This window comes from Bordetella genomosp. 7 (assembly GCF_002261265.1).
GTDB lineage: Bacteria > Pseudomonadota > Gammaproteobacteria > Burkholderiales > Burkholderiaceae_B > Bordetella_A.
The window spans coordinates 456,459-681,292 of sequence record NZ_NEVK01000008.1; the positions used below are offsets into that span (position 1 = coordinate 456,459).

General features: G+C 64.9%; 212 protein-coding genes, 4 tRNA genes and 1 riboswitch (2 of these 217 cut by a window edge). Of the genes, 75 read left to right on the plus strand and 141 right to left on the minus strand.

Translation table 11 applies throughout. The annotated features are described in order from the left end of the window. The 5 genes from CAL19_RS18000 to CAL19_RS18020 all read right to left on the minus strand — a co-directional run. Positions 1 to 4 carry the beginning of a StlD/DarB family beta-ketosynthase gene (locus CAL19_RS18000; RefSeq protein ID WP_094797588.1) on the minus strand. Its footprint begins 1,958 nt before the window's first position, so only the first 4 of its 1,962 coding nucleotides appear in the window; the start codon lies at positions 2 to 4; the stop codon falls past the left edge of the window. 15 nt (positions 5 to 19) lie between these two features. Further along, complete coding sequence (locus CAL19_RS18005; protein WP_094797589.1) at positions 20 to 859, minus strand: fatty acid desaturase; 840 nt, start codon at positions 857 to 859, stop codon at positions 20 to 22. A 61-nt stretch (positions 860 to 920) separates the two neighbouring features. Next, a complete protein-coding gene (locus CAL19_RS18010; protein WP_094797590.1) occupies positions 921 to 1,697 on the minus strand; it encodes a sterol desaturase family protein in 777 nt (258 codons plus the stop codon). An 88-nt stretch (positions 1,698 to 1,785) separates the two neighbouring features. Next, positions 1,786 to 2,778, minus strand: a complete 993-nt coding sequence (gene dapA / locus CAL19_RS18015; RefSeq protein ID WP_094797591.1) for a 4-hydroxy-tetrahydrodipicolinate synthase — start codon at positions 2,776 to 2,778, stop codon at positions 1,786 to 1,788. A 315-nt stretch (positions 2,779 to 3,093) separates the two neighbouring features. After that, entirely contained in the window at positions 3,094 to 3,579 is a 486-nt protein-coding gene (locus CAL19_RS18020) for a GAF domain-containing protein (RefSeq protein ID WP_026639566.1), read from the minus strand. A gap of 128 nt (positions 3,580 to 3,707) precedes the next feature. Here CAL19_RS18020 and CAL19_RS18025 point away from each other — a divergent pair, with 128 nt between their 5' ends. From CAL19_RS18025 to CAL19_RS18045, 5 genes are all read left to right on the plus strand, one after another. Further along, positions 3,708 to 4,907 carry a PLP-dependent aminotransferase family protein gene (locus CAL19_RS18025; protein ID WP_094797592.1) on the plus strand — a complete coding sequence of 400 codons (1,200 nt, stop codon included), beginning with the start codon at positions 3,708 to 3,710 and terminating at the stop codon, positions 4,905 to 4,907. A 76-nt stretch (positions 4,908 to 4,983) separates the two neighbouring features. After that, positions 4,984 to 5,910, plus strand: a complete 927-nt coding sequence (gene ubiA, locus CAL19_RS18030) for a 4-hydroxybenzoate octaprenyltransferase (protein ID WP_432759169.1) — start codon at positions 4,984 to 4,986, stop codon at positions 5,908 to 5,910. A gap of 41 nt (positions 5,911 to 5,951) precedes the next feature. Further along, complete coding sequence (locus CAL19_RS18035; protein WP_026639563.1) at positions 5,952 to 6,356, plus strand: DUF1090 domain-containing protein; 405 nt, start codon at positions 5,952 to 5,954, stop codon at positions 6,354 to 6,356. A gap of 172 nt (positions 6,357 to 6,528) precedes the next feature. Next, positions 6,529 to 6,915: a DUF4148 domain-containing protein gene (locus CAL19_RS18040; protein WP_094797593.1), complete on the plus strand. Its 387-nt coding sequence runs from the start codon at positions 6,529 to 6,531 to the stop codon at positions 6,913 to 6,915. A 196-nt stretch (positions 6,916 to 7,111) separates the two neighbouring features. Beyond that, positions 7,112 to 8,215 carry a saccharopine dehydrogenase family protein gene (locus tag CAL19_RS18045; protein WP_094797594.1) on the plus strand — a complete coding sequence of 368 codons (1,104 nt, stop codon included), beginning with the start codon at positions 7,112 to 7,114 and terminating at the stop codon, positions 8,213 to 8,215. Between the two features lie 22 nt (positions 8,216 to 8,237). On the opposite strand, the gene glcC is transcribed toward CAL19_RS18045, so the two are convergent. Next, entirely contained in the window at positions 8,238 to 9,002 is a 765-nt protein-coding gene (gene glcC / locus CAL19_RS18050; protein WP_026639560.1) for a transcriptional regulator GlcC, read from the minus strand. 219 nt (positions 9,003 to 9,221) lie between these two features. Between glcC and CAL19_RS18055 the strand changes: the two genes are divergently transcribed. Beyond that, a complete protein-coding gene (locus CAL19_RS18055; protein WP_026639559.1) occupies positions 9,222 to 11,405 on the plus strand; it encodes a malate synthase G in 2,184 nt (727 codons plus the stop codon). A gap of 49 nt (positions 11,406 to 11,454) precedes the next feature. Here CAL19_RS18055 and CAL19_RS18060 read toward each other — a convergent pair whose 3' ends face one another. After that, on the minus strand, positions 11,455 to 12,393 hold the full coding sequence (locus CAL19_RS18060; protein WP_094797595.1) for a 2-hydroxyacid dehydrogenase: 939 nt from the start codon (positions 12,391 to 12,393) through the stop codon (positions 11,455 to 11,457). 46 nt (positions 12,394 to 12,439) lie between these two features. Then, the gene (locus CAL19_RS18065; protein ID WP_026639557.1) at positions 12,440 to 13,186 is read right to left on the minus strand and encodes an ABC transporter substrate-binding protein; all 747 of its coding nucleotides are present in this window, start codon (positions 13,184 to 13,186) and stop codon (positions 12,440 to 12,442) included. A 740-nt stretch (positions 13,187 to 13,926) separates the two neighbouring features. Between CAL19_RS18065 and nadA the strand changes: the two genes are divergently transcribed. From nadA to CAL19_RS18100, 7 genes are all read left to right on the plus strand, one after another. Next, a complete protein-coding gene (gene nadA, locus CAL19_RS18070; protein ID WP_026639556.1) occupies positions 13,927 to 15,075 on the plus strand; it encodes a quinolinate synthase NadA in 1,149 nt (382 codons plus the stop codon). A gap of 12 nt (positions 15,076 to 15,087) precedes the next feature. Continuing rightward, entirely contained in the window at positions 15,088 to 16,725 is a 1,638-nt protein-coding gene (nadB, locus tag CAL19_RS18075; RefSeq protein ID WP_094797597.1) for an L-aspartate oxidase, read from the plus strand. Between the two features lie 182 nt (positions 16,726 to 16,907). Beyond that, the gene (locus tag CAL19_RS18080; protein WP_231494567.1) at positions 16,908 to 17,336 is read left to right on the plus strand and encodes a PaaI family thioesterase; all 429 of its coding nucleotides are present in this window, start codon (positions 16,908 to 16,910) and stop codon (positions 17,334 to 17,336) included. Continuing rightward, a complete protein-coding gene (locus CAL19_RS18085; RefSeq protein WP_026639555.1) occupies positions 17,333 to 18,016 on the plus strand; it encodes a nitroreductase family protein in 684 nt (227 codons plus the stop codon). The genes CAL19_RS18080 and CAL19_RS18085 overlap by 4 nt, the downstream gene beginning before the upstream one ends. A 144-nt stretch (positions 18,017 to 18,160) precedes the next feature. Continuing rightward, on the plus strand, positions 18,161 to 19,177 hold the full coding sequence (locus tag CAL19_RS18090) for a histone deacetylase family protein (RefSeq protein ID WP_026639554.1): 1,017 nt from the start codon (positions 18,161 to 18,163) through the stop codon (positions 19,175 to 19,177). Between the two features lie 57 nt (positions 19,178 to 19,234). After that, positions 19,235 to 19,534 carry an AzlD family protein gene (locus tag CAL19_RS18095; RefSeq protein ID WP_026639553.1) on the plus strand — a complete coding sequence of 100 codons (300 nt, stop codon included), beginning with the start codon at positions 19,235 to 19,237 and terminating at the stop codon, positions 19,532 to 19,534. Continuing rightward, complete coding sequence (locus tag CAL19_RS18100) at positions 19,531 to 20,334, plus strand: AzlC family ABC transporter permease (protein WP_094797598.1); 804 nt, start codon at positions 19,531 to 19,533, stop codon at positions 20,332 to 20,334. Before CAL19_RS18095 ends, CAL19_RS18100 begins: the two co-directional genes overlap by 4 nt. Positions 20,335 to 20,355: 21 nt before the next feature. On the opposite strand, the gene CAL19_RS18105 is transcribed toward CAL19_RS18100, so the two are convergent. Genes CAL19_RS18105 through CAL19_RS18130 form a run of 6 tightly spaced genes read right to left on the minus strand, consistent with a single transcriptional unit; the run spans position 20,356 to position 26,511 of the window. Continuing rightward, positions 20,356 to 21,276, minus strand: a complete 921-nt coding sequence (locus CAL19_RS18105; RefSeq protein WP_094797599.1) for an SMP-30/gluconolactonase/LRE family protein — start codon at positions 21,274 to 21,276, stop codon at positions 20,356 to 20,358. Between the two features lie 4 nt (positions 21,277 to 21,280). Then, on the minus strand, positions 21,281 to 22,117 hold the full coding sequence (locus CAL19_RS18110; RefSeq protein WP_094797600.1) for a citryl-CoA lyase: 837 nt from the start codon (positions 22,115 to 22,117) through the stop codon (positions 21,281 to 21,283). A 17-nt stretch (positions 22,118 to 22,134) separates the two neighbouring features. Beyond that, a complete protein-coding gene (locus tag CAL19_RS18115; protein WP_026639549.1) occupies positions 22,135 to 23,574 on the minus strand; it encodes a CoA transferase in 1,440 nt (479 codons plus the stop codon). Continuing rightward, positions 23,571 to 24,773, minus strand: a complete 1,203-nt coding sequence (locus CAL19_RS18120; protein WP_026639548.1) for a CaiB/BaiF CoA transferase family protein — start codon at positions 24,771 to 24,773, stop codon at positions 23,571 to 23,573. The genes CAL19_RS18115 and CAL19_RS18120 overlap by 4 nt, the downstream gene beginning before the upstream one ends. Before the next feature lie 8 nt (positions 24,774 to 24,781). Beyond that, complete coding sequence (locus CAL19_RS18125) at positions 24,782 to 25,759, minus strand: tripartite tricarboxylate transporter substrate binding protein (protein WP_026639547.1); 978 nt, start codon at positions 25,757 to 25,759, stop codon at positions 24,782 to 24,784. A 2-nt stretch (positions 25,760 to 25,761) separates the two neighbouring features. After that, positions 25,762 to 26,511 (minus strand): enoyl-CoA hydratase/isomerase family protein, encoded by a 750-nt coding sequence (locus CAL19_RS18130; RefSeq protein WP_051423748.1) that lies wholly within the window; start codon positions 26,509 to 26,511, stop codon positions 25,762 to 25,764. 95 nt (positions 26,512 to 26,606) lie between these two features. Between CAL19_RS18130 and CAL19_RS18135 the strand changes: the two genes are divergently transcribed. Next, positions 26,607 to 27,347, plus strand: a complete 741-nt coding sequence (locus CAL19_RS18135; protein WP_026639546.1) for an IclR family transcriptional regulator — start codon at positions 26,607 to 26,609, stop codon at positions 27,345 to 27,347. 11 nt (positions 27,348 to 27,358) lie between these two features. Continuing rightward, positions 27,359 to 28,267: a DMT family transporter gene (locus CAL19_RS18140; RefSeq protein WP_094797601.1), complete on the plus strand. Its 909-nt coding sequence runs from the start codon at positions 27,359 to 27,361 to the stop codon at positions 28,265 to 28,267. 70 nt (positions 28,268 to 28,337) lie between these two features. Here CAL19_RS18140 and ssb read toward each other — a convergent pair whose 3' ends face one another. From ssb to CAL19_RS18155, 3 genes are all read right to left on the minus strand, one after another. After that, positions 28,338 to 28,841, minus strand: coding sequence for a single-stranded DNA-binding protein (gene ssb, locus CAL19_RS18145; RefSeq protein WP_026639544.1), 504 nt, complete (start codon positions 28,839 to 28,841; stop codon positions 28,338 to 28,340). Positions 28,842 to 29,153: 312 nt separating this feature from the next. Further along, positions 29,154 to 29,531 (minus strand): hypothetical protein, encoded by a 378-nt coding sequence (locus tag CAL19_RS18150; protein WP_141214399.1) that lies wholly within the window; start codon positions 29,529 to 29,531, stop codon positions 29,154 to 29,156. A 7-nt stretch (positions 29,532 to 29,538) separates the two neighbouring features. Further along, positions 29,539 to 30,720 (minus strand): MFS transporter, encoded by a 1,182-nt coding sequence (locus CAL19_RS18155; protein ID WP_026639542.1) that lies wholly within the window; start codon positions 30,718 to 30,720, stop codon positions 29,539 to 29,541. Between the two features lie 87 nt (positions 30,721 to 30,807). Here CAL19_RS18155 and uvrA point away from each other — a divergent pair, with 87 nt between their 5' ends. Then, a complete protein-coding gene (gene uvrA / locus CAL19_RS18160) occupies positions 30,808 to 33,666 on the plus strand; it encodes an excinuclease ABC subunit UvrA (protein ID WP_026639541.1) in 2,859 nt (952 codons plus the stop codon). Between the two features lie 155 nt (positions 33,667 to 33,821). Further along, positions 33,822 to 34,481: a glutathione S-transferase family protein gene (locus tag CAL19_RS18165; RefSeq protein ID WP_094797602.1), complete on the plus strand. Its 660-nt coding sequence runs from the start codon at positions 33,822 to 33,824 to the stop codon at positions 34,479 to 34,481. Positions 34,482 to 34,727: 246 nt separating this feature from the next. On the opposite strand, the gene CAL19_RS18170 is transcribed toward CAL19_RS18165, so the two are convergent. Genes CAL19_RS18170 through CAL19_RS18180 form a run of 3 tightly spaced genes read right to left on the minus strand, consistent with a single transcriptional unit; the run spans position 34,728 to position 37,572 of the window. Further along, entirely contained in the window at positions 34,728 to 35,870 is a 1,143-nt protein-coding gene (locus CAL19_RS18170; protein WP_432759148.1) for a deoxyguanosinetriphosphate triphosphohydrolase, read from the minus strand. Between the two features lie 5 nt (positions 35,871 to 35,875). Next, the gene (gene aroB / locus CAL19_RS18175; protein WP_026639657.1) at positions 35,876 to 36,952 is read right to left on the minus strand and encodes a 3-dehydroquinate synthase; all 1,077 of its coding nucleotides are present in this window, start codon (positions 36,950 to 36,952) and stop codon (positions 35,876 to 35,878) included. Next, positions 36,949 to 37,572, minus strand: a complete 624-nt coding sequence (locus CAL19_RS18180) for a shikimate kinase (protein ID WP_026639658.1) — start codon at positions 37,570 to 37,572, stop codon at positions 36,949 to 36,951. The genes aroB and CAL19_RS18180 overlap by 4 nt, the downstream gene beginning before the upstream one ends. Before the next feature lie 114 nt (positions 37,573 to 37,686). Here CAL19_RS18180 and CAL19_RS18185 point away from each other — a divergent pair, with 114 nt between their 5' ends. Continuing rightward, a complete protein-coding gene (locus CAL19_RS18185) occupies positions 37,687 to 40,143 on the plus strand; it encodes a penicillin-binding protein 1A (RefSeq protein WP_094797603.1) in 2,457 nt (818 codons plus the stop codon). 24 nt (positions 40,144 to 40,167) lie between these two features. On the opposite strand, the gene cyaY is transcribed toward CAL19_RS18185, so the two are convergent. Continuing rightward, the gene (cyaY, locus tag CAL19_RS18190; RefSeq protein WP_026639660.1) at positions 40,168 to 40,497 is read right to left on the minus strand and encodes an iron donor protein CyaY; all 330 of its coding nucleotides are present in this window, start codon (positions 40,495 to 40,497) and stop codon (positions 40,168 to 40,170) included. A 55-nt stretch (positions 40,498 to 40,552) separates the two neighbouring features. Here cyaY and lptM point away from each other — a divergent pair, with 55 nt between their 5' ends. Beyond that, positions 40,553 to 40,705 carry an LPS translocon maturation chaperone LptM gene (gene lptM / locus CAL19_RS18195; RefSeq protein ID WP_231494570.1) on the plus strand — a complete coding sequence of 51 codons (153 nt, stop codon included), beginning with the start codon at positions 40,553 to 40,555 and terminating at the stop codon, positions 40,703 to 40,705. Further along, positions 40,702 to 41,994 (plus strand): diaminopimelate decarboxylase, encoded by a 1,293-nt coding sequence (lysA, locus tag CAL19_RS18200; protein WP_026639661.1) that lies wholly within the window; start codon positions 40,702 to 40,704, stop codon positions 41,992 to 41,994. The genes lptM and lysA overlap by 4 nt, the downstream gene beginning before the upstream one ends. A gap of 296 nt (positions 41,995 to 42,290) precedes the next feature. On the opposite strand, the gene ccsB is transcribed toward lysA, so the two are convergent. The 3 genes from ccsB to CAL19_RS18215 all read right to left on the minus strand — a co-directional run bounded on the left by ccsB (position 42,291) and on the right by CAL19_RS18215 (position 46,540). After that, a complete protein-coding gene (gene ccsB, locus CAL19_RS18205; protein ID WP_038852331.1) occupies positions 42,291 to 43,631 on the minus strand; it encodes a c-type cytochrome biogenesis protein CcsB in 1,341 nt (446 codons plus the stop codon). An 8-nt stretch (positions 43,632 to 43,639) separates the two neighbouring features. After that, positions 43,640 to 45,724, minus strand: coding sequence for a cytochrome c biogenesis protein ResB (locus CAL19_RS18210; RefSeq protein ID WP_026639663.1), 2,085 nt, complete (start codon positions 45,722 to 45,724; stop codon positions 43,640 to 43,642). Positions 45,725 to 45,838: 114 nt separating this feature from the next. Then, a complete protein-coding gene (locus CAL19_RS18215; RefSeq protein ID WP_026639664.1) occupies positions 45,839 to 46,540 on the minus strand; it encodes a c-type cytochrome in 702 nt (233 codons plus the stop codon). Between the two features lie 215 nt (positions 46,541 to 46,755). On the opposite strand from CAL19_RS18215, the gene yihA reads away from it, so the two are divergent. Continuing rightward, positions 46,756 to 47,379, plus strand: coding sequence for a ribosome biogenesis GTP-binding protein YihA/YsxC (yihA, locus tag CAL19_RS18220; RefSeq protein WP_026639665.1), 624 nt, complete (start codon positions 46,756 to 46,758; stop codon positions 47,377 to 47,379). Further along, positions 47,376 to 48,389 carry a porphobilinogen synthase gene (hemB, locus tag CAL19_RS18225; RefSeq protein ID WP_026639666.1) on the plus strand — a complete coding sequence of 338 codons (1,014 nt, stop codon included), beginning with the start codon at positions 47,376 to 47,378 and terminating at the stop codon, positions 48,387 to 48,389. The genes yihA and hemB overlap by 4 nt, the downstream gene beginning before the upstream one ends. A 120-nt stretch (positions 48,390 to 48,509) precedes the next feature. Here hemB and dsbD read toward each other — a convergent pair whose 3' ends face one another. Both dsbD and cutA read right to left on the minus strand, forming a co-directional pair. Further along, on the minus strand, positions 48,510 to 50,399 hold the full coding sequence (dsbD, locus tag CAL19_RS18230; RefSeq protein WP_094797604.1) for a protein-disulfide reductase DsbD: 1,890 nt from the start codon (positions 50,397 to 50,399) through the stop codon (positions 48,510 to 48,512). A 68-nt stretch (positions 50,400 to 50,467) separates the two neighbouring features. After that, a complete protein-coding gene (gene cutA / locus CAL19_RS18235) occupies positions 50,468 to 50,809 on the minus strand; it encodes a divalent-cation tolerance protein CutA (RefSeq protein WP_094797605.1) in 342 nt (113 codons plus the stop codon). Between the two features lie 87 nt (positions 50,810 to 50,896). Between cutA and CAL19_RS18240 the strand changes: the two genes are divergently transcribed. Next, positions 50,897 to 51,334, plus strand: a complete 438-nt coding sequence (locus CAL19_RS18240; RefSeq protein ID WP_026639669.1) for an HIT family protein — start codon at positions 50,897 to 50,899, stop codon at positions 51,332 to 51,334. 111 nt (positions 51,335 to 51,445) lie between these two features. On the opposite strand, the gene rplQ is transcribed toward CAL19_RS18240, so the two are convergent. The 18 genes from rplQ to rplN all read right to left on the minus strand — a co-directional run bounded on the left by rplQ (position 51,446) and on the right by rplN (position 60,478). Beyond that, positions 51,446 to 51,841: a 50S ribosomal protein L17 gene (rplQ, locus tag CAL19_RS18245; RefSeq protein ID WP_026639670.1), complete on the minus strand. Its 396-nt coding sequence runs from the start codon at positions 51,839 to 51,841 to the stop codon at positions 51,446 to 51,448. Between the two features lie 192 nt (positions 51,842 to 52,033). Continuing rightward, complete coding sequence (locus CAL19_RS18250) at positions 52,034 to 53,020, minus strand: DNA-directed RNA polymerase subunit alpha (protein ID WP_026639671.1); 987 nt, start codon at positions 53,018 to 53,020, stop codon at positions 52,034 to 52,036. Between the two features lie 195 nt (positions 53,021 to 53,215). Beyond that, positions 53,216 to 53,839 carry a 30S ribosomal protein S4 gene (rpsD, locus tag CAL19_RS18255; RefSeq protein WP_026639672.1) on the minus strand — a complete coding sequence of 208 codons (624 nt, stop codon included), beginning with the start codon at positions 53,837 to 53,839 and terminating at the stop codon, positions 53,216 to 53,218. Positions 53,840 to 53,850: 11 nt separating this feature from the next. Beyond that, entirely contained in the window at positions 53,851 to 54,252 is a 402-nt protein-coding gene (gene rpsK / locus CAL19_RS18260) for a 30S ribosomal protein S11 (protein WP_006216516.1), read from the minus strand. 15 nt (positions 54,253 to 54,267) lie between these two features. After that, a complete protein-coding gene (rpsM, locus tag CAL19_RS18265) occupies positions 54,268 to 54,633 on the minus strand; it encodes a 30S ribosomal protein S13 (protein WP_012251748.1) in 366 nt (121 codons plus the stop codon). Between the two features lie 42 nt (positions 54,634 to 54,675). Further along, positions 54,676 to 54,789 carry a 50S ribosomal protein L36 gene (gene rpmJ / locus CAL19_RS18270; protein WP_003806928.1) on the minus strand — a complete coding sequence of 38 codons (114 nt, stop codon included), beginning with the start codon at positions 54,787 to 54,789 and terminating at the stop codon, positions 54,676 to 54,678. A gap of 33 nt (positions 54,790 to 54,822) precedes the next feature. Then, on the minus strand, positions 54,823 to 55,041 hold the full coding sequence (gene infA, locus CAL19_RS18275) for a translation initiation factor IF-1 (RefSeq protein WP_003806927.1): 219 nt from the start codon (positions 55,039 to 55,041) through the stop codon (positions 54,823 to 54,825). 9 nt (positions 55,042 to 55,050) lie between these two features. Continuing rightward, positions 55,051 to 56,379 carry a preprotein translocase subunit SecY gene (secY, locus tag CAL19_RS18280; RefSeq protein ID WP_026639673.1) on the minus strand — a complete coding sequence of 443 codons (1,329 nt, stop codon included), beginning with the start codon at positions 56,377 to 56,379 and terminating at the stop codon, positions 55,051 to 55,053. Positions 56,380 to 56,393: 14 nt separating this feature from the next. Further along, positions 56,394 to 56,834, minus strand: coding sequence for a 50S ribosomal protein L15 (gene rplO, locus CAL19_RS18285; protein ID WP_026639674.1), 441 nt, complete (start codon positions 56,832 to 56,834; stop codon positions 56,394 to 56,396). Between the two features lie 9 nt (positions 56,835 to 56,843). Continuing rightward, entirely contained in the window at positions 56,844 to 57,029 is a 186-nt protein-coding gene (rpmD, locus tag CAL19_RS18290) for a 50S ribosomal protein L30 (RefSeq protein WP_026639675.1), read from the minus strand. Between the two features lie 3 nt (positions 57,030 to 57,032). Further along, positions 57,033 to 57,554, minus strand: a complete 522-nt coding sequence (gene rpsE / locus CAL19_RS18295; protein ID WP_026639676.1) for a 30S ribosomal protein S5 — start codon at positions 57,552 to 57,554, stop codon at positions 57,033 to 57,035. A 15-nt stretch (positions 57,555 to 57,569) separates the two neighbouring features. Then, entirely contained in the window at positions 57,570 to 57,935 is a 366-nt protein-coding gene (rplR, locus tag CAL19_RS18300) for a 50S ribosomal protein L18 (RefSeq protein WP_026639677.1), read from the minus strand. A gap of 21 nt (positions 57,936 to 57,956) precedes the next feature. Next, positions 57,957 to 58,490 carry a 50S ribosomal protein L6 gene (gene rplF, locus CAL19_RS18305; RefSeq protein WP_026639678.1) on the minus strand — a complete coding sequence of 178 codons (534 nt, stop codon included), beginning with the start codon at positions 58,488 to 58,490 and terminating at the stop codon, positions 57,957 to 57,959. Positions 58,491 to 58,501: 11 nt separating this feature from the next. Further along, positions 58,502 to 58,897, minus strand: a complete 396-nt coding sequence (gene rpsH, locus CAL19_RS18310) for a 30S ribosomal protein S8 (protein WP_026639679.1) — start codon at positions 58,895 to 58,897, stop codon at positions 58,502 to 58,504. Between the two features lie 11 nt (positions 58,898 to 58,908). Further along, complete coding sequence (rpsN, locus tag CAL19_RS18315; protein WP_094797606.1) at positions 58,909 to 59,214, minus strand: 30S ribosomal protein S14; 306 nt, start codon at positions 59,212 to 59,214, stop codon at positions 58,909 to 58,911. Positions 59,215 to 59,226: 12 nt separating this feature from the next. Then, complete coding sequence (rplE, locus tag CAL19_RS18320) at positions 59,227 to 59,766, minus strand: 50S ribosomal protein L5 (protein WP_026639681.1); 540 nt, start codon at positions 59,764 to 59,766, stop codon at positions 59,227 to 59,229. A 12-nt stretch (positions 59,767 to 59,778) separates the two neighbouring features. Continuing rightward, the gene (rplX, locus tag CAL19_RS18325; RefSeq protein ID WP_026639682.1) at positions 59,779 to 60,099 is read right to left on the minus strand and encodes a 50S ribosomal protein L24; all 321 of its coding nucleotides are present in this window, start codon (positions 60,097 to 60,099) and stop codon (positions 59,779 to 59,781) included. Positions 60,100 to 60,109: 10 nt separating this feature from the next. Next, positions 60,110 to 60,478, minus strand: coding sequence for a 50S ribosomal protein L14 (rplN, locus tag CAL19_RS18330; protein WP_005017313.1), 369 nt, complete (start codon positions 60,476 to 60,478; stop codon positions 60,110 to 60,112). Positions 60,479 to 61,001: 523 nt separating this feature from the next. On the opposite strand from rplN, the gene CAL19_RS18335 reads away from it, so the two are divergent. After that, positions 61,002 to 62,429 carry an NAD-dependent succinate-semialdehyde dehydrogenase gene (locus tag CAL19_RS18335; protein ID WP_026639683.1) on the plus strand — a complete coding sequence of 476 codons (1,428 nt, stop codon included), beginning with the start codon at positions 61,002 to 61,004 and terminating at the stop codon, positions 62,427 to 62,429. A gap of 139 nt (positions 62,430 to 62,568) precedes the next feature. Here CAL19_RS18335 and rpsQ read toward each other — a convergent pair whose 3' ends face one another. From rpsQ to CAL19_RS18415, 16 genes are all read right to left on the minus strand, one after another. Beyond that, a complete protein-coding gene (gene rpsQ, locus CAL19_RS18340) occupies positions 62,569 to 62,847 on the minus strand; it encodes a 30S ribosomal protein S17 (RefSeq protein WP_026639684.1) in 279 nt (92 codons plus the stop codon). A 2-nt stretch (positions 62,848 to 62,849) separates the two neighbouring features. Beyond that, on the minus strand, positions 62,850 to 63,041 hold the full coding sequence (gene rpmC, locus CAL19_RS18345) for a 50S ribosomal protein L29 (RefSeq protein WP_003806912.1): 192 nt from the start codon (positions 63,039 to 63,041) through the stop codon (positions 62,850 to 62,852). Between the two features lie 10 nt (positions 63,042 to 63,051). Next, positions 63,052 to 63,468, minus strand: coding sequence for a 50S ribosomal protein L16 (gene rplP / locus CAL19_RS18350; protein ID WP_026639685.1), 417 nt, complete (start codon positions 63,466 to 63,468; stop codon positions 63,052 to 63,054). A 2-nt stretch (positions 63,469 to 63,470) separates the two neighbouring features. Continuing rightward, complete coding sequence (gene rpsC, locus CAL19_RS18355) at positions 63,471 to 64,262, minus strand: 30S ribosomal protein S3 (protein ID WP_026639686.1); 792 nt, start codon at positions 64,260 to 64,262, stop codon at positions 63,471 to 63,473. A 9-nt stretch (positions 64,263 to 64,271) separates the two neighbouring features. Continuing rightward, positions 64,272 to 64,601: a 50S ribosomal protein L22 gene (rplV, locus tag CAL19_RS18360; RefSeq protein ID WP_026639687.1), complete on the minus strand. Its 330-nt coding sequence runs from the start codon at positions 64,599 to 64,601 to the stop codon at positions 64,272 to 64,274. 3 nt (positions 64,602 to 64,604) lie between these two features. Next, positions 64,605 to 64,880 carry a 30S ribosomal protein S19 gene (rpsS, locus tag CAL19_RS18365; RefSeq protein WP_026639688.1) on the minus strand — a complete coding sequence of 92 codons (276 nt, stop codon included), beginning with the start codon at positions 64,878 to 64,880 and terminating at the stop codon, positions 64,605 to 64,607. Positions 64,881 to 64,892: 12 nt separating this feature from the next. After that, the gene (gene rplB, locus CAL19_RS18370; protein ID WP_026639689.1) at positions 64,893 to 65,720 is read right to left on the minus strand and encodes a 50S ribosomal protein L2; all 828 of its coding nucleotides are present in this window, start codon (positions 65,718 to 65,720) and stop codon (positions 64,893 to 64,895) included. Beyond that, positions 65,721 to 66,017: a 50S ribosomal protein L23 gene (rplW, locus tag CAL19_RS18375; RefSeq protein WP_026639690.1), complete on the minus strand. Its 297-nt coding sequence runs from the start codon at positions 66,015 to 66,017 to the stop codon at positions 65,721 to 65,723. Beyond that, entirely contained in the window at positions 66,014 to 66,631 is a 618-nt protein-coding gene (gene rplD, locus CAL19_RS18380; protein WP_026639691.1) for a 50S ribosomal protein L4, read from the minus strand. The genes rplW and rplD overlap by 4 nt, the downstream gene beginning before the upstream one ends. Positions 66,632 to 66,636: 5 nt before the next feature. Continuing rightward, positions 66,637 to 67,326: a 50S ribosomal protein L3 gene (gene rplC, locus CAL19_RS18385; protein ID WP_026639692.1), complete on the minus strand. Its 690-nt coding sequence runs from the start codon at positions 67,324 to 67,326 to the stop codon at positions 66,637 to 66,639. A gap of 354 nt (positions 67,327 to 67,680) precedes the next feature. Further along, a complete protein-coding gene (rpsJ, locus tag CAL19_RS18390; RefSeq protein WP_012251770.1) occupies positions 67,681 to 67,992 on the minus strand; it encodes a 30S ribosomal protein S10 in 312 nt (103 codons plus the stop codon). A 71-nt stretch (positions 67,993 to 68,063) separates the two neighbouring features. Then, positions 68,064 to 69,254 (minus strand): elongation factor Tu, encoded by a 1,191-nt coding sequence (tuf, locus tag CAL19_RS18395; protein WP_094797607.1) that lies wholly within the window; start codon positions 69,252 to 69,254, stop codon positions 68,064 to 68,066. Between the two features lie 77 nt (positions 69,255 to 69,331). Then, positions 69,332 to 71,434: an elongation factor G gene (fusA, locus tag CAL19_RS18400; RefSeq protein WP_026639790.1), complete on the minus strand. Its 2,103-nt coding sequence runs from the start codon at positions 71,432 to 71,434 to the stop codon at positions 69,332 to 69,334. Positions 71,435 to 71,458: 24 nt separating this feature from the next. Next, positions 71,459 to 71,929 (minus strand): 30S ribosomal protein S7, encoded by a 471-nt coding sequence (gene rpsG, locus CAL19_RS18405; RefSeq protein ID WP_026639791.1) that lies wholly within the window; start codon positions 71,927 to 71,929, stop codon positions 71,459 to 71,461. A 171-nt stretch (positions 71,930 to 72,100) separates the two neighbouring features. Next, complete coding sequence (gene rpsL / locus CAL19_RS18410) at positions 72,101 to 72,478, minus strand: 30S ribosomal protein S12 (protein WP_005017264.1); 378 nt, start codon at positions 72,476 to 72,478, stop codon at positions 72,101 to 72,103. 284 nt (positions 72,479 to 72,762) lie between these two features. Further along, complete coding sequence (locus CAL19_RS18415) at positions 72,763 to 73,476, minus strand: response regulator transcription factor (protein ID WP_094797608.1); 714 nt, start codon at positions 73,474 to 73,476, stop codon at positions 72,763 to 72,765. A 252-nt stretch (positions 73,477 to 73,728) separates the two neighbouring features. Between CAL19_RS18415 and CAL19_RS18420 the strand changes: the two genes are divergently transcribed. From CAL19_RS18420 to CAL19_RS18430, 3 genes are all read left to right on the plus strand, one after another. Beyond that, positions 73,729 to 74,454: a response regulator transcription factor gene (locus CAL19_RS18420; RefSeq protein ID WP_170941563.1), complete on the plus strand. Its 726-nt coding sequence runs from the start codon at positions 73,729 to 73,731 to the stop codon at positions 74,452 to 74,454. Between the two features lie 71 nt (positions 74,455 to 74,525). Further along, a complete protein-coding gene (locus CAL19_RS18425) occupies positions 74,526 to 75,587 on the plus strand; it encodes a FecR family protein (protein ID WP_231494576.1) in 1,062 nt (353 codons plus the stop codon). A 16-nt stretch (positions 75,588 to 75,603) separates the two neighbouring features. Then, entirely contained in the window at positions 75,604 to 77,934 is a 2,331-nt protein-coding gene (locus CAL19_RS18430; protein WP_094797610.1) for a CHASE2 domain-containing protein, read from the plus strand. A gap of 22 nt (positions 77,935 to 77,956) precedes the next feature. Here the strand turns inward: CAL19_RS18430 and CAL19_RS18435 are convergent, their stop codons facing one another. Then, a complete protein-coding gene (locus CAL19_RS18435; protein ID WP_094797611.1) occupies positions 77,957 to 79,198 on the minus strand; it encodes a hypothetical protein in 1,242 nt (413 codons plus the stop codon). Positions 79,199 to 79,454: 256 nt separating this feature from the next. Here CAL19_RS18435 and CAL19_RS18440 point away from each other — a divergent pair, with 256 nt between their 5' ends. Continuing rightward, on the plus strand, positions 79,455 to 79,847 hold the full coding sequence (locus CAL19_RS18440; RefSeq protein WP_026639795.1) for a TssQ family T6SS-associated lipoprotein: 393 nt from the start codon (positions 79,455 to 79,457) through the stop codon (positions 79,845 to 79,847). A 115-nt stretch (positions 79,848 to 79,962) separates the two neighbouring features. Here CAL19_RS18440 and rpoC read toward each other — a convergent pair whose 3' ends face one another. From rpoC to CAL19_RS18535, 19 genes are all read right to left on the minus strand, one after another. Next, positions 79,963 to 84,201 (minus strand): DNA-directed RNA polymerase subunit beta', encoded by a 4,239-nt coding sequence (rpoC, locus tag CAL19_RS18445; RefSeq protein WP_026639796.1) that lies wholly within the window; start codon positions 84,199 to 84,201, stop codon positions 79,963 to 79,965. Next, on the minus strand, positions 84,201 to 88,313 hold the full coding sequence (gene rpoB / locus CAL19_RS18450; RefSeq protein WP_026639797.1) for a DNA-directed RNA polymerase subunit beta: 4,113 nt from the start codon (positions 88,311 to 88,313) through the stop codon (positions 84,201 to 84,203). Before rpoB ends, rpoC begins: the two co-directional genes overlap by 1 nt. A gap of 162 nt (positions 88,314 to 88,475) precedes the next feature. Continuing rightward, complete coding sequence (rplL, locus tag CAL19_RS18455; RefSeq protein WP_026639798.1) at positions 88,476 to 88,856, minus strand: 50S ribosomal protein L7/L12; 381 nt, start codon at positions 88,854 to 88,856, stop codon at positions 88,476 to 88,478. A gap of 76 nt (positions 88,857 to 88,932) precedes the next feature. Beyond that, positions 88,933 to 89,457: a 50S ribosomal protein L10 gene (rplJ, locus tag CAL19_RS18460; protein ID WP_026639799.1), complete on the minus strand. Its 525-nt coding sequence runs from the start codon at positions 89,455 to 89,457 to the stop codon at positions 88,933 to 88,935. Between the two features lie 252 nt (positions 89,458 to 89,709). After that, positions 89,710 to 90,408, minus strand: coding sequence for a 50S ribosomal protein L1 (gene rplA, locus CAL19_RS18465; protein ID WP_026639800.1), 699 nt, complete (start codon positions 90,406 to 90,408; stop codon positions 89,710 to 89,712). A gap of 2 nt (positions 90,409 to 90,410) precedes the next feature. Continuing rightward, positions 90,411 to 90,842, minus strand: a complete 432-nt coding sequence (gene rplK, locus CAL19_RS18470) for a 50S ribosomal protein L11 (RefSeq protein ID WP_026639801.1) — start codon at positions 90,840 to 90,842, stop codon at positions 90,411 to 90,413. A 62-nt stretch (positions 90,843 to 90,904) separates the two neighbouring features. Further along, the gene (gene nusG, locus CAL19_RS18475) at positions 90,905 to 91,438 is read right to left on the minus strand and encodes a transcription termination/antitermination protein NusG (protein ID WP_026639802.1); all 534 of its coding nucleotides are present in this window, start codon (positions 91,436 to 91,438) and stop codon (positions 90,905 to 90,907) included. A 9-nt stretch (positions 91,439 to 91,447) separates the two neighbouring features. Next, on the minus strand, positions 91,448 to 91,828 hold the full coding sequence (secE, locus tag CAL19_RS18480; protein WP_026639803.1) for a preprotein translocase subunit SecE: 381 nt from the start codon (positions 91,826 to 91,828) through the stop codon (positions 91,448 to 91,450). A 114-nt stretch (positions 91,829 to 91,942) separates the two neighbouring features. Next, positions 91,943 to 92,018 (minus strand) — tRNA-Trp (locus tag CAL19_RS18485). Positions 92,019 to 92,134: 116 nt separating this feature from the next. After that, on the minus strand, positions 92,135 to 93,325 hold the full coding sequence (gene tuf / locus CAL19_RS18490; RefSeq protein WP_094797612.1) for an elongation factor Tu: 1,191 nt from the start codon (positions 93,323 to 93,325) through the stop codon (positions 92,135 to 92,137). 54 nt (positions 93,326 to 93,379) lie between these two features. Further along, a tRNA-Thr gene (locus CAL19_RS18495) sits at positions 93,380 to 93,454 on the minus strand. Positions 93,455 to 93,460: 6 nt separating this feature from the next. Beyond that, positions 93,461 to 93,534 (minus strand) — tRNA-Gly (locus CAL19_RS18500). Positions 93,535 to 93,657: 123 nt separating this feature from the next. Then, a tRNA-Tyr gene (locus tag CAL19_RS18505) sits at positions 93,658 to 93,744 on the minus strand. A 74-nt stretch (positions 93,745 to 93,818) separates the two neighbouring features. Further along, entirely contained in the window at positions 93,819 to 94,823 is a 1,005-nt protein-coding gene (locus CAL19_RS18510; protein WP_026640530.1) for an asparaginase, read from the minus strand. Then, positions 94,816 to 95,727 (minus strand): ParB/RepB/Spo0J family partition protein, encoded by a 912-nt coding sequence (locus tag CAL19_RS18515; protein WP_026640531.1) that lies wholly within the window; start codon positions 95,725 to 95,727, stop codon positions 94,816 to 94,818. Before CAL19_RS18515 ends, CAL19_RS18510 begins: the two co-directional genes overlap by 8 nt. 175 nt (positions 95,728 to 95,902) lie before the next feature. After that, positions 95,903 to 96,703 carry a ParA family protein gene (locus tag CAL19_RS18520; RefSeq protein WP_026640532.1) on the minus strand — a complete coding sequence of 267 codons (801 nt, stop codon included), beginning with the start codon at positions 96,701 to 96,703 and terminating at the stop codon, positions 95,903 to 95,905. Then, a complete protein-coding gene (gene rsmG, locus CAL19_RS18525; protein ID WP_094797613.1) occupies positions 96,700 to 97,377 on the minus strand; it encodes a 16S rRNA (guanine(527)-N(7))-methyltransferase RsmG in 678 nt (225 codons plus the stop codon). The genes CAL19_RS18520 and rsmG overlap by 4 nt, the downstream gene beginning before the upstream one ends. Further along, positions 97,374 to 99,293, minus strand: a complete 1,920-nt coding sequence (gene mnmG, locus CAL19_RS18530) for a tRNA uridine-5-carboxymethylaminomethyl(34) synthesis enzyme MnmG (RefSeq protein ID WP_094797614.1) — start codon at positions 99,291 to 99,293, stop codon at positions 97,374 to 97,376. The genes rsmG and mnmG overlap by 4 nt, the downstream gene beginning before the upstream one ends. Positions 99,294 to 100,742: 1,449 nt before the next feature. Further along, complete coding sequence (locus CAL19_RS18535) at positions 100,743 to 100,949, minus strand: cold-shock protein (RefSeq protein ID WP_026640535.1); 207 nt, start codon at positions 100,947 to 100,949, stop codon at positions 100,743 to 100,745. A 258-nt stretch (positions 100,950 to 101,207) separates the two neighbouring features. Here CAL19_RS18535 and CAL19_RS18540 point away from each other — a divergent pair, with 258 nt between their 5' ends. Continuing rightward, positions 101,208 to 102,374 carry a pyridoxal phosphate-dependent aminotransferase gene (locus tag CAL19_RS18540; RefSeq protein WP_094797615.1) on the plus strand — a complete coding sequence of 389 codons (1,167 nt, stop codon included), beginning with the start codon at positions 101,208 to 101,210 and terminating at the stop codon, positions 102,372 to 102,374. Positions 102,375 to 102,416: 42 nt separating this feature from the next. Here CAL19_RS18540 and CAL19_RS18545 read toward each other — a convergent pair whose 3' ends face one another. The 5 genes from CAL19_RS18545 to CAL19_RS18565 all read right to left on the minus strand — a co-directional run bounded on the left by CAL19_RS18545 (position 102,417) and on the right by CAL19_RS18565 (position 107,716). After that, entirely contained in the window at positions 102,417 to 103,943 is a 1,527-nt protein-coding gene (locus tag CAL19_RS18545; RefSeq protein ID WP_026640537.1) for a tripartite tricarboxylate transporter permease, read from the minus strand. Further along, the gene (locus CAL19_RS18550) at positions 103,940 to 104,377 is read right to left on the minus strand and encodes a tripartite tricarboxylate transporter TctB family protein (RefSeq protein WP_026640538.1); all 438 of its coding nucleotides are present in this window, start codon (positions 104,375 to 104,377) and stop codon (positions 103,940 to 103,942) included. The genes CAL19_RS18545 and CAL19_RS18550 overlap by 4 nt, the downstream gene beginning before the upstream one ends. 95 nt (positions 104,378 to 104,472) lie before the next feature. Beyond that, entirely contained in the window at positions 104,473 to 105,468 is a 996-nt protein-coding gene (locus CAL19_RS18555; protein WP_094797616.1) for a Bug family tripartite tricarboxylate transporter substrate binding protein, read from the minus strand. A 108-nt stretch (positions 105,469 to 105,576) separates the two neighbouring features. Next, positions 105,577 to 106,953 carry a sensor histidine kinase gene (locus tag CAL19_RS18560; RefSeq protein WP_170941572.1) on the minus strand — a complete coding sequence of 459 codons (1,377 nt, stop codon included), beginning with the start codon at positions 106,951 to 106,953 and terminating at the stop codon, positions 105,577 to 105,579. A gap of 85 nt (positions 106,954 to 107,038) precedes the next feature. Beyond that, positions 107,039 to 107,716 (minus strand): response regulator, encoded by a 678-nt coding sequence (locus CAL19_RS18565; RefSeq protein WP_026640541.1) that lies wholly within the window; start codon positions 107,714 to 107,716, stop codon positions 107,039 to 107,041. Positions 107,717 to 108,143: 427 nt separating this feature from the next. Here CAL19_RS18565 and ada point away from each other — a divergent pair, with 427 nt between their 5' ends. Next, positions 108,144 to 109,238: a bifunctional DNA-binding transcriptional regulator/O6-methylguanine-DNA methyltransferase Ada gene (gene ada, locus CAL19_RS18570; RefSeq protein ID WP_094797617.1), complete on the plus strand. Its 1,095-nt coding sequence runs from the start codon at positions 108,144 to 108,146 to the stop codon at positions 109,236 to 109,238. A gap of 12 nt (positions 109,239 to 109,250) precedes the next feature. Here ada and CAL19_RS18575 read toward each other — a convergent pair whose 3' ends face one another. Beyond that, on the minus strand, positions 109,251 to 109,799 hold the full coding sequence (locus CAL19_RS18575; RefSeq protein ID WP_094797618.1) for a DUF924 family protein: 549 nt from the start codon (positions 109,797 to 109,799) through the stop codon (positions 109,251 to 109,253). A 167-nt stretch (positions 109,800 to 109,966) separates the two neighbouring features. Between CAL19_RS18575 and CAL19_RS18580 the strand changes: the two genes are divergently transcribed. The 10 genes from CAL19_RS18580 to CAL19_RS18625 all read left to right on the plus strand — a co-directional run bounded on the left by CAL19_RS18580 (position 109,967) and on the right by CAL19_RS18625 (position 123,912). Further along, positions 109,967 to 111,217, plus strand: a complete 1,251-nt coding sequence (locus tag CAL19_RS18580; RefSeq protein ID WP_094797619.1) for an MFS transporter — start codon at positions 109,967 to 109,969, stop codon at positions 111,215 to 111,217. 59 nt (positions 111,218 to 111,276) lie between these two features. Then, on the plus strand, positions 111,277 to 112,662 hold the full coding sequence (locus tag CAL19_RS18585) for a NarK family nitrate/nitrite MFS transporter (RefSeq protein ID WP_094797620.1): 1,386 nt from the start codon (positions 111,277 to 111,279) through the stop codon (positions 112,660 to 112,662). A gap of 151 nt (positions 112,663 to 112,813) precedes the next feature. Then, positions 112,814 to 116,557, plus strand: a complete 3,744-nt coding sequence (locus CAL19_RS18590) for a nitrate reductase subunit alpha (protein ID WP_094797621.1) — start codon at positions 112,814 to 112,816, stop codon at positions 116,555 to 116,557. Beyond that, positions 116,554 to 118,119, plus strand: coding sequence for a nitrate reductase subunit beta (narH, locus tag CAL19_RS18595; RefSeq protein ID WP_094797622.1), 1,566 nt, complete (start codon positions 116,554 to 116,556; stop codon positions 118,117 to 118,119). Before CAL19_RS18590 ends, narH begins: the two co-directional genes overlap by 4 nt. 10 nt (positions 118,120 to 118,129) lie before the next feature. Beyond that, positions 118,130 to 118,777 carry a nitrate reductase molybdenum cofactor assembly chaperone gene (gene narJ / locus CAL19_RS18600; protein ID WP_094797623.1) on the plus strand — a complete coding sequence of 216 codons (648 nt, stop codon included), beginning with the start codon at positions 118,130 to 118,132 and terminating at the stop codon, positions 118,775 to 118,777. Positions 118,778 to 118,792: 15 nt separating this feature from the next. After that, positions 118,793 to 119,476, plus strand: a complete 684-nt coding sequence (narI, locus tag CAL19_RS18605) for a respiratory nitrate reductase subunit gamma (RefSeq protein ID WP_026640549.1) — start codon at positions 118,793 to 118,795, stop codon at positions 119,474 to 119,476. A 21-nt stretch (positions 119,477 to 119,497) separates the two neighbouring features. After that, complete coding sequence (locus CAL19_RS18610; RefSeq protein WP_094797624.1) at positions 119,498 to 120,265, plus strand: peptidylprolyl isomerase; 768 nt, start codon at positions 119,498 to 119,500, stop codon at positions 120,263 to 120,265. Positions 120,266 to 120,274: 9 nt separating this feature from the next. Beyond that, positions 120,275 to 121,261: a GTP 3',8-cyclase MoaA gene (gene moaA, locus CAL19_RS18615; protein WP_026640551.1), complete on the plus strand. Its 987-nt coding sequence runs from the start codon at positions 120,275 to 120,277 to the stop codon at positions 121,259 to 121,261. Between the two features lie 45 nt (positions 121,262 to 121,306). Then, a complete protein-coding gene (locus tag CAL19_RS18620) occupies positions 121,307 to 123,238 on the plus strand; it encodes a type IV pili methyl-accepting chemotaxis transducer N-terminal domain-containing protein (RefSeq protein WP_026640552.1) in 1,932 nt (643 codons plus the stop codon). A gap of 14 nt (positions 123,239 to 123,252) precedes the next feature. After that, entirely contained in the window at positions 123,253 to 123,912 is a 660-nt protein-coding gene (locus CAL19_RS18625; RefSeq protein ID WP_026640553.1) for a response regulator, read from the plus strand. A 66-nt stretch (positions 123,913 to 123,978) separates the two neighbouring features. Here CAL19_RS18625 and CAL19_RS18630 read toward each other — a convergent pair whose 3' ends face one another. Further along, the gene (locus CAL19_RS18630) at positions 123,979 to 124,758 is read right to left on the minus strand and encodes a DeoR/GlpR family DNA-binding transcription regulator (RefSeq protein WP_094797625.1); all 780 of its coding nucleotides are present in this window, start codon (positions 124,756 to 124,758) and stop codon (positions 123,979 to 123,981) included. Between the two features lie 252 nt (positions 124,759 to 125,010). Here CAL19_RS18630 and dctP point away from each other — a divergent pair, with 252 nt between their 5' ends. Genes dctP through CAL19_RS18650 form a run of 4 tightly spaced genes read left to right on the plus strand, consistent with a single transcriptional unit; the run spans position 125,011 to position 128,816 of the window. Beyond that, positions 125,011 to 126,012: a TRAP transporter substrate-binding protein DctP gene (dctP, locus tag CAL19_RS18635; RefSeq protein WP_170941564.1), complete on the plus strand. Its 1,002-nt coding sequence runs from the start codon at positions 125,011 to 125,013 to the stop codon at positions 126,010 to 126,012. Positions 126,013 to 126,025: 13 nt separating this feature from the next. Next, positions 126,026 to 126,592: a TRAP transporter small permease gene (locus CAL19_RS18640; RefSeq protein ID WP_170941565.1), complete on the plus strand. Its 567-nt coding sequence runs from the start codon at positions 126,026 to 126,028 to the stop codon at positions 126,590 to 126,592. After that, on the plus strand, positions 126,589 to 127,896 hold the full coding sequence (locus CAL19_RS18645) for a TRAP transporter large permease (RefSeq protein ID WP_094797628.1): 1,308 nt from the start codon (positions 126,589 to 126,591) through the stop codon (positions 127,894 to 127,896). Before CAL19_RS18640 ends, CAL19_RS18645 begins: the two co-directional genes overlap by 4 nt. Positions 127,897 to 127,901: 5 nt before the next feature. After that, complete coding sequence (locus CAL19_RS18650) at positions 127,902 to 128,816, plus strand: SMP-30/gluconolactonase/LRE family protein (protein ID WP_026640558.1); 915 nt, start codon at positions 127,902 to 127,904, stop codon at positions 128,814 to 128,816. A 26-nt stretch (positions 128,817 to 128,842) separates the two neighbouring features. Here the strand turns inward: CAL19_RS18650 and mnmE are convergent, their stop codons facing one another. Beyond that, positions 128,843 to 130,195 (minus strand): tRNA uridine-5-carboxymethylaminomethyl(34) synthesis GTPase MnmE, encoded by a 1,353-nt coding sequence (mnmE, locus tag CAL19_RS18655; RefSeq protein WP_094797732.1) that lies wholly within the window; start codon positions 130,193 to 130,195, stop codon positions 128,843 to 128,845. Positions 130,196 to 130,321: 126 nt separating this feature from the next. Here mnmE and CAL19_RS18660 point away from each other — a divergent pair, with 126 nt between their 5' ends. The 10 genes from CAL19_RS18660 to CAL19_RS18705 all read left to right on the plus strand — a co-directional run bounded on the left by CAL19_RS18660 (position 130,322) and on the right by CAL19_RS18705 (position 141,112). Then, entirely contained in the window at positions 130,322 to 131,905 is a 1,584-nt protein-coding gene (locus CAL19_RS18660; RefSeq protein WP_026640560.1) for an ABC transporter substrate-binding protein, read from the plus strand. Positions 131,906 to 131,923: 18 nt separating this feature from the next. Next, positions 131,924 to 132,898 (plus strand): ABC transporter permease, encoded by a 975-nt coding sequence (locus tag CAL19_RS18665; protein ID WP_094797629.1) that lies wholly within the window; start codon positions 131,924 to 131,926, stop codon positions 132,896 to 132,898. Beyond that, positions 132,895 to 133,824 (plus strand): ABC transporter permease, encoded by a 930-nt coding sequence (locus CAL19_RS18670; protein ID WP_026640562.1) that lies wholly within the window; start codon positions 132,895 to 132,897, stop codon positions 133,822 to 133,824. Before CAL19_RS18665 ends, CAL19_RS18670 begins: the two co-directional genes overlap by 4 nt. After that, positions 133,821 to 134,822 (plus strand): ABC transporter ATP-binding protein, encoded by a 1,002-nt coding sequence (locus tag CAL19_RS18675; protein WP_094797630.1) that lies wholly within the window; start codon positions 133,821 to 133,823, stop codon positions 134,820 to 134,822. Before CAL19_RS18670 ends, CAL19_RS18675 begins: the two co-directional genes overlap by 4 nt. Positions 134,823 to 134,848: 26 nt before the next feature. After that, positions 134,849 to 135,916, plus strand: coding sequence for an ABC transporter ATP-binding protein (locus CAL19_RS18680; protein WP_051423850.1), 1,068 nt, complete (start codon positions 134,849 to 134,851; stop codon positions 135,914 to 135,916). Between the two features lie 207 nt (positions 135,917 to 136,123). Then, a complete protein-coding gene (locus CAL19_RS18685) occupies positions 136,124 to 137,320 on the plus strand; it encodes a M20 aminoacylase family protein (RefSeq protein WP_026640564.1) in 1,197 nt (398 codons plus the stop codon). Between the two features lie 147 nt (positions 137,321 to 137,467). After that, positions 137,468 to 138,370, plus strand: coding sequence for a TauD/TfdA dioxygenase family protein (locus CAL19_RS18690; RefSeq protein WP_038852499.1), 903 nt, complete (start codon positions 137,468 to 137,470; stop codon positions 138,368 to 138,370). Between the two features lie 13 nt (positions 138,371 to 138,383). Next, positions 138,384 to 139,427 carry an ABC transporter substrate-binding protein gene (locus CAL19_RS18695; protein WP_094797631.1) on the plus strand — a complete coding sequence of 348 codons (1,044 nt, stop codon included), beginning with the start codon at positions 138,384 to 138,386 and terminating at the stop codon, positions 139,425 to 139,427. Position 139,428: 1 nt separating this feature from the next. Further along, the gene (locus CAL19_RS18700; protein ID WP_038852500.1) at positions 139,429 to 140,217 is read left to right on the plus strand and encodes an ABC transporter ATP-binding protein; all 789 of its coding nucleotides are present in this window, start codon (positions 139,429 to 139,431) and stop codon (positions 140,215 to 140,217) included. 19 nt (positions 140,218 to 140,236) lie between these two features. Continuing rightward, on the plus strand, positions 140,237 to 141,112 hold the full coding sequence (locus tag CAL19_RS18705) for an ABC transporter permease (protein WP_094797632.1): 876 nt from the start codon (positions 140,237 to 140,239) through the stop codon (positions 141,110 to 141,112). Positions 141,113 to 141,133: 21 nt separating this feature from the next. On the opposite strand, the gene CAL19_RS18710 is transcribed toward CAL19_RS18705, so the two are convergent. The 8 genes from CAL19_RS18710 to rpmH form a co-directional block, all read right to left on the minus strand. Then, complete coding sequence (locus tag CAL19_RS18710; protein ID WP_026640569.1) at positions 141,134 to 142,762, minus strand: GMC family oxidoreductase; 1,629 nt, start codon at positions 142,760 to 142,762, stop codon at positions 141,134 to 141,136. Continuing rightward, positions 142,759 to 144,291 (minus strand): sulfatase, encoded by a 1,533-nt coding sequence (locus CAL19_RS18715; protein ID WP_094797633.1) that lies wholly within the window; start codon positions 144,289 to 144,291, stop codon positions 142,759 to 142,761. Before CAL19_RS18715 ends, CAL19_RS18710 begins: the two co-directional genes overlap by 4 nt. Positions 144,292 to 144,294: 3 nt before the next feature. Beyond that, on the minus strand, positions 144,295 to 145,299 hold the full coding sequence (locus CAL19_RS18720; protein WP_094797634.1) for a Bug family tripartite tricarboxylate transporter substrate binding protein: 1,005 nt from the start codon (positions 145,297 to 145,299) through the stop codon (positions 144,295 to 144,297). 243 nt (positions 145,300 to 145,542) lie between these two features. Beyond that, on the minus strand, positions 145,543 to 146,982 hold the full coding sequence (locus CAL19_RS18725) for a catalase (RefSeq protein ID WP_094797635.1): 1,440 nt from the start codon (positions 146,980 to 146,982) through the stop codon (positions 145,543 to 145,545). A gap of 230 nt (positions 146,983 to 147,212) precedes the next feature. Beyond that, complete coding sequence (gene yidC / locus CAL19_RS18730; RefSeq protein ID WP_094797733.1) at positions 147,213 to 148,904, minus strand: membrane protein insertase YidC; 1,692 nt, start codon at positions 148,902 to 148,904, stop codon at positions 147,213 to 147,215. Between the two features lie 61 nt (positions 148,905 to 148,965). After that, the gene (gene yidD / locus CAL19_RS18735) at positions 148,966 to 149,238 is read right to left on the minus strand and encodes a membrane protein insertion efficiency factor YidD (RefSeq protein WP_026640574.1); all 273 of its coding nucleotides are present in this window, start codon (positions 149,236 to 149,238) and stop codon (positions 148,966 to 148,968) included. After that, positions 149,235 to 149,606 (minus strand): ribonuclease P protein component, encoded by a 372-nt coding sequence (locus CAL19_RS18740; RefSeq protein WP_094797636.1) that lies wholly within the window; start codon positions 149,604 to 149,606, stop codon positions 149,235 to 149,237. Before CAL19_RS18740 ends, yidD begins: the two co-directional genes overlap by 4 nt. A 50-nt stretch (positions 149,607 to 149,656) precedes the next feature. Beyond that, positions 149,657 to 149,791, minus strand: a complete 135-nt coding sequence (rpmH, locus tag CAL19_RS18745) for a 50S ribosomal protein L34 (protein ID WP_003800771.1) — start codon at positions 149,789 to 149,791, stop codon at positions 149,657 to 149,659. Between the two features lie 268 nt (positions 149,792 to 150,059). On the opposite strand from rpmH, the gene dnaA reads away from it, so the two are divergent. The 3 genes from dnaA (at position 150,060) to gyrB (ending at position 155,156) form a co-directional block, all read left to right on the plus strand. Continuing rightward, positions 150,060 to 151,499 (plus strand): chromosomal replication initiator protein DnaA, encoded by a 1,440-nt coding sequence (dnaA, locus tag CAL19_RS18750; protein WP_094797637.1) that lies wholly within the window; start codon positions 150,060 to 150,062, stop codon positions 151,497 to 151,499. 2 nt (positions 151,500 to 151,501) lie between these two features. After that, entirely contained in the window at positions 151,502 to 152,611 is a 1,110-nt protein-coding gene (dnaN, locus tag CAL19_RS18755) for a DNA polymerase III subunit beta (protein ID WP_026640577.1), read from the plus strand. Positions 152,612 to 152,702: 91 nt separating this feature from the next. Beyond that, complete coding sequence (gene gyrB, locus CAL19_RS18760; protein WP_094797639.1) at positions 152,703 to 155,156, plus strand: DNA topoisomerase (ATP-hydrolyzing) subunit B; 2,454 nt, start codon at positions 152,703 to 152,705, stop codon at positions 155,154 to 155,156. 110 nt (positions 155,157 to 155,266) lie between these two features. On the opposite strand, the gene CAL19_RS18765 is transcribed toward gyrB, so the two are convergent. Both CAL19_RS18765 and CAL19_RS18770 read right to left on the minus strand, forming a co-directional pair. Then, a complete protein-coding gene (locus CAL19_RS18765; protein ID WP_094797640.1) occupies positions 155,267 to 155,743 on the minus strand; it encodes a thioesterase family protein in 477 nt (158 codons plus the stop codon). A 31-nt stretch (positions 155,744 to 155,774) separates the two neighbouring features. Then, on the minus strand, positions 155,775 to 156,059 hold the full coding sequence (locus tag CAL19_RS18770) for an acylphosphatase (protein WP_026640580.1): 285 nt from the start codon (positions 156,057 to 156,059) through the stop codon (positions 155,775 to 155,777). Positions 156,060 to 156,138: 79 nt separating this feature from the next. Between CAL19_RS18770 and CAL19_RS18775 the strand changes: the two genes are divergently transcribed. Both CAL19_RS18775 and CAL19_RS18780 read left to right on the plus strand, forming a co-directional pair. Further along, positions 156,139 to 157,302 (plus strand): alpha-hydroxy acid oxidase, encoded by a 1,164-nt coding sequence (locus tag CAL19_RS18775; RefSeq protein WP_026640581.1) that lies wholly within the window; start codon positions 156,139 to 156,141, stop codon positions 157,300 to 157,302. Positions 157,303 to 157,572: 270 nt separating this feature from the next. Then, entirely contained in the window at positions 157,573 to 158,403 is an 831-nt protein-coding gene (locus CAL19_RS18780; protein ID WP_094797641.1) for an AraC family transcriptional regulator, read from the plus strand. A gap of 54 nt (positions 158,404 to 158,457) precedes the next feature. On the opposite strand, the gene CAL19_RS18785 is transcribed toward CAL19_RS18780, so the two are convergent. Continuing rightward, positions 158,458 to 159,486: a BMP family protein gene (locus tag CAL19_RS18785; RefSeq protein WP_094797642.1), complete on the minus strand. Its 1,029-nt coding sequence runs from the start codon at positions 159,484 to 159,486 to the stop codon at positions 158,458 to 158,460. Positions 159,487 to 159,658: 172 nt separating this feature from the next. Here CAL19_RS18785 and panE point away from each other — a divergent pair, with 172 nt between their 5' ends. The 3 genes from panE to CAL19_RS18800 all read left to right on the plus strand — a co-directional run bounded on the left by panE (position 159,659) and on the right by CAL19_RS18800 (position 161,802). Then, positions 159,659 to 160,588: a 2-dehydropantoate 2-reductase gene (panE, locus tag CAL19_RS18790; protein ID WP_094797643.1), complete on the plus strand. Its 930-nt coding sequence runs from the start codon at positions 159,659 to 159,661 to the stop codon at positions 160,586 to 160,588. 86 nt (positions 160,589 to 160,674) lie between these two features. Continuing rightward, positions 160,675 to 161,286 carry an NAD(P)-dependent oxidoreductase gene (locus CAL19_RS18795; RefSeq protein ID WP_026640585.1) on the plus strand — a complete coding sequence of 204 codons (612 nt, stop codon included), beginning with the start codon at positions 160,675 to 160,677 and terminating at the stop codon, positions 161,284 to 161,286. A 12-nt stretch (positions 161,287 to 161,298) separates the two neighbouring features. Further along, complete coding sequence (locus CAL19_RS18800) at positions 161,299 to 161,802, plus strand: nucleoside 2-deoxyribosyltransferase (RefSeq protein WP_094797644.1); 504 nt, start codon at positions 161,299 to 161,301, stop codon at positions 161,800 to 161,802. Positions 161,803 to 161,842: 40 nt separating this feature from the next. Here the strand turns inward: CAL19_RS18800 and ribB are convergent, their stop codons facing one another. The 3 genes from ribB to CAL19_RS18815 all read right to left on the minus strand — a co-directional run bounded on the left by ribB (position 161,843) and on the right by CAL19_RS18815 (position 163,919). After that, the gene (gene ribB / locus CAL19_RS18805; protein WP_094797645.1) at positions 161,843 to 162,544 is read right to left on the minus strand and encodes a 3,4-dihydroxy-2-butanone-4-phosphate synthase; all 702 of its coding nucleotides are present in this window, start codon (positions 162,542 to 162,544) and stop codon (positions 161,843 to 161,845) included. Positions 162,545 to 162,678: 134 nt separating this feature from the next. Further along, positions 162,679 to 162,828: riboswitch (FMN riboswitch) on the minus strand. 54 nt (positions 162,829 to 162,882) lie between these two features. Further along, positions 162,883 to 163,374 (minus strand): SET domain-containing protein, encoded by a 492-nt coding sequence (locus tag CAL19_RS18810; RefSeq protein WP_026640588.1) that lies wholly within the window; start codon positions 163,372 to 163,374, stop codon positions 162,883 to 162,885. Between the two features lie 71 nt (positions 163,375 to 163,445). Further along, on the minus strand, positions 163,446 to 163,919 hold the full coding sequence (locus CAL19_RS18815; RefSeq protein WP_026640589.1) for an Lrp/AsnC family transcriptional regulator: 474 nt from the start codon (positions 163,917 to 163,919) through the stop codon (positions 163,446 to 163,448). A gap of 93 nt (positions 163,920 to 164,012) precedes the next feature. Between CAL19_RS18815 and ilvB the strand changes: the two genes are divergently transcribed. Continuing rightward, entirely contained in the window at positions 164,013 to 165,833 is a 1,821-nt protein-coding gene (gene ilvB / locus CAL19_RS18820; protein ID WP_094797646.1) for a biosynthetic-type acetolactate synthase large subunit, read from the plus strand. 513 nt (positions 165,834 to 166,346) lie between these two features. Here ilvB and CAL19_RS18825 read toward each other — a convergent pair. From CAL19_RS18825 to CAL19_RS18850, 6 genes are all read right to left on the minus strand, one after another. Next, positions 166,347 to 167,783 (minus strand): aldehyde dehydrogenase family protein, encoded by a 1,437-nt coding sequence (locus CAL19_RS18825; RefSeq protein ID WP_026640591.1) that lies wholly within the window; start codon positions 167,781 to 167,783, stop codon positions 166,347 to 166,349. Positions 167,784 to 167,837: 54 nt separating this feature from the next. Continuing rightward, positions 167,838 to 168,614: an SDR family oxidoreductase gene (locus CAL19_RS18830; protein WP_026640592.1), complete on the minus strand. Its 777-nt coding sequence runs from the start codon at positions 168,612 to 168,614 to the stop codon at positions 167,838 to 167,840. 12 nt (positions 168,615 to 168,626) lie between these two features. Continuing rightward, the gene (locus CAL19_RS18835; RefSeq protein WP_026640593.1) at positions 168,627 to 169,478 is read right to left on the minus strand and encodes an ABC transporter permease; all 852 of its coding nucleotides are present in this window, start codon (positions 169,476 to 169,478) and stop codon (positions 168,627 to 168,629) included. Between the two features lie 11 nt (positions 169,479 to 169,489). After that, positions 169,490 to 170,260, minus strand: coding sequence for an ABC transporter ATP-binding protein (locus CAL19_RS18840; RefSeq protein WP_094797647.1), 771 nt, complete (start codon positions 170,258 to 170,260; stop codon positions 169,490 to 169,492). 6 nt (positions 170,261 to 170,266) lie between these two features. Then, the gene (locus CAL19_RS18845) at positions 170,267 to 171,331 is read right to left on the minus strand and encodes an ABC transporter substrate-binding protein (RefSeq protein ID WP_094797734.1); all 1,065 of its coding nucleotides are present in this window, start codon (positions 171,329 to 171,331) and stop codon (positions 170,267 to 170,269) included. A gap of 126 nt (positions 171,332 to 171,457) precedes the next feature. Then, the gene (locus CAL19_RS18850) at positions 171,458 to 174,097 is read right to left on the minus strand and encodes a DNA topoisomerase III (protein WP_094797648.1); all 2,640 of its coding nucleotides are present in this window, start codon (positions 174,095 to 174,097) and stop codon (positions 171,458 to 171,460) included. Between the two features lie 62 nt (positions 174,098 to 174,159). On the opposite strand from CAL19_RS18850, the gene CAL19_RS18855 reads away from it, so the two are divergent. Beyond that, positions 174,160 to 176,766 carry a GDYXXLXY domain-containing protein gene (locus CAL19_RS18855; protein WP_094797649.1) on the plus strand — a complete coding sequence of 869 codons (2,607 nt, stop codon included), beginning with the start codon at positions 174,160 to 174,162 and terminating at the stop codon, positions 176,764 to 176,766. Between the two features lie 10 nt (positions 176,767 to 176,776). Here CAL19_RS18855 and gluQRS read toward each other — a convergent pair whose 3' ends face one another. Together gluQRS and CAL19_RS18865 are read right to left on the minus strand one after the other, a co-directional pair. Then, positions 176,777 to 177,664, minus strand: a complete 888-nt coding sequence (gene gluQRS, locus CAL19_RS18860) for a tRNA glutamyl-Q(34) synthetase GluQRS (protein WP_026640598.1) — start codon at positions 177,662 to 177,664, stop codon at positions 176,777 to 176,779. A 3-nt stretch (positions 177,665 to 177,667) separates the two neighbouring features. Then, a complete protein-coding gene (locus tag CAL19_RS18865; protein WP_026640599.1) occupies positions 177,668 to 178,126 on the minus strand; it encodes a DUF494 family protein in 459 nt (152 codons plus the stop codon). A 255-nt stretch (positions 178,127 to 178,381) separates the two neighbouring features. Here CAL19_RS18865 and CAL19_RS18870 point away from each other — a divergent pair, with 255 nt between their 5' ends. Both CAL19_RS18870 and CAL19_RS18875 read left to right on the plus strand, forming a co-directional pair. Continuing rightward, positions 178,382 to 179,521 carry a DSD1 family PLP-dependent enzyme gene (locus CAL19_RS18870; protein WP_094797650.1) on the plus strand — a complete coding sequence of 380 codons (1,140 nt, stop codon included), beginning with the start codon at positions 178,382 to 178,384 and terminating at the stop codon, positions 179,519 to 179,521. Between the two features lie 101 nt (positions 179,522 to 179,622). After that, positions 179,623 to 180,813 (plus strand): acetylornithine transaminase, encoded by a 1,191-nt coding sequence (locus CAL19_RS18875; RefSeq protein ID WP_026640601.1) that lies wholly within the window; start codon positions 179,623 to 179,625, stop codon positions 180,811 to 180,813. Positions 180,814 to 180,852: 39 nt separating this feature from the next. Here CAL19_RS18875 and CAL19_RS18880 read toward each other — a convergent pair whose 3' ends face one another. The 12 genes from CAL19_RS18880 to CAL19_RS18935 all read right to left on the minus strand — a co-directional run bounded on the left by CAL19_RS18880 (position 180,853) and on the right by CAL19_RS18935 (position 195,340). Continuing rightward, positions 180,853 to 182,496, minus strand: coding sequence for an acyl-CoA synthetase (locus CAL19_RS18880; RefSeq protein WP_094797651.1), 1,644 nt, complete (start codon positions 182,494 to 182,496; stop codon positions 180,853 to 180,855). 9 nt (positions 182,497 to 182,505) lie between these two features. After that, positions 182,506 to 183,561 (minus strand): phosphotransferase family protein, encoded by a 1,056-nt coding sequence (locus CAL19_RS18885; RefSeq protein ID WP_026640603.1) that lies wholly within the window; start codon positions 183,559 to 183,561, stop codon positions 182,506 to 182,508. Beyond that, positions 183,558 to 184,784: an acyl-CoA dehydrogenase family protein gene (locus CAL19_RS18890; protein WP_094797652.1), complete on the minus strand. Its 1,227-nt coding sequence runs from the start codon at positions 184,782 to 184,784 to the stop codon at positions 183,558 to 183,560. Before CAL19_RS18890 ends, CAL19_RS18885 begins: the two co-directional genes overlap by 4 nt. Positions 184,785 to 184,826: 42 nt before the next feature. After that, the gene (locus CAL19_RS18895) at positions 184,827 to 185,588 is read right to left on the minus strand and encodes an SDR family NAD(P)-dependent oxidoreductase (protein WP_094797653.1); all 762 of its coding nucleotides are present in this window, start codon (positions 185,586 to 185,588) and stop codon (positions 184,827 to 184,829) included. 109 nt (positions 185,589 to 185,697) lie between these two features. After that, entirely contained in the window at positions 185,698 to 187,719 is a 2,022-nt protein-coding gene (locus CAL19_RS18900) for an acetyl/propionyl/methylcrotonyl-CoA carboxylase subunit alpha (protein WP_094797654.1), read from the minus strand. A gap of 62 nt (positions 187,720 to 187,781) precedes the next feature. Then, positions 187,782 to 189,389, minus strand: a complete 1,608-nt coding sequence (locus CAL19_RS18905; RefSeq protein ID WP_026640607.1) for a carboxyl transferase domain-containing protein — start codon at positions 189,387 to 189,389, stop codon at positions 187,782 to 187,784. Between the two features lie 116 nt (positions 189,390 to 189,505). Next, positions 189,506 to 190,687 (minus strand): acetyl-CoA C-acetyltransferase, encoded by a 1,182-nt coding sequence (locus CAL19_RS18910; protein ID WP_026640608.1) that lies wholly within the window; start codon positions 190,685 to 190,687, stop codon positions 189,506 to 189,508. Between the two features lie 33 nt (positions 190,688 to 190,720). After that, positions 190,721 to 192,559, minus strand: coding sequence for a bifunctional isocitrate dehydrogenase kinase/phosphatase (aceK, locus tag CAL19_RS18915; RefSeq protein WP_094797655.1), 1,839 nt, complete (start codon positions 192,557 to 192,559; stop codon positions 190,721 to 190,723). 11 nt (positions 192,560 to 192,570) lie between these two features. Continuing rightward, a complete protein-coding gene (locus tag CAL19_RS18920) occupies positions 192,571 to 193,749 on the minus strand; it encodes an isovaleryl-CoA dehydrogenase (protein ID WP_026640610.1) in 1,179 nt (392 codons plus the stop codon). Between the two features lie 192 nt (positions 193,750 to 193,941). Beyond that, the gene (locus CAL19_RS18925; protein WP_094797656.1) at positions 193,942 to 194,274 is read right to left on the minus strand and encodes a YnfA family protein; all 333 of its coding nucleotides are present in this window, start codon (positions 194,272 to 194,274) and stop codon (positions 193,942 to 193,944) included. Continuing rightward, the gene (locus CAL19_RS18930; RefSeq protein ID WP_094797657.1) at positions 194,271 to 194,915 is read right to left on the minus strand and encodes an FMN-binding negative transcriptional regulator; all 645 of its coding nucleotides are present in this window, start codon (positions 194,913 to 194,915) and stop codon (positions 194,271 to 194,273) included. The genes CAL19_RS18925 and CAL19_RS18930 overlap by 4 nt, the downstream gene beginning before the upstream one ends. 41 nt (positions 194,916 to 194,956) lie before the next feature. Continuing rightward, positions 194,957 to 195,340, minus strand: a complete 384-nt coding sequence (locus CAL19_RS18935) for a MerR family transcriptional regulator (RefSeq protein WP_026640613.1) — start codon at positions 195,338 to 195,340, stop codon at positions 194,957 to 194,959. A 74-nt stretch (positions 195,341 to 195,414) separates the two neighbouring features. On the opposite strand from CAL19_RS18935, the gene CAL19_RS18940 reads away from it, so the two are divergent. Next, positions 195,415 to 196,473 (plus strand): MBL fold metallo-hydrolase, encoded by a 1,059-nt coding sequence (locus CAL19_RS18940; RefSeq protein ID WP_094797658.1) that lies wholly within the window; start codon positions 195,415 to 195,417, stop codon positions 196,471 to 196,473. 60 nt (positions 196,474 to 196,533) lie between these two features. On the opposite strand, the gene CAL19_RS18945 is transcribed toward CAL19_RS18940, so the two are convergent. Further along, positions 196,534 to 197,160, minus strand: a complete 627-nt coding sequence (locus tag CAL19_RS18945; protein WP_094797659.1) for a LysE family translocator — start codon at positions 197,158 to 197,160, stop codon at positions 196,534 to 196,536. A gap of 158 nt (positions 197,161 to 197,318) precedes the next feature. On the opposite strand from CAL19_RS18945, the gene metC reads away from it, so the two are divergent. Next, on the plus strand, positions 197,319 to 198,509 hold the full coding sequence (gene metC / locus CAL19_RS18950; RefSeq protein ID WP_094797660.1) for a cystathionine beta-lyase: 1,191 nt from the start codon (positions 197,319 to 197,321) through the stop codon (positions 198,507 to 198,509). A 106-nt stretch (positions 198,510 to 198,615) separates the two neighbouring features. Here metC and CAL19_RS18955 read toward each other — a convergent pair whose 3' ends face one another. The 3 genes from CAL19_RS18955 to argS form a co-directional block, all read right to left on the minus strand. Then, positions 198,616 to 199,248 (minus strand): thiol:disulfide interchange protein DsbA/DsbL, encoded by a 633-nt coding sequence (locus CAL19_RS18955; protein WP_026640617.1) that lies wholly within the window; start codon positions 199,246 to 199,248, stop codon positions 198,616 to 198,618. Between the two features lie 77 nt (positions 199,249 to 199,325). After that, entirely contained in the window at positions 199,326 to 199,970 is a 645-nt protein-coding gene (locus tag CAL19_RS18960) for an SPOR domain-containing protein (protein ID WP_094797661.1), read from the minus strand. A gap of 9 nt (positions 199,971 to 199,979) precedes the next feature. Next, positions 199,980 to 201,665: an arginine--tRNA ligase gene (gene argS, locus CAL19_RS18965; protein ID WP_094797662.1), complete on the minus strand. Its 1,686-nt coding sequence runs from the start codon at positions 201,663 to 201,665 to the stop codon at positions 199,980 to 199,982. A 297-nt stretch (positions 201,666 to 201,962) separates the two neighbouring features. On the opposite strand from argS, the gene CAL19_RS18970 reads away from it, so the two are divergent. Both CAL19_RS18970 and CAL19_RS18975 read left to right on the plus strand, forming a co-directional pair. After that, a complete protein-coding gene (locus CAL19_RS18970; RefSeq protein ID WP_026640620.1) occupies positions 201,963 to 202,316 on the plus strand; it encodes a DUF1840 domain-containing protein in 354 nt (117 codons plus the stop codon). Positions 202,317 to 202,396: 80 nt separating this feature from the next. Further along, positions 202,397 to 202,714, plus strand: coding sequence for a hypothetical protein (locus tag CAL19_RS18975; RefSeq protein WP_026640621.1), 318 nt, complete (start codon positions 202,397 to 202,399; stop codon positions 202,712 to 202,714). Positions 202,715 to 202,729: 15 nt separating this feature from the next. Here CAL19_RS18975 and CAL19_RS18980 read toward each other — a convergent pair whose 3' ends face one another. From CAL19_RS18980 to CAL19_RS19020, 9 genes are all read right to left on the minus strand, one after another. Beyond that, complete coding sequence (locus CAL19_RS18980) at positions 202,730 to 203,530, minus strand: carbohydrate ABC transporter permease (protein ID WP_094797663.1); 801 nt, start codon at positions 203,528 to 203,530, stop codon at positions 202,730 to 202,732. Beyond that, on the minus strand, positions 203,527 to 204,402 hold the full coding sequence (locus tag CAL19_RS18985) for a carbohydrate ABC transporter permease (protein WP_026640623.1): 876 nt from the start codon (positions 204,400 to 204,402) through the stop codon (positions 203,527 to 203,529). The genes CAL19_RS18980 and CAL19_RS18985 overlap by 4 nt, the downstream gene beginning before the upstream one ends. A gap of 22 nt (positions 204,403 to 204,424) precedes the next feature. Further along, entirely contained in the window at positions 204,425 to 205,720 is a 1,296-nt protein-coding gene (locus CAL19_RS18990; RefSeq protein ID WP_026640624.1) for an ABC transporter substrate-binding protein, read from the minus strand. Between the two features lie 10 nt (positions 205,721 to 205,730). Further along, positions 205,731 to 206,807 (minus strand): ABC transporter ATP-binding protein, encoded by a 1,077-nt coding sequence (locus CAL19_RS18995; protein ID WP_094797735.1) that lies wholly within the window; start codon positions 206,805 to 206,807, stop codon positions 205,731 to 205,733. A gap of 143 nt (positions 206,808 to 206,950) precedes the next feature. Then, a complete protein-coding gene (locus CAL19_RS19000) occupies positions 206,951 to 207,751 on the minus strand; it encodes a phosphodiesterase (protein WP_094797664.1) in 801 nt (266 codons plus the stop codon). A 10-nt stretch (positions 207,752 to 207,761) separates the two neighbouring features. Next, positions 207,762 to 208,802, minus strand: a complete 1,041-nt coding sequence (locus CAL19_RS19005; protein WP_094797665.1) for a LacI family DNA-binding transcriptional regulator — start codon at positions 208,800 to 208,802, stop codon at positions 207,762 to 207,764. Positions 208,803 to 208,929: 127 nt separating this feature from the next. Beyond that, positions 208,930 to 211,197, minus strand: a complete 2,268-nt coding sequence (locus tag CAL19_RS19010; RefSeq protein WP_094797666.1) for a hybrid sensor histidine kinase/response regulator — start codon at positions 211,195 to 211,197, stop codon at positions 208,930 to 208,932. A gap of 134 nt (positions 211,198 to 211,331) precedes the next feature. Further along, positions 211,332 to 213,044, minus strand: a complete 1,713-nt coding sequence (leuA, locus tag CAL19_RS19015; RefSeq protein ID WP_094797667.1) for a 2-isopropylmalate synthase — start codon at positions 213,042 to 213,044, stop codon at positions 211,332 to 211,334. A 374-nt stretch (positions 213,045 to 213,418) separates the two neighbouring features. Beyond that, a complete protein-coding gene (locus CAL19_RS19020; RefSeq protein ID WP_212589912.1) occupies positions 213,419 to 214,093 on the minus strand; it encodes a hypothetical protein in 675 nt (224 codons plus the stop codon). On the opposite strand from CAL19_RS19020, the gene rpoN reads away from it, so the two are divergent. From rpoN to bfr, 3 genes are all read left to right on the plus strand, one after another. After that, positions 214,092 to 215,525: an RNA polymerase factor sigma-54 gene (gene rpoN / locus CAL19_RS19025; RefSeq protein ID WP_094797668.1), complete on the plus strand. Its 1,434-nt coding sequence runs from the start codon at positions 214,092 to 214,094 to the stop codon at positions 215,523 to 215,525. The genes CAL19_RS19020 and rpoN overlap by 2 nt on opposite strands. A gap of 99 nt (positions 215,526 to 215,624) precedes the next feature. After that, complete coding sequence (locus CAL19_RS19030) at positions 215,625 to 215,912, plus strand: (2Fe-2S)-binding protein (RefSeq protein WP_094797669.1); 288 nt, start codon at positions 215,625 to 215,627, stop codon at positions 215,910 to 215,912. Positions 215,913 to 216,303: 391 nt separating this feature from the next. Next, positions 216,304 to 216,780: a bacterioferritin gene (gene bfr, locus CAL19_RS19035; RefSeq protein ID WP_026640632.1), complete on the plus strand. Its 477-nt coding sequence runs from the start codon at positions 216,304 to 216,306 to the stop codon at positions 216,778 to 216,780. A 339-nt stretch (positions 216,781 to 217,119) separates the two neighbouring features. On the opposite strand, the gene CAL19_RS19040 is transcribed toward bfr, so the two are convergent. Genes CAL19_RS19040 through CAL19_RS19055 form a run of 4 tightly spaced genes read right to left on the minus strand, consistent with a single transcriptional unit; the run spans position 217,120 to position 221,613 of the window. Next, complete coding sequence (locus CAL19_RS19040; protein ID WP_026639277.1) at positions 217,120 to 217,779, minus strand: hypothetical protein; 660 nt, start codon at positions 217,777 to 217,779, stop codon at positions 217,120 to 217,122. Between the two features lie 33 nt (positions 217,780 to 217,812). Then, positions 217,813 to 219,423, minus strand: a complete 1,611-nt coding sequence (locus tag CAL19_RS19045; RefSeq protein WP_094797670.1) for a peptide chain release factor 3 — start codon at positions 219,421 to 219,423, stop codon at positions 217,813 to 217,815. Positions 219,424 to 219,477: 54 nt separating this feature from the next. Further along, complete coding sequence (locus CAL19_RS19050) at positions 219,478 to 220,107, minus strand: LysE family transporter (RefSeq protein WP_026639275.1); 630 nt, start codon at positions 220,105 to 220,107, stop codon at positions 219,478 to 219,480. A 48-nt stretch (positions 220,108 to 220,155) separates the two neighbouring features. Continuing rightward, positions 220,156 to 221,613, minus strand: coding sequence for a DEAD/DEAH box helicase (locus CAL19_RS19055; protein WP_094797671.1), 1,458 nt, complete (start codon positions 221,611 to 221,613; stop codon positions 220,156 to 220,158). Between the two features lie 325 nt (positions 221,614 to 221,938). On the opposite strand from CAL19_RS19055, the gene CAL19_RS19060 reads away from it, so the two are divergent. Both CAL19_RS19060 and CAL19_RS19065 read left to right on the plus strand, forming a co-directional pair. Beyond that, a complete protein-coding gene (locus CAL19_RS19060) occupies positions 221,939 to 222,565 on the plus strand; it encodes a LemA family protein (RefSeq protein ID WP_094797672.1) in 627 nt (208 codons plus the stop codon). Then, a complete protein-coding gene (locus tag CAL19_RS19065; RefSeq protein ID WP_212589918.1) occupies positions 222,537 to 223,448 on the plus strand; it encodes a TPM domain-containing protein in 912 nt (303 codons plus the stop codon). Before CAL19_RS19060 ends, CAL19_RS19065 begins: the two co-directional genes overlap by 29 nt. A gap of 50 nt (positions 223,449 to 223,498) precedes the next feature. Here CAL19_RS19065 and CAL19_RS19070 read toward each other — a convergent pair whose 3' ends face one another. Then, a complete protein-coding gene (locus tag CAL19_RS19070) occupies positions 223,499 to 224,719 on the minus strand; it encodes a metal-dependent hydrolase family protein (RefSeq protein WP_094797673.1) in 1,221 nt (406 codons plus the stop codon). After that, positions 224,716 to 224,834, minus strand: the 3' portion of a protein-coding gene (locus CAL19_RS19075; protein WP_026639271.1) for an ABC transporter ATP-binding protein. It continues 1,609 nt past the right edge of the window; 119 of the gene's 1,728 nt are visible here — the last part of the coding sequence; the start codon falls outside the window, past its right edge; the stop codon is at positions 224,716 to 224,718. Before CAL19_RS19075 ends, CAL19_RS19070 begins: the two co-directional genes overlap by 4 nt.

Genomic DNA, 224,834 nt, shown 5'->3' on the forward strand with positions numbered 1-224,834 from the left:
GCATGGATACAGGAAACTCCTAGTCGTGAATGGCAGGGGCGGCGCGCATCAGCGACCGGCTGCGGCAGCGCGGCCACACCAGCCCGATGACGAAGACGCGCGCCATATATGGCACCAGCCCCCGTTCGATCAGGCGCGGATCGACACGATGACGGTAGCGCTGCGCATGCAGGCGCGGCAGTTCCGACCAATGTGCGCGCGAGTGCTCGTGATGCGCCGTATGCAGGCCGATGTTGAACAGCAATGGGTTGACGAGGCCTTCGAAATTGCGGGCGTAGGTGAGGCGCGCATGACGGCCGGGGCCGCCGTCGGCGTGGGCGTGCTGCAGATAGTTGGTGGCAAGCAGCCAATGCAGGCCATGCAGTTGCGGCACGATCACGAACACCAGGGCCTTGGCCGGGTTCAGCGCCAGCAGCCCGCCCCACAGCCCCAGCCAGGCCGCGTACTGCCACATGCAATAGCGCCAGGCGCCGCGCCTGCTGCGGCGCAGCCTGCCCAGCCACGTGCAGAACTGCGGGTACAGCGTCCATGCCGCCTGGAAGGGGTGCAGCAGGTAGCCGGCCAGATGGTTGGTGTCGCCTCCGAAGCGGTAGGTGCGCGCCCAATCGCGCGCGCCATGCTTGTAGCGATGGTGGTTGCCCGCATGCGCCGGGAAGAACACAAAAGTGGGATGACCCTGCAGCACGGTCAGCGCAAAGTCGGTGACGCGGTTGGCGGCGCGGCGGCGCCACATGCGCAGGTGAGTATGGTTGTGGTGCACCACGCCGATGCCCAGCGTCAGGAACAGCATCAGCCCATACAACGGCCAGTGCAGCCCATGCACCCATTGCCACGCAGCCAGCGCGGGCAACATCGCCATGTACGCCAGACTTTGTATGTCGCGCCAGTTGCGCAGCGCTGCCGGTCGACGGCGCGCGCGGCTAGCTGCGGCCGCCAAGCGCGCCTCGCTGTCTGGCTGCCGCCAACTGGGCCTGGGCCGCGTCGGCCCGCAGGCGCGTGCCGAACAGCCGGTCCATGAATGTGAACTGGAAGCCGTAATTGCCGTGATAGCACGCATGATGCAGGTGATGGCGCCGACTGGCCGCGAACCAGTGCGCGTACGACACCCGGGGAAAGAAGTCGTAGTTGGCGTGCCCCACGCAATTGAAGAACAGGCTGAACAGCGGCACCGACAGAAGCGACCAGAAGCTGAAGTCATGCAGCAGCATCGGCAGCAGGATGACGTTGCCCAGCATCAGCGCTTCGACGGGATGAAAGCTGTAAGTGGAGAACGGCGTGGTCACGACCGAACGGTGGTGCGGCAGGTGAAAGCGGCGTAGCAGGCGGGTGTGCAGCAACCGGTGATTGATCCAGAAGTGCACGTCATTCCATATTGCCAGCGCCAGGATCTCAAGCACGATCTGCCACGCGCCGGCGTGCGGGTCCAGGCGGGCCCAGCCCAGCTGCAGCAAGCCCCATGGGAAGATCATGCCCAGCCCGAAGATCAGCACCGATATGCCCGACTGCGCCAGTTCGCGCCGCAGCTGGCCCGGCGCCAGCGGGCGCGTATCCAGCGGGGCGCCTATGCCCAATGCCGGCAATATGCGACGCGTCAGCAGCCACGTCGCGGCGCCGAACAACAGGTAAATGCCGCCGAAGAACAGCAGCCCCGCCAGCATTACCTGCATTGCCGACAGCGATAGAAATTCTTGCGCCATAGGATCCGCCGCCCAAGCCGGCCACCAGAATGGCGGCAATCATAGCAATACCGCCCCTGTTTATCTCATGCGCGCGGCGCCCCCGCAGTCAGTGCGCCGCCACGGCGGGCTGCACCCGGGCCGCCGCAGCGCCTGGCATGGGCATGGGCGATGGCAGGCCGCCCGCCGCAGCGTGCGCCGCAGCCCGCGGAAAGTCCCTGTCCAGCGCGGCCACGGCCGCGCCCAGCTGCGCCGCCAAGGCCGCGCTCGCGCCAGGCATGGGCGCACGCAGGCAATCGTGCAGCAAGTCTTGTTGCGCCAGCCAGGCTTTCAGCGGGCCCGGGTTCGGCTCGGCAAAGACCAGGCGGATAACCGGCGCCAGGGCATGGAACAGTCGACGCGCCGTGTCCAGTTGCTGCGCCTGCACGGCCCGATGCAGGGCCACGAACAGATCGGGGCGGATATGCGCAGCCGCGGCGATCATGCCGCTGCCGCCCAGGCACAAGGTGGTCAGCGCCTGCAGGTCTTCGCCCGCCATCACCTGCAGGCCGCCGTGCGCAATCAGCGCCACGGTCTTGTCCAGCGAGCCGCCACAGTCCTTTACCGCCGCGATGTTGCCATGCGAAGCCAGTTCCAGCAGGGTGTCGGCATGAAGCGACGTGCCCGTGCGATACGGAATGTCGTAGATCACCAGCGGCGCGCGCGAAGCGTCGGCAAGCGTACGGAAGTAGTCCCGCGCGCCGTGCTGCCCCGGCCGCACATAGTAGGGCGCCGGCGCCAGTATGCCGGCCAGCGGCCGGGTGGCGAATGCGGCCAGCCGGTGCAGCGCATGGCCCTGGTGGTTGCCCGCCAGGCCCATGACCACCGGCAGCGCGCCGGCCTCGTCCAGTACGGTGTCCAGCACCGCCAGCTGTTCGGCATCGTCCAGCGCGGCGGCCTCGCCCGTGCTGCCGCACACGACCAGGCCGTGCACGCCCGCGGCGGCATAGTGCCGCACCAGCCGGCGCAACGCCTGCCCGTCGATCGCCGCATCGCGGGCAAAGGGGGTCACCAGCGGAACCCAGACGCCCTGGAACCCGCCGGAAGTTGAACGAATAGACATGACACACTCCTGTCAGACCGCCAGGAAACCGTACAGAAGTGCAGGGAAAGGAGGTGAAACACCGCGCGCGCCGCCGTTTGCCGCCGTTCCGTCGCCCATCTGACGGAACAGCATGCTCCGGTCAGATGAGCCGCTGTTTTTTGGATTTGAGGCCGAAGCAACGCTGCGCCGCGCAAAAGCGGACGTAGACAGCGGTGCAATGGGCCAAAGACATGAAGCAGACGCGTACGCGCAAAAAATGCAGGTGATGCGGCAATCTAGCGCAGCGCGCCGGCGCGTGTCAACGCGCGACCCGCGCCGCGCCGCCCGCGCGGGCTAGGCCAGGCTGTCCAGGTAAACCGCGCAAAGGGCCTGCATGCCCTGTCGGTCGTCTTCGTCGAAACGCCCGGGTTCAGGGCTGTCGACGTCCCACACGCCTATCAGTTCACCGTTGCGCACCAGGGGCACCACGACTTCAGAGCGCGACGCCGCATCGCAGGCGATATGACCGGGAAAGGCAAAAACGTCGGGCACCAGCTGGGTCTGGCGCTGGCTGGCGGCGGCGCCGCAGACGCCGCGGTCCAGCGCGATGCGCACGCAGGCCGGTTTGCCCTGGAAAGGGCCCAGCACCAGCTCGCGCCCATCGAAGAAATAAAAGCCCGCCCAGTTGACATCGGGCAGGGCGTGGTAGGCCAGCGCGGCCAGGTTTGCGGCGTTGGCGATGCGGTCGGTTTCGCCGGCGAGCAAGGCCCGCGCCTGTGACGCCAGCTCGGCGTAGAAGCGTGGCTTGTCGTCGACGGGCAGCTCGGTGGCGGTAAACATGAAATGTAACTGTACAGGCAAGTTTCGAACCAACTGATTTTAGCGGCCGGCCGTCGCCTGGCGGCGCCGGCATGGCGTTGTGGGACAATGTTCGAACTTTTTTCCGTTCTTTCGCCAGAAGCCCTTCCATGGACAAGCCCTTCGAACCCGTGTGCGCTTTCTCCCAACGCGCCAAGCAACTCACCAGCTCTGCCATCCGCGAGATCCTCAAGGTCACTGAACGACCCGAGGTCATCTCTTTTGCGGGCGGCCTGCCTGCCCCTGGCGGTTTCCCGGTAGAGGTAGTACGCGCGGCGTTCGACAAGGTTCTGGCCGACAACGGCCGCGCCGCCCTGCAGTACGGCCCCACCGAAGGCTATGCGCCGCTGCGCCGCTGGGTGGCCGATGACCTGAACCGGGCCGGCGCCCAGGTCACCCCCGACCAGATCCTCATCGTGTCGGGCTCGCAGCAGGCGCTCGACCTGCTGGGCAAGGTGCTGATCGACGAAGGCAGCAAGGTGCTGGTCGAAGACCCCAGCTACCTGGGCGCATTGCAATCGTTCAGCCTGTACCAGCCGCAGTATGTGCCGGTGCCTACCGACGACGGCGGGCTCATCCCCGAGGCGATCACCGCCGAACTCGCCGGCGGCGCGCGCTTCCTGTACGCCTTGCCCAACTTCCAGAACCCCACCGGCCGCACGCTGAACCTGGCGCGCCGCCAGGCGCTGGTGCAACGGGCCGCGCAGCTGGGCCTGCCCATCATCGAAGACGACCCCTACGGCGAACTGCGCTATGCCGGCGAACCGCAACCCGGCCTGCTGGCCCTGGGCGCCGCCTGCGGCGCCAACGTCATCCGGCTGGGCACGTTCTCCAAGGTGCTGGCGCCCGGCCTGCGCCTGGGCTATATCGCCGCGCACCGCAGCATCATCGACAAACTGGTGCAGGCCAAGCAGGCCACCGACCTGCACACCCCCACGCTGACGCAGATGGCGGTATACGAAGTCGTCAAAGACGGCTTCCTCGAACAGCACCTGCCCACGGTGCGCGAAATCTACCGGGCGCAAGGCCGCTGCATGCTCGATGCCATCGAGCGCGAGTTCCCGTCCACGGTAAGCTGGACGCGCCCCGAAGGCGGCATGTTCCTGTGGGTGACGCTGCCCGACCACATCGACAGCGCGCAGTTGCTGACACAGGCCATCGAACAGAACGTGGCGTTCGTGCCCGGCGGTCCGTTCTACGCCGGCAAGCCGCGGGCCAACACGTTGCGGCTGAGCTTCGCCACGGTGCCCGAAGACCGCATCCGCGCCGGCATCGCCGTGCTCGGCAAGCTGATCAAGCAATACGCCTGACCCGCCGGGCGGCGCCCCACCCGGCCGCCGCCCGGTTTTCATTCATGCCCACGCGTACCTATCCGTTGCAAGCACCATGGTGAGCGCGCCGCAATCCCATACTCCCGATCTGAGCGATATTGTCTTTACCGACTGGGTCGAGCGCTGGCTGCCCCGCGCCTGGCGTCCCTATGCACGGCTGTGCCGGCTGGATCGCCCCATCGGCACCTGGCTGACGCTGCTGCCCTGCATTGCCGCGCTGATCCAGGCCGCAGGCGGCCTGCCCGACCTGCGCCGGCTGATCATCTTTTCGCTGGGCGCATTGCTCATGCGGGGCATCGGCTGCACGGTCAACGACATGTGCGACCGCGACATCGACAAGCACGTCGAACGCACGCGCTTCCGGCCCCTTACCAGCGGCCAGCTCAGCATGCGCAACGCGGTGTGGTTCCTGCTGGGGCAATTGCTGGTATGCGCGTCGCTGCTGTTTTTCATCAACGAGATGAGCCGCTGGCTGGCGGTGGCGGTGCTGCCCTTCGTGTTCATCTACCCTCTTTGCAAGCGCGTCACGTACTGGCCCCAGATCGTGCTGGGCATCTGCTTCAATTGGGGCATGCTGATGGCCTGGTCCGACACGCAGAACACGGTGCCGCTGGCGGCCATCGCAATGTGGCTGGGCGCCGTGCTCTGGCAAGTGGGCTATGACAGCATCTATGCCTATGTCGACGTGCGCGACGACCTGCAACTGGGGCTGCGTTCTACCGCCATGCGTTTCGGCGGCCGCGGCAAACAGTGGATCGGCGGCTTCTACGTGGCCACCATTGCGTTGTGGGCCTGGGGCGGCTACGCGATGGGCCTGGGCTGGGCCTACCATGTCGGCATCGCCGTGGTGGCGACGCACCTGGCCTGGCAGCTGGTCACATTCGACCTGAAACGCCCCGACCGCAATTTCATGCTGTTTCGCGCCAATCTCTGGACGGGCGCGCTGCTGGTGGCGGCGGCCCTGGCCGGCACCCTGTTCTGACCCCGGCCGACCCGGTCGGCCCCGCCTCGCAAGGAGCCCGCATGCCCGTGCAACTACGCATTGTCTTCGCCCTGTCCGCCGCGCTGCTCGCCACGGCCGCCGCCGCCCAGGAGCAGGCGCAGGATTGCTCTGCGCTGCGCGGTTGCGCGGCCAAGTTCTGCCAACTGGAAACCAACATCGCGGCGGCGCAGGCGCACGGCAATTCCGCACAGGAAGCCGGCCTGCGCCGCGCGCTGTCTGAAGCGCGCGGGTCCTGCACCGACGCGTCGCTGCGGGCGCAACGCCAGGAAGCCCTGGCCGAGCGCCGCGCCGAACTCAAGGAACGCGAAGACGAACTTGCCGAAGCCCGCCGCGACGGCCGGCCGGACAAAATCGACAAAGCCCTGCGCAAGCTGAAAGAAGCGCAGGACGAGCTCAAGCAGGCTCAAGCCGATCTGCTGCGCTAGGCGCATGCCGGCAAACCGCAACAGTCGGGTGGATTAGTCGCGATTTTGGAATGATATTTTCGAAAAACTAGGGTTTATCCTAGTGCGCGACGCATCCAGAATGTCATCACCGGGAAACAACTGCGCCGAATTCCTCCGGCGCGTATCCCGATCAGACATCTGGAGATCCACTATGAAGACGCTTACCACCGCCATTCTGCTGTCCCTGGGGCTGTCCGCCGGCGCCTACGCCGCCGACACCCAGCCCCCGCTGACCCGCGCCCAAGTACAGGCCGAGCTGGCCCAGGCCAAGGCCAGCGGCGAGTACAGCTTCGGCGAACTGGACTACCCCGCCGTCCAGGCGCAGGCTTCGCACCTGACGCGCGCGCAAGTGCAGGAAGAGCTCGACCAGGCCCGCGCCGCTGGCCTGGTTACCTACGGCGAAGAGCAATACCCGCCCCAGGCCGCCGCTAGCCCCGGCAGCCACCGGACGCGCGGCGAAGTGCGCGCCGAGCTGGCCCATGCCAAGGCCTCGGGCGAATATTCGTTCGGCGATCTGGACTATCCGCCGCAAGGCTGATCGACCCGCCACGCGGCGCCGCGCACGGGCCTTCTTCGGAAGGCCTGTTTTATTTGGCGCCGCGTATCGCTTAGTCGAATCAACGGCTATAGGCGCCATTTTGACGGTGTTGCATGTACTTTACGACGCTTTGCATACTACATATCGACACGGGCCGAAGGTAGCATCAGACCATAGCAACCTCGAGGAGCCCGCCATGTCGTTATCGCCGCTACCCGTCACCATCCTGGGCGCAGGCAAGATCGGATTCGCCATCGCCCTGCTTTTGCAGCGTACGGGCGACTACGTCGTAAGCGTGGCCGACCAGGATAGCGAGCGGCTCGCCCCCGTGGCGGCGCTGGGTTGCCAGACGCTGCATGTGCGCGATGACGCGGCCCTGCAAGACGCCGTGGCCGGGCGCTATGCCGTGCTGAACGCGCTGCCGTTCCACCGCGCCGTGGCCGTGGCCCGCCTGTGCGCGCGGCTGGGCGTACATTATTTCGACCTGACGGAAGACGTGGCCAGCACCGATGCGATCCGCGAACTTGGAGCGGACGCCCGCAGCGTGCTGATGCCGCAATGCGGGCTGGCGCCCGGCTTCATAGGCGTGGTCGGCAACGACCTGGCAAGGCGCTTCGATACGCTGCTCGACCTGCGCATGCGCGTGGGCGCGCTGCCGCGCTATCCCACCAACGCGCTGCGCTACAACCTGACCTGGAGCACCGAAGGGTTGATCAATGAGTACTGCAACCCTTGCGTGGCGTTGGTCGATGGCCAACTCGCCCACGTCGCACCGCTGGAAGGCTACGAGACATTCACGCTCGACGGCATCGAGTACGAGGCGTTCAACACGTCGGGCGGCCTGGGCACGCTACCGCAGACCTGGGCGGGCAAGGCGCGCAACATCGACTACAAATCGGTGCGCTACCCGGGTCACTGCGCCATCATGAAGCTGCTGCTCAACGACCTGCGCCTGCGCGACCGGCGCGACTTGCTGCGGGAGATCCTGGAAAACGCCGTACCCGCCACCGAACAGGATGTCATTGTGATTCTGGCCTCGGCATCCGGCATGCGGCACGGGCAACTGCTGCAGCAGTCGTACACCACGCACATTTATGCCGGCGACGTCGACGGCCATTCGCTAAGCGCCATACAGCGCGCCACTGCGGCGGGCATCTGCGCCGCGCTGGATCTCGTGGCAGAACAGGCGCTGCCGCAGCGGGGTTTCGTCGGCCAGGAAAACATTGCCCTGGCGGCCTTGCTGGCCAACCGGCACGGCAGCATCTATGCGGCCCGGCAGGCCGACGCGGTGCCTGCCTGAGGGCCGGCCGCGGCGGGCGCGGCTAGGCCCAGCCTTCCAGGCGCAGCGTGGCCCGCACCAGCCGCTGTTCTTCCTGCTCGATGTCGAGCAGGCTCTGCCGGACGCTATTGACGTGCTCGGTCGCGGCGCGATGCGCCTGCTCCGGCAGGCGCGCCACCACGGCTTCGAACACAGCGGCATGCTGACGTTCGATCTGACCACGGTGCGGATCGCGGTGATACAGGTTGTTGACGCAGGCGAATACCGATCCCAGCATCAAGTCCGTCAGCGACTGCAGCGTGTGCGTCAGCACCGGGTTGTGCGACGCTTCGCAGACCGCCAAGTGGAAAGCGTGATCCAGGTGCGCATGCGTAGCGCTGTCGGTGTCGTGCTCATGCGCGGCCACCATGGCCTCGTAGCGGCGGCGGATCATGATGAAATCGGCCTCGGTGCCGCGTATGGCCGCCAGGCGCGCCGATTCGCCTTCCAGCAAGGCGCGCACCTCGAGCAGGTCGTAAAGCGTGCGCGGCTGCGAATGAAACAGGTGCACCAGCGGGCCCGCGTCCACTTGCGAGATGGGCGCCACGAACGAACCCTTGCCCTGCTCGGTGCGAATAAGGCCGCGCGCGCGCAGCAGCTTCAGGCCCTCGCGCAGCGCGGTGCGCGATGCGCCGAGCTTTTCGGTAAGGCGCCGCTCGGACGGCAGCGGCTGGCCGGCCTTGAGCACGCCGTCCATGATCAGGCGTTCGATCTGTTCGGCGACCACGTCGGCCACCTGTCGCCCGCGGGGGGTGGTGTCGGTAGACATGAAACTGGTATGACCAGACGCTGGCAACCCAGCGCATTCCGGCTAATGTTCGTCAATTAACGGAAATAGAACCATAAAATCCGCCATCGACGCAAATCGGGCCTGAATAAACTGGTATGACCAGTGGCCTGGGATCTGGACATTGGCGCGCCCTGCACCGATCATGTGGGTTCGCTGTTCCGGCAGTGCCGGCCCCGTTTTTTGTATCCGAGATTCCCAATGACCGAACGTATTCAGCAAGACGGCCTGCAAGTGGCGGCCGCGCTTCATCGCTTTATCGAAGAAGAAGCCCTGCCGGCCAGCGGCATCGACAGCCGGCAGTTCTGGTCGGGCTTTGCCGCGCTGGTGCGTGACCTGGCCCCGCGCAACCGTGCGCTGCTGGCCGAACGCGACCGGCTGCAGCAAGAGCTCGACGATTGGCATCGCGCCAACCCCGGGCCGGTGCGCGACCTGCGCGCCTACCGCGCCTTTCTCGAAAAGGTGGGCTACCTGCAGCCCCAGCCCGAAACGGTAAAGGTACAAACAGACAACGTCGACGCCGAAATCGCCGAGCAGGCGGGCCCGCAGCTGGTCGTGCCGGTATCGAATGCGCGCTATGCGCTCAACGCCGCGAACGCGCGCTGGGGCAGCCTGTACGATGCTCTGTACGGCACCGACGCCATCGCGCCCACCCCGGGCGATACCGGGCGCGGCTATCACCCCGCGCGCGGCCAGGCCGTCATTGCGCGGGCGCGCGCCTTCCTGGACCAGGCCGCGCCGCTGGCGCAGGGTTCGCACGCCCAGGCCACAGGCTATCGCGTCGCCAACGGGCAATTGGCCGTCGACCTGGAGCAGGGCACGACCGGCCTGGCAGATGCCACGCAGTTCGCCGGCTACCAGGGCGACGCACAAGCGCCTGCGGCCATCCTGCTCAAACACCACGGCCTGCACATCGAGATCCAGATCGACCGCGTTCACGCCATAGGCGCCACCGACGCGGCGGGCGTCAAAGACGTCGTGGTCGAGGCCGCGCTGACCACCATCATGGACTGCGAAGACTCGGTGGCCGCCGTCGATGCCGAAGACAAAGTGCAGGTGTACCGCAACTGGCTGGGCCTGATGAAGGGCGACCTTGCCGAACAAGTCACCAAGGGCGGGCAGACTTTCACGCGCCGCCTGAACCCCGACCGGGAATACCGGCAGCCCGACGGCGGCACGCTGACGCTGCACGGCCGCTCGCTGATGTTCGTGCGCAATGTGGGCCACCTGATGACCAACCCCGCCGTGCTCGACGCCGACGGGCACGAAATTCCGGAAGGCATCCTGGATGCGGTGGTGACCACGCTGGCCGCCCTGCCCGACCGCGCCAGCCGCCGCAATTCGCGCACGGGATCGATCTATATCGTCAAGCCCAAGATGCACGGCCCCGCCGAAGCGGCCTTTGCCAACGAACTCTTCGACCGCGTCGAAGACCTGCTGGGCCTGCCTCGCCATACCGTGAAAATGGGCATCATGGACGAAGAGCGGCGCACCAGCGTCAACCTGAAAGCCTGCATCCATGCGGCCGCCGGGCGCGTGGCTTTCATCAACACCGGGTTCCTCGACCGCACGGGCGATGAAATGCACACCACCATGCAGGCCGGCCCCATGATGCGCAAAGGCGACATGAAATCCAGCGCCTGGATCGCCGCCTACGAGCGCAGCAACGTGCTGGTGGGGCTCGACTGCGGGCTGCGCGGCCGCGCACAGATCGGCAAGGGCATGTGGGCGATGCCCGACCTCATGGCGGCGATGCTCGAACAGAAAATCGCGCACCCCAAGGCGGGTGCCAACACGGCGTGGGTGCCTTCGCCCACCGCGGCCACGCTGCATGCGCTGCACTACCACCAGGTCGATGTGCAGGCCGTCCAGCAAGAGCTCGAACGCACCTCGCTCGCCAGCGTGCGCGACGAACTGCTCGACGGCCTGCTGACCGTGCCGGTGGGCAACCCGGCCGACTGGAGCCCCGACGACATCCGCAATGAACTCGACAACAACGCGCAGGGCATCCTGGGCTACGTCGTGCGCTGGATCGATCAGGGCGTGGGTTGCTCCAAGGTGCCAGACATCAATAACGTGGGCTTGATGGAAGATCGCGCGACGCTGCGCATTTCCAGCCAGCACATTGCCAACTGGCTGCACCATGGCATCGTCACGCGCGAACAGGTGCAGGACACCTTCGAGCGCATGGCCAAGGTGGTGGATGCACAGAACGCCGCCGACCCGCTGTACCAACCAATGGCTGGGCACTTCGACACGTCGATCGCTTACCAAGCCGCCTGCGCCCTGGTGTTCGAAGGGCTGGCCCAGCCCAACGGCTACACCGAGCCGCTGCTGCACAAGTACCGTCAGGCCTGCAAGGCGCGCCTGCAAGCCGCCGGCTGACGCCGCCCCGCGGGGCGCCCTGTGGTGCAGGGACGCCCCCGCCGGGGCTTCAGTAGCCTTTGGCAGGGTCGTATAAATTGGGCAGCGGCTCGCCCGCTTCGCAGCGGCGGATCAGCTCTGCAACATAGCGGGCGCGCTCGCGGCGCGTGGGCGTGGCCGCGCAATGCGGGGTAATCAGCACACCCGGATGCCGCCACAGCGGCGAGCCTGCCGGCAGGGGCTCGGTGTCGAAGACGTCCAGCACCGCCTGCGACAGTTGCCCGCTGTCCAGCGCGTCGATCACATCGCCTTCCACCATATGCGATCCGCGTCCCACGTTGATCAGGGCCGCGCCGCGCGGCAACTGCGCGAATGTCTCGGCGCACAGAATGCCGCGCGTGACTTCGGTGCCAGGAAGCAGGCACACCAGGATATCGGTGCGCGCCAGGAACTCCGGCAACTGCTGCGCGCCGGCATAGCTCTCGACCCCGGGCAAGCCGGCCACCGAGCGCGACCAACCCGCGGTGGGAAAGCCCGTACGCGCCAGCAGGGTGGCGGTGGCCGCCCCCAAGGCGCCCAGGCCCATGACGCCCACGCGCATGTCGCGCATCATGCGCGGCACTTCGGGCGTATCCCAACGGCAGATGGCCTGGTCGTTCGTGTAGCGCTTGAATTCCTTGGTGATCGCCAGGGCGGCAGCCAGCACGAATTCGCTCATTTCGTCGGCGGTTTCCTGCATGACCAGGCGGGCAATGGGCACGTGCTCGGGGCGTCGCGGGTCGGCCAGGATATGGTCCACGCCCGCGCCGGAACTGATGATGAGCTTCAAGCCGGAAAGCGACGCCAGCCAGCCCGGGTCGGGTTCCCACACCAGCGCATAGCCCACCTCGGAAGGATCGTCCAGGGGCTCATGCTGGCCACAGACCTGCAACCCGGGAGCAAATTCGGCGAAATGCTCGCGCCATTCGGGCAGGGCCTGCGGCCCCCCCGATTTGATGACCAGCCGCATGCGAATGGGTTTCCTTGTTCAATTCATGCCGCGCGCGTGGCGAGGCTTACACCAGCTTCCATTTCTTGAGCAGCGCATCGAGCTCGCCACTGCGCTTGAGCTCGTCCAGCGCGGCCTGCAGTTTCTGCTTGAGCGCGTCTTCGCCCTGCCGCAGGCCCAGCCCGATCGAACCCGGCAACGAGGCCTTGTAGCTCTGTACCAGCCGGGAACGCGGAAACTGCCCCTGGCCCAGATAGTAGGAAAGCGTGGGGTAATCGGCAATGCCCGCCTCGATGCGCCCGGCATTGACGTCGCGCATGATGTCCGGAATGGTGTCGTAGACCTTGATCTCCTTGAAAATGCCGGCGCTCTTTAACGCGTCCACGTACACCGTGCCCACCTGCGCACCCACCACGCGGTCTTTGAAGGCCTGGTACGACGTGTAGTCGGTCTTGTCTGTGGAAGGCACGATCATGCCTTCGCCATAGGTGTACACGGGTTTGGTGAAGTCGATTACCTGCCTGCGCTTGTCGGTGATGTACATGGCCGACGCGATGATGTCGATTTTCCTGGAAGTCAGCGACGAGATCAGCGCAGAAAACTCCATCGGCTCGACTGCCGGGGTAAAGCCGGCATGCTTGCCCACGGCTTGGATCAGATCGACCATGAAGCCTTGCATCTGCTGGGTAGCGGGATCCAGGAATGAAAACGGCACGCCATTGGTTTCGGTGCCCACCTTCATCACCGTCTGCGCCGTGGCGGGCGTAACCGCGGCGGCCAGAGAAACCGCCGCGGCGGCCAAGGCAAGTTTCATGCTTCGAATCATCATCGTGCTCCAGTAAGTGGCTCGTCGCCGTGGGTGAACGAAGAAAGACACGCGCATGGGGCAAGCACCCCATGCAAGCTATTTGACCATCGCGCACCGCCGCGAAACACCCGTAGGAACCCGCCCGGGGCTGCACATCGAACAGCGGGCCGGATTGTTCAGGCGCCGAAAGCGCCAGGTGTATGCCAGGTAAGCGCCAGGCGTCGCCCGCCCGCCACCCGAAGCGATCTCCCAGGTGTCTGACACCCAAAGGGTGTCAGACACCAACGGCGTTGCCCACGCCCTTCACCCGAAGAAGTTCCCACAGGTGTCTGACTCCCAACGGGTGTCAGACACCAACGGCGCCACCCACACCCCCACCCGAAGAAATTCCCCAGGTGTCTGACTCCCAAAGGGTGTCAGACACCAACGGCGCCACCCACACCCCCACCCGAAGAAATTCCCCAGGTGTCTGACTCCCAAAGGGTGTCAGACACCAACGGCTCCACCCACACCCCCCACCCGAAGAAATTCCCCCAGGTGTCTGACTCCCAAAGGGTGTCAGACACCACAAGGCGCCACCCCACCCTCCACCCGAAGAGACGCCTTTGGGCCGCAGACACTGCCGCGTTCGGCGGGTCTTGACATCAAATTATGCTCAGACGTAGCATAAATACCCACGCCTCTTTTTTTGCCAACAAAATGCTCTTACTGAGCATAATCGCGCTCACGCAGCAGGAGACTTAGCAATGGATACGCCCGCCCTTCGGCCGGTTGAGTTCGACCTTCCCGCGCCGACGACCGCCGCGCAGTGTCCGGCCACGACGGGCCGGGCATGGGCGCGGGTGCCCGAACCTCTGCCGCCCGCCCACAAGGCCGAGACCATGGGCCGCATACGCGAACTGCTGCAGAGCCGGGGCGCAGTGCTGGTGGCGCATTACTACGTGGACGCCGACGTGCAGGAACTCGCCGAAGCCACCGGCGGCTGTGTGGGCGATTCACTCGAAATGGCCCGCTTTGGCCGCGACCATCCCGCCGACACACTGGTCGTGGCCGGCGTGCGCTTCATGGGCGAAACGGCGAAAATCCTCAGCCCGCACAAGCGCGTGCTGATGCCCGACCTGCAGGCCACTTGTTCGCTGGACCTGGGATGCCCGGCCGAAGATTTCAGCGCATGGTGCGATGCGCATCCCGACCGTACCGTCGTGGTGTATGCCAACACCAGCGCGGCGGTAAAGGCCCGCGCCGACTGGGTGGTGACCTCGTCGATCGCGCTGGACGTCATCGCCGACCTGCACGCACGCGGCGAACGCATCCTGTGGGCGCCCGACCGGCACCTGGGCAGCTATGTGCAGCGGCAGACCGGCGCCGACATGTTGTTGTGGCAAGGCGCCTGCATTGTGCACGACGAATTCAAGGGCACCGAGCTGGAATTGCTGCGCGCCGAACATCCGCACGCGCGCGTGCTGGCGCACCCGGAATCGCCGCAGGCCGTACTCGCCCAGGCCGACGTAGTGGGCTCCACCACGCAACTGATCGACGCGGCGCGCAAACTGGACGCCAGCCATTTCATCGTGGCCACCGACCAGGGCATTCTGCACAAGATGCGCGCCGCGGCGCCGGGCAAGTCATTCATCGCGGCGCCCACCGCGGGCAACAGCGCCACCTGCAAAAGCTGCGCGCATTGCCCCTGGATGGCCATGAACGAACTGGCCGGGCTGGTCCGCGTGCTGGAGCATGGCGACAACGAGATCACGCTGGACCCCGCGCTGGGCCAGCGCGCCCGGCGCCCCATCGACCGCATGCTGGCGTTTGCCGACGCGCGCAGGCAGCGCGTGCGCGCCAGCGGCGACTTGGCCCGCGACATGGCGCTGTACCAGCACGTCGGGCCCGCCTGAACGAGACGCCCGATGAAATACGACGTGCTTATCGCCGGCTGCGGGCTGGCCGGCCTGACCGCCGCGCTGGAGCTCGCGGCACATCGCCGCGTGGCCATACTGGCCAAGGGCGGCGCCGAACACAGCGCCAGTCATCGCGCCCAGGGCGGCATCGCCGCGGCGCTAGGCCCCGATGACAGTGTGGACGAACACGTGCGCGATACGCTGGAAGCGGGCGGCGGGCTGTGCGACCCCCAGGCCACCCGCCGCATCGCCGCCGACGCGCGGCGCGCCATTGAATGGCTGCAAGCGCAGGGTGTGGCGTTTACGCAGGCAGACGGCAAGCCGCCGGCGCTGCACTTGACGCGCGAGGGCGGACATGGCCGCCGCCGCATTGTGCACGCTGCCGACGCCACGGGCCGGGCCATGGTGGCCGCGCTGGCCAGCCAGGCACGGCAACATCCGAACATTACCTTCCTGCCCCGGCATTACGCCATCGACCTGGCAATCAGCGGCCCCGCCGGCACCCCGGGGGCGCGCTGCAACGGCCTGCACGTGTTCGATGAGGACCGCGGCCGCATCGAGACGCTGGCCGCCTCGCACGTGGTGCTGGCCACCGGCGGGGCGGGCCGGGTGTACGCCCACGCCACCGCGCCGGCAGCGGCCACCGGCGACGGCATCGCCATGGCCTGGCGCGCCGGTTGCCGGGTCGCCAACCTGGAATTCATCCAGTTCCACCCCACGGCCCTGTACCACCCTGAAGGCGATACTTTTCTGATTTCCGAGGCGGTGCGCGGCGAGGGAGGGCGGTTGCTGCTGCCCGATGGCACACGCTTCATGCCGGCCCATGATGCGCGCGCAGAGCTCGCGCCGCGCGATGTCGTGGCGCGAGCCATCGACACCGAAATGAAGCGGCATGGTCTTGATTGCGTGTACCTGGATATCAGCCACCAGCCCCGCGCATTTCTGTTGGAACACTTTCCCACGATCCATGCACACTGCGCGAAGCTGGGGCTGGACATGGCTGCCGGCCCCATTCCCGTGGCGCCGGCCGCGCACTACACCTGCGGGGGCGTGCTGACCGACACCGCCGGCCGCACCGACCTGCCGGGCCTGTACGCAATCGGCGAAACGGCCTGCACGGGCCTGCATGGAGCCAATCGCCTGGCCAGCAATTCGCTGCTGGAATGCGTGGTGATGGGGCGCGCCGCGGCGCGTGCCATGCTGCAGGCGCCCCCCGCACACGCATGGGCGCCGGTCGCGCCCGTGTCCGGGGCGCGCGCGGTTGCGTGCGCGCATCCTTTACTGGCGGCACGCCGGCAGGCGTTGCGCGAGCTCATGCGTGACGATGCCGGCATCGTGCGCGCCAACGCCGGCCTGGCCCGGGCCGCGCGGCGCATCGCGCAATGGCAGGCCGAAGCGCAACAGTGGTGGACGCACGACGGCGTCAGCGGCGAACTGCTGGAACTGCGCAATCTGCTGCAAGTGGCCGCGCTGATCGTGCAGGCGGCCGCCGCCCGGCCGGAAAGCCGCGGCGCCCACTACAACCAGGATTGGCCGCAAGCCCTGCCCGACGCCCGCCCCAGCATCCTGCGCCATCCGCACCCCCTGCACGACCACGCCGGCCAGGCGCACGGCTTGCCCGAAACTTCGCAGCCCGAAGCGGCATAGTCCCGGTTGGCGGGTTGGTGTCTGACACCTGGCGGAGTCAGACACCCGTCATTACGCGGCATGGTCGGGCGTGCGGACAGAGTGTCTGACACCTGGCGGAGTCAGACACCAGCCTTTGCGCGGCATGGTCGGCCGCGCGCACAGGTATGATCTGGCAATTACTTGCTACCTCAATGAATATCATGACCGGTTTCGAACACAACCCGTTTCTGCATTCGCTGGGCGCCGTTATCGAAAGCTGGGGAGACGGCCAGATCGTGTTGAGCATGGACCTGCGCCCCCAGCACCTGAACCGCCAGGGCGCGCTGCAGGGCGGCGTGGTGTGTTCGCTGCTGGACGCCGCCTGCGGCTACTCGGGCATCGTGCCGCAGGCCGACGACAGCCAGGGCAACGCCGTGACGATATCGCTGGCGATCAACTTCGTCGGCTCGGTCACGTCGGGCCGCGTGATCGCCACCGGCAACGTCATCGGCCGCGGCCGCAAGATCTATTTCGCACGCGCCGAAGTGTGCACCCCCGACGGGCGCGTGCTGGCCTCGGCGCAAGGATCATTCAAATACGGCAGCCCCAAATTGCTGGCCGCCGCCCCCGAAACGGAGACTGCTGCATGAGCGACACGTCGCATATCGTCGAACAGGCCATCGTATCGCGCCAGAGCGTGCGCGGCTTTCTGCCCAAGCCGGTTCCCCAGGCGCTGATCCGCCGCATTTTGCAGGCGGCCGCGCGCGCACCCAGCGGCAGCAATATCCAGCCCTGGAAAGTGCATGTGGTCACCGGCGCCACGCGCGACGCGCTGTCCCGCGCCCTGCTGCAGACTCACGAACGCGGCGAACGCGAACGGCGCGAATACCAGTATTACCCCGTGAACTGGCGCAGCCCCTACCTGGACCGCCGCCGCGAAACCGGCTGGGGCCTGTACAGCCTGCTGGGCATCCAGAAGGGCGACCGCGAAGCCTCGGCCCGCCAGCACGGGCGCAACTACGAATTCTTTGGCGCGCCGTGCGTGTTGCTGTTTACCATCGACAACGACCTGGACAAGGGCAGCTGGCTCGACTACGGCATGTTCCTGCAGAACATCATGATCATGGCGCGCGGCTGCGGTCTGGATACGTGCCCGCAGGCGGCGCTGGCGAACTATCCCGACATCGTCAAGCAGCACCTGCGGATTCCCGACAACCAGATCGTGGCGTGCGGCATTGCCATCGGTTACCAGGACCCGGACGAGCCCGCCAACCAGTACCGCACCACCCGCGTGCCCGTGGACGAATTCGCCGTCTTCCACGGCGACTAGCAGGCCGGGCGCGCACTGCGTACCCGCGGCAAGCGGTACGCAGTGCGCGCGTCAAAGTGGTACTTTGGCCCTTGCGCGTTGTGTTCCACAATGCAGCTCGGCCCTTTGTTGTTCCAGGCGCCGCCCCCGCATATACGGACGACCATGAAAGCCTACTACCACCCCGACCAGGCCCTGCACCATCCCCAAACCTACTTCTCGCGCGGCATGATGCGCACGCCCCAGGAAGTGCCCGACCGCGCAAGCGCCCTGGTGGGCGCGGTAAAACAACTGGGCTTCGACCTGCGCCAGCCGCCCGACGCGGGCATGGCGCCCCTGACCGCGGTGCACGCGCTCGATTATCTGCAGTTTCTCAAGACCGCCCATGGCGAATGGAAGCAACTGCCCGAAGACTGGGGCAACGAGGTCGTGTCCAACGTATTCGTGCGCGAACCCAACGCCTTGCGCGGCGTGCTGGCCAAGGCCGCGCGCTACCTGGCCGACGGCAGCTGCCCGGTGGGGCCGTCCACATGGCATTCGGCATATTGGTCGGCGCAATCCGCGGTGGCGGGGGCCGACGCCCTGCTGGCGGGCGATCGGCACGCCTATGCGCTGTGCCGCCCGCCCGGCCACCACGCACGGCGCGACGCGGCCGGCGGGTTCTGCTACCTGAACAACAGCGCCATCGCCGCCCAGCGGCTGCGCGGCAAATACGGCCGCGTCGTGGTGCTGGACACCGACATGCATCACGGGCAGGGCATCCAGGAAATCTTCTACGAACGCGACGACATTTACTACGTGTCCATCCACGGCGACCCCGAGAATTTCTATCCCGTCGTCACCGGGTACGACAACGAAAAGGGCGCCGGGCCGGGCTTTGGCTACAACCTCAACCTGCCCATGCCGCACGGTTCCCCCGAATCCGTGTTTTTCGACAAGCTGGCCATCGCCATCGACGCCATCCAGGTGTTCGCGCCCGACGTCGTGGTGCTGGCGCTGGGCTTCGACATTTTCGAGCGCGACCCGCAGGCCAAGGTCGCCGTCAGCAGCCCGGGCTTCGAACGCCTGGGCAAGGCCGTGGCCAGCCTGGGTGTGCCGGTGCTGGTGGTACAGGAAGGCGGTTATTACATCGAAGGCCTGCAAGAAAACGCCGAAGCCTTTTTCGCGGGGTTGCGCGGGTAGCCCGGCACGCATGGTGAAGCGCCGTCACCCTGGCACGGCGTACTGACTGCCCCACAAATGGTCGATCCCGCCAATCTGCTGGCCATTCTGATGATGGCCGCCGTGACATACCTGACCCGCATCGGCGGGTACATCCTGCTGCGCAACCGCAGTCTGGGCCCGCGGGCCATGGCCGTGCTGGAAGCCGCACCGGGCTGCGTACTGATCTCGGTCATCGCGCCGGCCTTCGTGTCCGACCGGCCCACCGACCTGATCGCGCTGGCGTGCACCGTGCTGGCCGCCACTCGCCTGTCGCTGCTGCCCACCGTGCTCATCGGCGTGGGCAGCGCGGCGCTGTTGCGGCACGTGCTGGCATGAAGCCCGGCCCCCATCCACAGGGGAACACCCAGGCAAACGCCCCCCAGGCGTCTCACGCCCAGGACACCCTGCGCGCCTTGCAGGGCAGCGCCTGGGAACGTTGCTGTGCCGGCGCAACGGCCAGCCTGCCGGTGCTGTTCGGCGTGATTCCATTCGGGCTGGTGCTGGGCGCGCAGGCGGCGCGCACCGGCCTGACGCCCGTCGAAGTGCCGCTCATGACAGGCTTGAACTTCGCCGGCGGTTCCGAGTTCGCCGCGCTGGGCCTGTGGTCGTCGCCTCCGCACGTGCTGTTGATCATGGCGGTGACGTTCCTGGTCAACAGCCGCATGCTGGTCATGAGCGCCGCGATGTCGCCCTTCTTGCGGCACCTGCCCAAGCGCAAGGTGCTGCCGGCGCTGTTCTTCATGACCGACGCCGGCTGGGCGATTTCCATGGCCGATATCCGCCAGCGCGCCAGCCTGGGCATCGCACCCGCGTTCAGCCTGGCCTTTTATATGGGCTCGGCGCTGGTCTTCTATGTTGCCTGGATCGCCTGCACCACCCTGGGCGCCATTGTGGGGCCGCTGCTGGGCCCGCCCGAGACATACGGGCTGGATATGGCGTTTCCCGCGGTGTTTCTGGTGATGCTGCGCGGCATGTGGCGCGGCGCGCGGCGCGCTCTGCCTTGGCTGGCCAGCCTGGTTGCGGCTGCGCTGGCCTGCAAGCTGCTGCCTGGCGCCTGGTATGTGCCGGTAGGCGCCGTCACCGGCATTCTGGCCGCGCTGGTTCTGGCGCCGAAAACCCCTGCGCCGCAACCCTGACGCGGCGCAGGCGCGCTGCCGCTAGGCGTGTGACCAGAGCGGCGCGCCCGCGGCCGGCAGGGTGGCAGTAAGCACCGTACCGGTTTGCGACTCGGTCATCACCAGTGTGGACGTGCCCGGCCTGAACGCGACGTTGGTCACCGTGCCGCCGGCGGGGCTGCGCACAAAATGCGTGACCTCGCCGCGCGGATTCAGCACGAAAGCGCCGCCCAGGCTGGCGTGCGCCACCACCAGGCGGCCGTCCTGATCTACCGCCAGCCCGTCCGGCCCGCTCGTTCCGAAGAAGGTGCGAAACGCCCCCACTTTCGACAGGGACCCGTCGGCCAATACCGGCGCGCGCCACACCGCGTTGGCACGGGTCATGGCCACATACAGCACGTGGCCGGACGGGTCCAGCGCAATGCCGTTCGGACTGGGCCCGTTGGACAGCAGCAGGTCCAGCTGGCCCGACGCGCGCAGCCGGTACACGCGGCCGCTCGCATCATGCAGGCCGGTCTGGCCCTGGTCGGTGAAGTACAGGTTTCCCTGCCCGTCGAAGTGCAGGTCGTTCAGGCCCTTGAAACTCTCGGAATTGCGGTGTCCCAGCACCACTTCGACATCGCCGCTGTGGGGCGACACGCGCAGCAGCCCGCGCCGGTAGTCAGCCACCCACAGGTCGCCGGTGCGGTCGATGGCGATGCCATTGGGCCACCCGCCGGTTTCGGCCACGGTATGCCACTGGCCGTGCGGCGCCAACCGGAAAATGCGCCCGTGCACGATGTCGGTCAGGTACAGATTGCCCGCGCGGTCGAACGCGGGGCCCTCCAGGAAGCTGTCAACCGTCTGGCCCGGCTTGTTGGCGGCCGCCCATTCACTGGCGCGGCGCAGGCGCAGGGCATCGGGCAGGGCGGCCAGCACGGTGGCATCCACGCGCTGCGGCGGTTCAAAAGAAAGATTCCACATACGTTTACTCCGCGGACGGCACGGGCCGTGCAGGGTGCCCCTCGTAGGTCGGCAGGAACTGCCGCGGCATCGGGCCCTTGATGCGCCCGCCTTGTTCGGTCTGTTCCCATGCGTGCGCCAGCACGCCCACCGAACGCGACAGGCAGAACAGCCCGCGCGCCAGCGGCGCGGGAAAGCCCAGCTCGCCATAGATCACGGCGGTGGCCCCGTCGATGTTCATGGGAATGGCCTTGCCCTTGCGCGCACGCAGCAGGTCTTCAATGCCGCGCGCAACGGCCGCGTAACGGCCGCTGACTTCATTGGCGCGCGCCGCCTCGTCCACCAGGGCCAGCAGCGGCTTGGCGCGTGGGTCCACCGGGTGAAACCGGTGGCCGAAGCCCGGGATCGTCTTGCCATGCTCATCGATATAGGCGTCCACCGCAGTCTCGATGGCCTGTGCCTGCGGTATGCCCGATTCCGCACGCGCCAGGGCATCCTGGTACAGCGCCAGCGCCTGTTCGCCCGCGCCCCCGTGTATATCGCCCAGCACATTGACCGCCGACGCCATGGCGCTGTTGATGCCCACGCCACAGGTCGCCGCCATGCGCGCGATAGCGATGCTGGGAGCCTGCGGCCCGTGATCCACGGCCGACATCAGCGCCGCTTCGAGCAGCCTGCCCTGATGCCGGCTGGGAAGATCCCCGCGCGTCATCAGCCAGATCATTTCGGCAAGCCCGACCTTGCCGATCAGGTCTTCGATGGCGTAGCCGCGATAGCGGATGACGCCGGGCTGCATGTCGATGATGGACGTGCGCCACCAGTCTTGCGCCAGTTGTTGCGGATCAGTTGCGGATGAAGTCATGAGTCGTCTCGTTGCAATCAACGGGGCAGCCAGGCGGGCGCATCGCCGCCCAGCCTGGGCGTGGGCAGCGCCCAGCGCGGCGCCGTGTCGGACATGCGCAGCACAGGCCCCAGCGTCCTGAGCACGCCGTAGCAGGTATCGGACTCTACCGAGTATGCCTCGAGCGCTTGCGCGTCGAGCCGCTGCGGCGCGTGGTCAAAGCGGTCGACCAGCCCCTGGCGCTGCGCGAACATGGCCGACTGGCACAGCGAAACATGCACCCGGTAGCTGCCGCCCTCGCGAGCCCGGCGCGCCAATGCGAGCATCACGCCCAGGGCGCCCAGATAGCCGGTTGTGTAGTCGCACAGCGGCGCAAACACCAGCTTGGGCTTGCCGTCGTTGGTCAGCAAGCCGTTGCGATGGCACACGCCCGTCACCGCCTGGGCGACCTGTTCCCAACCGGCGCGGCCGGCCCAGGGGCCTCCCGATCCGAAGCAGCTTACCGACAGGTGTATCAGGCCGGGGCGCGCATGCAGCAGTTCATCGGCGTCGAACCCCAAGCTGCCCAGGCGGCCCGGGCGATAGCCGTCGATGAACACATCGGCATCGCGCACCAGGGCGCGCATGGCCTGCGCGTCGGCAGAATTGCGCAGATCAAGAAAGCAGCTGCGCTTGCCGTGGCTGGTGTCGCGCACGTGTTCGGGCGTCTGCGGCAGATGCGGCGCCGTCGCCATCAGAACGTCGGCGCCATGTTCGGCCAGCGTGCGGCCAGCCACCGGGCCGGCAAGAATGCGCGTCAGGTCGAGCACGCGCACCCCATGCAGCGGGCGGGGCCCTGCCACAAAGGGTTCCGGCGCCGAGTCGGCCACCCGTTCAATTTCGACCACGGGGCGGCCAGCCAGGTATTGGCCCTGCGGATGGGCCAGCCATTCTTCTTCGGTGCGGATCTTGCCGCCGCAGGCGCGGGCCTCGGCAATGGCGTCTTCCAGCGCGTCCGCGTCCCAGCGGCCCACCGCGGCGCTCACGGCTTCGGGCGTGCTTTCACATTGCAGCACACCCAGCACCCGTTCAGACAGGTGCGGCAGGTTCAGGTGGGGCAGGAACCAGCGCCCGTCGCGCGCCGGCCACGGCTGCGTTACCCGCAGCATGTGGGCCATCGCATCGGGGATGGGCACCGTGGCAAAGCTGCCGTCCGGCTGGCGGGCGCGTGTGTAATCCACGGTTCGCAAGGTGGCCGCCGCAGCGCGCACGTCGATGTCCAGTTTCTGGCGCCGTCCGGTGCGCAATTGCCAGATGTCGTTGGCGGCAACACCCACGGCAGCGATACTCGCGGCCACGGCTTCGCCTACGCGGTACGGAGTGCTGTAGAACGGATCCTCGCCGGATATCGTTACCTCGGCGGGGTCGATCTCTTCCAGGTTGCGAACCTGCATCAATTCGGCAAAGGCCGCCCGCTTGCCGGGTGCATGGCTGGTCATACGGCTTGCTCCGCTTTCAGTGTCTGGATCTCTTGTGCAGTAAACCCGATTTCCGCCAGGATGGCTTCAGTATGCTGGCCCAGCACCGGCGGAGGCGCATCCACCGCCGGCGGCTCGCCGTCGAGTTTGATGCCCGTGCGCAGCACACTGATGTCTCGATCGACGCCGGGCGCGTCCTTGAAAGTGGCAACCATGCCGCGCCCGGCAATCTGCGGATGCTGCAACGCCTGCGGCACGGTATACACCGGCCCGGCCGGCACGCTGGCCGCGGTCAGCAGCGGCCACCATTGCTCCGCGCTTTTCGCCTGCAATGCCCGCTCGATTTCGGCCTTGAGCTCGAAGCGATGCCGCAGCCGCGCTTCGCGCTCTGCAAAGCGCGGGTCTTCGACAAGGTCGGGCCGGCCGACCACGCGGCACAGCGCCTCGAACTGAGACTGCCGGTTGGCCGCAATGTTGAGCAGTCCATCGCCCGTCTGGAACGTGCCCGACGGGCTGGCGGTCATGTTCTCGTTGCCCATGGGTTGCGCCTGCCGGCCGGCTACCAGGTAATTCGACACGGCCCAGCCCATGGTCGCCAGGATCGACTCCAGCATGGATATATCGATCATGCAGCCCCGGGTGCGCCCGCGATCGGCCAGCGCGGCGGCAATCGCGTAGGCGGCCGTCATGCCGCCTATGGTGTCGGCAACCGGATAACCCACGCGCAGCGGCGCGGATTCGGCGCTGCCGGTAATGCTCATCGCGCCGGACATCCCTTGCACGATCTGGTCGTAGGCAGGCAGGTCGCGCAGCGGCCCGTCCTGCCCGAACCCCGAGATCGCGCAGTAGATCAGCCCGGGGTTGTCGGCCAGCAGCGCGTCGAACCCCAGGCCCAGGCGCTGCATGACGCCGGGCCGGAAGTTCTCGACAACCACCTGCGCGCCCTGCACCAGACGGCGGAACACCGCCTTGCCTTGCGGGTGCTTCAGGTCGATGGTGATAGAACGCTTGCCTGCGTTCTGCGCCAGGAACGATGCGCCCATGCCCCGCCGGTTGAGCTCGGGATCGGCGCCCAGCTGGCGGGCCAGGTCGCCCGTGCCGCGCGCCTCGACCTTGATGACTTCCGCGCCCAGGTGGGCGAGCTGGTGGCAGGCGAACGGGCCGGCCAGCACATTGGTCAGGTCCAGGACGCGCACACCCTGCAAGGGTCGATATGCCATAGTCTCTGTCAGTCCACTTTGATGCCGCGTTGCTTCACGACGTCGGCCCAGCGGGCCATCTCGGCGTCAACCAGCGCGGTCGCCTCGGCGGGCGTGTTGCCAATGGACTCCAGCCCCATCTGGCCAACGCGTTCCTGCGTGGCCGGCAGGCGCAGCGTGGCGGTGATGGCCTCGTTCAGTTTTTGGATGGCGTCCTGGGGCGTGCCGGCGGGCGCGGCAAAGCCGATCCAGAACTTGATGTCCATACGCGGCAGGCCGACCTCGGGCGCGCTGGGAACGTCGGGCAGCGCAGCGCTGCGCTTGTCGCCCGCGATCATCAGCGCGCGCAGCTTGCCCGACTGGATGTGAGGCAAGGCCGTGGGCAGCGACGTAATCAGCATTTGCACCTGCCCGCCCATCAGGTCGGCCAGCACCGCGCCCGCGCCCTTGTAAGGTACGTGCACGATATCCAGGTTGCCGGCCGCGTCCTTGAACAGCTCTGCGGCCAGGTGGGTGTTGGTGCCATTGCCGCCCGAACCGTAGAAGAGCCCGCCCGGCTTCTGCTTGGCCAGGTCGATAAGTTCCTGCACCGTCTTGGCCGGCACGTCGGGGTTCACCACCAGCACGTGGGGCACTTGCACGGCCGTCGTGATGTGCGAGAAGTCTTTCTTGGCGTCAAAGGGCAGCTTGGGTACCAGGCCCGGCGCGATCGCAAATGACATCTCGGTGGTCAGCACCGTGTAGCCATCGGGCTGCGCGCGGGCCACATTGCTCCAGCCCACGATGCCGCCACCGCCTGTGCGGTTCGTGACGATTGCCGGCTGCCCCAGCGCGTTGCCGAGCTGGTCGCCGATCAGGCGGGCCACCAGGTCGGTGCTGCCGCCTACGGAAAAGGGCACCACGATGGTCACCGGCTTGTTCGGGTACGAAGTCTGGGCCGCGGCGGGCGCCACCACTGCCGCGGTCATCAGCGCGATCAGCGCCCGGCGGGTTGTAGAAATTGTCATGATCAGGTCTCCTGTGTGGGGATGCAATATTGCTTCTGTGGGCGCCGTAACTCGGCATTGATGCGCTGGCCATATTCGATGGCCTCGCGCCAGTGGCTGGTGACAGCCGGAATGTGATCAAGCGCGCGCTTGACCGCGGTAAGCGCGGCCGGCTCGTAGGCCGCGATGCGGGCGGCCAGCTCCGTTGCGCGCGGCAGCAGGCGGCCCGGCGCGACAACCTCGTTAAGCAGGCCCCAGCGTTCGAAGGTATGCGCCGAAAGCCGTTCTGTCGTCAGCAGCAGCCAGGCCGAGCGTTTGCGCGACACGCCCGACAGCTGGGTCGTAGGGCCCGACGCGCTGGCGTAAGCTCCCGCCGCCAGTTCCGGACAGCCGAACACCGCGTCTTCGCTGGCGATCGCCAGATCGCAGGCGTTCACCAGCGTGACGCCCGCCCCCAGCGCCGCCCCATTCACAGCGGCGATGAACACGGCCGGGTGCCGGCGCACAGACTCGATCAGTTCGAGCCATTCGGCGGCGTGGGCATCGTCGTCGGGCGCAGCGGCGCGCTCCTTCAGGTCCAGCCCCGCGCAAAACGCGCTGCCCGTGCCCGTCAGCACGATCGCCCGCGCCTGGCCCGCCAGGGCGCGCAGCGCCATGGCCAGGTGATGGCGGGTTTCGCGATCCAGCGCATTGCGCCTGGCCGGCCGGTTCAGCTCGACCATCGCCCAGCCTTCGTGTCGGGTGATGCGCAGGTTGTTGATTGACGACTGCATTGCTAAGATAGAACGATATTCTATCTTTATATTATGGCGCACCGCCCCGTGGTGTCAATCTACACTTCACCCTTCCTATACGAGTCGTTGTACGCATGCCCCGCCGACCTTCCATTCCGTCCGTTGCCGACCTGAACGCCGCCGCCGGCGGCGTCGCGACGCTCGACCGCGCCCTGTCTGTGCTGGCAGTGTTTTCCACCGACCTGCCGCGGCCCACACTGGCCGATTTCGCCACGCGCACGCGCATTCCCAAAAGCACCGTGCTGCGCATGCTGTCATCGCTGGAACACGCGCACGTGGTGCTCCGCCAGCCCGACGGGCGCTACGCCCTGGGGCCGGAAATCGCCCGCCTGCACGCCATATACGCGGCCACGTTTTCGCTGGAGCCGCTCGTCATGCCGGTACTGCGCGAGCTGGTCGACCAAACCCAGGAAAGCGCGGCGTTCTATATCCGCCAGGGCCGCAAGCGCCTGTGTCTGCATCGCGTGGACTCGCCCCGGCCGGTGCGCGATCACATCCGCGTGGGCGACCTGCTGCCGCTGGAACAGGGCGCCGGCGGCCGGGTAATGCTGGCCTACGAAGGCGAACCGGGTGACATCTATGCGCGCATACGCCAGCAGCAGGTCGCCATACTCGCGGGCGACCGCGTTGCCGAAGTGGCAGGGGTGGCGGCGCCCGTGTTCAATGCCGGCGGAAACCTGGCCGGCACCATCACGCTGACCATGCCGGCCGAACGGCTGAACCCCGCCTTTGCGCAACCCGTGCTGCACGCCGCGCGCGAACTCACCACCCGCCTGGGCGGCGTGTTTCCGCCGGCGCCGTCCGGCATGGTCTAGCGCAGGCAGGCATGGCACAGGCTTTCTCCTCGCGCACCACCCCGCTGGCCGGCATTGCCTGCGTGCTGGCAGGCGTGCTGTTCCTTACGATCAGCGACGCGCTCGCGAAATGGATAGGGCAGTACTACAGCCCCTTGCAGATCCTGTTCCTGCGCGCGGCCATTGCCTTTCCGTTCGTGCTGGCGCTGGTCGTGGCGCTGGGCGGCCGGCCGGCGCTGCGCACGCGCCACCTCACGCTGCACCTGCTGCGCGGCGCCCTCAATATCATCTCGGCGTGCTTCTTCTACATGGGGCTGCGCGCACTGCCGCTGGCCGAGAACACGGCCATCGCGTTCGCCGCGCCCCTGTTCGTGACCGCGCTTTCGGTGCTCGTGCTCAAAGAAAAAGTCGACGGACGCCGCTGGCTGGCCGTAGGCATAGGCTTCGCGGGCGTGCTGGTCATCGTGCGCCCGGGCGCCAGCAGCTTCCAGCCCGCGGCGCTTTATCCGCTGGCCACCGCCGTGCTGTATGCCTGCATGATGCTTACCGCCCGGGCCATCGGCCAGGCCGAGAGAATGCTCACCACCACGTTCTACATTGTGGCCGGGCAGCTTGTTTGCAGCGCGGTGGCGGTGCCCTGGTTCTGGACGCCCCCGCAGGCGGACCACCTGCCCTACTTTGCGGGCATCGCATTGTTCAGCACGCTGGGCCTTACCTTCCTGACCCAGGGCTTTCGCATCGGGCCCGCGTCGGTGGTCGCGCCGTTCGACTACACCGCGTTGCTGTGGGCCTCGCTATTGGGCTGGCTGGTTTGGCGCGATACGCCCGACTGGTCCGATTGCCTGGGTGCGCTGCTTATCGCCGGCAGCGGGGTGTATATCGCGTGGCGGGCGTCACGAAGGCCGCGGCAAAGCCCTGGCGGGCGCCCGAAGCGCGCGTAAAACAAAGCCCGCTTCCACAGGAAAGCGGGCTTCGATGGGCCTGGCGGCCACGGGGCCGGCTGGCGGGGAATCAGAACGGAATGTCGTCGTCCATGTCCGCCAGATTGGCGGCGCCGCCCGCAGCCGGCGCGGCCGCGGGAGCTGGGCGTTGCGCGGGCGGGCGCTGGGCCGGGGCGCGCTGCTGGCGCGGCGCGTCTTCGTAGCCGCCACCGCCGCCATAGCTGCTGTCGCCGCTGTCGCGGCCGCCCAGCATCTGCATCTGGTCGGCCACGATTTCGGTGCTGTAGCGGTCGGCGCCCGTTTCCTTGTCTTGCCACTTGCGGGTTTTCAGGCGGCCCTCGATATACACCGAACGGCCTTTCTTCAGGTATTCGCCGGCGATCTCGGCCAGGCGGTTATACATGACCACGCGGTGCCATTCCGTTTCTTCGCGGCGTTCGCCGCTGGCCTTGTCCTTCCATTGCGACGTCGTGGCGATGGATACATTGCAGATCGCCGCACCATCGGGGCTGTAGCGCACTTCGGGGTCGCGCCCCAGGTTGCCGACGAGTATGACTTTATTGACCGATGCCATGGCGAGTGTCCTCTTGCCCGGCAGCCGTAGCTTGCAACCGGGTAAACGTAATTGATCAAGCCTGCCGGACAGGAGCCTGCGCCCCGCCGCCCGGTGGCCTATGGTTAATAACTGCACACCGCCGGGTCGACCCTGCGGCAGGTGCTGGCTGGCGGTGCCTGCTGGATACCGCCCAATAACTTCAATTCTACCGGGTTGGCAGCGCCTGCCGCATCCTTGTGCATAGAATGCTCAAGGCCGCCCTGGCAGGCAAGAGGGGCGGGTGTCCGGAACATCCCGCGCCTGCATCAGGGAAAATACCGTCTCCGCGGGTCAGGGCTTGATCAGCGACGGCAGCGTCTTGCACATCTGGGCAATCTGCTCGGGCGTGCCGGACGCAATGCGCTGGCGTGCCTGTTCCAGCCCGTCGTTGAAAGCCGCGTCGAAGTCCGACGCCGACATGCCCGCAATCGCGGCCCGCTGCTGCGCCTTCAAGCTGTCGAGCTGCGCCTGGGTGTAACCGCCGCATTTCTGGGCCACGGCATGCATCTGGCCGCCGAACTGCGCCACCTTCGCCTGTGTCGCGATGTCTTGTGCAAAAGACGCGCCCGCAAACGTAACGGCAACAGCGCAGGCCACGGCGGCCCCAAGATGAACTTTACGCAAGGATGACTCCCGTTCTGGTTGAATTTTTGGTTGAGTTTCGAACATACGCCGGTCAGGGCAGCGGTTTCAATGCCCACGTCACCGCCAGCCACACCGCCGCCAGCACGGCCGCCCCCAGGAACACCGCGTCGGCGCCCGCACGTGCGGCCAGCCAACCTCCCAGTGCGCCCCCGCAGAACAGGCCCGCCGCCTGGGCGGTGTTATAGAAGCCCAGCGCCAGCCCTTTGTACTGGGCGGGCGCAACGCGCGAAACCAGTGACGGTTGCAAGGCTTCCAGGATGTTGAACACCACGAAGAACGCGGTGATCGCGATGGCCAGCGTATAGAACCCGTGGCTGGCGGCGGGCAGCAGCGCGCATACCGCGGCCAGGCCGGCCACCGACGCACGCAACGCCGCACGATGCGCGCGATGCCGTTCGGCCACAAAAATGACCGGGACCATCAAGACGAACGAGACCAGGATGATGGGCAGGTACACCTTCCACAATTCCTGCGTGCCCCACCCCCCCGTTTGCGCCAACAGCGCCGGCACCACCACAAACAGCGCCACCTGGGTACAGTGCAAAGCGAACACGCCGAAATTCAGGCGCAGCAAGTCGCGGTGGGCCAGCACTTCGCCGGGCCGGACCTGCATGCTGCGGGCCTCGCTGCGCGGCACCACGGGCACCACCCAGCGCGCCACGGCCAGGCTGGCCACGCCCAGGCAGGCAATGGTCCAGAACAGCCCGGGCAGGCCCCACCAGCCCACCAGCACCGGCGCCAGCACCAGCGACAGGGCAAACGACAAGCCGATCGACGCCCCCACCATGGCCATGGCGCGCGTGCGCACAGCATCGCGCGTGGCGTCGGCCAGCCAGGCCGTGACCGCGGCCGAAATGGCGCCCGCGCCCTGTATCGCGCGGCCGATGGTTATCCAGAATACGTCGTGCGCCAGCGCGCAGACGACGCTGCCCGCTATGAACAACAGCAGCCCGGCCACCACCACGGGGCGGCGCCCCCAGCGATCGGAAGCCAGGCCGAACGGAATCTGCATAAAGGCCTGGGTCAGGCCATACATGCCCAGGGCCAGGCCGACCTTCATCGGGTCGTCGCCTCCGGGCAGGCTGCCCGCGGCCACCGCAAACACCGGCAACAGCAGGAACAGCCCCAGCATGCGGCAGGCAAACAAGCCCGCCAGCGCGACGCTGGCACGCCGCTCGGACGAAGTCAATTTCAGTTTTGTATCAGCGGGCATGCAGAAGACGTAAGGACAATGCCTCGCACGGGAAAGTACTCGGCGCGCTATAGTACCAAGTTGGCCTTTGAATCCGCATAATGCCCGATGGACGCGATACGCATTCGGGGTGCCCGCACCCATAACCTTAAAAACGTCTCGCTCGACCTGCCGCGTCACAAGCTCGTGGTCATCACGGGCCTGTCCGGCTCGGGCAAATCGTCGCTGGCCTTCGACACGCTGTACGCCGAAGGGCAGCGCCGCTACGTCGAAAGCCTGTCGGCCTACGCGCGGCAGTTCCTGCAGCTGATGGACAAGCCCGACGTCGATCTCATCGAGGGCCTGTCTCCTGCGATCTCCATCGAGCAGAAGGCGGCGGGTCACAATCCACGGTCCACCGTGGGCACCATCACCGAAATCCACGATTACCTGCGGCTGTTGTACGCGCGGGTGGGCACGCCGTATTGCCCGGAACACGGCCTGCCGCTGCAGGCGCAGAGCGTCAGCCAGATGGTCGATGCCGTGCTGGCGTGGCACGCCGAAACCCGGCTGGCCGTGCTGGCGCCCCTGGCGCGCGGCAAGAAAGGCAGTTTCGAAGACGAATGCGCCTCGCTGCAGGCCCAGGGTTACGTGCGGCTGCGCGTCGATGGCCAGATGCACGAAATCAGCGAACTGCCGCCGCTGAAGAAAAATGAAAAGCACGACATCGACGTCGTGATCGACCGCCTGCGCGTGCGGCCCGACAGCAAGCAGCGCCTGGCCGAAAGCTTCGAAACTGCCATGCAGCTGGCCGATGGCCGCACCGTGGCGCTCGATATGGACAGCGGGCGCGAACAGGTGTTTTCCAGCCGCTATGCGTGCCCGGTGTGCAGCCACAGCCTGCCCGAGCTCGAGCCCCGGCTGTTCAGCTTCAACAACCCCATGGGCGCCTGTCCTACGTGCGACGGCATCGGGCAGGTCGGCTTCTTCGACCCCAAGCGCGTGGTGGCGTTTCCCGAGCTCAGCCTGGCGGCCGGCGCCATACGCGGCTGGGACCGCCGCAACTCCTTTACACATTCTTTGCTCACCAGCCTGGCGGCGCATTACGAATTCGACATCGACACGCCCTTCGAAGAACTGCCCGAAGCGCTGCGCCAGAAGGTGCTCTACGGCTCGGGCGACGAAGCAATCGCCTTTGTCTACCTGAACGAAAAAGGCCGGGGCACGGTCAAGCGCCACCCCTTCGAAGGCGTCATCCCCAATCTTGAACGCCGCTGGCGCGAAACCGATTCGTCCACCGTGCGCGAAGAGCTCGGCAAGTACCGCAACATCAAGACCTGCCCCGATTGCAACGGCTCGCGGCTGCGCGCCGAGGCCCGGCATGTGCTCATCGGCGACGAACCCCGTGGCGACGAGCGCCGCGGCCAGGCCATTTACGAAGTCGAGGCCATGCCGCTGTCAGACTGCCTGGCCTGGTTCAAGGCGCTGTCGCTTACCGGCGCCAAGCAGGAAATCGCCCAGCGCATCGTGCGCGAGATCGAGGCGCGGCTGAGCTTCCTGAACAATGTGGGGTTGAACTACCTGTCGCTGGACCGCAGCGCCGACACGATCTCCGGCGGCGAGGCGCAGCGCATCCGCCTGGCCAGCCAGATCGGCTCCGGCCTGACCGGCGTGATGTACGTGCTGGACGAACCGTCCATCGGCCTGCACCAGCGCGACAACGACCGCCTGATCGGCACCCTGCAGCACCTGCGCGACCTCGGCAATAGCGTCATTGTGGTCGAGCACGACGAAGACATGATCCGCCTGGCCGACTGGGTCGTCGACATGGGCCCGGGCGCCGGCGAACACGGCGGCCAGGTGGTTGCGCAGGGCACGCCAGACGCCGTCCAGCAAAACTCCGCGTCCCTGACCGGCCAGTATCTCAGCGGACGGCGCGCCATACCGGTGCCCGGGCGGCGCCCCATCACCGACGACCTGCCCTGGCTGGTCATCGAGGGCGCCAGCGGCAATAACCTCAAGTCCGTCGACCTGCGCATACCCGCCGGCCGGCTGGTGTGCGTCACCGGCGTGTCCGGCTCGGGCAAGTCCACGCTGGTCAACGATACGCTGGCCGTCGCCGTCTCGCGCCAATTGCACAATGCGCAGGGCGAGCCGGCGCCATACGCGTCGATCAGCGGCCTGGAACATTTCGACAAGATCATCAGTGTCGACCAGAGCCCCATCGGCCGCACCCCCCGCAGCAACCCGGCCACCTACACGGGCCTGTTCACGCCCATACGCGAATTGTTCGCCGGCGTACCCGAGGCGCGCTCGCGCGGCTACGACCCCGGCCGCTTCAGCTTCAACGTCAAGGGCGGCCGGTGCGAAGCCTGCCAGGGCGACGGCGTGGTCAAGGTCGAGATGCATTTCCTGCCCGACATGTACGTGCCCTGCGACGTATGCCACGGCAAACGCTACAACCGCGAAACCCTCGAAATCCGTTATCGCGGCCGCAATATCAGCGAAGTACTCGAGCTCACGGTCGAACAGGCGCTGGAATACTTCGAATCGGTGCCCGCCATCGCGCGCAAGCTGCACACATTGATCGACGTGGGCCTGTCGTATATACGCCTGGGCCAGAGCGCCACCACCCTGTCGGGCGGCGAGGCGCAGCGCGTAAAGCTGTCGCTGGAACTCTCGCGCCGCAGTACGGGGCGCACGCTGTACATCCTGGACGAGCCCACCACGGGCCTGCATTTCCGCGACATCGAAATGCTGCTTCAGGTCGTGAACCAGCTTGTCGACAGCGGCAATACGGTGCTGGTCATCGAACACAACCTGGACGTCATCAAGACGGCCGACTGGGTGGTGGACATGGGCCCCGAAGGCGGCGATGGCGGCGGGCGGGTCGTGGCGGTCGGCACGCCCGAAGATGTGGCGGCCAGCCCACAAAGCCATACCGGCCATTACCTTGGGCGGGTGTTGCAACGCAAGGGTCCGCAGTAGACTGCATCTGGGCCGACCCGGCCCGGATGCTCGTGCGCCAACGGCCCCGGAACCCGCCGGGGGCGCGTGCGCCGGTGCTGCATACACGGGCGTCTATCCCAAGCGCGTCAGGCACCGATGCGCACCCGACCCACGCACCCATCCCTCTTATCGCCATGTATACCCTCATCATCGGCAACAAGAACTACTCGTCCTGGTCGTTGCGCCCGTGGCTCGCCCTGCGCGCGGCAGGCATTGCGTTCCAGGAACAGAAACTGGGCCTTTTCACGCCCGAATTCGCGCAACGCCTCAGCTCGCTGACGCCCGCCGGCCTGGTGCCGGTGCTGCTGGATGGCGAATTCGCCGTCTGGGATTCGCTGGCCATCTGCGAGTATGCGGCCGAACAACATCCCGACGCCGCCCTTTGGCCCGCCGAACCGCGCGCCCGGGCGCGCGCCCGCTCGCTGGCCGCACAGATGCACAGCGGTTTCGGCCAGCTGAGGCAGCTCATGCCGATGAACATCGAAGCGCACCTGCCGGGCCTGGATCTTTCCGCCGCGCAGGACGACATCGCGCGCGTGCAGGCCCTGTGGCGCGACACGCGCGCCGAGTTCGGCCAGGGCGGCCCATTTTTGTTTGGCCGGTTTTCTATCGCCGATGCGTTCTACGCGCCCGTCGTCTCGCGCTTTACCACCTACGCAGTGCCGGCCGAAGGGCCGGCCCGCGACTATATGGATGCCGTACTGGCCTTGCCCGCCCTGCAGGAATGGACGCGCGACGCCTGTGCGGAAGGCATTTTCGTACCCGCGGACGAACCCTACCGCACGCACCGCTGACAAGCCATAGGCGCCAGACACGCTGACTTTCAGGCGCCCGGCTTCCGTTCCAGGTGTCTGACTACCGTTCCAGGTGTCTGACTCCCGAAGGGTGTCAGACACCACACCCACGACATCAAGGCGCTGCCGGGCTCCAGAGCGCCGCCCCGCGGTGTCAGGCACCCTGCGGGAGCCAGACACCAACTTTGCATGACGGTGCTTCCTCTGACGGTGTCTGACTCCCGAAGGGTGTCAGACACCACGCCGTCACCCCATTTCGAACAGCCGTTTGTGCTCGCGGATGGCATAGCGGTCTGTCATGCCGGCGATATAGTCGGCAATCGCGCGCGCCTGCTCCAATTCGTCACGCTGATAGTCGGGCGGCAGCAGGCGCGGGTCGGCCAGAAAAGCCGCGAACAGTTCGCGCACAATGCGCCGCGCCTTGTTCGTCATGCGCATCACGCGGTAATGCCGGTACAGGTTATCGAACAGAAAGCGCTTGAGTTCATCGGCCTCGCGTTGCACGCTGTCCGAAAAGCCGGCCAGCGGCGGCGCGCGCCGTACCGCGTCCGCGTCTGCGGGGGCCGCGTCCGCAATGCGTGCCAGCGACGTGGCGGTCAGGTCCACGATCAGCGTATTGATCATGCGCCGCACCGTTTCGGCCACCGCCCGACGCGGTGCCAGGCGCGGATAGCGCTCGGCCACCTGCGCGTAATGCCGTCCGAAGATGGTCACTTCCTGCATCTGCTCCAGCGTGATCAGGCCCGAACGCAAACCATCATCGATATCGTGGTTGTTATAGGCGATCTCGTCGGCCAGGTTGGCCACCTGCGCTTCCAGCGATGGCCGAGTGCGGTTCAGAAACCGCTCGCCCACCTCGCCCAGCTGGCGCGCGTGCGCCACCGAACAATGCTTCAGGATGCCCTCGCGCGTCTCGAAGCACAGGTTCAGGCCGCTGAATTCCGCATAGCGTTCTTCCAGTTCGTCGACCACGCGCAGGCTCTGCAGGTTGTGCTCAAAGCCGCCGGCATGCGGCGCCAGCTCGCGCATGCAGGCATTGAGCTCGTCCTGCCCGGCGTGGCCAAAGGGCGTATGGCCAAGGTCGTGCGCCAGGGAAATGGCTTCGGTCAGGTCTTCCGACAGACGCAGGCTGCGCGCCAGCGTTCGCGCGATCTGCGCCACTTCCAGGCTGTGCGTCAGGCGCGTGCGGAACAGGTCGCCTTCATGGTTGACGAACACCTGCGTCTTGTATTCCAGGCGGCGAAAGGCCGTGCAATGAATGATGCGGTCGCGGTCACGCTGGAATTCAGTGCGGTTCTGCGGAGGCGGTTCGGGGTGCCGCCGTCCGCGGGTGGCCATGGGGTTCGATGCGTAGCAAGCCAGGTCTTCCATCTGCGGCATCACCCCCATGGCGGTCACTGCACGGTGCGCGCCAGCACCGCGCGCACGGCATCCAGCGGCGCGGGGCGGGTCAGCGCCTGGCCTATGCGCGGCATCAGCACGAAACGTATCTCGCCGCCTTCTGTTTTCTTGTCCACCTGCATCAACTCGAGCCAGCGGTCGCCGCCCAGGTCGGGCGCCACGATCGGGCAGCCTATGGCCTGCACCAGGTCGCGCACCCGGGCCACGTCGGCGCGCGGAAAGCCGGCCACATCGGCCGAAAGCTCGGCTGCCTGCACCATGCCGCAGCCCACCGCCTCGCCGTGCAGCCATTCACCGTAGCCCAGGCCCGACTCGATGGCATGGCCGAACGTGTGCCCCAGGTTGAGAATGGCGCGCAAGCCCGATTCCCGCTCGTCTTGCCCCACCACTTGCGCCTTCAGCTCGCAAGAGCGGCGGATGGCGTACGTCAGGGCGGCCGGATCCAGCGCGCGCAGCGCGGCGGCATTGGTTTCGCACCAGCCCCAGAACTCCGCGTCCAGGATCAGGCCGTACTTGATCACTTCGGCCAGGCCCGCCGACACTTCGCGAGCCGGCAGCGTGCGCAGCACGTCGGTGTCGATCTCGACCGCCACCGGCTGATAAAACGCGCCCACCATATTCTTGCCCAGCGGGTGGTTCACCGCCGTCTTGCCCCCCACCGACGAATCCACCTGCGCCAGCAGCGTGGTCGGCACCTGCACGAAACGGACGCCGCGCATGTACACCGCTGCGGCAAAGCCCGTCATGTCGCCGATTACCCCGCCTCCCAGCGCCACCAGCACGGCGCGGCGATCGAGCCGGTGCGTCAGCAGGGCGTCGAAAATCAGGTTCAGCGTCTGCCAGTCTTTATGGGCCTCGCCATCGGGCAGTTCGATACGCAGTACGCGGCGCCCGGTGCGCGCCAGCGCGGCCTCGACACGCTCGCCATACAGCGCGCCCACGGTGGGATTGGTAACTACCGCAATGGCCGTGGCGTCGGCCGGAATGGACTGGTCCAGGGCATCCAGGCGGCCCGACCCGATATGGATGGGGTAGCGGCCTCCCGGGGTATCGACATCGACAACCGTCATGGAATTTTCTTCTCGTAGGCTTGCAGCAGGGGCAGCAACGACTTCACCAGGTGCGAAACCGGCATGGTGCCGGTGTCCACCACCAGGTCGGCCACCTCGTCGTATAAGGGTTCGCGCTGGGTCATCAGGTCGCGCAGCGTGCCGCGCGGGTCCGCATTGGCCAGCAGGGGGCGGTTGCGGTCGCGGCTGGTGCGCCGGTAAAGCTCGTCGACCGTGGCGCGCAGGTACACCACCACCCCGCGCTCGCGCAGCAGCCGACGGTTCTCCGGCGCAAGCACGGCCCCGCCGCCCGTGGCCAGCACGATGCCGCGCCGCTGCGTGCACTGGTCCAGCGCGGCCGCCTCGCGCTTGCGGAACCCGCCTTCGCCCTCGATCTCGAAAATGACGGGCACGCGCACGCCGCAGCGCGCTTCGAGCTCGTGATCCAGGTCGATGAACTCCCGGCCCAGCACGCGCGCCAGCCCGCGGCCAATGGTCGTCTTGCCCGCCCCCATCATGCCCACCAGAAAAACCGGCAGGTCATGGGGCAGCGCAACACGCGCGTCGGCCTCGGCCGGTGCGCAGGGGCTGCCGGCGGATGTATCGCCCGGGTCGGCCCCGGTATGCTCCAATACGTTCATGCCTGCATTATCACATCGCCGGCGAGTTGCCCGCTTACCACACTGAACTAATTTGTTACAGAAACGCGGTACCCTGGCCCGGGTGCCCCTGCAGATGCCCGTAAAATCGCCGCGATGAGCAAGTCGCAGAATTCTTCTAAAAAAGCCCCACCCCCCAAAAGCGGGTCGCCTGTTTTGCGGTTCTTCGTGAAGGCGGGCATTTTGCTGGGCGGTCTGGCGTTGTGTGGCGTCTTGCTGGGCGGCATGGCGTTGGCGTTGGCGTGGCCCAACCTGCCCGACCTGCACGCCATGACCGATTATCGGCCCCGGGTGCCGCTGCGCGTCTATACCAGCGACCACGTGCTCATCGGCGAGTTCGGCGAAGAACGCCGCAACGTGCTGCGCTTTAACGAATTTCCCGACGTGATGAAGTCGGCCGTGCTGGCTGCCGAAGACGATCGCTTCTACCAGCACGGCGGCATCGACTGGGCCGGCGTGGTGCGCGCCGGCCTGGCCAACCTGCTCAGCATGTCCAAGTCGCAGGGCGCCAGCACCATCACCATGCAGGTGGCGCGCAACTTCTACCTGTCGTCCGAAAAAACGTATTCACGCAAGTTCTACGAACTGCTGCTTACGTTCAAGATCGAGGCCGAGCTCACCAAAGACCAGATTCTCGAGCTCTATATGAACCAGATCTATCTGGGTCATCGCGCGTACGGCTTTGCCGCCGCGTCGCGCACGTACTTTGGCAAGCCGCTGTCGCAAGTCACCGCCGCCGAGGCCGCGATGCTGGCCGGCATTCCCAAGGCGCCGTCGCGTTTCAACCCCATCGCCAACCGGCCCCGCGCCGAATTGCGCCAGCATTACGTATTGGGCCGCATGCACTCCCTGGGGTACCTGACCGACGCCGAGTACCAGCAGGCCAAGGCGCAGCCCATCATCATCAAGGCCGCCGAAGGCACGCCGGCAGGCGGCTATGCCGTGCATGGCGAATATGTCGCCGAACTGGCGCGCCAGTTGCTCTACGGCATCTACCAGGACGACCTGTACTCGCGCGGCATCAACATCTACACCACGGTGCGCGCCAAAGACCAGGACTCGGCCTACCGCGCGGTGCGCGAAGGCGTACTGCAGTACACGCGCCGCGCCGTCTATCCGGGTCCGGAAGAACAGCTCGACATGCCGGAGGGCATCGAGAATAACCCGCAGGCCCTGGACGACTTCCTGGACGGCGTGTTCGAAAAGCATCCGGACAGCGATGACTTGCTCACCGCCGTCGTGCTGTCGGCCAGCCCCACCGAAATCAAGGTGGCGCGCAGCGCCAACGAGGTCATCTCCATCACCGACAAGAAAGCGCTGGGCGTTGTCGCCCGCTCGCTGGGCAACAAGGCTTCGGCCGAAAAGCGGCTGCGGCGCGGGTCGGTGGTGTACATCCACAAATATGGCGACGGCTGGGAAGTCATCAACATGCCGGCCGTGCAAGCCGCCTTCGTGTCGCTGTCGCCGCAAGACGGCGCCATCCGCGCCATGGTGGGCGGCTTCGACTTCTACCGGGGCAACTTCAACCGCGTCACGCAGGCCTGGCGCCAGCCCGGCTCCAACATCAAGCCGTTCGTCTACGCGGCGTCGCTCGAACGGGGCCTGACGCCGGCCACCCAGATCTCCGATCAGCCGTTCCAGCTCACGGCCGAACAAACGGGCTCCAAGGCCTGGAACCCCAAGAACTACGGCAACACCTACGAGCCCATGCTGACCATGCGGCAGGGGCTGTACAAGTCCAAGAACATGGTGTCGATCCGCATCCTGCAAGCCATCGGGCCGCAGTATGCGCAAGACTACCTGGCGCGCTTCGGCTTCGACAAGACGCGCCAGCCGGCCGTACTGCCGCTCGCATTGGGCGCGGGGTCCGTCACGCCCTTGCAGCTGGCCGGCGCCTATGCCGTGTTCGCCAATGGCGGCTATCGCATCGCGCCGTACCTGATCGAGCGCGTCACCGACAGCAGCGGCAAGGTGCTGATGCAATCCAAGCCCATCGTGGCCGGCGACGCGGCGGCCCGCGCCATCGACCCGCGCACGGCTTATGTCATGGACGACATGCTGCGCGGCGTGGCAACCAGCGGAACCGCCGCCCGGGCGCGCGCCACGCTCAAGCGCACGGACGTGGCCGGCAAGACGGGCACCACCAACGAATCTGTCGACGCGTGGTTCTCGGGTTACACGCCCACGCTGGTGGCCACGGCCTGGATGGGCTTTGACCAGCCCAGGTCGCTGGGTTCGCGTGAAACCGGCGGCGGCGTGGCCATGCCGATCTGGCTGGACTACATGGCCGAAATGCTCAAGGGCGTGCCCGAACAAAAGCAGCGGCCCCGTCCCGACGGCTTGCTGGTCGAGCGCGGCGAGTTTTATTTCTCGGAATTTCCCCCGGGCCAGGCGGTGGCGCGGCTGGGGCTGTCGGAGCCCACGCCGGCCGAAACCGACCAGCTGGGCGAGTTCCTGAACGAACTGGTGGGCGGGGGCGACAGCAGCATACGCGTGTCGCCCAGCATGAACACTGAAAAGCAGACGCCCTGGTCGCAGAAGATCCCTTTCTAGGCCTCGCCGCGCCAGGCCCGGGCGTTACAGTTTCACGTTGACGGGCACGCCGGCCGCTGCGGAACAGATCTGCGACAACGCATCGGCCAGCTGCGGGCCGCCGCGGGTGTCGTTCCAGTGTTGTCCGTCGTAGCGATAATGAAACCCGCCGGTGCGGGCCGCGACCCAGATCTCTTGCATGGCAGTCTGGGCGTTCACCACAACGTGGGTGCCGTCTTCGAACACCAGCGTCAGCACATTGCCGCTGCGGCTGGCTTCGATATCGACGTCCTGCCCCGCCGCCCAATCGTCGGCCTGGCTTTCGATGCTGTCCAGAACTTGGTCGACCAACGCAAGGAATTCGGTTTCAGTCATAATCGAACCTGCAAGAATTACGGAGTTTCGAGTGTCCCACTTGGCACACGGCCGCATGGTCTTACGCATTGTAGCCACGCTTGCCGCGACCAGCCTGGTCGCGGCGTGCGGCTTCAAGGGCCCGCTGTACCTGCCGCCCGAATCCGGCCAGACCGGGCCCACCACGCCCCCGCCGCCCCAAATCCCCGCTCCCGCAACGCTTCCATGACACCCCACAGTTCCTCGCGGCCTATCCTGGCCGGCGATCCGCATTTTCATTACCAGAACGGCGTACTGCATGCCGAAGGCGTGGCGCTGGACACGCTGGCCGCGCAACTGGGCACGCCTCTTTATGTGTATTCGCGCGCCGCGCTGCGCCAGGCCTGGCAATCCTACAGCGACGCCATCGGCAGCCGTCCGGTGCTGGTCTGTTATGGCATGAAGGCCAATTCCAACCTGGCTGTGCTGAAAGAGTTCGCCCGGCTGGGGGCGGGCTTCGATATCGTCTCGGGCGGCGAACTCAAGCGCGTGCTGGCCGCCGGCGGCGATCCGTCCAAGGTCGTGTTCTCCGGGGTGGGCAAGCAGCCCTGGGAAATTCGCGATGCGCTGCTGGCCGGCGTGAAGTGCTTCAACGCCGAATCGCAGGCTGAACTGCACTGCCTGTCCGACGTAGCGCTGTCCATGGGCCGGCGCGCGCGGGTGTCCCTGCGCGTCAACCCCGACGTCGACGCCCACACCCATCCCTACATTTCCACCGGCCTGAAGGAAAACAAGTTCGGCATCGCGATCGAATCGGCGCTGGACGCCTATCGCCTGGCGGCTTCGTTGCCAGGGCTGGAAGTCGTAGGGGTCGACTGCCACATCGGCTCGCAGCTCACGGATATCAGCCCTTATTTCGACGCACTGGAAAAACTGCTCGACCTGATCGAACAGCTCGATGCCGCGGGCATCTCCATCCAGCACCTGGACCTGGGCGGCGGCCTGGGCATCCGCTATACCGACGAAATCCCGCCGTCGCCCAAGGCCCTGCTCGACCGCGTGTTCGATCGGCTGCAGGCGCGCGGCATGGCGCACCTGCACCTGATCCTCGAGCCGGGGCGTTCGCTAGTGGGCAACGCCGGCGTGCTGCTGACCACGGTGCAGTACCTGAAGCACGCCGAAGCGCGCAATTTCGCGATCGTGGATGCCGCCATGAACGACTTGCTGCGCCCGGCCCTGTACGACGCCTACCATGGCCTGCAACCGGTATCGCCGCGCGACGGCACGCCCACCGAATACGACGTGGTCGGCCCCATTTGCGAAAGCGCGGACTGGCTGGCCCGCCAGCGAAAACTCACCCTGCAGGCGGGCGATGTACTGGCCCTGGAATCAGCCGGCGCCTACGCCATGACCATGGCCAGCAACTACAACACGCGCACTCGAGCGGCCGAAGTCATGGTCGACGGCCAGCGGCATTACGTCGTGCGCGAGCGCGAAACGCTGGATGATCTGCTGCGGGGCGAATCGACACTGCCGTAATGGCCGGGCCATCCTGGCCAAAGCATTTTGGGGCGTGGGCAGGGCAGCTTGCGTGCGGTTTCCCGGCGTTGTCGAAGGCCGCCTTGGCTGGCTTGCTTCACGGTGCCGTCCGGGCGCCCCGCCGCGCGCCCGGGCCCGAACGCATCCGCGCCAAGCGCCTGACACCGAAAGCCGCCAAACAGGCGCCTGACTCCGGCCGCACAGGTGCCTGACTCCGGGCCGCACAGGTGCCTGACACCGGCCGCACAGGTGTCTGACTCCGAAGGTGTCAGACACCCTTCATGTACACCAAGCCCTCAAAGCTCGCCATAAGAATGCAAGCCTGACAGGAACATGTTGACGCCCAAAAACGCGAATCCCGTCACCAGCAGCCCCACCAGCGCCCAGTAAGCCGCCAGTTGGCCCCGCAGGCCCTTCATCAGCCGCATGTGCAGCCAGGCCGCGTAGTTCAGCCACACGATCAGGGCCCAGGTTTCCTTCGGATCCCATTGCCAGTACGCGCCCCAGGCGTCGGCCGCCCACAGCGCCCCCAGGATGGTTGCCACCGTGAAGAACGCGAAGCCGATGGCGATGGCCCGGTACATGATGTCGTCGAGCACTTCCAGGGAAGGCAGCGCCCGTGCGATACGCGCGCGGCCCATCAAGATGCCGCCCACGATCAGTACGCCCACGCCAAAGTAGATGATCCAGGTGGCCGACACGCCCTCGGTACGGAACACGATGGGTTCCACGCACAGCAGGACGCCCAGCACGAACAACGGCGCCAGCTTGACCCACGAAGTCGTCGAGCCATGCTGCTTGACCAGGTACGCAAAGCCCACCATGGCGGCCAGCGAGAACGTGCCGTAGCCGATGAAGTTGGCGGGCACGTGCAGCTTCATCCACCAGCTTTTGAGCGCCGGTACCAGCGGCTGGATCTGCGCCGCATCGCGCGTAAAGGCGTACCAGAGCAGGAAGATCGTCGCCGATGAAATCACCAGCAGCACAAAGCCGCCCAGCGCGCGCGTGGCGTACTTGCGCTCGTAGTACAGGTAGAACAATGCGGTGATCAGCGAAAACAGCACGAAAACTTCGTACAGGTTGCTGACCGGGATATGCCCCAGGTCCGGCCCCATCAGGTGCCCCTCGCGCCACCGCACCAGCATGCCGGTCACGCCCGAGAACACCGCGCCCCAGGTCAGGGCGGTGCCCAGCCACGCCGCCGTGGGGCTGAAGATGCCGATCCAGTAGCACAGCGTAGCCAGGATGAACAATGCGCTCATCCACAAAATGGCCGACTGCGACGAAAACAGGTACTTCAGGAAGAACACCTGCTCGGCGCGTCCCAGGTCGTTGCCGTACAGCAGCACGGCCAGGCCTGCGGCCAGTGCACACGCGATCATCAGCCGGCGCAGCGGGCGCCACAGCCAGCCCATCCAGGTCGCCAGCAACACCGTGCCGCACAGGATGATCTTCTCGTAGTAATCCATCGCGGTGCTGTAGCGCGTCAGCGCAAAACCCGCGCCCACCGCCAGCAATACGAAGAAAACCATATCGGTCCAGTCGGGGCGGCCGCGCACGGCGCGCGCGTCACCGGTGGCCGACAGCGGCGGCTGCCAGGCGGCATCGGACGATGATGAGGAAGTAATCACGGACATGGCAAACCTCAGGGCCTGTTGCGGCTCAGCAGCGCTTGCTTGAAGCGCTCGAATTCATGATTGAAGTCCAGTGTACGCTTCTGGGACGTCATGGCGGCCTGGACATCGCTGCCTGCGCCATCGGCGGCGGGCTTGACCCAGACCCACACGCGCCGGTCGCGAATGTAGAACATGGAAAACACCCCCAGCACCAGCAGCAGGCAACCGATATACACGGCGTTCTTGCCCGGCGTGCGGCTGACCTGGAATACGCTGGCCTGCTGGTGATTGAAGTCGCTCAGGGTCAGGAACACCGGCGCGGGATATACGTGCAGGTCAGAAAGCGCGGCGACCGCCAGGCGCGACCACTGTGCCGCGCGCTCGGCCTGCTCACCCTCGGTGGCCACCGGTGGCTGCCCGGCACGTTCCCGGGCCACGTCGCGCAATTCGGCCATCGACACGCCAATAAGCCGGATGACGACATCGGCGGCACGCGCCAGGTCGTCGGGCGGCGTATTGGCCTGCAGGAAGTTCGCAATGGCCTGCAGCCCACCCTGGGAAAATGTCTGCAGCGCCCGTTCGGCGGCCGTCTGCAGCGCCGGGCGTTCCGCAGGCGACGGGCTGTTGCGCTCGGCAAAGCGCCGCGCGGCTTCGCGACGCGCGGCCGGATCGGCCAGCGCGGCCCGCAGGTTCATGAACTCGGCCAGCGAACTGTCGGCATCGGCCGGAATGCGCAGATACCGGTAGTTCTCGGAGGCATTGTTGCGCACCCCCGCCAGGAACACCGCGGCGCCATCGAGCTCCACGGGCAGCATATAGTTCATGAACTCATGCGCCTGCCCGGCCTGGTCCAGGAGCTTGTACTCGATGCTTGGCCCCACATTGCGCAGGTTCTCGTTCTTCTTGCCCGCCGCGCTGCCCGCCACCGATGCCACGTGTTCGCCCAGCGTCAGCGGGTTGCCGCTGGGCGTGCCGCCGGTCAGGTCCTCGACGTTGATGGGCCGCAGCGCCGTGATGTCGATGGCCATGCTGCGCGGGCTGCCATCGGCGCCATGCGCGGTAATCTCGGCAGGCTTGCCCACCGTGCCCGTCACATCGAAGGTGGCTCCGCTGGTGCCCACCAGCGGGTAGCCCTTGAGGGTGACGCTGCTTCCGCCATCGTCGAAGCTGGACTGATATACGGTGACGCCCTTGTAGCGCAGGGGCTCGTTCACCTCGATGGTGGATTCGAACGACTTGCCGGTTTCGGGGTCGACCACTTCCACCTCGCTGGCAAAGCGGCTGGGCATGCCGGTGGAGTAATAGTCGATCAGGAATTTCTTCAGCTTCAGGGTGAACGGCAGGGGTTGCACCAGCGCGCCGTCGCCCACCATGACCACCGCCGTGCTGGCCTGGCCGCCCTCGGGCACCAGCACGCTGGCCCGGAAACTGGGGTTCGCGGGCGACAGCCTGCCGCTGGGCGGCACCTCGGAAATCAGCATGTTCTCGACGATAGGCTGCTTGCCGGCCAGCAAGACCTGCAGGCGCACGGCCAGTTCGCTGTCGAGCAATCCGCCCAGGCAGATGATCACCAGCGCCGCGTGGGCGCAGATATAGCCCAGCCGGTTGGCGCTGCCCTTCTTGGCTGCCAGCATGATGCCGTCGCCGTCGCGGCGTTCGCGCACCGCATAACCCTGGCCGACGAGCACGCCCTTGATATCGCCGGCCGCCTGCTCGGCCGGCGCCGCATCGCGCATCTCGACCCGATGGGGAAACGCCCGCAGGCTGCTGGCGCGCACATGCTCGCGGAACGAGCGCGCATCGCGCAGCATCTTGGGCGTGTTGCGGATCAGGCACAGGGTGGTCGACACGACCAGAAAGCCCATGATCGCCAGGAACCACCAGCTGTTGTAAACGTGCCAGATCGAGAACTTGTCGAACACCTCGAACCAGAAGGGCCCGAACTGGTCGATATAGGTGCTGGACGACCGGTTCTGCACCAGCACGGTGCCCACGACGCTGGCCACGCAGATGAACATCAGCAGGCTTACCGCGAAACGCATCGAGCCCAGCAACTCGAACAGGTCAGTCGGCAGGCTGCGCAAGGGGCGGGAAGGAGGCAATGTCTTGCTCATAAAAAAAGGGGGGCCGCGCACCGGCTTCCCCCCTTATGACAGCGCGCCCGGAATCCGGTTCCGGGTGGCGCGAGTAATGCAGCGCGGGCCGGCCGCGCGTGACCAGACAGGCGCTTAGCGCAGGCCTGCGGCGTAGTCGGAAACGGCCTTGATATCGGCGTCCGACATGCGATCGGCGATTTCCTGCATCACGGCGTTATTGCCGCGATCGCCGCTGCGGAACAGCTTGAGCTGTTCTTCGATGTACGAGGGGAACTGGCCCGCCAGGCGCGGATACTGGGCGGGAATGCCGGCGCCATTGGCCCCGTGGCAGGCTGCGCAGGCCGGCACGTTGCGCTCGGGCAGGCCGCCGCGCCAGATCTTGCGGCCGAGTTCGACCAGATCTTCGTGGCCGGCCGTGGCGGGCTGCTGCAGCGACTGCTGAGTCAGGTAGAAAGCCACATTCTGCATGTCTTCGGGCGTCAGGTTCTGCGCCATGGGTGTCATGGGCGACGGATTGCCGTCGGGGCCATTGCGCAGGGGCTTGTCGGCGCCTTCCTTGGTCTGGAAGTCGGCCAACTGCTTGACCAGATATTCGTGCGGCTGGGCAGCCAGGTTGGGGTTGGCGGGAATGCTGCTATTGCCCGCCGGGCCATGACAGGAAGCACAGGCGACAATGCCGCGCGAGGCATCGCCTTGGTCGTACAGTTGGGCACCCTTGGCCGCATCCGGCTTGGCCGGGCCCGCGGCGCCGTCGGCGGCGAAACTGGGTGAAATTACGGACGCACCGAGCATCAGCCCGCTTGCTACCAACATCCGGGACAGCACACGCTTCATTGAAAACCTCGACGATCGGATCTCGATCAAGGCGCCAAGGCGCCCCATGCCTGCCCCATGCCATGCCGATGCGAACACATGTTCGCTCCGGGCCCTTGATACCGCCGGTTCGTTGCTTTCAACGGGCGGAATAAGCCTATGCAATGCAGGGGGACCACTGTTGCAAACGCACGATTATACAATAGGGTTCGCAACCAACCGTATCGGCCCAATCCGTGTCCCTCCTGCACCGCGCCACTTTCGTCATCTCGGCAGCCCGCCTGGACCAGCTGCCCGCCCCCGGCGCGCCCGAAGTCTGCTTCGTCGGCCGCTCCAACGCCGGCAAATCGTCGGCCATCAATGTGCTGTGCAACCAGCGCCGGCTGGCGTTTTCCAGCAAGACGCCCGGCCGCACCCGCCTGATCAACATGTTCGGGCTGCCTGACCCCCTGGCTCCCGACCAGCACCTGGGGTTTCTTGTCGACCTGCCTGGCTATGGCTATGCATCGGTCGCCCACAAAGAAAAGGAAAAGTGGGCCGACATCCTCGGCGGCTATCTGCGCGACCGCCAGTCGCTGGCCGGCGTCGTGCTCATCATCGACATTCGCCGCGGCGTCACCGAGCTCGACCGCCGGCTGGCCGATTTCATCGCCCCCACGGGCCGGCCGGTGCTGGCCCTGCTGTCCAAGGCCGACAAGCTGCCGTACGGGCAACGCCAACGCACCGTGTTCGCCGTGCGCAAAGACCTGGCCGACATCGGCGCGCTGCATACCGTGCCGTTTTCCGCCACCGAGCGCATCGGTCTGCCCGAAGCCACCCAATACATCGAAAACTGGATTTCTCCGAAGGTCGTGCCATGAAGCCGCACATCATTACACCCGCTTTCCCGATTTCGCGGCCGCGCCGCCTGCGCCGCGATGATTTCACCCGTCGCCTGGTGCGCGAACACGCCCTGACGGTCAACGATCTCATCTACCCGGTATTCGTGGCAGACGGCACGGGCCTGCGCCAGCCGGTGCCTTCCTTGCCCGGCATCGTGCGCTACTCGCCCGACACCTTGCTGGAAGCCGCCGAAGAATGCGTCGCCCTGGGCATCCCCGTCATGGCGCTGTTTCCCGTCATCGACCCCGCGCTCAAGACCCCCGACGGCATCGAGGCCACCAACCCCGACGGCCTGGTCCCGCGCGTCGTGGCGGCGCTCAAGCAGCGCTTCCCGCAATTGGGAGTGCTGACCGACGTGGCGCTCGACCCTTACACCAGCCACGGGCAGGACGGCGTCATCGACGAAGAAGGCTACGTGCAGAACGAGCCCACGGTGCAGATCCTGATCCGGCAGGCGCTGGTGCAGGCGGCCGCCGGCGTCGACATCGTGGCGCCCAGCGACATGATGGACGGGCGCATCGGCGCCATCCGCCAGGCGCTCGAAGCCGAACAACACATCCACACCCGCATCATGGCTTACTCGGCCAAGTACGCCAGCGCTTTCTACGGCCCGTTCCGCGACGCCGTGGGTTCGGCCTCCAACCTGGGCAAGTCCAACAAAATGGCCTACCAGATGGACCCGGGCAACATCGACGAAGCGCTGCGCGAAGTCGCGGCCGACCTGCAGGAAGGCGCCGACATGGTCATGGTCAAGCCCGGCATGCCGTATCTGGATGTGGTGCGGCGAGTCAAGGACACCTTCCGCGCGCCGACCTTCGCGTACCAGGTCAGCGGCGAATACGCCATGATCAAGGCGGCCGCCGCCAACGGCTGGCTCGATCATGACAAAGTCATGATGGAAGCCCTGCTGGGCTTCAAGCGCGCTGGCGCCGACGGCATCCTGACCTACTTCGCCGTCGAGGCCGCCAGGCTGCTCAAGCAGCAGTAAGGCGTTCGCAGGTGTTGCCCTGTGTCGGGCTCCCGCAGGGTGCCTGACACCGCCGTGCACGAGACACATGATCAAGGCGGCCGGGGGGCCGCCTTCCGGGTATCGGGCTGCGGCCCGCTGCTAGCGCGCCAGCACGCGATCCAGCACCGCCGCAAAACGCGGGGCATCCTGAAAGCCGATCACGCGCGCATCGGCAATCGGGGCGCCGCCGGGCGCAAAGAACAATATCCCCGGCGGGCCGAACAGACGGAACCGCTTCAACAGCGCACGGTCGTCGGCATTGTTCTCGGTAACATCGGCCTGCACCAGCAGCAGTTGCGACATACGGCTTGCCACGCCCGGATCCGAAAACGTAAAGCGCTCCATTTCGCGGCACGACACGCACCAGTCGGCGTAGAAATCAAGCATCACGGGCCGGCTGCTTTGCGCCAGCAGGGCGTCGAGTTCCGCATTGCTGCGAACCCGCACAAATTCCACCGGGCCCGTGGCGGCTGCGGCCACCTGCGAGCCTGCGGTGCGCTGGGCCAGATGAGACAGCGGCTGCAGCACATCGCGGCCGCCGCTGGCCGCGCCCGCCAGCCACACCACCGCCGCCAGCGCCAGCAACACCCCCAGGCCCTTGGCGAACATGCGCGGCGCTCCCGCGCCGGGGGGCAGGGCGTCGAACGCGCGCAGCATCACCGCGGCCACAACGGCCAGGAACGCCCATCCCACCATTTGCAACCACGTTGGCACCACGGGGATCAGCATCCACCACGCAGTGGCCAGCAGCAGCATCCCGAACGCGCGCTTGACGCCGTCCATCCAGGGGCCGGCCTTCGGCAACAACGCGCCGGACGACGCTCCTACAGCCAGCAGGGGCACGCCCATCCCCCAGGCCATCGCAAACAGGGCCGCGCCGCCCAGGACCACGTCGCCGGTCTGCGAGATATAAAGCAGCGCACCGGCCAGCGGCGCGGCAACGCAAGGCCCCAGGATCAGCGCAGAAATCGCGCCCATGGCAAGCGCGCCGGCCGCCCGGCCGCCCGGAATCCGTGCCGCGCGCGCCGACAGCCAACCTTGCATCGCGCCCGGCACCTGGAAGTCGAACGCGCCGAACGTAGCCAATGCCAGCAAAACCAGTACAAGGGCGAACGCGGTCAGTATCCAGGGCGTCTGCAGCCATGCGGCCAGGCCGGCGCCGCTCAGGCCTGCGGCCACGCCCAGCAGCGTATAGACCACCGACATACCCAGCACATACGCTGCGGCCAGACCGAGCCCACGCGCGCGGCCCGGGCGTTCCTGCCCCTGGCCGCCCACCAGAATGGACGACAGAATGGGAATCATGGGCAACACACAGGGCGTAAATGCCAGCAGCAGCCCCAACACAAAGAATACGCCGGCCGTTTTCAGCCAGCCCAAGCCGCCGATCGCATCGGCCAGGCCCAGGTCGCCCGCCGTAAGCAACGCGCCCAGGCCTGTTGGCGACCCGGTCTGGCCTGACGGGGCGGCCGCCACGCCCGCCGCCGCGCCCGCCGTCTGCAATGAATAACCGCCGGCCACGGGGGCCAGCGTCACCTGGTGGTCGGCAGGCGGGTAGCACAACCCTGCATCGGCGCACCCCTGGCTGGTGATCGTCACCGTAAACGGTTGCTCTGCGGAAACAGGCACGGCGACGCGGACTTGGTCGTAGTACACCTCCATGTCTTTCTCGAAGGTGGGGTCATACTTGACCTTGCCGGATGGATACGTGGGTTCGCCCAGCGTTGCCGCGCCCGGGGGGCTTACTGAAAGCGCAAAACGCTCGCGATACATGTAGTAGCCCGGCGCAATGCGATAACGCAACTCCAGCTGGTCGGGCGCGGCCATGGCGGCGCTGAAGACGAAGGCCTGTTCGGGAGGCAGGAAATCCGACTCGGTCAGCGCCGCAGCAGGGCGGCTTGCCAACCCGGCACACACCGCCAGCAGGGCCAGGCAGCCCAGCAACCAACCTCGCCACGCCGGGCGCGCACGAACCAGAAACTGATGCATCGGAATCTCTTTATTGCTTGCATGAGGCCGGCCATGCCGGCTCCACATTCCGGGCCACGGCCCGGGCGCTATTGCGGCTGCTGGCCGCCGGCCTGTTCGCGCACCCAGCCCAGGTAGGCTGGGCTGCCGCCGATAACAGGCACGACAATGATCTCGGGCACGTCATAGGGATGCAGCCGGGACAGCGCGTCGATCAGCGCCTGCTGCCGGCCCGCGGTGGTCTTGATCCACATGGGTATCTCGTCCGCCCCTTCGATTTCGCCTTTCCAGCTATAGATGGACAGCACAGGCGCGCCAAGGTTCACGCAGGCGGCCAGCCCGTCTTCGACCAGCACGTGGGCAATGCGCTTGGCCAGCAGAAGGTCCGGCGCATTGCTGATCACCATCACGATATCGTCGTCGCGCGACATGATAGCTCCTGGAAGTGGCCGGCCAAGCCGCCAATACGGTATTTTATCGGCACCGCGCATCGCGCCATCGCCGCCGAGGCCAGCCCCATGTCGGAAAACTGCCTGTTCTGCCGTATCGCCCGGCAGCAAATTCCCGCCCACGTTGTTCACCAGGATGACGACATCCTGGCGTTCCTGGATATCCAGCCGGTGCGGCGCGGCCACGTGCTGATCATACCCAGGCAGCATTATGCCTATTTCGAAGACATGCCCGACGCGCTGGCCGGCCGCATCATGGCCCTGGGTCAACAACTGGCGCGCGCCATGAAGCGGCTATACCAGGTCGAGCGCGTGGGTTTTGTCTATACCGGCATCCACGTCGCCCACGCCCATGCCCACGTGATTCCCATGCACCACCCGCAAGACATCACATCCACGCAGTACATCGCGCAGCAAGACCTGCAGTTCATCATGCCGCCCCAATGCCCGGCCGACCAACTGACTGATACGGCGGCGCAGCTGCGCCGGGAACTCGCGAGCGGCTGATCCGGCCGGCCAGGCGGCGGCCCCAGCGGTCAACGCCCGGCCGCCTTCGGGTCGCACAAAAAACAAGGGCGGGCCCGAAAGCCCGCCCTTGCGCTTATTCACCGGCCGGATTTACTCGGCAGCGTTGTCAGCCTCGGTTTCCGAAACTTCAGGGCGATCAACCAGTTCCATGTAGGCCATGGGAGCGTTGTCGCCTTGACGGAAGCCCATCTTCAGCACGCGGGTGTAGCCACCGTTACGGTTCGCGTAGCGCGGACCGATTTCGGCAAACAGCTTGACCACGGCAGCGCGATCACGCAGACGGGCAAATGCCAGACGCTTGTTCGCCAGGGTGGGTTCCTTGCCCAGGGTAATCAGAGGTTCAACGACGCGGCGCAGCTCTTTCGCCTTGGGCAGCGTGGTCTTGATCGCTTCGTGGGTGATCAACGAAACGGCCATGTTGCGAAACATGGCAAGACGGTGACTGCTGGTGCGGTTGAGCTTACGCAAGCCATTACCGTGACGCATGATAAGTTCCTTTTGAATCTAAAGACGGTGCATGCACCGTCGGGTTGCCCGGCTCTTCTATCGGCCTGTTGCCAGCCCGCGGTCCGGTGAAAAAAGTTTCTGTGACGATCTGAATTCCGCGTGTTTTGGTTTCGGCAGGCCCTGTCGGGCCTTAACTTCGCTACGCGAAGCCTGCCTTCACCGAAACTGGCCTCAGGGCCTTTCCAGGCCCAGCGGAGGCCAGTTTTCCAGCTTCATGCCCAGGGTCAGGCCGCGTGCGGCCAGGACTTCCTTGATCTCGTTGAGCGACTTGCGGCCCAGGTTCGGGGTCTTGAGCAGCTCGTTCTCGGTACGTTGGATCAGATCGCCAATGTAGTAGATGTTTTCGGCCTTCAGGCAGTTGGCCGAACGCACCGTCAGCTCCAGGTCGTCGACCGGGCGCAGCAGCACGGGGTCGATCTGCGGGGTGCCGCGCACCGGCGCTTCGTACGAATCGCCCGCGCCTTCCAGGGCGGCAAACACCGAAATCTGATCCATCAGGATGCGGGCCGACTGGCGCACTGCTTCTTCAGGCGAGATCACGCCGTTGGTCTCGATGTCCAGCACCAGCTTGTCCAGGTCGGTACGCTGTTCGACACGAGCGCTTTCAACGGCATAGCTCACGCGGCGCACGGGGCTGTACGAAGCGTCCAGGACGATACGGCCAATGGTATGGGTGCGGTCTTCGGACAACGCACGCACGTTGCCCGGCACATAGCCGCGGCCCTTCTCGACCTTGATCTGCATTTCAACCTTGCCGGCTTCGGTCAGGTTGCAGATGACGTGGTCGGGGTTGATGATCTCGACGTCGTGGGGCAATTCGATATCGCTGGCCACCACGGTGCCGGCGCCATTCTTGCGCAGCACCAGGGTCACTTCGTCGCGGTTGTGCAGCTTGAAGACGACACCCTTCAGGTTCAGCAGGATGTCCACGACATCTTCGCGCACGCCCGGGATGGTCGAGTATTCGTGCACCACGCCGGTCATTTGCACTTCGGTCGGGGCATACCCCGTCATCGAAGACAGCAGGATGCGGCGCAGGGCGTTGCCCAGCGTGTGGCCGTAGCCGCGTTCGAAGGGCTCCATCACGATCTTGGCATGATGGGTGCCGATCGGTTCGACTTCGATGGAACGCGGCTTCAGAAAACCTTGAGTGGACATTTACAGTATTCCTTTTCAATACCCTCGGCTCGTTACACCGATAAGGCTGATGGAAACAAGAAAAAGCGCGGCAGATTGCCGCCTGCTACTTACCGCAAAGCCCGCCCCGCAAAAATTGGCGGAAGCGGGCTCGCGAGACCTGCAATCGGATACGCGGCACACGTCGCACGGCCACCGGGGCCGCGCGTGTGTCGATTAACGCGAGTACAGTTCGACGACCATCGATTCGTTGATGTCGCGAGCGACGTCAGCGCGATCGGGCACCGACTTGAAGGTGCCGGCCATCTTGTTGGTGTCGACTTCCACCCATTGGGGGATGCCGATGCTGGAAGCCAGGTCAAGCGCTTCGCGGATGCGGCCTTGCTTCTTGGCCTTCTCGCGCACCGTGATCACATCGCCGGCCTTGATCAGCATCGACGCGATGTCGGCGGTCTGGCCATTGACTTCGATGGCGCGGTGGCTGACCAGCTGGCGAGCTTCGGCGCGCGTCGAGCCGAAGCCCATGCGGTACACCACGTTGTCCAGACGCGATTCCAGCAGCTGGATCAGGGTTTCGCCGGTGTTGCCACGACGGCGCTCGGCTTCGGCAAAGTACTTGCGGAACTGCTTTTCCAGCACGCCGTACATGCGCTTGAGCTTCTGCTTTTCACGCAGCTGCAGGCCGTAGTCGGAAGTGCGGGCGCCCGAAGTGCGGCCATGCTGGCCAGGCTTGGAATCCAGCTTGCACTTGGAATCCAGCGAGCGGCGGGCGCTCTTCAGGAACAGATCAGTACCCTCGCGGCGCGAGAGTTTGCATTTGGGTCCAGTATAACGAGCCATTTGGATTCCCTTTAGATACGACGACGCTTCGGCGGACGGCAGCCGTTGTGCGGCACAGGCGTGATATCGGCAATGCTCGAGATCTTGATGCCCAGGGCATTCAGAGCACGCACCGACGACTCACGGCCGGGGCCGGGGCCTTTGATACGGACTTCGAGCGTCTTGATGCCGTATTCCAGCGCAACCCGGCCGGCGGTCTCGGCGGCCACCTGCGCGGCGAACGGCGTCGATTTGCGCGAGCCCTTGAAGCCAGCGCCACCCGATGTCGCCCACGACAGGGCGTTGCCCTGCCGGTCGGTGATGGTGATGATGGTGTTGTTGAAGGACGCGTGAACGTGCGCGATGCCGTCCGAGACGTTCTTCTTGACCTTTTTGCGCACGCGCGAAGCGCCGCTGGTGGAAGCTTTCGCCATTATCCTGTTCCTCGATTATTTCTTCAGGGACGCAGCAGCACGACGCGGTCCCTTGCGGGTGCGGGCGTTGGTGCGAGTGCGCTGGCCGCGCACGGGCAAACCGCGCTTGTGACGCATGCCACGATAGGTGCCCAGATCGATCAAGCGCTTTATCGACAGTTGCACTTCGCGGCGCAGGTCACCTTCGACCGTGAACACGCCCACGTGTTCGCGGATGCGTTCCAGTTCAGCGTCGGTCAGGTCCTTGACCTTTTTGGAAAGGGGTACATTTGCTGCTTCGCAGATTTTGCGAGCGCGCGTACGACCGATGCCAAAAATGGCGGTCAGGCCGATCTCGGCGTGCTGTTGCGGCGGAATGTTAATGCCAGCAATACGGGCCATGACTGTTCCTTGAATATATCCGTTGCGTGTCGCTAACCAGGGTTAGCCTTGACGCTGCTTGTGACGCGGGTCGGTGCAGATGACGCGCACCACGCCGTGACGTTTGATAACTTTGCAGTTGCGGCAGATCCGCTTAACCGATGCCATTACTTTCATGGTTGACTCCTAATTTTCCGTAATCCGGTCCGTTTACTTCGAGCGGAACACAATTCTTGCCCGCGTCAGGTCATAGGGCGTGAGCTCCACAGTGACCTTGTCGCCCGGCAAGATCCGGATGTAATGCATACGCATCTTGCCGGAAATATGGCCTAGCACCACGTGGCCGTTTTCGAGCTTGACGCGAAAAGTCGCGTTGGGGAGGTTCTCGAGAACCTCACCTTGCATCTGGATGACGTCGTCCTTAGACATTCTCTTCTGCTATCGCATCGGCAAACCCGAGGAGCCCTTGAAGTTCGCCTTCTTCAGCAAGGAATCGTACTGGTGCGACATCATGTAGGCCTGAACCTGCGCCATGAAGTCCATCGTCACCACCACGATAATCAACAAGGACGTGCCACCAAAATAAAACGGTACATTCCAGCGCATTACCAGGAACTCAGGCAGCAGGCACACCAACGTGATGTACAGCGCACCGACCAGCGTCAGGCGCATCAGGATCTTGTCGATGTAGCGCGCCGTCTGCTCACCCGGACGGATGCCAGGAACGAAAGCACCGCTCTTTTTCAGGTTGTCTGCAGTTTCGCGGCTGTTGAACACCAGGGCCGTGTAGAAAAAGCAGAAGAAAATGATCGCGGCGGAATACAGCGTGATGTACAGCGGCTGGCGCGGCTCGAGTGCCGCGGCCAGGTCGCGCAGCCACAGCATGCTGTCGCCCGTCGAGAACCAGCTCGTGATCGTAGCGGGAAACAGGATGATCGACGACGCGAAGATCGGCGGAATCACCCCGGCCATGTTCAGCTTCAACGGCAGGTGCGAACTCTGGCCGCCGTAGATCTTGTTGCCCACCTGCCGCTTGGCATAGTTGACAGTGATCTTGCGCTGCCCGCGTTCGACGAACACCACGAACGCAGTCACCAGAACCACCAGCGCCACGATGAACAGCGCCGAAGGCACGGCCATCGCGTTGGTGCGCACCAGGTCCAGCAGCCCGGCCAGAGCCGAAGGCAAACCGGCTACGATACCCGCGAAAATCAGGATCGAGATGCCGTTGCCCAGGCCGCGCTCGGTGATCTGCTCGCCCAGCCACATGATGAACATGGTGCCGGTCAGCAGCGTCACGACCGTCGTGAAGCGGAACAACATGCCCGGATCGATCACCAGGCCCGGCTGGGATTCCAGCGCCACCGAAATACCCACCGCCTGCACCAGCGCCAGCACGACCGTGCCATAGCGGGTGTACTGGGTGATCTTGCGGCGGCCGGCCTCGCCCTCTTTCTTGAGGGCTTCCAGCGAAGGAACCACGACGGCCATCAGCTGCATGATGATCGATGCAGAGATGTACGGCATGATCCCCAGGGCGAAGATCGAAAAGCGCGACAGCGCGCCGCCCGAGAACATGTTGAACAGGCCCAGGATTCCACCCTGGTTCTGGCGGAACAGATCCGCCAGCGCTTCCGGATTGATACCCGGAACAGGGATGTGCGTACCCAGACGGTAAACCATCAGGGCGAGCACCAGGAACGCGAGCCGGCGCTTCAAATCGCCGTACCGCGATCCGGTCTTGCCTAGTGCCTGTGCATTAGCCACGTGTTACCTCGCAATCAAGCAAGCGAGCCGCCCGCGCCTTCGATGGCGGCGCGCGCGCCGGCCGTCGCGGTGATGCCCTTGAGCGTCACCTTGCGCGAGAGTTCACCAGACTTGATGACCTTGGCGTAGCGCACAGCCTGGCCCACGACACCGGCGGCCTTCAGCACTTGCACGTCGACCTCGTCGGCGGACAAGGCCTGCAGGTCCGACAGGCGGACTTCGGCGTAAAGGTGCTGGCCCAGGGGCTTGAAGCCACGCTTGGGCAGGCGGCGCTGCAGCGGCATCTGGCCGCCTTCGAAGCCGACCTTGTGGAAACCGCCCGAGCGCGACTTCTGGCCCTTGTGGCCACGGCCGGCGGTCTTGCCCAGACCCGAGCCGATGCCACGGCCGACGCGGCGCTTGGCGTGCTTGGCGCCCTCGGCGGGCTTCAGCGTATTGAGTTGGATTTCCGACATCGTAATTCCTTAGGCTTCCGAGACGGTCACGAGATAATCCACCTTGCGGATCATCCCGCGCACCTCGGGCGTGTCGACCAGGACGCGGCTGCTGTTGATGCGGCGCAGACCCAGGCCGCGCACGGTGTCGCGGTGGGATTGCTTGGTGCCGATCACCGAGCGCACGAGGGTAACTTTGATCTGCTTCTGAGCCATGATTTACCCCAGGATCTCTTCAACAGTCTTGCCGCGCTTGGCAGCGACTTCCGACGGAGTCAGGGAAGCGCGCAGGCCGTTGAGCGTGGCACGGACCATGTTGTAGGGGTTGCTGGAGCCGAGGCTCTTGGCAACCACGTTACGCACGCCCATCACTTCGAAGATGGCGCGCATCGGGCCGCCGGCAATCACGCCGGTACCTTCGGCAGCGGGCGAAATCAGCACGGTGGAAGCGCCATGCTTGCCAACCACCGAGTGATACAGCGTGCCGTTCTTCAGGGCAACCTTGAACATGCCGCGACGGGCCTGTTCCATTGCCTTCTGAACCGACACCGGCACTTCGCGAGCCTTGCCCTTGCCCATGCCGATACGGCCATCGCCGTCGCCCACCACGGTCAGCGCGGCGAAGCTCATGGTGCGACCACCCTTCACCACCTTGCTGACACGGTTGACTGCGATCATTTTCTCGCGCAGGCCGTCGTCGTTCTCTTTTTCCGCGGCGCCTTTGCCTTGTACTTTAGCCATTTGACAGATCCTCGCTTAGAACTTCAGGCCGGCTTCACGCGCGGCATCGGCCAGCGCCTTCACGCGGCCATGGTAACGAAAGCCCGAGCGATCGAAAGCCACCAGCTCGATGCCGGCCGCCTTGGCCTTTTCGGCAACGCGCTTGCCCACCAGCGTCGCAGCGGCAGTGTTGCCGCCCTGGCCGGTTTGACCGGCCAGCTGCGCACGCACTTCGGGTTCCAGCGTGGAAGCGCTGACCAGCACGCGATCGCCTTCCGGCGAAATAATGTTGGCGTAGATGTGCAGGTTCGAGCGGAAGATCGAGAGGCGATGAACGCGCAGCTCGGAAATCTTCCGACGGGTCGCAACCGCACGACGCAAACGGGAAACTTTTTTGTCCATGATTCGTCCTTGCGTGCGCCGTTATTTCTTCTTGGTTTCTTTGATGATGACGCGCTCGTCCGCATAACGCACGCCCTTGCCCTTGTAGGGTTCGGGTTCGCGATAGGCGCGGATTTCAGCGGCCACCTGACCGACGACTTGCTTGTTGGGGCCTTTGATGATGATTTCCGTCTGGCTCGGGCATTCAGCCTTCACGCCAGCGGGCAGCTTGTGCACGATGTCGTGCGAGAAACCGAGCTGCAGCTTGACGGCATCACCCTGGGCCTGGGCGCGGAAACCCACGCCAACCAGGTTCAGCTTGCGTTCGAAGCCCTTGCTCACGCCGGTGACCATGTTGGCCACCAGGGCGCGCACGGTACCCGACATGGCGCCAGCATGGCGCGAGTCGTTGGCGGCAACAAACGTCAGCTTGCCGTCGTCCAGGGTGATGTTGACGTCACCGGTCAACGCCTGGGTCAACGTGCCCAGCGGGCCCTTGACGGTAATCTGATCCTGCTGGATGTTGGCTTCAACACCCTTGGGCAGCTCGACCGGATACTTAGCGATACGTGACATTCAAGATCTCCTTAGGCCACGTAGCACAGCACTTCGCCGCCGACGCCGTTTGCACGGGCCTTGCGGTCGGTCATGACGCCGCGCGAGGTCGAAACGATGGCCACGCCCAGGCCGTTCATGACCTGAGGAATGTTGCTGCGGCCCTTGTAGATACGCAGGCCGGGGCGCGAGACGCGTTCGATGCGCTCGATGACCGGACGGCCGGCGTAGTATTTCAGGGTGATTTCCAGCTCCGGCTTGGCCGGGGTGCCCTTGACTTCAAAGCCGTCGATGTAGCCTTCGTCCCGCAGCACGGCGGCGATAGCCGCCTTCAGCTTCGAGGAGGGCATGCTCACCGTAACTTTGTCAACTTGCTGCGCATTGCGAATGCGAGTCAGCATATCGGCGATGGGATCGCTCATGCTCATGTTTTATTCTCCTACCAGCTGGCCTTGGTGATGCCGGGAATTTCACCCTTCATCGCCATTTCACGCAGTTTGTGGCGGGTCAGGCCAAACTTGCGGAAGACGCCGCGCGGACGGCCGGTAACGGCGCAGCGGTTACGCTGGCGCGTCGGGTTGGCATTGCGCGGCAGTTGTTGCAGCTTCAGCCGAGCTTGGTAACGCTCTTCGTCGGTCTTCGACTGGTCGTCGATGATCGCCTTCAGTTCGGCGCGCTTGGCGGCGTACTTGTCGGCCAGCTTGGCGCGCTTGATGTCGCGATTGATGAGGGAAAGTTTAGCCACGTCATCAGCCTCTTAGTTACGGAACGGGAAGCTGAAGGCGGTCAACAGCGCCTTGGCTTCTTCGTCGGTCTTGGCGGTAGTGGTGATGCTGATGTTCAGCCCACGCAACGCGTCGATCTTGTCGTACTCGATCTCGGGGAAAATGATCTGCTCTTTCACACCGATGTTGTAGTTGCCACGACCATCGAAGGCACGGCCCGAGATGCCGCGGAAGTCGCGCACGCGAGGCAGCGCCACCGCCACCAGGCGATCCAGGAATTCGTACATGCGCTGGCCGCGCAGCGTGACCATGCAGCCGATCGGGTAGTTTTCGCGGATCTTGAAGCCGGCAATAGCCTTGCGGGTCTTCGTCACCACGGGCTTCTGGCCGGCGATCTTGGCCAGGTCGGCCACGGCATGCTCGATAACCTTCTTGTCGGCAACCGCTTCCGAGACACCCATGTTCAGGGTGACCTTTGTGATGCGCGGCACTTCCATCAGGCTCTTGTAGCCAAACTTGCCCTGCAGCTCAGGAGCAACCTTGCTTTTGTAAAGATCTTGCAAACGAGACATGTGTGTCGCCCCTTACGCCTTGGCGCCAACAACGGCGCCATTGGAACGGAACACGCGGACCTTGCGACCGTCGATCACTTGGACACCGACGCGATCGCCCTTGCCCGTGGCCGGGTTGAACAGCGCCACATTGGAAATATGGATCGGCAGGGTCTTTTCGACGATACCGCCCGGATTGTTGGCCATGGGATTGGCCTTGACGTGCTTCTTGACGACGTTGACGCCCTCGACCAGAACGTGGTCGGCATCGACGCGAGCCAGCACGGTACCGCGCCGCTTCTTGTCGCGGCCGGTCAGGACGATGACTTCGTCGCCTTTACGGATTTTGTTCATCGAGGGCTCCTTACAGCACTTCGGGGGCCAGCGACACGATCTTCATGAACTTCTCGGTACGCAGTTCGCGCGTAACGGGTCCGAAGATGCGGGTGCCGATAGGCTCCAGCTTGGCGTTGAGCAATACGGCGGCATTGCCACCGAAGCGGATCAGCGAACCGTCTTTGCGGCGCACGCCCTTGGCGGTGCGAACCACCACGGCGTTGTAGATTTCGCCTTTCTTGACGCGGCCGCGGGGGGCTGCATCTTTGACGCTCACCTTGATGATGTCGCCGATACCGGCATAACGGCGCTTGGAGCCACCGAGCACCTTGATGCACATAACAGCGCGCGCACCGGTGTTGTCGGCCACGTCCAGCGTGGTCTGCATTTGGATCATGATTTTTCCTGTTCCAACTTAACCGGAAACATGGTTTTCCACCCTGGAAACCCCGCATTTCCCGCCAGTTTTGGTCCCGTCAGGTCCGCCGCCCGCTTTAAAGACAATCTTCAAAGGCAATGCCGCGACCCTGGGTTGAAATCCTGCGGATGCTTCTCCCGCCACCGCTAATTGCCCTGACGGCCCGCAGGACCAGCCTGCAAATACCGTGCAAATCAATAACGATAAGTCGGGAAAGCTGTCAATTCTACCCCGGTCGCGAGCAACATGCAAGTCCTGGCACCCAGTCATTTGGTGTGCCGCCGTGCAGGTGTTGTGTCCGCGCGGCAAGGCAGGGCGGCCCGGGTGCGTCCCTGAAATTTGCGGGCGCGCGCAGGCGGCGCCCGGCGGGCCGGCCGGGGCCGGCGCCACCTGCCGCAATTGGCTCCCGGCTGGGGTGGCACAGTGGACCAAGCACAGCCGGCCAAGCTGGTTTAGACTGAGAGGCACTTTACTGCCCCTTTCTTTCGCAAGGAACTCTGGAATGTACGAACAATTGGCGCTGTATATCGACGGCGAATTCCTGGCCGGCGAAGGCCGCCGCACGCAAGATGTCATCAATCCGGCCACGCTTGAGGTGCTGGGCCAATTGCCGCATGCCACCGAAGCCGACCTGGATCGTGCGCTCGCCTCTGCCCAACGCGCCTTCGAATCTTGGAAGCACAGTTCGCCCATGGAGCGCTCGGCTATTTTGCGCAAGGTGGCGTCGCTGTCGCGCGAGCGCGCCCAGGAAATCGGCCGCAACATGACGCTGGACCAGGGCAAGCCGCTGGCCGAGTCGGTGGGCGAGATCACCTCCTGCGCCGAACATGCCGACTGGCACGCGGAAGAATGCCGGCGCATCTACGGGCGGGTCGTTCCGCCGCGCAACCCGAACGTGCGCCAGTTTGTCGTACGCGAACCCATCGGCGTATGCGCCGCGTTTACCCCCTGGAACTTCCCTTACAACCAGGCTATTCGCAAGATCGCCGCCGCCCTGGGCGCCGGTTGCACGGTTATCCTGAAAGGCCCCGAAGACTCGCCCAGCGCGGTCATGGCAATCGCCCGCATGTTCCACGAAGCCGGCCTGCCCAAGGGGTGCCTGAACGTTGTCTGGGGCGAGCCCGCCAAGATATCCGACTACCTGATCCGTTCGCCCATCGTGCGCAAGGTCTCGTTCACCGGCTCGGTGCCGGTGGGCAAGCAGCTGGCCGCGCTGGCAGGCGCGCACATGAAGCGCGTAACGATGGAACTGGGCGGCCATTCCCCGGTGCTGGTGTTCGATGACGCCGACGTCGGCCGGGCTGCCGAGATGCTGGCGAAGTTCAAGATCCGCAATGCCGGCCAGGTTTGCGTGTCGCCGACCCGCTTCTATGTACAGGAAAAGGCCTACGAAGAGTTCCTTGCCCGTTTTACCGAAGTGCTCAAAGGCGTAAAGGTGGGCGACGGGCTGCAGGAAGGCACCCAGATGGGGCCCCTGGCGCACGAACGCCGCGTGCCCGCCATGAGCAAATTCGTGGAAGACGCCCGCCAGCGTGGCGGCAAGATTGCGCTGGGCGGCGAGCCGATGGACCGCAAGGGCTACTTCTTCTCGCCCACGGTGGTTACCGAGGTGCCTGATGATTCGATGTTGATGACCGAAGAACCGTTCGGCCCCTTGGCGCCGGTGGTTCGCTTCAAAGACACCGACGAAGTCCTGCGGCGCGCCAATAGCCTGCCTTTCGGCCTGTCGTCGTACGTGTTCACGAACTCGTTGCAGACCGCGACCAAGGTCAGCAATGGGCTCGAGGCGGGTATGGTCAATATCAACCACTTCGGCAGTGCGCTGGCCGAGACGCCTTTCGGCGGCATCAAAGACAGCGGCATCGGCAGCGAAGGCGGCCTGGAAACCTTTGACGGATACCTGGTCACCAAGTTCATCACGCACGTGTAGGCCCAGCTTGGTGCAAGGGGGCCTGCGCCAGGCGTCAGGCTCCCGCACGGTGCCTGACCGCCTGGAAGGGCAAAAAAAAACGGCAAGGAGCAATCCTTGCCGTTCTCATGTCAGGGCGGCGTACCGCCCTGCTGCACCATTAGATGATGCGCACCGCTTCGACCAGACGCACCACGCTCCACGACTTGGAACGCGAGATGGGACGGCCTTCCGCGATTTCGACAGTGTCGCCTTCGTTGTACTGGTTCGACTCGTCGTGCGCCTTGTACTTTGCGGAACGCATGACGATCTTGCCATAGATGGGGTGCTTGACGCGGCGTTCGACCAGAACGACCACAGTCTTGTCCATCTTGTTGCTGACGACCTTGCCAACCAGCGTACGCTGGCGCTTGGGTTGAGTAGTTTGAGTTTCGCTCATGATTATTTCCCTGCCTTCTCGGTCAGCAAGGTACGCACGCGCGCGATGTCGCGCCGCACGTTGCGCAGCTGGCTGGTGTTGGCAAGCTGCTGCGTGGCCTTCTGCATGCGCAGACCGAATTGCGCCTTCAGCAGGCTTTCGAGTTCTTTACCGAGCTCGGCGGCGTCTTTCGAACGGAGTTCGCTGGCTTTCATTGTGTACTCCTTAAGCACCGATATGACGCGCGACGAACGTGGTCGAGATCGGCAGCTTGGCCGCAGCCAGGCGGAACGCCTCGCGCGCCAGCTCTTCGCTCACGCCTTCCATTTCGTAGAGCACCTTGCCGGGTTGGATTTCGGCGACCCAGAATTCCGGGTTGCCTTTACCGTTACCCATCCGGACTTCGGCAGGCTTTTGCGAGATCGGCTTATCCGGGAAAATGCGAATCCAGATACGGCCGCCACGCTTGATGTGACGGTTGATGGCACGACGAGCGGCTTCGATCTGGCGAGCGGTCAGACGGCCGCGGCCAGTGGCCTTCAGGCCGAACTCACCAAACGAAACGTTGGTACCGCGCGAGGCCAGGCCAGTGTTGCGGCCCTTGTGCTCTTTGCGATATTTTCTGCGAGAGGGTTGCAGCATGGTTATTCTCCTTCAGGCGCCGGAGCAGCGTCCGCCTTGCGGGGACCACGGCCACGGCCACCCGGACGACCGGGACGGCCGCCATCAGGGCGGTCGCCACGCGGCGCGCGACGCGGACGGCGTTCTTCTTCACGCGGGGTAGCGGCTTCGGGCGGCAATTCGCCGTTGGCCAGCATGTCGCCCTTATAGACCCAGACCTTGATGCCGATCACACCATAGGTGGTGTGGGCTTCCGAGGTGCCGTAATCGATATTGGCCTTCAGCGTGTGAAGCGGCACACGACCTTCGCGATACCACTCGGTACGTGCGATTTCGATACCGTTCAAACGGCCCGAGCTCATGATCTTGATGCCCTGGGCGCCCAGGCGCATGGCGTTCTGCATGGCGCGTTTCATGGCGCGGCGGAACATGATGCGCTTTTCGAGCTGTTGGGCGATCGAATCGGCGACCAGCTGGGCATCGGTTTCCGGCTTGCGGATTTCCTCGATGTTGACGTGCACGGGCACGCCCATCAGGCGCTGCAGGTCGACCTTCAGGCTTTCGATGTCTTCGCCGCGCTTGCCGATCACCACGCCCGGACGAGCCGAGTAGACGGTGATGCGGGCATTCTTGGCGGGGCGCTCGATGATGACGCGGCCAACCGAGGCGCTCTTGAGTTTTTTCTTCAGGTACTCGCGAACGCGGATGTCTTCGGCCAGCATGCCGCCGAAAGCTTTGTCATCAGCGAACCAGCGCGAGGACCAATTACGGGTGACCGCGAGACGGAACCCAGTGGGGTGAATTTTCTGACCCATCGTGACTCCTTAGGCTCCGACCTTGACCGTGATGTGGCAGGTCTGCTTCTCGATGCGGTTACCACGGCCCTTGGCGCGAGCCGAGAAACGCTTCATCGATTGCGCCTTGTCGACGTAGATCGTGGTGACCTTCAGTTCGTCGATATCGGCGCCGTCGTTGTGTTCGGCATTGGCGATGGCGGACTCGACAGCCTTTTTCAGGATGCCGGCGGCCTTCTTGGGGGAAAAGGTGAGGATGTTCAGCGCCTGAGCGACCGACTTGCCACGGATCAGATCCGCGACCAGACGGGTCTTCTGCGCCGAAATGTGTACCCCACGGATAACGGCAGTAGTTTCCATCGCTTACCTCTTCGCCTTCTTGTCCGCAGCGTGGCCCTTGAACGTACGGGTCAGCGCGAACTCGCCGAGCTTGTGACCGACCATGTTCTCGTTGATGTAAACGGGAACGTGCTGGCGGCCGTTGTGCACCGCGATCGTCAGGCCGATGAACTCGGGCAGGATCGTGGAACGGCGCGACCAGGTCTTGATCGGCTTCTTGTCTTTGCCCGCAACGGCCGAGTCCACCTTCTTGATGAGATGGGCGTCGACAAACGGGCCTTTCTTGATCGAACGTGACATAGTGTTCGCCTCTTACTTGCGCTTGCGCCGTTGGACGATCATATTGTTCGTCCGCTTGTTGCGACGGGTCTTGTAACCCTTCGAGGGCGTGCCCCACGGGCTGACCGGTTCGCGTGCTTCGCCGGTGCGGCCTTCGCCACCGCCGTGCGGGTGATCCACCGGGTTCATGGCCACGCCACGAACGGTCGGACGCACACCGCGCCAACGCATTGCACCGGCCTTGCCGATCTGGCGCAGGCTGTGTTCTTCGTTACCGACTTCACCGATGGTGGCACGGCACTCGATATGCACGCGACGGACTTCGCCCGAACGCAGACGCACTTGAGCGTAGGTGCCTTCACGGGCCAGCAGCACCGCCGACGCGCCAGCCGAACGCGCCATCTGGGCGCCCTTGCCGGGGATCATTTCGATGCAGTGGATCGTGGTACCCACCGGGATGTTGCGGATCGGCAGGGTATTGCCGGCGCGGATGGGGGCTTCGATGCCCGACACCAGCGTGGCGCCCACTTCCAGGCCGCGCGGCGCGATGATGTAGCGACGCTCGCCGTCGGCGTAGCACAGCAGAGCGATGTGCGCCGTACGGTTGGGGTCGTACTCAAGGCGTTCCACCTTGGCCGGAATGCCATCCTTGTTGCGACGGAAGTCGACAACGCGGTAGTGCTGCTTGTGGCCACCGCCACGATGACGCACGGTGATATGGCCGTTGTTGTTACGGCCCGAACCGCGGGTCTTCTTTTCGAGCAGGCCGGCGTAGGGCGCGCCTTTGTGCAGGCTGGCGTTAACCACCTTCACCATGCCGCGGCGGCCAGCCGAGGTCGGTTTTACTTTGACGAGGGCCATTTACTTCACCTCCGCAAAGTCGATTTCCTGGCCTTCCTTGAGCGCGACATAGGCCTTGCGCTCGTTGCGACGGCGACCCACGAAGCGGCCAAAGCGCTTGACTTTGCCCTTACGGTTGAGGACCTGCACGGACTCGACCTGCACCTTGAACAGCAGTTCGACGGCAGCCTTGATTTCCGGCTTGGTGGCATCGGCCACGACACGGAAAGCGAATTGCTGATTCTTTTCGGCAACCATGGTGGCCTTTTCGGTCACCACAGGAGCCAGAATGACTTGCATCAGGCGTTCGGCGTTCATCCCAGCATCTCCTCGAGTTGAGCGATGGCCGGCTTGGTGATCAGCACCTTCTTGTAGTGGATCAGCGACAATGGATCGGCGTAACGCGGTTCGACCACGGCAACGTGCGGCAGGTTGCGCGTGGCGAGGTAGATATTTTCGTCAACGTTGTCGGTGATGATCAGCACCGAATCCAGACCCAGGGTCTTCAGCTTGGCCACGGCCAGCTTGGTCTTGGGCGATTCGAGGTCGAACGTCTCGACAACAGCGATGCGGTCTTCGCGGGCCAACTGAGACAGAATCGAACGGATGCCCGCGCGATACATCTTCTTGTTGACCTTCTGGCTGAAGTTTTCTTCAGGCGAGTTGGGGAACGTGCGACCACCCCCACGCCACAGCGGCGACGAGGTCATACCGGCGCGCGCGCGGCCGGTACCCTTTTGGCGCCAGGGCTTCTTGGTGCTGTGCTTGACTTCGGCGCGGTCTTTCTGGGCGCGGTTGCCACTGCGTGCGTTGGCCTGGTAGGCCACGACGATCTGGTGAACCAGCGCTTCGTTGAAGTCGCGACCGAAGATGGTGTCCGGCGCGCTGAAAGTAGCGGCCTCACCTTGGTCGTTCAGGAGCTTGAGATCCATGTTGCTTACGCCCCCTTCTTGGCCGGCGCCTTGATGGCCGGACGCACGACGACATCGCCACCCGCGTGGCCCGGGACTGCGCCCTTGACCAACAGCAGGCCACGTTCGGCGTCGACGCGCACGATGTCGAGGTTTTGAACAGTACGGGTCACGTCGCCCAAGTGGCCAGCCATGCGCTTGCCGGGGAAGATGCGGCCCGGGTCTTGCGCCTGGCCGATCGAGCCGGGCACGCGGTGCGAACGCGAGTTACCGTGCGAAGCGCGTTGCGAACCGAAGTTGTGGCGCTTGATGGTGCCGGCGAAGCCCTTACCGATGGTGGTGCCGGTGACGTCGACCTGCTGGCCGGCCTCGAAGACGGATTCCACGGCAATGACGGCGCCCGGGGTGAATTCGGCCAGACGGGCCGGATCCAGGCGGAATTCTTTCAGGATGCTGCCGGCTTCGGCGCCGGCCTTGGCATAGTGACCGGTTTGCGGCTTGGTCACGCGCGAGGCACGACGAGTGCCATAAGCCACCTGGATCGCGGCATAGCCGTCGGCTTCCAGGGACTTGATCTGGGTCACGCGGTTGTTCGACACGTCCAGCACGGTTACCGGAATGGATTCACCATCTTCGGTAAAAATGCGGGTCATGCCGACCTTGCGACCCACCAGACCCAGCCGGTGCGCGGCGGGCGTGGACGTCGTATTCGACATTGTTTTCTCCATTCCCGACTGCGATTGGTCGGGGCTAATCGGACCGGAAAACAGCTCCGGGCCTACAAATTCAGGTAACCAGCGGCAAGCAACTACAAATAACCGGCCACGGCTTCTGCTGCCAAAACGGCAAGCTGGGCATCATACCATGCTTCAAACCAAGATCGCAAGGCTCTCTTTGCGTGCGCGCCTGGCCGGGCATGTGGGCGTGGGGCCGCGCGTGCCTGGCGCAACCCGGCATGCACAATGCATGCGGCATCCGGCAAAACAAAATGGCCGTACCCGCGAGGGACGGCCATTTACTGTGCGGTATCGACGCGAGACGCAGGTGCGGACGCGTCGCGACCCACCTTATTACTGCAACGCGATTTCCACGTCGACGCCGGCCGGCAGATCGAGACGCATCAGGGCGTCCACGGTCTTGTCGGTGGGATCCACGATGTCCATCAGGCGCTGGTGCGTGCGAATCTCGAACTGGTCGCGCGACGACTTGTTCACGTGGGGCGAACGCAGCACGTCGTAGCGACGGATGCGCGTGGGCAGCGGCACGGGGCCACGAACCACGGCGCCAGTACGCTTGGCGGTATCGACGATTTCTGCCGCCGACTGATCGATCAGCTTGTAGTCGAAAGCTTTCAAGCGGATGCGGATCTTCTGGTTTTTCATGGTGATTCCTAAAGAACGAAAGACGAAGGCGGTAGAAGAGGACCCGCCGCCTTCGCTGGTGAGGGATCGCCTTAGGCGATGATCTTGGCGACGACGCCGGCGCCGACGGTACGGCCGCCTTCACGGATGGCGAAGCGCAGACCTTCTTCCATGGCGATGGGCGCCAGCAGCTTGACCGTCATCGACACGTTGTCGCCCGGCAGCACCATTTCCTTGTCCTTGGGCAGTTCGATCGAGCCGGTCACGTCCGTCGTGCGGAAGTAGAACTGCGGACGATACCCGTTGAAGAACGGCGTGTGACGGCCGCCTTCTTCCTTGGACAGGATGTACACCTCGGCGGTGAATTCCGTGTGCGGCGTGATCGAACCCGGCTTGGCCAGCACCTGGCCACGCTCGACGTCTTCACGCTTGGTGCCGCGCAGCAGAATACCCACGTTGTCGCCGGCCTGGCCCTGATCCAGCAGCTTGCGGAACATTTCCACGCCCGTGCACGTCGTCTTGACCGTCGGCTTGATGCCCACGATTTCGATTTCTTCGCCAACCTTGACCACGCCGCGCTCGACGCGGCCCGTGACCACCGTGCCCCGACCCGAGATCGAGAACACGTCTTCCACAGGCATCAGGAACGTGCCGTCAACCGCGCGCTCCGGCGTCGGAATGTACGTGTCCAGCGCCTCGGCCAGCTTCAGAATCGCCTGCTCGCCCAGCTCGCCCTTGTCGCCTTCGAGCGCCAGCTTGGCCGAACCCTTGATGATCGGCGTGTCGTCGCCAGGAAAATCGTACTTCGACAGCAGCTCGCGCACTTCCATTTCCACCAGCTCGAGCAGCTCGGCGTCATCAACCATGTCGGCCTTGTTCAGGAACACGATGATGTACGGCACGCCAACCTGGCGGCTCAGCAGAATGTGCTCACGCGTCTGCGGCATCGGGCCGTCTGCGGCCGAACACACCAGGATCGCGCCGTCCATCTGCGCCGCGCCCGTGATCATGTTCTTGACGTAGTCAGCGTGGCCCGGGCAGTCAACGTGCGCGTAGTGACGCGTATCCGTCTCGTATTCAACGTGCGACGTGTTGATCGTGATGCCACGCGCCTTCTCTTCCGGCGCCGCGTCGATCTGGTCGTAGCCGCGGGCTTCCCCGCCGAACTTCGTCGACAGCACCGTCGTGATCGCCGCCGTCAACGTCGTTTTGCCGTGGTCAACGTGACCAATCGTACCCACGTTCACGTGCGGCTTGGTACGTTCAAACTTGCCTTTTGCCATGATCTTGTCCTTTGACTTTCAAGGAAACTGGGATGATTTGCCACGCTTCCGGATCACGGAAGCGTGGCGACGGTTATTTACTTGGCCCGAGCGGCGATGACTTCGTCAGCGACGTTCTTCGGAGCTTCAGCGTAATGCTTGAATTCCATCGTGTAGGTAGCACGACCCTGCGTCAGCGAACGCAGGTTGGTGGCGTAGCCAAACATCTCGGCCAGGGGAACCTCGGCCTTGATCGCCTTGCCGCCGCCGACCATGTCTTCCATACCCTGCACCATGCCGCGCCGCGAGGACAGGTCGCCCATCACGGTGCCGGCGTAGTCTTCGGGGGTTTCGACTTCAACGGCCATCATGGGCTCGAGCAGCACGGGGCTGGCCTTGCGCATGCCGTCCTTGAAAGCCATGGAAGCGGCCATCTTGAACGCGTTTTCGTTGGAGTCGACGTCGTGGTACGAACCGAAGAACAGCGTGACCTTGACGTCCACCACCGGGTAGCCGGCCAGCACGCCGGCCGGCAGGGTTTCCTGGATGCCCTTGTCGACTGCCGGGATGTACTCGCGAGGCACCACGCCGCCCTTGATGGCGTCGACGAACTCGTAGCCGCCGCCCGGGGGCAGAGGTTCGAGCTTGAGCACCACGTGGCCGTACTGGCCGCGGCCGCCCGACTGCTTGACGAACTTGCCTTCGATTTCGTCGCAGGTCTTGCGGATGGTTTCGCGGTAGGCCACTTGAGGCTTGCCGACGTTGGCTTCAACGCCGAACTCGCGCTTCATGCGGTCAACCAGGATTTCCAGGTGCAGTTCGCCCATGCCCGAGATGATGGTCTGGCCGGATTCTTCGTCGGTACGCACGCGGAACGACGGGTCTTCCTGGGCCAGGCGCGACAGGGCCAGGCCCATCTTTTCCTGGTCGGCCTTCGACTTGGGCTCGACGGCCTGCGAAATCACGGGCTCGGGGAACTCCATGCGCTCGAGCAGGATGTGCGAATCGATGTCGCACAGCGTTTCGCCGGTGGTGACGTCTTTCAGGCCCACCACGGCGGCGATGTCGCCCGCCAGAACTTCCTTGATTTCTTCGCGGTTGTTTGCATGCATCTGCAGCAGACGGCCGACGCGTTCTTTCTTGCCCTTGATGGGGTTGAAGACGGTGTCGCCCGAACGCAGCACGCCCGAATACACGCGCACGAAAGTCAGCTGGCCCACGAACGGGTCGCTCATCAACTTGAACGCCAGCGCAGACATTTTTTCGCTGTCGTCGGCCTTGCGCGAGACTTCGTTGCCGTCGTCGTCCTGGCCACCGACCGGCGGAATGTCGATCGGCGAGGGCAGGTAGTCGATGACCGCGTCGAGCATGCGCTGCACGCCCTTGTTCTTGAAGGCGGTGCCACACAGCATGGGCTGGATTTCGCCAGCGATGGTGCGCTGGCGAATGGCAGCGTTGATCTCGGCTTCTTCGAGCGAACCGGTTTCGAGGTACTTGTTCATCAGTTCCTCGGTGGACTCGGCGGCAGCTTCGACCAGCTTTTCACGCCATTCGCTGGCGGTGTCTTGCAGTTCGGCCGGGATGTCGTGGTATTCGAACTTGGTGCCCTGGCTGGCGTCGTCCCAGATGATGGCTTTCATCTTGACCAGGTCGATGACGCCCTTGAAGGAATCTTCGGCGCCGATGGGGATCACGACGGGCACGGGATTGGCGCGCAGGCGGGTCTTGAGCTGGTCGTAGACCTTGAAAAAGTTCGCGCCGGTGCGGTCCATCTTGTTGACGAAGGCCAGGCGGGGCACGCCATACTTGTTGGCCTGGCGCCACACGGTTTCGGACTGGGGCTGAACGCCACCCACCGCGCAATACACCATGCAGGCGCCATCGAGCACGCGCATGGAACGTTCGACTTCGATGGTGAAGTCAACGTGTCCCGGGGTGTCGATGATGTTGATGCGATGCTCGGGGTAGTTACCAGCCATGCCGCGCCAAAACGCCGTCGTAGCTGCCGACGTAATCGTGATGCCGCGCTCTTGCTCTTGCTCCATCCAGTCCATGGTGGCTGCGCCATCATGCACTTCGCCAAGCTTGTGGTTGACGCCGGTATAGAACAGGATGCGTTCGGTCGTGGTGGTTTTCCCTGCATCGATGTGCGCAGAGATGCCAATGTTGCGATAGCGCTCGATCGGGGTTTTGCGGGCCATGGTAGGGGTGTCCTTAACCTTAAATTACCAGCGGAAATGGCTGAAGGCCTTGTTGGCCTCGGCCATCTTGTGCGTGTCTTCGCGCTTCTTCATCGCGGCGCCACGACCTTCGGAGGCATCGACGAGTTCGCCTGCCAAGCGCAGGACCATCGACTTTTCGCCGCGCTTCTTCGCGGCTTCGCGCAACCAACGCATAGCCAGTGCCAGGCGGCGCACGGGGCGCACTTCAACCGGCACTTGGTAGTTGGCGCCGCCCACGCGGCGGCTTTTCACTTCGACGATCGGCTTGATGTTGTTGATCGCCAGGCTGAAGACTTCGATCGGCTCTTTGCCGGTCTTGGCCTGCACTTGCTCGAGCGCGCCATAGACGATGCGCTCGGCGACGGCCTTCTTGCCGTCCAGCATGACGACGTTCATGAACTTGGCGAGCTCGACGCTGCCGAACTTGGGATCGGGCAGAATCTCGCGCTTGGGTACTTCGCGACGACGGGGCATATTGCTTCCTTGTGTCAGTTCAGTTGAACCATGTCTTTTGACATGGCCACGGCCGCCCATCGGGACGGCCCCTTACGTGCCGCGCACCGTCCCGGCAAGGGGTTGGCGCGGTTGCACAGTGTTGGCGACGCTTGCGCGCAGCCGGGTACAGCAAAAAACGGGTAAGGCGTATTAGGCCTTTTTCGGGCGCTTGGCGCCGTATTTGGAGCGAGCCTGCTTGCGATCCTTGACGCCTTGCAGGTCGAGCGAGCCGCGCACGATGTGATAACGCACACCCGGCAGGTCCTTTACACGACCGCCGCGCACCAGCACCACCGAGTGCTCTTGCAGGTTGTGGCCTTCGCCGCCGATGTACGAAATGACTTCGTAGCCGTTGGTGAGGCGCACCTTCGCAACCTTACGGAGAGCGGAGTTCGGCTTCTTGGGGGTGGTGGTGTACACACGGGTGCACACGCCGCGACGCTGCGGGCAGTTTTCGAGCGCGGGGCTCTTGCTCTTGATGATGCTGACTTCGCGCGGCTTGCGCACGAGCTGGCTAATGGTAGGCATGACCTTTTAAATCCCTTTTACGTACCACTGGTAAGTACTTTGTGTACTCTTGTCGCTATTGGGCTGCCCTGGGCTGGGCCGACACCGCCAGCGAGAGGCAGTTCACGCAAAACCGCCTCAAACGTTCCGTACGTAAAAGAGCGGGTCTTGCAAACAAAACACATAAAGCCGGCTGCCACAGGCTGGCCCGATTTTATGCGCAAATAATGCAGTAAGCCCTTCAGCTTAACCCAGATCGCAGTTCGTGTCAAAGCACCCCGTGCCCGCCCGGCCAGGGCGGCGCGTCAAGGGTTGGCGAACAGGTAGCCGCTGCCGTATACCGTGCGGATGGGCAGCGTGGCGCCGGCCAGTTCGGCCTTGCGCCGCAGGCGGCTGATGATCACATCGATGCTGCGCGCACCGCCGGTGCGGCCGACATGGGCATCGGATTCGAGTTTTTGATTGAGTTCGGCGCGCCCGACCGCGTGTCCGGCGACCTCGAGCAGCGCCTGCACCACCAGGCGTTCGTTGGCAGACAGCGAAATGCTGACGCCCGTGGGCGATACCAGCGTCCAGTTCTGGTCGCGCATTTCCCACCGGCCGGCGAACTTCGTATCAAGGTCCGAAAAAGGGGCCGGTTCGATCGAACTCCCCGGCAGGCGGCGCGCCAGCGCCAATAGCACACAGGTCAGCTCCCGGCTGTCGGCCGGGTGCTGCAGGCAGATGTCGGCACCGCTTTGCAGGCAGCGCAGCCGGCCTTCGACGCCCGCCGTGCAACCCGTCACGACGATGCCCAGTGCCGGCGAGGCCCGAAGACGCGACACCAGCGCATAACCGATTTCCCCAAGCTGGTTGATATCGAGAACCGTTGCATCGTAGTGCTCGGACTCGAGCTGCCTGAAGAGCTCGAGCGGGGTGGCGCACCCTTCGGCCGCGATGCCTGCCTGAGAGAAAACCGCCACGGTCTGCTCGCGGATTGTTGCGTCGGGCGCCATGATGAGTACGTTGAGTTGCTTCATACCGTTGTCCCTAAAGATCGCCGGCCCTTATTTGCGCTGCGGCATGTCGGGTCAGATGCGATATTTCTGAGACAGTGTGACGCTAAGTTGCGCGACAACGTAGTCAATCTTTGTCAACTTGACGTTGCTTGACGATCACAATGTTGCAAGAGTCTATTAAGAGCAACGGCGCGTTATCATTGCACTGCGGTATCGAGTTACGAAGCCCGTCAGCTTGAAAAGGCCCTTATGCTCTCTACAGCACCAAAGCCTATGCGCGTCGCCTCGCTTGAAGACGACCTTGATCAAGCGCGATATATCCAGCAAGTCCTTACCAATGCGGGATATTCCTGCCAGAGTTTCCCGCGCAGCCGGGATCTGCTGGCAGCCACGCGCAGCCAGCAGCCCTTCGACCTGATCATCCTCGACTGGCAGGTTCCGGACATGGCCGGCGACGAAGTGTTGCGGCAATTGCGCGCTACCCTGGGGATGCAGACGCCTATCATCTTCCTGACCAGCCGCGACCAGGAAGCCGACCTGGTCCAGGGGCTGCAGGCCGGCGCCGACGACTACGTCACCAAGCCGTTGCGTCCGGCGGAGTTGCTGGCCCGCATCGGGGCCCTGCTGCGGCGCAGTCGCGCCGCGCAGCCGGATCACACGCCGTTCTCCGTGGCAACGTACCGCATCGACCCGCTCAATCGTGTCATTTCGCTCAATGGCACGGATGTCTTGCTTGCCCCCAAAGAATTCGAGCTGGCGCAGCTTTTCTTTCGAAACGTGGGCCGCCTGCTTTCGCGCGAGGTGCTGGCCGAAAGTGTCTGGAACCGCGAAATTCCCGCCACATCCCGGACATTGGACACACATTTGTCCAATATTCGCCAGAAGCTCCAGTTGCGGCCGGAAAACGGGGTGCGCCTGGCGTCGTCATATGCGCTGGGATATCGGCTTGAACTATTGAGCGAAGGTGCAGGCGCACCACACACGCCAGGCCCCCGCTGAGCCTGCGCTATCCGGAGACTTTTTACATGATCTCGCGTCCGACGCGTATATTTGTATGGGCGTGGCTGACAATGACCTGCAGCCTCGCCGCGGCCCAGCCCCTGGGCGCGCTGGGAGACGACTTCGTCTATCGGGTCCGCCCGGGAGACACCCTGATCGGCCTGGCAGGCGCCTATACCCGCAATGAAGCAAACTGGAGCGTCCTGCAGCGGCTGAACTCGGTGACCGACCCCCACCGCTTGATGGTGGGCCGAGAGTTGCGCATTCCATTTTCAATGATCCCCGAGCGGCCGGCGGCGTCCCAGGTCGTGCACGTCAGCGGGGCGGCCAGCATCGACGGCGCGCCATTGCGCGTGGGCATGACAGTCGCCGAAGGCGCGGTTATCACCACGGCGCCCAACGGCTTTGTCACATTGCAGCTGGCCGACGGCAGCAAGGTCACCCTGCCGCAGCAGGGCACCACGGAGCTGCAACGCTTGCGCCAGTTCGACGGATCCGAGCTTACGGACTCCATCCTGCGGGTGGAAAGCGGCGTCGTGGAGTCGCATGTGGCACCATCGGGACAGGGGGTGGGCCGCTTCGAAGTGCGTACCCCGGTCGCCGTGACGGGCGTGCGCGGCACTCGCTTTCGTGTGCGCGCCGACACGCAGGGCGTGCGCAGCGAAGTCATCGACGGCAGCGTGCGCCTGCATTCCCATGCGTCCGGCCACAGTCCGGGCGCCGCCGTGGCAGTCAATAAGGGCCACGGTGCGGCGGTGGGCGCCGATGGCGTCTTGAAGGGCGTGCATACACTGCTGCCGGCGCCGACGGTCGGCGAGCCCCAGAAGGCCGGCTCCGGCCAATGGACAGCCGCGGTGTCGCCGGTGCCCGGAGCGGTAGCGTACCGGGTCCAGGTATCGCGCGATGCCGAAGGCCTGGAGCTCACTTCGTCGCAACGCTTTGCCGGCACCGACATTCGGTTTTCCGCGCCCGGCAGCGGTGTCTATTTCGTGGCGGTGCGGGCCATCGACGCAGCCGGAATCGAAGGCAGTGACGCGAAACTGCAGTTCGAAGCCACCAATGTGCTGACCACTGCATGGGGTTTCCCAGTGTCGCTGGAACATGGCGGCGTAGTCACCCTGGCAGACTACTGATACGCGCGACCCTGCCATGCCGTCCCGGGCGCCCCACCTCAAGTGCAGCCAGTATTCCCGGCCGCTACTGACCTTGCTGCTGGTTGCCCTGACCGCGTTGGCCGGGGCGCTCAACGGGCTCGGACGCACCGACCAGTTGGCATACGACCGCGCCCTGTCGCTGGCTGGCCGGCCCGCGCCTGCGGACGTCGTGCTGATCATGATCGACGATGAAAGCCTGGCCGCGCTGGGGCGCTGGCCGTGGCCTCGTGCGGTACATGCGGCGTTGCTGGATCGCCTGCACGATGCGCGCGCGGTCGGGCTGGACATCGTCTTTGCAGACGCCGACGAGGCGCGCCCGGAAAGCGATCGGGCCTTGGCTGAGGCCATCGCGCGGCACGGCCGTGTCGTATTGCCGGTGGTGCTGGACAATCTGGAAAGCGCCAGGCGCGTCGAGTTCCCGCTCGCGCCGCTTGCGGACGCCGCTGCGAGCCTGGGTTTTATCAACATCGTTCCCGATGCCGACGGGGTGGTCCGCCATGCGACCTGGAACCATGGCGCAGAAGGCCGGCCGTGGCGGCACTTCGCCCTGGCAATGCTGCAAGCCGGCGGCCAGGATCGGCTGGTTCAGGATTTCCTGCGCCACTTGCCAGGCGAGCCGACCTTTATTCCGTATATCGGCGCCCCCGGCCATTTCTCGATGGTGTCATATTTGTCGGTATTGCGTGGCGATTTGCCGCCGGACTATTTCCGCGACAAGTATGTATTGGTCGGCACATGGGCCACGGGCATGGGCGACATCTTCCCCTCGCCGGTGTCACATCGCGCCAGCGGCATCTCGGGCGTCGAAATCATGGGCACGCTGCTGCAGAGCGTGCGCGAAGGTCGGATATTGCGCACGGCGCCGCCGTGGCTGAGCGCCGCCGCCAGCGCTGTCCCGGTGCTGCTGCTGTGCCTTGCGCTGCCCTGGCTGTCACCACGGCTGAGCGTGCTGTCGGTGGCGGTGTTGCTTGCGTTGGTATTGATCGCGGCAGCGGCTGCCTTGAGCCTGGCTAATCTATGGATCCCGCCGACGGCCGCCCTGCTGGGGGTGGCCGTGTGCTACCCGGTGTGGAGCTGGCGCAGCCAGGAAGCCGCCCTGCGCTACATGGCCGGCGAGCTCAGGCGCCTGCGGCTCGAGTATCCGCCGATCATGCAGGAGGCCGGCACACAGGACATCCGGGTGAGTCGCTCGCTTGACCAGCATGTGGCAGAGCTCGACCAGGCACTGAGCCGGGTGCGCAACCTGCGCCGCTTCTTGATAGACGGCCTGGACGGCCTGCCCGACGCCACCCTGGTAATCGACCAGGCGGGCCGCCTGCAGTTTCGCAACCGGCCTGCCGTCATGTACTTTTTGAACCTGAGCATCCGGCCGCCGCGTATCGGCGGCGAACTCGCGCCGGCGCTGCAACAGGCATTCGACGACCCGTCCACGCGGCAGATGGTCGGCCAGGCCTTGCACGCCCCGCGCCACGACGCACAAACGTCTCACGCAGCGCATTCCCGCATCGAAGTCCGCGACCGCGCCGGCAATGATCTTTTGCTGCGGTGCGCGCCCATCCATACGGCCCGGGGCGACTACGCCGGGCTGGTGGTGTCCTTGAGCGACATTACCGCCATACGCCAGGCCGAGCGGCAACGCGAAGAGACACTGCGCTTCATTTCGCACGATATGCGGGCGCCGCAAAACTCTATCCTGGCATTGGTGGCGCTGAAGCAGTCCGGACAGGGCGACGAACCGGCCGGTGTCACGCTCTCACGCATTGCGCAGCTCGCGCATCGCACCTTGGGGTTGGTGGATGACTTCATCCATCTGACCCGCGCCGAATCCATGGACATCACCCGGGCGCCGCTGGATCTTGCCGACATGGCGCGCGACGTCGCCGACGAGTTCTGGGCCGCCGCCCAGGGGCGCAGGGTTGGCGTGCACGTACAGGCGCCACCAGCCCCCGCGCTTGCTTACGGCGACCACGCGCTGGTCCGCCGCGCCATCTGCAACCTCGTGGATAACGCCATAAAGTACAGTCCGCCCGGCGGCCAGGTTCAGTTGAGCGTGTCCGCCGGAAACGAAGACACCTGGGATCTGGTGGTCCAGGACGCAGGCCCGGGCATTGCGCCGGACGAACAGCGGCGCCTGTTCCAGCCATTTTTCCGTACGGGACAGGCCCATCGATCCGATGTACAGGGCGCCGGCCTGGGACTGGCGTTCGTGAAAACCGTGGCGCAGCGGCACGGCGGCCGCGTTTCCGTGCACAGTGAGACGGGCGCCGGCGCTCGATTCACGTTGACGCTGCCCAAAGCGTTGGACGACGCCATTTACAACGATTGAACGGCCCGAACGGTCCTGGGTGCTAGCGAAACACGTGCGTGATCACGGTGGGTTTGCCTGGCTTGACCTCCAGCGTCGTCCGGTAGGCGGGCTGGGCCGAATTGCGTATCGTCACCTTGTAGCGCCCGGGAGCCAGGCGCAGTGTCTTCAAGGGGGGAGTCACGCCCCTGGACACGCCATTGATCAGGATTTCACCCCAAGGCCGCACGTTGATGCTGACTCGAACGGGCGTAGCCGCCGGCGCTGCGGGCTGGTCAGCCGTGACCGGCTTCGTATCACCGGTGGCGGCCGGGGCCTGCGCCTCCGGTTCGGCAGACGCGGACGCCACCCCCGGGGCTGCGGTGTCCGTCACTCCGTCGGCCAAGGGGCCGGCTGACACCGGGGAGTCAGTCGGCGCGGGAAGGCTGTTGGCTGGCGGCGGCTCGACGGGGGACGGGGCCTCTAGCGAAGGCGACAACGCTCCCGAGCGCACGACGGCAGGCTCGGAGTGAGTGATCACCTTGTTCGGCTTTTCGGTCAGCCGCGTCCACCAATAGACGGCAACGGCAATGGTGGCAAGGCCTAGCAGCGCGGCCTTGCATATCGAGCGCAACTGAAGGCCGCGGCGCGAGGCGTAGACATCGTCGGTCTGGTAAGACGGCTCGGCAGGTTCGGCCGGCTCGGACACTGGCTGCGCCGCGCGTGGCGTCGCAGGCAATGCCAGCAATTCGGCGTACTCGCGCAGCGCCTGCGGCCGGCTGGCAGGCCGCATGGCCAAGCCGGCGTCTATCGCCGCCAGGAACCCGGCGTCGTAGTTGGGCAATTCCTGCGCCGCCAGGGGCCGATATGTGTCATTGACGCGCCGCTCCGGCGCAGCAGGCGGGCGTCGCCCCGTAACCAGCGAGTGCGCCACAGCGCTCAAGGCGTAAATGTCGGTCCAGGGGCCGCGCGGCCATTCGGATGCCTCGGTATACAGTTCGAACGGCGCATATCCCGGCGTAAGGGGTGGAGCATCGGGCGTGCGCGCCGCTGCGGCAAGCGCCATCAAATGCGCTTTGCCGTCTTCGTCCATGCCCACGGAATGCACCGAGATGTCGCCGCACAACCGGCCGTGTTGGTGCAGATCTTCGAGCACCGGGATGAGTTCGGCAATGATGCGTTGAATGCGCTTTTGCGGGACCCCTCCGGCAGTCGTGGCCGCGATCGCACTCAGCGGGCGATGGGCCAGAGGCGCGGCGCCAGCGAAGGGCCCGCGCGGCGATGAAAAACCGGCAGAGGAATACATAACCGAATTAGCGGGATTGATGCTTTCTCGTTGTGCGCCCGTGGCGGCGCCCGATTCCGACGCTAGCAGCGAAGTTTACCGGAGTTACTTTTTATAACGTAAGCTCGCAGTAAGACGCATTATTATCGCGCCGCAACACGCGTTATTGACTCGTACAACGGATATTATCCGAGCATCCCTGGGTGGTTCATTTCACAATGGCTACTCAAGGAACAGGATGTGACTATGTTCCCGACCACCCGTCCCGCAATTGCATATGAATAACCGCGTTGTTTTGCCTGCTTTGCTTTGCGTAGTAGCCCTGCTCGCCGGTTGCGCCGGCATGGGCGCATCAGAGGGCCCCGCCTCGCCCGCTGCCGAAAGCGCCATGAACCACGTCCGCGAGCAATACGCTGCGGGACAGTATGGCGGCGTCATTCGCACGGTCGCCGTATCGGGCGACATCGCCACCGCACCCAAATCGCTGCGCATCGAGGCTTACAAGCTGCAGGCCTTCAGCTACTGCGTGCGTGACTTTGCACAATTGTGCGAAGACACCTTTGTCCGGATCCTGCAGCTGGATCCGGGCTTCACGCTGGCGCCCAATGAAGCGGGCCATCCTCAGTGGGGACCTGTATTCCAGGCCGCCCAGGCGCGCGCGGGCAAGTAGGTCCCCAGGCCCAGAAGCAATCAGCTACAAAAGTAAAAAGGCCGCTGAGTATTCAGCGGCCTTTTATTTGGTGCCGGCCGACTTGCGCCGGCACCGATGGAGGTCAGCCCGAAACTTACTCGGCCGGGCTGTCCTGGCCGTCTTCGGAGTGCGGCGGTTCGACATCCACGGTAACCGGCGCGTCTTCGAAGGGGTTGGCCAATTGGCGGGCGGCTTCGCGCTCGGCAGCCTCGATGGCTTCCTTCTCCTTGCGGGCAATGTGATACGCCAAGCCGGTGCCCGCGGGAATCAGGCGGCCGACAATGACGTTTTCCTTCAGCCCGCGCAGATCGTCGCGCTTGCCCATGATGGCGGCTTCGGTCAGGACACGCGTGGTTTCCTGGAACGAGGCCGCCGAGATGAACGAGTCGGTCGACAGCGAGGCCTTGGTGATGCCGAGCAGTACGTTGTCGTACGAAGCCGGGCGGCCACCATTTGCCGTGACGCGGTCGTTCTCGTTCAAGAGCTCGGAACGTTCGACCTGTTCGCCGGGGATGAAGTCGGTATCGCCCGCATCAACGATGTTCACACGGCGCAGCATCTGGCGAACGATCACCTCGATGTGCTTGTCGTTGATCTTCACGCCCTGCAGACGGTAGACGTCCTGGACTTCGTCGACGATGTAGGTTGCCAGCTTTTCGATGCCTTGCAGGCGCAGGATGTCGTGCGGATCGGCGGGGCCGTCCACAATCATTTCGCCCTTGTTCACCACCTGGCCATCGTGCACGAGCACCTGCTTTTCCTTGGGAATCAGGAATTCGTGGCTGACGCCTTCCAGGTCGGTGATGACCAGGCGCTGCTTGCCCTTGGTGTCCTTGCCGAACGAAACCGTGCCGGTAACGTCGGCCAGCATGCCGGCGTCCTTGGGCGAGCGCGCTTCGAACAACTCGGCCACGCGAGGCAGACCGCCGGTAATGTCGCGGGTCTTCTGCGATTCCTGGGGAATACGCGCCAAGACCTCGCCGACCGACACCTGCTGGCCGTCGCGCACCGTGATCAGGGCGCCCACCGGGAACGAGATGTTCACCGAGTGATCCGTGCCGGCGATCTTGACGTCTTCGCCGTTGTCGTTGACCAGCTTGATCTGCGGACGCATGACGGCCTTGCCGCCGCGCGTCTTGGGCGTAATGACCACGAGCGTCGACAGGCCGGTGATCTCGTCGAGCTGCTTGGCGACAGTGACGCCTTCTTCGATGTTCTCGAAGCGCACCGCGCCGGCGTACTCGGACACGATGGGACGGGTCAGCGGATCCCAGGCCGCCAGACGCGTGCCTGCCTTGACGGCTTCGCCGTCGCCCACCAGCACGGTAGCGCCGTAAGGAATCTTGTGGCGTTCGCGCTCGCGACCGTTGTCGTCGAAGATGGCCAGTTCACCTGAACGCGAGATAGCCACGCGTTCGCCTCGGGCGTTGGTGACATACCGCATCGTGCTGGCAAAACCCACCTTGCCGTTGGACTTGGTTTCCACCGCGCTGGCCAGGGCCGAACGCGACGCCGCACCACCGATGTGGAACGTACGCATGGTCAGCTGCGTGCCCGGTTCGCCGATCGACTGAGCGGCGATGACACCGACGGCCTCACCCACGTTGACGTGGCTGCCACGGCCCAGGTCGCGGCCATAGCAATGTGCGCACAGGCCGTGGCGGGTTTCGCAAGTCAGCGGCGTGCGCACCTTCACTTCGTCGACGCCAAGCCGGTCGATCAGGTCGACCAGGTCTTCGTCGAGCAGCACACCGGCCGTGATCGCCGTTTCCTGCGTGTCGGGATTGACCACGTCGATCGCGGTCACGCGGCCCAGAATGCGATCGCGCAACGGTTCGATGACCTCACCGCCTTCGACCAGCGCCTTCATGGCGTAGCCTTGGCTGGTGCCGCAATCGTCTTCGGTTATGACCAGGTCTTGCGTCACGTCGACCAGGCGGCGGGTCAGGTAGCCCGAGTTCGCCGTCTTCAGCGCGGTATCGGCCAGGCCCTTACGCGCACCGTGAGTCGAGATGAAGTACTGCAGTACGTTCAGGCCTTCGCGGAAGTTCGCGGTAATCGGCGTCTCGATAATGGAGCCGTCGGGCTTGGCCATCAGGCCGCGCATACCGGCCAGCTGGCGAATCTGCGCGGCGGAACCGCGAGCGCCCGAGTCGGCCATCATGTAGATCGAGTTGAACGATTCCTGGCGCACTTCTTCGCCATGGCGGTTGACCACCGGCTCGGTCGCCAGTTGCTCCATCATCGCCTTGCCGACCTTGTCGCTGGCCTTGCCCCAGATATCGACCACGTTGTTGTAGCGCTCTTGCGACGTGACCAGACCCGACGAGTACTGCTTGTCGATTTCCTTCACTTCGCGGCTGGCCTCGGCCAGGATGGTTTCCTTGGCTTTCGGAATCAGCATGTCGCCCATGGCGATGGAGATACCGCCGCGCGTGGCCAGACGGAAGCCCGACTGCATGAGCTTGTCGGCGAAAATCACCGTGTCGCGCAGGCCGCAACGGCGGAACGACTGGTTGATCAGGCGCGAGATTTCTTTCTTCTTCAGCGCCTTGTTCAATACGCTGAAGGGCAGCCCCTTGGGCAGGATCTCGGACAGCAGCGCGCGCCCAACGGTGGTCTCATAGCGACGCACCACGGGCTGTTGCTCGCCATTCTCGTCGCGGTCGTACTCGGTCAGGCGCACGGTGATGCGCGACTGCAGCTCGACCTGGCCGTTGTCGTATGCACGTTGAACTTCGGCAACGTCGGTAAAGAAGATGCCTTCGCCCTGGCCATTGATGCGCTCGCGCGTGGCGTAGTACAGCCCCAGCACGATGTCTTGCGACGGCACGATCGAGGGTTCGCCGTTGGCGGGGAAGAGCACGTTGTTCGACGCCAGCATGAGCGTACGCGCTTCCAGCTGGGCTTCGAGCGAAAGCGGCACGTGCACGGCCATCTGGTCGCCGTCGAAGTCGGCGTTGAACGCCGCGCAAACCAGCGGGTGCAGCTGGATGGCCTTGCCTTCGATCAGCACCGGCTCGAACGCCTGGATACCCAGGCGGTGCAGCGTGGGCGCGCGGTTGAGCATGACGGGGTGTTCGCGAATGACTTCTTCGAGGATGTCCCACACCACCGGCTCTTGGCTTTCCACCAGCTTCTTGGCGGCCTTGATCGTGGTGGCCAGGCCCATCATTTCAAGGCGGTTGAAGATGAAGGGTTTGAACAGCTCCAGCGCCATCAGCTTGGGCAGGCCGCACTGGTGCAGCTTGAGCTGCGGGCCCACCACGATGACGGAACGGCCGGAGTAGTCGACGCGCTTGCCCAGCAGGTTCTGCCGGAAGCGGCCGCTCTTGCCCTTGATCATGTCGGCCAGCGACTTCAGCTGGCGCTTGTTGGCGCCCGTCATGGCCTTGCCGCGGCGACCGTTGTCGAGCAGCGAATCCACCGCTTCCTGCAGCATGCGCTTTTCGTTGCGCAGGATGATTTCGGGCGCCTTCAGTTCCAGCAACCGCTTGAGGCGGTTGTTGCGGTTGATGACGCGCCGGTACAGGTCGTTCAGGTCGGAGGTGGCGAAACGGCCGCCATCCAGCGGCACCAGCGGGCGCAGGTCGGGCGGCAGCACGGGCAGCACTTCCATGACCATCCATTCGGCCTTGATGCCCGACTTCTGGAAGCCTTCCAGCACCTTCAGGCGCTTGGAGATCTTCTTGATCTTGGCTTCCGAGCTGGTGGCCTTGAGCTCGCCACGCAGCGTTTCGACTTCACGGTCGATGTCGATCGTGCGCAGCAATTCGCGCACGGCTTCGGCGCCCATCAGGGCACGGAAGTCGTCGCCATACTCTTCGGTCTTAGCCAGGAAGTCGTCGTCAGACATGATCTGGCCGCGCTTGAGCGGCGTCATGCCGGGCTCGATGACGCACCAGGCCTCGAAGTAAAGCACGCGCTCGATGTCGCGCAGCGTCATGTCGAGCACCATGCCCAGGCGGGACGGCAGGCTCTTGAGGAACCAGATGTGCGCAACGGGGCTGGCCAGTTCGATGTGGCCCATGCGCTCGCGGCGCACCTTGGCCACCGTGACTTCCACGCCGCACTTCTCGCAGATGACGCCACGATGCTTCAGGCGCTTGTACTTGCCGCACAAGCATTCATAGTCTTTGATCGGCCCGAAGATCTTCGAGCAGAACAAACCGTCGCGCTCGGGCTTGAACGTACGATAGTTGATGGTTTCGGGCTTGCGGACTTCGCCGTAAGACCACGAACGGATTTTCTCGGGCGACGCGATGCCGATCTTGATGGCATCGAACTGCTCGTCTTGCGAGACTTGCTTGAAGAGGTCGAGTAGCGCTTTCATCAGTTACGCTCCAAATCCATGTCCAGGGCGAGCGAGCGGATTTCCTTGACCAGCACGTTGAACGATTCCGGCATGCCGGCATCGATGACGTGGTCGCCCTTGACGATGTTTTCGTATACCTTGGTACGGCCGGTGATGTCGTCGGACTTCACCGTCAGCATTTCCTGCAGGGTGTAGGCGGCGCCATAGGCTTCCAGCGCCCACACTTCCATTTCGCCGAAACGCTGGCCGCCAAACTGCGCCTTGCCGCCCAACGGCTGCTGGGTAACCAGCGAGTACGGGCCGGTGGAACGGGCGTGCATCTTGTCGTCGACCAAGTGGTGCAGCTTCAGGTAGTGCATGTAGCCCACCGTGACGGGACGTTCGAATTTCTCGCCGGTACGTCCGTCGTACAACCAGGCCTGAGTGCGCGATTCGGTCAGCTGCATGCGCTTGGCGACGTCATCGGGATAGGCCAGTTCGAGCATCTTGCCGATTTCTTCCTCGGTGGCGCCGTCGAACACCGGCGTGGCAAACGGCACCCCGCCCTTGAGGTTGTGCGCCAGCTCGACGACTTCGTCGTCGCTCAGGGTTTCGACATGCGCGCCGGTGCCCGTGGTGTTGTACACCTTCTCGAGATAGGAGCGAATGTCCTTGGCCTGCGCCGCGCGCTCGTCACGCATCATGTCGGCGATGCGATGGCCCAGGCCCTTTGCGGCCCAACCCAAGTGCACTTCGAGCACCTGCCCGACGTTCATCCGCGACGGTACGCCCAGCGGGTTCAGCACGATGTCGGCGGGGGTGCCGTCGGCCATGTGCGGCATGTCCTCGACCGGCGTGATGCGCGACACGACACCCTTGTTGCCGTGACGGCCGGCCATCTTGTCGCCAGGCTGCAGGCGGCGCTTGACGGCAAGGTAAACCTTGATCATCTTGAGCACGCCAGGAGGCAGCTCGTCGCCTTGCGTCAGCTTCTTGCGCTTTTCCTCGAAGGCCAGGTCGAACTGGTGACGCTTCTGTTCGAGCGATTCCTTGGCCTGCTCCAGCACCACGGCATGGGCTTCGTCGGCCAGGCGGATGTCGAACCACTGCCAGCGGTCCAGGTCAGCCAGGTACGCCTTGGTAATGGTGGCGCCCTTGGCCAGCTTGCGCGGGCCGCCATTGACGGTCTTGCCGATCAGCAGCTTTTCGATACGATCGAACTGGTCGTTTTCGACGATGCGCAGCTGGTCGTTGAGGTCCTGGCGATAGCGGCGCAGTTCATCGTCGATGATGGACTGGGCACGCTTGTCGCGCACGATGCCTTCGCGGGTGAACACCTGGACGTCGATGACGGTGCCCACCATGCCCGAGGGCACGCGCAACGACGTGTCTTTCACGTCGGAGGCTTTTTCGCCAAAGATCGCGCGCAGCAGTTTTTCTTCCGGCGTCAGCTGGGTTTCGCCCTTGGGCGTGACCTTGCCGACCAGCACGTCGTCGGCCTGCACTTCGGCGCCGATGTAGACGATGCCCGAGTCATCCAGCCGGTTGAGCTGGGTCTCGGCCAGGTTGCTGATGTCGCGCGTGATTTCCTCGGGTCCGAGCTTCGTGTCGCGAGCCACGACGGTCAGTTCCTCGATGTGGATCGAGGTATAGCGATCGTCGGCCACGACTTTTTCGGAGATCAGGATCGAGTCTTCGAAGTTGTAGCCGTTCCAGGGCATGAACGCGATCAGCATGTTCTGCCCCAGGGCCAGTTCGCCCAGGTCGGTAGACGCGCCGTCGGCCAGCACATCGCCCTTGGCGACCTTGTCGCCACGCTTGACGATGGGCCGCTGGTTGATGTTGGTGTTCTGGTTGGAACGCGTGTACTTGATCAGGTTGTAGATGTCGACACCGACTTCGCCGGCGACGTTTTCGTCGTCGTTGACGCGAATGACGACACGCTCGGCGTCGACGTGGTCAACCACGCCGCCACGCAGCGCCTGCACCGTGGTGCCCGAGTCGACCGCCACCGTGCGCTCGATACCCGTGCCCACCAGGGGCTTCTCGGGACGCAGGCAGGGCACGGCCTGGCGCTGCATGTTGGCGCCCATCAGTGCACGGTTGGCGTCGTCGTGTTCCAGGAACGGAATCAGCGATGCCGCCACCGACACGATCTGCGACGGCGCCACGTCCATGTAGTGCACGTTGGCCGGCGACGTCAGCATGGTTTCGCCCGCTTCGCGGCAAGCCACCAAGTCGTCGACAAAACGGCCTTCATCGTCGAGCGCGGCGTTGGCCTGCGCGATGACGTAGTTGCTTTCTTCGATGGCCGACAGGTAGTCGATCTGGTCGCTGACCTTGCCGTCGATGATGCGGCGATAAGGCGTTTCCAGGAAGCCGTACTCGTTCAGGCGAGCGTACAGCGCCATGGAGTTGATCAGGCCGATGTTCGGGCCTTCCGGCGTTTCGATCGGGCACACGCGGCCATAGTGCGTGGGATGCACGTCACGCACTTCGAAGCCGGCGCGTTCGCGGGTCAGACCACCCGGGCCCAAAGCGGAAACACGACGCTTGTGCGTGATTTCCGAAAGGGGGTTGGTCTGGTCCATGAACTGCGACAGCTGGCTCGAACCGAAGAACTCCTTGATGGCCGCGGAAATCGGCTTGGAGTTGATCAGATCGTGCGGCATCAGGTTTTCGGTCTCGGCCTGGCCAAGACGTTCCTTGACGGCGCGTTCGACACGCACGAGGCCGGCGCGGAACTGGTTCTCGGCCAGTTCGCCCACGCAGCGCACGCGACGGTTGCCCAGGTGATCGATATCGTCGATCTGGCCACGGCCGTTGCGCAGCTCGACCAGCACCTTGATGGTTTCAAGGATATCTTCGTTGGTCAGCGTCATGGGGCCGGTGATATCTTCACCGCGACCCAGGCGGCTGTTGACCTTCATGCGGCCAACGCGCGACAGGTCGTACGTTTCTTCGCTGTAGAACAGGCGCTGGAACAGCGCTTCAACGGCGTCTTCGGTAGGCGGCTCGCCGGGGCGCATCATGCGATAGATGGCCACGCGCGCGGCCATCTGGTCGGCCGTTTCATCGGTGCGCAGGGTCTGCGAGATGTACGGGCCACGATCCAGGTCGTTGGTGTACAACGTCTGGATGTTGCGCACGTTGGCCGCGCGCAGGGCGCTGAGCACGCTTTCGGTGATCTCGTCGTTGGCGTGCGCCACGACTTCGCCGGTGTCGGGATCGACGATGTTCTTGGCCAGCACGCGGCCATACAGGAACTCTTCGGGCACCGAGATGCGCTGGATATTGGCGTTGGCCATATCGCGCAGGTGCTTGGCGTTGATACGCTTGTCTTTCTCGACGATGACGTTGCCGTCGCGATCGGAGATGTCGAAGCGGGCCATTTCGCCTTTCCAGCGCTCGGGCACGAACTCGATCATGCCGCCTTCGCTCTTGATTTCGAAATTGTCGAAATCAAAGAAATGCGCCAGGATGGATTCCGGCGTCATGCCGATGGCTTTGAGCAGGATCGTCACGGGCATCTTGCGACGACGGTCGACACGGAAGAACAGGATGTCCTTCGGGTCGAATTCGAAATCAAGCCACGAACCACGGTAGGGAATCACGCGGGCCGAGAACAGCAGCTTGCCCGAGCTGTGAGTTTTGCCGCGGTCGTGTTCGAAGAACACGCCGGGCGAACGGTGCAGCTGCGAGACGATGACGCGCTCGGTGCCGTTGATGACAAAGGACCCGGTGCCTGTCATGAGCGGAATTTCGCCCATGTAGACTTCCTGTTCCTTGACCTCTTTGATGGTGGGCTTGCTGACTTCGCGGTCGAGCAGCACCAGGCGCACCTTGGCGCGCAGCGGCGACGCGTAGGTAAGGCCACGTTGTTGGCATTCTTTGACATCGAACACCGGCTCGCCCAGCACGTAGCTGACGAACTCCAAGCGCGCCATTCCGTTATGGCTGACAATCGGGAAAATCGACGAAAACGCCGCCTGCAGGCCTTCGCTTGCGCGTTCGGACGGGGGAGTATCCGCCTGCAGGAAAGTTAGGTAGGATTGAAGCTGTGTCGCCAGCAGGAAGGGGACGTTCTGCACGTCTTCACGCTTGGCGAAGCTTTTGCGGATGCGCTTTTTTTCGGTGTACGAGTAAGGCATGAGCACTCCGACTCGAGGTTGCATGGGCCGTCAACCACGGCCCCAGGTGATACGACTCCAGAAAACCCCTCTGTAAAGGTCACCCTGTCAGCAGGGGTTTCCTGGAAACGCAAAAGCCCGGGGACGGCAAACTGCGCTGTCCCCGGGCAGTTGACGCAAGGCTTATTTGACTTCGACCTTGGCGCCAGCTTCTTCCAGCTTCTTCTTGGCGGCTTCGGCGTCAGCCTTGGCAACGCCTTCCTTGACGGGCTTCGGCGCGCCGTCGACCAGGTCCTTGGCTTCCTTCAGACCCAGGCCGGTCAGTTCACGCACGGCCTTGATGACGCTCACCTTGTTGGCGCCGGCTTCAGCCAGAACCACGGTGAATTCGGTCTGCTCTTCAGCAGCGGCAGCACCGCCACCCGCAGCGGGGGCAGCCACGGCCACGGCGGCGGCAGCAGCCGACACGCCAAACTTCTCTTCCATTTCCTTGATCAGCTCGGACAGCTCGAGCACGGTCATGCCAGCGATGGCGTCAAGGATTTCAGCTTTGTTCAGTGCCATTTTTCAGAACTCCAGAATTGGATAAATGCCAGGTTGGGTGTCGCTCGGTCGTTCAGCGAGTTCCACGGAGCAGGGCTTACGCCGCTGCCTTCTGATCGCGCACGGCGGCAAGGCCACGGGCGAACTTGGTGGGAACTTCGTTGAGCGTACGCACGAATTGCGCGATGGGGGCTTGCATGGTGCCCAGCAGTTTCGAGAGCAGCTCTTCGCGCGAGGGCATGGTGGCCAGGGCCTTCACACCTTCTTGGCTCAGCAAGTTGTTGGGCAGTGCGCCCGCCTTGATGACCAGCTTGTCGTTGCTTTTCGCGAAACCAGCGAGGACCTTGGCCGCCGACACCGGATCTTGGCTGATGCTATAGATCAGCGGACCGGTCAGTTGCTCGGACAGCGGCTCGAAAGCCGTGCCGGCAACCGCACGACGGGCCAGCGAGTTCTTCAGAACACGCAGATACACGCCCGATTCACGCGCAGTTTTGCGCAGTACGGTGACAGAGGCGACGTCCAGACCACGGTACTCGGCGATAACGATCGACTGGGCCTTGGCAACGACTGCCGAGACTTCTTCGATCACCACCGCTTTCTCTTGACGATTGAGACTCACGGTTTGAACACTCCATCAAAAGACGCCTGGGGCCCGGAGGCCTTGCGCGTCAACCGAATGCGGCGCCTGGTTGAGTTCTTCGGGTAAAGAAATCTTCCTGGGGACGCCGTCTACGCTGGATCCGGACTGGATAAGCTCCGGTATTAAGCGGGGCAAGAACGTTACGGCTGCCCGTGCCCTGCTCCAGCGGTCTTTGACAGCAACATCCGGAAATCCGGATGCAGCCCAAAGTTCGTTTTTGCCTTCAGCCGATTAGCTGGCCGAAAGCGAAGCTACTTCTACGCGCGCACCGCCGCCCATGGTGGACGACACGGCAAGCTTGCGCAGGTAAATACCCTTGGCGGCAGCGGGACGGGCCTTTTGCAAGGCGTCAACCAGCGCAGCCAGGTTGGTTTGCAGTTGTTCCACGCCAAACGAGGCGCGGCCGATGGTGGCGTGAATGATGCCGGCCTTGTCGGTACGGTACTGGACCTGACCGGCCTTGGCGTTTTTCACGGCCGTGGCGACGTCGGGGGTCACGGTGCCGACCTTGGGGTTCGGCATCAGGCCGCGCGGGCCCAGGATCTGGCCCAGGGTGCCGACCACACGCATGGTGTCGGGCGAGGCAATGACCACGTCGAAATCGATCTGGCCGCCCTTGATGCTTTCGGCCAGGTCATCCATGCCGACGATGTCGGCGCCAGCCGCACGCGCGGCTTCGGCCTTGTCGCCCTGGGCGAACACGGCCACGCGAACCGACTTGCCGGTGCCGGCGGGCAGCACTACCGAACCACGCACGAGCTGGTCGGATTTCTTGGGGTCGATGCCCAGCTGCACGGCCACGTCGATGGATTCATCGAACTTGGCGGTGGCGGTTTCCTTGACCAGCGCCAGCGCTTCCGAAACGGGATACAGCTTGGTGCGGTCGATTTTCTTGGCGATGGCGGCGGCGCGCTTGGAAAGTTTTGCCATGATCAGACTCCCTCAACCGTGATGCCCATGCTGCGGGCGCTGCCAGCGATCGTGCGAACGGCGGCGTCCAGGTCGGCGGCCGTCAGATCGGGTTCCTTGGTCTTGGCGATTTCTTCGACTTGGGCGCGCGTCAGCGTGCCGACCTTGTCGGTGTGCGGCTTGGCCGAACCCTTTTGCACGCCGGCGGCCTTCTTGATGAGGACCGTCGCGGGCGGGGTCTTCATGATGAAGGTGAAGCTCTTGTCGGCGAAAGCGGTGATCACCACCGGAATCGGCAGACCGGGCTCCATGCCCTGGGTCTTGGCGTTGAACGCCTTGCAGAATTCCATGATGTTCAGGCCACGCTGACCCAGCGCCGGGCCAATCGGGGGAGAGGGGTTTGCCTTACCAGCTGGTACTTGCAGCTTGATAAAGCCGACGATCTTCTTCGCCATGCTTTGCTCCTTGCGGGTTCAAGCGCCCATCGCGAACGCGGCGGGCTCCCCGGGGTTGAGAATCAGGTCTTTTCGACCTGGCTGAAATCGAGTTCGACGGGCGTGGCGCGACCAAAAATGGTGACAGACACGCGCACCTTGCTCTTTTCGTAGTTGACTTCCTCGACGTTGCCGTTGAAGTCTGCAAACGGACCTTCTTTCACGCGAACCATCTCGCCCACTTCGAAGAGGATCTTGGGACGGGGTTTCTCGACGCCCTCTTCCATTTGGGAGAGGATCTTCTCGACTTCTTTTTCGGAAATCGGCGTGGGACGATTGCCCGAGCCACCCAAAAAGCCGGTGACACGGTTGGTGTTCTTGACCAGGTGCCAGGTTTCGTCCGTGAGATCCATTTCGACCAGGACGTAGCCCGGGAAAATGCGACGCTCGCTGATGGACTTCTGGCCACCCTTCATTTCGACGACTTCTTCCGACGGCACCAGGATGCGGCCGAACGACGTCTGCAGGGCCGCACGCTCGATGCGCTCGAGCAGGGCCTTGTGGACGCTTTTTTCCATGCCCGAATAGACATGGACGACATACCAACGTTTACTCATGCGGCGTCCTTATTTCCAGCCCAGCAACAGGCCGTAGAGTATCCATTCGATGCCCTTGTCGAACACCCACATCAACAGGCCCGTTATCGCCACGAAAGCGAATACGATGCCCGTCATCTGGGTGGTTTCTTTGCGGGTGGGCCACGAAACCCGCTTGGTTTCGTTGTAGGCCTCGCCGGCAAAGGCGACCGTACGACGCCCCGGCTCGCTGAGCCAGACGATGATGGCAGCCAACACGAGGCCACCCACGAACACGCCGATACGCAGAGCCATGGGCTGCGCGCTGAGCACCGAAAAACCCACGATGCCAGCAATAACGACAAGTACCGCCAGGCCGAGCTTGACCCGGTCGGAGGTGCTGGTTACGGTTTCTACGCTGGTATTAGACATTTTGCGACGCGAGCCAGCCAAGATTGCGGGGCTTGCGGTGATCTCCCGGCGGTTTGATAGCGAGCGGGGTTGACAACGAACAGGGCCTTGTTGGCCACGGCTTGGGCCAAAGTGTGGCAGGGGCAGTAGGAATCGAACCTACAACCTTCGGTTTTGGAGACCGACGCTCTGCCAATTGAGCTATACCCCTAAAACGCTTGCAACGCGTGATGCATGGCACCTTGCGGAACCATACATAGTACTACTTTTTTCACAAATATGGGAAGCGGCCCCAAAAGGGCCAGCTTCCCGGGCAGATCGCACCAATCAGGCGATGATCTTGGCGACGACGCCGGCGCCGACGGTACGGCCGCCTTCACGGATGGCGAAACGCAGACCTTCTTCCATGGCGATGGGCGCCAGCAGCTTGACCGTCATCGACACGTTGTCGCCCGGCAGCACCATTTCCTTGTCCTTGGGCAGTTCGATCGAGCCGGTCACGTCCGTCGTGCGGAAGTAGAACTGCGGACGATACCCGTTGAAGAACGGCGTGTGACGGCCGCCTTCTTCCTTGGACAGGATGTACACCTCGGCGGTGAATTCCGTGTGCGGCGTGATCGAACCCGGCTTGGCCAGCACCTGGCCACGCTCGACGTCTTCACGCTTGGTGCCGCGCAGCAGAATACCCACGTTGTCGCCGGCCTGGCCCTGATCCAGCAGCTTGCGGAACATTTCCACGCCCGTGCACGTCGTCTTGACCGTCGGCTTGATGCCCACGATTTCGATTTCTTCGCCAACCTTGACCACGCCGCGCTCGACGCGGCCCGTGACCACCGTGCCCCGACCCGAGATCGAGAACACGTCTTCCACAGGCATCAGGAACGTGCCGTCAACCGCGCGCTCCGGCGTCGGAATGTACGTGTCCAGCGCCTCGGCCAGCTTCAGAATCGCCTGCTCGCCCAGCTCGCCCTTGTTGCCTTCGAGCGCCAGCTTGGCCGAACCCTTGATGATCGGCGTGTCGTCGCCAGGAAAATCGTACTTCGACAGCAGCTCGCGCACTTCCATTTCCACCAGCTCGAGCAGCTCGGCGTCATCAACCATGTCGGCCTTGTTCAGGAACACGATGATGTACGGCACGCCAACCTGGCGGCTCAGCAGAATGTGCTCACGCGTCTGCGGCATCGGGCCGTCTGCGGCCGAACACACCAGGATCGCGCCGTCCATCTGCGCCGCGCCCGTGATCATGTTCTTGACGTAGTCAGCGTGGCCCGGGCAGTCAACGTGCGCGTAGTGACGCGTATCCGTCTCGTATTCAACGTGCGACGTGTTGATCGTGATGCCACGCGCCTTCTCTTCCGGCGCCGCGTCGATCTGGTCGTAGCCGCGAGCTTCCCCGCCGAACTTCGTCGACAGCACCGTCGTGATCGCCGCCGTCAACGTCGTTTTGCCGTGGTCAACGTGACCAATCGTACCCACGTTCACGTGCGGCTTGGTACGTTCAAACTTGCCTTTTGCCATGGCTGACTCCTGACCTGGATTGAAGCTTCTGACTAAGAAGAGAACAAAAAGTTGTGGTGCCCATGACGCGGATCGAACGCGTGACCTCTCCCTTACCAAGGGAGTGCTCTACCACTGAGCCACATGGGCAAATTCTGGAGCGGGTGAAGGGAATCGAACCCTCGTCGTAAGCTTGGAAGGCTTCTGCTCTACCATTGAGCTACACCCGCGGGCTATCCTTTCACCTCTCGCCCGTATTCCGCAGTACCCGCCGCACAGCGAACCGAGCGGAAAAACCTGGGGCCTTACATTGAGAATCCAGGCATGGCGCCTGGATTCGGAATATGGGTCTCTGGTGGAGAGGGTTGGATTCGAACCAACGTAGGCGCAAGGCCAACAGATTTACAGTCTGCCCCCTTTAACCACTCGGGCACCCCTCCAGCGGAGAACTAGGGATTATGGGCACTTTTAAATTGAATGTCAAATCGTGCGGCGCCCATTTGTGTGTGAACCGCTAATAGCGATCGAAATAAGCCTGGAGTTTGCCCACATCGCGGGTCTGCGACAGCCCCAGCGTCAGCAGGACGCGCGCTTTTTGGGGGCTGAGTTCGCCCGCGGCGATGAACCCGGCAGCGTCATCGTCGACTTCGCCGTTTCGGCCCACGCGACCGCTGCCCGTGCGGCTGGCACGCACTACCGCGACGCCCGACGCGGCGGCGCGCTGCAAGGCCTGCATCGCGGCATCCGTGGCGTTGCCGTCGCCCACGCCCGCCAGCACGATGCCTTGGCAGCGGCCTGCCAGGAACTCGATCACGTCGCCGCCCAGGTCGACCCCGGCATGCACCACTTCCACCCTGGGCCACCCCCCGGTTTCCAGCGTTTCGAGCGAGAATTCGCTGGCCACTGAATGCACGGTCGTGTTGCCGGAGTAAAAAAACGCCTGCGAACCGCGCATGACGCCGGCCCTGCCCCGGTTCGGCGATGCAAAAGCGTTGACACCGGCGCAGGATATTTTTTGCACTTCGCGTGCGTAGTGGATGTCTTCGTTCATGACGACCAGCGCGCCGCGCCCGCGTGCCTGTGGGCAGGCCGCCAGCGCCGCGGCATAGAACAGATTGGCCGGGCCGTCTGCGCCGGGCGCGGTGGCCGGGCGCATGGCTCCTACCAGCACGACGGGTTTGTCGTGGCGGATGACCAGGCTGAGAAAGTACGCGGTTTCTTCCAGCGTATCGGTGCCGTGGGTGATCACGATGCCGTCCACGGCGGGATCCTGGCACAGCGCCTGGACGCGGCGCGCCAGGCGCGACCAGACGTCATAGGACATGTTCTGGCTGCCGACGCTGGCGACTTGCTCGGCCCGTATATGCGCCAGTTGGCCCAGGCCCGGCACGGCCGCCAGCAGTTCGCTGACGTCGAGCGCGCCGGCGCGATAGGCCGCCGAAGCCTGCTCGGACTGGACGCCGGCGATCGTGCCGCCCGTTGCCAAAACCGCGATGGCAGGCAACCTCGGCTCAGGCATCCAGCACCCCGGACAGCCCCTGCCGTTCAAGCAGGGCGTTTAAATGCTCCCAGCCATGGAAATCGATGACGATCTGGCCTTTTTCGCGCGCGCCCACTTTCAGGGCCACGCGCGTACCCAACTGATCGGAAAGCGCCTCTTCCAGGCGTGCGACGTCGCGCGAGGCGCCGCTTGCCTTTTTGCGCAGCGGCGTTTCCGCGTCCTTGGCCGTCTTTGCAACCAGTTTTTCAGCTTCACGCACCGAGAGCCGCTTGGCGATGATCTGGTTGGCAAGCTGGATCTGCGTGGCGGCGTCCACCGCCAGCAACGCACGCGCGTGGCCCATGTCGATGTCGCCGGCCAGCAACATGGTCTGTACCGGAGCGGCCAGGTTCAGCAGGCGCAGCAGGTTGCTGGTAGCCGAACGCGATCGTCCGATGGCCTGGGCCGCCTGCTCGTGCGTAAGGCCGAACTCGTCCAGCAGCCGGCGCACGCCCTGGGCTTCTTCGAGGGGGTTCAGATCTTCGCGCTGGATGTTTTCGATCAGGGCCATGACCGCGGCGTTTTCGTCGGCCACGTCACGCACCAGCACAGGCACTTCTTTCAGGCCCGCGAGCTGGGCGGCGCGAAAGCGCCGCTCTCCGGCGATGATTTCGTAGCGACCGGGGTCGTCGCCAAGCGCGCGCACAAGAATGGGCTGCATGATGCCCTGGGCTCGAATGGACTCGGCCAATTCATTCAACGCGCCCTCGTCCATGCGCGTGCGGGGCTGGTACTTGCCGGCGCGCATTTTCGAAACCGGCAGGGTAGACGGCGGGCCTTCCGACTTTGCCGGAGTCTTGCCGAAGGTTTCGATGGCAGGCCCGTCTGCACCTAGCAGCGCATCCAGCCCGCGGCCCAGGCCCTTGGGTTTCTTGGTGGCCATGTCGATTAATCCTTTCTACTACTTTCGATATTGGTGTTGGCGGCCTGCAGGCCGCGCGATAAGGTGCCGACCACGGCTACACCCCTCTTGCGCCAGCTGGAACGATACGCCGGCCAACGCCGCCGTGGACGTGTGGATAACCCCAGCATGGCGACAGGGCAGCCATGGCGTCGCGTCAGTCCATGCTTTCGACGCGCTTTACCATCTCGGCGCCAAAAGCGATGTATGCCTGCGCGCCTCGTGAGTTCTCGTCGTACACGACGCCCGGCAGTCCGTAGCTGGGCGCCTCGGCGAGCCTGACGTTGCGCGGAATGACTGTCGAGAACACCTTGTCGCCGAAGTGCGATTCGAGCTGCGCCGACACTTGCTGCTGCAGCGTCATGCGCGGATCGAACATGACACGCAGCAAACCGATCAGGCGCAGTTCACCGTTGATGTTGCGGTGAACGCGCTTGATGGTGTTTACCAGGTCGGACAGCCCTTCGAGCGCGAAGTACTCGCACTGCATGGGGATAATGACGCCATGCGCTGCAGCCAGTCCATTGAGCGTCAGCAGCGACAAGGTGGGCGGACAATCGATAAGAATGAAATCGTAATGCGTGGCTACTGCATCGATGGCGGCCCTTAGTTGCCGCTCTCGTTCATCCATGTTTACCAGGTCGATTTCGGCGCCGGCCAGTTCGCGGTTGGCGGGCAGCACGTCGTATCCACCGGCTTCGGACGACACCCGCGCCTGCTCGATGGAAGACTCGCCTATCAGCACCTGGTAAAGATTGGATTCGAGCGAGCTTTTGTCGATGCCGCTTCCCATGGTGGCGTTGCCCTGGGGGTCCAGGTCTACCAGCAGTACGCGCTTGCCGTGCTTGGCCAGCCCTGCGGCCAAGTTGATGGCAGTAGTGGTCTTGCCTACCCCGCCTTTCTGGTTGGCAATGCAGAATACGCGGGCACTGCGAGGACCTGACGAAGTGGTGTTCATAGAGTTCCTTGACTGCGACGCATCCAGATCAGGCAACGTTGCGCATCCAGCCGGGGCACCTGCAGCGCCTGGATGTCTTCTACGCGCCAATCGCCTTGCTGATGCAAGGCTTCAATCTCGTCTTGCGGGACCTTCCCTTTCATGGCGACGAGCGTACCATCGTTGCGCACATGGCGGCCTGCCAGCGACGCGAAATCCTTGAGCGAAGCGAACGCGCGCGAGATCACCAGGTCGCACTGCGCAGGTTGCAACTGCTCCACCCGCGCATGCACGGCGTGCAGGTTGGGCAGCGCGAGCACGCCCGATACCTGGCGCACAAAAGCCGTTTTCTTTTCGACGGCGTCGACACAGGTAACCTGCCAAGGCGCACGCATGATGGCGAGCACCACGCCGGGCAGACCGCCTCCCGAGCCGACGTCATAGACGCGGGCCGGCGTGTGCGCGGCAATGACGCGACCCAGCGGCGCAATCACACTGAGGCTGTCAAACAGATGTTGCACCAGCATCTGCGCGGGATCACGGATGGCGGTCAGGTTGTAGGTGCGATTCCAACGCTGCATTTGCACCAGATAGCCCAATAGTTTTTCTGCCTGGGGCGTGTCTATGGACACGCCCAGTTCCGCCGCGGCTTCGTGCAGTTGCTGCGACAGGTCGACGCCGGTTGCGGCGCTCATGCGACTTGCTTGCGCGAGCCGTAGTGCAGGCGCTTCAGGTGGATGAGCAGCAGCGATATGGCCGCCGGAGTGACGCCGGACACGCGGGCGGCCTGGCCGATGGTTTCCGGGCGATGCGTCTTGAGCTTTTGCCGCACTTCGAACGACAGGCTGCTCACAGCGTCGTAATCCAGATCGGCGGGAATGGGCTGCTGTTCATGTGCAAGATGCTTTTGCACTTCGTCCTGCTGGCGCGCGATGTAGCCCGCATACTTCACCTGTATTTCTACCTGCTCGGCCAGTATGTCGTCGTCCAGCAGCCCCGGGCCGGCCAACAGCGTGCCGTCGGGGTTGCGCGTCTGCATCAACGTGGCATAGGACACCGCGGGTCGCTTGAGCAAATCTGCTAGTGAGTACTCACGTTCAATTGGTTTGCCGAGCAGTGGCTCGGCTACTTCTGCGGGCAGGGTGCGCGGGTTCACCCACGTGGATTTCAGACGTTGCACTTCTGCAGACACCGCATCGCGTTTGCGGCAGAAGGCATCCCAACGTGCGTCGTCGACCAAGCCCAGCTTGCGTCCGGTTTCGGTGAGCCGCAAGTCGGCGTTGTCTTCGCGCAGGCTGAGGCGATATTCGGCCCGAGAGGTGAACATGCGATACGGTTCAGTGACGCCGCGCGTAACCAGGTCGTCTACCAACACGCCCAGGTAGGCTTCGTCCCGCCGCGGCGTCCAGGCCTCGCGCTCCAGTGCACATAAGGCTGCGTTGGCGCCCGCCAACAAGCCTTGCGCGGCCGCCTCTTCGTACCCTGTGGTGCCGTTGATCTGGCCGGCGAAATACAGGCCGCCGATGGCTTTGGTTTCCAGCGTAGATTTCAAGCCACGCGGATCAAAGTAGTCGTACTCGATCGCGTAACCTGGGCGCAAGATATGTGCGTTTTCCAGGCCGGGCAGCGAATGGATCAGATCCCATTGCACATCGAACGGCAGGCTGGTGGACACGCCGTTGGGATACACCTCGTGCGTATCCAGGCCTTCGGGTTCCAGGAATACCTGGTGCGATTCCTTGTCCGCGAAGCGATGGATCTTGTCTTCGATAGACGGGCAGTACCGGGGGCCTACACCTTCAATGACGCCGCTGTACATGGGCGACCGATCCAACCCTTTCCGGATGATGTCGTGCGTACGCGCATTGGTGTGGGTTACCCAGCACGACACCTGACGCGGATGCATGCCGGTGTTTCCCATGAAAGAAAAAACCGGCACGGGATTAAGGTCGCCCGCCTGTTCTTCCAGCACGCTGTAGTTGATAGAGCGGCCGTCGATGCGTGGCGGCGTGCCCGTCTTCAGCCGCCCTTGCGGAAGTTTCAATTCCTTCAGACGTTGCGCCAGAGAAACCGCCGGAGGATCCCCGGCACGCCCGCCCGAATAGTTCTGCAGGCCGACATGGATCAAGCCATTGAGGAACGTTCCTGCCGTAAGCACAACCGTACGGGCACGGAACTTCAGCCCGATCTGGGTGACGGCGCCTGTCACCCGGTCTCCGTCCACGAGCAGGTCGTCGACGGCTTGCTGGAATATCCAGAGATTCGGCTGGTTTTCCAGCCGGCCGCGAATTGCCTTGCGGTAGAGCACCCGGTCCGCTTGAGCCCGCGTGGCGCGCACTGCAGGACCCTTGGAGCCATTCAGAATCCGGAACTGAATGCCGGCCTCGTCGGTGGCAATGGCCATGGCCCCGCCCAATGCGTCGACTTCTTTGACTAGATGCCCCTTACCGATACCGCCTATGGACGGATTGCAAGACATCTGACCCAAGGTCTCGATGTTGTGAGTCAGAAGGAGGGTTTTCGCGCCGATGCGCGCGGCGGCGAGCGCGGCTTCGGTACCGGCGTGGCCGCCCCCAACGACAATCACGTCAAATTCGCGCGGATAATCCATAGTGCAGAGCAAAACAAAGAGCTAATTAGGCTCCATTATAGAGTGCGCAGAGTTGGTGTTTCACGTGAAACCTAGGAGGAATTGCAATCGGATGAAGCCGATTGTGGCCCCAGTGTTTCACGTGGAACATCGGCACTTTGTCCTTGCGCCTATATGCTCGCTCTTCTGACCGCCAAGATGGTGTTTCGCGGGCGGGTCGTTGGCATATCCGTAGACCGCATACTTACATGAGCTTCGGCTGCCTAGGGCCAATTGAATCGAGACGACGACCCGAGACAATCGCGCTGGACGCTATCCGCGTGGCGTTGTGGATACTCGCAGCTGAACAGCCGACTGCCGGAGGTCTGCCCACCTGGTGCCACGTACCGGGCGCCTATTGAGATTGTTTCACGTGGAACATCCCACCATTTCGTTGCATGACTTACGGGCCGTATGCCTAAGGGCTACGTGCCGGACCCATAGTTGATTCACGCCAAATAGTCGGCCGGATTTCCTTCGCACTGGGAACCTTTGATAATCGAACCAGCGTGCCGGCTTGGATCATCAAACAAGAATGGGCAACGCAAGGCCGACCTATCGCGTCCCGCCAAGCCATATCTCACCTATAGGTACTTAGGCACGTCATGTGGCTGATGTCCCCCTTATTGCGGTTAACACCCGAGGCACTACGCGTTGGAAGCACCATGCCGAACTCAACGATCGGGGCAATAACTGAGGTTGAACGACTTGAGCCTTGATGGGTGCATCCTAGGCGCCAGGGCGATGACCCCGGTGTTAAATATCCGAAAGCCCAATATCCAAGACACGCCGTCTTTAGGCGCAGTGCGTTCCGAGTTCGCTTGAAAGTTACCTAGCGTTTAGCCCGTACGGGGCGGCACCCCAGAAGTCATGTTTCACGTGGAACACATCACGCCGCGGTTAAGGCTCGACGAGCCCAGACGCAACTATCCACACAAACGTGTCACTTCTGCGTCACGGAGCAGGCGCAGGCATGCAAGGGCGCAAATCTGGGGATATCTTTGTGAACAACTGCCCGCCCCATGCGGCGGTGCAATAAGAAAACAGCACGGCACGCCCGCGCTGCGTTATCCCGGATCCGCGGCATTAGCCGCACGAACGACGATAAGTGCCGGAAATCATGGCAGTTTTTGAAACAGCACCTCGCCACCCTCCGTGTGGACGGTAAGGTGCCGGACGTTCTGCAGCTTCGGTGCGCCGGCATGTTCCACTGTGCAAAACTATTTCGGTACACGAGCCTATTACGGCCTTATCCCGGCCGCCTTCCACCACCCGGCCGCTTCTCCACAGTGTTATCCCCAAGCTTACTCACAGCGGTTGGCTGGGCGAAGGCGACAACGGCCGAGCCAGAAATAACAACGCCCCGCAAGCTGTGCAGCTTCGGGGCGCGGCAGCCAGGGGGGCCCTGGCAGAAGAACGGACTATACCGATTCAGAGCGGACGGATATCGGCCGCCTGAGGCCCTTTGGGCCCTTCCTTGACTTCGAACTCGACTTCCTGACCTTCGTTCAGGCTGCGATAACCACGCCCCTGAATCGCGGAGAAATGTGCAAACACGTCGGTGCCGCCGGCGTCCGGGGTAATGAAACCGAAGCCCTTGTCGGCGTTAAACCATTTGACCTTGCCCTTCTGAACCATTGTCTAGCGTCCTGGTAGTAAAAACGAATGCAAGTGAATCAAGGACGCCAACGCTGTAAAGGCCTGTGCAACACTTGAATCAACTGCGAAAGCCAGCATACTCACGGGTCTTGGACAAGACAAATAGTTGTTTACCCCTATGTGGCTTTTTCCCCAAGCCGGATCGCGTAAATATCCCTGTCACGTGTGCCGGAGCCAGGCGTCAATAGTGGGATACTTACGTGTTTTCAATTCACGACCTCGCCGCTGTACAACACCATGATCCGATCGAAGCTGCCAGATGTCGGCACGACTATTTTTACCGTCATGAGCCGCCTGGCCACTGAGCACGACGCTATCAACCTGGGGCAAGGGTTTCCCGATTTTGATCCCGACCCTCGCCTTTGCTCGCTCGTCACCGAAGCAATGCGCGCCGGCCATAATCAGTACCCCTATATGCCTGGCGTCGCACCGCTGCGTCAAAGCATTGCCGACAAAATCAATACCCTGTACGGGCACGCCTACGACCCCGAAACCGAAATCACCGTCACCAGCGGCGCAACCGAAGCCCTGATGGCCACCATACTGGCCTCTGTAAACAGCGGCGACGAAGTCGTGGTCATCGAGCCCTGCTTCGACTGCTATCTGCCCGGCATACGCCTGGCCGGGGGCACGGCGGTGCCTGTACCCTTGCGCGCCCCCACGCAAGACGACCCTCATTACCGCATCGACTGGCAACGGGTACGCGACGCCATTACTTCACGCACGCGGCTGCTGATACTCAACTTCCCCCACAACCCCACGGGCGCAGTACTGGACGACAGCGATCTGGATGTGCTGGAAACCATCGTCAGCGAAACGGGTGTGCTGTTGCTGTCCGACGAGGTATACGAACATATCGTGTTCGACGGACGGCCGCACGCCAGCCTGGCCCGGCGCCCCCTGCTGGCCGAACACGCCTTCGTGATTTCGTCGTTCGGCAAGACCTACCACACGACAGGCTGGAAAATCGGGTACTGCTGCGCGCCTCGCCACCTGAGCGCCGAACTGCGCAAAGTGCACCAATTCATGGTGTTTACGGTTTCATCGCCCATGCAGTTCGCGTTGGCCGAGTACATGCGCGACCCCAAACCGTATACGGAACTGTCCGCGTTCTACCAGGCCAAGCGCGACCGGCTGGCCGCCGGCCTTGCCGGTACGCGGTTCAAGCCGCTGCCAAGCGCGGGAACGTTCTTTCTGCTGGCCGACTACAGCGCGATTTCCCGGCAATCGGAATCCGACTTCGCGCAGGACCTGACGGTACGCCACGGTGTCACCGTTATTCCGGTTTCCGCGTTCTATCAGCACCCCGATGCGCCGCAGTCGAACCATCAGTTGGTGCGTTTTTGCTTCGCCAAAAAGGATGCCACGCTGGATGACGCTATCGAGCGACTGGCGGCCGTATAAAAAAGGGGCCAGATCAATGATCTGGCCCCATTAAAGCAGTGGTCAGGCTGCCGCGTTGCGCGGCTGGCGATGCTGTCGCCTGCGACGCAGTATCTGCGGCACAACAACCACTGCTGCGGCGGCAATCCACAGGCCGACTGATACGGGGCTGCTGTACAGCACCGACAGTTCACCGTTGGTAATCGAAAGGGCGCGACGCAAGCTCTGTTCCATCATGTCGCCCAGCACCACGCCAAGCACCAGGGGCGCCATGGGCACGCCGAACTTGCGCAGCAAGTACCCGATGGCGCCGACGCCCACCACCATCAGCAAGTCGAACGTACCGGCATTGATCGCGTATACGCCGATGTAGCTGATGCTCAGGATGCCCGGCACCATCAGCCAGCCCGGTACCGACAGCACCTTCGAAAACACACGCACCATAGGCACGTTCATCAGGAACAACAGCACGTTGGCGATGAACAATGACGCGATAAGCCCCCAAACCAGTTCTGGCTTGGTGTCGAACAGCACGGGGCCGGGCGTAATGTTGTAGAGCGTGAGCGCGCCCATCATCACCGCCGTGGTGCCCGATCCGGGCACGCCCAGGGTCAGCATGGGAACGAACGACCCGATCGCCGACGCGGTGGCCGCCGACTCGGGCGCGACCAGCCCGCGCATGTCGCCTTTGCCGAACTTGGCATCGGGGTCCTTGCCTTCGATGATGCGTTTCTCTTGGGAATACGCCACGGCGGCGGCCACGCTGGCGCCCGCGCCAGGCAATACCCCGACGCCGAATCCGACCAGCGAGCTGCGTCCGATGCTGCCCGCGGTAAAGGCGAGTTCCTTCAGGTTGAACAGCTTGCGGCCGCTGGGCTTGACCTCGACGCTGTGACCTGCAACCACCTTTTCCAGCATTTCCAGCATTTCCGCCATGGCAAACAGCGCAATAACCACCACAACGAAATCGACGCCGTCGGCCAGGTGTACCGATTCGAACGTATAGCGATAGACGCCGGAATTCGAGTCCACGCCGATCACGGAAATACCGAGGCCTATCATGGCTGCCAGCACGCCCTTGACCGGCTGCTTGCCCAGCAGGCTGGTCAGGCAGCAGAACGCGAACACCATCAGCACAAAGTATTCCGCGGGCCCGAACGCCAGCGCCCACCGGGCCAGCAGCGGCGCAAGCAGAACGATGCCTGTCACCGACACAAGAGCGCCGACGAAAGCCGACGCTGCCGACAGGGAAAGCGCCACGTTGGCCAACCCCTGCCGGGCCAACGGATAGCCGTCCAGTGTCGTCATGATGGCGCTGGCTTCACCGGGCACGTTAAGCAGGATGGACGTAATGCGCCCGCCGTACTCCGCTCCCACATATACCGCCGCAAGCAGGATCAGCGCGGTTTCGGGGGGCAGGTTCATGGCGAAGGCGATCGGTATCAGCATGGCCACGCCGTTGATGGGGCCCAGGCCTGGCAATACGCCCACCATGGTGCCGATGAATGAGCCTATGGCCGCCACCAGCAGGTTGGTCAGCGAGAACGCGACGCCAAAGCCGATAGACAGATGGTCGATGATGCCGCTCATAGCAGATCCCCCAGCAGGCCGGCTGGCAACACCACATCCAGCACCTGATCAAACAGTACAAAGAAGAACACGCCCATGATCAGGCCGCCAACGGCGCACTTGAGCCAGGTGCCGCCAAATAGACGGCCCACGAACATCGTCATCAGCGTGGTGGCAAGCACAAAGCCCAACCACTGGAACAGGAAAGCGTAGCCGCCGGCAACCAGCACCATCAGGGCAATCCGCGAATTTGCGCCTGCGGAGTTGGCTTCGACCGGATTGCCGCCCTTGATGGCCAGGCGCAGGCCGCACAGGCCGATGATCAGCGCAATCAGCATGGGAAAGGCGCGCGGCCCCACGGGCTCGTACGCAAACGGCGCTTCGATGTCCCAGCCGGCCCACGTCATGAGGGCGGCCAGGACCAGGGCGGCAATGCCCAGGGTTCGATCGTTCATGATCAATATCCAAGAATCGGAGTGCCGCGCGCGCATCCGGACTACACGCTACTCGCGCCGCGGCACGGAGGATGGCGGCGGTCGCCGCCTGCGGCTTACTTCTTGATCAGGCCGAAACTGTCGGCCAGTTCGCGGTAGGCCTGTACGCGCTCTTTGACATACGCATCGAGCTCCGCGCCCGTTTTGTCGAACGGGAACAAGCCCTGCTGCTCGCGCAATTTGGCGTATTCGGGCGAGGCCATCGTCTTGTTGAAGGCGTTGACCCAGAATTGGTAGGCTTCGTCCGAAACTTTCGGGCCTACGTAGAACCCGCGGATGATGGGCCATTCGATGTCGTAGCCCTGTTCCTTGGCGGTGGGCACCACGCCCAGCTTGCCGGGCAGGCGCTCGCTGTTGAACACCGCCAGCACGCGTATGGGGGCGCCGCCTTCCAGCATGGTGAAGGCTTCGGCGGCGTCTCCCATGTAGGCCTGGATGTGGCCACCGCGCAGGGCCGTCACGGCTTCGCCGCCGCCTTCGAACGCCACAAAGCGCATTTTGCGGAAATCAACGCCAGCCGCCTTGGCGGTAAGCGCGGCTTTCATCCAGTCCTGGCTGCCCACCGTTCCGCCTGCGCCCAGGACGATCTTGGTGGGGTCTTTCTTGAACGCCTCCATGAGGCTCTTGAGGTCGGTATACGGTGAATCATTGCGCACCACGGCAACACCATAGTCGGTGCCTATGCCTGCGAGCCAGCGCACATCGTTCACGTTGTACTTGCCGAACTTGCCCTGGGCCAGATTCAACAGTGATCCGCCGGAGAACGCCACGATAGTGCCCGGTTGGTCGGGGTGCTGGGCCACAATGTTGTTGTACGCCACGGCGCCGATGCCGCCGGGCATGTAGATGATGCGCATCGGCTCTTTCAGGGCGCCGCTCTGCTTCAGGCCCTCGGTCGCGAGCCGGCAGGTCAGGTCGAATCCGCCACCCGGCTGGGCGGGCGCGATGCATTCGGGCCGGCGCGGTTCTTCGGCGCCCTGAGCGGTCATGCCCGCCAGTAGCGCACAAGCGCCCACAACCGCTATCACGCGGGTTTTCAGGAAGGATTGCATTACGGTCTCCGTGAATCGCTTTTTAAAAGTAATCACAGCAGCCGGGCACTGAAGAGCGGCCCGGGCCACGGAACAGAACCGTACCCAATCGAGGCTTTCCGGAAGCTTTCAGAAACCGGCTATTTCGTGTCGCACCGCAGCATCGGGAAAGGAATCAAGGGTAAACACCAATGCCGCCCGCAACCCCCCATGAGCGGCAAGGTTTTCCAGCACCATTTTTCCGCCATGTATGTCGACGATCGTGCGGACAATGGCCAGTCCCAGGCCGGCGCCGGGCTTGTTCTTGCCCGCCGCGCCGCGCCTGAAACGCACACTGGCGCGACGGATGTCGTCCTCGGACATCCCGGGGCCGCAGTCTTCGACGGTGACCCGTGCATAACGTTCGTCGGCATAGACGCGAACCGTCACCTGGCTTGCCGGCGCGGTGTACCGGATGGCGTTGTCCACCAGATTGCTCAAGGCCTCGCGCAACAGCCAGTCAACGCCCTGGATACACACCGGCAGGCTCGACGCCTCCAGGCCCAAGTCCAGCTGGCGGGCCCGCGCCGCGGGCAGCAGGGCGCGGATCACGCTTTGGGCGACAGCGGTCAGGTCAACTTTTTCGGACGCCAGGCCGCCCTCTGCCAGCGATGCATCCTTGGCGCGCGCGAGCGCCAGCATCTGGTTGGTGGTGCGTACGGCGCGGTCCAGGCCTTCCTGCATGGCCAGCAACACCGACCGGACCTCGTGCGGGTCGGATTCCCGCAATGCGTAGGCTGTCTGGGTACGCAAAACCGACAAGGGCGTGCGCAACTGGTGCGACGCGTCATCCAGGAACTGCCGCTGCAGCCTCGCCTGGGCCGCAAAACGGCCCATGTGGAGGTTTACGGCATCGACCAGGGGGCTGACCTCACCCGGGATGTCCGGAGCCTCTACGGGGCTTAAATCGTCTGCCGACCGGCTCTCGACGTCCTGGCGCAGCCGTTCCAGCGGCCGCACGGCCATGAGAACGCTCCACACCACCACCAGCACCACTATGCCGATAACGACGATATCGCGCTCCAGCGCGCGCAGCAGCGCCCTTTGCAGGAAGTCCTGGCGTGACTCAAGCGTTTCGGCCACCTGCACAATGACCCGCCCGCCCAGATTGTTGTACAGGGGCGGATCCATGGGCCGGGCCAGGGCCGCCACGCGCAACGGCACCCCCTGGTATTCCGCGTAAAAGAACTGGGGCTGTCCCGATATCAACGGTTTGTCGGGCATCGGCAGGTCCGGGTTGCCGATTTCGGCCAGCCCGTCTTCCGTCGCCACCCGGTAGTACACATTGCCATTGGCCGTGAGTTCGAAGAACTCGAGCATCAGGTAGGGCTGCTCCATGGCCAGCCCACCGCTGGCTGTGGATATGTTGTGGTCGATGGAGCGCAAGGCTCCCGCAAGCGAACGATCGTACGCAAGATCTACTTGTTGGCGCAGCTGGTTATTGGACAACCACAGGGCTGCCAACATAATGCAGACCAGCGCCGGCACCAGCCACCACAACAGCAGCGACTTCAGCGTGCGGGGGCGCGCCGGCCGCCACCCACGGCCGAGCCTAGCCTTCAACGGTGGCCTCCAGGCAGTACCCCATGCCGCGCAGGGTAACGATCTGCACACCAGTATCGGCCAGTTTCTTGCGCAGCCGGTGTACCAGAACTTCGACCGCCTCCAGGTTGATATCGGAATCGTCGGTCTGGATGCGGTCAAGAATTTGCTGCTTGTTCATCGGTTCGCCGCTGCGCTGGATCAGCACCCTGAGCACGGCATGCTCGCGTGGCGACAACTGCAAGGCCTGGCCACGCACGGTAAAACGCTGCGCCGACGTATCCAGCACGAGGTCACCCAATGCCAACCGGGGGTGCTCGCGTCCGCGGCTGCGCCGGATCAGGGCGGTAAGCCGTGCTTCGAGTTCTTCAAGCACAAAAGGCTTGGGCAGGAAATCGTCCGCGCCTTCATGCAGCGTGCCTACGCGTTCGACCAATGAGTCGCGAGCGGTCAGCACCAGCACCGGAGTGCGGTCATCGCGGGCGCGGATCTTGGACAACAGGGTATGGCCGTCCATGCCCGGCAACCCCAGGTCGAGAATCACCGCGTCGAATTCTTCGATCGCAAGCCGGCGTTCGGCCAACAGCCCGTCATCGGCCCATTCGACCACGAAGCCGGCGTGGCGCGCCAGGCTGCGTGACAGCCACCTGGCCAGTTCGGCTTCATCTTCTACCAACAGGATACGCATGGGGTGAAATTTTGCCACCAGGGCCGTGGCGGGACGGGATAGATGTTTTTTCTCTTCTTTCTTCTTTATATAAAGACTAATGATTAATAAGGCCTGTGGATAACTCCATTAACTTCGTATTGCCCAGAAAATTCAACGGCTTACGGCTATTTTTGACTGTGCAAGACTTCTGTTTAGCGACTTGGACCAAGTTGAACAACTTTTTCGGGTGCCTGCCGAACCCTTGGTTGTTCATCCTGGGTCCACATACTGTACACAGTACGGCTTCCCAGAGGTTATCCACAGGCACGAAATTTTACGCGGGCATGATTTCCACCCAGGGTGAATACTTACCAACATGCCCCGCAATTCAACCGCAAGAACCGGAATTCTTGCGGTCAAATTCTGGAGTACCGTGTTGTCAAGCGAACTTGAAAGTGATGCGAACATGGATGCCCCGCCGCCGGACACTGACTATACGACCGAAGAATCCAGATGGGCGGCTGTGTGCGCGCGCGATACCGCTGCCGATCCGTATTTTGTTTACGCGGTGCGCACCACGGGCGTGTACTGCCGGCCCAGCAGTGCGTCCCGCCTGCCGCGCCGTGAGAACGTGTGCTTTTTCGATACACCCGAACAAGCCGAGGCGGCAGGTTTTCGGGCGACCCGGCGCACCGCTGCCGACCGCAGCAGCGTCGCCGCCCGGCACGCGGCCCTGGTAGCACAGGCCTGTCGGCGGATCGAGACTGCCGAGCATGCCGTGGATCTGTCCATGCTGGCCGCCCAGGCTGGCCTGAGTGCATTCCATTTCCATCGCATCTTCAAAGCCGAAACAGGGCTTACCCCCAAGGCGTACGCCACTGCGCATCGCGCACGGCGGCTGCGCGATGAATTGTCGGGCGCCAACACGGTAACGCAGGCCATCTACGATGCCGGATTCAATTCCAACAGCCGATTCTACGAGGCCAGCGCGGGCATGCTGGGAATGCGCCCCAGCGACTACCGGGGGGGCGGCTGCAATACGGATATCCGGTTTGCCGTGGGTGAATGTTCCCTAGGTGCCATCTTGGTGGCATGCAGTCAGCGCGGCATATGCGCCATTACCCTGGGCGACGATCCGGATGCGCTCGTGCGAAATCTGCAGGACCGCTTTCCCAATGCCCGCCTGCATGGCGGCGACCCGTCCTTCGAACGCCTGGTGGCCGAAGTGGTGGGATTCGTGGAAGCTCCCGGGCTGGGGCTCAATCTGCCGTTGGACGTGCGCGGCACGGCGTTCCAGCAACGGGTGTGGGAAGCACTGAGGCAGGTGCCGGCTGGCGCCACCGTCAGCTACGCCGACATTGCGCAACGCATAGGCGCTCCCAGGGCGGTTCGCGCGGTGGCCCAGGCCTGCGGCGCGAATCTGCTGGCGGTAGCCATTCCGTGCCATCGCGTGGTCAGGCGTGACGGCGACATATCGGGATACCGGTGGGGCGTGGAACGCAAGCGCGAACTACTCAAGCGCGAAGCCGAACCGACCGTGGCGGACGCAGGCGCCGCCTGAGCGGCGCGCCGCTCAGCCCGCAAACCCGCCGCCGTCCAGAAACGCCTGCTCTTCAGGAGTGGTGTCGCGCCCCAACTCGCGATTACGGTGCGGGAAACGTCCGAACTGTTTGATGATTTCCAGATGTTCTTCGGCGTGAAACAGCGCGAGCGAGCCCAGCGGTGTGTTCTTTTCTACAGCCAGGCGCTGGTCTTGCATGTTCTCGGAATGCGAAAACGGCAAATAACAAAAGACGCGCATGGACGCTTCAATTTCGGCGTCCTGGCCCGACTTGAGCATGTTGCGCGCGTAATACCGGGCCAGCGGGTCGGTGGCATACATGTGGCCTGTGCCCCGAAACGCATTGCGCGGGAACTGATCAAGCAGGATCAGCAGCGCCAGAGTTCCGTATGCCGTGTCTTGCCACGCGTCCAGTTGCCGTCTTGCCGCGGCCATGTGCAGGTCGAGAAAGCGGGCGCTGAATGCCTGGTCGAACGCCGGGTCTTTGGTGAACCAGCGCTGCGGGCCGGCGTTGCGCCAGAAGTCCACGACCTGAGCACGTTGTTGAGAAGTATCAGCCACGGTGGGTAGTGTCGTCGTTGCCAGGACGGCCAGCTTACCCAAGGGGTAGAAAAAGAACTAGTCACTTTGCCGTGCGGCAGCAGGTCGGCCGACGAATGTTCAGGGGTCGTACGCATCCGTATCTTGGGTGCATGGCCACAGAAGTTCATCGACCTGAGCAACCCGCTATGGAACACCCCGCTTCAACGGGCGCCGCAACCCGTGTGCTGATCTCCAGTACGTTCGCCTTCACAATCTGCTTTGCGGTATGGATGATATTTGCCGTGCTGGGCATTCCGATCAAGACCCAGCTGGGTTTGTCGGAAACCGAGTTCGGGCTGCTGGCCGCCATGCCTGTGCTCAGCGGCTCGCTGGTTCGGGTGCCGCTTGGCATCTGGACGGACCGGTATGGCGGACGCATCGTCTTCTTCCTGCTGATGCTGGCGGCCGTGCCTGCCGTATGGCTGTTGGCGTACGCGACCCAATACTGGCATTTCCTGGCGCTGGGGCTGTTCGTGGGGCTGGCGGGCGGCTCGTTCTCGGTGGGCACGCCCTACGTGGCCCGATGGTTTCCGCGCCATCGCCAGGGTTTGGCGATGGGCATCTTCGGGGCCGGAAATTCCGGGTCTGCCTTGACCAAGTTCGCCGCGCCCGCGTTGATAGCCGCCGCGGGCGGGGCGTGGGTCATCGTGCCCAAAGTCTATGCAATAGCGCTGTTGGCCACGGCAATCCTGTTCTGGGCAAGTTCTGCCACCAACCCGGCCCACAAGGTGCAACAGGGAACAAACCTGCGGGCACAGCTGGCCATGCTGCGCGACCCGCGTGTATGGCGCTATTGCCAGTACTACTCGGTCGTGTTTGGCGGCTACGTGGCGCTGGCCCTGTGGATGACCAAGTACTACGTCAGCGAATATGGCTTCGATATGCGGCTGGCAGCGTTGCTGGCCGCGTGCTTCTCTTTGCCGGGCGGCGTGTTGCGCGCCGTAGGCGGCTGGATCTCCGATAAGTACGGCGCTTACCGCACCACCTGGTGGGTAATGTGGGTGTGCTGGGTGGCGTTCTTTCTGCTCAGTTACCCGCAAACGCATTTCATCGTACAGACCGACGCCGGGCCGCGCGAGTTCTCGCTGGCGATCGGCCCCACTCTGTTCACGATCCTGATGTTTGTCGTGGGCATTGCCATGGCCATCGGCAAGGCCTCGGTCTTCAAGTTCATCTCTGATGAGTTCGGCCAGAACATCGGCGCCGTCTCGGGCGTGGTGGGCCTGGCCGGCGGGTTGGGCGGCTTCGTCCTACCCATACTCTTCGGCGCATTGCTGGACCTGACCGGCGTCCGGTCCAGCGCCTTCATGCTCATGTACGGCACGGTATGCGTGTCGCTCATCTGGATGCACTACAGCTTTCGTCCCACCCCTGTCGAACGCCTGCGGGCCGCCTGAGCCCCAGTCATCCCAGCCGGGCGCCTGCCGCGTCCGGCACATCTGAACGCGAGAACATCATGTCCAGCTATGTACTGAACCGCTGGGAACCGGAAGACCAGAAATTCTGGCGCAACACCGGCGCCCGCATCGCGAACCGCAATCTGTGGATTTCCATCCCCGCCCTTGCCCTGGCATTCAGCATCTGGATGTTGTGGAGCGTGGTGGTCGTCAATCTCGACAAGGCCGGATTCGAACTCTCGAAGAACCAGATGTTCTGGCTCACCGCCCTTCCCGCGCTGTCGGGCGCGACCTTGCGAATCTTTTATTCCTTCCTGGTGCCGGTGTTCGGCGGCCGCCGCTGGACCGCCATTTCGACCGCCACCTTGCTGATTCCCGCGCTGGGCATGGGCTTCGCGCTGCAGGACTCCACCACCTCTTACCCCACCCTGCTGGCACTGGCCCTGTTGTGCGGCCTGGGGGGCGGAAACTTCAGTTCCAGCATGGCCAACATCAGTTTCTTCTTTCCCAAGGAAAAGAAGGGCTTCGCCACCGGCATGAACGCGGGAATCGGCAATCTGGGCGTGTCGCTGGTGCAGTTCGTTGTGCCGGTGATCATTTCCATGGGCGTGCTCGGCACGTTGGGCGGCGACTCGCAACGCTTCGTGGTAGATGGCGCCGAGCACCAGATCTGGCTGCAGAATGCGGGCTTTATCTGGGTCCCCATCATCCTGGCCTCGTCGCTGGCGGCGTGGTTCGGCATGAACGACATTGCCGACGCCAAGGCCTCGTTCGCCGACCAGGCGGTGATCTTCACGCGCAAGCACAACTGGCTGATGTGCTGGCTGTATGTGGGCACCTTCGGGTCGTTCATCGGGTTTTCGGCCGGCTTTGCGATGCTGACCAAAGCATTGTTTCCCGACATCGATCCAATGACATATGCCTTCCTGGGGCCGCTGGTCGGATCGCTGACCCGTCCGCTGGGCGGCTGGATATCCGACAAGGTCGGCGGAGCGCGCGTCACCCTGCTCGTGTTCGCCGCCATGATCCTCGCCGTGCTGGGTGTGCTGATGTATGTGCCCGGTCCGGCCGGCCCCGGCAACTTCACCGGCTTCCTGGCGATGTTCATTGTGCTGTTTGCCCTGACGGGCCTGGGTAACGGTTCGACCTTCCGCATGATTCCCGTGATCTTTCTTCACGAACGCACGGCCGCGGCGCAGGGGCGCGGCGCCGCTGCGCAGAAGCAGGCGCTGATCGATGCGGGCAAAGAGTCGGCGGCAGTACTGGGTTTTTCGGGGGCCATAGGCGCGTACGGCGGTTTCTTCATCCCGCGCAGCTTCGGCACATCCATTGAACTGACCGGGGGCGTTGCGGGGGCGCTGTACTGCTTCATGGCCTTTTACGTCACGTGCGTGGGCATCACTTGGTGGTACTACGCACGGCTCAATGCGCCGGTGCCGTGCTGAGGCATGGCCTGTGCCTAGTCATATCGGGCTAGCAAGGCCTAGTACGCATGGCGTGCCCGCCCACTACTAGCGATGAATGGTCACGCCAGTGCGCGCTCAATAAAGTGTCAAGCAAGATCACGCCGGACCTCCGGCGTACACGGAGAACAGAATGAGTCATTTCCTGGACCGGCTGAAGTTCCTGTCAAGGGTCAAGTCCACCTTTTCCAATGGGCACGGTGAAGTCGTCAACGAAGACCGCACCTGGGAAAACGCCTATCGCAACCGGTGGCAGCATGACAAGATCGTGCGGTCTACCCACGGTGTGAACTGCACGGGATCGTGCTCGTGGAAGGTGTATGTCAAGAACGGCCTGATCACCTGGGAAACCCAGCAGACCGACTACCCCCGCACCCGGCCCGACCTGCCCAACCATGAGCCGCGCGGCTGTCCGCGCGGGGCGTCATACAGCTGGTATGTATATTCGGCGCAGCGCATCAAGTATCCGATGATTCGCGGCCGCCTGATGCAGATGTGGCGCGAGGCGCGCAAGACCATGGATCCCATCGCCGCGTGGGAATCCATCAGCCAGGACCCGGTAAAGGCCAGGCAATACAAATCGGTGCGCGGACTGGGCGGCTTCGTACGTGCCGACTGGGACACGGCCACCGAGATGATCGCCGCGGCCAACGCGTACACCATCAAAAAATTCGGCCCCGACCGCGTGGTCGGTTTTTCGCCGATCCCCGCCATGTCCATGGTGAGCTATGCCGCCGGGGCGCGGTATCTGAGCCTGCTGGGCGGCGCCTGCCTGAGTTTCTACGACTGGTATTGTGACCTGCCGCCCGCCAGCCCGCAGGTATGGGGCGAACAGACCGATGTGCCCGAGTCGGCCGACTGGTACAACTCAACCTACCTGCTGGTATGGGGCTCCAACGTTCCGCAAACCCGCACCCCGGACGCGCATTTCTACACCGAAGTCCGCTACAAGGGCACCAAGACGGTGGCCGTGTCCAGCGATTTCGGCGAAATGGTGAAGTTCGGCGACATCTGGCTGGCGCCCAGGCAGGGTACCGATGCGGCCCTGGCGCTGGCCATGGGCCACGTTGTGCTGAACGAATTCCACCATGGCGGCAAATCGGATTACTTCCGCGATTACGCCAAGCGCTACACCGACATGCCGATGCTGGTGCAGTTGAAAGAGCGCGACGGTTACCTGGTGCCCGACCATTTCCTGCGCGCTTCGCAACTGGCCGATGCGCTGGGGCAGAACAACAACCCCGACTGGAAGACGCTGGTGTACGACGGCCTTACCGGCGATCTGTGTGCGCCCAACGGCAGCATCGGCTTCCGGTGGGGCGAGGCCGCCGTCGACGGCGGCGCCAGGACGGGACGCTGGAACCTGGAACAGAACGACGGCGGAAGCGGCCGCGCCATCGACCCCGTGCTCAGCCTGCTCGACAACCACGATGCAGTGGCCAGCGTCGGGTTCCCGTACTTTGGCGGCGAGCACGGCAGCGTACTGCAACGCAACGTTCCCGTGCGCCATGTGACGCTCGCCGACGGCAGCCGCGCATGCGTGGCCACGGTGTATGACTTGCAGATGGCCAGCTATGGCGTAGACCGCGGCCTGGGCGGCGACAACGTTGCGGCATCGTACGACGACGACGTTCCCTACACGCCGGCCTGGCAGGAAAAGCACACGACCGTGCCGCGCCACCTGGTCATACAGGTGGCGCGCGAGTTCGCGCAGAACGCGCACGATACCCAAGGCAAGTCCATGGTCATCGTCGGCGCGGCGCTGAACCACTGGTACCACATGGACATGACTTACCGCGGCATCATCAACCTGCTGATGATGTGCGGCTGCGTGGGCAAGAGCGGCGGCGGCTGGGCGCATTACGTGGGCCAGGAAAAGCTTCGCCCGCAGTTCGGATGGGCGCCGCTGGCCTTTGCCGCAGACTGGTCGCGCCCGCCGCGCCACATGAACGGCACATCTTTCTTCTATGCGCACACGAGCCAATGGCGGCACGAGAAGCTGCCCGTCAGCGATATCCTGGGGCCCACCGCCGATGCGAAGCGCTACAGCAATCTGAGCCTCATCGACCTCAATGCCAAGTCCGAACGCATGGGCTGGCTGCCGTCCGCGCCGCAACTCGAAACCAATCCGCTGGACGTGGTGGCGCAGGCCGAAGCGGCTGGCGAAGACGCCGTCGCGTACGCTGCGCGGCGGCTCAAGAACGGCGAACTCAACCTCAGTTGCGACGATCCCGACAACCCCGCCAATTTCCCGCGCAACATGTTCGTGTGGCGCTCGAACATTCTTGGGTCCAGCGGCAAGGGACACGAATACTTCCTGAAGTATCTGCTGGGCACGCAGAACGCCATGTTCGGCGACGAGGCCGATGCCATCAAGCCCGCGCAGGTGCGCTATCGCGAAGAAGCTGCCGAAGGCAAGCTCGACCTGCTCACGGTGCTCGACTTCCGCATGAGCACCACCTGCCTGTATGGCGACATCGTGCTGCCCACGGCCACCTGGTACGAAAAAGACGACCTCAACACGTCGGACATGCACCCGTTCATCCACCCATTGTCCGAAGCGGTGCAGCCCCTGTGGGAAAGCAAGACCGACTGGGAAATCTACAAGCTGCTGGCGCGCAAGTTCAGCGATATAGGCGGCCCGTACCTGGGCAAGCGCAAAGACCTGGTGCTGACGCCGCTGCTGCACGACACTCCGGGAGAGCTGGGCCAGGCGTTTGAGCCGAAAGACTGGAAACTTGGCGAGTGCGACCTGATCCCCGGCAAGACGGCGCCCACCATGACGGTTGTGGAGCGTGACTACAACGACATCTATCGCAAGTTCACGTCGGTAGGCCCCCTGCTCGACAAACTCGGCAATGGCGGCAAGGGCATCAACTGGAACACTGAACACGAGGTACGCGAACTCGGCGAACTGAACCGTTGCGTCGAGCAGCCCGGCGTAAGCCACGGGCGGCCCCGCCTGGAAACGGCCATCGACGCAGCCGAAATGATCCTGACCTTCGCGCCCGAAACCAACGGCCATGTGTCGGTGAAGGCCTGGGAAGCGCTGGGCAGGATAACCGGGCGCGATCACACCCATCTTGCGGCGGGCCGCGAACACGACAAGATTCGCTTTCGCGATATCCAGGCGCAGCCGCGCAAGATCATCTCTGCGCCCACATGGTCGGGCCTCGAAAGCGAAGAAGTCAGCTACAACGCCGGCTATACCAACGTGCACGAGCTGATTCCATGGCGCACGCTGACCGGGCGCCAGCAGTTCTACCAAGACCACCGCTGGATGCTGGATTTCGGCGAAGGGCTGTGCGCCTACAAGCCGCCCATCGACACGCGCACAATCGAACCCATGCTGGGCCGCTACCCCAACGGCGAGCACGAGCTGGTGCTGAACTGGATCACGCCACACCAGAAATGGGGCATCCACAGCACCTATTCCGACAACTTGCGCATGCTGACGCTCAGTCGCGGCGGCCCGCATGTGTGGGTGTCGGAAGCCGAGGCCAGGCAGGCCGGGCTGGTCGACAACGATTGGGTAGAGGTATTCAACGTCAACGGCACACTGACCGCGCGGGTCGTGGTCAGCCAACGCGTGCCGGTGGGCATGTGCCTGATGTACCACGCGCAGGAAAAGATCGTGAACGTGCCCGGCGCCGAGACCAGCGGCATGCGCGGCGGCATACACAACTCGGTGACGCGCACCGTGCTCAAGCCCACCCACATGATAGGCGGGTACGCGCAGCAGGCTTACGGCTTTAACTACTACGGCACGGTGGGCAGCAATCGCGACGAATACGTTGTCGTGCGCAAGATGAAAAAGGTGGATTGGATGGAAGGCCCGCTGGCGCAACAGCAGCTCGAGGAAGGAAGCGCAAAATGAAAATCCGTGCCCAAGTTGGGATGGTGCTGAACCTGGACAAGTGCATCGGCTGCCACACCTGCTCCATCACCTGCAAGAACGTCTGGACGAGCCGCGATGGCGTCGAGTACGCCTGGTTCAACAACGTGGAAACCAAGCCCGGCATCGGTTACCCCAAAGAATGGGAAAACCAGTCGCGCTGGAACGGCGGCTGGACCCGAACCGCAGCCGGCAAGCTCGAACCGCGCCAGGGCGGCAAGGTGAAGATCCTGGCCAACCTGTTCGCCAACCCGAACCTGCCCGCCATTGACGATTACTACGAGCCTTTCACTTACGACTACGAGCGGCTGCAGAACGCGCCGCTTTCCCAGACGCCGCCCACCGCGCGCCCCATTTCCGTGCTTACGGGGCGCAAGATGGACAAGATCGAATGGGGCCCCAACTGGGAAGACGACCTGGGCGGCGAGTTCAGTTCGCGCAGCCGCGACGCGCTGTTCGAAGGTGTGCAGAAAGAAATGTACGCCACCTTCGAAAACACGTTCATGATGTACCTGCCGCGCCTGTGTGAACATTGTCTGAACCCGGCATGCGTGGCCAGTTGCCCGTCGGGCTCGATATACAAGCGCGAAGACGACGGCATCGTGCTGGTCGACCAGGACAAATGCCGCGGCTGGCGCATGTGCATTTCGGGCTGCCCCTATAAAAAGGTGTACTACAACTGGCAAAGCGGCAAAGCCGAGAAGTGCACGTTCTGCTACCCGCGCATCGAAGCGGGCCAGCCTACGGTGTGTTCGGAAACCTGCGTAGGGCGCATCCGCTACCTGGGCGTGTTGCTGTATGACGCCGACCGCATCGAGGCGGCCGCAGCCAGCCCAAGCGAACAGGATCTATACCAGGCGCAGCTCGATGTCTTTCTGGATCCGCATTCGCCGGACGTCATCGCCGAGGCGCGGCGCCAGGGCATACCCGACTCGTGGCTGCAGGCCGCGCGGCAGTCGCCCGTGTACAAAATGGCATGCGAATGGAAGGTGGCATTTCCCTTGCACCCCGAATACCGCACGTTGCCCATGGTGTGGTACATACCGCCGCTTTCGCCGATTCAATCGGCTGCTGAAGCGGGCCATATGCCGCACAAGACGGTGGGGCGTTCGGGTGTGATTCCCGATGTGTCCAGCCTGCGCATTCCCATGCGCTACCTGGCCAACCTGCTGACGGCCGGCGACGAAACGCCGGTGCAGCGGGCGCTGGAGCGCCTGCTGGCCATGCGCGCCTACATGCGCGCCGAAACGGTGCACGGCGAGCCTGACGACGCCATCTTGCGCGACGTGGGCCTGGATGCGGAAACGGTGCGCGACATGTATCGCATCATGGCTATTGCCAACTACGAAGACCGCTTCGTGGTGCCGTCCAGCCACAAAGAAATGGTGGAAGACAGCTTCAACGAAAAGGGCAGCTGCGGCTTCACGTTCGGCAATGGATGCTCTGGCGGCGTGTCCGATGGCGCGCTGTTTGGCAAGAAGGCGCGCGGCAGCGAGATCTTCATTGAAATGCCCAAGTCTCGCAAGAAAGCCGCCGCCGCATGAGGAACCCATCATGAGCCTTTATCGCATTCTTTCTGCTTTGCTGATGTACCCCGAGCAGCCGCTCATCGACGCTTTGCTCGAGATCGACGATGCGCTCGACGCGCATCCCGAGGCGCAAGACCAGTTGTCTGCGCTGACCGACTATCTCAAGACCCATAGCCTGATCGAGCTGCAAGAGAACTACGTGGCCACCTTTGATCGCCAGCCCGCGTGTTCGCTGCACCTGTTCGAGCACGTGCACGGGGAAAGCCGCGATCGCGGCCAGGCAATGGTGGACCTGCTGCAGGAATACCGCCGGCACGGCCTGGAGCCCGGCGCTGCCGAACTGCCGGATCACGTGCCGCTGTTCCTGGAGTTCCTGGGTGTGATCGAGCCGGCGCAGGCAGGGGCCCTGCTTGATGACGCCATCCATGTGCTGGCCGCCATCGGTGCGCGTCTGGCGCGCGACGGCAGCCCGTACTCGACCGTGTTCGCGGTGCTGCGCGGCATGACCGACGTGGTGCCGCGCGAGCAGACCGACCCCCCCGTGCGCGACATGGACGACGCGCTCGAAGTCTACGGCGTGGGTCCTGACGGCGTAGAACCCCTGTTGCCGATGGCCGCCGCGGGTACGCATGTCGTGCATTTCCATCCCCGCTCGCGTGGCGCTCAACATTAAGACGGGACGACTTCGATGAACACCGTGCATCAGTTTCTATTCGGCATCTATCCCTACATTGCACTCGGCATCTTTCTGCTGGGCAGCCTGGCGCGCTTCGAGCGCGAACAGTACACCTGGAAAAGCGACAGTTCGCAGCTGCTGTATCGCGGCCAGCTGCGCCTGGGAAATATTCTTTTCCACGTGGGCATCCTGGGTCTGTTTTTCGGCCACCTGGCAGGCCTGCTTACCCCGGTCGTGGTGTGGGACGCGCTGGGCGTGTCACACAGCGTGAAGCAGGGAGTCGCCATGGTGGCGGGCGGGGTCATGGGTGTCACCTGCCTGGCGGGCCTGGTCATCCTGCTGCACCGTCGGCTGGCGCACCCTCGCATCGCCCGCGCATCGCGCCCCGGCGACAAGCTGCTGTTGTTGTGGCTGCTGGTTACCCTGCTGCTCGGGCTTTCCACCATTGCCGTGTCCGCCGACCACATGGATGGCCACATGATGGTGCAGTTCATGACCTGGGCCCAGCACATCGTGACCTTCCAGGGTGACGCGGCCAGCCATATCGCCGATGCCCCGCTGCTCTTCAAGGCACACTTGTTCATGGGGCTGACGCTGTTCGTCATCTTTCCGTTTACCCGGCTGGTGCATGTCTGGAGCGGCTTTGCATCGCTGGGCTACCTGGGCCGCGCCTGGCAGCTGGTGCGGACGCGCTGAACCACGGCACACGAAACGATCATGCCCATAGTTGTCAACGGTGTAGAGCTGACAGATGCCGAGCTCATGCATGAACTGCCCCGCCACGGCGATGCCGGCAATCCTCAACGCCGCGCCATCACGGCGCTGGTGCTGCGCAGGCTGATGCTGGACGAGGCGCAACGCCTGGGGCTTTCCGCCCCGGCGTGCAGCTACGGCGATGACCACGATGAGGCGGTAATCGGCGCGTTGCTTGAATCACAGGCAAGCGTTCCCACGCCGGACGCAGCGGCCTGCCGGCGCCACTACGACGCGCATCCCGAACGCTTTACCGTGGGCGAACTGGTGGAGGCCGATCACATCCTGTTCCAGGTGACGCCCCACGTCGATCTGCATCGCCTGCGTGAGCAGGCCGAATCTGTGTTGGCAACCGTGCTGGCGGATCCGTCCTGCTTTGCCGAGCTGGCGCGCACCTGGTCGAATTGCCCGTCCGGCGCGCTGGGAGGCAGCCTGGGGCAGCTGGGGCGCGGCGATACCGTACCCGAGTTCGAACGTGCGATATTCGGCCCGCCCGCGGGCAGCGTGGTACCCCGGCTGGTGCAAACGCGCCATGGCTTGCATATTGTGCGCATCGGGCGTCGCGTGGCGGGGCGCCTGTTGCCGTACGAGCAGGTGGCGGCAGGCATCGCCCAGGCGCTCGCCGCGGCCGCCCGGGACACCGCGTGGCGGCAATATGCGCGCATGCTGGTGGGCCGGGCACGCATCGAAGGCATCGAGCTCGAAGGCGCAGACGGCCTTCTGGTGCAATAGGAGCCTGGCATGCCTGGCAATGCGGCGCTGGTGGACGGCCATGGCCGGCGGATCGACTACCTGCGCATCTCGGTAACGGATCGCTGCGACCTGCGTTGCACCTACTGCCTGCCTGCGCATTTCAAGGATTTCGACGCGCCCGCCCATTGGCTGACCCACGATGAAATGACGCGGCTGGTGGGCCTGTTCACCGCAATGGGGGTGCGCAAGCTGCGCCTGACGGGTGGCGAGCCATTGACGCGCGGCGGCCTTGCTACCTTGGCGGGCGCCCTGGCGGCGTTGCCCGGCGTGCAAGACCTGTCGTTGTCCACGAACGGCACGCGGTTGGCGCGACATGCCGCCGACCTGCGCGCGGCGGGCGTCAAGCGCCTGAATGTCAGCCTGGACACACTGGATGCGGCAGCCTACGCGCGCATTACCGGACGTGATTGCCTGGACGATGTTCTGCGTGGCCTGCACGCCGCGCGATCTGCCGGCTTTGCGCCCATCAAGCTCAACGCGGTGGTGCAGGCAGGAACCCCCGAAAACGATCTGGACAGACTGCTGGCCTATAGCCGTGCCCATGGGTATATCCTGCGTCTGATAGAGCCGATGCCCGTGGGCAGCACGGGCCGGCGCACGATGGGAGTCGATCTGAGCGCGCTGGGCCCGCGGCTGGCCGACCGTCACGGGCTGCTGCCCGTGCTGGCGGGCCGCGGCGCCGGCCCGGCACGGTACTGGGGCGACGCCGGGTCGCCTGCGCTGGGGGTGATCACGCCCATGTCCCAGCACTTCTGCGACGCGTGTAACCGGGTGCGCCTGGGCGCCGACGGCACCTTGTATCCCTGCCTGGGCGAACACGCCAGCGTGCCGTTGGGTGCGTTGCTGCGCCAGGGGGCCAGCGACGCGCAATTGGCGCACGCCATCGTCGGCGCGATCGCCGCCAAGCCCGAACGCCACGACTTCACGCGTCACCCCGAGCGCATCGTGCGGTTCATGTCCCAGACGGGGGGGTGATAATAGACACTATCCTGCCCAAGCCCGTTCGCTGGCACCCGCAACATGCCTTCTTCAGATCCTCCCGTCGGCCCGGACGACCTGCCTACTCTGCGCGATAGGCTACCCACCCGCATCATCGCCAGTTCGCTCGTGGCCCTGGCCGTGGTGCTGAGCATGGTCGCGTGGACGCTCTGGCTGTCGTGGGGGCTTGAAGGCGCGGGCGCGGCGATCAATGACACCGGCAGCCTGCGCATGGCCGCCAATCGCGTGGCCGTCGAGCTGATGCGGCCCGACCCAGGGCGGGCGCAGGCCGATGAATTCCTGCGCGCCCAGGATGACACACTTGCGCTGCTCGAGCGCGGCAACCCGGCACGCCCGCTGTTCCTGCCCGACGACCCCGCCATTGCCGACCAGCTGGCCGTCGTGGCGCGGCAGTGGCACGACGTCATGAAGCCCGCGGCGCTGCGCGCGCGTGACGGCGGCGAGCTGGCCGACTATCTGCGCGCCCTGCCCGAATTCGTGGCCCAGGCAGACCACCTCGTGCGCATGATCGAACACGACAACGCCGGCAAGACCACGTTGCTGAGGCTCTCGCAGGGCGTGCTGGCAGGCATAGGCAGCGTGGGCACGGTGGCCATGATCTATCTGCTGTATCTGTGGATCATTTCACCCGTCATGCGCCTGCGAGATGGCCTGCGGCGCATGACCGCCGGCGAGTTCAGCGCCCGCCTGCCCGTGGAATCGCGCGACGAGTTCGGCGTGCTGGCGCGCGGCTTCAACTTGATGGCCGACAAACTCGAGAACCTGTATCGCGACCTGGAAAACCGGGTGCGCCACAAGACGGCCGAGCTCGAGGCCCAGAACCGCGACATTGGCGCGCTGTACGACATGACGGCGTTCCTGAACCAGCCCAACAGCATCGAAGCCATCTGCCGCGGGTTCTTGCAGCGGGCAATGAGCCAGTTCGGCGCTGCGGGCGGCACCATTCGCACGCTGGATCCTTCCGACGAACGCCTGAACATGATGGTGTCTGAAGGGCTGTCGCCCGAACTGGCCGAAGCCGAACGCTGCATGCGGGCCGACCATTGCTATTGCGGCATCGCGACGCAGGACGGCACGCAGATCGTGCGCGACATGCGCAAGCTGGCCCCCATCGAGGCCTTTCATTGCTCCAACGAGGGCTTTCGCAGCCTGGCCGTGTTCCGCATCGTTGCGCGTGACGAGGTGCTGGGTTCCTACTCGCTGCACTTCAAGACGCAGCGCGACATCACGCCAGCGGAAACCCAACTGCTCGAAACCCTGGGGCAGCACCTGGGCGTTGCGCTGGAAAACCGCCGCCTGGAAGCCCATGCGCGCCAGTTGGCAGTGGAACGCGAGCGCAACCTGGTGGCGCAGGGCCTGCACGACAGCATCGCCCAGGGCCTGAACTTTTTGAAGCTGCAGCTGCAACTGCTGGACGATGCGCTGGCGCGAGGCGACCAGGACGACGTTCGCGATATCGTGCCGCTGTTGCGCACGGGCGTCGAAGAAAGCTACCAGGACGTACGCGAGCTGCTGGTGAACTTCCGCACCAAGCTCGACCAGGGTGCGCTGCCCGATGCCATCGAAGAGGCGATTTTGCGGTTCCAGCGCCAGACGGGCATAGAGGTCGACCTGGACATGCGTTATGACACCGACCGACCGCTTGCGCCCGACCAGCAGCTGCAGGTGCTGTTCATCCTGCAGGAAGCCCTGTCGAACGTGCGCAAGCACGCAGAGGCGAACCGTGTACGGGTGTGGCTGCGCAATAACCAGGACTTCGAACTGGAGATTGCCGACGACGGCGTCGGATACGATCCGGACGAAGTCGGGCAGCGGGTCGACAGCCATATCGGGCTGCATATCATGCGCGAGCGAGCGGCTCGCCTTAACGCTGTGATAAAACTGTCATCCCGGCCCGGCGCCGGCGCCACGGTGCGGCTGGTACTGCCGCGCGACAAGCGCCGCGCCGCCTGAAGACGCTCGCTACCATGGCTATCCGCATCCTGCTTATCGACGACCACAGCCTGTTCCGATCCGGCGTGCGGCTGCTGTTGCAGCGCCAACCCGATTTCGAAGTCGTGGCCGAAGCGGCAGACGGGCTGGAAGGCGTCAAGCGCGCCAAGGAATTCCAACCCGACGTGATCCTGCTGGACCTGAACATGCCGGGGCTGTCGGGCCTGGAAACGCTGCAGTTGCTGGTGCAGGACGTGCCGCGCAGCAATGTGGTCATCCTGACCGTATCAGAAGAAGCCGACGAACTCAGCCAGGCGCTGCGCGACGGCGCGCGAGGCTATCTGGTGAAGAATATCGATGCCGAGGCCCTGACGACGGCGATACGCCGCGCGGCGTCGGGCGAGCCGGTGATAGCCGACAACATGACAGCCAAGCTGGTCGACCGTTTTCGCGAGCAGGCCGCGCAGAGCAACGGCGCGGCCGCGGGCGGCGAACGCACGCGCCTGACGGCGCGCGAACGGGAAATCGTGCAATGCCTGGCGCACGGCGCCAGCAACAAGGTAATTGCGCGGCAGCTTGATATTGCCGAGAGCACGGTGAAGATACACGTGCAGAACATCCTGAAGAAGCTCAACCTGACGAGCCGCGTACAGGTGGCCGTGTATGCGGTCGAGCATGGGTTGGTGTCGGATTGATTCGGGCCCTGCCAGTTCGCCGGCGCCAGCACGTGGGAGCCGCGAATATCCACTGCCTTATCGCCTTCAGGCAAGTGGGGCGACCAGTACCCGCACGTTCTCCAGCGCCTGGAATGGCGCCAGTTGCGCAGGGCTGGCGTCAGCGTCGGTGATCAGCGTCCAGACGCCGCGCATGGGCGTCCAGGCCTGCTGGCCGGCAAAGCCCAGCTTTTGCGAATCGGCCAGCACATAAACGGCTTCGGCACGGTCCATCATCTGCTCTTTCAAGTAGGCCTGGTCGGCACTGGCTTCGCACAGGCCGCGTCCGGCCACGATGCCATCGGCGCCCAGGAAAACCTTGTCGGCGGTGATGCGCCCCAGCGCGAGGTCGGCCAGCGGCCCCACTGTACCCATGCTGAGCTTGCGCACCTCGCCGCCCAGCATGGTGACGCGTATACAGTCGTCGCGTGCAAGGATAGTCAGCGCTTCGATATTGTTGGTGACGACATGCAGTCGGTCACGGCCGCGTAGCATGCGTGCCAGCGCCGCGGTGGTCGTACCAGCATCCAGCAGCAGCGTGTCTCCGTCCTTGATCTGCCGTAGCGCCAGCGCAGCGATGGCCTCTTTTTGTGGGCGCTGGATGAACATGCGTTCGTTCAGCGTGTGCTCGCGGCGGTCGTGGGAAACGTATGCGGCGCCGCCATACGTGCGCAGTAGCCGCCCTTGCGCGGCCAGATGGGCGAGGTCGCGCCGGATGGTCGAAATCGATACCCGCAGGTTGTGGCTGAGTTCCTCGACGTCGTTGATGCCTTCGTGCACCAATTGAGTGATGCGCTGCTGGCGCTCGCGGGTTTTGCTGGACGACATTGGAGGCCTCGCCGGCATGGGTATATGGAAGGTCGGATGCAGTCGCTGCGGTTGCGTTCTATGCGCAACTATGCGGGCATTTTGCCTGGAACATGATTGTTTCAATCAATATTTCGTATAACAAAAGCCGGTTGACGATAGTTTTGATCGAAACGCGCAGAATTTCGTTGACATGACAAAACCTCGCGTGCGACGATGGTCAAAAAATGTGCAGGGCGGCGAGCCAGCAGCCAGCCCCACAAGGAGACAATCATGAAAACGCAAGCCAAGGCGTTTGTGCTATGCGCCGCCACCCTGATGGTGTCTTGCCTGCCGGCCATTGCTGCGCCGCAGGCCGACTGGAAGTTCTTCACCTACTTTGCCGCCAACGATAAGCCTACGCTGTTGCACAAAGCGTTCGCCGAGGACGTGACGAAGGCCAGCCAGGGCCGCTTGAACATCCAGGTATATGCGTCCGGTGAATTGCCTTACAAGGCGTCAGACGTATTGCGCGCGGTGGCGCGCAACCAAGTGCAAATCGGAGACGTTGCGTTCGGCTTCGTGGCAGGCGATGTGCCGCAGCTCAATGCCTTGTCTATGCCATTCTCGTGCACATCGATAGACAAGTTCTACGACAAGGCTGCGCCAGCCATGGAGAAGGACATCAACGACGTGCTGGGCGGGAAGTTCAAGACGCAATCCATTATGCAATGGGTGATGCCGCCGCAACAATTATGGCTGGTCAAGCCTATTGATGACATCGAAGGGCTCAAGGGCCTGAAGGTGCGCGCCTGGAACCGCGAGCAGGTCGACATGATGGCGGCGCTGGGGGGCGCCGGTGTGACGGTGACGCCCGCCGAAGTGATCCCTTCTTTGCAACGCAAGGTGGTCGATGGCGCCTTCACGGCGGCCGTGCCGGCGTTGGACTGGAAGTTCAACGAAGTGACGAAAATGGGCTATATGCTCAACCTGACGCTCGCTCACCAGGCCATGGTGGTGAACCAGAAGGCGTTGCAGGGCTTGCCCGATGACCTGCAGAAACTGCTGGCCGACAAGGCCGTGGAGTGGGCGCCGAAGTACCGTGCCGCCATGATAGAAGCAGATCGCGATGCGCGTCGCCAGCTGCAGGAAAAGGGCATGACGCTGCAGGATGTCAGCTCGGCCGATATGGAAAAGCTGCGGGCTGCCACGCGCCCGATCGGCGAAGCGTGGGCGGCCAAGAACGGCGATCTGGCCGCCAAGATGCTGGCCGGCGCCATCGATGCCTGCCGCTGATCCACGCGCCCCAATGAAGGCCGTTGCGCCGCCCGACAGGCTCGGCCGTGCGCTGGACCGCCTGGGGTCGGGCGCGCTGACCGCATCGGCCTGCATGCTGCTCTTGATGATGGTCCTGATGTGTGTGGAGATCGCCGCGCGCCTGTTCTTCAAGACATCGATACAGATATCGGAAGAGTACAGCGGCTATCTGTTCACCTGGGCCACGATGGGCGGCTTTCTGTATGCCCAACGGTCGGACCGATTCCTGCGCGTGGATGCGCTGCGCAACGCGCTTCCCGTGCGAGTGCGCGCCGCTGTCGATGGGCTGGCTGCGTTGGCCGGCGCAGTGCTTTCACTGATTCTGCTGGAGGCGACGTGGGACACCTTTTACAGTAGCGTCCTGTTTGAAACCACGTCCATGCAGTATTCCGAAACGCCGCTGTATCTGCCCCAGGTGATCATGCCCGTGGGGTTCGGGTTGCTGGCCCTGGCGTTCCTGCACACCGCGTTTGCGCAGTGGCGCGCCGCGTGCGGACTCGGGCCCGTGCCCCAGCCGATGGTGATTGCCGCCGATCCGCCAAAGGCGGTGCACGAATGAGCTGGCAAGCGACGCTGGGCATCTATGGCGTGATGTTGCTGGCCACCCTGGTTGGGGGCGTAGGCATAGGCATCAGTATCGGGCTGGTGGGCATCGTCGGCATCACCTTGGTGGCCGGCACTGACCTCTGGTTGTCGCTCGGCGACATCGTTTGGAACACCACCAATAACTTCACGCTGGTCTCGATACCGCTGTTCGTGTTGATGGGCGAAGTCATCCTGCGCAGCGGCATCGCCGGACGTTTTTATTCCGGCGTGGCGGTGCTGCTGCGCTGGCTGCCCGGTGGCCTGGCCCAGACCAACATTATCGGTTGCGCGATCTTCTCGGCCATCGCGGGTTCTTCCGTGGCTACTGCCATGACCGTGGGCTCGGTGGCTATTCCAGAAATGCGCAAGCGGGGCTATGCGGACAGCCTGACGCTGGGCACGCTAACGGGCGGCGGCTGCCTGGGCATACTGATTCCACCGTCGATTCCAATGATTGTCTATGCGTCCATGACGCAGGTATCACTGCTGGACCTGTTCATGGCGGGTGTGATTCCGGGTTTGCTGATGGCGGCCATCTTCATGGCGTACGTGGCCTTGCGCGTTGCCCTGGACCCGGCACTGGCGCCTCGCGATGTCGAGCGCCCCACTTCCCAACAGGTGGCGCAGGCGGCGCGGGATGTCTTGCCGGTGGTAGGCTTGATTGCCGCTGTGATCGGCAGCATGTATTTCGGAGTCGTGACGCCGACAGAAGCCGCAGCGTTGGGATGTCTGTTTGCCCTGGTCCTGGCGGCGGCCTACCGGGTGCTGACGCGCGCCCGCCTGATGCACGCACTGGTCAATGCGGCGATCACCAGCGGCGTGGTGATGTTCATCACCATCAACGCGCAGATTCTCAATTTCGCCATCGTGACCTCGGGCGTCGGCCAGGGGCTTGCCAACGGCATGGTCGACCTGGGGCTGACGCCATTTGCGTTCTTCCTGGTGTTGCTGGTGGTGTATCTGGTGGTGGGCATGTTCATCGACGGGTTGTCGATCATGCTGCTGACAGTACCCATTCTGTATTCGTCGTTCATGGCCATGGGTTTTGACGGCGTCTGGACAGGCATCATCATTGTCGTGTTCATCGAACTGGGCGCGCTGACGCCGCCCATGGGCCTGAACCTGTTTGCGGTGCAATCAATCGCCAGTGATACTCGACTGGGTGCCGTGGCACGCGCCTCCATGCCATTTGCGCTGATCATTGTGGCGTTCGCCTTCTTGCTGTATGCCTTCCCCGGCGTCGCCCTGTGGCTGCCGTCGATGATGAAAGGAGCGTAAGCGTGTTGTTCGATGCACCGCCGGTTATTCCCACCCGCGTATTCGCGCGCCTGCCCGATACCTTGCGCAAGCGGGGCAAGGATACTGAATGGCACTGTGGCCAGCCGGGCAATCTGCCCGAGCATTCATTGTTGGAAGGCCCGGCCTTCGACCGCGACGGCACGCTGTGGTGCGTAGATATTCCGTACGGACGCATATTCAAGGTGTCGCCCGACGGCGAGTTCTCGCTTGCGCTGGAATATGACGGCGAGCCCAACGGCGTTGCCATTCATCAGGACGGGCGTCTGTTCATCGCCGACTACGCGCACGGCATCTTGGTGTACGACCCGCGCACGGGTGACATACAACCGTTCGTCACGCGGGTACGGCTGGAACGTCTGAAGGCCGTCAACGACCTGGTGTTCGCGCCCAACGGCGACCTGTTCTTTACCGACCAGGGGCTAACGGGCCTGCATGACCCCACGGGACGAGTGTTTCGTGTACGGGTCGATGGCCGCGTGGACTGCCTGCTGGACAACATTCCCAGCCCGAACGGGATCGCGCTGGATCCCAGCGGTACGGTGCTGTATGTGGCGGTGACCCGCGCCAATGCCGTATGGCGCGTGCCGCTGATGCCGGACGGCACGATTGCCAAGGTGGCGAACTACATCCAGTTATCGGGCGGCGGTGGGCCCGACGGGTTGGCCGTGGATAGCCAGGGAGGCCTGGCCGTGGCCCATATTGGCCTGGGAGTGGTGTGGCTGTTCGACCGGCGCGGCGTGCCGGTGGGCAAAGTGCAGTCCGCGGTGGGCGACCACACGACCAACGTCGCATACGGCGGCCCGCACGGAAAGACCCTATACATCACAGAGTCCGAAAGCGGCCAGATCCTGCAGGCGGACGTGGCCGTGGCGGGCCTGGGGTTGTATTCGGGGGTGTAGCGTGGTGGGTAAGGCGGCCTCGGGCATTACTTGCCGATGCAAAAACTCGAGAAGATCTCTCCCAGCAAGTCGTCGCTGGTGAACTTGCCCGTGATGCTGGTCAGGCTTTCGTGCGCCAGCCGCAGTTCTTCGGCAAACAGATCCAGCACGCGGTCGTCCTGCGCGGCGTGTTCGCACGCCAGGGCCAGGTGTTCGGCCGCCATCTGCAGGGCCCGCACATGCCGTTCGCGCGCAAGCCAGGGCGATTCGGCGCCGGGGTTCCAGCCGGCCAGGGCCAGCAGGCGCGCGCGCAGATCGTCCAGCCCTGTGCCCTGGCGCGCCGAGATGCCCAGCTGTTTGTCGGACGGTTGAAACGGCGCATCCAGCAGGTCCACCTTGTTGAACACCGTCAGCACCGGGGTGCGGGCGGGCAGGCGCGCCACGATCTGCGCGTCGATCTCGTCGCCGGGCTGCGTGGCGTCCTGCAGGTGCAGGATGACGTCGGCCCGTTCGATTTCCTGCCAGGTGCGGGCGATGCCTATGCTTTCGACCGTATCGTCGGTATCGCGCAGTCCGGCGGTGTCGACCACGTGCAGCGGCACGCCGTCGATGTGGATTTCCTGCACCACTTTGTCGCGCGTGGTACCGGCAATGGGTGTGACGATGGCGATGTCGTCGCCTGCCAGCGCATTCAGCAGGCTGGATTTGCCGACGTTGGGCTTGCCCGCCAGCACGACGTGCAGGCCCTCGCGCAGGATGACGCCCTGACGCGCCTGCGCGATAAGCGCGTCCAGATCGGCGGCCAGTGTTTCGAGCGTGGGCCGCGCCTGGTACTTTTCAAGAAAGTCGATTTCTTCTTCGGGAAAGTCCAGCGTGGCTTCGACCAGCATGCGCAGGTGCACGATGCGGTCGGACAGGGCGTTGACGCGCGCCGAGAATTCGCCCGACAGGGACGCCATGGCGCCGCGCGCGGCGGCAATCGATGATGCATCAATCAGATCGGCCACCGCTTCGGCCTGGGCCAGGTCCATGCGGTCGTTCAGAAAGGCTCGTCGCGTGAATTCGCCCGGCTCGGCCAGGCGCAGGCCCAGGTCGGCGCCGGCCTGCAGGCAGCGGTCCAGGATGCGCCGCAGCACGGCGGGCCCGCCGTGCCCCTGCAGTTCCAGCACGTCTTCGCCGGTATACGAGTGCGGCGCGCGGAAGTACAGCGCGATGCCTTCGTCCAGGTGTTCGCCGGTATCGGCCGTAAAGGGCAGATAGTGCGCGTGGCGCGGTGTAAGGGCGCGGCCGAACAGGCGCCGCACAAGGCCGGACAGATCGGGGCCGGACACCCGGACAACGCCTATGCCGCCACGGCCGGGCGCGGTGGCAATCGCAGCGATGGGGGCGTGTGTGGGCAGGGCCATAGAAAGCAGAATCCAGACAGAGCCAGAAGGGCAATAAGGGAATATAACTGTTGCGTGGGCCGAGGTTTGCTGGTTATGTTCTTCGGCAGTCCAACCGCGGAACAAACTGGGAGAAGCAAGATGGCGTCTCGATGGTTACGTTTATTGGCAGGTGGTGTGGTGACCCTGGCGATGGCGCTGGGCGCCACGGGGCCGGCGGCGGCCCGCGACCTGGTGGTGGCCTTGAAAACCGAACCCAGTTCGCTGGATCCGCAATATCACGCGCTGACGCCGAATACGCAGATATCCCAGACGCTGTTCGATCCGCTGGTGCGCGCCGATTCGAAGCTGCAGCCGCAGCCCGCGCTGGCGGAGTCCTGGACGGTGGACGGCAATGTCTGGACGTTCAAGCTGCGGCCTGACGTGAAGTTCTCGGACGGCACGCCGTTCACGTCGGAAGATGTGGTGTTCACGTACGACCGCATTCCCAAGGTGCCCAATAGCCCGTCGCCCTTTACCCTGTACCTGGGGTCGGTGGCCAAGACCGAGGCCGTGGACCCCCTGACCGTGCGCATCACCACCAAGGCTCCGGCGCCGCTGTTGCTGATCAATCTGGCGCAGTTGCCGATTTTGTCGAAGCAGGCGGCTTCGGGCCCCGCGCCCGAGGGCAAGACCACCACGCAGCTCAATAGCGGCGACGGGCTGGTGGGTACGGGGCCATATAAGTTCGTGTCCTGGAAGCGCGGGGCCGAGCTGGTGTTCGAACGCAATGAACACTATTGGGGCGACAAGCCCGACTGGGACCGCGTGATCTACCGCCCCATGTCGAACGCCGCGGGCCGTGTGGCCGCGCTGCTGGCGGGCGATGTGGACTTGATCGAGGATCCGCCCACCGACGACCTGCCCAACCTGAAGAAGAACGAAGACCTGTACGTGGAAGAAACGCCGTCGGTACGGGTGATGTACGTGGCGATGGACCAGCATGCCGAGCCGACGCCGGGCATCCCGCTCGACAAGAACCCGCTGAAAGACAAGCGCGTGCGCGAAGCGCTGTCGCTGGCGATCAACCGCGATGCCATCGTCGACCGCGTCATGGGCGGGGTGGCCAAGGCCGCGGGCAACGTGCTGCCGTATCCTATGTTCGGCTCGTCGAAGGAACATGCCGAAGCGCCCAAGGCCGACACGGATAAGGCCAAGGCCTTGCTGAAGGAAGCGGGCTATCCGGATGGGTTCACGATTACGCTGGGCTCGCCGTCGGGCCGGTATGTCAACGACTCGAAGATCGCCCAGGCGCTGGCGTCGATGTGGTCGCGCATAGGCGTGAAGACCAGCGTCGAAGCGCTGGCGCCGTCGGTGTTCTTCAAGAAGCGCGACAGCTATGAGTTCAGCGCCTATATGGCGGGCTGGTCGGTAACCAGTGGCGAAATGTCCAATCCGCTGACCTCGCTGCTGATGACCCGCAATCCGGATGCGGGCGAAGGCACCACCAACCGCGGCCGCTATTCCAACCCTGAAATGGACAAGCTGGTGCGAGAGGCGGCATCCACCATGGACGACGACAAGCGCGCCAAGCTGCTGCAGCAGGCCAGCAATATCGCCATGGACGACTTCGCGTTGCTGCCGCTGCATTTCGAGTTGTCTGTGTGGGCCATGAAGAACGACATCCGCTACCAGGGGCGGCCCGACCAGACCACGCTGGTGCAGTATGCGACCCTGAAGAAGTAACGCTGGAGCCGCGCCAACGTGCTGGCCACCATTATTCGCAGGCTGCTGCAGACGCTGGTTGTATTGCTGGTGATGTCCGCGCTGGTGTTCGTGGGCATCTACCTGGTAGGCGACCCGGTGTCGATGATGGCCAGCCCCGAGGCCACGGATGCGCAGCGGGAGGAAATACGCGCATCGCTGGGGCTGGACCGGCCCCTGTTGATGCAGTACCTGACCTTCCTGGGCCAGGCGGTGCAAGGCGACTTCGGCAACAGCTTCCTGACCGGCGAGCCGGCCATGCGCCTGATACTCGAGCGCATGCCGGCCACCGTTGAACTGGCCACCGTGGCCATGCTGATGTCGGTGCTGATCGGCGTGCCGCTGGGCATCATCGCGGGCCTGCGTCCCAAGGCGGTTGGATCGCGGGCCATCATGACAGGATCGGTGTTGGGCTTTTCGCTGCCGAACTTCTGGGTCGGCCTGATGCTGATCATGCTGTTTGCCGTGACGCTGGGCTGGCTGCCGGCCAGCGGCCGCGGCGCGACGGTTACGGTGCTGGGCGTGCCGCTCAGCGTGCTGACCCTGAGCGGCTGGGCGAGCCTGATCCTGCCGGCCAGCACGATTGCGCTGGCCAAGTGCGCCATGATCGTGCGGGTGACCCGCGCGGCCACGCGCGAGTCCCTGCCTATGGATTACATCAAGTTCGCCCGGGCGAAGGGCCTGTCCGAAAAGCGCGTGCTGGGCGTGCACCTGCTCAAGAACATCCTGATTCCCATCGTGACGGTGGCCGGGCTGGAATTCGGGCAGGTCATGGCCTTTGCCGTGGTGACCGAAACCGTGTTTTCCTGGCCGGGCATGGGCAAGCTGCTGATCGACTCCATCATCAACCTGGATCGCCCGGTGGTGGTGGCCTACCTGATGTTGATCGTTTTCTTCCTGGTGATGCTGAATCTGATCGTGGACATCGTCTATACCGTGCTCGACCCGCGGGTGCGTCTGGAGCGCCGCGCATGACCACGCCCGTTAGCCCCGCCAATGTTGCCGAGCCGCCTGTCGCCGCGCCGGTGGAGACGCCGTTGCGGCGGTTCATGGCGGATTTCTGCGCCAGCAAGCTGGCGTTGCTGGGCTTGGCGCTGTTGCTGCTGACGGTGGGCGCGGCGCTGTTCGCCCCCTGGATCGCGCCGCAGAACCCGTTCGACATCGGATCGCTGGACATCCTGGATTCAAAGCTGCCGCCAGGCAGCACGAGCAGCGACGGCAGCATGACGTACTGGCTGGGCACCGACGGCCAGGCGCGCGATGTGTTCTCGGCCATTCTGTATGGCATGCGCACGAGCCTGATGGTGGGCACGATCTCGGTGCTTGCCGCCTTTATCATCGGCGCCACGGTGGGGCTGATCGCCGCCTATTTCGGGGGGCGCGTCGACGCGTTCCTGATGCGCGCCGTGGATATCCAGTTGTCGTTCCCGGCCATCCTGGTTGCGTTGATCCTGCTGGCGATCCTGGGCAAGGGCGTGGACAAGGTCATCATCGCGCTGGTGGTGGTGCAATGGGCGTACTTTGCGCGCGCCGCCCGCGGGGCTGCGCTGGTTGAGCGCAGCCGCGAGTATGTCGAGGCGGCGCGTTGCATGTCGCTGGGCTGGGGGCGCGTATTGTTTCGCCACGTGCTGCCCAACTGCATGCCGCCGCTTATCGTCATTGCCACCATAGACCTGGCGCACGCTATTGCACTGGAAGCCACGCTGTCGTTCCTGGGCGTGGGCGTGCCGGTGACCGAGCCATCGCTCGGCATGCTGATCTCGAATGGCTTCGAGTATCTGTTGTCGGGCCTGTACTGGATTTCGTTCTTTCCGGGCATCGCACTGGCGATTGCCATCGTGGGCATCAACCTGGTGGGGGATCACTTGCGCGACGTGCTCAACCCCCGCAATGCGACATGAGCAGCATGCCCGACATGAACGCGCATCCGTCCGCCGCGCCCATGCTCGAAGTGCGCGGCCTGAAGACGCATTTCTTTACGCGAGCCGGGGTCGTCAAGGCCGTTGACGGGGTAGACCTGTCGGTAGGCGCGGGCGAGATCCTGGGCCTGGTCGGCGAATCGGGATCGGGCAAGAGCATCACGGGGTTTTCTCTGCTGGGGCTGGTGGATCCGCCAGGCCGTGTGGTCGATGGCGAGATACGCCTGAACGGTGAAGACCTGCGCCAGGCTTCGCCGCGGCGCTGGCGCGAACTGCGCGGCAGCGACATCGCCATGATCTTCCAGGACCCCATGATGACGCTGAACCCGGTGCTGCGGGTGGACACCCAGATGGTCGAGACGGTGTTGGCGCACCGTCGGGTCAGCCGGGCCGACGCGCACGCGCGCGCACTCGAGGTGTTGACCAAAGTGGGCATTCCGTCGCCCCAGGAGCGCCTGCGCGCCTACCCGCACCAGTTGTCGGGCGGCATGCGGCAGCGCGTGGCCATTGCGATTGCGCTGCTCAATGCGCCGCGGCTGATCATTGCCGACGAGCCCACCACGGCGCTGGACGTGACCATACAGGGCCAGATTCTTTACGAGATGCAGAAGCTGTGCCGCGAGACCGGCACGGGGCTGATCTGGATCACCCACGATCTGGCGGTGGTCGCGGGGTTGGCGGACCGCGTGGCGGTGATGTATGCCGGCCGCGTGGTGGAAACCGGCACGACGGCCGACGTAATCGGCCAGCCCTTGCACCCCTATACGCGAGGCCTGATCGCGTCGATCCCCACGCCGCATACGCGCGGCGAGCCGCTGGAGCCCATCCCGGGCATGACGCCGTCGCTATTGAACCTGCCGCAGGGCTGTGCGTTTCGCGAACGTTGTGCGCGTGCCACCGAAGCCTGTCTGCAGGCTCCGCCGGCCGTCGAGCACCGGCCGGGCCACTGGGCGCGCTGCTGGCATGCAGGAGATTCGTAGTGCAGACCCCCGCATTCCCGTCTTCCGTGCCTTCGGGGCAACCGCCATCGCGGCAGGCAGGCGTTCCGGTTTTGTCGCTGCGACAGGTAGAGCAGCATTTCGTGCAGCCTGTCGATTTGGCCGGCCGCATCGCCAACCTGTTCGGGGCCGGCCTGAAGACGCTGGTGGTGCAGGCGGTGGGCGGCGTGGACCTGGACGTGCGCGCGGGCGAAGTGATAGGCATCGTCGGCGAGTCCGGCTGCGGCAAGTCGACCCTGGGCCGCATGGTGGCCGGCATCCTGCGCCCCACGGGGGGAGAAATCCTGTACCGCGGCGCGTCCGTGGCGAAGATGCCGGCACGCGAGCGCCGCGCCTATGAACTTGGGGTGCAGATGATCTTCCAGGATCCTTATGCATCGTTGAACCCCCGCATGCGGGTGCTGGACATCATCGGCGAGGCGCCCGTGGCGCACGGCCTGATCCGCAGTGGCGAGAAGGCCGCTTATGTGGCTGGCTTGATGCGCCAGGTGGGCCTGGACCCGGCTTACGCGCAGCGCTATCCGCACCAGTTCTCTGGCGGGCAGCGACAGCGCATCGGCATTGCACGCGCCCTGGCGCTCAAGCCATCGGTGATCGTGTGCGACGAGGCGGTCGCCGCGCTGGATGTGTCGATCCAGGCGCAAGTGCTGAATCTGTTCGCGCAGTTGCGCCGCGAGCTGGACCTGACGTATCTCTTCATCAGTCATAACCTCAGCGTGGTGAGCCATATCTCGGACCGTGTGGCCATCATGTACCTGGGCCGCATTGTCGAACTCGCGCCGACCGAGGCGGTGTTCTCGCGGGCGAATCACCCGTACACCCAGGCCCTGCTGAAAGAGCTGCCGGACCTGCGCCCCGGACGGCGCGATTACCAGCCCATCAAGGGCGAGCTGCCCTCGCCGCTGGCGCCGCCGGCTGGCTGTGCGTTTCATCCCCGGTGCCCGCACGCCATGCCGCGCTGCTCGGCCGAGCGGCCGCTGCTGCGCCAGATCGCGCCCGGCCACGCCAGCGCATGTCATTTGAATGATGAGCCGGGACGCCCGGGCGCGGCCGGCGCAAGCGCGAATGGTGTCTGACACCCTGCGGGAGTCAGACACCGGGGCGTGGGCGGGGGTGAGCGGGTGGTGATTTTTCGGTGGGTGTCAGACTCCCGGCAGGGTGTCTGACACCGAGCGGTGGGCAGTTGAATGCACGCCCGCGGAGCGGTTTATTTGCTCCGCCGGAAATGCGCCCCCGATATGCTAAAAGACTTGGGTATCAGCAATTTCTGTAGGCCAGACGCTATGAAAACCATTGATGAGATTGAACGCGCTCATGCCGACTTGACCAGTCTGCGGCGCGATATCCATGCGCATCCCGAACTGGCGTTCCAGGAAACCCGTACGTCGGCGCTGGTGGCCGAACGGCTGCGCAGCTTCGGTATCGAGGTGCATACCGGCTTTGGCAAGACGGGCGTGGTGGGCGTGCTGAAGTCGGGATCGGGCGGCAAGACCGTCGGCGTGCGCGCCGACATGGACGCCCTGCCCATGCCCGAGCACAATCGTTTCGCGCACAAGTCCACCATCGAAGGCCGTATGCACGGTTGCGGCCACGATGGACATACGACCATTTTGCTGGGCGCAGCCGAGTACCTGGCGAAGCACCGCAATTTCAACGGGACTGTCGTCTTCATTTTCCAGCCCGCCGAAGAAGGCGGCAATGCCGGCGCGCGCGCCATGATGGAAGACGGCCTGTTCGAGAAATTCCCCTGCGATGCCGTGTTCGGGCTGCACAACATGCCGGGCATGCCGGTGAACCAGTTCGGCTTTCGCAGCGGCCCCGCGATGGCTTCGAGCAACCGGTGGGACATCACCATACGCGGCGTGGGCGGCCATGCGGCGCAGCCGCACCGTTCGGTGGACTCCATCGTCATCGCGGCGGATATGGTGCACGCGCTGCAGACGCTGATCTCGCGCAGCAAAGACCCGTTGGAATCGGCGGTGCTGACCATCACCCAGATCCATGCCGGCGACGCCTACAACGTCATCCCCGGCGAGGCCGTGCTGCGTGGAACGGTGCGCACCTACACGGTGGACGTGCTGGACCAGATCGAAGAAGGCATGCGCCGCATTGCCACGACCCTGCCGCAGGTATATGGCGCGACGGGCGAACTGGATTTCGTGCGCGCCTATCCGCCGCTGGTGAACTGGGAAAAGGAAACCGAGTTTGCCGCCCAGGTGGCGCGCGAAACCTTCGGCGACGAGCAGGTCAACTGCGATATCCCGGCTTTCATGGGCGCCGAAGACTTTGCCTTCTATCTTGAGAAGGTTCCCGGTTGCTATCTGTTCCTGGGCAACGGCGACGGTGACCACCGCCTGGCCAGTTATCACGGCATGGGGCCCTGCCAACTGCACAACCCCAACTACGACTTCAATGACGCCTTGCTGCCGGTGGGCGCCACCTACTGGGTCAAGCTGGTGGAGAAGTTCCTGGCCGCCTGAACGGCGCTGCCCCGCCGCCGCGCGGCCAGTGTGGTGCGCGGCGGTGCGGACCTATATGACCTGAGGCTTTGTCCAAACACCGATAACTTCGTTGGGGGTGCAGGCGGCGGTTTGCATAATTCAAGGCTCTGAATACCGGAGCCGTCCATGTCTGCCAGTACCGCGCTGCGCCACGCCGAACGTGCCGATGCATTTTTCCAGGATTTCGATGTCCGCCCCCTGCCCGGCGGGCTGGGCGCCGAAATTGTCGGCCTGGACCTTGCACAGCCGCTGGGCGACGATGACTTCGCGCGCGTCCACCGCGCGCACCTGGACCACCATGTCGTGGTCTTTCGCGACCAGCGCATCACGCCGCAGCAGCATATCGACTTCAGCCGCCGCTTCGGCAAGCTGATGATCCACGTACTGCACCAGTACCACTTGCCGGGCCATCCCGAAGTCCTGATCGTGTCGAACATCATCGAGCAGGGCAAGCCCGTGGGGCTGGGTGATGCAGGCAAGTACTGGCATTCCGACATCTCGTACAAGCCGCTGCCCAGCCTGGGCTCGCTGCTGCATGCGCAGGAACTGCCCGCCGAGGGCGGCGACACCCTGTTCGCGGACATGCACAAGGCGTACGAGACACTGCCGCTTCACTTGCGCCGGGCCATCGATGGCCGGCGCGCCGTGCACTCGTATCTGGCCAAGTATGGCCAGATGCAGAAAGACGGCAACTGGCGCCCCACCCTCAGCCCCGAGCAATTGGCACAAGTGCAGGAGGTCGTGCATCCCGTCGTGCGCACGCATCCGGAAACCGGCCGCAAGGCGCTGTTTGTCAGCGAAGGCTTCACGACCCGCATCGAGGGCCTGCCCGAAGACGAAAGCCGGCAGATTCTGGACGAGCTGTTCGCGCACAGCGTGCGGCCCGAGCACACGTACCGCCACGTATGGCGCGATCACGATCTGGTCTTCTGGGACAACCGGTCGCTGATCCACCTGGCCACGGGGTGCCCGCCGCACCTGCGCCGCAAGCTGTATCGCACCACCATCGAAGGCGACCTGCCGTACTGAACGGGATCACACCATGCATAAACTGTCCCCCGCCCGACATCGCCTGCGGCGCTACCTTGGCGCCGCGTTCCTGGCGCTCGTGATTGCCGTGCTGGCGCTGTTGTCGCCCACGCCGGCGCTGGCCGAAGGCCGCCTGCGCATCGCCGAGCAGTACGGCATCGTGTACCTGATGTTGAATGTGGCGCGCGACCAGCAATTGATCGAAAAGCACGGCAAGGCGGCCGGTGTGGATATCGAGGTGGAATGGGTCAAGCTATCCGGGGGCGCGGCGGTCAACGATGCGTTGTTGTCGGGCAGCGTGGACATCGCCGCGGCGGGCGTGGGCCCCCTGCTTACCATCTGGGATCGCACGCGCGGCCGCCAGAACGTCAAGGGCGTGGCGTCGCTGGGCAATTTTCCCTATTACCTGGTGACCAACAACCCTGCAGTCAGGACGATCGCCGACTTCACCGATAAAGACCGCATCGCCCTGCCGGCGGTGGGCGTGTCGGTACAGGCTCGCGTGCTGCAGCTGGCTGCGGCCAAGCAATGGGGCGATGCGCAGTATGCCAGGCTGGATACGATCTCGGTGGCCATGCCGCACCCTGACGCGGCGGCCGCCATTATCTCGGGCGGCACGGAAATCACGGCGCACTTCGGCAACCCGCCGTTCCAGGACCAGGAGCTGGCGCAGAACCCCGACGCGCGCATCGTGCTGAATTCGTACGATGTGCTGGGCGGGCCCAGTTCCGCCACGGTGCTGTTCGCTACCGAGAAGTTTCGCGAAGATAATCCCAAGACTTACGGCGCTTTCCTGAAGGCGCTGCAAGAGGCGGCGCAATTCGTGTCGGCCAATCCGGAGCAGGCGGCCGATATTTATCTGCGCGTGACGGGGGCGAAACTCCACCGCGATTTCCTGGTCAAGGTCATTACCAATCCCGACGTGTCATTTACCTTGCAGCCCAACAATACGCTGGTGCTTGCCAAGTTCATGGGCCAGGTGGGCGCCATCAAGAAAACCCCCCACGACTGGACCGAATACTTCTTCGACGATCCCGCCATCGGGCAGGGCAGCTGAGATGTCAGAATCGCTACTGCAGGTGCGAGACCTGACACTGGAATACAAGACGCCGCAGCGCCGTGTGCGGGCAACGCACGAGGTCAGCTTCGAGGTGCTGGAAGGCGATCGCTATATCCTGCTGGGCGCATCCGGGTGTGGCAAATCCACCCTGCTCAAGGCCATCGCGGGTTTTGTCGCACCCACATCCGGCCAGATCCTGTTGGGCGGCAATCCGGTGTCGGGCCCCGGGCCCGATCGCATCGTGGTGTTCCAGGAATTCGACCAGCTGCCGCCCTGGAAGACAGTGCTGGACAACGTGATGTTTCCGCTGGCGGCCTCGCGCAGGCTGGGCCGGGCCGAGGCGCGCGAGCGCGCGCTGCACTACCTGGACAAGGTGGGCCTGTCGGCATTTGCGGGCGCATACCCTCATACCCTGTCGGGTGGAATGAAGCAGCGGGTGGCGATCGCGCGTGCGCTGGCCATGCAGCCGCGCATCTTGCTGATGGACGAGCCGTTCGCGGCGCTGGATGCGCTGACGCGCCGCAAGATGCAAGAAGAACTGCAGGCATTGTGGGACGAAGCGCGCTTCACCCTGCTTTTCGTCACGCACTCGATCGAAGAGGCGCTGGTGCTGGGCAATCGCATTCTGCTGTTGTCGCCGCATCCCGGCCGCGTGCGGGCCGAGCTCGACGCCCAGGCGTTCGACTTGCACAGCCAGGGGTCCGCGGCGTTCCAGGCGGCAACGCGGCGCATCCATGATCTGTTGTTCGACGCACCCGCGCATCGTCCGCTGCAGCGGGCCGCCTGAGCCCGCCGGAAGTCCTGTCATGACATTGCAAGCAAGCGGCGCCGCGGCGCGCCCCGAAATCGAATACATCCTGCCGCCCCTGCCGGAGCTGGCTAGCGAGGCGCCTTTGGCCTGGCACGAGCGGCTGCGCCAGCATGCCGGCGTGCGCAAGGCGGGCATTCTGCTGCTGCTCGCATTGGCATGGGAAGCGGCGGCCCGGTATACCGACAATGACCTGCTGTTGCCGGGCGCATGGCAGACCGCCCAGGCTTTCGTGCAGGGCTTGCTGGATGGCGAGTTGCCCCGCCGCGCGCTCCAGTCGCTTTCCGTGCTGCTCAAGGGCTATGCGGCGGGCATCGTGCTGGCGTTTGTGCTTACCACGCTCGCTGTCTCGACGCGGGTGGGCCGCGACGTACTCTCGACGTTGACAGCCATGTTCAACCCTCTGCCGGCAATTGCGCTGTTGCCGCTGGCGCTGCTGTGGTTCGGCCTGGGCGAAGGCAGCCTGGTGTTCGTGCTGATTCACTCCGTGCTGTGGGCGTTGGCGCTGAACATCTATTCCGGTTTCCTGGCGGTGCCGGAAACGCTGCGCATGGCGGGACGCAACTATGGCCTGAAGGGGCCGCGGTATGTGCTGGGCATTCTCATACCGGCGGCTCTGCCGTCGATCGTGGCGGGGCTGCGCATCGGCTGGGCGTTTGCGTGGCGCACGCTGATCGCGGCCGAACTGGTGTTCGGCGCATCGAGCGGCAAGGGCGGCCTGGGTTGGTACATCTTCCAGAACCGCAATGAACTCTATACCGACCGCGTGTTCGCGGGCCTGGCGGCCGTGGTGATGATAGGGCTGGCGGTCGAGAACCTGGTGTTCAACACACTGGAACGCGTGACCGTGCGGCGGTGGGGCATGCAGAAGTAACTCCGGGTACTGGGCCCGGAATCACCGTCTGCCGGCGGCGCGCAGCACCAGGTCGGCGCCCTTTTCCCCGATCATGATGCTTGCAGCGTTGGTGTTGGTGGACACCATCGCAGGCATGACCGACGCGTCGATCACGCGCAGGGCCGACACGCCGTGCACGCGCAATTCCGGGTCTACCACCGCGCTTTCGTCCTTGCCCATCTTGCACGAGCCGCTGGCATGGAACACCGTGCCGCCGTTGTGGCGGGCAAACTGTTCCAGGCTGGCATCGTCGGTCACCGCATTGCCGGGCATATATTCTTCGGATGTGACCAGGTCGCGGAACGACGGCTGCCGGAAGATGTCCCGCAGTATCTTCAAGCCGTCCACCAGCACGCGCGCATCGTGCGGCTCGGTGAGATAGTTGGTGACAATGGCCGGCGGCTGCAGCGCATCGGCAGAGCGTATGCGCACGTGCCCACGCGACAGCGGCCGGCATTGTGTAGCCGAGGCCGAAAAGCCCGAAAACCGGTGCAGGGGGTCGCCCGGCTTGTCTACCGACAGAGGCATGACGTTGAACAACAGGTCGGGCCGGCCGCCCTGCGCGTACCGGCTGCACACCATGCCGCCCATCTGGCCCGCGCCCACGGTCAGGGGGCCCGATTGGGAAAACAGCCACTGCGCGCCCATGGACGCCAACCCTGCGATGCTGCGCGACTGGTCGTTCAATGACATCTTCTTGCGCAGCTTGACTACCACCCGCGCCTGATAGTGGTCTTGCAGGTTCTCGCCGACGGCGGGCAGGTCTGCCGTGACCGCTATGCCGTGCTGTTGCAGCAGCGCGGCCGGGCCCACGCCCGATAACTGCAGCAACTGGGGCGACTGCAGCGCGCCGGCGGCAAGCAGTACCTCGCTTTCGGCGCGCGCGGATTCCACCACGCCATCGCGCAGCCATTCGACACCGGTTGCCCGACCCTGCCGGATCAGCACGCGGGTGACGTGGGCGTGAGTCAGGACTTTGAGGTTGGGGCGGGCCAGCACAGGCAGCAGGAAGGCCGTGGCTGCATCGCAGCGCCAGTGGCCCCGCAGCGTAAGCTGGTACGATCCCAGCCCTTCGGTCTGTGCCCCGTTGAAATCGGGGTTGTGCGCAAAGCCCGCTTCGGCGCCGGCCTGCAGCCATGCGTGGCAGTACGGGTGGTTGTTGCGCAGATCCGAGACGCACAATTCGCCCGACGCGCCATGGTATTCATTGGCGCCGCCCTGGTAGCGTTCGGATCGCTTGAAAAACGGCAGCACCTGCCTATAGCTCCACCCGTCGGCGCCCAGCCGCTGCCAGTCGTCGAAGTCTGCATGCTGCCCACGGATGTACAGCAGCCCGTTGATGGCGCTGGAGCCGCCCAGCACGCGGCCGCGCGGCCACACGATGGTGCGGTTGCCGGTGGCCTGCTGGGGTTCGGTGGAGAATTGCCACGAGAACCGGGGGTCGTAGATGGTGCGAAAGTACCCGATCGGCAAACGCAGCCAGAAATTGCGGCTGCTGCCGCCCGCCTCGATCAAGAGGACACGGCAGCGGGGGTCGGCGCTGAGCCGGTTGGCCAGCACGCAGCCTGCCGAGCCCGCGCCGACAATGATGTAGTCGTAGCCCCCGGGCCGCCCGGTGTCGCGGCTCATGGCGCGGGCGTCCGCAGGCCCAGCCGCGAGTACGCTTCGGCGGGCGCGTCATTGTCGCGCATGATCTTCATCATCAGCTCCTGCAGTCGTGCTTCGATCGCCGCGTCGCGGAACGGTTGTTCTTGCGCATAGTCGGTCTCCAGGTCATACAGCACCGTCGTGGTGTCTTCGTATCCGCCGCCCTGCCCCTGGTGGCCGGTGGGTTGGCCACGATCGTTGCGGCGCGCGGGCACTTTCAGCAACGGAACGCCCTGGGTGAAGGAAAACGGCGGCGCCAGCTCCAACCCACGCAGGTCGTCGACATGGAACATGGATTTCAGGTGCATCGGCATCAGTGTGTATTCGTACAACTGCTGGCGCGTCATGTCTTCGGGGTACAAGAAGTAGGTGTACCGGCCATCGGTAATGTTGGTGCCGGCCCCGAACATGCCGTAAAGCGCGGCCTCGCGCCCCGGGCCGTCTTGCGTCAACAGCGGCAGCAATGACCGGCCATCGCACGTGGGGGGCGCCTCTACGCCATGCAAGGCCAGCAGCGTGGGCATGATGTCGATGGTCTGCGTCAGTGCCATGCGCCGTTGCCCCGCCTGGCTGGCGCAGTCAGGGTGATAGACCATAAGCGGTATATGCGCGATCTCGTTATAGAAGGGCATGCGGTTCTTGCCCCACCAGTCGTGCTCGGCCAGCAGGAAGCCGTGGTCGGTGGTCAGCACCACGGCGGTGTCTTTCCACATGTCGTGCTTGTCCATGAAATCGAGCAGCCGGCCGAAATGGTGGTCGCACATGGCCACCAGTGCCGCATAGTTCGCGCGCAGCTCGGCGATCTCGCTGGCCGATTCTTCATTGCGCTTATAGCGCGGCCAGTCGAGGATGGGGCCGTCGTAATCGGTGGGATACCGTTCGCGATAATGGGCCGGCGCATGAAAGGGCTCGTGCGGGTCGAAGCATTCCAGGTGCAGCAGCCAGTTGTCCGCATGGCGGTTGTGTTCCAGGAACTCCAGGCCGGCGTCGAAGGTGCGCGGGCAGCAATAGTCGGCTTCTTCGCGCATGAATTCGCGGTTCACCATCGCCTGTACCCGGCCGTCGTTCTTGCCCATGGGGTGCTGCATGGGGTGGTACATGGCGCGCAAGCGTTCCAGGGGCGGCTGCACCATGGCTTTCCACTTGTCCCATTCCTGGCCGCGCACGAATTCCCAGGTGTTGTAGCGGTTGTGATAAGTCGCGCCGCCGTCTTCCCAGTAGTGGTAATGGTCGGACACCAGGTGCGTGTATATGTCTTGGGCGCCGAGCAACTGTGCGAACGACTGGTCAAACGGCTCCAGCGGCCCCCAGCTGCGGTGCAGGAAGTTCAGCCGTCCGGTATGCATCTCGCGGCGGGCGGGCATGCACGGCAGGCTGCCCACGAAATGCCGATCGAACGCCACGGCTTTTTGCGCGAACCGGTTGAAGTTGGGCGTATCGATGGCCGTGCCGCCGTAGCATTGCAGCGCCGAGCGCATCAGCGAATCGAACAGCATGAAAATAGTACGCATGTATCACTCCACCTTGATCTGCGCGCTGCGGACCACGTCGGTCCATTTGTCCAGGTCGGCGCGCACCTGCGCGGCGAACGCATCGCTTGCGGTGGGGTCGGCTGCCGTAATGCCCGCGGCCGTCAAGGCCTCGCGGACTTTCGGGTCTTGCAGCGCCTTGCCCGTGGCCTGGTTCAGGCGGTCGATCACGGGAGCCGGTGTCGCGGCGGGGGCCAGCAGGCCTATCCATTGATCGGTGTCGAACCCGGCGATGCCGGCCTCTTTCATGGTGGGCACCTGGGGCAATTGCGGCATACGCTGCGCGCCGCCGACTGCCACCGCCGTGACCTTGCCGGCCGCCAGCTGCGGCAATGCCACCGCGGCGTTGGCAAAATGGAAATCCACTCTGCCGCCAATCTGGTCCGTCATGGCGGGGGGGCCGCCCTTGTAGGCAACATGCACGATATCCAACTGCTCGCGGGATTTCAGCCATTCGCCGGCCAGGTGTCCCGGCGTGCCGTTGCCCGCGGATGCATAGTTGAGCTGCCCCGGCGCGGCACGCGCCCGATCAACCAGATCGGACAGTGTCTTGGGCCCTTGCTGCGGGTGAGTGACCAGGATGAGCGAAGCATAGGCCAGCGGCGCGACCGGCTTGAAATCCTTCAATAGCGTGAACGGCTGCGGCAGGCCCACCGCCTGATTGATGGCGATGGCACTGGTGGTTACCATCAGCGTGTACCCGTCGGGAGCCGCCTTGGCCACCGCGTCGGCCCCAATGGTGCCGCCCGCCCCAGGCTTGTTCTCGACCACCACGGTAACGCCAAGCTCGGCCTGCAGCTTATCGGCCAGCAGCCTTGCCGGCAGGTCTACCAGGCCGCCCGCAGGCCAGGGGACGACGATGCGTATGGCCTGCGTCGGGTAGTTTGCCGCTGCGGCTGTGGTCACCCCGCCGAGCAGCAGCAGGCCTGCCAGACCCGAAGTGAAACGGCGGCGGCCGATGGCGGCGCCCGCTGGGGCAAAACGCTTCATACTTGTCTCCTGTGCCAAGGCCGGCGCTTATTGCAGGCGCGATCCGGCGTATGGCGTTGCATGGGGTGTGTATTTCGCTATACATCTAAAGGTTCTATAAACCATACGACCGGCACAGTCGATATGTCAAGAGCGCTGCACGTATTCCGAGCCGCGCGCGCCAAAAGCATCGTCCCACGGCGCGATGCCGTGGGGCGATAGGGGCCCATGGGGCGCCGTCGCGTTGCCGCGACGGCCATGGGGTCAGTTCAGGCCGAGTGCGGCCGCGACACCCGCCGCGTAACGGGGGTCTGCGCGGCGGAAATGCTCCAGCTGCCGGCGCTGGATGGTTTCGGGCACACCAGCCATGTGGCGGGCAATGTTGTCGAACAAGGCCTGCTGCTGGGCCGGCGTCATCAACCGGAACAGCGCGCCGGGCTGCGAATAGTAGTCATCATCGACCCGGTGGCTCCAGCGGTCGGCGGCCTGGCCGTCCAGCGCCAGCGGCGGCTCGGCCGCGGCGGGGGATTCGCGCCACTGGCCGAAACTGTTCGGCTCGTAGTTGATCGTGCCGCCCAGGTTGCCGTCTACGCGTCCCGCGCCATCGCGATGGAAGCTATGGAAGGGGCAACGCGGTGCATTGACCGGTATCTGGTGATGATTGACGCCCAGCCGGTAGCGATGCGCGTCGCCGTACGAGAAAAGGCGGCCCTGCAGCATCTTGTCGGGCGAATAGCCGATGCCCGGCACGACGTTGGCGGGCGTAAACGCCGCCTGCTCCACTTCGGCAAAGTAGTTTTGCGGGTTGCGGTTAAGTTCGATGACGCCCACGTCGATCAAGGGGTAGTCCGCATGCGGCCACACCTTGGTCAGGTCGAACGGGTTGATGTGGTAGGTTGCCGCTTCGGACTCGGGCATGATCTGCACTTTCATGGCCCAGCGCGGAAAGTCGCCCCGCTCGATATGTTCGTACAGGTCGCGCTGCGCGCTTTCGCGGTCGCTGCCCACGACGTCGGCGGCTTCGGCGTCGGTGTAATTGGCGATGCCCTGCAGCGATTTGAAGTGGAACTTCACATAGAAGCGTTCATTGTCGGCATTGATGAAGCTGTACGTGTGCGAGCCGAAGCCGTGCTGCTGCCGGTAGTTCTTCGGCAGGCCTCGATCGCTCATCACGATGGTGACCTGATGCAGCGATTCCGGGTTCAGTGACCAGAAATCCCATGCCGCCGTGGCGCTGCGCAGGTTGGTCTGCGGGTCGCGCTTTTGCGTGTGGATGAAGTCCGGGAACTTGACGGGGTCGCGCAGGAAGAACACCGGCGTGTTGTTGCCCACCAGGTCCCAGTTGCCTTCTTCGGTATAGAACTTCAGTGCAAAGCCGCGCACGTCGCGTTCGGCGTCGGCCGCGCCGCGTTCGCCGGCCACGGTAGAAAACCGCAGGAACAAGGGGGTTTGCTTGCCGACTTCGGCGAAAACCCTGGCGCGCGTGTACCGGGTGATGTCGTGCGTGATGGTCAGCGTGCCATACGCGCCCGAGCCCTTGGCGTGCACGACGCGCTCGGGAATGCGTTCGCGGGCAAAGTGGGCCAGCTTGTCGATAAGCCAGACATCCTGCAACAAGACCGGGCCGCGCGGGCCGGCCGTGAGCGAATGGTTGTTGTTGGCGACGGGAGCGCCGGCGGCAGTCGTAAGAGTTTTGTCTGTCATGCGTCTTTCCAAGCTGAGTGACGAGGGCCGCAGGGCGGCGCGTGGACTCATATTAGGAAAAACTATTAATTCTAGGAAATTGATTTATTAATCAAATTCCATAAATAAAACCTAACCGGCCTGTGCCGGACGCCGGACCGACACGGCCGCGACCTTCCGAAATAGAAAAAGGGCCGGGCTCTGTCAGAAGCCCGGCCCTTGGCGGCCGTGTGATGCGGGCCGCAGTCGGATCAGCTGTTGGCTGCGGTGGCGGCCTTGCGCTCGATGCCGCGCGTGATCACCCATTGCTGTGCGATGGACAGGGTGTTGTTCACGCACCAGTACAGCACCAGGCCTGCGGGGAAGAAGAACATCATGCCGCCAAACACCAGGGGCATGATCATCATGACCTTGGCCTGGATGGGATCAGGCGGCGTGGGGTTCAGCTTGATCTGCAGGAACATGGTCGCCATCATGATCGCGGGCAGTATGAAGTACGGATCGCGCACCGACAGGTCTTGCACCCACAGGATCCACGGCGCGCCGCGCATTTCGACGCTGGCCAGCAGCACCCAGTACAGGGCGATGAACACCGGGATCTGCACCAGCATGGGCAGGCAGCCGCCCAGCGGGTTGATTTTCTCGGTGCGGTACATCTCCATCATGGCCTGGTTGAGCTTCTGGCGGTCGTCGCCATACTTTTCTTTCAGGGCCTGCAGTCGCGGCGCCACCTGCTTCATGCGCGCCATCGACCGGTAGCTGGCCGAGGCCAGCGGGAAGAACACGGCCTTGATGATCACGGTAAGGGCGACGATGGCCCAGCCCCAGTTGCCCAGCAGCCCGTGCAACCACGTCAGCAGCAGGAACAGGGGTTTGGCGATGATGGTGAGCCAGCCGTAATCGACCACCAGTTCAAGCCCGGGCGCAAGTTCGCCCATGGCCTTCTGGTCTTGCGGGCCTACCCACAGGTGCGAGTCGACACGGGCGGTGTCGCCGGGCTGCACCGCGCCTACGGCTTCGATGCTGCGCGCCGCGTACAGGTTGGGCTGGACTTGCAGCAGTTCGTTGGCGCGGGGCTTGCCCTGGGGCGGTACCCAGGCCGTGGCGAAATAGTGCTGCACCACGGCGATCCAGCCGTTGTCGGCCTGTTTGATGTAGTCGCCCTTGTCTTTGGCGATGTCCGAGAAGGTGATCTTCTGGAATTTGTCCTGTTCAGAGTAGACCGCGAAGCCCGTGAACGTGTGATAGAAGCTGGACGTGTCCGCCGGGTCGTTGCCGTCGCGCTCGAGCTGCAGGTACAGCGAAGGCGACAGCGGCGCATCGGACGCGTTGGTCAGCGAATGCTGGACGTCGATGTCGTAGCGGCCACGATGCAGTGTGTAGGTCTTGGTGACCTTCAAGCCGCCCGATTCCGCCTCGAACACGACTTTGAGGGTGTCGCCGGACAGCTCGCGCTCGCGGGACACCACGCGGAAAGGCGTCAGGTGGGTGGGGAAGTTCTGGCCATTGGGCGCGCCCACCAGGCCGGACTGCACGACGTACGTCAGTTCGGGCGAGCGGTCTAGCAGGATGGTGGGCTTGTTGGGCTGACCGGCGGTGGGGTATTTCAGCAGTTCCGCCCGCACCAGTTGGGCGCCCGTGGTGTCGAAGGTCAGGCGCAATACATCGGTGCTGACCACCACTTGTTCGGCCTGGGCGGCCGCCGGCGCGGGGGCCGCCCCTGGCACTGCGCTGGGCGCGGCGGCCGCGGCCGGCGCCGATGGCACCGAAGGCGTGGCCGCCTGGCCGTTGGCGCCGGGCTGTTGCGCGGAGGATTCGGCGCCGGCCCCGGCGGGGGGCGCGCCGAACAACGACGGCTTGCCGTGCTGGACTTGCCAGTTGTTCCACAGGAGCAACAGCGAAAAAGAGAAGATCATCCAGAGGATGGTTCGTCGGATATCCATGATGCCTACGGTAAGTATGCGGGCCGGCCGGAAGCGGAACGGCAAACCCGCGAGTTTAGCGTCAATTGGGACCAGTGCGGTGCCGATGGGCGTTACACGGGGGCGAGTCGGGATGATGCGTATGGGGCACCGGGTCGTAGCCGCCGGCGGCCCAGGGATGGCAGCGGCCGATGCGGCCCGCCGCCATCAACAGGCCCCGCCAGGCGCCGTGCTGCTCGATGGCTTCAATCGCATACGCCGAGCAGGTGGGGGTAAACCGGCACTGCCGGCCCAGCCAGGGGCTGAGAAAGAACCGGTAGAACCGGATGGGGGCGATCAGGAATGCCTTGATCATGGCCGCACCCGCGAGAAGTGAGCGTCTACTTCGGCGCGCACCTGCCGCTTGAGTTCAGTAAGTGTGGCGGCAGCGGGCTTGCTGTGCAGCCGCACCACGTAGTCGCGCGCGGGCAACTGCTGCCGATGGTGCCGGAACGATTCGCGTATGACGCGCTTGATGGCGTTGCGCGTGGTTGCGCGAGCCGCATAGCGCTTGGCGATCACCATGCCCAGACGGGCCTGTTCGGGCTGGCCGGGCAGCAGGCTGTTGGGCGCGCCGCTGAGGACGAAGAAAGCCCCTCGGGCCAGCCGGCGCCCTTTAAGGGCAGCGGCAAACTCAGAGGGGCGATGCAGCCGCGCCTCGGGAGGAAGCGTGGCGCGCGGCATGAACGACCGGAGCGGCGATACGCGGCGGACGAATAGACCGGGTGCCGGCCTTAGACGGCCAGGCGCTTGCGGCCCTTGGCGCGGCGGGCGTTCAGTACGGCGCGGCCGCCACGGGTTTTCATGCGCACGCGAAAGCCGTGGGTACGCTTGCGGCGGGTGACGGAAGGTTGGTAGGTGCGTTTCATGGACGATCCACAAAAAGAACAAAGTCAGAAGGGACCTGCCCGACGGGTTCTTGGCCAGGACAACGCTTGGCGCATAAGGCAACCGGGGGTGCCCCCGGTGCGCGTAAATAGAACCTTCTGACAGACAGAATTCGGAAAAGCCCATCATTTCAGCAAGTTTTCTCTGCCTTGTCAAACAGTTACGGGTCGGGCGCGGGCAAGGGGCACGTCCGGCCTGTGGATAACCTACCCCCAGGCAAGGTAGAATCGAGGTTTGAACAAGAGCGACATGAAAGATTTCTGGCAGACCTGCGTCAGTCGTCTAGAGCAGGAACTCCCCCCCCAACAGATCAGCGCCTGGATCAGGCCGCTGGTGCCGCTTGCGTACGACGAGACGCAGGCCGTGTTACGCGTTGCCGCGCCCAACCGGTTCAAGCTGGACTGGGTGCGCAAGAATTTTTCCCACCAGATAGAGGCCTTGGCCGCCGAATGGTTCCAGCGGCCGGTGCAGGTTGCTTTCGAACTGCCATCGGGCAGCGCGGCGCCGCGCATGCCGGCGGCCCCCCGCGCGCCGTCCCCGGCCCCCGGGGCGGCGGCGCCGGTTGCGCCCGCCGTCCAGGGCGCCGTGCCGGCGCAGGCGCCGAATCCGCCCGCAGCGAACGTGGCGGCGGCCATGCAGGCCGACGCCGCCGGCGTGGTGTACGAGCGGTCCCGCCTGAACACCGACCTTACCTTCGAGAACTTCGTTACCGGCAAGGCCAACCAGCTGGCCCGCGCCGCGGCGCTGCAAGTGGCCGAGAACCCCGGCATTTCGTACAACCCGCTGTTCCTGTATGGCGGCGTGGGCCTGGGCAAGACCCACCTGATCCATGCCATCGGCAACGCCATGGTGGCCGCGGGCACGGGCGTGCGGGTGCGCTATGTGCACGCCGACCAGTACGTGTCCGACGTGGTCAAGGCGTACCAGCGCAAGGCGTTCGACGACTTCAAGCGCTATTACCATTCGCTTGACCTGCTGCTGATCGACGACATCCAGTTCTTCTCGGGCAAAAGCCGCACCCAGGAAGAATTCTTCTACGCCTTTGAAGCGATGGTCGCGCAGCGCAAGCAGATCATCATCACCAGCGACACCTACCCCAAGGAACTCGCCGGCATCGACAGCCGCCTGATCTCGCGCTTCGATTCCGGCCTGACCGTCGCCATCGAGCCGCCCGAACTCGAAATGCGCGTGGCCATCCTGCTGCGCAAGGCCGAATCCGAAGGCGTTCCCATGCCCGAGGAAGTCGCCTTCTTCATTGCCAAGCATTTGCGCAGCAATGTGCGCGAACTCGAGGGCGCGTTGCGCAAGGTGCTGGCCTATGCCCGCTTCCACGGGCGCGATGTGCTGTCGGTCGACGTCTGCAAAGAGGCGCTGAAAGACCTGCTGTCGGTGTCCAACGGGCAGATCACGGTCGAGAACATCCAGAAAACGGTGGCCGATTTCTACAAGATCAAGGTCGCCGACATGTATTCGAAACGGCGTCCCGCCAATATTGCCTTGCCGCGCCAGGTCGCCATGTACCTGGCCAAGGAGCTCACCCAGAAAAGCCTGCCGGAAATCGGCGATTTGTTCGGTGGCCGCGACCACACCACCGTGCTGCATGCGGTACGCAAGATTTCCGATGCCCGCGCCAAGCAGGCCGAGCTTAACCATACCCTGCACGTGTTGGAACAAACTCTAAAAGGATGAACATGCAACTCGTACAAACCACGCGCGATGCATTGCTGAAACCGCTGTCGACCGTGGCGGGAATCGTCGAAAGACGCCATACCCTGCCCATCCTGGCGAACATCCTCATGCGCAAGGAAGGCAACAAGGTCGCCTTCATTGCCACCGACCTCGAAGTCCAGATCACCACGCATGCCGATTTCGGCGTGGGCAATGACAACGAATCCACCACGGTCGCCGCGCGCAAGTTGCTGGACATCCTGAAAGCGTTGCCCGACACGGGCGAAGTCAAGCTCGGCCTGGCCAACAACAAGCTGTCGGTGCAGTCGGCCAAGAGCCGGTTCGCCCTGCAGACGCTGGCCGCCAGCGAATTCCCCACCGTGGCTCAACCCGACCACTGGGATGTGTCGCTGAGCCTGCCGCAGCGCACCCTGCGCCACCTGCTGAACATGGTGCACTTTGCCATGGCGCAGCAAGACATCCGTTATTACCTGAACGGCATGCTGCTGGTGTTCGAAGCCGGCCACGTGCGCGCCGTGGCCACCGACGGCCACCGCCTGGCCCATTGCGCCACCAAGGCCGACGGCATCGAGCAGCGCCACGAAGTCATCGTGCCGCGCAAGACGGTGCTTGAAATGCAGCGCCTGCTTGAAGATTCCGACGAGCCCGTCTCCATCGACGTGGCGCCGGGCCAGATCCGTTTCCGCTTCGGCGATGTCGAACTGGTGTCCAAGCTGGTCGAAGGCAAGTTCCCCGATTTCACGCGGGTGATCCCCACCAACTACACCCGCCATTTCGTGATCAGCCGCGAGGCCCTGCAAGGCAGCCTGCAGCGCGCGGCCATTCTCACCACCGACAAGTTCAAGGGCGTGCGTCTGCAGCTGGCGCAGAACCAGATGAAGATCTCGTCTTCCAACGCCGAGCAGGAAGAGGCCCAGGAAGAACTCGACATCGATTACGGCCACGAAGCGCTCGATGTGGGCTTCAACGTCGGCTACCTGCTCGACGTCCTGTCCAACGTCAAGACCGAGAATGTGCAGTGGTCGGTGATGCCCGATGCCAACGCGTCGGCGCTGATCACCCTGCCCGACGACGAGCAGTTCAAGTACGTCGTCATGCCCATGCGGATCTGATCCGCGCATATGGGCTCATGCCGCGCGGGCGCCAGGCCGCCCGCCGTGGTCCGGCCGCCTGGCCGTCTTTTGAAGTGTTAGCGATATAAACATGTCAGATCAGCAGAACAGCAATCCCGAGAACGCCGGCTATGGCGCCGATTCGATCAAGATGCTCAAAGGGCTGGAGGCCGTGCGCAAGCGCCCGGGCATGTATATCGGCGACACGTCCGACGGCACGGGTCTGCACCACATGGTGTTCGAGGTAGTCGATAACGCGATCGACGAGGCCCTGGCCGGGCACTGCGACGACATCGTGGTCACCATTCACACCGACAATTCGATTTCGGTGACCGACAACGGACGCGGCATTCCCACCGACATCCACAAAGACGACGAGTTCGGCCGCAGCGCCGCCGAAATCGTCATGACCGAGCTGCACGCAGGCGGCAAGTTCGACCAGAACTCCTACAAGGTGTCCGGGGGGCTGCACGGCGTGGGCGTGTCGTGCGTGAACGCGCTGTCCGAATGGCTGCGCCTGACCATCCGCCGCAACGGCCAGGTGCATCAGATGGAGTTCCGCCAGGGCGTGCGCGTGGCGCCATTGACGGTTACCGGCCCTACCGACAAGCGCGGCACCGAAGTGCGCTTCCTGGCCGACCCGCAGATTTTCACCAACATTGAATACCACTACGACATCCTGTCCAAGCGCCTGCGCGAACTGTCGTTCCTGAACAATGGCGTGAAGATCCGCCTTGTCGACCAGCGCCAGGGCAAGGAAGAGAACTTCGCCTTCTCGGGCGGCGTGCGCGGCTTTGTCGAGTACATCAATCGTTCCAAGACCGTGCTGCATTCCAATGTTTTCGCGGTGTCGACCGAATCCAGCGCGGGCGGCGTGCCGGTGGGCGTCGAAGTCGCCATGCAATGGAACGACTCGTACTCGGAAACCGTGCTGTGCTTCACCAACAACATCCCGCAGCGCGATGGCGGCACCCACATGACCGGCCTGCGCGCCGCCATGACCCGTGTCATCAACAAGTACATCGCCGATAACGAACTGGCCAAGAAGGCCAAGGTCGAAACCGCTGGCGACGACATGCGTGAAGGTCTGGCCTGCGTGCTGTCGGTGAAGGTGCCCGAGCCCAAGTTCAGCAGCCAGACCAAAGACAAGCTGGTGTCCAGCGAAGTGCGCCCGGCCGTGGAAGACGCCGTGGCTCGCACGCTGGAAACCTGGCTGCTGGAACACCCGAACGACGCCAAGGCCCTGTGCGGCAAGATCATCGAGGCCGCGCGCGCCCGTGAGGCCGCGCGCAAGGCCCGCGAAATGACGCGCCGCAAAAGCGTGCTGGAAGGCGCCGGCCTGCCGGGCAAGCTGGCTGACTGCCAAGAGAAAGACCCGGCGCTGTGCGAGCTGTACATCGTCGAGGGCGACTCGGCCGGCGGCTCGGCCAAGCAGGGGCGCGACCGCAAGTTCCAGGCCATCCTGCCGCTGCGCGGCAAGGTGCTCAACGTCGAGAAGGCGCGCTTTGACCGCCTGATCGCCAGCGAACAGATCGCCACGCTGATCACGGCGCTGGGCACCAGCATCGGGCCGGATTTCAATATCGACAAGCTGCGCTACCACCGCCTGATCATCATGACCGACGCGGACGTCGACGGCGCGCACATCCGCACCCTGCTGCTGACGCTGCTGTATCGCCAGATGCCCGAGCTGATCGAGCGCGGCTACGTGTACATCGCGCAGCCGCCGCTGTACAAGGTGAAGGTCGGCCGCGAAGAGCGCTATCTGAAAGACGACCAGGAAGAAGCGCAGTTCATGCTGCAGCTGGCGCTGAAAGACGCCGCGCTCATCCCGTCGCAAGGCGCCGAGCCCATCACCGGCGAAGCGTTGGCCGAGCTCGCGCGCCAGTACGTACTGGCCGATGCCGTCATTGCGCGCCTGTCGCGCCTGTTTGACGTGGATGCCCTGTCGGCCATGGCCGAAGGCGTCGAGATCGACCTGTCCACCGGCGAGACGGCCGCGGCGTCCGCCAAGCGCCTGACTGACGCGCTGCGCGAAGCGGTGGCCGGCAACGGCGTAGAGGTCACCGCCGAGTTCGACGAAGCGCAAGAGCAGCATCGCCTGATGGTGCGCCGCATGCATCACGGCAACGTGCGCCTGAGCATCATCGACGCCGACTTCGTGCAAGGCGCCGACTACGCCGTGCTGGCCAAGTCCGCCAAGACCTTCCTGGGCCTGATCGGCCCCGGCGCCGTCGTGGCGCGTGGCGAAGGCGACAAGCGCAAGGAACAGTTCATCGGCGACTTCCGCGAGGCCATGCAGTGGCTGCGCAACGAAGCCGAACGCGGCATTTCCAAGCAGCGCTATAAGGGCCTGGGAGAAATGAATCCCGAGCAGCTGTGGGAAACCACCATGGACCCGACCGTGCGCCGCCTGCTGCGCGTGAAGATCGAAGACGCGATCGCCGCCGACGAGATCTTCACCACGCTGATGGGCGACGACGTCGAGCCGCGCCGCGCGTTCATCGAAACCCATGCGCTGTCGGCGTCCAATATCGACGCGTAAGCGTTCGATGTCCGGGCCGGCGACGGCCCGCGGCCCGGATAAAACAAGGCTGCCCTCGGGCAGCCTTGTTTTATCCGGCCGTTGCCGCCGCGCGCAGGCGAGTCAGGGCATCAGGCCCGGCGCGCCAGGGACAGCCGCCAGACATGGCGGTCGGGCAGCGGCACGGTTGCATGGGTGTGGGCGGCCGCCTGCAGCGAGTGCAGCAGCGAGTCCGGAAACGCCTGGCTGCGGCGCGTGTCGAGGTTGACGTGCACCGACAGCTGTTCCATCGTGGCCGCGAGGTAGTTGTCGCGGGTCTGGAAGAGTTCCATCAGGCACAGCAGCCGCTTGTCGTCGGCGCCCAGCACGCGCAGCCGCAATTCCAGCGGGTCGCCGGCCAGCAGCTCGCGCCGGTAGCTGACCGCGATGTCCACGGTGTAGATGCCGCAGCGCGATTCGCGTGTGTAGCTTTCGCCCACCCCCAGTTCGCCCAGCAGTTCGTAGCCGTAGTGATCGAAAACCCCCACATAGCGGGCGGCGTTCATGTGGCCGTAAAGATCGATCCAGTCGGGTTCGACCTTCAGTTGCAAGGTAGGCAAGGTAGGCATGGCGATATCCGTGTAGCGTAAGGGTGAAAGCCTAGAGTTGCTCGAAGCGGGCGTAGCGTTTGTCGATGTATTGGCGCTCGGTGATGAGCTCGCGCACCTGGGCGGCGGGCGGGCCGCGCCGCAGCCATTCGAGCATGTGGTCGACCTGGTCGGCGGTGCCCTGCACCAGGGCCTGCACGGTGCCGTCTTCCATATTCTGCACCCATCCTGTTACACCCAGCATATGGGCGCGGCGCACGGTGGCGTGCCGGTATCCCACGCCCTGTACGACGCCCTTGACAATGACATGTACGGTTTCGTGTTGAGGGGCTTGCATACTGCGGTTCCTGTGGTGGCGCAGGGCGCGCGTATACTTGCTACGCCCTGTTGGTCCTCTATTGCTCTAATAGTGTCCCATGAATCCGAATCTTGCCAAGATCACCTGCATTGAAGAGCTGCGCGCCGTCGCCCAGAAACGTGTGCCGCGCATGTTCTATGACTATGCCGACTCCGGCGCATGGACCGAAGGTACCTATCGCGCCAACGAGGCCGATTTCCAGGCGATCAAGCTGCGCCAGCGGGTAGCCGTCGACATGGAAGGCCGGTCGTTGCGCACCACCCTGGCCGGCACCGAGGCGGTCATGCCGGTGGCCATTGCGCCGACGGGGCTGACGGGCATGCAGCACGCCGATGGCGAGATCCTGGGGGCGCAGGCCGCGGCCGAGTTCGGGGTGCCCTTTACGCTTTCAACGATGAGCATCTGCTCGATCGAAGACGTGGCCCGCGCGACCGGCAAGCCATTCTGGTTCCAGCTTTATGTCATGCGCGACCGCGAGTTCGTGGCCAACCTGATCGACCGCGCGAAGGCCGCGGGGTGTTCGGCGCTGGTGCTGACGCTGGACCTGCAGATCCTGGGCCAGCGGCACAAAGACATTCGCAACGGTCTGTCGGCGCCGCCCAAGCCCACGCTGGCCAATCTGCTCAACCTGGCCACCAAGCCGCGGTGGTGCATGGGTATGCTGGGCACACGGCGGCGCACGTTCGGCAACATCGTGGGGCACGCCAAGGGGGTGGCCGACTTGTCGTCCCTGTCGTCGTGGACGGCCGAGCAGTTCGATCCGCGCCTGAGCTGGGCCGACGTCGAATGGATCAAGCAGCGCTGGGGCGGCAAGCTCATCCTGAAGGGTGTGCTGGATGTCGAAGATGCCCGCCTGGCGGCCGACAGCGGCGCCGACGCGCTGATTGTCAGCAACCATGGCGGCCGCCAGCTCGATGGCGCCATGTCATCCATCAGCGCCCTGCCGGCCATCGCGGACGCGGTGGGTTCGCGTATCGAGGTATGGATGGATGGCGGGATACGGTCGGGGCAGGATGTCCTGAAGGCGGTGGCGCTGGGGGCTCGGGGCACCATGATAGGCCGCGCGTTCCTCTACGGCCTGGGCGCCTACGGCAAGGCCGGCGTGACGCGCGCGCTGGAGATCCTGTACAAGGAAATGGACGTCACCATGGCGCTGTGCGGCCGCAAGTCCATCACGCCGGGCGACCGCAGTCTGCTGGTGCCGGGAACGTATCCGACCTGAGACGGCCGCGGGCGGTGTCAGACACCCTTCGGGAGTCAGACACCGGGCCGTCGGCGGCGCGTGCGGTGGGGCTGGCCATGGTTGCTGCAGCGGTGTCTGACTCCCGAAGGGTGTCTGACACCTTGCGCGGGACCCGGCACTTTGTGATGCGCTCGAAGGCCTGCCGACGCGGCAGGCGGCCGTTGCTGCACATGTATGCGCGGTCTGCCTGCGCAAAATGCGCAAAATCTGCAAATCGGCCGGAAATACAGTGGGAGCCCTGGAGGACGCATGAAATCCACGACCCGTATCCACTACGCCACCCGGCTGGAACCCGTGCTGCAATGGTTGGCCGCCCACCCCGATGCGGCGCCCGACCTGTATCACCTGGCCGACCTGGCGTGTTTGTCGCCCTACCATTTTCATCGCGTGTACCGCGCGCTGATGGGTGAGACGGTGAACGCCACGATGCAGCGGCTGCGCATGCATCGCGCGTCGGTGGATCTGGCAGGCAATCGTCCGATGCAGCAGGTGGCGCAACGCGCGGGGTACGCCTCGCAAGCCGCCTTCAACCGCGCGTTCGGCGCGGTGTTCGGAATGCCGCCGGGCCGGTATCGTCATGCGCGCTCCAGACCTTTCAACCCTCAGGAGCTAGGCATGTACCCCACTACCATCGAGCAATTTTCCGGCGCGTCACTGGCCACCCTGGCGCATCAGGGCGACTACCAGCATATCGGCGCCACTTTCGACCGACTGTTCATGCTGGCGTCCAGCCGCGACCTGGTGGGGCCGGATACGCGGTCCTTTGGCGTGTACTACGACGACCCCGCGCAAGTGCCGGCTTCGCAGCTGCGCTCGCGTGCCGGGCTGACCGTGCCGGCGGGCGCGGCGGTGGACGCCGTTTTCGAACCTTTTGCGCTGCCCGCGGCGCGTTGTGCGGTGCTGGAATACACCGGCCCCTATAGCGAGATCGAAGCCGCCTATAACTGGCTGTTCTCGGAATGGCTGCCCGAAAGCGGCCACGAGACCCTGGACTTTCCCATGTGGGAAGAATACGTCAACGACCCCAAGGTGACGCCGGCGTCGGAATTGAGGACGCGCATCTATCTGCCGCTGGCGTAATGGCGCCGGCCGCGCCCGGGCTGCGCAACGGCCCGGGCACCGGGGCCGGCCGGTTCAGGGGGCCGTCGACTGCGGCTGTGTGTCGTTGATCTTGATCGTGAAGGTGCCATCCAGGATGGTCTTGCGCCGCGACTCGACGCTTGCCACCAGCCCGCCCGGCAGCTTGTCGGCGAACGCGCCCAGCGATGACAGCATCGAGCCCTGGTAGCGCATCTGCGAATACATGCCGTAGTCGTCGGCCTTGAAGGTGCCGCGCCGCACCATGGTAAGCGCCCGCACGATTGTGGGCTCGGCGTCCCAGAGCGCCGAGACGACCACCGTGTCCGGGTACTGATGCCGCGCGTCCACGACGTTGCCGATGGCCAGCTTGCCGCGCTCTTGTGCGGCCTGAACGGCGTTCAGGCGCTCGGCGTAAAGGATGTCAACGCCCTGGTCGATCATGCTGTGGGCCGCCTGCCTGGCCTTGGGCGGATCGAACCACGAACCGATGAACGATACGTAGAACACCGCATCAGGATTGACTTCACGCACGCCATCCATGAAGGCGTGCATCAGGCGGTTGACCTCGGGTATGGGATAGCCGCCCACCAGACCGATCCGGCCGCTTTCGCTGAGCCCGCCGGCGATCATGCCGCCCAGGTAGGCGGGTTCCTGGATATAGTTGTCGAATACCGAGAAGTTGGGCTGCTGCGGCCGCCCCGACGAGCCCATCAGGAAGGCGGTCTGGGGATAGTCGCGCGCCACCGCCCTTGAGGCCGCCTCGGCGCGAAAAGCCTCGCCCACGATCAGCTGGACGCCCCCATCGGCATAGCGCCGCAGCACCTGCTCGTAGGTGTCGTGCGAGACGTTTTCGGAAAATACATAATCGATTTCACCGCGGGCACTGGCAAGCACGAGGGCCCGGTGCACGCGCGACACCCATTGCTGGCCGATGTGCACCGTATAGACCCCGGCGACCTTGATGCGGGCGGCGGGCTGGGCGTGCAGCCGGCCCGAGGCCAGCCAGCCGACTGCCGCGCCCAGCCGCACCAGGACGTCGCGTCGCGTTCGTCGGGCGGTTGGCGGTGTATTGCGGGAAATCATCGGCGTAGGCTCCTGCACGCAGTGCGATGAGGTCGGGCGGCACGCCGGGTGCAGGCGAGCGCCGCGCGAAGCGATTATAGGCAGCTTGTCGGTTGCAAAGCACGCTTGAGTGCATAATCGCAGGCTGGCGCACTGCGCGGCATGGCGTGGCGGAACTACTCGGAGAAATTGAATGCGATTGCTGTTTCTTGGAGCCGGCGGCACCGGCGGCTACTTTGGCGGGCGCGCCGTGCAGGCCGGGGCCGATGTCACCTTCCTGGTGCGCGAGGCCCGTGCGCAGAAGTTGCGGGCCGAAGGCTTGCGCATCGAAAGCCCGCGCGGCGACGCGGTGATCAAGCCGCGCATCGTCACAGCCGCCGAACTGGACGGCCCTTACGACGTGGTGGTGCTCAGTTGCAAAGCCTATGACTTCGCCAGCGCGGTGGACGCCATTCGCCCGGCCGTGGGCCCGGACACAGCAATCCTGCCCATCATGAACGGCGTGCTGCAGTACGACGCGCTGGATGCCGAGTTTGGCGCGGCGCGCGTGCTGGGCGGGCTTTGCCAGATCAATGCGTCGCTCGGGCCCCAGGGGCAGGTGCGCCATATGGGCCAGCACGCGCTGTTCGTTTATGGCGAACGCGCGGGCGAGCCGCGCAGCGCACGCTGTGTCGCGCTGGAGTCTGCGCTGGCCGACGCCGGATTCGACAGCCGGCTCAGCGACGCGATCCTGCAGGACATCTGGGAAAAGTTCGTGTTCCTGGCCACGCTGGCGGCGGCAACCTGCCTGATGCGTGGGGCCGTGGGGCAGATTGTGTCCACCGATGATGGCGAGGCCATCATGCGTGACTTGCTGCGCGAGTGCCAGCAAGTGGCGGCGGCGTCGGGGCATACCGTGCGCGCAGCAGCCGACGCGGCGGCGCTGAAGGTGCTGACAGATCGCCAGTCGCCGGTGACCGCATCCATGTTCCGCGACCTGAGCCAGGGCGGCAAGGTCGAGGCCGACCATATCGTGGGCGACATGCTGCACCGCGCCCGCACCCTGGGGCTGGAGACGCCCATTCTGCGCGTTGCGTATGCTCACCTGCAGGTGTATCAGGCGCAGCGCGCCATTGGTGCATAAACTGCAACTGACTATCGCGCGCCGCGGAGTATGCGGGCCGGCGGGCCGGGGATAGCATGGAATTTCCAACCATTCCGGAGCCTTCCATGAAAATCGCACTTATCGGTATTTCCGGCCGCGCGGGTTCGCGTATCGCAGACGAGCTGCTGCGCCGGGGCCATCAGGTAACCGGCATCGCGCGCAATACGGCCGAGGTCGCGCCGCGCCCCGGGCTCACGCTCGAGCAGGGAGACGCCACCGACCCCGCCGGGCTGGCGCCGCTGCTTGCGGGCCATGACGCCGTGGTCAGCGCCACCCGGTTCGTTTCAACGGACGCCAGGCAGTTGCTCCAGGCGGTACGCAGTGCGGGCGTGTCGCGCCTGCTGGTCGTGGGGGGCGCGGGCAGCCTGCGGGTCGCACCCGGCCTGATGCTGATCGACACGCCCGACTTTCCCGATGTCTATCGGCCTGAAGCGCGGGCCGGCGTGGCGTTTCTGGAAACGCTGCGGCAGGAAACGGCGCTGGACTGGACCTTTTTATCACCCTCGGCCTTGTTCATGCCGGGAGAACGCACGGGCAGCTTTCGGGTGGGTGGCGACGAACTGCTGGCCGACGGCGAGGGCAAGAGCTGGATTTCGATGGAAGACTACGCGATTGCGCTGGCGGACGAGCTGGAAACGCCTCGCCATGTGCGGCGCCGGTTTACCGTGGGCTACTGATCTCGTGCGGCCATGAAAAAAATCTACCTGGCGGGTTTTGATGTGTTCCGTCCCGACGCCTTGGCGCATGGCGAGCGGTTGAAGCTGGCGTGCCGTGCGCACGGCCTTGAAGGCCTGTATCCGCTGGACAACCAGGCGCCGTCGGACCTGGCGCCGCGGGCGCTGGCGCAATGGATCTACGACGCCAACACCGCGTTGATACGCCAGTCCGACGCCGTGATGGCCAACCTGAACCCGTTTCGCGGCGACGAGCCGGATTCGGGCACGGCGTTCGAAGTGGGTTACGCCATTGCCCTGGGCAAGCCGGTATGGGCCTATGTGGACCATGCCGAAACGCTGGTGCAGCGCGTGGCGACGGCCAGCGCCGACGACCCGCCGCGCCATGTCGACGCGCAGGGGTATACGGTAGAAGACTTCGGATTGAACCTGAACCTGATGCTGGCCTGCAGCGCCCGCGTGGTGGTGGGCGACGCGCAGCGCTGCCTGCAGGAAATGGCCCCGGCGCTGCGCGGGTAGCCGCGGGGCGCCAGCGCGCCCCGCCCGGCCTCGCAGGGGTCTACGCGGCCACTTGTGCCGCGGCTGCGGCGGCGTCTGCGCCCGTGCGCTGAAGGTGGTCTGCCAGTTCGGCGATCGTCAGCGCCACCAGGCCATGCTCGGCCGCGTAGCGCGCAACACTGGTTCCGCGAGCCATGGTTCCGTCGGGATTCATCAGCTCGCACAGTACCGCGGCCGGCCGCAGGCCCGCCAGAACAGCCAGGTCCACCGAGCCTTCGGTATGGCCGCGCCGTTCCAGAACACCGCCGGGCCTGGCGCGCAGCGGAAACACATGCCCCGGGCTGACGATATCCGTGGCCTGGGCTCCCGGCGCAATGGCGGCGCGGATGGTGGTGACACGGTCGGCCGCAGACACGCCGGTGGACACGCCTTCGCGGGCTTCGATCGATACCGTGAAGGCCGTGCTGTAGCGGCTCTGGTTGCGGGGAACCATGGGCGGCAGGCCCAGGTTGTCCAGCGCTTCATCGGTCAGGCACAGGCACACGATTCCGCTGCAGTCGCGAATCAGCTGGGCCATGACGGGCACGGTGAGTTTGTCGGCGGCTACGATGAGATCGGCCTCGTTCTCGCGGTCGTAGTCGTCCATCAGGATGACGGGCCGCCCGAGACGCAAGTGTTGCAGTGCGCGCGCCAGCCGCATTTCGAAGGGCTGCGCGTACAGATCGGGGGGAAGGTAGGGTACGGAAGAAATTACGGCTGACATTGAAACGCTCTCGCAGGAAAAGTGGGCGAAAAACGTTTCAGGGCACATGACGCCAAGCCCCACCGCCGCGCGCAGACAGGGCGATGCCCCGGCCCGAGCCGCGGCGCGCCCCGCCCATGAGCGGGATGGCGCTGGCACATCTTCTTTCATCCGGACTGTGACCGTCGGCCCTGGCATCGCACCAGATCTGCTGACCCCGGCCGCATGGCGGCGCGGGCGCTCGCGGGCTTGCCGCATTGCGGCTTACCGCCGGTGGGGAATTGCACCCCGCCCTGAAGACGTACTGCACTGGCCGCGTATTGCGGCCGGCTCCTATTGTACGCGGAAGTTGCGCCAGGTCAGCCCTGGTCGTTTTTCTTCTTGGTCTTGAGCGCCAGCATGGTGCCGCGGCAAGCGGACGCGCCGCACAGGCACCGATAGTTTTCCTTGAGCTTCTTGGTGATGCGGCCTTCGATCACCAGGCCGTAGTCGTAGAACAGCTCTTCGCCGCGGGCAATGTCGCGCAATGCGGTGATGTACACGCGCTTGCCATGGCGGCCTTCCTGGGCTTCGCAATTGGGCTCGCACGAATGGTTGATCCAGCGCGCGTCGTTGCCGTCGTCGCCGCCATCGATGACGCGACCCGAACTCAGCGAGAAGAAAAACGTGTGAAAAGGGTCGTCGGGATTGGTGGGATGGCGGCGGTCGGCTTCCTTGGCGCTGATGCGCTTGCCTGTGTATTCGATGATGCGCGTGCCGGCGGGGATCTTCCGGGCGGCAAACACGCCATTGCCGTGCAGCTTGGAGCGGCGCACGACGTGCCAGGGCTTGGAGGGATCAGCAGTGGTCATGAATCTGGGCAGGTAGCGGGCCAGCGGCGATTATATCGGCGCACGGCGCGCCCTGCCGGTGCGGCCCCGGCCTATTCGGCGGCGGCCGCCGTCAGCGGCAATTGCGATTCTTTCAGGCGGCGCAGCACGAAACATGACTTGCTGTGGCGTATGCCCGGAATGCGGTAGAGCCGCTCGCGCAGCAGCCGTTCGTAATCGCGCGTGTCGCGCACCGCGATGCGTATGTAGTAGTCGTAGTCGCCCGATACCAGGAAGGCTTCCAGCACTTCGGGAATCTGCGCCAGGGCGCGGCCGAATTCGTAGAGGGTTTCTTCGCTGTGGCTTTCGAGGGTGATGTGGACGATGACGGTGTCCATGAACCCCAGGCTGGCCGGATCGATGTCGACGGTGTAGCCGCGGATGATGCCGGCGGCCTCCATGCGTTTAATGCGGTTCCAGCAGGGGGTGGACGATAGCCCCACTTCGCTGCCGATGTCGTTCAGGCTGGCGCGCGCATTCTGCTGCAGCACCCGCAGGATGGCGAGATCGAACTTGTCCAGTTTCATTTTCTGCATTCCCCGGCAAATAAAGATGAATTTACTGTAAACCGGGCGTTAACGGAGAAAAGAAGAGAAATCTTCTAGGCATGTAAGCGTAAGATATTCATCATGAACGATCGCCTCCACGCCTCGGCCCTGGCAGCTTTGGGCCACGATGAATCCGCTGAACGCAACGGCGCACAGATCCTGCTGGACACCCTGATTGAACGAGGCGTGGACACGGTATTCGGCTATCCGGGCGGCGCGGTGCTGCCGCTTTACGACGCCCTGTACGCCGAGTCGCGTCTGCGGCATGTGCTGGTGCGCCACGAGCAGGCGGCGGTGCATGCGGCCGAAGGCTATGCGCGCACTACCGGCCGGCCCGGCGTGGTGTTTGTCACCTCGGGGCCGGGCATGGCCAACACGACTTCGGGCCTGCTCGATGCTATGTGCGATTCCATCCCGGTGCTGTGCATCAGCGGACAGGTGGCCTCGGGCGCCATCGGCACCGACGCGTTCCAGGAATGCGATGCCATGGGCATTTCGCGGTCGGTGACGAAATGGAATACGCAGATCCGGTCGGTGGAAAGCGTGGCCGACGTTGCGGGGCGCGCATTCGACCTGACCCGCCAGGGGCGGCCGGGCCCGGTGCTGGTGGATTTCCCCAAAGATATGCAGCTGGCCCGGCCGGTGGCCGACGCAGGCGGCGCGACATTGCAGAATCGGCAGGTGGCGGCGCTGCGCATGCGCCGCCAGGCCGGCAAATCGCCCCTGAAGCTGCCGCAGACGGCCTTGCGCCGCGCCGCCGCGCTGATTGCCCAGGCCCGCCGTCCGGTGTTCTATGGCGGGGGCGGCCTGGTGAATTCGGGCCCCCAGGCCTGCGAGGCCTTTACGCGTCTGGTGCGCCACACGGGTGCGCCCTGCACGCTTACGCTGATGGGGCTGGGCGCGTTTCCCGCGTCCGACCCGCAGTTCGTGGGCATGCTGGGCATGCACGGCAGGCTGGAGGCCAACATGGCCATGCACCATGCCGACCTGGTGGTGTGCATCGGGGCGCGGTTCGACGACCGCATTACCGGCAAGCTTGCGGAATTCTGTCCCCATGCGCGCAAGATCCATATCGACATCGATCCGGCCTCGATCAATAAAGTGGTGCGGGTGGACGTGGCGCTGGTGGGCGATTGCCTGCCCATGCTCACCGCCTTGCGCGAGGCATTGGATGACCATACGCTGGCGCCCGCCCGCCTGGACAGTTGGTGGCGGCGCATCGATGCGTGGCGAGCCAAGGACTGCCTGGCCTACCCCCGCAACGATCAGGCCATCCTGCCGCAGCACCTGATGCAGCGCCTGAACACCGCGCTGGCCGGCCGCGATGCGATCGTGTCGACCGACGTGGGGCAACACCAGATGTGGGCCGCCCAGTATCTGGAGTTCGAGCGCCCCAACCGGTGGCTGACTTCGGGCGGCGCGGGCACCATGGGCTATGGCGTGCCGGCCGCGATCGGCGCGCAGGTGGCGCATCCGGACCGGTTGGTGGTGTGCGTCAGCGGCGACGCTTCGGTGTTGATGAATATCCAGGAGCTGTCCACGGCGATGCAGCACGAGACCCCCGTGAAGGTCGTGCTGTGCAACAACGGCTACATGGGCATGGTGCGCCAGTGGCAGGAACTGATCCACGGCGGACGCTATAGCCACAGCTATAACGCGTCTTTGCCCGATTTCGTGGCGCTGGCCAAGGCCTTCGGCTGGGGCGCGGCGCGGGTCGACGATCCGGCCAGGCTGGACGAGGCGCTGCGCGAATGCCTGGCACACCCCGGCCCGTACTTCCTGGATGTGGTGGTGGCGGGGCAAGAGAACTGCTTTCCCATGATGCCGGCGGGCGAAGGGCATCATCGGATGATGCTGGCCGAAGGGGTCTGGTACGAAGACGATACGGCCTAAGCGTGTCGGAGGCGGTTGAGTCGGTTATTTGCGGGGGTGTCTGACACCCTTCGGGACTCAGACACCTGGACGTGTGGGGCTCGCCGTGGCTTGGGCCGGTGATGTTGGTGTCTGACACCCTTCGGGAGTCAGACACCTGAACGTATGGGGCTTGCGGTGGCTGGGGCAGGTGATGTTGGTGTCTGACACCCTTTGGGAGTCAGACACCTGGACGTGTGTGGCTTGCCGTGGCTGGGGCAGGTGATGTTGGTGTCTGACACCCTTTGGGAGTCGGACACCTGGACGTGTGGCTTGCCGTGGCTGGGGCAGGTGATGTTGGTGTCTGACACCCTTTGGGAGTCAGACACCTGGACGTGTGTGGCTTGCCGTGGCTTGGGCAGGTGATGTTGGTGTCTGACACCCTTTGGGAGTCGGACACCTGGACGTGGGGCTTGCGGTGGCTTGGGCAGGTGATGTTGGTGTCTGACTCCCGAAGGGTGTCAGACACCGTTGCGTGCCGGCGGCGTGCGGGGGTCAGTCGTGCTTGATGGAAATGGTCTTCAGCACGGTGAAGCTGTACAACGCTTCGAAGCCTTTCTCGCGGCCGTGGCCGCTGGCCTTGACGCCGCCAAAGGGCAGTTCGATGCCGCCGCCCGCGCCATAGTTGTTGATGAACACCTGGCCGCTGCGCACCTTGCGGGCGATGCGCAGCTGGCGCGCGCCGTCGCGGGTCCAGACGCTGGCGGCAAGGCCATACTCGGTGGCATTGGCGATGCGCACCGCGTCGGCTTCGTCGTCGAACGGCATGGCGGCCAACACCGGGCCGAAGACTTCTTCCTGGGCCAGCCGGTGGTCCACCGGCACATCGCGCAGCAGCGTGGGGGCCTGGTAATAGCCTTCGGCCGGCGCTCCGTCGGCGACCTTGCCTTGCGCGACGGTGGCGATGCCGTCGCGCTCGGCGTCTTTCAGGAAGCCCTGCACCCGCTCCTGCTGCGTCTTGCGGATCAGCGGGCCGCAATCCAGGTCTTGTGTGGCCGGGCCCGTGCGGAGTGCGGCAAATGCTTGCGACAGGCGCTCCAGCACGCGGTCGTATGCGCTGCGTTCGACCAGCAGCCGGCTGCCGGCCGAGCACGTCTGCCCGGCATTCTGAATGATGGCGTTCACTGCCACGGGCACCAGCGCATCGATGTCGGCATCGGCGAACACGATCTGGGGCGACTTGCCGCCCAGCTCCAGGGTGACCGGCACATGGCGCTCGGCGGCGGTCTGTGTGACCAGCACGCCAATACGCGGCGAGCCGGTGAACGAGATGTGGTCTACGCCCGGGTGGCGCGTCAGTGCGTCGCCGGCTTCGTGGCCGTACCCCGTGACGATGTTGATGGCGCCGGGCGGGAAGCCCACGTCGGCGGCCAGCTCGGCCAGGCGCAACAGTGACAGGCACGCGTCTTCGGCGGGCTTGACCACGCACGCGTTGCCCGCCGCCAAAGCGCCGCCCACGCTGCGGCCGAAGATCTGCAACGGGTAGTTCCAGGGCACGACGTGCCCGGTGACGCCATGCGGCTCGCGTAGCGTCAGCACGGTATAACCGTTCTGGTACGGAAGCGTTTCGCCATGCAGTTTGTCGGCGGCGCCGCCGTAATACTCGAAATACCGAGCCACCGCGGTGACGTCGGCGCGCGCCTGCTTGGTGGGCTTGCCACAGTCGCGCGATTCGATCTCGGTAAGCTCGTCGGCGTGGTCCAGGATCTTGAGCGACAGCTTCAGCATCAGCCGGCCGCGCTCCGCCGCCGTGAGCCTGCCCCAAGGGCCTTCATCGAACGCGCGGCGAGCCGCCCGTACCGCCAGGTCGATATCCGTGGCGTTGCCCCGGGCGATGCTGTCGTATACCTGGCCAGTCGAGGGGTCGAAGACCGGAATGGATTCGCCCGACGCGCCGGGCACGGTGCGATTGTCAATGAAATGCTGCTTCATGCCGATGAACCTCAGGAGTGTCGTTGCAAGGGGCCGGCCATGCAGCCGGACTATCTAGAACAGGATGGAAAGGCCTCCGTCCACGGCCAGGACCTGTCCGTTGACATACGAGGCTGCCGGCGATGCCAGGAACACGGCGGCGCCGGCGATTTCGTCGGGCTGGCCCCAACGGCCCATGGGGTTGCGGGCAGCCAGCGGGTCGTTGGGGTCGGCCACGTAGGCGGCGTTGGTCTCGGTGGCGAACGTGCCGGGGGCGATGGCATTGCTGGTGATGCCCAGCGGGCCGAATTCCACGGCCAGCGCTCGCATCATGCCCGTGAGGCCCTGTTTTGCGGCCGGGTAGACTGCGTCTCCGGGCCGCGCCAGCTCGCCCGCGATCGACGTGATGGTGATCAGCCGACCGCTGCGCTGGCGCACCATGCGCTCGGCCGCGAGCTTGGCCAGCAGGATGCCCGCCACCAGGTCGGTTTCGATCAGCGCACGCACCTCGGCGGGCGAGATGTCTTGCAAGGGCTTGCGGTTGCGCGCCCCCACATTGCCGACCAGGATGTCGAGCCGCCCGTGCTCGGCATCGATACGTTCGAAGGCGCCGCGCATGGCATCTTCGTTGCAGACGTCGAACACCAGTGGCGATGCGGCCAGGTTCGCTTCGCGCAGCGATTGCACCGCGGCCAGGACGGCGGCCTCGTTGCGCCCGTTGATGAGCACATGGGCGCCGCTGGCCGCCATGGCGCGGGCGATGCTCAGCCCCAGGCCGCGCGCCGACCCGGTGATCAGCGCGACCTGTCCGGCCAGCGAGAAATTCTGCAAGTAGGATTGCGAAACAGACATAGGGACCGGTGTTCAGTTACGGAACTCGGGCGCCCAATGCAACAGCCGACGTTCCAGCCAGGTGACACAATAAACCAATACGATGCCGACGATCGAGAGCAGTGTTACCGCTGCGAACATGTCGGTGGCATTGAGCGTGGCCAGCGCGGTGATCATCAGGTAGCCCATGCCGGTGGTGGATCCGACGAACTCGGCAAGCACGACGCCGATCAGCGCGAAGCTGATGGCATTGGGCAGCGACGCGAAGGTCCAGGCGGCGGCGGTGGGAATGCGCACGCGCCACAGGATCTGCCGCGGCGAGCCGCCCAGCGTGCGGCAGAAGTCCACCAGTTCGCGCTCGACGCTGCGGCCCCCCTTGTAGGTATTGAAGAACACCAGGAAGAACACCACGAACCACGATGTCACCACTTTCGAGGCCAGGCCCAGGCCGAAGAACATGGTGATGAGGGGCACGAACGCGATGCGCGGCATCGAGTTGAAGGCCACGATGAACGGGTTGAAGACATCGGCCAGCATGCGGCTGCGGCTGAGCGTCATGCCTACCAGGAACCCGCTGCCCACCCCCACCACCAGGCCGACCAGCGTGGCCTCGAGCGTCAGCAGCAGGTGCGGCCAGACCGAACGCGGCCCCGGCTGCATCCATTCCCAGAGCCGGACTGCGATGCGCGACGGCTGGCTGATGAAAAACGGGTCGAACAGGGTGTTCTGCGCGAACCAGGGAATGCGGGTCAGGCCTTCCCAGGCGCCCAGCAGCACGAGCAGGATCAGCGCCTGCCATGCATGGACTTTCAGCCGCCGGCGCAGGCCGGCGCGGCGGTCCTGGCGGATCTGGTCTTGCAGCGTAGGTATCGAGGTTGCGGACATAAGGCGGCGGCTCAGGCGGCGGCGCGGAACTCCTGGCCCAGCACTGCCCACAGACTTTGCACGTGGGCGGTGAACTGAGGCGTCTCGCGCAAGGTAAAGACGTCGCGCGGATGCGGGATGGTGATGCGCTCGTCGAGCAATACGCGGCTGGGAGGCCCCGACAGCACCACGACCCGGTCCGACAGCGTGATGGCCTCGTCCAGATCGTGCGTCACCATGATGATCGTCTGGCCGAGCTTGCGCCAGATGTCGATGAGTTCGCGGTGCAGGTGCGTTTTGGTGTGGGTGTCCAGCGCGCCGAACGGTTCGTCCAGCAGCAGAATGCGCGGCTCGACCGCCAGGCTCATCAGCAGGGCCACGCGCCGGCGCATTCCGCCCGACAGCTGGTGCGGATAGGCCTGCGCAAACTGGCTGAGATGGCCGAGTTCCAGCAGTTCGGCCACGCGCTGCTCGATGCGCGCGGCCGGCACGCCCTGGAACTTCAGGCCCAGCGCAACGTTCTTGCGCACATTGAACCAGGGCAGCAGCGTGTCTTTCTGGAAGATGTAGCCCAGCGCGGGGGGAACCTGCCCGTGCACGGGCATGCCAGCGACCCGGATGGCGCCGGTGGTGACGGGAAAAAAGCCCGCGATCATGTTGAGCAGCGTGCTCTTGCCGCAGCCGGACGGCCCGACGATGGACACGAACTCGCCTTCGGCGATGGTGAGCGAGACCTCGCCCACGGCGTGCACCAGTCCGCCGCGCGTCTGGTAGGCCTTGCCCACGCGATCGAGTTCAATCATGCGGGTCTACTTTTTCTGGTGGGCACGCTGCACGAACGACATGTCCACGCATTTTGCGTAGGGAACCTTTTTCAGTTCTTCGTTCGAGAACTGGCGATCATCGCCCATGATGCCCAGCATGCGCTGGTAGGCATCTTCGGTGATGATGTTGTCTTTGAGAAATACGGTTTTCTGGTACACGGCCAGGGTCTTCTCGATCGCGCTGCGCGGGAAGGCGCTGAGGTAGTCGTCGTAGATGGCGTCGGTAAGCTCTGCGGCGCTGCTGTCGTTGATGAAGCTCTGCGCGCGAACCATCGCCGTGACGAACCCCTGCACGGTTTCGGGGCGCTTCTGGATGGTGTCTTGCAACGTCAGCGCCGCGATGCCCGGCACGTCGCCGCCCATGAATTCCTGCCATGAGGCATCGGTGGTGGCGTCGAAGATGGGCACGCCCCAGCCTTCTTCGCGGGCCTGCTCCATCATGGACATGGTGGCCATGGTGGCCGACACCGATCCGGTCTTGAGCGCGCCCAGCATGGTGGCCAGGTCGCCCAGCGGCCGCACATCGACCTTATCGGCAACGCCCGCCTGCTGCATCAGGTACACGGCCATGAGCCAGGTGACCGACTGGGGCTGGGTGGCCCCCACGCGCTTGCCGGCCAGGTCTTTCAGCGATTTGATCTTGCCGCTTTCGTAGTCTTCGCGCCGCACAATGATGTTGGCGTACGTGAGCTTGCGGTCAAAGCCGAACACCAGGCTGGCCGGCTTGCCCGCCAGCGTCAGCGCGGGGGCCGCGGTGGCTGCCGTTGCGCCGAAGGCGATTTGCCCGGCGGCCAGCATCTGCATCGTGCGCGGCCCGCTCTGCGAGTTCAGGTATTCGACGTCCAGCCCCGCGTCGCCAAAGTAGCCTTTTTTCAGGGCGACATAAGCGGCCGCGAAAAACGGGTCGATGCTGCCAAGCCCGAAGACGGTTTTGCCGGAGGCGCCCTGGCCGAAAGCCAGGCGCGGGCCAAGCAGGCATGCGGCGCCGAGCGCGCCGGTGGCAGACAGGAAACTACGGCGGGAAACTGGGGAAACGGGGCTGCGGGGCATGTCGTCCTCGATAGGCTTGTAATCGTTGTGGACGTAACAATACCGCAAATTCGGCGGGCCGGACGATCGCCGCTGCTTGGTCGCGCCCGCGTGTCTCGTGCAAAGACGCGCGGGCGCAGGCGTGGGCTAGGACGCCGTCTTGGCGGCTTTTTTTACCGCTTTCCTGGCGGCCTTCTTGGCCGCCGGTGGCTTGGCCGCAGTTTTCTTGGCCGCGGTCTTGGCTGCCGTCTTGGTGGCGGACTTGGTGGCGGACTTGGCGGGTGATTTCGCTGCCGTCCTGGCGGCGGACTTGGCCGGCGCGCGCCCCGTCTTGGCCGCGCGCGGCTCGAACTCGAAGCCCACCTTGCCGTCGGGCTGACGCACCAGGAACGCCTTGAACTTGCGGTTGGTGCGGCTCGACACGAAACCATCGAGCAGGTCGGTGCGGCCGTCGGCCAGAAGCTTGTGCATCTGCTCGCGCGAGATTTCCTGTTGCAGGATGATCTTGCCCGACCGGAAGTCGCATTGCTTCTCGGGGCCGACGGATTTTTCGCAGACGTAGCTCAGGCCATGTTCAAACACATGCGACCGGCATTTGGGGCACGGGCCCACGGGCGTATGCCCGCTGAAGTCCACCGGCTCGCTGCCGTCGTCTTCGTTCTGGCCGAAGTCGAACTCCAGCTTGTATTCGTCGCCGATGCGCAGGATGGCGGCAAACGGGCGCCCCATTTTGCTGATGAAGCCCTGCAGCGGGCCGATTTCGCGCTTGGCCAGCAGCTCTTCCACTTCGGGCAGCTCGAAGGTGCGTCCGCCCGGATGCTTGCCCATCGAGAAATCGCACTGGGTGCACGCGTAGCGGCGGTAGTTTTCCTTGACCACGCCGCCGCATTTCGGGCACGGCGTTTCAAGGGTGGCGTAGTCGCCCGGCACCGTGTCGCGTTCGTATTCTTTGGCGCGCTTGACGATGATCTGGGTCATCTGCGCGATTTCTCGCATGAACGCCGTGCGGTCGAGCCTGCCCTGCTCGATCTGCTTGAGTTTGTGTTCCCATTCGCCCGTCAGTTCAGGCGAAGTGAGTTCGCTGACATCGAGCCCCGAGAGCAGGGTCATGAGCTGGCGCGCCTTGGCGGTGGGCACCAGTTCGCGCCCTTCGCGCCGCAGGTATCCTTCGCCAAGCAGACCTTCGATAATGCCCGCCCGGGTGGCCGGGGTGCCCAGGCCTCGTTCGGACATGGCCTCGCGCAGCTCTTCGTCGTCGACCAGCTTGCCCGCGCCTTCCATGGCCGAAAGCAGCGTCGCTTCGGTATAGCGTGGCGGCGGCTTGGTCGACAGACCCACGGCCTCGACGTCTTCGGTGCGCACGGTTTCATTGTTGGCCACCGGCACCAGATTGGCGTCTTCGCCCTGGGCTTCTTTGCCGTACACCGCAAGCCAGCCCGGCGACACCAGCACCTTGCCTTCGGTCTTGAACCGATGGCCCTGTACCTCGGTGATGCGCGTGGTGACGCGATACTCGGCGGACGGAAAGAACACCGCCAGGAAGCGCTTGAGCACCAGATCGTACAGCTTGCCTTCGGCCTCGCTCAGATCGTGCGGGATCTGCAGCGTGGGAATGATGGCAAAGTGATCCGACACCTTCTTGTTGTCGAAAATGCGCCGGTTGGGCTTGACCCAGTTCTGCGTCACAACCGTGCCGGCATGCCGCGCAAGCTGGCCCACGGCGTTCGAGCCGCCCTTGGCCAGGGCCTGCATGGTTTCGCGCACGGTGCCCAGATAGTCTTCGGGCAGGTAGCGGGAATCGGTACGCGGATAGGTAAGCGCCTTGTGGCGTTCGTACAGGGTCTGGGCCAGGGCCAGCGTGGTCTTGGCCGAAAAGCCGAAGCGCCCGTTGGCCTCGCGCTGCAGCGAGGTCAGGTCGTACAGGGCGGGCGATGCCTGCGTGGACGGCTTGGATTCTTCGGTGACGTTGCCGGGCTGCTGGCGGCAGGCCGCCACCACGCTCTGCGCGGCGGCCTGCGACCACAGGCGCGATTCGCGCTTTTCGGGGTCGCGCTCGTCGCGCTTGAACTCCGGGTCGATCCAGCGGCCCTGGTACAGGCCCGCGGCGGCCACGAAGGTGGCGTGCACTTCCCAGTAATCGCGCGGCACGAATGCGCGGATGCGCGCCTCGCGTTCGGCCACGATGGCCAATGTGGGCGTCTGCACGCGCCCCACCGGGGTCTTGAAGAAACCGCCGTCCTTGCTGTTGAAGGCCGTCATGGCGCGGGTGCCGTTGATGCCGACCAGCCAGTCGGCCTCGGCGCGCGAGCGCGCGGCGGCTTCAAGCGGCTTGAGCTGTTCGTCGTCGCGCAGGTTCTCGAACGCTTCACGGATCGCGGCCTGCGTCATGGATTGCAGCCACAGACGGCGTATGGGTTTCTTTACCCCCGCATACTGGACGATATAGCGGAAGATCAGTTCGCCCTCGCGGCCCGCGTCACAGGCGTTGATCAGCGAATCGACGTCTTTGCGCTTGGCCAGCTTGACCAGCAGCTTCAGGCGTTCGGCCGAGCGCTTGTCTGCGGGCCCCAGTTCGAATTCCGGCGGAATTACGGGCAGGTGAGTGAAGCTCCATTTTCCCTTGACCGGATCGTTGGGCGCGACAAGACCGAGCAAATGCCCGATACTGGAAGCGAGCACGTAACGTTCGCTTTCAAAATAGTCGCCCTCGCGCGCGAAGCCTCCGAGGGCGCGTGATATATCAAGGGCTACCGAGGGCTTCTCGGCAATAATCAACGTTTTGCTCATGGGTATCCAGTGGCGGTAGACCCGCCGGTGTAGCGCGGATAATACGAGGGGAGATTCGCCGCATGCAAGTCGGGGCTACAGGCCAGGCGGGTTCGGAACTGCACGCATGGCGGCAATTTTTGGGCCGCACCACGCTTTGGCTGGCCGTATGGCTGCTGGGCAGCGCCGTGATCTGCTGGGTAGCCGCCAACTGGCCGGACATGTCCAAGACGCAGCGCTTTGCCGGTGCGCAGGCGCTATTGGCCGGGTGCGTGCTGGCCGCAGCGTGGGCAGGTTGGCGCCTGCGGTCCAGCGGCGGCGCGCGCCGGCACGCGCCCGGCGCGCTGCTGACCCTGGGCGGTCTGTTGCTGGGCGCGTTGCTGGCCTTGCTAGGCCAGTCTTACCAGACGGGCGCCGACACCTGGGAACTCTTTGCCTGGTGGGCCGCGCTATTGTTGCCCTGGGCGCTGGTGGCAGCCAGCCAGGCAGTCTGGCTGCTATGGATAGCGGTCGTCAATATTGCGGCGCTGCTTTATTTGCAGCAATCGCCCAGCCCATTCTGGTGGAACCTCGACGCCAGCATACCTGCCCTGACGCTGGCCGCGCTAAATCTGACGATGCTGGCGGTGTGGGAATGCGCCGCGTGGCGCTGGCGGGCCGACACCCGCGTGGGACCGCGCGCGCTGGCCGCGCTGGTCATCGGCATCCTGGTCTTCAGCCTGACGTTCGGCGGTTCGGTGCTGTACGAGCTGGGCTCGATCAGGGGCGCAGCGTGGCTGGCCGTCACCCTGGGCCTGGGCTACTACTACCACCGCGGCCGGCGTGATCTGCTTATCCTGGCCATGCTGGCCGCCGGCGTCATCTGCGTGACGATGCGCCTGGCGGGCGAATGGCTGTTCCGCCTGGAACCGGGGCCTTGGGCCATTCTGCCCCTGGCAGGGCTCCTGATGGCCGAAGCCGTGTGGGCGGCGCGTTGGTTGCGCCGCCTGGCCGCCCGGCTGCCGACGGGCCGCGCGCTGGCCGACGCCGAACCGGCGGGGGCTTCGGCGGGCAACGCCGTGGCGCCCCCGGTTCTGGGCAGTCCCGTGGCCGAAGTGGCCGAACCCGCGGAACCGCCGCGCCTTGAGCCCGCCTGGTATGTGCAGGGCCTGCTGGGCCTGAGCGCCTGGCTGAGCACCCTGCTGCTGCTGGTTTTTCTGGCTGTTTCGGGCCTGGTGCAGACGCTGCAGGGCGCCCTGGTGGTGGGGCTGGTGCTTTGCGCCGGCGCGGTGGCCGTGCTGCGCACCGATGCGGGGCCTTTCTGGCGCCAGTGCGCCACGGCCCTGGGCTTTGCAGGCCAGATCCTGGTCGCGTTCGGCCTTTCCGACTCGGCATCGCTGTCCAGCGCCTGCGCCTTCGTACTGTTGCTGGGGGCGGCCGTATATGCCTTGGCGCCAGACGCGCTGTTGCGGTTCCTGAGCGCCTGGATGGTTGCGCTGGCGCTGGCCGGGCTCATCTGGTTGGGGCTGGTGCCTGGCCTGATGAGCAACGACCTGCTCGAAATGTGGCTCGATTTCGACACCTTGCAAGCCACCTTCGTGTGGCTGCCTGTGGCGGTGGCGGGCGGCTGGACAGCCGCGGCCGCTTTCTGCGTCGGGCATCGTCTGGCGCGCACGCGCCCGAATCTGCTGCTGCCGCTGGCCTGGGCATTCGTGCTTGCGGTGCAAAGCATGGTGTGGCTGGCCGGCGGCACGACCCTGGCGCAGTTGCCCGTCATCTGGGAAGCCAACCGGGTGGCCGCGATGCTGACGGTGGCAGGCGTGCTGTTGCCGGTGGGCAGCGCCCTGGCCGTATTGTGGCCGCGTCGGCACGCGCTGACCGCGGGGGTGATGTGGGGGGTGCCCCTGGCCTTGCTGGTGCTGGCACTGTTCTGGCTGCCCAGCCCGGGCATCGCCTTCGCGCTGGCCTGGATGTTGCTGGGCTTTGGCCTGAACCGGCGGCATCTGGCCGTTTTTGGCGGCCTGAGCCTGCTGGTCTATCTGCTTATCTATTATTACCAGCTGCAGGTGCCGCTGCTCGACAAGGCGCTGTGGCTGGGCGGGGCCGCCGTGCTTCTGTTCCTGCTGCGCGCCCTGCTGTGGCTGGTGCCTCGCCTGACCCGCACGGCGCCGCCCACCGAGCAGGCCGTGGCCGACCCGCCGGGCGCGGCATTGCGCTGGCGTACGGCCGTGGTGCTGGGCGGCCTGGTGCTTGCGCTCGGGTTCGTCAATACCGCGATCTGGCAACGCGAGGGACTGCTGGCCACGGGCCGCGTGGCCATCCTGGAACTGGCGCCGGTGGATCCGCGTTCGTTGATGCAGGGCGACTACATGGCCTTGCGCTTTGCCGCCGGCGACGAGGTCATGCAGCGGTTCGCTGCGCACACGCCGGGCAAGCCCCTGCTCGACGGCTATGTCGTGTTGGTGCCGGACGGCAAAGGCGTGGCGCAGGTGGCGCGCATCCAGCCGCAGGCGCAACCGCAGGCCGCCAACGAAATCGCCCTGCGCTACCGCATGCGGGGCGGCCAGGTGCGCATCGTCACCAACGCGTACTTCTTTCCCGAAGGGCAGGCCGAACGTTACGAGTCGGCGCGGTATGGCGAAGTTCGGGTGGGCAAAGACGGCACGGGGCTGCTGGTGCGCATGCTCGGGGCGGATCTGCAGCCGCTGTAGGGGCGCCGCGCTACCGCGCGGCCTGTGGCCCGTAGCGCGCCGACCAGCGGGCGGTGGCTGCCGCCAGGAATTCGCCTGGCGTCGCGGCCTGCAAGGGCGCAAAATCCAGCGCCTGCCAGGCCTGGGCCAGCATGGCCAGCGGCCGGGCCGTGTCGATGGCCGGCGCGCCGTTCTGTTTCGATAACTTCAGCCCGCTTTGGGGGTCGGTTACCAACGGCACGTGCATGACGCGCGGCGGCCCCGCGCCCAGCAGCCGGGCCAGGATACGCTGGCGAGCCGTGGAACTGAGCAGGTCGGCGCCGCGCACGACGTCGGTGACGCCCTGCTCGGCGTCATCCACCACGACCGCCAGCTGGTAGGCCCACAGGCCATCGGCACGCCTGAGCACGAAGTCGCCCACGGCGCGGGCCACGTCCTGTTGCTGCGGCCCCAGCCATCGGTCGGTAAAGTGTTCGCAACCCGGCGGCACGCGCAGCCGCCATGCGCGGGCCTGTCGGCCAGGGGGCAGGCCATGCCGGCAGGTACCGGGATACGGGCGCTCGCCGTCGGTGACGGTGCCCGGCCCGCGCAGCGATGAATCGGCGATTTCCCGCCGCGTGCAGCCGCACCCATAGACCAGGCCTTGCGAGGCAAGCCTGTCGAAGGCGCGCTGGTAGGCGTCGCCACGCCGTGACTGCCACCAGATGTCGCCATCCCAGTGCAGTTCCAGGCGGCGCAGTTGCTGCATGATGGTTTCGGCGGCGCCCGCGACGGTGCGCGGGGAATCGACATCTTCGATGCGCAGCAGCCAGCGGCCGCCATGCGCGCGCGCATCCAGCCAGCTGGCCAGGGCGGCTACCAGCGAACCCAGGTGCAGCGGCCCGCTAGGGCTGGGGGCGAAGCGACCTACGTAGTTCACGGCTCAGTGGAGCCTGCGCACACCATCGTCGTCGAGCAGTTCTTCGAGAACCAGGTTGTCGATTTCGGCTTCCTGGCTCCAGAGGACCATCAGGGCGATGATCTTGATCTTGGCCAGCGATACCGGGGTTTCCGGCGCTGCCAGGGCGCGGTCGATGACGATTTCGCGCAATGGCGCCGGCAGCACGCCGGCCGATTCGAGAAATGCGATGAACCCGATGGATTCGGTGCCGAGCTGTTGGTATTCGGAGTCGGTGTAGATACGGACGCCGGAGCTGGGAGCCTGGGCGAGATCGACGCAGCGTTCGGTGGTTTCGGCCAGGCCATAAAGCCAGCCCAGCGCGTCGTCGATGTCATCGTGCTCGAAGCCGGCGGCAGCAAGGCGTTTGGCGAGAACGTCGGCCGCGGGACAGGCTTGCGGCGTGTAGTAGTTTTCGAACAAATAGACGAGGATATCGAACATATGGCGCATTGTCGTGCCGGTTTGCACAGTCGGCCCGCATATCGGCAAACCAGCAAACGTGAATTTAACTGTACGCTGAAACGTCATCCGGGGCAACTTCACCCTACCGGGTTGGCGATATACAACGGAAGGCGCGCTCCCGGCCCGCAATCGAGGCGGCCGCCGCAGCGGCGGATACACTAAACCGCAATGAAACACCCAGTGGGCGTCTGTCCTGGCGCCACGCATGTTCGTACGAAAAAGGAACGCACATTCATGGCTGTCCACCCTTCGGTATCCGTCCCCGGTTTGATTCCTGCTGCGGCGGCGGGCGACCCGCTGGCCCGGGTCGACACGCCCAGCCTGGTGCTGGACCTGGACGCCTTCGAACACAACCTGCGGGCGATGCAGGCCTGGGCCGACCGCCACGGCGTGCGCCTGCGCCCGCACGCCAAGGCGCACAAGTGCCCGGAAATTGCGCGACGGCAGCTGGCCCTGGGCGCCCGCGGCATCTGCTGCCAGAAGGTCAGCGAGGCGGTTCCGTTCGTGGCGGCGGGCATCGATGACGTGCACATCAGCAACGAAATCGTCGGGCCGGCCAAGCTGGCGCTGCTGGCGCAACTGGCGCGCGCGGCCCGCGTCAGCGTGTGCGTGGACGACGCCGGCAACCTGGCCGATATTTCCGCCGCCATGACACAGGCCGGGGCCCAGGTCGAAGTGCTGGTCGAGATCGATGTCGGACAGGGCCGTTGCGGCGTTCCGGATGTGGCCGAAGCCGTGGCGCTGGCGCGGCGCGTGCAGGATCTGCCCGGTGTGAGCTTCGGAGGCTTGCAGGCCTATCACGGGTCGGCGCAGCATGTGCGCAGCCACGCCGGACGCGCCGAGGCGGCCTCGCGCGCGGCCCGCCTGGCGGCCGAGTGCGCGCGCGCGCTGCGTTCGGCCGGCATCCCGTGCGACCGCATTACCGGCGCGGGTACGGGCAGCGCGGAATTCGATGCGGCGTCGGGCGTGTACACAGAGCTGCAAGCGGGCTCGTACGCGTTCATGGATGGCGACTACGGCGCCAACGACTGGTCGGGGCCGTTGGCTTTCCGCCACAGCCTTTACCTGCTGGCTACGGTCATGAGCCGGCCCGTGGCGGGCCGGGCGGTGGTGGATGCGGGGCTTAAATCCACCACCATTGAAAGCGGCTTGCCCCGCGTGGCCGGCCGCGACGGCTTGCGCTATATAGCCGCCAACGACGAACACGGCGTGCTGGAAGTCGCCGCCGATGCGAACGTGCGGCTGGGCGATACGTTGCTGCTGGTGCCCGCTCACGTCGATCCCACCTTCAACCTGCACGATACCCTGGTGGCCTATCGCGACGGCGTGGTCGAGGGCATCTGGGACATCGCCGCGCGCGGGCTGAGCCGCTAAGGCGGCGTACGGCGCGGGCGCCGGCCCGCCCGCGGCCGCCATACGGTGCTAAATTGCAGGTTTTCCACCCCCCCTTGTTTCCCTATTCCGCAGGAACCGCCATGGAATTCAGCCAGTTCAACGTCAATGCCCTCATGGAGATCACCGCTCGCCCGGACCTGGTGTTCGTGCGAGGCCAGGGCTCCTGGCTGGAGGATCACACGGGCAAGCGATACCTGGATTTCGTGCAGGGTTGGGCGGTGAACACGCTGGGCCACTGCGCGCCGGAAATGAAGCGCGCGCTGATCGAGCAGGCCGACAAGCTGATGAACCCGTCGCCCGCGTTCTATAACGCGCCGTCGATCGAACTGGCCCAGCGGCTGACGGGCGCATCGTGCTTTGATCGCGTGTTCTTTGCCAACAGCGGCGCCGAGGCCAACGAAGGCGCCATCAAGCTGGCGCGCAAGTGGGGGCGCGTCAAGCGCAATGGCGCCTACAAGATCATCACGATGAACCACGGCTTTCATGGCCGCACGCTGGCCACCATGTCGGCTTCCGGCAAGCCGGGCTGGGACACGATGTATGCGCCGCAGGTCGAAGGCTTTCCGAAGGCCGAACTCAACGACCTGGATTCGGTGCGCGCGCTGATCGACAACCAGACCGTGGCCATCATGCTCGAGCCGGTGCAGGGCGAGTCGGGCGTGGTTCCGGCCACCCCCGAGTTCATGAAGGGCCTGCGCCAATTGGCCGACGAGCACCAGCTGCTGCTTATCGTCGACGAAGTGCAGACCGGCATGGGCCGCACGGGCAAGCTCTTCGCCTACCAGCACTTCGACGTTGTGCCCGACATCATGACGCTGGCCAAAGGCATCGGCGGCGGCGTGCCGCTGGCCGCGCTGCTCGCCCGCGAGGAAGTCTGCGTGTTCGCGCACGGCGACCAGGGCGGCACCTACAACGGCAACCCGCTGATGGCCGCCGTGGGCGTGGCCGTGTTCGACACGCTGGCCTCGCCGGGCTTCATGGATACCATGCGCGCCCGCAGCCAGCAGTTGTCGGAAGGCTTGCTGGCCTTGTCGTCCAAGCGCGGCCTGCGCGGCGAACGCGGCATGGGCCTGTTGCGCGCGCTGATCCTGGACCGCGACGACGGCCCCGCCATTGTCGACGCGGCGCGTAACCTGGCGCCGCAAGGCCTGCTGCTGAACGCGCCGCGCGGCAACCTGCTGCGCTTCATGCCTGCATTGAACGTCACCGAGGCAGAGATCGAGACGATGCTGTCGCAACTCGACGGCGTGATCGGCGCGTTGCGCAAATAACCGCCTGCCCGCATGGCACGGGGCCCGGCTGGCTTGCTGTCAGCCGGGCCCTTTTGTTTCGTCCAGCGCCGCCGCCTGGCTGCGCAGGATGTACTTCTGTATCTTGCCGGTGGCGGTCTTGGGTAGCGGGCCGAACACGACGGTGCGCGGCACCTTGAAGCGCGCGAGCTGAGCCCGGCAATGGTTCACGATATCTTCGGCCGAGCATGACGCGCCTTCTTTCAGGGTGACGAAGGCGCAGGGCGTTTCGCCCCAGGCAGGATCGGGGCGCGCGACCACCGCCGCCTCCAGGACGGCGGGATGCCGGTACAGCACGCTTTCGACTTCCACGGTCGAGATGTTCTCGCCGCCGGAGATCACGATGTCTTTGGCGCGGTCCTTGATTTCGATGTAGCCGTCCGGGTGCAGCACGCCCAGGTCGCCGGAATGGAACCAGCCGCCGGCGAAGGCTTCGGCGGTGGCCGCCGGGTTGTGCAGGTATCCCTTCATCAGGGTGTTGCCGCGCAGCACGATCTCGCCCAGCGATTTGCCATCGGCGGGCACCGGCCGCAGTTGCGCATCGACCACCTGCACATCCTCGACGTTCAGCTTGCGCACGCCGATGCGGGCCTTGAGCGCGGCGCGCTCGGCCAGCGGCAGCCCGTCCCATTCATCGTGCCAGGCACAGCTGACCGAAGGACCGTACGTTTCTGTCAGGCCGTACAGGTGCGTGACCGTCACGCCCAGTTGCTCCATGGCTTCGATAACGGCCGCCGGGGGCGCGGCCCCGCCGGTAAGCGCGTGCACGGGATGTGCGGCGCGATACTGTACCTCGGCCGGCGCGTTGACCAGCATATTCAGCACCACGGGCGCGGCACAGAAGTAGCCGACATGGTGGCGCCGGATGGCCGAGAAGATGGCCGCCGGCTCGACCCGCCGCAGGCAGACGCTGGTGCCGGCAAGCGCGGCAAGCGTCCAGGGAAAGCACCAGCCGTTGCAATGGAACATCGGCAAGGTCCACAGGTACACGGCGTGGGGCGGCATGCCGCAAGCCAGTACGTTGCCGGTGGCGTTGAGATAAGCGCCCCGATGGTGGTAGACCACGCCCTTTGGGTTGCCCGTCGTGCCCGACGTGTAGTTCAGGCAGATGCTCTGCCATTCGTCTGCAGGCCAGTCCCATGGCGCGTCGGGCGCGTGCGCGCCGAGCCACGCTTCGTATTCCGCGTCGCCGAAGTCGCCGTGGCTGCCGGTGAATTCCGTGTCTTCGATGCGCACCACTCGCGGCGGCGCCGCCATGCGGGACCACACGTCGCGGACCAGGTCGGCGTATTCGCTGTCGTACAACAGGACCTTGGCCCCGCCGTGCTCAAGAATGAACGCCAGCGTGGCCGCGTCCAGCCGCGTGTTCAGCGCGTTGAGCACCGCGCCGGCCATGGGCACGCCGAAGTGTGCCTCATACAGCGCAGGCACATTGGGCGCGAGTACGGCCACCACGTCGCCCGGCTGTACGCCCCATGCGCGCAGCGCCGCGGCCATCTGCCGACAGCGTGCGCGGGTGTCATGCCAGCTTTGGCTGCGTTCGCCATGCACCAGCGCGGGACGTTGCGGATACACACCGGCCGACCACTGCAAAAACCCTAGCGGCGTCAGCGCCACGTGGTTGGCGGCATTGCGGGGCAGGTCATCGTGCGGGGTGGCTGTCATAAGCGCCTCTCAAGCGTGACGGGCGTCTTCGCGGCAGGCGGCCTGCCATCCCAGCTCGGCCAACGGAGCCACGCGCGCGCCCATTTCCAGGGCGTCGGGGGCGGCCGCGTTGCCGGCGCGCGCGCGTGCGTATACGCCCTGCAGAATCGCGGCGATGCGAAAGAAACTGTAGGCCAGGTAAAAATCCCAGTTCGCCGGCGCCGCGATGCCGCGCGCATCGCAATACGCGGCCACAAAGCCTGCCTCGTCCGGAATGCCAAGCGCCTGCAGATCCAGCCCTCCGATGCCGCGCCATAACTGAGGCGGAATACGCCAGCACATACAGTGATACGCCAGGTCGGCAAGAGGATGCCCCAATGTGGAGAGTTCCCAATCGAGCAGGGCGATGGCGCGCGGCGCGTCGGCGTCGAACACCAGGTTGTCGATGCGGTAGTCGCCGTGCACCAGACACACCTGGCCGTCGTCGGGGGGCAGGCGCCGGGGCAGCCAGTCCATCAGCGCGTCCATGGCCGCAACAGCGCCTGTGGCAGTGTCGCGATACTGCCGCGTCCAGCGGGCTACCTGGCGGGCGTAGTAATCGCCCGCGCGGCCATAATCGGCCAGCCCGATATCGCCGGGCGCCACCGTGTGCAAGGTGGCCAGCACCTTGCCGGCTTCTGCGTAGATGGCGCGGCGTTGAGCGGGCGCCAGGCCGGGCAAGGCCGGGTCCATGAACACCCGGCCCTGCGCGTAGCTCATCAAATAAAAGGGTGTGCCGATCACCGTGCGGTCATCGCAATAGTGCAGCATGCGCGGCACCGGCACGGCGGTGCCGGACAGCGCATTCATGACTCGGTATTCCCTGTCGATGGCATGCGCCGAGGGCAGCAGCGTGCCGGGCGGCTGCTTGCGCAGCACGCGCACGCCGGTGTCGTCGTGCAGCACGTAGGTGGGATTGGACTGGCCGCCCGACAGCGGCCGCACCCGCAGGCTGGCGGCATGGCCCAGCCCGTGCGCCTGCAGATAGCCCGCGAGCGCAGGCAGCCAGTCCGGCTGCGTCGGCGATGCTTGGCCCTGCGGGGTCATACCAGCGCCTTGCGCGGCGCTCCGGCATCGTCCCAGCGCCAGAACGCGTCGCCTTCGTCCATCAAGTAACGGGCCAGTACCATCTTGTGCACTTCGGACGCGCCGTCGACCAGGCGCGCCTGGCGTGCGTAGCGGTATATCCATTCAAGCGGCGTGTCTTTCGAATAGCCGCGCGCGCCGTTCAATTGCAACGCCGTATCGACCACCTTGTGCAGGGTTTCCGACACGACGATCTTGGCCATGGAGATCTCTTTGCGCGCGTAGTCGCCCTGGTCCAGTCGCACGGCGGCGCGCATGGTAAGCAGGCGGCCGATCTCAATCTGCATGGCGGCGTCGCCCAGCAGCCATTGCACGCCTTCGCGTTGGGCGAGTGTCTGGCCGAAGCTGCTGCGCCGGCCCACGTACTCTACGGCGATTTCCATCGCCCGGCGCGCCAGTCCCAGCCAGCGCATGCAGTGCGTCAGCCGCGCCGGACCGAGCCGGATCTGCGTCAGCTTCAGGCCGTCGCCGACTTCCATCAGGCGGTTTTCGTCGGGGATTTCCAATCCGTCGAAGACCAGTTCGCAGTGCCCGCCATGTTCTTCCGGGCCCATGATGGGGATGCGGCGTTCGATGCGCCAGCCGGGCTGGTCGGCATCGAACAGGAATGCGCTCAGGCCCTTCCGCGGGTCATCGGATGTACGCGCGATCAGGATAAAGTGCCGTGCCGCGCCAGCGCCGGTAATGAACCACTTGCGGCCGTGGATCACCCACTTGTCTGCTTTGCGGGTGGCGGTGGTGCGCATCATGGATGGGTCTGATCCGCTGCCCGGATGCGGTTCGGTCATGACAAACGACGACCGGACCTTGCCATCGATAATGGGCTGCAGCCAACGGGCTTTCTGGTCCGGGCGCGCGACCTGGGCCAGCACGCGCATGTTGCCGTCGTCCGGCGCAGCGGCGTTGAACGCCACCGGGCCGAATATCGACCGGTTCATCTCTTCATAGCACGCGGCCAGGCCTGTGATGGGCAACCCTTGCCCGCCCAGTTCGCGAGGCATCTGCAAGGCCCACAGCCCCGCTTCGCGTACCTTGGCGCGCGCGTCCTGCAGCGCGGCTTCGGAGATGTTCTCGTGCTCATCGTAGTTGGCGCGGTCGGCTTCCAGCGGAATCAGGTGCGCGTCGACCAGGCGGCGCACGCGCTGGCGGTAATTATCGATTTCGGGGGGCAGGGAAAAGTCCATGCACAGTCTCCAGGTGCCGCGACGGCGGCAATGAGCTTGTTGTCAGAGGCTGCTGACCAGGTGGCCGCCGTCCACATCGACGACCGATCCGGTCATGTAGGCCGAGGCGTTCGATGCCAGCAACAGCAAAGGGCCATCTAGGTCGGCGGGCCGGCCCAGCCGGCGCTGCGGTATGCGTTTGATCAGCGCCTGGCCGGCCGGCGATTCGAAAAAATCGCGGTTGAGATCAGTGGCAACATAGCCTGGCGCCAAGGCGTTGACCCGAATGCCGTAGCGCGCCCATTCGAGCGCCAGCGCGCGCGTCAGGTGCAGCAGGCCCGCCTTGGCCACCGCATAGGGCGCCACGTGCGAGGCGACGCGCTGCCCCAGGATGGACGCGATATTGATGATGACGCCCTGGCGTTCGCCCGCCCTGAAATGATGGGCGGCCGCCTGCGCCACGCGCCAGGCGCCATTGAGATTGGTGTCGACGAGATCTGTCCAGCCGGCCTCGGAAATATCCAGCGCGGGCTGGCTCAGCGCGATGCCGGCGTTGTTGACGATGACGTCCAGCGGGCCGAGTGCGTCCGCGGCCGTTTCGAGGGCGGCGCGCACGCTGTCTGCCTGCGTCACGTCCAGCTTGACGGCGCACGCCACGCCGCCCGCCCGTCGTATGCCGGCGGCGAGTTCCTCGCCCAGCTCGACGCGGCGGCCGCACAGCGCCACGCGCATGCCGGCCCGCGAAAGCACGCCGGCAAAATGCAGTCCCAGGCCGCTATACGCGCCCGTGATCAATGCCGTCTTCGACTGCAAGTCCTCGAACATCCACTCCCCCTACCTCGGTCTGCTGCCGCGCTACGGGGGTGCCGTTGAGCCGGCACCTCGGACCTTAAACGTACCATAGCCGGGCGGCCGGGGCCGGCGGCTCGCGCGCCTAGCCGATGGCGACCAGTTCCGCGCCTTCTGTCACCTGGTCGCCCACGGCATAGAACAGCTCCTGAACCTTGCCGTCGGCCGGCGCAGAAATGGTGTGTTCCATCTTCATGGCTTCCATGACCAGCAATGGTTGGCCCTTGGATACGGTATCGCCGGCCTGCACGGCGATCGAGATGATCTTGCCGGGCATGGGGGCCGTCAGCCCGCCGCCATGCTCGGCCGAGTCGTCCTGCGCATGCGCCAGCGCGTCGTACAAGCCGAGCGATTGCACGCTGCCGTCGCGGAACACGTGTGCCGTGCCCGCGTTCATGACGACGGTGCCCACGCTTTCGCGGCCGTCCAGCGAAACGCGCAGCCGGTAGGCCAGGTTGGGGTTGGCGCTGGGCTGGGCGTGCCAGGCAAACGCCTGGCTGCGGCCATCGATCTGCAGGAACCACGCCTGCCCTTCGCGCGTTACGGCAACGTCACGCAGCGTGTCGCCGTCCTGCCACTGAACCGCCTGGCGATAGCGGCCGGCCACGCGCCAGCCGTCGCGCACGTTCCATGGGTCGGCGTCCTGCCTGGCGCCCGCGGGCGCAGACCGGGCGAGCCCCTGGCCCACCAGCGCCGCGGCGGTGGCCAGCGCCAGCGCGACCGTGTCGGCAGCCGCCGGGGGCGGCAGCAGTGTTTCGCGGCGGCGCTCGATCAGGCCCGTATCAAGGTCGGCCGAAGCGAACGCCTCGTCCTGCATCAGCCGCGTCAGGAACGCCACGTTCGTCTGCACGCCCACGACATGCGTGTGCGCCAGCGCCTGGATCATGCGCGCGCGCGCCTGGTCGCGGTCGGCGCCATGCACGATCAGCTTGGCGATCATGGGATCGTAGTACGGCGTGATGCCGTCGCCCATGCGCACCCCGCCATCGACACGTACGTCGCCGTTGGAAAATGCCGCGTGCGGCGGAAGCTCCAGGTAGGCCAGCTTGCCGATCGAAGGCAGGAAGCCCTTATCGGGGTTCTCTGCATAGATGCGCGCTTCGATGGCGTGGCCCTGGATACGCAGGTCTTGCTGCGCGGCCGGCAAAGGCTGCCCCGCCGCAACGCGCAACTGCCATTCCACCAGGTCGTGTCCGGTGATCATCTCGGTGACCGGGTGTTCTACCTGCAGGCGCGTGTTCATTTCCATGAAATAAAAACGGCCGTCGGGTTCGGCGATGAATTCCACCGTGCCCGCGCCCACATATCCCACCGCGCGCGCGGCCGCCACGGCGGCCTCGCCCATGGCCTGGCGGCGCTCGGGGGTCATGCCGGGAGCGGGCGCTTCTTCGATGACTTTCTGGTGGCGCCGCTGCACCGAACAATCGCGCTCGAACAGGTAGACGCAATTGCCGTGTGTGTCGGCGAACACCTGGATTTCGATATGGCGCGGCTTCTGCAGGTAACGCTCGATCAATACGCGGTCGTCGCCAAAGCTCGATGCCGCCTCGCGCTGGCAGGAAGCCAGCGCGTCCGGGAATGCGTCGGCCGATTCGACCACGCGCATGCCTTTGCCGCCGCCGCCGGCGCTTGCCTTGATCAGCACCGGGTAGCCGATGGCATCGGCTTGCGACTTCAGGAAGTTCGGGTCCTGGTTGTCGCCATGGTAGCCGGGCACCAACGGCACGCCGGCCTTCTCCATCAACGCCTTGGCGGCGGACTTGCTGCCCATCGCGGCGATGGCCGCGGCGGGCGGCCCCACGAACGCGATGCCGGCCTCGGCGGCGGCCCGCGCGAAGGCTTCGTTCTCGGACAGAAAGCCGTAGCCCGGGTGGATGGCCTGCGCGCCGGTATCGCGCGCGGCCTGCAGGATCAAGTCGGCGCGCAGGTAGCTGGCGCGCGGCTCCGGTCCGCCGATGTGTACGGCCACGTCGCACGCCGCGACGTGGCGCGCGCCGGCGTCCGCGTCGGAATAGACGGCGACCGTGCGAATGCCCATGCGGCGAGCGGTGGCGGCGACGCGGCAGGCGATTTCACCGCGGTTGGCAATCAGCAAAGTATCGAACATCGGTGTCATCCAGTCTGGAAGGCTTCGTCAAGTTGGCGGCGGTGGGGGCGCAGCGGCGTGCGCTACATGCGGAACACGCCAAAGCGCGTGTCGTCGATGGGCGCGTTCAGCGCCGCCGACAGGCCCAGCGCCAACACCCGGCGCGTATCGGCCGGCGCGATGATGCCGTCGTCCCACAGGCGCGCGGTGGCGTAGTACGGATGGCCTTCTCGTTCGTACTGTGCGCGTATCGGCGCCTTGAAAGCCTCTTCTTCTTCGGCCGACCATTTGCCGCCCTTGGCCTCGATGCCGTCGCGGCGCACGGTGGCCAGCACGCTGGCAGCCTGTTCGCCGCCCATGACCGATATGCGCGCATTGGGCCACATGAACAGCATGCGCGGCGCATAAGCGCGCCCGCACATGCCGTAGTTGCCGGCGCCGAACGAGCCACCGATCAGCACCGTGAACTTGGGCACGTTGGCCGTGGCCACCGCGGTTACCATCTTGGCGCCGTGCCGGGCAATGCCTTCGTTTTCGTACTTGCGCCCGACCATGAAGCCGGTGATGTTCTGCAGGAACACCAGCGGGATCTTGCGCTGTGCGCACAGCTCAATGAAGTGCGCGCCCTTTTGCGCCGATTCCGAAAACAGGATGCCGTTGTTGGCCACTATGCCCACCGGCATGCCGTGGATGTGCGCGAACCCGGTCACCAGGGTGGTGCCAAAGCGCGCCTTGAATTCGTCGAAGTCCGAGCCGTCGACGATGCGCGCGATGATCTCGCGCACATCGTAGGGTTTGCGGGTGTCGGCGGGGATGATGCCGTTGAGTTCGGCAGGGTCGTAGCGGGGTTCGCGCACGGGCGCCAGCGCCAGCTGTGCGGGCTTGGACCGGTTCAGACGCGCCACGGCGTTGCGCGCCAGCTGCAGCGCGTGCAGGTCGTTGGCCGCCAGATGGTCTGCCACGCCGGACAGGCGCGTATGCACGTCGCCGCCGCCGAGATCTTCGGCGCTGACGACTTCGCCGGTGGCGGCCTTTACCAGCGGCGGGCCGCCCAGGAAAATCGTGCCCTGGTTGCGCACGATAATGGACTCATCGCTCATGGCGGGCACGTATGCTCCCCCGGCAGTGCATGAACCCATTACCACTGCGATCTGCGCGATGCCCTGCGAGGACATCACCGCCTGGTTATAGAAAATGCGTCCGAAGTGGTCGCGGTCGGGAAAGACCTCGTCTTGCTGCGGCAGGTTGGCGCCGCCCGAATCCACCAGGTACACGCACGGCAGCCGATTCTGCGCCGCGATTTCCTGGGCGCGCAGATGCTTCTTGACCGTCATCGGGTAATAGGTGCCGCCCTTGACCGTGGCATCGTTGCACACGATGACGCACTCGGTGCCCGCGATGCGCCCGATGCCCGTGATGATGCCTGCGCCTGGCGCCGCGCCGTCATACATGTCGTAAGCCGCCATGGGTGACAGCTCCAGGAACGGGCTGCCCGGATCGATGAGCCGTTCGACGCGTTCGCGCGGCAGCAGCTTGCCGCGCGCCACGTGCTTGGCGCGCGCAGCTTCGCCGCCGCCCAGCGCCGCCTGTTCCAGCTGGCGCGCCAGGTCGTCCAGCTGCGCCTGCATGGCGCGCGCGTTATCGGCGTAGTCTTGCGAACGCGGGTTGATGCGGGATTCGATCGTGGGCATGGAGATTCTTTTCCTATGCGTGCCTGGCGCCCGGGCGGGCGCAGGACATCATCCGGTTTCGGGGTTGTTGTGGGAGCCTGGCCCCTGCGGGAGCCAGGCGCCGATGCCCCAGGGGCCTAGAGCATTTCAATGGCCATGGCCACGGCTTCGCCGCCGCCGATGCACAGCGTGGCCACGCCGCGCTTGCCGCCGGTCTTGCGCAGCGCGCCCACCAGCGTGGCCACCAGGCGTGCGCCCGATGCGCCGATGGGGTGGCCCAGCGCCGTAGCGCCCCCGTGCATGTTGACCTTCTCGTGCGGCAGGTCGAAATCTTTCATGGCGGCCATGGTGACCACCGCGAACGCTTCGTTGATTTCGTAAAGGTCTACGTCTTGGGCGTTCCAGCCGGTCTTGGTGAACAGGTTCTTCAGCGCGCCGACCGGGGCGGTGGTGAACCAGCCGGGTTCCTGGGAATGCTGGCTGTGGGCCACGATGCGGGCCAGCGGCTGCAGGCCCAGTTCCTGCGCGGTGGACGCGCGCATCAGCACCATGGCGGCCGCGCCGTCGGAAATCGACGAGGCATTCGCGGCGGTTACCGTGCCGTCTTTCTTGAAGGCGGGCTTCAGGGTGGGGATTTTTTCCGGCATGGCCTTGGCGGGAGCCTCGTCGGTATCAACCACGGTGTCGCCCTTGCGCCCGGCCACGGTGACTGGCGCGATTTCCCACTTGAAGCTGCCGTCTTCGGTGGCCGCGCGCGCGCGGCGCAGCGATTCAAGGGCAAAAGCGTCTTGCTGCTCGCGCGTGAACTCGTACTTAGTGGCGCAGTCTTCCGCGAACACGCCCATGGCCTTGCCGCGGTCGTACGCGTCTTCGAGGCCATCGAGCGCCATGTGGTCGTACACGGTGGCGTGGCCATACCGGTATCCCTGGCGGCCCTTGAGCATGAGGTAGGGCGCATTGCTCATGCTTTCCTGGCCGCCGGCCACCACGATGCGCGCCGAACCGGCCGACAGCAGGTCGTGGCCGAACATTGCGGCCTTCAGGCCCGAGCCGCACACTTTGTGAATGGTGGTGCACGCTACGCCCAGCGGCAGGCCCGCGCCCAGCGCCGCCTGGCGCGCCGGGGCCTGGCCCTGGCCGGCCTGCAGCACGTTGCCCATGATGACTTCATCGACCTGTTCGGGCTTTATGCCCGCGCGTTCGACGGCGGCCTTGATGGCTACCGAGCCCAGTTCATGGGCGGCCAGGCCCGAAAGGCTGCCCAGCATGCCGCCCATGGGGGTGCGGGCAACTGAAACAATGACGACGGGATCAGACATGATTGACTCCTGGAATGCAATAAAAGACTGGCGTTACGAAGCCGCAACGCGCTGCGGCGCGCTGCCGGGGCGCAGCCGCCTGTCAGTATCGTAAGGGAAAAACTCTTCTATCCGCCCCTGCGCCACGCGAGCCCGGCAGGCTTGCCACCACTCGGGGCGCAGCAGTTCGGCGTGGCGCCGCATGAACGCGGCGCGCACGCGCGGATCGCCCAGCAGGAAGCGTTCGAACTCTTCGGGAAATACGTCATTGGGGCCCACCGCATACCAAGGCTCGCTGGACAGCTCGGCTTCTTCGTTGGGCGCTGGCGGGATGCGGCGGAACTGCATTTCGGTCATGCGCTGGATTTCGTCGTAGTCGTAGAACACCACGCGGCCCAGGCGCGTGACGCCGAAATTCTTGTACAGCATGTCACCCGGAAAGATATTGGCAGTGGCCAGCTGGCGGATGGCATCGCCGTACTCGCGCACGGCGTGCTCCAGCAGCGGTTCCGACGCGTGCCGCAGGTAGATGTTCAACGGCGTCATGCGCCGTTCGATGTATACGTGCCGGATCACGATGGTGTCGGCGCTTTCTTCGAGCAGGCTGGGAACCTGCGTGCGCAGTTCTTCGAGCAGCGCGGCGGAAAAGCGCGCGCGAGGCAGCGCCACTTGCGAATATTCCCAGGTATCGGCCATGCGGCCCACCCTGTCGTGCATCTTCACCATCTGGTACTTGCGCCGCACGGTGGCGTGGTCCATGCCGTCTTTCTGGATGCGGTCCTTGATGAGCTTGAACACGTACGGGTACGACGGCAACGTGAACACGCACATCACCATGCCCTTGATGCCGGGGGCGATATCGAACGCGTCGCGCGAATGTGCAAGGTGATGCAGGAAATCGCGATAGAAAAGCGTCTTGCCCTGTTTCTGCAGGCCTATCATGGTGTACAGCTCGGCCTTGGGCTTGCGCGGCAGCAGGCTCGACAGAAAGCTCACCACCGCCGCGGGCGTTTCCATGTCCACCAGAAAGTAGGCGCGCGTAAAGCTGAACAGCGTGCTCAGGTCGTCGGCGCCCAGCAGCAGCGCGTCCAGTTCGATCTGGCCGGCGGGATTGCGCGCCAGCGCCACGGCGAACGGGTGCACCGTGCTCTGGTTGATCAGGCGCCCCACGATATATGCGCCTTTGTTGCGGAAGAACAGCGTGCTCAGCACCTGCACCTGGCAATCCGAGGCCAGGCGCGGCCCGCGGTCATGCGGCCACTGCGCGCGCAGCTTGCGCACGACGGCGCGCGCCAGCAGGCGGGCGTCGCGAGGCAGGTCTGCGTAGGCAATGGCCAGGCCAAAGTCGGCCACCATGCGGATCAGGCTCTTGCGCAGGCCCTCTGTCAGCGGGTAGTACACGCGATACGACGGGATGCGGCTGTCGAGGTAGTCCGTCGCGATGGCCGGGCGAACAAACAGAAAATCGTTATGGAAATAATCGCGGTGCAGGATGCGGCACGATACCGAATTGAAGAACGTCTCGGCGCATTCGGGCTGGCGGTGGCCGGCCAGCAGGTTGACGAACTGCTGCTTGACGTCTTGCCAGAAGCGGGTCTGCTCGGCGGTCAGGCTGACGGCATGCTCGGGCGCGGCAGAATCGCGCAACACATGGCGCAACTGTGTCACGCATTCGCGCACCCGCATGTCGTAATACTCGATGCGCTCGCGTGATAGCTGCTGTATGCCGTGCCAGTCGCCCGATTCGAACAGGGCCTTGGCGCGTTGGGCGCTATAGCGAAACAGCGCGTAGTGGCGGTCAAAACCCGCGAGTATCTGCCGGGCGACGGCCAGCGGCTTCGGGCGGGGGGCCGGAGCCGGCTCGATGTGCTGGACGTCGCCGCTGTAGATCATGGTCCGCCGCGTCAGGCAGTCTCGGCGTAGAGTTCGCGGCCAATCAGCATGCGGCGAATTTCGCTGGTGCCGGCGCCGATTTCGTACAGCTTGGCGTCGCGCCACAGGCGTCCGGTGGGGTATTCGTTGATATAACCGTTGCCCCCCAGTATCTGCACGCCTTCGCCCGCCATCCAGGTGGCTTTTTCGGCGGTGTACAGGATCAGTGCGGCGCAGTCTTTGCGCACTTGCCGCACGTGTTCGGCGCCGAGCTGGTCCAGGTTCTTGCCCACCGCGTAGCAGAACGCGCGGCTGGCCTGCAGCGTGGTGTACATATCGGCCACCTTGCCCTGGATAAGCTGGAATTCGCCGATCGCCTGGCCGAACTGCTTGCGTTCGTGGATGTACGGCACGACCACGTCCATCACGGCCTGCATGATGCCCAACGGGCCGCCGGACAGGACCGCGCGTTCATAGTCGAGCCCGCTCATCAGCACCCGTACGCCGCCGTTGACCTGCCCCAGCACATTTTCTTCGGGGATCTCGCAATCTTCGAACACCAGTTCGCCGGTGTGGCTGCCGCGCATGCCGAGCTTGTCGAGTTTCTGCGCCACTGAAAAACCCTTGAAGGATTTTTCGACCAGGAACGCGGTGATGCCGCGCTGGTGGGCGGCCGGATCGGTCTTGGCGTACACCACCAGGGTGTCGGCGTCGGGGCCGTTGGTGATCCACATTTTCGTGCCGTTGAGCACGTAGCGGTCGCCTTTTTTGTCGGCGCGCAAAGACATGCTGACCACGTCCGACCCCGCGCCGGGTTCGCTCATGGCAAGCGCCCCCACATGTTCGCCCGACACCAGCTTGGGCAGGTAGCGGGCCTTTTGCGCGGCGGTGCCGTTGCGGTGGATCTGGTTGACGCACAGGTTGGAATGCGCGCCGTATGACAGCCCCACGGATGCGCTCGCGCGTGAAATCTCTTCCATGGCGACCATGTGCGCCAGGTACCCCATATTCGAGCCGCCGTACTCTTCGCCGACCGTCATGCCCAGAACGCCCAGGTCGCCGAACTTGCGCCACAGGTCCATGGGGAATTGGTCGGTACGGTCGACTTCGGCGGCGCGGGGTGCGATCTCTGCCTGGGCGAAAGTGCGCACGGCATCGCGCAGCATGTCCAGGTCTTCGCCCAAGTCGAAATTCAAGCCGGGAAGATTCATCGGCGTCTCCAAGAGAGTATGTGCTTACACCTATCGCCTGGGGCAGGCGCAGCTTTTTATGATGCACCGCAGCGCCCCCACCCGGCAATGGGAGTATTTATATTACGTTTACGTAAACGTAAAGTAGAGGCGGGTTTTCCCTAGCGTATTCGCGCGGGCGAACCGTGGCGCGGCGCGACGGGCGGACGCAGATCAGCTGCGGGCCGGCCCGGCCATGATGAGCGCCATGCCAGCCAGGCACAGGCCCACGCCGGCAAGATCGGTAATGCTGGGCCTGACGCCGTCTACCGCCCATAGCCACAGCAACGCCATGCTGACGTAGACACCGCCGTACGCCGCATAGACCCGGCCGGCGGCCGTCGGGTGCAGCGTGAGCAACCAGGCGAACAGGGCCAGGCTGGCCGCCGCCGGAACCAGCAGCCAGGCGGAATATCCCTGCTTCAGCCACAGGTATGGCAGATAACATCCGACGATCTCGGCCACGGCGGTCAGCGCGAATAGCCCCAGGATCTGAGGCAGCGTCATGACGTCTCGGGGTAGCCGGCAACCAGGCGCGCCATGCCGGCGCCGCCGTGCTGCCCGTGTTCGCGCAGCCCCCGGGCGGCGCCCGCCCGGTTGGCGCCCGGCTGGTTCTGGCTGACTTTCCATTTACCCACGAGCTGCTCGATATGCAGCTCGATGCCCACCACGGCCGCCACCATTTTGTCGAGGTAGTCTGGCGGGGCGTCGCCGACCGACCATGGCTGCGGCATGCCGGCTTCGTGTTCTGCCGTGAGGGTGTCCAGCAAGCCGCGCAGCCAGGCGGCATCGTCGATGGCCCGCAGCGTGCCCCGGGCGTGCACCACCACGTAGTTCCAGGTGGGCACCGCCTTGCCATGCTCGCGCTTGGTGGGATACCACGACGGCGAGATATAGGCATCGTCGCCCTGGAAGATGGCCAGGGCCGGTGCGCCGGCGCCGGCCTGCTTCCATAGCGGGTTGGCCCGCGCCACGTGGCCGCGCAGCACGCCATGGGCGCCCGTGGCGGCGTCCAGGAAAAACGGAATATGGTTGGCGTCGAAGCCGCCGTTGCCATCGCCCATGACCAATGTGGCAAGCGGGCGCGCGCGCATCAGCGCATGCAGCACGGCCGGCCGGGATTCTTCGAAGTGGTGAGGCAGATACATAGGTGGTGGGTTCCTTGCCGCCCCAAGCCGGCAGGTCGCGCTCAGGGCGTGGAGTGCTGCGCCAGCAATTGCCGGCATTGCCGCTCTTGTGCGTCGATTTCGGACAGCGTGTCTTCAATATCGCGCCGCTGCTGTTCGAGCGCGGCGCGATGCCGGGCCAGCACGTCGAGATATTGCCTTAATTGCAACACGCTGTCGCCCGGCCCGTCATACATGTCGATGAGGTCGCGGATTTCCGACAGCTGAAAGCCCAGCCGCTTGCCACGCAGCGCCAGTTTCAACCGGGTGCGGTCGCGCGAGCTGTACACGCGGTTGCGGCCATCGCGAGCCGGGCTGACGATGCCCTGGTCTTCATAGAAGCGGATGGTGCGAGGCGTGATATCGAACTCGCGCGCGAGTTCGGAAATCGTCCAGGTGGAGGGCATGCGAGGTTTGGCAGTTTACGTAAACGTAAATTATGATGGTCCAGACCAATCGTCAAGCCCATCCGAGACACTACATGAATCCCAACGAGCATCAATTGCAGTATCCCTGGGGCGATGTGCAGCCTGAACCTGGCGTCGCCCAGCGGGTGGCGGACGGCGTGAAATGGATACGCATGCCGCTGCCTTTCGCGCTGGACCACATCAACCTCTGGCTCTTGCGCGACGAGATCGACGGCCGTCAGGGCTGGACCATCGTGGACTGCGGTATCAGCCGCGATCAGGTCAAGACGCTGTGGGAGCAGATCTTCGCCAATGAGCTCGACGGGCTGCCCGTGCTGCGCGTGATCGTGACGCACATGCACCCCGACCACGTGGGGCTGGCGCACTGGCTGTGCGACCGATGGGACGCCGAGCTATGGATGAGCATGACGGACTTCATGGTGGCCACGTTGTGGACGTCGCGCCGCGATGGCTCGGGGCCCAACGGGCAGGCGGCGGTCGAGCATTTTGCCAGGCATGGCCTGACCGATCCGGAAGCCCAGGAACAGATCCGCCGCCGGGCCGGCTACTACCCGGACCTGGTGCCCTCCATGCCGGCGCGCTATACGCGGCTGCTGCATGGCGACGAGGTGATGATCGGCGGGCGACCCTGGCAGGTGATCGTGGGGTACGGGCACGCGCCCGAGCACCTGTCGCTGTTCAGTCCGAGCCTTGCCACGCTGATCTCGGGCGACATGGTCTTGCCGCGCATCTCCACGAATATCAGCGTGTTCGACTACGAACCCGATGCCAACCCGCTGCCGCTGTATTTGAGTTCGCTGGATCGCTACAACCATTTGCCCGCGGATACGCTGGTGCTGCCCTCGCATGGGCGGCCTTTCCGTGGCTTGCACGAGCGCATCGCCCAGCAGCACCAGCATCATGCGGATAGGCTGAGCGAGGTGCTGCAGGCCTGTGCCGCGCCCCAATCCACGGCCGACATCGTGCCGGTGTTGTTCAAGCGCAAGCTCGACCTGCACCAGCTGACCTTCGCCATGGGCGAGGCGCTGGCCCACCTGCATGCGCTGTATTTCGAGGGCAAGGTGGCGCGGCAGGAAGGGGACGACGGAATCGTGCGGTTTACGGCAAACTGAACCATTGCGTGCGGGCGTGCGGCGGGACGCCCGGGTTTGCGGCCATCGCTCGATGAGCGGCTAGCGGCTGGCAGTGGCCAGCCGCACCGCCAGGCCCAGGAAAACCATGCCCGCCAGGCGATTGAGCCAGCGCGACGCCGTTGGCGAGCGTTGCAATAGTTGCCCGAAGGCGCCCGAGAAAAACGCGATGGCGCCGAACACCAGCAAGGTGGCCAGCATGAACACCGCCCCCAGCATCACGATCTGCAGGCCTACGGGCCCATGCGCGGGGGCCACGAACTGCGGCAGAAAGGCAAAGAAAAACAGCAGCACCTTGGGGTTGGTCAGGTTCATGATGATGCCGCGCCGATACAGCGCGCCGCGCGACAACGCCGGCGGCCGTTCCGATTGTGCGGCGGTGCCCGGGTCGCGCAGCGCCTGCCACGCCAGGTAGGCCAGGTAGGCCGCACCCGCCAGCTTCATGGCGGTGAACGCCATGGGCGATGCGGCAAACATCGCCGCCAGCCCTGCCGCTACGGCGGCGGTATGGCCGAGCAGGCCCGTGCACAGGCCCAGCACCACGAACAGACCCGCGCGCCGGCCCCACAAGGCCGACTGCATCAGGACGAACAGGTTGTCGGGGCCGGGCGCCAGGGCCAGCAGTACGGCGATACCAAAGAAGGCGAGCAGCGTGTCGAAGGGCAGCATAGACGTCCAATGGCAGTGTGGGCGCCGCCACGCGCGCATTGATAAGGGCTTCAAGCGTACTGCGCCAGGCGCGCGCATGGCAACGCGCGTGTTTTCGGATCGGCGCCGAATCTCCTAATATCGGGGTCTTCGCTACTTCTTGCCGTTGCCCCCGCTCCATGTCCAAAGACTCCGACGTGCATATCGACACGCTGCTGCAGCACACCGCCACCGCGGCGTTTGATTCGCAAACCGGCTCCGCGCCGGTCAATCTGCCATCCATGCGCGCCAGCACCGTGCGCTTCAAGAACCTCGACGCGCTCGAGACCGTCCAGCGCCGCAAGGCAGGCGGACAGCGCGCGGCGACCTACGGCCGCATGGGCATGGATACCCACGCGGCGCTGGAACAGGTGTTCTGCGAGCTCGAGGGCGGTACGCACGCGTATCTGGCGTCTTCGGGGCTGGCCGGCATCACGATGGTAATGACGTCGCTGCTGTCGGCAGGCGACCACGCGCTGGTGGCCGACTGCGTGTACGGGCCCGTGTATGAGCTGGACGAGGCGCTGCTCAAGCGCATGAACATCGAGCTGACGTATTTCTCGGCCGGCGACGACCTGGAATCGCTGGTGCGCCCCAACACGCGGCTGGTGTATGTGGAATCGCCCGGATCGCTGTTGTTCCAGATGCTCGATCTGCCTGCGCTGTCCGGGTTCGCGCGCCGCCACGGCCTGGTGCTGGCGTGCGACAACACCTGGGGGTCGGGCTATATCTATCGTCCGCTGGCCCTGGGCGCGCAGGTGTCGGTCGTGGCAGGCACCAAGTATGTGGGCGGCCATTCCGACCTGATGCTGGGCGCCGTGGTAACCAACGACGCGGCCATCGCGCAGCGCCTGAACCGCACCCAGTACGCCATGGGATATTCCGTCAGCGCCGACGACGCCTGGCTGGCCCTGCGCGGGGTGCGCACCCTGCCCATCCGCATGGCGCAACACGCCCGCCACGCCTTGCAGGTGTGCGAATTCCTGTCCACGCGGCCCGAGGTAGCGCGCATCTATCACCCTGCCTGGCCGGCCGACCCGGGCCACGCGCTGTGGCAACGCGACTGCACCGGGTCCAACGGCATGCTGGCGGTGCAGTTGCGCATGACGCCCCAGGCGTCGCGCCGCTTCGTCGACGCGTTGCGCCTGTTCGGCATCGGGTTTTCGTGGGGCGGCTTCGAAAGCCTGGTGCAGTGGGTAACGCGCGGCGAACTGGCGCGCCACCAGTACTGGACGGGCGCAGACGACGCCCTGGTACGCCTGCACATCGGCCTGGAAGACCCGCGCGACCTTATCGCCGATCTGAAGCAGGCGCTGGAAGCGGCAGCTTGAAAGGCCGTTGAGCGGCTGGCGGGCGCAGGGGTGGCGGCGGCGCCTGTGGGCGCCACACGCCGGGATGTGCCGCAGGCGCGGTGAAACCGCCCCTTGGCAAGCGCGCTTACTGCTGACGCGCCATGGGGATGAGCTTGTCGACTTGTTGTAGCGCCCCCTGGTAGCTGTTGCCGGCCAGCGCGGGCGACGTCAGGAACTTGCCGCCCACGCCGAAGGCCGGCGTGCCGTCGATGTTGTAGGCCTGGGCCAGCTGGTCGGCGCGCTGCACCTGGGTCTGCACGCTGAACGAGTCAAACACCGAGTCGAACTTGGCGCGGTCCACGCCCTGCTCGGCCGCCCAGTCGCCCATGGCTTTTTTATCGAACATACGCTTGCGCTCGACGTGCATGGCGGTAAATACCTTGGCATGCAGGTCGGGGCGGTTGAGCGTCTGCAGCGTGTAGTACAGCTGCTGCAGCGGCTTCATGCCGGCATTGAACGCCACGGGAACCTGCTTGAGCACGACGTCGGACGGCGCCGTCTTGGCCCATTCGTGGACCAGGGGCTCCATGGTGGCGCAGTGCGGGCATGTGTAGGCAAAGAACTCGAGCACTTCGACCTTGCCCGGGGTATCCGAAGGCAGCGGCGGGTTGATGGCCACGTAGGGCTGCGCGCCCTGGGCCTGGCTGGCCGGCGCGAACAGCGTGGATGCGGCCAGCGCGGCGGCGGCGGCAAGACGGGTAAGCGTGGAAAACTGCATCGGGCGTGTTCCTGAGTGAAGAGTTACGGTTACAGACCAGCCGCGTAGGGCATAAGTTCAATCGGCCCGGGGTCGCGCTATTGGCGCACCACGTCCGATTCGATCTTGTTTTCGCCCAGCCTGCTGCGGGCGCGATTCATGTCGTCGAGCCGCGCAAAGGGCCCGACCCGCACGCGGTTGACCTGCATGCCGTTGACCTCGGCGCGCTGCACCGCCACCGGCAACCCCAGCAGCAGGATGCGCGCTTTCAGGGCCTCGGCATCTTCGAGCACGCGGAATGCGCCTGCCTGCAGAAAATACTTGCCCGAGGCTGGCGTCGCCACACGCGCCGGGGGCGCTTCGGACGGCGCCCCGCCGGGCGGCAGGGTGGCGATCAGCGCGCCCAATTCGTCGGATGGGCCCTGCGCCGGGGCGGGCGGAGTCGGCTGCACGCCCGGCAGCGGGGCCGGCGCCGTGGCCGTGGGGCCGCTGGGGGGCGTGCCGGCAGCGCCGTCGCGGCCATACAGGCCCAGGTTGGGGTCGGGCGCCTGGCGAGGGTCGGTGGGGGTCTGGGTGCGGGACGTGTCGCGCGTGGCGCGGTCGACGAACGGCATGGGCGCCTTGGTGACGTAGAACGCCACGATGGCCGCGATGACCAGGCCGATCAGCAGCCCGGCCAGGGCGCCGTACAGCGTGCTGCCGCCTTGCCGGGGCTGCCGGGATGATTTGCGTTTGGTGGCCATGGGCGCAGCTTACATCCGTTGCGGCGCCGACACGCCCAGCAGCGCCAGGCCGTTGGCCAGCACCTGCCGGGTGGTGGCGGCCAGGCGCAGGCGGGCCAGCTTCAGGGGTTCGTCGTCGACCAGCACGCGCTCGGCGTTGTACCAGGCGTGGAAGTCGGATGCGCAATCGCGCAGCCAGAACGCAATGTGGTGCGGCGCCAGTTCTTGGGCGGCTTGCGCCACCACCTGCGGGAACCCGGCCAACCGCTGCATCAGCGCAAATTCGGTGGGTGCCGTCAGGAACGCGGCGTCGGCCTGCGCGATGCCGGCCTCGTCGGCGCCCGACTGGGCGATCATCGAGCATATGCGGGCGTGCGCATACTGGATGTAGTACACCGGGTTTTCGTCGCTCTTGGACAGCGCGAGGTCGATGTCGAACACGAATTCGGTATCGGCCCTGCGTTGAATCAGGAAGTACCGCACTGCATCGCGGCCCACCCAGTCGATCAGGTCGCGCAGGGTGACGTAACTGCCGGCGCGTTTTGAGATCTTGACCTCTTCGCCGCCGCGCGTGACCTTTACCATTTTGTGCAGCACGTACGCGGGGTAATCGGCAGGGATGCCCACGCCCAGCGCCTGCAGGCCGGCCCGCACGCGCGCCACGGTGCCGTGGTGGTCGCTGCCCTGGATGTTCACGGCGCGGTGAAAGCCGCGTTCCCATTTGGCCTTGTGGTAGGCGACGTCGGGCACGAAATACGTGTAGCCGCCTTCGCTTTTGCGCATGACGCGGTCTTTGTCGTCGCCGGTGCCGAGCTCGGTCGTGCGCAGCCAGAGCGCGCCGTCCTGCTCGTATGTGTGGCCGCTGTCGATCAGCGCCTGGACGGTCTGTTCGACGCGGCCCGACGTATACAGCGAGCTTTCCAGGTAGTAGTTGTCGAACGCCAGGCCGAAGGCTTGCAGATCGAGGTCTTGCTCGCGGCGCAGGTAAGCCACAGCGAACACGCGGATGTCATCCAGGTTGTCGACATTGCCGCTGGCCGTGACGGCCGCGCCGTCGGCGGCCTGCAGCGTCTTGCCGGCGAGGAAGTCCTGGGCGATGTCGGCGATGTAGTCGCCCTTGTAGCCGTCGGCCGGATAATCGGGCGAATCGGGCCCGATGCCGCGGGCGCGCGCCTGCACGCTGATGGCCAGGTTGTGGATCTGGTTGCCGGCGTCGTTGTAGTAGAACTCGCGGGTGACGTCCCACCCGGTGGCCTCGTACAGGCGGCAGATAGCGTCGCCCAGGGCGGCCTGGCGCGCATGCCCCACGTGCAGCGGGCCGGTGGGGTTGGCCGATACGAACTCGACCAGCACCTTTTCGCCATTGGGCGCCGCGCGGCCATAGGCTTCGCCCTGCGCCGCCACGGCCTGGATGACCGCCTGGCGGGCTGCCGTGGTGATGCGGAAATTGATGAAGCCGGGGCCTGCGATCTCGGCGCTTTCGACGAGCGCGCGGGCCGCTGTTTCGGCCATCAGGGCGTCGACGATGGACTGCGCCAGGTCGCGAGGGTTGCGGCGCGCCGGCTTGGCCAGCTGCATGGCGATGTTGGTGGCCACGTCGCCGTGCGCGGCGATCTTGGGGCGCTCGAGCAGCACCGTGGCCTGGGCGTCGGGCAGGACGCGCGCGACGGCGGCCTGGAGCAGCGAAATCAGTTGTTGTTGTTGCTCGGGGAGCATGGGGAATCTGCTGAAGGTTCTGGAGTATCGGCAGCACCAGGCAGGCCAGCCTGCCCCGCTGCCGCGGCGACCGGCCGTGGCCATGCGCCATGTGACGAAAGCGTGCGAATCGAAACCCTGCTAAACACAGGAATATCCTAGATCATAGCGTGATTTGGGCGCTTTTCTCTTGCCCTGGGCGAGGTTTGCCGCGCCCGTCGAGCCCTTGCCTCGGGGCGCGGCGCGATTACATTGCGCCATAGCGCCGGCCCGCGCATTGCGGTAGTGTATGGACAGTACCCATTTCAGGAGCCAGCGATGCTTATCAAATTCCATTCCAAGGCGGCTGCCGAGGTCCTGATGCTGTCGCAGAACGCCGCCCCCCTGCTGCGAGCGGCCGGCAAATCCATCAGAGACGAGATTCCCGAGCGCGGCGTGTTCACCCGCGAACAGCTTCCCGCCGCCATTGCGGGCATCGAGGCCGCCATCCATGCGGACGAGCGCGCCCGTGCCGGCGACACCGACGAAAAAGAGGACCCGGACGAGCCGCCGGTGCACCCCATAGCGCAGCATGTCGAACTGCACCAGCGGGCGTATCCGCTGCTGGACATGATGCGCCGTTCGCTGGACGAGGGCGCCGACGTCACCTGGGAAGCCACGCGGGGCTGGTAGGCTGCCGGCAATGTCGCACCCCTGACAGTCTGCGGCAGGTCGTACCGGCATACTGGCGCTCTCTTGCAATGGAGCATTTCATGCGCAGCGATGTAACGATCATCTTCGACGACCGCCGTTCCGTCGACCTTGCCGTGGATGTCACGCCCACGCCGCAGGCCGCCAGCGATGCGCGCGACTGGTTCGAGGCCGCCTGGGACACGCTGGGCTGCGAGCCCCTGCGGCCCAGCGGCAAGGTATTGCTGCTGGACAAGATCATGGGCGTGGCCGATGCGCTGGGGTACGACGTCTTGTCGTCGGACGCCAAGGAAAGCCGCGAGTTCGCCCAGCATGCCGCCCTGGCGCTGGACAAGCCGCGCATCATCGTCGACCTGCCCGGCCTGTCGGTCGGCTACTGAACGGGGCGCGCGCGGCTAGCGGATGCCGGCGCGCATGAACGACTGCACGAACTGCCGCTGGAACAGCAAGAAGCCCAGCAGCAAGGGCGCGGCCGACAGCAGCGTGGCTGCCGTGATGACCGACCAGTCGATGCCCTGGTCGGTGGCCGAGAACACCTGCAGTCCCACCGTCAGCGGGCGCGATTCCACCGAATTGGTAATGATGAGCGGCCACAGGAAGTTGTTCCAGTGGTGGCTGACAGACACCAGGCCATAGGCGACGTAGATGGGCTTGGCCAGGGGCACGTATACCTTCAGCAGCACCTGCAGCGGGCCCGCGCCTTCGACGCGTGCGGCCTCTTCGAGCTCGCGCGGCACGGTCTTGAAGGTTTGCCGCAACAGGAAAATGCCGAACGCCGAGGCGAAGTACGGCAGCCCCACCGCGAAGATGGTGTCGCGCACGCCCAGCAGGCTCATCGAGCGGTAGTTCTCGACCAGCAGCACGTCGGGCATGATCATCAGCTGCAGCAGCACCAGCATAAAGACGAAGTCGCGGCCACGGAACTCAAAGCGCGCGAACGCGTATCCGGCCAGCGTGGACAGCACCAGTTGGGCGGCCAGCACCATGGTGACCAGGATGAAGGTATTCAGGAAATAGCGCGGAAACGGCGCGGCCTGCCAGGCTCGCGTGAAGTTTTCGAGCGTCAGCGGCGCCAGCAGGTCGAAACGGGTGGCATATGCCGGCGGGTGGAAGGCCGCCCACACGGCATAGGCCAGCGGCAGTATCCACAACAGGCCCAGCAGCCAGGCGCCCAGGGTATCGAGCTTGCGCGTCATTGGTAGTGTGTCCTGCGGTCGAGCCAGCGGAATTTAACCAGCGCGGTGATGGCCAGTATCAGCAGCAGCACGACAGTCAGCGTGGCCGCATACGAGGTATCCCAGAAGCTGAAGCCCACTTGATAGATATAGAACAGCAAGAGCGTGCTGGCGTTATCGGGCCCGCCGCGCGTCATGACCACCACGTGGTCGACAAGGCGGAAGGCGTTGATCAGGGCGTTTACCAGTACGAACAGCGTGGTGGGCATCAGCAGCGGCCAGAGCACGCGCCGGAAGTATTGCCAGCGCGATGCGCCTTCAAGCAGGGCCGCTTCGCGCAACGAAGGTGAAATGGTCTGCAGCGCGGCCAGGTAGAAAATCATGAAGAACCCGGCTTCCTTCCAGATGGTGACGACCATCAGCGCGGGCAGTGCCGTGTCGCGGCTGCCCAGCCAGTTGTAGCCGGCCGAGCCGAACCACTGCATCACCTGCGCGATCAGGCCATACTGCGGGGTATAGAAGAACAGCCAGATATTGGCCACCGCGACCATGGGCAGCACGGTGGGGGTGAAGTAGGCCATGCGCAGGAAGCCCCTGCCCGCCAGGTTGCGGTTGACCCACAGCGCCATGGCCAGCGCGATGATGATGGACAGCGGAATGGTGACGAGCACGAACCACAGGTTGTTCCATAACGCCTGCCAGAACACCGGGTCGTCGCGCATCAGCGCATAGTTTTCCAGCCCCACGAAGCGCGCCGGGCGGTTGCCGCGCGGGGTGGAAAAGAAGCTGTGCCACACCGTGGCCACTGCCGGGTAGTGCGTGAACGCGGCCAGCAGCACCAGGGCGGGCAACAGCAACAGCCAGCCATAAATTGCCTGCATGGATCTGTTCACGCGGCGGCTCCTGGTTGGCGGTTCAGCGGTAAGCGCGCAGTACGCGATCGGCTTCGCGTTGCGCGTCGGCCATGGCCTGCTGCGGCGTCTTCGCGCCGGTCAGCATGGCTTGCAGGCCATCGTTCAGGGCTTTGGTCACGCGCTGGTTCTCATGGGTGGAGAACTCGGCCACGCTGACTTCGAGCTGGTCGCGCGCCACGGTGGCAGCCGGGACTTCGGCGGCGTACTTCTTCATCTTTTCGGTTTCCCATGCGGCCGGGGTGACGGCGACATAGCCCGTGGCGATGCTCCAGTCGGCGGCGCGTTCGGGTGCGGTGGTCCATTTGGCGAATTTCAGCGCGGCCGCCTGCTGCTCGGGCGTGCCGCTCTTGAAAATGTAGAAGTTGCCGCCGCCGGTGGGGCTGCCGCCCCGCTTGGCCTTGGGCATCATTGCCACCCCGAACGGAAAGTCGGCATTCTTGCGGATATTGGTCAGGTTGCCCGTGGTGGTCCAGACAATGGCCGCCTTCTTTTCCAGGAAGTCCTTGGGCGTGGTGCCCCAGTCGATGGTGCCGCGCGGCATCACGCCGTGCTTGGCCGCCAGGTCGTGCCAGAACTGCGCGGCCTCGATCACCGCGGGCTTGTCCAGGTAAACCTCGTTGCCTTCCTCGTTCATCAGGATGGCGTCGTTGGGCGTGGTCAGGGCCTGGAACAGCCAGTAGGCGAACGCGCCACCGGAGGGAATCTTGATGCCCCATTGCGTCACGTTGCCGGAGGCGTCTTTCTTGGTGAGCTTCTTGCCGTATTCGACCAGCTCGTCCCAGGTGGCGGGCGCGCGCTCGGGATCCAGGCCTGCTTCTTTGAACAGGTCTTTGTTGTAGTACATCACGATGGTCGAGCGCTGGAACGGCACGCCCCAGACGTGGCCGCCGGTGCGGCTGTTCTGCATGAACGCGTCGTAGAAGCCGCCCAGCCATTGCTTGTCGGCGTCGGTCTTGGTGAGGCTGTCGATGGGCACGATGGCGTCTTCGTCGATCAGCGTGAACATGTCGGTGGACAACAGCACGGCCAGCTGCGGCGGCGTGCCGCCCTTGAGCGCGGTAAGCGCCTTGGCGATCGAGTCCTGGTACGAGCCCGCATAGATGGGCTTGATGTCGATATCGGGATTTTCTTTCTCGAAGTCGGCGACCATGTCGTCGACGATCTTGGTGATGGGCCCACCCACTGCCACCGGGTAGTAGAACTCGACTTCTACCGGCTTGTTCTGCGCATGCAGGGGCAACGAGAAAAAGGCGCCGGCCAGGGCGGCTGCCAGGGCTTTGAGAGCGGTGCGTCGCATGATGGCTTTCCTACAAAGAAAGGTCGGCGCCGGGGCGCCCGGGGTTGGGAATAACCGCCGTGTCGGCGGCGAAGAAATGCTGGTGTTCGGGCAGCCACGACAGGCGCAGCGTGTCGCCGGCATTTGCGCGCAAGTGCCCGCCCACGCGTACCGCGACGCCGCGGCTGCTGCCGATGCGGCACACCACGATGGAATCGGCGCCGAAGTACTCGACGCTTTCGATGGTCGCGGCGTGTCCGTCTTCACCGATGACGATATGCTCCGGGCGCACGCCCAGGCGCGCCGCCGCCGCGGGCGCATGCGGCACCGGCGGGCCCTCGGCGCCGGCGACAACGCGCTGTCCGCCATGGTCGCCCAGGTCGAGCAGGTTCATGGGGGGCGTGCCGATAAAGCGCGCCGCGAACTCCGTGGCCGGGCGCGCGTACAGACCGTCGGGCGTGTCCAGCTGCTCGATGCGGCCATTGCGCAGCAACACCACCTGGTCGGCCATGCTCATGGCCTCGGTCTGGTCGTGCGTGACATACACCATGGTGATGCCCAAGGCCTGTTGCAGGCCGCGGATCTCGCGCCGCATGTCGTGCCGCAGCTGTGCGTCCAGATTGGAAAGCGGCTCGTCCATCAGGCATACCGGGGCTTCGGAAATGACCGCGCGGCCCAGCGCCACCCGCTGCTGCTGACCGCCCGACAACTGCGACGGCTTGCGGTCCAGCAAGGCCGTCAGGCCCAGCAGGTCGGCCACGCGTTGCAGGCGGCGGGGGTAGTCGGCCGCCGGCTCTTTGCGCACCTTCAGGCCGAACAGAATGTTCTCGCGCACCGTCAGGTGCGGAAACAGGGCATACGACTGGAACACCATCGAGATGCGCCGCTGCGACGGCGGCAGGTGCGTGACGTCGCGGTCGCCGATAAGAATGCGGCCGGACGTGGGCGTATCCAGCCCCGCGATCATGCGCAGGGTCGTCGATTTGCCGCAGCCGGATGGCCCCAGCAGTACCGTGAAACTGCCGGCCGGCGCGGTAAAACCCACGCCCTGTATGGCGGCGGCGTCTCCGTACTGTTTGGTCAGGTCTTCGAGAATAAGCGTGGACATGATCGGGGCGTATTGTGGCGGTGTGTAACGAGTGGTGGCGCAGGCCTCATTCTGGCGGCAAATGAAATCCTTTTCATTTTGCGGTGCAACCATGACATGGTCGTGTCACGGGCGCGCCGTCTGCGGGTGCGGCCGGCAGCGCGCTATTCGTGAAACGGATACGGCCCCGGATAGGCGCCGATATAGGCGTGATGCGTCACGAGCGCACCGTCACGCCATTGGTGCAGGTGGTAGCCCGGCGGTTCCATGATGAAGTCTCCCGTTCCGTGGGGGCGCAGGTCCAGGTTGATCTGGTGCGCGGGACCGGGGCAGGTAGACGCGATGGTGCCGCCGAAGCGGCGGAAAATGGTGCGGTGCAAATGCCCGCACAGGATGCGTTCGACATTGGGATGTTCCGCCACGATGCGCTCGAGCTCGCCTGCGCCCTCGAGCAGCCCGATGGCGTCCATATAGGCGATACCGGTGGCAAAGGGGGGGTGATGCATGGCGATAAGCGTGGGGCGTCCGGGTTGTTCGGCCAGCCGATCACGCAGCCATCCCAGGCGTTGTTCACACAGGGTGCCATGGCCGCTGCGCGGCACGACGGTATCGAGCATCAGCAGGCGCAAGGGGTAGTCTTCCACCGCATACTGCAAGTACCCCTGCGCCGAGCGCAGATACGCGTGCTGCGTGAACGCGTCGGCCATGGCTTGGCGGTCGTCGTGATTGCCGGGCATCAGAAAGTACGGCAGCCGCAGCGCGTCGAGCATGCGTTTCAGGTGGGCGTATTCCTGCGGCTTGCCGAAGTCGGTCAGGTCGCCGCTGATGATCACCAGATCCGGAGCAGGATCCAGCCGGTTCAGCGTGTCGATGGCGGGCGGCAGGAATCTGTCGGTTTCGACGACGTTGTACGCCTTCTGGCCGGGCATGCGGATGTGCAGGTCGCTGATCTGTGCAATAAGCATGATGGGTAACTCAAGCTGTTGAGGTGCGCGCGCGCGGCCGGGCTGCGGCGCTGCTTGCGGTGCCGCCCCCCACGATGCGATGCGGCAGGCGTACGGAAGGAGGCTGCTGGCCATTCAGGCGCGCCAGCAGCAGCGCGCACGCCGTGGCGCCGATTTCGCGGCTGGGCTGTTCCACGGTGCTGAGCGCCGGCACCATCATCGCGCCGATTTTCACACCGTCGAATCCGCATACGGCGACGTCGCCCGGCACGTGTACGCCCAGCGTCGCCAGTTGCGCAATGACCGATGCGGCCAGCAGGTCGTTGGAACAGAACAGCGCCGTGGGCGCATTGCGCCGCCCCAGCAATTGGCGTAGAGCCGGCGCGCCGGCTTCGGTGTGGGCTTGGACTTCCAGGTGCGCCAATGCCGGCAGCCCCAACGCCCGGGCGCTGGCGCGCGCGCCCAGCAGCCGGCGATGCGCGCGGTCGGACGCGGCCAGCGGCCCGCTGACAAAGGCGATGTGCCGGTGCCCCAGCGTGGCCAGGTGAGCCACCATTTCGTGGGCAGCGGCGCGATTGTCCACCGACACGAAGGGGTGTGAACGCGATTCGTTGTAAGCCAGCACATGCGGCATGCCCGCCTGGTCCAGCGCGCGCAGCGTGGCATTGCGGGCGGCGTTGCCCACGGTGAGGATCAGGCCGTCGATTTGGTGGTCGATCAGCGCCTGTACCGAAGCGGATTCCACCGATGGGTCGTAGCCTGTGATGCTCATCATCACGCTGTACCCGGCCGCGCGCGCATGCTGCTCTGCGCCTTCGAAGCAATCGGCAAAAACGGGGTTGGTCAGTGTGGGAAGCAACAGACCTATTGTGCGCGTGCGCCCCGCGCGCAGGCTGCGGCCCACGCGGTTGGGCCGGAACCCGCTGCGCTGCGCAACCGCCGCAATGCGCGCCCGCGTTTCGGCGCGCAACAGCTCGGGCTGGTTGAACGCGCGCGAGACGGTCGCCGGCGATACGCCCGCCTTGCGGGCGATTTCGAGTATCGAGGGGCGTCGGGAGGGCTGACCGGGCACGGCGGGGCTCAGGCTGTAAACGATTTCATTCTATGGGCAGCATATGACAGCCGCGTGACGCGATAAGGTATCGCGAATTCGCAGGCGCGCCAATGGGGGGTAGCGCGCATGCGCCACCACCACCCGTTTACAGTGACGCCAGGAAGGCCAGCAGCTCGTTGAGGTCGGCGGGCTTGGTGAAGTGCCGGTCGAACCCGGCCTGTTCGCTGCGCGCAATATCCGACATTGCGCCATACCCGCTCATGGCGACGATTTTCAGGGGGCTCGCCCAGGGCTCTGACCGCAGCCTGGCGCACACGGTGTAGCCATCGAGCTTGGGCATGCCGATGTCCAGGATGGCAACGTCGGGTCTAAGCCTCCTGGCTTCCGACAGCGCTTGCTCGCCATCGGCGGCGAGGGCGACGCGATGGCCGTCCAGCTCCAGAATGGCGGCAAGGGTCTGGGCGGCATCGACGTTGTCATCAGCGAGCAGCACGTTCAATCCGCGCCTGGCTGCGGTATCGTCGTCGGCGCGGCTGCTGCTGGCGGGCGCGTCGTGCGCGGCCTGCGGCAATGGCAGGCGTACCTGGAACTCCGAGCCGCGCCCCAGGCCTGCGCTGCACGCCTGCACGGTGCCGTCGTGCAGCGCCACCAGGCGTTGCACCAGGAACAGGCCGATGCCCAGCCCGCCCTGCGAGCGTTCGAGCGAGCGTTCGGTCTGGTAGAAAAGCCTGAACAGCTTGCCGAGATTCTGCGGTTCGATGCCAATGCCCTCGTCGCGCACGCGCACCGTAACGTAGCCATCGGGCTCGGTCGCGGCGTCGATCCAGATGGTACTGCCGGGTTCCGAATACTTGGAGCTATTGACAAGCAGGTTGGCAAACACCTGCGCCATGCGTACTTTGTCGACGGTCAGCTGCACGGGGCTGGCGGGCAGGTTCAGCGTCACCCGCTGCAACTTGGCGTTGATCTGCGGGGCGCTGGTTTCCATGGCATGCTGCAACACCGTGCACAGCGTGGTGGGTTCCTTCTTGAGCCCGATCATGCCGTTGCCGATCCGGCCCACATCGAGCAGATCGTCGATCAGGCGCGAGAAATGATCGATCTGGCGCACGATAACGGCGCTGGGTTCGCGCAGCGTCGCGTCGTCTTCCGACTTGCGCTTGAGCAGTTCGGCGATGTTGCGTATGGGCGCGAGGGGGTTGCGCAGCTCGTGGGCCAACTGCGCAAGGAACTGGTCCTTCTGGCGGTCGGCTTCTTTCAAGTCTTGTTCGGCCAAGCGCTGGTCCACCAGGTCGGCCGCTTGCCGCGCCAGCAGGTCAAGGTGGCGCAGGTCGCGTTCGCAAGGCTGGTGCGGCGCGCGCCAGTGCGTCGATATCATGCCCAGCACCCGGCCGCGGCGCGATATCAGGGGCGTGGTCTGCACGGCCAGTATGCCCAGGCTCAGGGAAGTGGCCAGGTCGCCGCTGCGCTCCATGAACTGGCAGACGCGGACATCGCTGACAAACACCCGCGCGCGGGTGCGCAAGGCTTCGCCGCAGGTGCTGTGCGATTGCAGCGTGACCCATTCCCAGAACGCCTCGGCCTCGGGAGAAAACCCCTTGTGGGCGACCAGGTGCAGCTCGCCGCTGTCGCCGCGCTCGGCGTGCAGAATCTGCATGCTGGCGAAGTCGGCTTCCATGATGTCGGCCGCGGTATCGGCGATTTCGCTGTACAGGCTATCGTCGTGGCCCGAGGCCAGCAGGCGCATGCTGATCTGCTGCAGGCGGCGCGTATCGGCCAGCTCCTGCTCCAGTTCGACGCGCGCGCGCTGCATCTCGACCGTGGCGCGCGCGTTGGCCACGGCAATGCCGGCCAGCCTGGCTCCGAAGTCGGCAAGCGCCAGCAGATGCGCCCAATTGCGTTCGACCCGGGACAACCCCATGAAGAATGAACCCACCGCCCTGCCTTCGATATCGACGATGGGCGTGGACAGGCATGCGCCCAGGCCGGCGGCCAGGCAGGCGGCGCGCCATTGGGGCGACCACTGGTCGTCGTGCGCGATATCGGTGCAATAGACGCGTGCGCCTTGCCGCATGGCGGCGGCGCAGGTGGTGGCATCGTCGGCGTCCGCCGCCCGCGGCCGACGCATGTGTTCGATGAAAGACGCGGGCAGATGGGCCGCGTACGCTTCGGCCGGGCCTCCCGCAGGGGCGGTGACCACTACTGCGGCGCGCACGTCGGGGTCCAGCTCGGTGGCCGTGGCGGTCAGGGCCAGCAACGCATCCTGCAAAGGCGCGCCCGTTGCGACCAGTTCGAGCAGGCGGCCCTGATGTACCGCCAGCGCCGCCGGTGGCAACGCGGACGCGGCGCCGGTCTCGGGCACTTCGGGCTGGGAAGGCGCGACGCCGACATTTGATAGGGGTGACTTGTACATCGATAAGGTATCCCTGCGGTGCAATTGCACGTCTGTCGGGGTCGGAGCCAGCAATCGGCGTGCCGGGGCAAGTATGGCGCAAAAAAATGCCCGCCGTACAGGCGGGCATTTCGTCGGGGGCGGCGTTATGCGGCTTACGCGGCCTGGACAGCGTCGGTTTCGGCTGCCACGGCGACCCCATTGGCCAGGTGTCGGTTTACCGCGCTGAGCACGGCCTTGAAAGACGCGGTGACGATATCGCGGTCGATGCCGACGCCAAAGCCGGTGGGCGAATCGCCCAGGCGCACTTCAACGTAGCTGGCAGCGCGCGTGTCGGTGCCGGTGCCGATGGCGTGCTCATGGTAGTCCATGATGCGCACAGGCAGGTGCAGCGCCGCGACGAAGGCAGAGATCGCGCCGTCGCCGGTGCCGGTGAAGACGCGGCGCTCGCCATTGCATTCCAGCTCGACCTGGATGCTGAATTGCTTGCCCTCTCCGGCGCCCGGGTCGCCGTCGATGCGGTGGCGCACCAGTTTCCAGGGCGTGTGCTGCTCCAGGTATTCGCGGCTGAAAATCGAGTGCACGTCATCGGCGGTGACTTCGCGGCCGGTTTCGTCGGTAACGCGCTGGATGGCGCGGCTGAACTCAATCTGCAGGCGGCGCGGCAGAACCAGCCCGTGTTCTTGTTCGAGCAGGTACGACACGCCGCCCTTGCCCGACTGGCTGTTGACGCGGATGACGGCGTCATAGCTGCGGCCCAGGTCGGCCGGGTCGATCGGCAGGTAGGGAACTTCCCAGACGGCATCGGGCTGCTGCTGGGCAAAGCCCTTTTTGATGGCGTCCTGGTGCGAGCCCGAAAACGCGGTAAACACCAGATCGCCGGCGTACGGGTGGCGCGGATGTACGGGAAGCTGGTTGCAGTATTCGGCGCAGCGACGCACTTCGTCGATATCGGAAAAATCCAGCCCGGGGTGCACGCCATGCGTGTACAGGTTCAGCGCCAGCGTCACCAGATCGACGTTGCCGGTGCGTTCGCCGCTGCCGAAGAGGCAGCCCTCGATGCGGTCGGCGCCGGCCATCACCGCGAATTCGGCGGCGGCCACGGCGGTGCCGCGGTCATTGTGGGGGTGCACGCTCAGGACGATGCTGTCGCGGCGGGCAAGGTTCCTGTGCATCCATTCGATCTGGTCGGCGTACAGGTTGGGCGTGGTGGCTTCCACGGTGGCCGGCAGGTTCAGCACCATTTTGCGGTCCGGCGTGGGCTGCCACTCGTCGGCCACGGCGTTGGACACGTCGAGCGCGAATTCGGGTTCGGTCGTGCTGAATACTTCGGGCGAATACTGGTAGCGCCATTGCGTTTCGGGGTGCTTGGCCATGTACTGCTTGACCAGCCGCGTGCCCGTGACCGCGATCTGCTTGATCTCTTCTTTGCTCATGTTGAAGACGATCTTGCGAAACGCCGGCGCGCAGGCGTTGTACAGGTGCACCATTGCCTGCTTGGCGCCCGCTGCCGACTCCACGGTGCGGCTGATGAGATCTTCGCGCGATTGGGTCAGCACAATGATGGTGACGTCATCGGGAATGCGCTTTTCGTCGACCAGCTTGCGCACGAAGTCGAAGTCGGTCTGCGACGCCGAGGGAAAGCCGACCTCGATTTCCTTGAACCCGATCTTTACCAGCTGCTCGAAAAAGCGCAGCTTGCGCTCGACGCTCATGGGCTCGATCAGCGCCTGGTTGCCGTCGCGCAGGTCGGTGCTCATCCAGATGGGCGGCTGCGTAATGCGGCGGCTGGGCCAGGTGCGTTCGGAGAAGTCGCGGGCGAAGGGCGCGAAAGGTACGTATTTGGTAGCGGGGTTGGCAAGCATCAGTACACCTTGATCAAGAGTCCCGTGGTGGCGGGAAGAATTCCGGTTGCGGTTCCGGGGAACCCTGTTCTACAGGCCGGGATGATGGTCCGGGGACATCGGCGGCCATGGATGGGCCAGCCGGGGTCGTGCAATGAACAGGGATCAGGCTTGTGGCGAGCGTGGCTGCCGAGCTACCACAGGGCGCTAGGCCCGGCAACCGATCGGTAGGTATAGCGATAGCGCAATGAGGGAAATTCGCGCGCGCAGGCCGGCGCCCGGAGCGCTGATGCGTCCGGAGGCAGTCACGAGGGGGATTCGGAATTCGGCCATAAGCCGTAAGTCAAACACATTTCGTCAGTAAGCGCAATGGGCTCGTGGAAAACCGCCCGCCGTGCCTACAGGTTGGGTTCGACGCGTTCGCTCGCCAGGCGGGGCCCGGCCGGCGCACCGGCAGGCGCCGCCGTGCCGGGCACCGACGTGCCACGCACCGCCGTGCCGGGCGCCGTCGTGCCGGGCGCCGTCGCGCCGGGCACCCGGGCCGCGCGGCCATCCAGGATGTCGCCCTGCTGGCGCACCAGTTCGAGTTTGTCGATGCGGCTGTGGCGCAATTCGGCGTGCGCCAGGCGCAGGTCGCCCAACGTAAAGGGTTCGTCGCGGCTGCCCCAAACCCAGCGCAGTACGGCAACAGAATCGTCGGACAACTGGCCGGTGAGCGTGGCCAGCTCGTCGGCCGGAACCGGGCGTGCGCGCGCGGCGGCCACGTCGGCGGCGAGCCACCCGCGGGCAATGAAGAATATGATCAGCGTCCAGATGACCACCACGCCCCACCAGAAGTAGGGGTTGATGCGCGCCAGGAACCCCGCGGTCTGCTGGCCCAGGGCCTGCAGGTTGTCAAACGACAGCCCCCGGCCGAAGTCCAGCAGCCAGGAGGCAACCAGTAGCCATATGATGGCGGCGATGCCCAGCACCAGCGCGCGCACCAGCAGCCGCGGCAGCGCCAGTCTCATGAGGGTCTGGCCAATCAGGCGGCAATCTTGCCGGACGCGTTCGGGCGAGGTGCGATTCATCATGCAAAATATTGTACCTATGACCAGGCCAGCGCTAGAACTACGTACAGGGCAACACCTGACCCTGACTCCGCAACTGCAGCAATCGATCCGGTTGCTGCAGCTTTCGACGCTGGATCTGCAGGCCGAGATCGCCGAGGCGCTGGCCGAGAACCCCATGCTGGAGCGCGCCGATGAACCGGCCGAGTCCGAGGCGGCATCCGACCGCGAAGAAACGGTGGCGGACGAGCCTTGGAACGAGGCAGAGCCGCGGTCGGACGAAATGCCGGGGTCGGGAGGCGTTTATCCCGACGACCGCCCGGACGGATTCGACTCGGCGCGCAACGACACGTTGCGAGAGCATTTGCTGGCCCAGTTGGGGCTGACGCACGCCGGCCCGCGTGACGCGGCGCTGGTGGCCCTGCTGATCGACGAGCTCGACGAAAATGGCCACCTGGCCTCGCCTCTTGAAGAAATCCTGGGATGGCTGCCTGCGCAAGCCGAGGTCGACCTGGATGAAATGCGCGCGGCCTTGAGTCTGCTGCAGTCGTTCGACCCCGTGGGGGTTGGCGCGCGCGATGTGGCCGAATGCCTGGTGCTGCAGCTGCGCAACCCGGACCTGACGCGCCTGCCCGAAGCCGCCGATCCGGCGGTACTGGCGTGCGCGCGGCGCCTGTGCGCCGACCACCTGCCCCTGCTGGCGGCGGGCAACGTGGCGCGGCTGCGCGATGCCCTGCTGTGCGACGAGGCCACCACTCGCGCGGCCCATGCGCTGATCCGCCGGCTGGACCCCCGCCCGGGCCGCGCATGGTCGGTTCCCGCCGCCGATTACGCCGTGCCCGACGTCATCGTGCGCCGAACGCGCCAGGGCTGGCAGGCCGTGCTCAACGGCGCGGCTGTGCCGCGCCTGCAGGTCAATGGCCTGTATGCCCAGTTGCTGGGCAACCAGCGCGAATCCAGTCACGCCGGCCTGCATGCGCAACTGCAACAGGCGCGCTGGATGATACGCAACGTGGAGCAGCGTTTCGACACCATCCTGCGGGTGTCGCAAGCCATCGTGGCGCATCAGTCGGCGTTTTTTTCGGAAGGCCCGTCGGCCATGCGGCCGCTTACCCTGAAAGACATCGCCGGCGAACTCGGGCTGCACGAATCGACCATATCGCGGGCCACCACCCAGAAATACATGTTGACGCCGTTTGGCACGCTGGAGCTCAAGCGGTTTTTCGGCAGCGGCGTGGCCACCGATGGCGGCGACGTCGCCTCGGCCACGGCCGTGCAGTCCTTCATACGCAAGCTGGTGGCCGAAGAAGACCGCGCCAAGCCACTGTCCGACAACCAGATCATGCAGCGCCTGGCCGACCAGGGCATCGTGATCGCGCGGCGCACCGTGGCGAAATACCGCGAAGCGCTGCGTATCGCCCCCGCCAGCCTGCGCAAAGTACACGCATCGCGCTAGGCGGCTTTCGCAATTTGTCCCTGTTTTTCAATTGCTTGCGCAGTCCGGGCGGGCGCCGGGCGCTTGCTTTGATGAGAATAAAACACGATAATTGTTCTCATGTACATTTGCGTATGTAATGCCGTCACCGAACGCCAGGTCCGCGCCTCTGTGGACGCCGGCGCCATGACGCTATCTGACCTGCAGTTTGAACTTGGCGTGGCTACCTGCTGCGGCTGCTGCGCAGCCACGGCGCAGGAATACCTGCCGGGCGGCCGCTGCTCGAGCGTATGCAATGTACAGTCCGTGGCCGTGGCGTCCGCCCCGGTTACCGCCAGCGTGGCCATCGAAGAGCGCGGCGCGCCGGCCGCCAACACTATTCCCATTACCCTGGTCGCCGCAGCCTGAAGAACCGGCCTGCCGGTATCGCCCGGCTGTGGCGGATGCCCGCCCCGGGAAGTAACGTTGTACTTCCCCAACGCATAGCTTCTTGCGAAAAGTCGCGTGATTTGTCTTTATCGCGCGTCAAATGATCGCGATTTACGCCGCATTTCGCCGCGCTTTTACTTCGCAGCGGCTTGCAGGGCCATGTATAGCGTGACCCCATCGGCGGGCCATCCAAAACGCATACTCATTCTCATTAGATTGTAGGTTGCGCATCGCGCTTGCAAAGCCATTTACCAAATGCGGGCCAGCCCTAGCCGAGGCGCCGAGGGGGTGTTAGCCTGCCACCGTGATATGTGCGCTTCGAGCGCAGGAAAGAGCGCGGCCGACGCGCTCCGGATCAAAGGAGTACATCATGAAAGGCGACAAGACGGTCATTCAGTTTTTGAACAAGCAGCTCACGAACGAACTGACGGCCATCAACCAATATTTTCTGCATGCCCGCATCCTGAACCACTGGGGCCTGAAAAAGCTGGGCAAGCATGAATATGAAGAGTCGATCGGCGAAATGAAGCACGCCGACCGCCTGATCGAGCGTATTCTGATGCTGGATGGCCTGCCCAACCTGCAAGACCTGCACAAGCTGCTCATCGGCGAGGACGTGCCGGAAATCCTGTCCTGTGACCTGCGGCTCGAGCAAGGCGCGCAAGCCACGGTGAAAGACGCCATCGCGCATTGCGAGTCGGTGCGCGACTATGTATCGCGCGACCTATTCCAGGACATCCTGGACGACACCGAAGAACACATCGACTATCTGGAAACGCAGATCGAACTGATCGGCAAGGTGGGGCTGCAGAACTACCTGCAAAGCCAGATGGAAGTAGACAGCTGATCCGCGTCGGTTCGCACCATGCAAAAGGCCCGCAGCAGCGGGCCTTTTTTTGTGCGGTGGCGGTGTCTGACACCCTTCGGGAGTCAGACACACCAGTGCGAAGAGGCGCGTACCATCGGTGTCAGACACCCTGCGGGAGTCAGACACACCAGTGCGAAGAGGTGCGTACCAACGGTGTCAGACACCCTTCGGGAGTCAGACACACCAGTGCGAAGAGGTGCGTACCATCGGTGTCAGACACCCTGCGGGAGTCAGACACCAATGCGAAGCGGTGTGTACCTCGGTGTCTGACTCCCGAAGGGTGTCTGACACCGACCGGAATGACTATGCGGGCCGTCGTCAATCAGGCCGGCGCGGGCATTCGGGGATGGTGCCCCAGGCGCGGTTGGGGCCGCAGTATTTGTACCGCGCATTCCATGAACACGTGGGCCGCTCGAAGAAGCCCTGTTTGGCGCAGTGGGCCAGCTCGCGCTGCAAGTCCTGCTTCCAGCTGCCATTGGCAGCCGTGGGCTGGGGCGCGCTGGGCATGGTGACCGGCGGATTGACCGAATAAGCCTGCTGGCCGGAGGGCGGCACGGTGGTCGTGGGTGGCAGCGCACCCAGGTCCAGCGTGGTGACATCCGATGGGCCCGACGGCAGGGGTACCTGCGACGAGGCTGCCAGTTCACGAGCTTCGTCCATGCTGATGTTATCGCGCGAGATCTGCACCGACGGGTCGGTGGTGATGTCGAACAACGATACGGTAGAGACGGTCCAGTTTTCGCCGTGCGGCTTGTCGGGCACGCCCAGGGTGCCATCCACCAGGGGCTGCGGCGGCTGGGCCACGTAGGGCTTGCCGTTGGCGTCGAGTATCGGTTCTTGCGACAGCGCGGCTTCCTGGCCGGGCGCGGGCGTGGCCTTGGGCGCGTGCGCCACCAGCCAATCGCCCAATTGGATTCCGCCCCATGCCGCAACGCCCAGCGCCAGCAGAAGCGTTGCGAATAAAACTCGCCAAGACATTGCTACCCTCGATTTTGCGGTGGCCGGCCCGGCTTATGCCTGGCTTCCAAAGACCCGGCCGCCGTGTTCGCGCATGGCGTGGAATTTCACGTCCGGATACAGGTCTTCGGCGACCCGCAATTGCGCGGGCGACCCTATGAGAAAAGCCGCCGCATCCACCACATCATAGGCGATGTGTGCCGCATTGGCATCCATGAACTTGCGCAGCGCGCGGGGGTTCTCAGAGGTAATCCAGCGCGCCATGGTGTAGCGCGAAGGCAACATCCGGGCCTCGACGCCGTATTCCGTCTTGAGGCGGTGGGCCACCACTTCGAACTGCAGCTGCCCCACCGCGCCAAGCAGCAGCGTGCCGCCGGCCGCCTCGGGGCGGAACACCTGGATGGCCCCTTCTTCGCCCAGCTGGGTCAGGCCGATGCGCAATTGCTTGGTGCGCAGCGGATCCTTGACTTCCACGGCCTGGAAGAGTTCGGGGGCAAAGAACGGCAAGCCCGTAAACCGCAGGCTTTCGCCTTCGGTGAGCACGTCGCCCAGTTGCAGCACGCCGTGGTTGGGAATGCCGATGACGTCGCCGGCGTAGGCTTCGTCCAGCAATTCACGCCGTTGCGACAGGAACGACACGACGTTGTTGGGGCGCATCTCTTTGTTGGTGCGCGCCACTCTCAGGCGCATGCCCCGCTCGAAGCGGCCGGAGCTTACGCGCACGAAGGCCACCCGGTCGCGGTGGGCAGGGTCCATGTTGGCCTGCACCTTGAACACCACGCCGGTGAACTTGGGCTCGGTGGGTTCGACCATGCGTTCGAGCGCCTGGCGCGGGCCCGGCGGCGGAGCCATCTCGACCAGCGCGTCCAGCACCTCTTGTACGCCAAAGTTGTTGATGGCCGAACCGAAAAACACCGGTGTCTGCTTGCCCGCCAGGAAGGCGTCGCGGTCGAAGGGAAGCGCTGCTTCCCGGATGAGCTCGATTTCGCCGTGCGCCTGCTCGTAGGCCGAGCCGAAGCGCTGTGCGATCTCGGGGTTGGACAGCCCCTGGATGATGTCGTCGTCATCGTCGGCGCGGCGTTCCTGGCCTGGGCGGAACACCCGCATGCGGTCGCGGCGGATGTCGAACACGCCGCCGAATGACTTGCCCATGCCCACCGGCCACGAAAACGGCACCGCGTCCATGCCCAGGTGCCCTTCGATCTCGGAAAGCAGGTCGAGCGGCTCGCGGACTTCACGGTCGAGTTTGTTGATGAACGTAATGATGGGCGTGTTGCGGGCGCGACACACCTGCAGCAGGCGGATGGTCTGCGGCTCGACGCCGTTGGCCGCGTCGATGACCATCAGCGCGGCATCCACCGCGGTAAGCACGCGGTAGGTGTCTTCGGAGAAGTCCTGGTGGCCCGGGGTGTCGAGCAGGTTGATGACGCAGTCGCGGTATTCCATCTGCATCACGGACGAGGCCACCGAAATGCCGCGCTGCTTTTCGATTTCCATCCAGTCGGATGAGGCATGCCGCGACGCCTTGCGCGCCTTGACGCTGCCGGCGATCTGGATGGCGCCCGCGAACAGCAGCAGCTTTTCGGTAAGCGTGGTCTTGCCGGCGTCGGGGTGGGAGATGATGGCGAACGTGCGTCGCCGGGCGACTTCTTGGGAAATATTCATGGTTGCTGCGATTTTACCGGCACCTGGCCGGTGCGCCGGCCCCGTGTCTTGCTGTTATGCCTGGCGGCGGAAGGTGGCCAGGAAAGCGCCCGCCAGGATGAACAGGGAACCGAAAATACGATTCATCCAGCGGATGTGGCGCGCGTCGCGCAACAGGCGCAATACCTTGGCCGCGAGCAGCGTGTACACGCCCATGGCCACCAGGTCGGTAAACGCCAGCGTGCCGGCCAGCGCGGCGTACTGCGGTGTCAGGGCATGAGCCGGGTTGACGAACTGGGGCACCACGGCCAGCAGGAATACGGTGCCCTTGGGGTTCATCAGGTTGACCAGCAGGCCACGCACGACCAATTCGCGAACCGAAAACTGCGCGGGATCGCCGGTATCCACCGCGACGGGCGCGGCGTCGGTGCGGATCTGGCGCCAACCCAGATAGACCAGGTACGCCACCCCCAGGTATTTCACTACCGCGAAGGCGATCTCGGATGTGGCCAGCACCGCGCCCAGGCCAACCGCCACGATGACAAACTGCGCCAGGATGCCCAGGATGAGCCCCACCGTATTCCAGTAGCCGCGCGCGAAACCGTACTTCAGCCCCGAACTCATGGCCGAGATGGCCCCCGCGCCAGGGGAAAACGAGATGGCCCAGGAGGCCACGAAGAAAGTCAGCCAGGTGGAGAAGGTCATGTCGGTTTCCGGATCGGGCGGGGCGGCTGCGGGTGACAGAATGCGATATTACTTGCCCAGCAGCGCGGCGCGTGGCGCCCCGGGCGCACGACCGCCGGCGGCCGGCTTGCGCGGAGCCGGCGAAGGCGTGCGCGAATCGCCATGGTGGGCGACGGCGGGGCGGTCGGAGCGCCCCGCGGCAGCTTGCCGCTGGCCCGCCGGCCTGCCTTGCGAGCCAGCCCTGCCCGCGCCCTGACGGGGCGCCTGGCCGGGGCGGCCGGCACGGTCGCCGTTGCCGCGCGGCGAGCCCTGGCGACGGGGCTGGCGGTTGTCTTCGTCGCGTTCCTGGCGTTCGTATGCGCTGGCGCTGCTGCCCGCGGGCGGCGTCCAGCCCTGTACCGACCGGCGTTCGATCGTCTTGCCGATCAGGCGTTCGATACCCTTGAGCAGCTTGATTTCGCTGTTGTCCACCAGGGATACGGCGGCGCCCGTGGCGCCTGCCCGGCCCGTGCGGCCGATGCGATGCACGTAGTCTTCGGGCACGTTGGGCAGTTCGAAGTTCACGACCTGCGGCAACTGGTCGATGTCGAGCCCGCGCGCGGCGATGTCGGTGGCCACCAGCACGGCCACATCGCCTGCCTTGAACCCGGCCAGCGCGCGCGTGCGCGCCGCCTGGCTCTTGTTGCCATGGATGGCCGCGGCGCTCAGGCCGTCTTTGGCCAGCTTTTCGGCCAGACGGTTGGCGCCGTGCTTGGTGCGCGTGAACACCAGCACCTGGTGCCAGCCGCTTTCGCGGATGATATGGCTGATCAGGTCGCGCTTATGGTGCTGCTCGACCAGGTGGACAGTCTGCGTGACCAGCTCGGTAGCGGTATTGCGCGGGGTTACCGACACTTCGCCGGGGTTGTTGAGCACGCCGCGCGCCAGGCTGCGGATTTCGTCCGAGAACGTGGCCGAGAACAGCAGGTTCTGGCGTTGCTTGGGCAGCAGGGCCAGCACTTTGCGGATGTCGCGGATAAAGCCCATGTCGAGCATGCGGTCGGCTTCGTCCAGCACCAGGATCTCGACGCCGGAGAGGTCCACGGTTTTCTGCCCGCAGTGGTCGAGCAGGCGGCCGGGGGTCGCCACCAGGATGTCGACGGGTTTGCGCAGCGCGCTGATCTGCGGATTGATATTGACGCCGCCGAACATCACCATGGACGTCAGCGGCGTGTACTTGCCGTAGGTCTGCACCGACTCGGCGACCTGCGCGGTCAGTTCGCGCGTGGGCGTCAGGATCAGGCAACGCGGACGGCCCGGTTTTTTCAGTGCAGGCTTCTGCTGCATGAGCAGGTGCAGGATAGGCAGCGTAAAGCCGGCGGTCTTGCCGGTGCCGGTCTGCGCAGCGGCAAGCAGGTCGCCGCCCTTGAGCACCTGGGGAATGGCTTGCGCCTGGATGGGGGTGGGCGCGGTGTAGCCGGTGTCGGCAATGGCGCGCAAAAGGGAATCGGCCAGACCGAGGTCGGCGAAAGAAACAGAGGCAGTCAAAACTACTCCAGCGGCAGCCTGTCGCTCGGTTTGAGAGACTCCAATCCAGGCGGTCGGGTAAGGAGAAAAGGAAGGCCCGCATAACGGTAAAGGGCCGGGCGTGGCGGCGATGCGCCAGCGAAACGTGTGCCGATTGGCTAGACACACCGCCGGCATTGTAGCCGATGGCCGCGCATTTGCGCGTATCGTCCCGCCCTGCGTAACAATAGACAGAGGCCGTTACATCGTGCGCTGGGCAAAGGTCTGCGCGACCTGATGTAATGGCAACTGCCACAGAAACCGTTGCCGCGCCCGCGGCGCCGCATTAGAAGGACGTCAAAACAACATGGCTATATCCCGTTGGCTGGGCCTTTTTCTTATGGCGATGGCCGCTACGGTCTTGTCGGGTTGCGGTTACAACAGCATCCAGGCCGCCGACGAGCAGGTGAAGGCGGCGTGGTCCGAGGTGCTGAATCAATACCAGCGGCGCGCCGACCTGGTGCCGCAGCTGGTCAAGGCCGTCGACGCCTATATGACTCACGAGCGCGACGTACTGACCCAGGTAACCGAGGCGCGCAGCAAGGTCGGCGGTGTGCAGATCACGGCCGACCAGCTGGAAGACCCGGCCGCGGTCGAGCGCTTCCAGCAGGCGCAAGGCCAGCTGACGTCGGCTTTGTCCCGGCTGATTGCCGTGTCCGAAAACTACCCGCAGCTCAAGGCAGATGGCCTGTTCCGCGATCTGCAGGCGCAGCTTGAAGGCACCGAGAACCGTATCTCGGTGGCACGGGGCCGCTATGTGCAGTCGGTGCAGGCCTATAACGTGCTGGTGCGGCAGTTCCCCGCCGTGATCACGGCCAAGATCTTCGGGTATGCGCCCAAGGCCAATTTCGGTGTGGCCGATGAAGCGGCGATCTCGCGTCCGCCGGAAATCCGCTTCAGCAATGATGCATCTGCTCCCAAGCCTGCCCAATAACGCGCTGGGCGCCACGCTGCGCGGCGTGGCCGTATGGCTGGCGGCCCTGCTGGTGGTGCTGGGGGCGCTGGCGGCGCCGGCCATCGCCCAGCCTGCCGGCCCCGCCGCCGTTCCTGCCTTGCAGGCGCGTGTCACCGACACGACGAGTACGCTCGATGCATCGCGCCGCCAGGCCCTGGAGCAGCGCCTGGCGGCCTTCGAGCAGCGCAAGGGCGCGCAGATTGCCGTGCTGGTGGTGCCGTCTACCGCGCCGGACACGATCGAGCAGTACGCCACGCGCGTGTTCGATCAATGGAAGCTGGGGCGCAAAGGCACGGATGATGGCGTGTTGCTGGTGGTTGCCAAGAATGACCGGGCGGTGCGCATTGAAGTGGGCTACGGGCTCGAGGGCGCGATCCCTGATGCCATGGCCAGCCGCATCATCCGCGAGCAGATCGTGCCGGCGTTCCAGGCGGGTGATTATGCGGGCGGGATAGAAGCCGGCGTGGGGGCCATCGAGAAGCTGGTCGACGGCGAACCCCTGCCCCCGCCCGCTGCGCGCGCGGCAGATGACGGCGCCGGCCAGGACTGGCCGTTCATCCTGTTGCTGGCGGCATTCTTGCTGGGGCTGCCGGCGGCGCTGGCCGGGGTGGCTGCGGCCTTTGCGTCGTGGATGATATTCGGCACGTGGTGGGCGGCAGTGCTGGGCGGCATCGGCGGATTCGCGATCAGCGGGTTGTTGGGGCTGCTGGGCATCAAGCGCCGCCTGACCCGCGGCGGGCGCGGCGGCGGCGGATTCGGAGGCGGTTTCGGCGGCGGCCGGGGACGAGGCGGCGGCGGTTTTGGCGGCTTCGGCGGCGGCGGGGGTCGCAGCGGCGGCGGCGGGGCATCGGGGCGTTGGTAGCCCGGTTGCGGCGCGCCGGCTCAACGGTTGGTGTCTGACACCACTCTGCTTCACGCTGCTGTCGTTTCAGGCAGTGCGCCGGCGACGAGTACGCCTTGCTTGAACACGGCGACGTGATGCTGGCAGTCGGCGGCCTGGTTAATGTCTTGAGTCGGGTCGCCGCGCACGAGCAGCAGGTCGGCTACCGCGCCGTCGGCCACGATGCCGCGATCGGGCAGGCCCAGCAGGTCATGCGCCCGGGACGTGCCGGCCACCAGGGCATCGGCGGGGCTCATGCCGAATTCCACCATGTAGGCCAGCTCTTCGGCATTGCGGCCGTGGCGGTTGAACGGCGTGCCGGCATCGGTACCCATGGCGATGCGCCCGCCCGCCCGGTAGTACATCTGGAGCGACTCGCGATGGCGCTGTTCGACCGCGCGCGCTTTGTCCACCACGTAAGCGGGAATGCCGCGGTCGGCGTTGGCCAGGATGTTGCGCAACGCGGCGATGGTAGGCACCAGGTAGGTCTGGCGCTCGAGCATTTCTTCCAGGCACTGCTGGTCCATGAAAATGCCGTGTTCGATCGAATCAATGCCCGCGCGCACGGCATTGAGAATGCCTTCGGTGCCTTGGGCGTGGCTGGCCGTACTTTTGCTGAAGCGCCTGGCTTCGTGCACGCCCGCGCGCATTTCGTCGAAACTGTAGTGTGCGTCCATGGGGTTGACGCCAGGGGTCATCACGCCGCCCGTCGCCATGATTTTCACCAGGTCGCAGCCCGCGTGCACCTGTTCGCGCACGGCCTTGATGACTTCGTCGCAGCCATCCGCTACGCGTCCGGTGCGATTGCCATGGCCGCCGGTCATGCAGATCATGCGGCCGGCCGCCCTGATGGTGGGGCCTGCAAACGCGCCGCGCGCGATGGCGTCGCGCACGCCGAATTCCAGATAGTCTTTGCCGCCGCAATCGCGTACCGCCGTGATGCCGCCGCGCAGCGCGGCCTGCGCGTTTTCCAACGCGGTCAGCGTGATCTGGGCGGGGCCCTGGCGGCTCATCTGTGCATGAGGATCGGCGCTGCCCGTAAATACCAAATGCACGTGGCAATCGGCCAGGCCGGGAATCAAGGTCATGCCGCGCGTATCGACTCTGCGCCCGGCATAGCCTTCGAATTGCGCCGCCGGCGCGACCCGCGCAGTGCTCGCGCCTTCTACCAGTACTGCATGGCCGTCCAGCCGTTCGCCCCGGCCATCGAACACTGCGCCGCCGATAAACAGCATGGTGTCGGGGTTGCTCATGCTTCTACCTCCAGTCCTTCGCGCGACATGACCTGCAGCCGCGGCATCAGGCCGAGCAGGTGTTGCGTGTATTCGTGCCGCGGCGCGGCGAACAGTGTTTCGGTGTCGGCCACTT

What these genes read in the sequence shown, in the direction of transcription:
- CAL19_RS18005 (WP_094797589.1), bottom strand. Translation starts at nt 859, where the DNA reads ATGGCGATGTTGCCCGCGCTGGCTGCGTGGCAATGGGTGCATGGGCTG.
- CAL19_RS18010 (WP_094797590.1), bottom strand. Translation starts at nt 1,697, where the DNA reads ATGGCGCAAGAATTTCTATCGCTGTCGGCAATGCAGGTAATGCTGGCG.
- dapA (WP_094797591.1), bottom strand. Translation starts at nt 2,778, where the DNA reads ATGTCTATTCGTTCAACTTCCGGCGGGTTCCAGGGCGTCTGGGTTCCG.
- CAL19_RS18020 (WP_026639566.1), bottom strand. Translation starts at nt 3,579, where the DNA reads ATGTTTACCGCCACCGAGCTGCCCGTCGACGACAAGCCACGCTTCTAC.
- CAL19_RS18025 (WP_094797592.1), top strand. Translation starts at nt 3,708, where the DNA reads ATGGACAAGCCCTTCGAACCCGTGTGCGCTTTCTCCCAACGCGCCAAG.
- ubiA (WP_432759169.1), top strand. Translation starts at nt 4,984, where the DNA reads ATGGTGAGCGCGCCGCAATCCCATACTCCCGATCTGAGCGATATTGTC.
- CAL19_RS18035 (WP_026639563.1), top strand. Translation starts at nt 5,952, where the DNA reads ATGCCCGTGCAACTACGCATTGTCTTCGCCCTGTCCGCCGCGCTGCTC.
- CAL19_RS18040 (WP_094797593.1), top strand. Translation starts at nt 6,529, where the DNA reads ATGAAGACGCTTACCACCGCCATTCTGCTGTCCCTGGGGCTGTCCGCC.
- CAL19_RS18045 (WP_094797594.1), top strand. Translation starts at nt 7,112, where the DNA reads ATGTCGTTATCGCCGCTACCCGTCACCATCCTGGGCGCAGGCAAGATC.
- glcC (WP_026639560.1), bottom strand. Translation starts at nt 9,002, where the DNA reads ATGTCTACCGACACCACCCCCCGCGGGCGACAGGTGGCCGACGTGGTC.
- CAL19_RS18055 (WP_026639559.1), top strand. Translation starts at nt 9,222, where the DNA reads ATGACCGAACGTATTCAGCAAGACGGCCTGCAAGTGGCGGCCGCGCTT.
- CAL19_RS18060 (WP_094797595.1), bottom strand. Translation starts at nt 12,393, where the DNA reads ATGCGGCTGGTCATCAAATCGGGGGGGCCGCAGGCCCTGCCCGAATGG.
- CAL19_RS18065 (WP_026639557.1), bottom strand. Translation starts at nt 13,186, where the DNA reads ATGAAACTTGCCTTGGCCGCCGCGGCGGTTTCTCTGGCCGCCGCGGTT.
- nadA (WP_026639556.1), top strand. Translation starts at nt 13,927, where the DNA reads ATGGATACGCCCGCCCTTCGGCCGGTTGAGTTCGACCTTCCCGCGCCG.
- nadB (WP_094797597.1), top strand. Translation starts at nt 15,088, where the DNA reads ATGAAATACGACGTGCTTATCGCCGGCTGCGGGCTGGCCGGCCTGACC.
- CAL19_RS18080 (WP_231494567.1), top strand. Translation starts at nt 16,908, where the DNA reads ATGACCGGTTTCGAACACAACCCGTTTCTGCATTCGCTGGGCGCCGTT.
- CAL19_RS18085 (WP_026639555.1), top strand. Translation starts at nt 17,333, where the DNA reads ATGAGCGACACGTCGCATATCGTCGAACAGGCCATCGTATCGCGCCAG.
- CAL19_RS18090 (WP_026639554.1), top strand. Translation starts at nt 18,161, where the DNA reads ATGAAAGCCTACTACCACCCCGACCAGGCCCTGCACCATCCCCAAACC.
- CAL19_RS18095 (WP_026639553.1), top strand. Translation starts at nt 19,235, where the DNA reads ATGGTCGATCCCGCCAATCTGCTGGCCATTCTGATGATGGCCGCCGTG.
- CAL19_RS18100 (WP_094797598.1), top strand. Translation starts at nt 19,531, where the DNA reads ATGAAGCCCGGCCCCCATCCACAGGGGAACACCCAGGCAAACGCCCCC.
- CAL19_RS18105 (WP_094797599.1), bottom strand. Translation starts at nt 21,276, where the DNA reads ATGTGGAATCTTTCTTTTGAACCGCCGCAGCGCGTGGATGCCACCGTG.
- CAL19_RS18110 (WP_094797600.1), bottom strand. Translation starts at nt 22,117, where the DNA reads ATGACTTCATCCGCAACTGATCCGCAACAACTGGCGCAAGACTGGTGG.
- CAL19_RS18115 (WP_026639549.1), bottom strand. Translation starts at nt 23,574, where the DNA reads ATGACCAGCCATGCACCCGGCAAGCGGGCGGCCTTTGCCGAATTGATG.
- CAL19_RS18120 (WP_026639548.1), bottom strand. Translation starts at nt 24,773, where the DNA reads ATGGCATATCGACCCTTGCAGGGTGTGCGCGTCCTGGACCTGACCAAT.
- CAL19_RS18125 (WP_026639547.1), bottom strand. Translation starts at nt 25,759, where the DNA reads ATGACAATTTCTACAACCCGCCGGGCGCTGATCGCGCTGATGACCGCG.
- CAL19_RS18130 (WP_051423748.1), bottom strand. Translation starts at nt 26,511, where the DNA reads ATGCAGTCGTCAATCAACAACCTGCGCATCACCCGACACGAAGGCTGG.
- CAL19_RS18135 (WP_026639546.1), top strand. Translation starts at nt 26,607, where the DNA reads ATGCCCCGCCGACCTTCCATTCCGTCCGTTGCCGACCTGAACGCCGCC.
- CAL19_RS18140 (WP_094797601.1), top strand. Translation starts at nt 27,359, where the DNA reads ATGGCACAGGCTTTCTCCTCGCGCACCACCCCGCTGGCCGGCATTGCC.
- ssb (WP_026639544.1), bottom strand. Translation starts at nt 28,841, where the DNA reads ATGGCATCGGTCAATAAAGTCATACTCGTCGGCAACCTGGGGCGCGAC.
- CAL19_RS18150 (WP_141214399.1), bottom strand. Translation starts at nt 29,531, where the DNA reads ATGTTCGAAACTCAACCAAAAATTCAACCAGAACGGGAGTCATCCTTG.
- CAL19_RS18155 (WP_026639542.1), bottom strand. Translation starts at nt 30,720, where the DNA reads ATGCCCGCTGATACAAAACTGAAATTGACTTCGTCCGAGCGGCGTGCC.
- uvrA (WP_026639541.1), top strand. Translation starts at nt 30,808, where the DNA reads ATGGACGCGATACGCATTCGGGGTGCCCGCACCCATAACCTTAAAAAC.
- CAL19_RS18165 (WP_094797602.1), top strand. Translation starts at nt 33,822, where the DNA reads ATGTATACCCTCATCATCGGCAACAAGAACTACTCGTCCTGGTCGTTG.
- CAL19_RS18170 (WP_432759148.1), bottom strand. Translation starts at nt 35,870, where the DNA reads ATGGGGGTGATGCCGCAGATGGAAGACCTGGCTTGCTACGCATCGAAC.
- aroB (WP_026639657.1), bottom strand. Translation starts at nt 36,952, where the DNA reads ATGACGGTTGTCGATGTCGATACCCCGGGAGGCCGCTACCCCATCCAT.
- CAL19_RS18180 (WP_026639658.1), bottom strand. Translation starts at nt 37,572, where the DNA reads ATGAACGTATTGGAGCATACCGGGGCCGACCCGGGCGATACATCCGCC.
- CAL19_RS18185 (WP_094797603.1), top strand. Translation starts at nt 37,687, where the DNA reads ATGAGCAAGTCGCAGAATTCTTCTAAAAAAGCCCCACCCCCCAAAAGC.
- cyaY (WP_026639660.1), bottom strand. Translation starts at nt 40,497, where the DNA reads ATGACTGAAACCGAATTCCTTGCGTTGGTCGACCAAGTTCTGGACAGC.
- lptM (WP_231494570.1), top strand. Translation starts at nt 40,553, where the DNA reads ATGGTCTTACGCATTGTAGCCACGCTTGCCGCGACCAGCCTGGTCGCG.
- lysA (WP_026639661.1), top strand. Translation starts at nt 40,702, where the DNA reads ATGACACCCCACAGTTCCTCGCGGCCTATCCTGGCCGGCGATCCGCAT.
- ccsB (WP_038852331.1), bottom strand. Translation starts at nt 43,631, where the DNA reads ATGTCCGTGATTACTTCCTCATCATCGTCCGATGCCGCCTGGCAGCCG.
- CAL19_RS18210 (WP_026639663.1), bottom strand. Translation starts at nt 45,724, where the DNA reads ATGAGCAAGACATTGCCTCCTTCCCGCCCCTTGCGCAGCCTGCCGACT.
- CAL19_RS18215 (WP_026639664.1), bottom strand. Translation starts at nt 46,540, where the DNA reads ATGAAGCGTGTGCTGTCCCGGATGTTGGTAGCAAGCGGGCTGATGCTC.
- hemB (WP_026639666.1), top strand. Translation starts at nt 47,376, where the DNA reads ATGAAGCCGCACATCATTACACCCGCTTTCCCGATTTCGCGGCCGCGC.
- dsbD (WP_094797604.1), bottom strand. Translation starts at nt 50,399, where the DNA reads ATGCATCAGTTTCTGGTTCGTGCGCGCCCGGCGTGGCGAGGTTGGTTG.
- cutA (WP_094797605.1), bottom strand. Translation starts at nt 50,809, where the DNA reads ATGTCGCGCGACGACGATATCGTGATGGTGATCAGCAATGCGCCGGAC.
- CAL19_RS18240 (WP_026639669.1), top strand. Translation starts at nt 50,897, where the DNA reads ATGTCGGAAAACTGCCTGTTCTGCCGTATCGCCCGGCAGCAAATTCCC.
- rplQ (WP_026639670.1), bottom strand. Translation starts at nt 51,841, where the DNA reads ATGCGTCACGGTAATGGCTTGCGTAAGCTCAACCGCACCAGCAGTCAC.
- CAL19_RS18250 (WP_026639671.1), bottom strand. Translation starts at nt 53,020, where the DNA reads ATGTCCACTCAAGGTTTTCTGAAGCCGCGTTCCATCGAAGTCGAACCG.
- rpsD (WP_026639672.1), bottom strand. Translation starts at nt 53,839, where the DNA reads ATGGCTCGTTATACTGGACCCAAATGCAAACTCTCGCGCCGCGAGGGT.
- rpsK (WP_006216516.1), bottom strand. Translation starts at nt 54,252, where the DNA reads ATGGCGAAAGCTTCCACCAGCGGCGCTTCGCGCGTGCGCAAAAAGGTC.
- rpsM (WP_012251748.1), bottom strand. Translation starts at nt 54,633, where the DNA reads ATGGCCCGTATTGCTGGCATTAACATTCCGCCGCAACAGCACGCCGAG.
- rpmJ (WP_003806928.1), bottom strand. Translation starts at nt 54,789, where the DNA reads ATGAAAGTAATGGCATCGGTTAAGCGGATCTGCCGCAACTGCAAAGTT.
- infA (WP_003806927.1), bottom strand. Translation starts at nt 55,041, where the DNA reads ATGTCTAAGGACGACGTCATCCAGATGCAAGGTGAGGTTCTCGAGAAC.
- rplO (WP_026639674.1), bottom strand. Translation starts at nt 56,834, where the DNA reads ATGTCGGAAATCCAACTCAATACGCTGAAGCCCGCCGAGGGCGCCAAG.
- rpmD (WP_026639675.1), bottom strand. Translation starts at nt 57,029, where the DNA reads ATGGCTCAGAAGCAGATCAAAGTTACCCTCGTGCGCTCGGTGATCGGC.
- rpsE (WP_026639676.1), bottom strand. Translation starts at nt 57,554, where the DNA reads ATGGCTAAAGTACAAGGCAAAGGCGCCGCGGAAAAAGAGAACGACGAC.
- rplR (WP_026639677.1), bottom strand. Translation starts at nt 57,935, where the DNA reads ATGGACAAAAAAGTTTCCCGTTTGCGTCGTGCGGTTGCGACCCGTCGG.
- rplF (WP_026639678.1), bottom strand. Translation starts at nt 58,490, where the DNA reads ATGTCACGTATCGCTAAGTATCCGGTCGAGCTGCCCAAGGGTGTTGAA.
- rpsH (WP_026639679.1), bottom strand. Translation starts at nt 58,897, where the DNA reads ATGAGCATGAGCGATCCCATCGCCGATATGCTGACTCGCATTCGCAAT.
- rplE (WP_026639681.1), bottom strand. Translation starts at nt 59,766, where the DNA reads ATGTCTCGTTTGCAAGATCTTTACAAAAGCAAGGTTGCTCCTGAGCTG.
- rplX (WP_026639682.1), bottom strand. Translation starts at nt 60,099, where the DNA reads ATGAACAAAATCCGTAAAGGCGACGAAGTCATCGTCCTGACCGGCCGC.
- rplN (WP_005017313.1), bottom strand. Translation starts at nt 60,478, where the DNA reads ATGATCCAAATGCAGACCACGCTGGACGTGGCCGACAACACCGGTGCG.
- CAL19_RS18335 (WP_026639683.1), top strand. Translation starts at nt 61,002, where the DNA reads ATGTACGAACAATTGGCGCTGTATATCGACGGCGAATTCCTGGCCGGC.
- rpsQ (WP_026639684.1), bottom strand. Translation starts at nt 62,847, where the DNA reads ATGAGCGAAACTCAAACTACTCAACCCAAGCGCCAGCGTACGCTGGTT.
- rpmC (WP_003806912.1), bottom strand. Translation starts at nt 63,041, where the DNA reads ATGAAAGCCAGCGAACTCCGTTCGAAAGACGCCGCCGAGCTCGGTAAA.
- rplP (WP_026639685.1), bottom strand. Translation starts at nt 63,468, where the DNA reads ATGCTGCAACCCTCTCGCAGAAAATATCGCAAAGAGCACAAGGGCCGC.
- rpsC (WP_026639686.1), bottom strand. Translation starts at nt 64,262, where the DNA reads ATGGGTCAGAAAATTCACCCCACTGGGTTCCGTCTCGCGGTCACCCGT.
- rplV (WP_026639687.1), bottom strand. Translation starts at nt 64,601, where the DNA reads ATGGAAACTACTGCCGTTATCCGTGGGGTACACATTTCGGCGCAGAAG.
- rpsS (WP_026639688.1), bottom strand. Translation starts at nt 64,880, where the DNA reads ATGTCACGTTCGATCAAGAAAGGCCCGTTTGTCGACGCCCATCTCATC.
- rplB (WP_026639689.1), bottom strand. Translation starts at nt 65,720, where the DNA reads ATGGCCCTCGTCAAAGTAAAACCGACCTCGGCTGGCCGCCGCGGCATG.
- rplW (WP_026639690.1), bottom strand. Translation starts at nt 66,017, where the DNA reads ATGAACGCCGAACGCCTGATGCAAGTCATTCTGGCTCCTGTGGTGACC.
- rplD (WP_026639691.1), bottom strand. Translation starts at nt 66,631, where the DNA reads ATGGATCTCAAGCTCCTGAACGACCAAGGTGAGGCCGCTACTTTCAGC.
- rplC (WP_026639692.1), bottom strand. Translation starts at nt 67,326, where the DNA reads ATGTCGAATACGACGTCCACGCCCGCCGCGCACCGGCTGGGTCTGGTG.
- rpsJ (WP_012251770.1), bottom strand. Translation starts at nt 67,992, where the DNA reads ATGAAAAACCAGAAGATCCGCATCCGCTTGAAAGCTTTCGACTACAAG.
- tuf (WP_094797607.1), bottom strand. Translation starts at nt 69,254, where the DNA reads ATGGCAAAAGGCAAGTTTGAACGTACCAAGCCGCACGTGAACGTGGGT.
- fusA (WP_026639790.1), bottom strand. Translation starts at nt 71,434, where the DNA reads ATGGCCCGCAAAACCCCGATCGAGCGCTATCGCAACATTGGCATCTCT.
- rpsG (WP_026639791.1), bottom strand. Translation starts at nt 71,929, where the DNA reads ATGCCCCGTCGTCGCGAAGTACCCAAGCGCGAGATTCTGCCCGATCCC.
- rpsL (WP_005017264.1), bottom strand. Translation starts at nt 72,478, where the DNA reads ATGCCTACCATTAGCCAGCTCGTGCGCAAGCCGCGCGAAGTCAGCATC.
- CAL19_RS18415 (WP_094797608.1), bottom strand. Translation starts at nt 73,476, where the DNA reads ATGAAGCAACTCAACGTACTCATCATGGCGCCCGACGCAACAATCCGC.
- CAL19_RS18420 (WP_170941563.1), top strand. Translation starts at nt 73,729, where the DNA reads ATGCGCGTCGCCTCGCTTGAAGACGACCTTGATCAAGCGCGATATATC.
- CAL19_RS18425 (WP_231494576.1), top strand. Translation starts at nt 74,526, where the DNA reads ATGACCTGCAGCCTCGCCGCGGCCCAGCCCCTGGGCGCGCTGGGAGAC.
- CAL19_RS18430 (WP_094797610.1), top strand. Translation starts at nt 75,604, where the DNA reads ATGCCGTCCCGGGCGCCCCACCTCAAGTGCAGCCAGTATTCCCGGCCG.
- CAL19_RS18435 (WP_094797611.1), bottom strand. Translation starts at nt 79,198, where the DNA reads ATGTATTCCTCTGCCGGTTTTTCATCGCCGCGCGGGCCCTTCGCTGGC.
- CAL19_RS18440 (WP_026639795.1), top strand. Translation starts at nt 79,455, where the DNA reads ATGAATAACCGCGTTGTTTTGCCTGCTTTGCTTTGCGTAGTAGCCCTG.
- rpoC (WP_026639796.1), bottom strand. Translation starts at nt 84,201, where the DNA reads ATGAAAGCGCTACTCGACCTCTTCAAGCAAGTCTCGCAAGACGAGCAG.
- rpoB (WP_026639797.1), bottom strand. Translation starts at nt 88,313, where the DNA reads ATGCCTTACTCGTACACCGAAAAAAAGCGCATCCGCAAAAGCTTCGCC.
- rplL (WP_026639798.1), bottom strand. Translation starts at nt 88,856, where the DNA reads ATGGCACTGAACAAAGCTGAAATCCTTGACGCCATCGCTGGCATGACC.
- rplA (WP_026639800.1), bottom strand. Translation starts at nt 90,408, where the DNA reads ATGGCAAAACTTTCCAAGCGCGCCGCCGCCATCGCCAAGAAAATCGAC.
- rplK (WP_026639801.1), bottom strand. Translation starts at nt 90,842, where the DNA reads ATGGCGAAGAAGATCGTCGGCTTTATCAAGCTGCAAGTACCAGCTGGT.
- nusG (WP_026639802.1), bottom strand. Translation starts at nt 91,438, where the DNA reads ATGAGTAAACGTTGGTATGTCGTCCATGTCTATTCGGGCATGGAAAAA.
- secE (WP_026639803.1), bottom strand. Translation starts at nt 91,828, where the DNA reads ATGTCTAATACCAGCGTAGAAACCGTAACCAGCACCTCCGACCGGGTC.
- tuf (WP_094797612.1), bottom strand. Translation starts at nt 93,325, where the DNA reads ATGGCAAAAGGCAAGTTTGAACGTACCAAGCCGCACGTGAACGTGGGT.
- CAL19_RS18510 (WP_026640530.1), bottom strand. Translation starts at nt 94,823, where the DNA reads ATGCCTGAGCCGAGGTTGCCTGCCATCGCGGTTTTGGCAACGGGCGGC.
- CAL19_RS18515 (WP_026640531.1), bottom strand. Translation starts at nt 95,727, where the DNA reads ATGGCCACCAAGAAACCCAAGGGCCTGGGCCGCGGGCTGGATGCGCTG.
- CAL19_RS18520 (WP_026640532.1), bottom strand. Translation starts at nt 96,703, where the DNA reads ATGAACACCACTTCGTCAGGTCCTCGCAGTGCCCGCGTATTCTGCATT.
- rsmG (WP_094797613.1), bottom strand. Translation starts at nt 97,377, where the DNA reads ATGAGCGCCGCAACCGGCGTCGACCTGTCGCAGCAACTGCACGAAGCC.
- mnmG (WP_094797614.1), bottom strand. Translation starts at nt 99,293, where the DNA reads ATGGATTATCCGCGCGAATTTGACGTGATTGTCGTTGGGGGCGGCCAC.
- CAL19_RS18535 (WP_026640535.1), bottom strand. Translation starts at nt 100,949, where the DNA reads ATGGTTCAGAAGGGCAAGGTCAAATGGTTTAACGCCGACAAGGGCTTC.
- CAL19_RS18540 (WP_094797615.1), top strand. Translation starts at nt 101,208, where the DNA reads ATGATCCGATCGAAGCTGCCAGATGTCGGCACGACTATTTTTACCGTC.
- CAL19_RS18545 (WP_026640537.1), bottom strand. Translation starts at nt 103,943, where the DNA reads ATGAGCGGCATCATCGACCATCTGTCTATCGGCTTTGGCGTCGCGTTC.
- CAL19_RS18550 (WP_026640538.1), bottom strand. Translation starts at nt 104,377, where the DNA reads ATGAACGATCGAACCCTGGGCATTGCCGCCCTGGTCCTGGCCGCCCTC.
- CAL19_RS18555 (WP_094797616.1), bottom strand. Translation starts at nt 105,468, where the DNA reads ATGCAATCCTTCCTGAAAACCCGCGTGATAGCGGTTGTGGGCGCTTGT.
- CAL19_RS18560 (WP_170941572.1), bottom strand. Translation starts at nt 106,953, where the DNA reads ATGTTGGCAGCCCTGTGGTTGTCCAATAACCAGCTGCGCCAACAAGTA.
- CAL19_RS18565 (WP_026640541.1), bottom strand. Translation starts at nt 107,716, where the DNA reads ATGCGTATCCTGTTGGTAGAAGATGAAGCCGAACTGGCCAGGTGGCTG.
- ada (WP_094797617.1), top strand. Translation starts at nt 108,144, where the DNA reads ATGGATGCCCCGCCGCCGGACACTGACTATACGACCGAAGAATCCAGA.
- CAL19_RS18580 (WP_094797619.1), top strand. Translation starts at nt 109,967, where the DNA reads ATGGAACACCCCGCTTCAACGGGCGCCGCAACCCGTGTGCTGATCTCC.
- CAL19_RS18585 (WP_094797620.1), top strand. Translation starts at nt 111,277, where the DNA reads ATGTCCAGCTATGTACTGAACCGCTGGGAACCGGAAGACCAGAAATTC.
- CAL19_RS18590 (WP_094797621.1), top strand. Translation starts at nt 112,814, where the DNA reads ATGAGTCATTTCCTGGACCGGCTGAAGTTCCTGTCAAGGGTCAAGTCC.
- narH (WP_094797622.1), top strand. Translation starts at nt 116,554, where the DNA reads ATGAAAATCCGTGCCCAAGTTGGGATGGTGCTGAACCTGGACAAGTGC.
- narJ (WP_094797623.1), top strand. Translation starts at nt 118,130, where the DNA reads ATGAGCCTTTATCGCATTCTTTCTGCTTTGCTGATGTACCCCGAGCAG.
- narI (WP_026640549.1), top strand. Translation starts at nt 118,793, where the DNA reads ATGAACACCGTGCATCAGTTTCTATTCGGCATCTATCCCTACATTGCA.
- CAL19_RS18610 (WP_094797624.1), top strand. Translation starts at nt 119,498, where the DNA reads ATGCCCATAGTTGTCAACGGTGTAGAGCTGACAGATGCCGAGCTCATG.
- moaA (WP_026640551.1), top strand. Translation starts at nt 120,275, where the DNA reads ATGCCTGGCAATGCGGCGCTGGTGGACGGCCATGGCCGGCGGATCGAC.
- CAL19_RS18620 (WP_026640552.1), top strand. Translation starts at nt 121,307, where the DNA reads ATGCCTTCTTCAGATCCTCCCGTCGGCCCGGACGACCTGCCTACTCTG.
- CAL19_RS18625 (WP_026640553.1), top strand. Translation starts at nt 123,253, where the DNA reads ATGGCTATCCGCATCCTGCTTATCGACGACCACAGCCTGTTCCGATCC.
- CAL19_RS18630 (WP_094797625.1), bottom strand. Translation starts at nt 124,758, where the DNA reads ATGTCGTCCAGCAAAACCCGCGAGCGCCAGCAGCGCATCACTCAATTG.
- dctP (WP_170941564.1), top strand. Translation starts at nt 125,011, where the DNA reads ATGAAAACGCAAGCCAAGGCGTTTGTGCTATGCGCCGCCACCCTGATG.
- CAL19_RS18640 (WP_170941565.1), top strand. Translation starts at nt 126,026, where the DNA reads ATGAAGGCCGTTGCGCCGCCCGACAGGCTCGGCCGTGCGCTGGACCGC.
- CAL19_RS18645 (WP_094797628.1), top strand. Translation starts at nt 126,589, where the DNA reads ATGAGCTGGCAAGCGACGCTGGGCATCTATGGCGTGATGTTGCTGGCC.
- CAL19_RS18660 (WP_026640560.1), top strand. Translation starts at nt 130,322, where the DNA reads ATGGCGTCTCGATGGTTACGTTTATTGGCAGGTGGTGTGGTGACCCTG.
- CAL19_RS18670 (WP_026640562.1), top strand. Translation starts at nt 132,895, where the DNA reads ATGACCACGCCCGTTAGCCCCGCCAATGTTGCCGAGCCGCCTGTCGCC.
- CAL19_RS18675 (WP_094797630.1), top strand. Translation starts at nt 133,821, where the DNA reads ATGAGCAGCATGCCCGACATGAACGCGCATCCGTCCGCCGCGCCCATG.
- CAL19_RS18685 (WP_026640564.1), top strand. Translation starts at nt 136,124, where the DNA reads ATGAAAACCATTGATGAGATTGAACGCGCTCATGCCGACTTGACCAGT.
- CAL19_RS18690 (WP_038852499.1), top strand. Translation starts at nt 137,468, where the DNA reads ATGTCTGCCAGTACCGCGCTGCGCCACGCCGAACGTGCCGATGCATTT.
- CAL19_RS18695 (WP_094797631.1), top strand. Translation starts at nt 138,384, where the DNA reads ATGCATAAACTGTCCCCCGCCCGACATCGCCTGCGGCGCTACCTTGGC.
- CAL19_RS18700 (WP_038852500.1), top strand. Translation starts at nt 139,429, where the DNA reads ATGTCAGAATCGCTACTGCAGGTGCGAGACCTGACACTGGAATACAAG.
- CAL19_RS18705 (WP_094797632.1), top strand. Translation starts at nt 140,237, where the DNA reads ATGACATTGCAAGCAAGCGGCGCCGCGGCGCGCCCCGAAATCGAATAC.
- CAL19_RS18710 (WP_026640569.1), bottom strand. Translation starts at nt 142,762, where the DNA reads ATGAGCCGCGACACCGGGCGGCCCGGGGGCTACGACTACATCATTGTC.
- CAL19_RS18715 (WP_094797633.1), bottom strand. Translation starts at nt 144,291, where the DNA reads ATGCGTACTATTTTCATGCTGTTCGATTCGCTGATGCGCTCGGCGCTG.
- CAL19_RS18720 (WP_094797634.1), bottom strand. Translation starts at nt 145,299, where the DNA reads ATGAAGCGTTTTGCCCCAGCGGGCGCCGCCATCGGCCGCCGCCGTTTC.
- CAL19_RS18725 (WP_094797635.1), bottom strand. Translation starts at nt 146,982, where the DNA reads ATGACAGACAAAACTCTTACGACTGCCGCCGGCGCTCCCGTCGCCAAC.
- yidC (WP_094797733.1), bottom strand. Translation starts at nt 148,904, where the DNA reads ATGGATATCCGACGAACCATCCTCTGGATGATCTTCTCTTTTTCGCTG.
- yidD (WP_026640574.1), bottom strand. Translation starts at nt 149,238, where the DNA reads ATGATCAAGGCATTCCTGATCGCCCCCATCCGGTTCTACCGGTTCTTT.
- CAL19_RS18740 (WP_094797636.1), bottom strand. Translation starts at nt 149,606, where the DNA reads ATGCCGCGCGCCACGCTTCCTCCCGAGGCGCGGCTGCATCGCCCCTCT.
- rpmH (WP_003800771.1), bottom strand. Translation starts at nt 149,791, where the DNA reads ATGAAACGCACCTACCAACCTTCCGTCACCCGCCGCAAGCGTACCCAC.
- dnaA (WP_094797637.1), top strand. Translation starts at nt 150,060, where the DNA reads ATGAAAGATTTCTGGCAGACCTGCGTCAGTCGTCTAGAGCAGGAACTC.
- dnaN (WP_026640577.1), top strand. Translation starts at nt 151,502, where the DNA reads ATGCAACTCGTACAAACCACGCGCGATGCATTGCTGAAACCGCTGTCG.
- gyrB (WP_094797639.1), top strand. Translation starts at nt 152,703, where the DNA reads ATGTCAGATCAGCAGAACAGCAATCCCGAGAACGCCGGCTATGGCGCC.
- CAL19_RS18765 (WP_094797640.1), bottom strand. Translation starts at nt 155,743, where the DNA reads ATGCCTACCTTGCCTACCTTGCAACTGAAGGTCGAACCCGACTGGATC.
- CAL19_RS18770 (WP_026640580.1), bottom strand. Translation starts at nt 156,059, where the DNA reads ATGCAAGCCCCTCAACACGAAACCGTACATGTCATTGTCAAGGGCGTC.
- CAL19_RS18775 (WP_026640581.1), top strand. Translation starts at nt 156,139, where the DNA reads ATGAATCCGAATCTTGCCAAGATCACCTGCATTGAAGAGCTGCGCGCC.
- CAL19_RS18780 (WP_094797641.1), top strand. Translation starts at nt 157,573, where the DNA reads ATGAAATCCACGACCCGTATCCACTACGCCACCCGGCTGGAACCCGTG.
- CAL19_RS18785 (WP_094797642.1), bottom strand. Translation starts at nt 159,486, where the DNA reads ATGATTTCCCGCAATACACCGCCAACCGCCCGACGAACGCGACGCGAC.
- panE (WP_094797643.1), top strand. Translation starts at nt 159,659, where the DNA reads ATGCGATTGCTGTTTCTTGGAGCCGGCGGCACCGGCGGCTACTTTGGC.
- CAL19_RS18795 (WP_026640585.1), top strand. Translation starts at nt 160,675, where the DNA reads ATGAAAATCGCACTTATCGGTATTTCCGGCCGCGCGGGTTCGCGTATC.
- CAL19_RS18800 (WP_094797644.1), top strand. Translation starts at nt 161,299, where the DNA reads ATGAAAAAAATCTACCTGGCGGGTTTTGATGTGTTCCGTCCCGACGCC.
- ribB (WP_094797645.1), bottom strand. Translation starts at nt 162,544, where the DNA reads ATGTCAGCCGTAATTTCTTCCGTACCCTACCTTCCCCCCGATCTGTAC.
- CAL19_RS18810 (WP_026640588.1), bottom strand. Translation starts at nt 163,374, where the DNA reads ATGACCACTGCTGATCCCTCCAAGCCCTGGCACGTCGTGCGCCGCTCC.
- CAL19_RS18815 (WP_026640589.1), bottom strand. Translation starts at nt 163,919, where the DNA reads ATGAAACTGGACAAGTTCGATCTCGCCATCCTGCGGGTGCTGCAGCAG.
- CAL19_RS18825 (WP_026640591.1), bottom strand. Translation starts at nt 167,783, where the DNA reads ATGAAGCAGCATTTCATTGACAATCGCACCGTGCCCGGCGCGTCGGGC.
- CAL19_RS18830 (WP_026640592.1), bottom strand. Translation starts at nt 168,614, where the DNA reads ATGTCTGTTTCGCAATCCTACTTGCAGAATTTCTCGCTGGCCGGACAG.
- CAL19_RS18835 (WP_026640593.1), bottom strand. Translation starts at nt 169,478, where the DNA reads ATGTCCGCAACCTCGATACCTACGCTGCAAGACCAGATCCGCCAGGAC.
- CAL19_RS18840 (WP_094797647.1), bottom strand. Translation starts at nt 170,260, where the DNA reads ATGATTGAACTCGATCGCGTGGGCAAGGCCTACCAGACGCGCGGCGGA.
- CAL19_RS18845 (WP_094797734.1), bottom strand. Translation starts at nt 171,331, where the DNA reads ATGCCCCGCAGCCCCGTTTCCCCAGTTTCCCGCCGTAGTTTCCTGTCT.
- CAL19_RS18850 (WP_094797648.1), bottom strand. Translation starts at nt 174,097, where the DNA reads ATGAGCAAAACGTTGATTATTGCCGAGAAGCCCTCGGTAGCCCTTGAT.
- CAL19_RS18855 (WP_094797649.1), top strand. Translation starts at nt 174,160, where the DNA reads ATGCAAGTCGGGGCTACAGGCCAGGCGGGTTCGGAACTGCACGCATGG.
- CAL19_RS18865 (WP_026640599.1), bottom strand. Translation starts at nt 178,126, where the DNA reads ATGTTCGATATCCTCGTCTATTTGTTCGAAAACTACTACACGCCGCAA.
- CAL19_RS18870 (WP_094797650.1), top strand. Translation starts at nt 178,382, where the DNA reads ATGGCTGTCCACCCTTCGGTATCCGTCCCCGGTTTGATTCCTGCTGCG.
- CAL19_RS18875 (WP_026640601.1), top strand. Translation starts at nt 179,623, where the DNA reads ATGGAATTCAGCCAGTTCAACGTCAATGCCCTCATGGAGATCACCGCT.
- CAL19_RS18880 (WP_094797651.1), bottom strand. Translation starts at nt 182,496, where the DNA reads ATGACAGCCACCCCGCACGATGACCTGCCCCGCAATGCCGCCAACCAC.
- CAL19_RS18885 (WP_026640603.1), bottom strand. Translation starts at nt 183,561, where the DNA reads ATGACCCCGCAGGGCCAAGCATCGCCGACGCAGCCGGACTGGCTGCCT.
- CAL19_RS18890 (WP_094797652.1), bottom strand. Translation starts at nt 184,784, where the DNA reads ATGGACTTTTCCCTGCCCCCCGAAATCGATAATTACCGCCAGCGCGTG.
- CAL19_RS18895 (WP_094797653.1), bottom strand. Translation starts at nt 185,588, where the DNA reads ATGTTCGAGGACTTGCAGTCGAAGACGGCATTGATCACGGGCGCGTAT.
- CAL19_RS18900 (WP_094797654.1), bottom strand. Translation starts at nt 187,719, where the DNA reads ATGTTCGATACTTTGCTGATTGCCAACCGCGGTGAAATCGCCTGCCGC.
- CAL19_RS18905 (WP_026640607.1), bottom strand. Translation starts at nt 189,389, where the DNA reads ATGCCCACGATCGAATCCCGCATCAACCCGCGTTCGCAAGACTACGCC.
- CAL19_RS18910 (WP_026640608.1), bottom strand. Translation starts at nt 190,687, where the DNA reads ATGTCTGATCCCGTCGTCATTGTTTCAGTTGCCCGCACCCCCATGGGC.
- aceK (WP_094797655.1), bottom strand. Translation starts at nt 192,559, where the DNA reads ATGATCTACAGCGGCGACGTCCAGCACATCGAGCCGGCTCCGGCCCCC.
- CAL19_RS18920 (WP_026640610.1), bottom strand. Translation starts at nt 193,749, where the DNA reads ATGAATCTTCCCGGCTTGAATTTCGACTTGGGCGAAGACCTGGACATG.
- CAL19_RS18925 (WP_094797656.1), bottom strand. Translation starts at nt 194,274, where the DNA reads ATGACGCTGCCTCAGATCCTGGGGCTATTCGCGCTGACCGCCGTGGCC.
- CAL19_RS18930 (WP_094797657.1), bottom strand. Translation starts at nt 194,915, where the DNA reads ATGTATCTGCCTCACCACTTCGAAGAATCCCGGCCGGCCGTGCTGCAT.
- CAL19_RS18935 (WP_026640613.1), bottom strand. Translation starts at nt 195,340, where the DNA reads ATGCCCTCCACCTGGACGATTTCCGAACTCGCGCGCGAGTTCGATATC.
- CAL19_RS18940 (WP_094797658.1), top strand. Translation starts at nt 195,415, where the DNA reads ATGAATCCCAACGAGCATCAATTGCAGTATCCCTGGGGCGATGTGCAG.
- CAL19_RS18945 (WP_094797659.1), bottom strand. Translation starts at nt 197,160, where the DNA reads ATGCTGCCCTTCGACACGCTGCTCGCCTTCTTTGGTATCGCCGTACTG.
- metC (WP_094797660.1), top strand. Translation starts at nt 197,319, where the DNA reads ATGTCCAAAGACTCCGACGTGCATATCGACACGCTGCTGCAGCACACC.
- CAL19_RS18955 (WP_026640617.1), bottom strand. Translation starts at nt 199,248, where the DNA reads ATGCAGTTTTCCACGCTTACCCGTCTTGCCGCCGCCGCCGCGCTGGCC.
- CAL19_RS18960 (WP_094797661.1), bottom strand. Translation starts at nt 199,970, where the DNA reads ATGGCCACCAAACGCAAATCATCCCGGCAGCCCCGGCAAGGCGGCAGC.
- argS (WP_094797662.1), bottom strand. Translation starts at nt 201,665, where the DNA reads ATGCTCCCCGAGCAACAACAACAACTGATTTCGCTGCTCCAGGCCGCC.
- CAL19_RS18970 (WP_026640620.1), top strand. Translation starts at nt 201,963, where the DNA reads ATGCTTATCAAATTCCATTCCAAGGCGGCTGCCGAGGTCCTGATGCTG.
- CAL19_RS18975 (WP_026640621.1), top strand. Translation starts at nt 202,397, where the DNA reads ATGCGCAGCGATGTAACGATCATCTTCGACGACCGCCGTTCCGTCGAC.
- CAL19_RS18980 (WP_094797663.1), bottom strand. Translation starts at nt 203,530, where the DNA reads ATGACGCGCAAGCTCGATACCCTGGGCGCCTGGCTGCTGGGCCTGTTG.
- CAL19_RS18990 (WP_026640624.1), bottom strand. Translation starts at nt 205,720, where the DNA reads ATGCGACGCACCGCTCTCAAAGCCCTGGCAGCCGCCCTGGCCGGCGCC.
- CAL19_RS18995 (WP_094797735.1), bottom strand. Translation starts at nt 206,807, where the DNA reads ATGTCCACGCTTATTCTCGAAGACCTGACCAAACAGTACGGAGACGCC.
- CAL19_RS19000 (WP_094797664.1), bottom strand. Translation starts at nt 207,751, where the DNA reads ATGCTTATTGCACAGATCAGCGACCTGCACATCCGCATGCCCGGCCAG.
- CAL19_RS19010 (WP_094797666.1), bottom strand. Translation starts at nt 211,197, where the DNA reads ATGTACAAGTCACCCCTATCAAATGTCGGCGTCGCGCCTTCCCAGCCC.
- rpoN (WP_094797668.1), top strand. Translation starts at nt 214,092, where the DNA reads ATGCAAAATATTGTACCTATGACCAGGCCAGCGCTAGAACTACGTACA.
- CAL19_RS19020 (WP_212589912.1), bottom strand. Translation starts at nt 214,093, where the DNA reads ATGATGAATCGCACCTCGCCCGAACGCGTCCGGCAAGATTGCCGCCTG.
- CAL19_RS19030 (WP_094797669.1), top strand. Translation starts at nt 215,625, where the DNA reads ATGTACATTTGCGTATGTAATGCCGTCACCGAACGCCAGGTCCGCGCC.
- bfr (WP_026640632.1), top strand. Translation starts at nt 216,304, where the DNA reads ATGAAAGGCGACAAGACGGTCATTCAGTTTTTGAACAAGCAGCTCACG.
- CAL19_RS19040 (WP_026639277.1), bottom strand. Translation starts at nt 217,779, where the DNA reads ATGTCTTGGCGAGTTTTATTCGCAACGCTTCTGCTGGCGCTGGGCGTT.
- CAL19_RS19045 (WP_094797670.1), bottom strand. Translation starts at nt 219,423, where the DNA reads ATGAATATTTCCCAAGAAGTCGCCCGGCGACGCACGTTCGCCATCATC.
- CAL19_RS19050 (WP_026639275.1), bottom strand. Translation starts at nt 220,107, where the DNA reads ATGACCTTCTCCACCTGGCTGACTTTCTTCGTGGCCTCCTGGGCCATC.
- CAL19_RS19060 (WP_094797672.1), top strand. Translation starts at nt 221,939, where the DNA reads ATGGCTATATCCCGTTGGCTGGGCCTTTTTCTTATGGCGATGGCCGCT.
- CAL19_RS19065 (WP_212589918.1), top strand. Translation starts at nt 222,537, where the DNA reads ATGCATCTGCTCCCAAGCCTGCCCAATAACGCGCTGGGCGCCACGCTG.
- CAL19_RS19070 (WP_094797673.1), bottom strand. Translation starts at nt 224,719, where the DNA reads ATGAGCAACCCCGACACCATGCTGTTTATCGGCGGCGCAGTGTTCGAT.